Source organism: Vibrio sp. A37 (genome assembly GCF_059777565.1).
Map to the genome: position 1 here is coordinate 1 of NZ_JBLNLI010000006.1, position 230,686 is coordinate 230,686.

At 42.3% G+C, this 230,686-nt stretch carries 193 protein-coding genes, 5 tRNA genes, 1 other RNA gene, 1 pseudogene and 1 other annotated feature (1 of these 201 cut by a window edge); of the genes and pseudogenes, 86 read left to right on the top strand and 114 right to left on the bottom strand.

Features of this window, described 5'->3' with window-relative positions; all coding sequences use genetic code 11:
* Nucleotides 1-237: 237 nt before the first annotated feature.
* Nucleotides 238-948, bottom strand: a complete 711-nt coding sequence (locus ACM2FC_RS11875; RefSeq protein WP_498481129.1) for a GntR family transcriptional regulator — start codon at nt 946-948, stop codon at nt 238-240.
* Between the two features lie 123 nt (nt 949-1,071).
* Between ACM2FC_RS11875 and ACM2FC_RS11880 the strand changes: the two genes are divergently transcribed.
* Nucleotides 1,072-2,409: a family 4 glycosyl hydrolase gene (locus ACM2FC_RS11880; RefSeq protein WP_498481130.1), complete on the top strand. Its 1,338-nt coding sequence runs from the start codon at nt 1,072-1,074 to the stop codon at nt 2,407-2,409.
* A gap of 371 nt (nt 2,410-2,780) precedes the next feature.
* Here the strand turns inward: ACM2FC_RS11880 and ACM2FC_RS11885 are convergent, their stop codons facing one another.
* Nucleotides 2,781-3,845 carry a hypothetical protein gene (locus ACM2FC_RS11885; protein ID WP_498481131.1) on the bottom strand — a complete coding sequence of 355 codons (1,065 nt, stop codon included), beginning with the start codon at nt 3,843-3,845 and terminating at the stop codon, nt 2,781-2,783.
* 299 nt (nt 3,846-4,144) lie between these two features.
* Complete coding sequence (locus ACM2FC_RS11890) at nt 4,145-4,552, bottom strand: VOC family protein (protein ID WP_498481132.1); 408 nt, start codon at nt 4,550-4,552, stop codon at nt 4,145-4,147.
* A 286-nt stretch (nt 4,553-4,838) separates the two neighbouring features.
* Between ACM2FC_RS11890 and ACM2FC_RS11895 the strand changes: the two genes are divergently transcribed.
* Nucleotides 4,839-5,231, top strand: coding sequence for a hypothetical protein (locus ACM2FC_RS11895; protein WP_498481133.1), 393 nt, complete (start codon nt 4,839-4,841; stop codon nt 5,229-5,231).
* Between the two features lie 111 nt (nt 5,232-5,342).
* On the opposite strand, the gene melB is transcribed toward ACM2FC_RS11895, so the two are convergent.
* The gene (gene melB, locus ACM2FC_RS11900) at nt 5,343-6,716 is read right to left on the bottom strand and encodes a melibiose:sodium transporter MelB (protein ID WP_498481134.1); all 1,374 of its coding nucleotides are present in this window, start codon (nt 6,714-6,716) and stop codon (nt 5,343-5,345) included.
* Between the two features lie 306 nt (nt 6,717-7,022).
* Entirely contained in the window at nt 7,023-9,137 is a 2,115-nt protein-coding gene (locus ACM2FC_RS11905) for an alpha-galactosidase (RefSeq protein WP_498481135.1), read from the bottom strand.
* 281 nt (nt 9,138-9,418) lie between these two features.
* Here ACM2FC_RS11905 and ACM2FC_RS11910 point away from each other — a divergent pair, with 281 nt between their 5' ends.
* Nucleotides 9,419-12,511, top strand: a complete 3,093-nt coding sequence (locus tag ACM2FC_RS11910; protein ID WP_498481136.1) for a beta-galactosidase — start codon at nt 9,419-9,421, stop codon at nt 12,509-12,511.
* Nucleotides 12,512-12,619: 108 nt separating this feature from the next.
* On the top strand, nt 12,620-13,633 hold the full coding sequence (locus ACM2FC_RS11915) for a substrate-binding domain-containing protein (RefSeq protein WP_498481137.1): 1,014 nt from the start codon (nt 12,620-12,622) through the stop codon (nt 13,631-13,633).
* 23 nt (nt 13,634-13,656) lie between these two features.
* On the opposite strand, the gene ACM2FC_RS11920 is transcribed toward ACM2FC_RS11915, so the two are convergent.
* Both ACM2FC_RS11920 and ACM2FC_RS11925 read right to left on the bottom strand, forming a co-directional pair.
* Nucleotides 13,657-14,424, bottom strand: a complete 768-nt coding sequence (locus ACM2FC_RS11920) for a thioredoxin domain-containing protein (protein WP_498481138.1) — start codon at nt 14,422-14,424, stop codon at nt 13,657-13,659.
* Nucleotides 14,425-14,980: 556 nt separating this feature from the next.
* Nucleotides 14,981-16,249, bottom strand: a complete 1,269-nt coding sequence (locus ACM2FC_RS11925) for an MFS transporter (RefSeq protein WP_498481139.1) — start codon at nt 16,247-16,249, stop codon at nt 14,981-14,983.
* Nucleotides 16,250-16,606: 357 nt separating this feature from the next.
* On the opposite strand from ACM2FC_RS11925, the gene ACM2FC_RS11930 reads away from it, so the two are divergent.
* The 3 genes from ACM2FC_RS11930 to ACM2FC_RS11940 all read left to right on the top strand — a co-directional run bounded on the left by ACM2FC_RS11930 (nt 16,607) and on the right by ACM2FC_RS11940 (nt 20,290).
* Nucleotides 16,607-17,227: an NAD(P)H-dependent oxidoreductase gene (locus ACM2FC_RS11930; RefSeq protein ID WP_498481140.1), complete on the top strand. Its 621-nt coding sequence runs from the start codon at nt 16,607-16,609 to the stop codon at nt 17,225-17,227.
* Nucleotides 17,224-19,140, top strand: a complete 1,917-nt coding sequence (locus tag ACM2FC_RS11935) for a monovalent cation:proton antiporter-2 (CPA2) family protein (protein ID WP_498481141.1) — start codon at nt 17,224-17,226, stop codon at nt 19,138-19,140. Before ACM2FC_RS11930 ends, ACM2FC_RS11935 begins: the two co-directional genes overlap by 4 nt.
* 124 nt (nt 19,141-19,264) lie before the next feature.
* The gene (locus ACM2FC_RS11940; RefSeq protein ID WP_498481142.1) at nt 19,265-20,290 is read left to right on the top strand and encodes an asparaginase; all 1,026 of its coding nucleotides are present in this window, start codon (nt 19,265-19,267) and stop codon (nt 20,288-20,290) included.
* Between the two features lie 58 nt (nt 20,291-20,348).
* Here ACM2FC_RS11940 and vexH read toward each other — a convergent pair whose 3' ends face one another.
* Both vexH and ACM2FC_RS11950 read right to left on the bottom strand, forming a co-directional pair.
* A complete protein-coding gene (gene vexH / locus ACM2FC_RS11945) occupies nt 20,349-23,459 on the bottom strand; it encodes a vibriobactin export RND transporter permease subunit VexH (RefSeq protein WP_498481143.1) in 3,111 nt (1,036 codons plus the stop codon).
* Between the two features lie 2 nt (nt 23,460-23,461).
* Nucleotides 23,462-24,514, bottom strand: coding sequence for an efflux RND transporter periplasmic adaptor subunit (locus ACM2FC_RS11950; RefSeq protein ID WP_498481145.1), 1,053 nt, complete (start codon nt 24,512-24,514; stop codon nt 23,462-23,464).
* Nucleotides 24,515-24,840: 326 nt separating this feature from the next.
* On the opposite strand from ACM2FC_RS11950, the gene ACM2FC_RS11955 reads away from it, so the two are divergent.
* The 3 genes from ACM2FC_RS11955 to ACM2FC_RS11965 all read left to right on the top strand — a co-directional run bounded on the left by ACM2FC_RS11955 (nt 24,841) and on the right by ACM2FC_RS11965 (nt 25,279).
* A tRNA-Tyr gene (locus ACM2FC_RS11955) sits at nt 24,841-24,925 on the top strand.
* Between the two features lie 92 nt (nt 24,926-25,017).
* A tRNA-Tyr gene (locus ACM2FC_RS11960) sits at nt 25,018-25,102 on the top strand.
* Nucleotides 25,103-25,194: 92 nt separating this feature from the next.
* Nucleotides 25,195-25,279, top strand: a tRNA-Tyr gene (locus ACM2FC_RS11965).
* A gap of 56 nt (nt 25,280-25,335) precedes the next feature.
* Here the strand turns inward: ACM2FC_RS11965 and treC are convergent.
* The 4 genes from treC to gmhB form a co-directional block, all read right to left on the bottom strand.
* A complete protein-coding gene (treC, locus tag ACM2FC_RS11970; protein WP_498481146.1) occupies nt 25,336-27,021 on the bottom strand; it encodes an alpha,alpha-phosphotrehalase in 1,686 nt (561 codons plus the stop codon).
* Between the two features lie 58 nt (nt 27,022-27,079).
* A complete protein-coding gene (gene treB / locus ACM2FC_RS11975) occupies nt 27,080-28,504 on the bottom strand; it encodes a PTS trehalose transporter subunit IIBC (RefSeq protein WP_498481147.1) in 1,425 nt (474 codons plus the stop codon).
* 210 nt (nt 28,505-28,714) lie between these two features.
* Nucleotides 28,715-29,671: a trehalose operon repressor TreR gene (gene treR, locus ACM2FC_RS11980; protein ID WP_498481148.1), complete on the bottom strand. Its 957-nt coding sequence runs from the start codon at nt 29,669-29,671 to the stop codon at nt 28,715-28,717.
* 345 nt (nt 29,672-30,016) lie between these two features.
* Nucleotides 30,017-30,571, bottom strand: coding sequence for a D-glycero-beta-D-manno-heptose 1,7-bisphosphate 7-phosphatase (gmhB, locus tag ACM2FC_RS11985; protein ID WP_498481149.1), 555 nt, complete (start codon nt 30,569-30,571; stop codon nt 30,017-30,019).
* Between the two features lie 235 nt (nt 30,572-30,806).
* Between gmhB and metN the strand changes: the two genes are divergently transcribed.
* From metN to metQ, 3 genes are read left to right on the top strand one after another with little or no spacing between them, the layout of a single operon-like run.
* On the top strand, nt 30,807-31,841 hold the full coding sequence (gene metN, locus ACM2FC_RS11990) for a methionine ABC transporter ATP-binding protein MetN (RefSeq protein WP_498481150.1): 1,035 nt from the start codon (nt 30,807-30,809) through the stop codon (nt 31,839-31,841).
* Nucleotides 31,831-32,508 carry a methionine ABC transporter permease gene (locus ACM2FC_RS11995; RefSeq protein ID WP_498481151.1) on the top strand — a complete coding sequence of 226 codons (678 nt, stop codon included), beginning with the start codon at nt 31,831-31,833 and terminating at the stop codon, nt 32,506-32,508. Before metN ends, ACM2FC_RS11995 begins: the two co-directional genes overlap by 11 nt.
* 53 nt (nt 32,509-32,561) lie before the next feature.
* The gene (metQ, locus tag ACM2FC_RS12000; RefSeq protein ID WP_498481152.1) at nt 32,562-33,368 is read left to right on the top strand and encodes a methionine ABC transporter substrate-binding lipoprotein MetQ; all 807 of its coding nucleotides are present in this window, start codon (nt 32,562-32,564) and stop codon (nt 33,366-33,368) included.
* Between the two features lie 100 nt (nt 33,369-33,468).
* Here the strand turns inward: metQ and ACM2FC_RS12005 are convergent, their stop codons facing one another.
* On the bottom strand, nt 33,469-34,245 hold the full coding sequence (locus ACM2FC_RS12005) for a Zn-ribbon-containing protein (protein ID WP_498481153.1): 777 nt from the start codon (nt 34,243-34,245) through the stop codon (nt 33,469-33,471).
* Between the two features lie 3 nt (nt 34,246-34,248).
* Entirely contained in the window at nt 34,249-34,794 is a 546-nt protein-coding gene (syd, locus tag ACM2FC_RS12010; protein ID WP_498481154.1) for a SecY-interacting protein, read from the bottom strand.
* Between the two features lie 289 nt (nt 34,795-35,083).
* Between syd and ACM2FC_RS12015 the strand changes: the two genes are divergently transcribed.
* The 4 genes from ACM2FC_RS12015 to xni all read left to right on the top strand — a co-directional run bounded on the left by ACM2FC_RS12015 (nt 35,084) and on the right by xni (nt 41,253).
* A complete protein-coding gene (locus ACM2FC_RS12015; protein WP_498481155.1) occupies nt 35,084-37,363 on the top strand; it encodes a tetratricopeptide repeat protein in 2,280 nt (759 codons plus the stop codon).
* A gap of 219 nt (nt 37,364-37,582) precedes the next feature.
* Nucleotides 37,583-38,863, top strand: a complete 1,281-nt coding sequence (locus ACM2FC_RS12020; protein ID WP_498481156.1) for a diguanylate cyclase domain-containing protein — start codon at nt 37,583-37,585, stop codon at nt 38,861-38,863.
* Between the two features lie 151 nt (nt 38,864-39,014).
* Nucleotides 39,015-40,391: a nucleotide 5'-monophosphate nucleosidase PpnN gene (gene ppnN, locus ACM2FC_RS12025; protein WP_498481157.1), complete on the top strand. Its 1,377-nt coding sequence runs from the start codon at nt 39,015-39,017 to the stop codon at nt 40,389-40,391.
* Between the two features lie 88 nt (nt 40,392-40,479).
* A complete protein-coding gene (xni, locus tag ACM2FC_RS12030; RefSeq protein ID WP_498481158.1) occupies nt 40,480-41,253 on the top strand; it encodes a flap endonuclease Xni in 774 nt (257 codons plus the stop codon).
* A 63-nt stretch (nt 41,254-41,316) separates the two neighbouring features.
* Here xni and rlmM read toward each other — a convergent pair whose 3' ends face one another.
* The 7 genes from rlmM to pomA form a co-directional block, all read right to left on the bottom strand.
* Entirely contained in the window at nt 41,317-42,408 is a 1,092-nt protein-coding gene (rlmM, locus tag ACM2FC_RS12035) for a 23S rRNA (cytidine(2498)-2'-O)-methyltransferase RlmM (protein ID WP_498481159.1), read from the bottom strand.
* Nucleotides 42,405-42,803 (bottom strand): DUF423 domain-containing protein, encoded by a 399-nt coding sequence (locus ACM2FC_RS12040; RefSeq protein WP_498481160.1) that lies wholly within the window; start codon nt 42,801-42,803, stop codon nt 42,405-42,407. Before ACM2FC_RS12040 ends, rlmM begins: the two co-directional genes overlap by 4 nt.
* Nucleotides 42,793-43,416 (bottom strand): alpha/beta family hydrolase, encoded by a 624-nt coding sequence (locus tag ACM2FC_RS12045; protein ID WP_498481161.1) that lies wholly within the window; start codon nt 43,414-43,416, stop codon nt 42,793-42,795. Before ACM2FC_RS12045 ends, ACM2FC_RS12040 begins: the two co-directional genes overlap by 11 nt.
* Entirely contained in the window at nt 43,409-44,317 is a 909-nt protein-coding gene (locus tag ACM2FC_RS12050; protein ID WP_498481162.1) for a transcriptional regulator GcvA, read from the bottom strand. The genes ACM2FC_RS12045 and ACM2FC_RS12050 overlap by 8 nt, the downstream gene beginning before the upstream one ends.
* A gap of 378 nt (nt 44,318-44,695) precedes the next feature.
* Nucleotides 44,696-46,144, bottom strand: a complete 1,449-nt coding sequence (gene thiI / locus ACM2FC_RS12055) for a tRNA uracil 4-sulfurtransferase ThiI (protein ID WP_498481163.1) — start codon at nt 46,142-46,144, stop codon at nt 44,696-44,698.
* Nucleotides 46,145-46,305: 161 nt separating this feature from the next.
* Nucleotides 46,306-47,265 (bottom strand): flagellar motor protein MotB, encoded by a 960-nt coding sequence (locus tag ACM2FC_RS12060; RefSeq protein ID WP_498481164.1) that lies wholly within the window; start codon nt 47,263-47,265, stop codon nt 46,306-46,308.
* Nucleotides 47,266-47,273: 8 nt separating this feature from the next.
* Nucleotides 47,274-48,038 (bottom strand): flagellar motor protein PomA, encoded by a 765-nt coding sequence (gene pomA, locus ACM2FC_RS12065; protein WP_498481165.1) that lies wholly within the window; start codon nt 48,036-48,038, stop codon nt 47,274-47,276.
* A gap of 349 nt (nt 48,039-48,387) precedes the next feature.
* On the opposite strand from pomA, the gene xseB reads away from it, so the two are divergent.
* Genes xseB through dxs form a run of 3 tightly spaced genes read left to right on the top strand, consistent with a single transcriptional unit; the run spans nt 48,388 to nt 51,436 of the window.
* Nucleotides 48,388-48,630 carry an exodeoxyribonuclease VII small subunit gene (gene xseB / locus ACM2FC_RS12070; RefSeq protein WP_498481166.1) on the top strand — a complete coding sequence of 81 codons (243 nt, stop codon included), beginning with the start codon at nt 48,388-48,390 and terminating at the stop codon, nt 48,628-48,630.
* 18 nt (nt 48,631-48,648) lie between these two features.
* On the top strand, nt 48,649-49,533 hold the full coding sequence (ispA, locus tag ACM2FC_RS12075) for a (2E,6E)-farnesyl diphosphate synthase (protein ID WP_498481167.1): 885 nt from the start codon (nt 48,649-48,651) through the stop codon (nt 49,531-49,533).
* 22 nt (nt 49,534-49,555) lie between these two features.
* The gene (dxs, locus tag ACM2FC_RS12080; protein WP_498481413.1) at nt 49,556-51,436 is read left to right on the top strand and encodes a 1-deoxy-D-xylulose-5-phosphate synthase; all 1,881 of its coding nucleotides are present in this window, start codon (nt 49,556-49,558) and stop codon (nt 51,434-51,436) included.
* A 176-nt stretch (nt 51,437-51,612) separates the two neighbouring features.
* Here dxs and ACM2FC_RS12085 read toward each other — a convergent pair whose 3' ends face one another.
* The 3 genes from ACM2FC_RS12085 to ACM2FC_RS12095 form a co-directional block, all read right to left on the bottom strand.
* Nucleotides 51,613-52,224, bottom strand: coding sequence for a hypothetical protein (locus ACM2FC_RS12085; RefSeq protein ID WP_498481168.1), 612 nt, complete (start codon nt 52,222-52,224; stop codon nt 51,613-51,615).
* Between the two features lie 196 nt (nt 52,225-52,420).
* Nucleotides 52,421-53,161: a tRNA pseudouridine(65) synthase TruC gene (gene truC, locus ACM2FC_RS12090; protein WP_498481169.1), complete on the bottom strand. Its 741-nt coding sequence runs from the start codon at nt 53,159-53,161 to the stop codon at nt 52,421-52,423.
* A complete protein-coding gene (locus tag ACM2FC_RS12095) occupies nt 53,155-53,475 on the bottom strand; it encodes a YqcC family protein (RefSeq protein ID WP_498481170.1) in 321 nt (106 codons plus the stop codon). Before ACM2FC_RS12095 ends, truC begins: the two co-directional genes overlap by 7 nt.
* A gap of 76 nt (nt 53,476-53,551) precedes the next feature.
* Here ACM2FC_RS12095 and ACM2FC_RS12100 point away from each other — a divergent pair, with 76 nt between their 5' ends.
* Nucleotides 53,552-54,592, top strand: coding sequence for a DUF3549 family protein (locus ACM2FC_RS12100; RefSeq protein WP_498481171.1), 1,041 nt, complete (start codon nt 53,552-53,554; stop codon nt 54,590-54,592).
* A 1-nt stretch (nt 54,593) separates the two neighbouring features.
* On the top strand, nt 54,594-54,893 hold the full coding sequence (locus ACM2FC_RS12105; protein ID WP_498481172.1) for a DUF3301 domain-containing protein: 300 nt from the start codon (nt 54,594-54,596) through the stop codon (nt 54,891-54,893).
* On the opposite strand, the gene ACM2FC_RS12110 is transcribed toward ACM2FC_RS12105, so the two are convergent.
* On the bottom strand, nt 54,853-55,359 hold the full coding sequence (locus ACM2FC_RS12110) for a GNAT family N-acetyltransferase (protein ID WP_498481173.1): 507 nt from the start codon (nt 55,357-55,359) through the stop codon (nt 54,853-54,855). The genes ACM2FC_RS12105 and ACM2FC_RS12110 overlap by 41 nt on opposite strands.
* Nucleotides 55,360-56,017: 658 nt before the next feature.
* Between ACM2FC_RS12110 and ACM2FC_RS12115 the strand changes: the two genes are divergently transcribed.
* From ACM2FC_RS12115 to ACM2FC_RS12170, 12 genes are all read left to right on the top strand, one after another.
* Complete coding sequence (locus tag ACM2FC_RS12115) at nt 56,018-56,317, top strand: hypothetical protein (protein ID WP_498481174.1); 300 nt, start codon at nt 56,018-56,020, stop codon at nt 56,315-56,317.
* 4 nt (nt 56,318-56,321) lie between these two features.
* Entirely contained in the window at nt 56,322-56,765 is a 444-nt protein-coding gene (locus tag ACM2FC_RS12120) for a YaiI/YqxD family protein (protein ID WP_498481414.1), read from the top strand.
* Between the two features lie 272 nt (nt 56,766-57,037).
* A complete protein-coding gene (locus ACM2FC_RS12125; protein WP_498481175.1) occupies nt 57,038-58,312 on the top strand; it encodes an NRAMP family divalent metal transporter in 1,275 nt (424 codons plus the stop codon).
* 97 nt (nt 58,313-58,409) lie between these two features.
* Complete coding sequence (gene tsaA / locus ACM2FC_RS12130) at nt 58,410-59,105, top strand: tRNA (N6-threonylcarbamoyladenosine(37)-N6)-methyltransferase TrmO (protein WP_498481176.1); 696 nt, start codon at nt 58,410-58,412, stop codon at nt 59,103-59,105.
* Nucleotides 59,106-59,193: 88 nt separating this feature from the next.
* The gene (locus tag ACM2FC_RS12135; RefSeq protein WP_498481177.1) at nt 59,194-60,915 is read left to right on the top strand and encodes a proline--tRNA ligase; all 1,722 of its coding nucleotides are present in this window, start codon (nt 59,194-59,196) and stop codon (nt 60,913-60,915) included.
* Between the two features lie 187 nt (nt 60,916-61,102).
* Entirely contained in the window at nt 61,103-62,662 is a 1,560-nt protein-coding gene (locus tag ACM2FC_RS12140) for a PAS domain-containing protein (RefSeq protein WP_498481178.1), read from the top strand.
* A gap of 16 nt (nt 62,663-62,678) precedes the next feature.
* Nucleotides 62,679-63,059 carry an STAS domain-containing protein gene (locus tag ACM2FC_RS12145; protein WP_498481179.1) on the top strand — a complete coding sequence of 127 codons (381 nt, stop codon included), beginning with the start codon at nt 62,679-62,681 and terminating at the stop codon, nt 63,057-63,059.
* 40 nt (nt 63,060-63,099) lie between these two features.
* Nucleotides 63,100-63,519 carry an anti-sigma regulatory factor gene (locus tag ACM2FC_RS12150; RefSeq protein ID WP_498481180.1) on the top strand — a complete coding sequence of 140 codons (420 nt, stop codon included), beginning with the start codon at nt 63,100-63,102 and terminating at the stop codon, nt 63,517-63,519.
* Nucleotides 63,516-64,097 (top strand): SpoIIE family protein phosphatase, encoded by a 582-nt coding sequence (locus ACM2FC_RS12155; RefSeq protein WP_498481181.1) that lies wholly within the window; start codon nt 63,516-63,518, stop codon nt 64,095-64,097. The genes ACM2FC_RS12150 and ACM2FC_RS12155 overlap by 4 nt, the downstream gene beginning before the upstream one ends.
* 18 nt (nt 64,098-64,115) lie before the next feature.
* Nucleotides 64,116-66,842 (top strand): response regulator, encoded by a 2,727-nt coding sequence (locus ACM2FC_RS12160; RefSeq protein ID WP_498481182.1) that lies wholly within the window; start codon nt 64,116-64,118, stop codon nt 66,840-66,842.
* A gap of 14 nt (nt 66,843-66,856) precedes the next feature.
* On the top strand, nt 66,857-67,849 hold the full coding sequence (locus tag ACM2FC_RS12165; RefSeq protein ID WP_498481183.1) for an HD domain-containing phosphohydrolase: 993 nt from the start codon (nt 66,857-66,859) through the stop codon (nt 67,847-67,849).
* A gap of 103 nt (nt 67,850-67,952) precedes the next feature.
* Nucleotides 67,953-68,636, top strand: coding sequence for a tellurite resistance TerB family protein (locus tag ACM2FC_RS12170; RefSeq protein WP_498481184.1), 684 nt, complete (start codon nt 67,953-67,955; stop codon nt 68,634-68,636).
* A gap of 38 nt (nt 68,637-68,674) precedes the next feature.
* Here ACM2FC_RS12170 and ACM2FC_RS12175 read toward each other — a convergent pair whose 3' ends face one another.
* Nucleotides 68,675-68,875 (bottom strand): DUF1127 domain-containing protein, encoded by a 201-nt coding sequence (locus ACM2FC_RS12175; RefSeq protein ID WP_498481185.1) that lies wholly within the window; start codon nt 68,873-68,875, stop codon nt 68,675-68,677.
* Nucleotides 68,876-69,033: 158 nt separating this feature from the next.
* Complete coding sequence (locus ACM2FC_RS12180) at nt 69,034-69,618, bottom strand: TetR/AcrR family transcriptional regulator (protein WP_498481186.1); 585 nt, start codon at nt 69,616-69,618, stop codon at nt 69,034-69,036.
* A 102-nt stretch (nt 69,619-69,720) separates the two neighbouring features.
* On the opposite strand from ACM2FC_RS12180, the gene ACM2FC_RS12185 reads away from it, so the two are divergent.
* The 4 genes from ACM2FC_RS12185 (at nt 69,721) to ACM2FC_RS12200 (ending at nt 70,857) form a co-directional block, all read left to right on the top strand.
* Nucleotides 69,721-70,008, top strand: coding sequence for a glutathione S-transferase N-terminal domain-containing protein (locus ACM2FC_RS12185; RefSeq protein ID WP_498481187.1), 288 nt, complete (start codon nt 69,721-69,723; stop codon nt 70,006-70,008).
* A gap of 60 nt (nt 70,009-70,068) precedes the next feature.
* The gene (locus ACM2FC_RS12190) at nt 70,069-70,389 is read left to right on the top strand and encodes a glutathione S-transferase family protein (protein ID WP_498481188.1); all 321 of its coding nucleotides are present in this window, start codon (nt 70,069-70,071) and stop codon (nt 70,387-70,389) included.
* 70 nt (nt 70,390-70,459) lie between these two features.
* Nucleotides 70,460-70,666 (top strand): YaeP family protein, encoded by a 207-nt coding sequence (locus tag ACM2FC_RS12195; protein ID WP_498481189.1) that lies wholly within the window; start codon nt 70,460-70,462, stop codon nt 70,664-70,666.
* The gene (locus ACM2FC_RS12200; RefSeq protein WP_498481190.1) at nt 70,666-70,857 is read left to right on the top strand and encodes a DUF4250 domain-containing protein; all 192 of its coding nucleotides are present in this window, start codon (nt 70,666-70,668) and stop codon (nt 70,855-70,857) included. Before ACM2FC_RS12195 ends, ACM2FC_RS12200 begins: the two co-directional genes overlap by 1 nt.
* A gap of 79 nt (nt 70,858-70,936) precedes the next feature.
* Here the strand turns inward: ACM2FC_RS12200 and purL are convergent, their stop codons facing one another.
* Nucleotides 70,937-74,830, bottom strand: coding sequence for a phosphoribosylformylglycinamidine synthase (gene purL / locus ACM2FC_RS12205; RefSeq protein WP_498481191.1), 3,894 nt, complete (start codon nt 74,828-74,830; stop codon nt 70,937-70,939).
* Between the two features lie 332 nt (nt 74,831-75,162).
* On the opposite strand from purL, the gene mltF reads away from it, so the two are divergent.
* Nucleotides 75,163-76,710 carry a membrane-bound lytic murein transglycosylase MltF gene (gene mltF, locus ACM2FC_RS12210; RefSeq protein ID WP_498481193.1) on the top strand — a complete coding sequence of 516 codons (1,548 nt, stop codon included), beginning with the start codon at nt 75,163-75,165 and terminating at the stop codon, nt 76,708-76,710.
* On the opposite strand, the gene ACM2FC_RS12215 is transcribed toward mltF, so the two are convergent.
* Nucleotides 76,702-76,854: a hypothetical protein gene (locus ACM2FC_RS12215; RefSeq protein WP_498481194.1), complete on the bottom strand. Its 153-nt coding sequence runs from the start codon at nt 76,852-76,854 to the stop codon at nt 76,702-76,704. The genes mltF and ACM2FC_RS12215 overlap by 9 nt on opposite strands.
* 96 nt (nt 76,855-76,950) lie before the next feature.
* Here ACM2FC_RS12215 and ACM2FC_RS12220 point away from each other — a divergent pair, with 96 nt between their 5' ends.
* Nucleotides 76,951-77,082: a hypothetical protein gene (locus tag ACM2FC_RS12220; protein ID WP_498481195.1), complete on the top strand. Its 132-nt coding sequence runs from the start codon at nt 76,951-76,953 to the stop codon at nt 77,080-77,082.
* A gap of 54 nt (nt 77,083-77,136) precedes the next feature.
* On the opposite strand, the gene tadA is transcribed toward ACM2FC_RS12220, so the two are convergent.
* The 5 genes from tadA to ACM2FC_RS12245 form a co-directional block, all read right to left on the bottom strand.
* Complete coding sequence (gene tadA, locus ACM2FC_RS12225; protein WP_498481197.1) at nt 77,137-77,634, bottom strand: tRNA adenosine(34) deaminase TadA; 498 nt, start codon at nt 77,632-77,634, stop codon at nt 77,137-77,139.
* Between the two features lie 63 nt (nt 77,635-77,697).
* Nucleotides 77,698-78,111, bottom strand: coding sequence for a type IV pilus modification PilV family protein (locus tag ACM2FC_RS12230; RefSeq protein WP_498481198.1), 414 nt, complete (start codon nt 78,109-78,111; stop codon nt 77,698-77,700).
* A 15-nt stretch (nt 78,112-78,126) separates the two neighbouring features.
* The gene (locus tag ACM2FC_RS12235) at nt 78,127-78,543 is read right to left on the bottom strand and encodes a hypothetical protein (protein WP_498481199.1); all 417 of its coding nucleotides are present in this window, start codon (nt 78,541-78,543) and stop codon (nt 78,127-78,129) included.
* Between the two features lies 1 nt (nt 78,544).
* Entirely contained in the window at nt 78,545-79,168 is a 624-nt protein-coding gene (locus ACM2FC_RS12240; protein WP_498481200.1) for a PilW family protein, read from the bottom strand.
* Nucleotides 79,149-79,652: a prepilin-type N-terminal cleavage/methylation domain-containing protein gene (locus ACM2FC_RS12245; protein WP_498481201.1), complete on the bottom strand. Its 504-nt coding sequence runs from the start codon at nt 79,650-79,652 to the stop codon at nt 79,149-79,151. The genes ACM2FC_RS12240 and ACM2FC_RS12245 overlap by 20 nt, the downstream gene beginning before the upstream one ends.
* Before the next feature lie 109 nt (nt 79,653-79,761).
* On the opposite strand from ACM2FC_RS12245, the gene ACM2FC_RS12250 reads away from it, so the two are divergent.
* The gene (locus tag ACM2FC_RS12250) at nt 79,762-80,187 is read left to right on the top strand and encodes a type IV pilin protein (protein ID WP_498481202.1); all 426 of its coding nucleotides are present in this window, start codon (nt 79,762-79,764) and stop codon (nt 80,185-80,187) included.
* A 54-nt stretch (nt 80,188-80,241) separates the two neighbouring features.
* Here the strand turns inward: ACM2FC_RS12250 and dnaJ are convergent, their stop codons facing one another.
* The 4 genes from dnaJ to grpE all read right to left on the bottom strand — a co-directional run bounded on the left by dnaJ (nt 80,242) and on the right by grpE (nt 86,026).
* On the bottom strand, nt 80,242-81,387 hold the full coding sequence (gene dnaJ / locus ACM2FC_RS12255) for a molecular chaperone DnaJ (protein WP_498481203.1): 1,146 nt from the start codon (nt 81,385-81,387) through the stop codon (nt 80,242-80,244).
* Between the two features lie 222 nt (nt 81,388-81,609).
* Nucleotides 81,610-83,538, bottom strand: coding sequence for a molecular chaperone DnaK (dnaK, locus tag ACM2FC_RS12260; RefSeq protein WP_498481205.1), 1,929 nt, complete (start codon nt 83,536-83,538; stop codon nt 81,610-81,612).
* Between the two features lie 247 nt (nt 83,539-83,785).
* Nucleotides 83,786-85,060 carry a dicarboxylate/amino acid:cation symporter gene (locus ACM2FC_RS12265; protein WP_498481206.1) on the bottom strand — a complete coding sequence of 425 codons (1,275 nt, stop codon included), beginning with the start codon at nt 85,058-85,060 and terminating at the stop codon, nt 83,786-83,788.
* A gap of 348 nt (nt 85,061-85,408) precedes the next feature.
* Nucleotides 85,409-86,026: a nucleotide exchange factor GrpE gene (grpE, locus tag ACM2FC_RS12270; protein ID WP_498481207.1), complete on the bottom strand. Its 618-nt coding sequence runs from the start codon at nt 86,024-86,026 to the stop codon at nt 85,409-85,411.
* 150 nt (nt 86,027-86,176) lie between these two features.
* Between grpE and nadK the strand changes: the two genes are divergently transcribed.
* The 3 genes from nadK to bamE all read left to right on the top strand — a co-directional run bounded on the left by nadK (nt 86,177) and on the right by bamE (nt 89,355).
* Nucleotides 86,177-87,061, top strand: coding sequence for an NAD(+) kinase (gene nadK / locus ACM2FC_RS12275; protein ID WP_498481208.1), 885 nt, complete (start codon nt 86,177-86,179; stop codon nt 87,059-87,061).
* Nucleotides 87,062-87,257: 196 nt separating this feature from the next.
* Entirely contained in the window at nt 87,258-88,922 is a 1,665-nt protein-coding gene (recN, locus tag ACM2FC_RS12280) for a DNA repair protein RecN (protein ID WP_498481209.1), read from the top strand.
* A gap of 67 nt (nt 88,923-88,989) precedes the next feature.
* Nucleotides 88,990-89,355: an outer membrane protein assembly factor BamE gene (gene bamE, locus ACM2FC_RS12285; RefSeq protein WP_498481211.1), complete on the top strand. Its 366-nt coding sequence runs from the start codon at nt 88,990-88,992 to the stop codon at nt 89,353-89,355.
* A 68-nt stretch (nt 89,356-89,423) separates the two neighbouring features.
* Here the strand turns inward: bamE and ACM2FC_RS12290 are convergent, their stop codons facing one another.
* Entirely contained in the window at nt 89,424-89,780 is a 357-nt protein-coding gene (locus ACM2FC_RS12290; RefSeq protein ID WP_498481212.1) for an RnfH family protein, read from the bottom strand.
* On the bottom strand, nt 89,780-90,211 hold the full coding sequence (locus tag ACM2FC_RS12295; RefSeq protein WP_498481213.1) for an SRPBCC family protein: 432 nt from the start codon (nt 90,209-90,211) through the stop codon (nt 89,780-89,782). Before ACM2FC_RS12295 ends, ACM2FC_RS12290 begins: the two co-directional genes overlap by 1 nt.
* A 168-nt stretch (nt 90,212-90,379) precedes the next feature.
* Here ACM2FC_RS12295 and ACM2FC_RS12300 point away from each other — a divergent pair.
* The 6 genes and pseudogenes from ACM2FC_RS12300 to ACM2FC_RS12325 form a co-directional block, all read left to right on the top strand.
* A pseudogene (locus ACM2FC_RS12300) lies at nt 90,380-91,618 on the top strand (sulfatase-like hydrolase/transferase); the annotation flags it as partial.
* A gap of 10 nt (nt 91,619-91,628) precedes the next feature.
* Entirely contained in the window at nt 91,629-91,973 is a 345-nt protein-coding gene (locus ACM2FC_RS12305; RefSeq protein WP_498481214.1) for a YidH family protein, read from the top strand.
* A gap of 21 nt (nt 91,974-91,994) precedes the next feature.
* On the top strand, nt 91,995-92,351 hold the full coding sequence (locus ACM2FC_RS12310; RefSeq protein WP_498481215.1) for a DUF202 domain-containing protein: 357 nt from the start codon (nt 91,995-91,997) through the stop codon (nt 92,349-92,351).
* Nucleotides 92,352-92,455: 104 nt separating this feature from the next.
* On the top strand, nt 92,456-92,941 hold the full coding sequence (smpB, locus tag ACM2FC_RS12315; protein ID WP_498481216.1) for an SsrA-binding protein SmpB: 486 nt from the start codon (nt 92,456-92,458) through the stop codon (nt 92,939-92,941).
* Between the two features lie 77 nt (nt 92,942-93,018).
* Nucleotides 93,019-93,386, top strand: a transfer-messenger RNA (tmRNA) gene (gene ssrA / locus ACM2FC_RS12320).
* 601 nt (nt 93,387-93,987) lie between these two features.
* Nucleotides 93,988-95,172, top strand: coding sequence for a hypothetical protein (locus ACM2FC_RS12325; RefSeq protein ID WP_498481217.1), 1,185 nt, complete (start codon nt 93,988-93,990; stop codon nt 95,170-95,172).
* Between the two features lie 649 nt (nt 95,173-95,821).
* Here ACM2FC_RS12325 and ACM2FC_RS12330 read toward each other — a convergent pair.
* The 6 genes from ACM2FC_RS12330 to cfa all read right to left on the bottom strand — a co-directional run bounded on the left by ACM2FC_RS12330 (nt 95,822) and on the right by cfa (nt 105,950).
* On the bottom strand, nt 95,822-98,728 hold the full coding sequence (locus ACM2FC_RS12330; protein WP_498481219.1) for a hypothetical protein: 2,907 nt from the start codon (nt 98,726-98,728) through the stop codon (nt 95,822-95,824).
* Nucleotides 98,729-99,671: 943 nt separating this feature from the next.
* Entirely contained in the window at nt 99,672-101,912 is a 2,241-nt protein-coding gene (locus ACM2FC_RS12335; RefSeq protein WP_498481220.1) for a hypothetical protein, read from the bottom strand.
* A 144-nt stretch (nt 101,913-102,056) separates the two neighbouring features.
* Nucleotides 102,057-102,551 (bottom strand): hypothetical protein, encoded by a 495-nt coding sequence (locus ACM2FC_RS12340; RefSeq protein WP_498481221.1) that lies wholly within the window; start codon nt 102,549-102,551, stop codon nt 102,057-102,059.
* A gap of 701 nt (nt 102,552-103,252) precedes the next feature.
* Nucleotides 103,253-103,429 carry a hypothetical protein gene (locus ACM2FC_RS12345; protein WP_498481222.1) on the bottom strand — a complete coding sequence of 59 codons (177 nt, stop codon included), beginning with the start codon at nt 103,427-103,429 and terminating at the stop codon, nt 103,253-103,255.
* A 465-nt stretch (nt 103,430-103,894) separates the two neighbouring features.
* Nucleotides 103,895-104,740, bottom strand: a complete 846-nt coding sequence (locus ACM2FC_RS12350) for a DMT family transporter (protein ID WP_498481223.1) — start codon at nt 104,738-104,740, stop codon at nt 103,895-103,897.
* 67 nt (nt 104,741-104,807) lie between these two features.
* Entirely contained in the window at nt 104,808-105,950 is a 1,143-nt protein-coding gene (cfa, locus tag ACM2FC_RS12355) for a cyclopropane fatty acyl phospholipid synthase (protein ID WP_498481224.1), read from the bottom strand.
* A 283-nt stretch (nt 105,951-106,233) separates the two neighbouring features.
* Here cfa and ACM2FC_RS12360 point away from each other — a divergent pair, with 283 nt between their 5' ends.
* The 5 genes from ACM2FC_RS12360 (at nt 106,234) to ACM2FC_RS12380 (ending at nt 113,049) form a co-directional block, all read left to right on the top strand.
* On the top strand, nt 106,234-106,770 hold the full coding sequence (locus ACM2FC_RS12360; protein ID WP_498481225.1) for a cytochrome b: 537 nt from the start codon (nt 106,234-106,236) through the stop codon (nt 106,768-106,770).
* Between the two features lie 93 nt (nt 106,771-106,863).
* On the top strand, nt 106,864-109,062 hold the full coding sequence (locus tag ACM2FC_RS12365) for a sensor histidine kinase (protein ID WP_498481226.1): 2,199 nt from the start codon (nt 106,864-106,866) through the stop codon (nt 109,060-109,062).
* A gap of 156 nt (nt 109,063-109,218) precedes the next feature.
* Entirely contained in the window at nt 109,219-110,565 is a 1,347-nt protein-coding gene (gene citS, locus ACM2FC_RS12370) for a citrate/sodium symporter CitS (protein ID WP_498481415.1), read from the top strand.
* Between the two features lie 170 nt (nt 110,566-110,735).
* A complete protein-coding gene (locus ACM2FC_RS12375) occupies nt 110,736-112,403 on the top strand; it encodes an ATP-binding protein (protein ID WP_498481227.1) in 1,668 nt (555 codons plus the stop codon).
* The gene (locus tag ACM2FC_RS12380) at nt 112,366-113,049 is read left to right on the top strand and encodes a response regulator (RefSeq protein WP_498481416.1); all 684 of its coding nucleotides are present in this window, start codon (nt 112,366-112,368) and stop codon (nt 113,047-113,049) included. The genes ACM2FC_RS12375 and ACM2FC_RS12380 overlap by 38 nt, the downstream gene beginning before the upstream one ends.
* 265 nt (nt 113,050-113,314) lie before the next feature.
* Here the strand turns inward: ACM2FC_RS12380 and ACM2FC_RS12385 are convergent, their stop codons facing one another.
* The 3 genes from ACM2FC_RS12385 to ACM2FC_RS12395 are packed head-to-tail and all read right to left on the bottom strand — an operon-like array spanning nt 113,315 to nt 116,406.
* Complete coding sequence (locus tag ACM2FC_RS12385) at nt 113,315-114,799, bottom strand: sodium:solute symporter family protein (RefSeq protein WP_498481228.1); 1,485 nt, start codon at nt 114,797-114,799, stop codon at nt 113,315-113,317.
* A 24-nt stretch (nt 114,800-114,823) separates the two neighbouring features.
* Nucleotides 114,824-115,711, bottom strand: a complete 888-nt coding sequence (locus ACM2FC_RS12390; RefSeq protein ID WP_498481229.1) for an N-acetylmannosamine kinase — start codon at nt 115,709-115,711, stop codon at nt 114,824-114,826.
* A complete protein-coding gene (locus ACM2FC_RS12395) occupies nt 115,696-116,406 on the bottom strand; it encodes an N-acetylmannosamine-6-phosphate 2-epimerase (protein ID WP_498481230.1) in 711 nt (236 codons plus the stop codon). The genes ACM2FC_RS12390 and ACM2FC_RS12395 overlap by 16 nt, the downstream gene beginning before the upstream one ends.
* 199 nt (nt 116,407-116,605) lie before the next feature.
* Between ACM2FC_RS12395 and ACM2FC_RS12400 the strand changes: the two genes are divergently transcribed.
* Together ACM2FC_RS12400 and ACM2FC_RS12405 are read left to right on the top strand one after the other, a co-directional pair.
* On the top strand, nt 116,606-116,878 hold the full coding sequence (locus ACM2FC_RS12400) for a hypothetical protein (protein ID WP_498481231.1): 273 nt from the start codon (nt 116,606-116,608) through the stop codon (nt 116,876-116,878).
* 139 nt (nt 116,879-117,017) lie between these two features.
* Nucleotides 117,018-117,782 carry a hypothetical protein gene (locus ACM2FC_RS12405; RefSeq protein WP_498481232.1) on the top strand — a complete coding sequence of 255 codons (765 nt, stop codon included), beginning with the start codon at nt 117,018-117,020 and terminating at the stop codon, nt 117,780-117,782.
* A gap of 155 nt (nt 117,783-117,937) precedes the next feature.
* Here the strand turns inward: ACM2FC_RS12405 and ACM2FC_RS12410 are convergent, their stop codons facing one another.
* Both ACM2FC_RS12410 and ACM2FC_RS12415 read right to left on the bottom strand, forming a co-directional pair.
* Nucleotides 117,938-118,762, bottom strand: coding sequence for a DUF535 family protein (locus ACM2FC_RS12410; RefSeq protein WP_498481233.1), 825 nt, complete (start codon nt 118,760-118,762; stop codon nt 117,938-117,940).
* Between the two features lie 375 nt (nt 118,763-119,137).
* The gene (locus ACM2FC_RS12415) at nt 119,138-120,004 is read right to left on the bottom strand and encodes a MurR/RpiR family transcriptional regulator (protein ID WP_498481234.1); all 867 of its coding nucleotides are present in this window, start codon (nt 120,002-120,004) and stop codon (nt 119,138-119,140) included.
* Nucleotides 120,005-120,298: 294 nt separating this feature from the next.
* Between ACM2FC_RS12415 and ACM2FC_RS12420 the strand changes: the two genes are divergently transcribed.
* A complete protein-coding gene (locus ACM2FC_RS12420; protein ID WP_498481235.1) occupies nt 120,299-121,189 on the top strand; it encodes a dihydrodipicolinate synthase family protein in 891 nt (296 codons plus the stop codon).
* Nucleotide 121,190: 1 nt separating this feature from the next.
* On the opposite strand, the gene ACM2FC_RS12425 is transcribed toward ACM2FC_RS12420, so the two are convergent.
* The 5 genes from ACM2FC_RS12425 to ACM2FC_RS12445 all read right to left on the bottom strand — a co-directional run bounded on the left by ACM2FC_RS12425 (nt 121,191) and on the right by ACM2FC_RS12445 (nt 126,680).
* Nucleotides 121,191-121,889, bottom strand: a complete 699-nt coding sequence (locus ACM2FC_RS12425; RefSeq protein WP_498481236.1) for a pirin family protein — start codon at nt 121,887-121,889, stop codon at nt 121,191-121,193.
* 161 nt (nt 121,890-122,050) lie between these two features.
* Nucleotides 122,051-122,467, bottom strand: coding sequence for a type 2 periplasmic-binding domain-containing protein (locus ACM2FC_RS12430; protein WP_498481237.1), 417 nt, complete (start codon nt 122,465-122,467; stop codon nt 122,051-122,053).
* A gap of 7 nt (nt 122,468-122,474) precedes the next feature.
* Nucleotides 122,475-123,695 (bottom strand): hypothetical protein, encoded by a 1,221-nt coding sequence (locus tag ACM2FC_RS12435; RefSeq protein WP_498481238.1) that lies wholly within the window; start codon nt 123,693-123,695, stop codon nt 122,475-122,477.
* A 22-nt stretch (nt 123,696-123,717) separates the two neighbouring features.
* Nucleotides 123,718-125,319 (bottom strand): methyl-accepting chemotaxis protein, encoded by a 1,602-nt coding sequence (locus tag ACM2FC_RS12440; RefSeq protein WP_498481239.1) that lies wholly within the window; start codon nt 125,317-125,319, stop codon nt 123,718-123,720.
* Nucleotides 125,320-125,702: 383 nt separating this feature from the next.
* Entirely contained in the window at nt 125,703-126,680 is a 978-nt protein-coding gene (locus tag ACM2FC_RS12445; protein ID WP_498481241.1) for an ion channel, read from the bottom strand.
* Nucleotides 126,681-127,172: 492 nt separating this feature from the next.
* Here ACM2FC_RS12445 and ACM2FC_RS12450 point away from each other — a divergent pair, with 492 nt between their 5' ends.
* On the top strand, nt 127,173-128,723 hold the full coding sequence (locus ACM2FC_RS12450) for an alanine/glycine:cation symporter family protein (RefSeq protein WP_498481242.1): 1,551 nt from the start codon (nt 127,173-127,175) through the stop codon (nt 128,721-128,723).
* A 73-nt stretch (nt 128,724-128,796) separates the two neighbouring features.
* On the opposite strand, the gene ACM2FC_RS12455 is transcribed toward ACM2FC_RS12450, so the two are convergent.
* From ACM2FC_RS12455 to guaB, 3 genes are all read right to left on the bottom strand, one after another.
* Nucleotides 128,797-129,381, bottom strand: coding sequence for an acetate uptake transporter (locus ACM2FC_RS12455; RefSeq protein ID WP_498481243.1), 585 nt, complete (start codon nt 129,379-129,381; stop codon nt 128,797-128,799).
* Between the two features lie 200 nt (nt 129,382-129,581).
* A complete protein-coding gene (gene guaA / locus ACM2FC_RS12460; protein ID WP_498481244.1) occupies nt 129,582-131,135 on the bottom strand; it encodes a glutamine-hydrolyzing GMP synthase in 1,554 nt (517 codons plus the stop codon).
* Nucleotides 131,136-131,202: 67 nt separating this feature from the next.
* A complete protein-coding gene (guaB, locus tag ACM2FC_RS12465; protein WP_498481245.1) occupies nt 131,203-132,669 on the bottom strand; it encodes an IMP dehydrogenase in 1,467 nt (488 codons plus the stop codon).
* A 209-nt stretch (nt 132,670-132,878) separates the two neighbouring features.
* Between guaB and xseA the strand changes: the two genes are divergently transcribed.
* Entirely contained in the window at nt 132,879-134,225 is a 1,347-nt protein-coding gene (xseA, locus tag ACM2FC_RS12470; RefSeq protein WP_498481246.1) for an exodeoxyribonuclease VII large subunit, read from the top strand.
* A gap of 116 nt (nt 134,226-134,341) precedes the next feature.
* On the opposite strand, the gene ACM2FC_RS12475 is transcribed toward xseA, so the two are convergent.
* From ACM2FC_RS12475 to trmJ, 21 genes are all read right to left on the bottom strand, one after another.
* On the bottom strand, nt 134,342-137,425 hold the full coding sequence (locus ACM2FC_RS12475) for a hypothetical protein (RefSeq protein WP_498481247.1): 3,084 nt from the start codon (nt 137,423-137,425) through the stop codon (nt 134,342-134,344).
* Nucleotides 137,426-137,864: 439 nt separating this feature from the next.
* Complete coding sequence (locus ACM2FC_RS12480; protein ID WP_498481248.1) at nt 137,865-138,086, bottom strand: zinc ribbon domain-containing protein; 222 nt, start codon at nt 138,084-138,086, stop codon at nt 137,865-137,867.
* 221 nt (nt 138,087-138,307) lie between these two features.
* On the bottom strand, nt 138,308-139,192 hold the full coding sequence (locus ACM2FC_RS12485; protein ID WP_498481249.1) for an alanyl-tRNA editing protein: 885 nt from the start codon (nt 139,190-139,192) through the stop codon (nt 138,308-138,310).
* A gap of 47 nt (nt 139,193-139,239) precedes the next feature.
* On the bottom strand, nt 139,240-140,727 hold the full coding sequence (der, locus tag ACM2FC_RS12490) for a ribosome biogenesis GTPase Der (protein WP_498481250.1): 1,488 nt from the start codon (nt 140,725-140,727) through the stop codon (nt 139,240-139,242).
* Between the two features lie 201 nt (nt 140,728-140,928).
* On the bottom strand, nt 140,929-142,086 hold the full coding sequence (bamB, locus tag ACM2FC_RS12495; protein WP_498481251.1) for an outer membrane protein assembly factor BamB: 1,158 nt from the start codon (nt 142,084-142,086) through the stop codon (nt 140,929-140,931).
* A 3-nt stretch (nt 142,087-142,089) separates the two neighbouring features.
* Entirely contained in the window at nt 142,090-142,713 is a 624-nt protein-coding gene (locus ACM2FC_RS12500) for a YfgM family protein (RefSeq protein ID WP_498481252.1), read from the bottom strand.
* 55 nt (nt 142,714-142,768) lie between these two features.
* Nucleotides 142,769-144,043, bottom strand: coding sequence for a histidine--tRNA ligase (gene hisS / locus ACM2FC_RS12505; RefSeq protein WP_498481253.1), 1,275 nt, complete (start codon nt 144,041-144,043; stop codon nt 142,769-142,771).
* Between the two features lie 19 nt (nt 144,044-144,062).
* Nucleotides 144,063-145,208, bottom strand: a complete 1,146-nt coding sequence (ispG, locus tag ACM2FC_RS12510; RefSeq protein ID WP_498481255.1) for a flavodoxin-dependent (E)-4-hydroxy-3-methylbut-2-enyl-diphosphate synthase — start codon at nt 145,206-145,208, stop codon at nt 144,063-144,065.
* 8 nt (nt 145,209-145,216) lie between these two features.
* Nucleotides 145,217-146,227: a cytoskeleton protein RodZ gene (gene rodZ, locus ACM2FC_RS12515; protein ID WP_498481256.1), complete on the bottom strand. Its 1,011-nt coding sequence runs from the start codon at nt 146,225-146,227 to the stop codon at nt 145,217-145,219.
* 350 nt (nt 146,228-146,577) lie between these two features.
* Nucleotides 146,578-147,702 (bottom strand): dual-specificity RNA methyltransferase RlmN, encoded by a 1,125-nt coding sequence (rlmN, locus tag ACM2FC_RS12520; RefSeq protein ID WP_498481257.1) that lies wholly within the window; start codon nt 147,700-147,702, stop codon nt 146,578-146,580.
* A 227-nt stretch (nt 147,703-147,929) separates the two neighbouring features.
* The gene (gene ndk / locus ACM2FC_RS12525) at nt 147,930-148,355 is read right to left on the bottom strand and encodes a nucleoside-diphosphate kinase (protein ID WP_498481258.1); all 426 of its coding nucleotides are present in this window, start codon (nt 148,353-148,355) and stop codon (nt 147,930-147,932) included.
* Between the two features lie 31 nt (nt 148,356-148,386).
* Nucleotides 148,387-149,682, bottom strand: a complete 1,296-nt coding sequence (gene pepB / locus ACM2FC_RS12530; RefSeq protein ID WP_498481259.1) for an aminopeptidase PepB — start codon at nt 149,680-149,682, stop codon at nt 148,387-148,389.
* 206 nt (nt 149,683-149,888) lie between these two features.
* Nucleotides 149,889-150,083 carry a Fe-S cluster assembly protein IscX gene (gene iscX / locus ACM2FC_RS12535; RefSeq protein ID WP_498481260.1) on the bottom strand — a complete coding sequence of 65 codons (195 nt, stop codon included), beginning with the start codon at nt 150,081-150,083 and terminating at the stop codon, nt 149,889-149,891.
* Between the two features lie 33 nt (nt 150,084-150,116).
* Nucleotides 150,117-150,455: an ISC system 2Fe-2S type ferredoxin gene (gene fdx, locus ACM2FC_RS12540; protein ID WP_498481261.1), complete on the bottom strand. Its 339-nt coding sequence runs from the start codon at nt 150,453-150,455 to the stop codon at nt 150,117-150,119.
* 19 nt (nt 150,456-150,474) lie between these two features.
* On the bottom strand, nt 150,475-152,331 hold the full coding sequence (gene hscA, locus ACM2FC_RS12545) for a Fe-S protein assembly chaperone HscA (protein ID WP_498481262.1): 1,857 nt from the start codon (nt 152,329-152,331) through the stop codon (nt 150,475-150,477).
* A 25-nt stretch (nt 152,332-152,356) separates the two neighbouring features.
* Nucleotides 152,357-152,872, bottom strand: a complete 516-nt coding sequence (gene hscB, locus ACM2FC_RS12550; protein ID WP_498481263.1) for a co-chaperone HscB — start codon at nt 152,870-152,872, stop codon at nt 152,357-152,359.
* A 53-nt stretch (nt 152,873-152,925) separates the two neighbouring features.
* On the bottom strand, nt 152,926-153,249 hold the full coding sequence (gene iscA, locus ACM2FC_RS12555; protein WP_498481264.1) for an iron-sulfur cluster assembly protein IscA: 324 nt from the start codon (nt 153,247-153,249) through the stop codon (nt 152,926-152,928).
* Between the two features lie 65 nt (nt 153,250-153,314).
* Nucleotides 153,315-153,698 (bottom strand): Fe-S cluster assembly scaffold IscU, encoded by a 384-nt coding sequence (iscU, locus tag ACM2FC_RS12560; protein ID WP_498481265.1) that lies wholly within the window; start codon nt 153,696-153,698, stop codon nt 153,315-153,317.
* 42 nt (nt 153,699-153,740) lie between these two features.
* The gene (locus ACM2FC_RS12565; RefSeq protein ID WP_498481266.1) at nt 153,741-154,955 is read right to left on the bottom strand and encodes an IscS subfamily cysteine desulfurase; all 1,215 of its coding nucleotides are present in this window, start codon (nt 154,953-154,955) and stop codon (nt 153,741-153,743) included.
* A 27-nt stretch (nt 154,956-154,982) separates the two neighbouring features.
* Nucleotides 154,983-155,507 (bottom strand): Fe-S cluster assembly transcriptional regulator IscR, encoded by a 525-nt coding sequence (gene iscR, locus ACM2FC_RS12570; protein ID WP_498481267.1) that lies wholly within the window; start codon nt 155,505-155,507, stop codon nt 154,983-154,985.
* A gap of 114 nt (nt 155,508-155,621) precedes the next feature.
* The gene (gene trmJ, locus ACM2FC_RS12575) at nt 155,622-156,353 is read right to left on the bottom strand and encodes a tRNA (cytosine(32)/uridine(32)-2'-O)-methyltransferase TrmJ (RefSeq protein WP_498481268.1); all 732 of its coding nucleotides are present in this window, start codon (nt 156,351-156,353) and stop codon (nt 155,622-155,624) included.
* A gap of 170 nt (nt 156,354-156,523) precedes the next feature.
* Here trmJ and suhB point away from each other — a divergent pair, with 170 nt between their 5' ends.
* On the top strand, nt 156,524-157,327 hold the full coding sequence (suhB, locus tag ACM2FC_RS12580) for an inositol-1-monophosphatase (RefSeq protein WP_498481269.1): 804 nt from the start codon (nt 156,524-156,526) through the stop codon (nt 157,325-157,327).
* Between the two features lie 85 nt (nt 157,328-157,412).
* Here the strand turns inward: suhB and brnQ are convergent, their stop codons facing one another.
* The gene (brnQ, locus tag ACM2FC_RS12585) at nt 157,413-158,726 is read right to left on the bottom strand and encodes a branched-chain amino acid transport system II carrier protein (protein ID WP_498481270.1); all 1,314 of its coding nucleotides are present in this window, start codon (nt 158,724-158,726) and stop codon (nt 157,413-157,415) included.
* 374 nt (nt 158,727-159,100) lie between these two features.
* On the opposite strand from brnQ, the gene ACM2FC_RS12590 reads away from it, so the two are divergent.
* The 3 genes from ACM2FC_RS12590 (at nt 159,101) to ACM2FC_RS12600 (ending at nt 161,444) form a co-directional block, all read left to right on the top strand.
* Nucleotides 159,101-159,829 carry a tRNA1(Val) (adenine(37)-N6)-methyltransferase gene (locus ACM2FC_RS12590; RefSeq protein ID WP_498481271.1) on the top strand — a complete coding sequence of 243 codons (729 nt, stop codon included), beginning with the start codon at nt 159,101-159,103 and terminating at the stop codon, nt 159,827-159,829.
* 83 nt (nt 159,830-159,912) lie between these two features.
* Nucleotides 159,913-161,139: an ATP-dependent RNA helicase SrmB gene (gene srmB / locus ACM2FC_RS12595; protein WP_498481273.1), complete on the top strand. Its 1,227-nt coding sequence runs from the start codon at nt 159,913-159,915 to the stop codon at nt 161,137-161,139.
* A 20-nt stretch (nt 161,140-161,159) separates the two neighbouring features.
* Entirely contained in the window at nt 161,160-161,444 is a 285-nt protein-coding gene (locus tag ACM2FC_RS12600) for a putative quinol monooxygenase (protein WP_498481274.1), read from the top strand.
* Nucleotides 161,445-161,506: 62 nt separating this feature from the next.
* Here the strand turns inward: ACM2FC_RS12600 and prfC are convergent, their stop codons facing one another.
* Nucleotides 161,507-163,096 (bottom strand): peptide chain release factor 3, encoded by a 1,590-nt coding sequence (gene prfC / locus ACM2FC_RS12605; RefSeq protein WP_498481275.1) that lies wholly within the window; start codon nt 163,094-163,096, stop codon nt 161,507-161,509.
* A 312-nt stretch (nt 163,097-163,408) separates the two neighbouring features.
* On the opposite strand from prfC, the gene ACM2FC_RS12610 reads away from it, so the two are divergent.
* Complete coding sequence (locus ACM2FC_RS12610) at nt 163,409-165,478, top strand: putative bifunctional diguanylate cyclase/phosphodiesterase (protein ID WP_498481277.1); 2,070 nt, start codon at nt 163,409-163,411, stop codon at nt 165,476-165,478.
* A gap of 17 nt (nt 165,479-165,495) precedes the next feature.
* On the opposite strand, the gene rimI is transcribed toward ACM2FC_RS12610, so the two are convergent.
* From rimI to ubiT, 4 genes are all read right to left on the bottom strand, one after another.
* Nucleotides 165,496-165,948: a ribosomal protein S18-alanine N-acetyltransferase gene (gene rimI / locus ACM2FC_RS12615; protein ID WP_498481278.1), complete on the bottom strand. Its 453-nt coding sequence runs from the start codon at nt 165,946-165,948 to the stop codon at nt 165,496-165,498.
* Complete coding sequence (locus tag ACM2FC_RS12620) at nt 165,938-166,354, bottom strand: DNA polymerase III subunit psi (RefSeq protein ID WP_498481279.1); 417 nt, start codon at nt 166,352-166,354, stop codon at nt 165,938-165,940. Before ACM2FC_RS12620 ends, rimI begins: the two co-directional genes overlap by 11 nt.
* A 29-nt stretch (nt 166,355-166,383) precedes the next feature.
* Nucleotides 166,384-166,887, bottom strand: coding sequence for a GNAT family N-acetyltransferase (locus tag ACM2FC_RS12625; protein ID WP_498481280.1), 504 nt, complete (start codon nt 166,885-166,887; stop codon nt 166,384-166,386).
* A 63-nt stretch (nt 166,888-166,950) separates the two neighbouring features.
* Entirely contained in the window at nt 166,951-167,499 is a 549-nt protein-coding gene (ubiT, locus tag ACM2FC_RS12630; protein ID WP_498481281.1) for a ubiquinone anaerobic biosynthesis accessory factor UbiT, read from the bottom strand.
* A gap of 164 nt (nt 167,500-167,663) precedes the next feature.
* Between ubiT and ACM2FC_RS12635 the strand changes: the two genes are divergently transcribed.
* From ACM2FC_RS12635 to ACM2FC_RS12645, 3 genes are all read left to right on the top strand, one after another.
* Complete coding sequence (locus ACM2FC_RS12635) at nt 167,664-169,709, top strand: sensor domain-containing protein (protein ID WP_498481282.1); 2,046 nt, start codon at nt 167,664-167,666, stop codon at nt 169,707-169,709.
* 117 nt (nt 169,710-169,826) lie between these two features.
* Nucleotides 169,827-170,840, top strand: coding sequence for a ubiquinone anaerobic biosynthesis protein UbiU (gene ubiU / locus ACM2FC_RS12640; RefSeq protein ID WP_498481283.1), 1,014 nt, complete (start codon nt 169,827-169,829; stop codon nt 170,838-170,840).
* Nucleotides 170,841-170,854: 14 nt separating this feature from the next.
* Nucleotides 170,855-171,733, top strand: a complete 879-nt coding sequence (locus ACM2FC_RS12645; RefSeq protein WP_498481284.1) for a U32 family peptidase — start codon at nt 170,855-170,857, stop codon at nt 171,731-171,733.
* A 62-nt stretch (nt 171,734-171,795) separates the two neighbouring features.
* Here the strand turns inward: ACM2FC_RS12645 and nlpI are convergent, their stop codons facing one another.
* From nlpI to ACM2FC_RS12665, 4 genes are all read right to left on the bottom strand, one after another.
* On the bottom strand, nt 171,796-172,695 hold the full coding sequence (gene nlpI, locus ACM2FC_RS12650) for a lipoprotein NlpI (protein WP_498481285.1): 900 nt from the start codon (nt 172,693-172,695) through the stop codon (nt 171,796-171,798).
* A gap of 146 nt (nt 172,696-172,841) precedes the next feature.
* Entirely contained in the window at nt 172,842-174,980 is a 2,139-nt protein-coding gene (pnp, locus tag ACM2FC_RS12655) for a polyribonucleotide nucleotidyltransferase (protein WP_498481286.1), read from the bottom strand.
* Nucleotides 174,981-175,333: 353 nt separating this feature from the next.
* Entirely contained in the window at nt 175,334-175,603 is a 270-nt protein-coding gene (rpsO, locus tag ACM2FC_RS12660; RefSeq protein WP_498481287.1) for a 30S ribosomal protein S15, read from the bottom strand.
* A gap of 111 nt (nt 175,604-175,714) precedes the next feature.
* Nucleotides 175,715-176,896: an MFS transporter gene (locus ACM2FC_RS12665; protein WP_498481288.1), complete on the bottom strand. Its 1,182-nt coding sequence runs from the start codon at nt 176,894-176,896 to the stop codon at nt 175,715-175,717.
* Between the two features lie 217 nt (nt 176,897-177,113).
* Between ACM2FC_RS12665 and mtnN the strand changes: the two genes are divergently transcribed.
* From mtnN to ACM2FC_RS12685, 4 genes are all read left to right on the top strand, one after another.
* Nucleotides 177,114-177,812 (top strand): 5'-methylthioadenosine/S-adenosylhomocysteine nucleosidase, encoded by a 699-nt coding sequence (gene mtnN, locus ACM2FC_RS12670; protein ID WP_498481289.1) that lies wholly within the window; start codon nt 177,114-177,116, stop codon nt 177,810-177,812.
* 668 nt (nt 177,813-178,480) lie between these two features.
* Nucleotides 178,481-179,434 carry a cobalamin biosynthesis family protein gene (locus tag ACM2FC_RS12675; protein WP_498481290.1) on the top strand — a complete coding sequence of 318 codons (954 nt, stop codon included), beginning with the start codon at nt 178,481-178,483 and terminating at the stop codon, nt 179,432-179,434.
* Entirely contained in the window at nt 179,435-180,259 is an 825-nt protein-coding gene (gene btuF / locus ACM2FC_RS12680; protein ID WP_498481291.1) for a vitamin B12 ABC transporter substrate-binding protein BtuF, read from the top strand.
* Nucleotides 180,260-180,336: 77 nt separating this feature from the next.
* The gene (locus tag ACM2FC_RS12685; protein ID WP_498481292.1) at nt 180,337-180,957 is read left to right on the top strand and encodes a TRIC cation channel family protein; all 621 of its coding nucleotides are present in this window, start codon (nt 180,337-180,339) and stop codon (nt 180,955-180,957) included.
* A 48-nt stretch (nt 180,958-181,005) separates the two neighbouring features.
* Here ACM2FC_RS12685 and thrC read toward each other — a convergent pair whose 3' ends face one another.
* From thrC to thrA, 3 genes are read right to left on the bottom strand one after another with little or no spacing between them, the layout of a single operon-like run.
* Entirely contained in the window at nt 181,006-182,292 is a 1,287-nt protein-coding gene (gene thrC / locus ACM2FC_RS12690) for a threonine synthase (RefSeq protein ID WP_498481294.1), read from the bottom strand.
* Entirely contained in the window at nt 182,289-183,293 is a 1,005-nt protein-coding gene (thrB, locus tag ACM2FC_RS12695) for a homoserine kinase (RefSeq protein ID WP_498481295.1), read from the bottom strand. Before thrB ends, thrC begins: the two co-directional genes overlap by 4 nt.
* A 2-nt stretch (nt 183,294-183,295) precedes the next feature.
* A complete protein-coding gene (thrA, locus tag ACM2FC_RS12700) occupies nt 183,296-185,755 on the bottom strand; it encodes a bifunctional aspartate kinase/homoserine dehydrogenase I (protein ID WP_498481296.1) in 2,460 nt (819 codons plus the stop codon).
* Between the two features lie 28 nt (nt 185,756-185,783).
* Nucleotides 185,784-185,905, bottom strand: a sequence feature (Thr leader region).
* Nucleotides 185,906-186,265: 360 nt separating this feature from the next.
* Here thrA and ACM2FC_RS12705 point away from each other — a divergent pair.
* A complete protein-coding gene (locus tag ACM2FC_RS12705) occupies nt 186,266-186,736 on the top strand; it encodes a hypothetical protein (RefSeq protein ID WP_498481297.1) in 471 nt (156 codons plus the stop codon).
* Between the two features lie 55 nt (nt 186,737-186,791).
* Here ACM2FC_RS12705 and ACM2FC_RS12710 read toward each other — a convergent pair whose 3' ends face one another.
* The gene (locus tag ACM2FC_RS12710; RefSeq protein ID WP_498481298.1) at nt 186,792-187,277 is read right to left on the bottom strand and encodes a putative 4-hydroxy-4-methyl-2-oxoglutarate aldolase; all 486 of its coding nucleotides are present in this window, start codon (nt 187,275-187,277) and stop codon (nt 186,792-186,794) included.
* A gap of 796 nt (nt 187,278-188,073) precedes the next feature.
* On the opposite strand from ACM2FC_RS12710, the gene arcA reads away from it, so the two are divergent.
* Nucleotides 188,074-188,790 (top strand): two-component system response regulator ArcA, encoded by a 717-nt coding sequence (gene arcA / locus ACM2FC_RS12715; protein ID WP_498481299.1) that lies wholly within the window; start codon nt 188,074-188,076, stop codon nt 188,788-188,790.
* 111 nt (nt 188,791-188,901) lie between these two features.
* Here the strand turns inward: arcA and ACM2FC_RS12720 are convergent, their stop codons facing one another.
* From ACM2FC_RS12720 to mnmL, 3 genes are all read right to left on the bottom strand, one after another.
* Nucleotides 188,902-189,354, bottom strand: coding sequence for a hypothetical protein (locus tag ACM2FC_RS12720; RefSeq protein ID WP_498481300.1), 453 nt, complete (start codon nt 189,352-189,354; stop codon nt 188,902-188,904).
* A 4-nt stretch (nt 189,355-189,358) separates the two neighbouring features.
* On the bottom strand, nt 189,359-191,710 hold the full coding sequence (arcB, locus tag ACM2FC_RS12725; protein ID WP_498481301.1) for an aerobic respiration two-component sensor histidine kinase ArcB: 2,352 nt from the start codon (nt 191,708-191,710) through the stop codon (nt 189,359-189,361).
* A 91-nt stretch (nt 191,711-191,801) separates the two neighbouring features.
* Entirely contained in the window at nt 191,802-192,725 is a 924-nt protein-coding gene (gene mnmL, locus ACM2FC_RS12730) for a tRNA modification radical SAM protein MnmL/YtqA (protein ID WP_498481302.1), read from the bottom strand.
* 464 nt (nt 192,726-193,189) lie between these two features.
* Between mnmL and gltB (ACM2FC_RS12735) the strand changes: the two genes are divergently transcribed.
* The 7 genes from gltB (ACM2FC_RS12735) (at nt 193,190) to ACM2FC_RS12765 (ending at nt 210,732) form a co-directional block, all read left to right on the top strand.
* Nucleotides 193,190-197,725 carry a glutamate synthase large subunit gene (gene gltB, locus ACM2FC_RS12735; protein WP_498481303.1) on the top strand — a complete coding sequence of 1,512 codons (4,536 nt, stop codon included), beginning with the start codon at nt 193,190-193,192 and terminating at the stop codon, nt 197,723-197,725.
* Nucleotides 197,725-199,197, top strand: a complete 1,473-nt coding sequence (locus ACM2FC_RS12740; protein ID WP_498481304.1) for a glutamate synthase subunit beta — start codon at nt 197,725-197,727, stop codon at nt 199,195-199,197. The genes gltB (ACM2FC_RS12735) and ACM2FC_RS12740 overlap by 1 nt, the downstream gene beginning before the upstream one ends.
* A 371-nt stretch (nt 199,198-199,568) precedes the next feature.
* Nucleotides 199,569-204,029, top strand: a complete 4,461-nt coding sequence (gltB, locus tag ACM2FC_RS12745; RefSeq protein ID WP_498481305.1) for a glutamate synthase large subunit — start codon at nt 199,569-199,571, stop codon at nt 204,027-204,029.
* A 23-nt stretch (nt 204,030-204,052) separates the two neighbouring features.
* A complete protein-coding gene (locus ACM2FC_RS12750; RefSeq protein WP_498481306.1) occupies nt 204,053-205,465 on the top strand; it encodes an FAD-dependent oxidoreductase in 1,413 nt (470 codons plus the stop codon).
* Nucleotides 205,466-205,677: 212 nt separating this feature from the next.
* On the top strand, nt 205,678-209,235 hold the full coding sequence (locus tag ACM2FC_RS12755) for a T6SS effector BTH_I2691 family protein (protein WP_498481307.1): 3,558 nt from the start codon (nt 205,678-205,680) through the stop codon (nt 209,233-209,235).
* A gap of 2 nt (nt 209,236-209,237) precedes the next feature.
* Nucleotides 209,238-210,170: an immunity protein TsiV2 protein gene (locus ACM2FC_RS12760; RefSeq protein WP_498481308.1), complete on the top strand. Its 933-nt coding sequence runs from the start codon at nt 209,238-209,240 to the stop codon at nt 210,168-210,170.
* Between the two features lie 97 nt (nt 210,171-210,267).
* Complete coding sequence (locus ACM2FC_RS12765) at nt 210,268-210,732, top strand: DUF1499 domain-containing protein (RefSeq protein WP_498481309.1); 465 nt, start codon at nt 210,268-210,270, stop codon at nt 210,730-210,732.
* A gap of 63 nt (nt 210,733-210,795) precedes the next feature.
* On the opposite strand, the gene truB is transcribed toward ACM2FC_RS12765, so the two are convergent.
* From truB to rlmE, 12 genes are all read right to left on the bottom strand, one after another.
* A complete protein-coding gene (gene truB / locus ACM2FC_RS12770; protein ID WP_498481310.1) occupies nt 210,796-211,731 on the bottom strand; it encodes a tRNA pseudouridine(55) synthase TruB in 936 nt (311 codons plus the stop codon).
* The gene (rbfA, locus tag ACM2FC_RS12775; RefSeq protein WP_498481311.1) at nt 211,731-212,153 is read right to left on the bottom strand and encodes a 30S ribosome-binding factor RbfA; all 423 of its coding nucleotides are present in this window, start codon (nt 212,151-212,153) and stop codon (nt 211,731-211,733) included. Before rbfA ends, truB begins: the two co-directional genes overlap by 1 nt.
* A gap of 88 nt (nt 212,154-212,241) precedes the next feature.
* Complete coding sequence (gene infB / locus ACM2FC_RS12780; protein WP_498481312.1) at nt 212,242-214,953, bottom strand: translation initiation factor IF-2; 2,712 nt, start codon at nt 214,951-214,953, stop codon at nt 212,242-212,244.
* Between the two features lie 21 nt (nt 214,954-214,974).
* Nucleotides 214,975-216,462 (bottom strand): transcription termination factor NusA, encoded by a 1,488-nt coding sequence (gene nusA / locus ACM2FC_RS12785; protein ID WP_498481313.1) that lies wholly within the window; start codon nt 216,460-216,462, stop codon nt 214,975-214,977.
* A 36-nt stretch (nt 216,463-216,498) separates the two neighbouring features.
* Nucleotides 216,499-216,954, bottom strand: a complete 456-nt coding sequence (rimP, locus tag ACM2FC_RS12790) for a ribosome maturation factor RimP (protein ID WP_498481314.1) — start codon at nt 216,952-216,954, stop codon at nt 216,499-216,501.
* 258 nt (nt 216,955-217,212) lie between these two features.
* Nucleotides 217,213-217,289, bottom strand: a tRNA-Met gene (locus ACM2FC_RS12795).
* Between the two features lie 55 nt (nt 217,290-217,344).
* A tRNA-Leu gene (locus ACM2FC_RS12800) sits at nt 217,345-217,428 on the bottom strand.
* 15 nt (nt 217,429-217,443) lie between these two features.
* Nucleotides 217,444-217,812: a preprotein translocase subunit SecG gene (gene secG / locus ACM2FC_RS12805; RefSeq protein ID WP_498481316.1), complete on the bottom strand. Its 369-nt coding sequence runs from the start codon at nt 217,810-217,812 to the stop codon at nt 217,444-217,446.
* 245 nt (nt 217,813-218,057) lie between these two features.
* Nucleotides 218,058-219,398 carry a phosphoglucosamine mutase gene (gene glmM, locus ACM2FC_RS12810; protein ID WP_498481317.1) on the bottom strand — a complete coding sequence of 447 codons (1,341 nt, stop codon included), beginning with the start codon at nt 219,396-219,398 and terminating at the stop codon, nt 218,058-218,060.
* 71 nt (nt 219,399-219,469) lie between these two features.
* A complete protein-coding gene (folP, locus tag ACM2FC_RS12815) occupies nt 219,470-220,300 on the bottom strand; it encodes a dihydropteroate synthase (RefSeq protein WP_498481318.1) in 831 nt (276 codons plus the stop codon).
* Nucleotides 220,301-220,408: 108 nt separating this feature from the next.
* Nucleotides 220,409-222,376 carry an ATP-dependent zinc metalloprotease FtsH gene (ftsH, locus tag ACM2FC_RS12820; protein WP_498481319.1) on the bottom strand — a complete coding sequence of 656 codons (1,968 nt, stop codon included), beginning with the start codon at nt 222,374-222,376 and terminating at the stop codon, nt 220,409-220,411.
* A 108-nt stretch (nt 222,377-222,484) separates the two neighbouring features.
* A complete protein-coding gene (rlmE, locus tag ACM2FC_RS12825; RefSeq protein WP_498481320.1) occupies nt 222,485-223,114 on the bottom strand; it encodes a 23S rRNA (uridine(2552)-2'-O)-methyltransferase RlmE in 630 nt (209 codons plus the stop codon).
* A gap of 103 nt (nt 223,115-223,217) precedes the next feature.
* Between rlmE and yhbY the strand changes: the two genes are divergently transcribed.
* Nucleotides 223,218-223,514 carry a ribosome assembly RNA-binding protein YhbY gene (gene yhbY / locus ACM2FC_RS12830; protein WP_498481321.1) on the top strand — a complete coding sequence of 99 codons (297 nt, stop codon included), beginning with the start codon at nt 223,218-223,220 and terminating at the stop codon, nt 223,512-223,514.
* 87 nt (nt 223,515-223,601) lie between these two features.
* On the opposite strand, the gene greA is transcribed toward yhbY, so the two are convergent.
* Nucleotides 223,602-224,075, bottom strand: coding sequence for a transcription elongation factor GreA (gene greA / locus ACM2FC_RS12835; protein WP_498481323.1), 474 nt, complete (start codon nt 224,073-224,075; stop codon nt 223,602-223,604).
* Between the two features lie 688 nt (nt 224,076-224,763).
* On the opposite strand from greA, the gene ACM2FC_RS12840 reads away from it, so the two are divergent.
* Nucleotides 224,764-225,882, top strand: a complete 1,119-nt coding sequence (locus ACM2FC_RS12840) for a porin (RefSeq protein ID WP_498481324.1) — start codon at nt 224,764-224,766, stop codon at nt 225,880-225,882.
* A gap of 129 nt (nt 225,883-226,011) precedes the next feature.
* The gene (gene dacB, locus ACM2FC_RS12845) at nt 226,012-227,469 is read left to right on the top strand and encodes a serine-type D-Ala-D-Ala carboxypeptidase (RefSeq protein WP_498481325.1); all 1,458 of its coding nucleotides are present in this window, start codon (nt 226,012-226,014) and stop codon (nt 227,467-227,469) included.
* A 42-nt stretch (nt 227,470-227,511) separates the two neighbouring features.
* Here the strand turns inward: dacB and ACM2FC_RS12850 are convergent, their stop codons facing one another.
* Together ACM2FC_RS12850 and ACM2FC_RS12855 are read right to left on the bottom strand one after the other, a co-directional pair.
* Nucleotides 227,512-227,868 (bottom strand): hypothetical protein, encoded by a 357-nt coding sequence (locus ACM2FC_RS12850; RefSeq protein ID WP_498481326.1) that lies wholly within the window; start codon nt 227,866-227,868, stop codon nt 227,512-227,514.
* Between the two features lie 227 nt (nt 227,869-228,095).
* Nucleotides 228,096-228,278 (bottom strand): hypothetical protein, encoded by a 183-nt coding sequence (locus tag ACM2FC_RS12855; RefSeq protein ID WP_498481327.1) that lies wholly within the window; start codon nt 228,276-228,278, stop codon nt 228,096-228,098.
* 26 nt (nt 228,279-228,304) lie between these two features.
* Here ACM2FC_RS12855 and ACM2FC_RS12860 point away from each other — a divergent pair, with 26 nt between their 5' ends.
* Nucleotides 228,305-228,769, top strand: coding sequence for a YbaN family protein (locus ACM2FC_RS12860; RefSeq protein ID WP_498481328.1), 465 nt, complete (start codon nt 228,305-228,307; stop codon nt 228,767-228,769).
* A gap of 27 nt (nt 228,770-228,796) precedes the next feature.
* Here ACM2FC_RS12860 and tyrS read toward each other — a convergent pair whose 3' ends face one another.
* Entirely contained in the window at nt 228,797-229,984 is a 1,188-nt protein-coding gene (tyrS, locus tag ACM2FC_RS12865; RefSeq protein ID WP_498481329.1) for a tyrosine--tRNA ligase, read from the bottom strand.
* Nucleotides 229,985-230,113: 129 nt separating this feature from the next.
* On the opposite strand from tyrS, the gene shyC reads away from it, so the two are divergent.
* On the top strand, nt 230,114-230,686 hold the beginning of the coding sequence (gene shyC / locus ACM2FC_RS12870; protein ID WP_498481330.1) for a peptidoglycan DD-endopeptidase ShyC. It continues 720 nt past the right edge of the window; 573 of the gene's 1,293 nt are visible here — the first part of the coding sequence; its start codon is at nt 230,114-230,116; its stop codon lies off the right edge, out of view.

The following is a 230,686-nucleotide window of genomic DNA, read 5'->3' on the forward strand; positions in this document are numbered from 1 at the left end:
TCCGACACTCATTGCTGCGGCAGCATCTTTGTGTTTGTAACCGTGAATAATGACTCGCTCTGCACATTCACGTTTAAATTCTGCGGTTAATATTTTCTTTGGTATCTTTTGACCTTGTGAGTTCGTCTAATTTTATCCCCCTATCAAAATTTCCATTTAAATCATATATTTATACCACGCTTGATAATGGCTCGTTGCACAGAGAACTAGTTAGTAAACCAATTCCTATCGTTAAGGTTAATTTGGACGCTTAGCGATGAATTCGAAACTGTATTGATTGAGCTTGAAGTAGTTAACGCTATACTCGAAAACCTTTCCATCATCAAACTCACCCACAGAGATCACTTTCAATAGCGGGGAATCGTCTTTCACTCCTAGCAGCTTGTTTACTTTTTTATCTGCAACTTCAGGCACTACTGTTTGTTTGCTTTGCGCAATTTTCATACCTTTGGCTTCAATGTATTGATACTTTGAGCCTCGCATGGCATCTACAGTTAAGTCAGAAAACAACGATAAAGGTAGATATGTTCGCTCTAGCATCTCAGGTTCACCATCAATCAATCTTAATCGTTCAATATGGAAAACCTTATCATGTTCATCAATCTCTAAATTTGATGCAACCAAAGCATCTGGCTCCAACACCTCAAAAGTAATAACTTCTGTTGTTGGCTCTTTGCCCTGAGCTTTCACTTCTGTATAAAAGCCGTTGAGGTAAAAGGCATCATGAACTGTGGATTTGTGTTTTTTAACGAAAGTTCCGCGACCTTTTACTCGATAAAGTAAATCTTGCTCAACTAATAACGTCAGTGCTTTTCTCACTGTCATGCGACTAACGCCGTACGTTTCAAGCAACGATTTTTCAGGCGGTAGCATGTCACCTTCTTGATAAGTTCCTGTTTTAATTTTATTTACTAGGTCATCAACAATTTTTAAATATACTGGTTTCATGGTATTTCAAGATTAGTACGTATACACGAAGTATACATTAGTTACCTTTTTTTGTTGATGTATACAATTTGTATAGTTATACTGTGTACATATAGTATACATTCAAACAAGAAAGGTTCCAAAATGAAACGACTAAACCTAACCATTATCGGCGGTGGCTCTACTTACACATTAGGTATGATGATGAGCTTGATTGCAGAAAAAGAGAATCTACCGCTTAAAACCGTCCGCTTTTACGACATTGATGGCGAGCGCCAAAAGCTCAATGCAGAAGCAACGAAGATCCTATTTAAAGAAAAATACCCCGAAGTTGAAGAATTTGTATACACCACTAACCGAGAAGAAGCCTTTAAAGATACAGACGTCTTTTTCATCCAAATTCGTACTGGTGGCCTTGCAATGCGTGAACGTGATGAGCAAATCTCCTTATCTCATGGCTGTGTAGGTCAGGAAACTTGTGGCGCTGGAGGGATGGCCTATGGCCTTCGTTCTATTGGCGATATGATTGACTTGATCAAAGATATTCGTAAGCTCAGCCCTGAAGCTTGGGTACTTAACTATACAAACCCAGCCGCCATCGTTGCAGAGGCACTAAACCGCGTTTACCCAGATGACAAAAAGATTCTCAACATCTGTGATATGCCATGTGTGATAATGGAAAGTTACGCAAAAATGCTGGGATGTGAGCTTTGGGACTTAGTGCCAGAGTACTACGGCCTGAATCATTACGGTTGGTTTACCAAAGTTCGTAACCGTCAAGGTGAAGATCTTACCCAAAAGATCAAAGACATTATCTTAGAGAAAGGGCTTGAAGCAAGCGCGGTTGATATCGCTCATGACCAATCTTGGCAAGCAACATTCAATAATATGAAGATGATGCTATCTGATAATCCGGAGTACCTACCAAGCACTTACCTACAGTACTACCTATATCCTGAAAAGATGGTAGAGAAAGAAGACATTAACAATACCCGCGCTCGTCAAGTCATTAACGGCCGAGAAAAAAATGTTTTTGCAATGTGCCATCGCATCATCAAAAGCAACACTACCGAGCATGAAAACATGCATGCAGATGTTCATGGTATTTATATGGTTCGTGTGGCAGCATCAGTGCTATTTAATAAAGGTGAGAAATACCTTGTTATTGTTCCTAACAAGGGCATTATCAGCAATATGCAAGACGATGCTATGGTTGAAGTCCCAGCAGCATTACTGAATCATGGAGTAGAACCGCACTCCATTGGTGCAATCCCGACTTTCCAGAAAGCAATGATTGAAACTCAACTCGGCTTTGAAAAGCTAGTGGTTGATGCGTGGTTTACTGGTTCTAGACAGAAGCTTATCAATGCTCTTACACTTAACCGTACAGTTATAAATCTCCCAACGGCTAAGAAACTCGTTGATGATATCTTGGCTGAAAACAAAACCTACCTTCCTCAATTTTTTAAACAAGTAGCTTAACCAAGCATCTAATGACAAAGTCCCTCTTTAGGGGCTTTGTCAAGGTTCATTTTATTCGCACATGCTTTTATCAAAAGCTAGCTTGAAATAGCTCTAAATTTAAAACCATTAAGCCTTGCGCAATACGGGCGATTCTCAGTCTCAAAAATGTAATCCATCTTCAGGTTACCTCCGGTATAGATAATTGACATTAGCTACTTGCCAACTAGCTTTTGCACTAACTCACTACGGGGCACAACCAATTTAGCCCCTTAATTAAAATCTCATCTCATTCCAACCTTGAACATAAGCGCGTTGCTCCTATACGCAGTGAAACGGCTCAACTTTTGCCAGCCGAGCCGTTTCTATAGTTAAAGGTGCATCAATGGAAACTAATTAGATTCCGACTGAGAAATAAAAGATAACCCTGTTGCGTACTTGTCCATGTCATCTGTTGGAAGCTTTTGCAGTTTGGCCATTGATGATGAATAAAGTAGGCTAGTAGGCTCTAAGCAGTGAGTTTTATAGTCTGGGTTAATAATGTCTTGAGCATTAAGAGCCCAGTCTGTAAAGCCATATTTTTGGCTGTCGATTTCACCAACTTTGTAGTAGCACAACCATAGAATTTGAGAAGTGGCCCAATAGTTAGGATCTCGTCCACATCCTCTGTCATACTTGTCTTGGTTGAGGCGGTACTCTTCACCATTTTGTATTGGCCAATAATTTATCAGAGTTTGCTTTAAACTATGAACTGAGTCTGCATTAATGATTTTATATGCTGTCGATAACATACCTGTCCTATCGCACCCTGATTGGCAATGAATATAGAAAACGTATGGAATATTATGGGACTTAGCTAACATCGTATGTAAAAGTTTCGCTCGAGTGTCCAGTACGTCATAGCTAAATGTGCTACTGAATTTACCTTGAGCAAACCAAGGAGTATTTTCGATATTTATCGTTTTAGTTATATTTTTGTATATCTTATCTCCATTCGGTTTTGTGCCGATTGGAATACGAATACTACCTGTAACAGACAATGGTGGCACATAAGACCCGAGGATTGGCCAAGATATAAATTGCCCTTGCTGAGGGTTGTTGACCAAGTACTGAACCTCGGCCATATTTTTTGCGGCATCGCTAGGGTTTAAGGCAGGATCAAGTAAACTAATATCAACTAGATAATAATACTTAGGTAGAGCTGGAGTGCCATGAGGCAGCTTTGCATTTGCTAGTGTAGACTTGAGGATTGCCATATCAAAAGTATAAGTATATGTCTTTTCACCTGAATTCTTCTGTTCTGAGTTTTTGTAGTCGGGTAAATTGCCTCTAAAGATATAGTTTCCTGAACTGCTGGAGTAATCTAAGAATTGAACACTGCCAAGAGACGCATGGTCGTCAGCAAGTGAAGCGCTACTCCAAAGTAGAGCTACAAATATAAAAAGTAATTTGCGCATATTTTTGAGCCTTGGATTATGAAAATACGGCCTAACTATATGAACATTTAAGGAATAAAATACAGTAAAAACACATAAATTCGTTGCTTTTTTGCTCAATATTAAATTATTGATTTAATTTAAATATTCACCAAATAAATAACCTAGCCTTTCTACAACATTCAGTTAATAAGCCTTTGATGGCAACCAACGCTCAAATTAACCAACTTTCATCTTTTTACACATGTCAATGTAACAGTAGGAAACGCTTGTTCGAGGATCATCGGTGTAAAAGCTCTATATCTTCTTCAAATATGAAGTCATGGGTTGCTCTTTTGCAGTAAGTCCCATTTGTTACCGTATAGATCTTCGAACACAACCACAGTGCCGTACTCTTCTACTCGAGGCTCTTCATTGAATACCACGCCATTGGCTTTCATCAACTCGTAGTCTCGCCAGAAATCATTAGTTTGTAGAAATAAGAACACTCGACCACCGGACTGATTTCCCACCACTTGGGCTTCCTCTTCAGTGCTCGCTTGAGCTAAAAGAAGGTTGGTGCCATTAGAATTTGGCGGCGCTATTTGCACCCACCGCTTGCCTTCACCTAGTTCTGCATCTTCTACCAATTTAAATTGAAGCTTTTGAGTATAGAACTCAATGGCATCATCGTAATTTTCAACAACGAGCGCGATATTTCCAATTTGTTGTTGTACAAGGTTAGACATAATAATTTCCATCAGTTAAAAAGGTTGATTCTACGTTAATTCAGATAACTCGTAATATCTTCAGTTTATTTTTAAGCCTTTAAAGCGCCTGCCCTTATATCCGTCTTACACCAGATTACACTTTAGATTCACGACCAATCGTTAAATTCTAAATTATGACAAAGCTAAATTGGGAGAATTGTTGCAAAAATGCGCCGCTAATTCTCATTGAAGCTTTATATGCGTCATATACTAACTAGAGAAGTAGGGTTTATTGCATATTTTAATGATTACACTAGGGAAAAAGATGAGAACTCTTTTGCTAATAGCAACACTTATTCTAGCGGGCTGCTCCACAATGTTTAACAGTGGCAGCCAAACGATACTTGCAAAAGCGTCAAATGGAGAAAATCCGAAAGTTGATATAACAACTCCAAGTGGTACGTATCAAGCAAATTTACCTGCGACGATAGTTGCAGTACCTTCAACGAATCAAAATGTATCAATCACGGTCGTTGATCCTTGCTATGATAAAGCGACCGTAGTGGTGAGCAAATCAGTTACACCCTCATATTGGGCCAACATATTCAATGGATGGGGTTTTCTTATCGATATTGCGACAGGAGATATGTGGAAATATGATCATAACGTCATGGTTCCACTAAAGAAAAGTGATGAAACGACAAAGGCTTGTAGCTGAAGTAACTGCTCATAAAAGGACAGGTTTCGATTCCCTGTCCATTGAGCACTAGTTTACCGGTATTCGTTTTACAGCCATCTTCATTTCTTATGTAATAAAGACAAACTTGTGCTAAGAACAAGCTACTTTTTCTGTTACTTCTACAGTGCTTTCCTGCTTCGGCTGCTTGAAACCTTCATGAAGGCGATAAAAACGCTTATATATAAAACCACTGACTAGCATTAGAATGGCAGGTAACCCAATCATCATAAACTCGATCCCAGTAATCGTGTGCGCGGATTGTTCTACATTTGGTACATAGCCAACAACAGAAAGCCCGATACCCACAATAAAACCTCCCATTGCCCCGGCAAATTTCACCAGCATGGTTTGCACAGAGAAAATGACACTCTCGCTACGACGGCCTGTTTTGTATTCTCCATAATCGACAACGTCGGCTAGCATTACGGTTTGCAATGCATTGGTAATTCCCACGCCAAACTTAATGAGTGCACCAGCTAACCCAATGAGAATGGTATTTCCGGGTAGAGCAACACCCATAACCAGTAGTACAGCGCAAGAAACGATTGGAAATGCACACGCAATCAACCACAAATTTTTACGTGGTAACAGGTTAGCAATTTTAGGAAAGGTAAATACACCCAAAACCTCAGCGGCACCAGCAACCATCATGTAAACAGGGAAAAGTTCAGGATTGCCCAACGCGTATGAGAAGTAATAAATCGCAAAACCGCCGACCAACATATTGGCCACTTGGAACGACAATACTGTCCCGATCAAAGCTTTAAGTTGGTCATTTTTTCCAATAATGGCTAGCACATCTTTGAAATTAAATTTTTCAGTCGATATACCTGTTGCAGCCACAGTTGTTTCTTTAACATTTCTTGCGATGAGAAGCGCACTTAGACAAAATATAACCGCAATGATCAGTGCGACATCAAAGAAACCGTCCCCTTGATTGCCACCACCAAGCACACCAACAATATGTAAGCCATAAGTGCCCGTGATAAACCAAGCTAAGCTGGCAAATAACCTCGGCCAAACGACCAACTTTTCTCTTTCTCGGCGAGAGCGTGAAAGAGCAGGAATCATCGACCAGTAAGGGATATCCATAATGGTATAAGTGAGTCCCCATAGAATATACACGGCCGCTGCATACACATATAACATTGTGCCTTCAAACATATGAGTACTAAAAAGGGCAATAAGAACCAGAGCATTTAGAAATGTGCCAATAACTATCCAAGGGCGAAATTTGCCAAACCGTGAGCGAGTGTTATCAACGATCACTCCCATCATTGGATCGGTCACAGCATCAATGATTCGTGCGGCAAGAAATATGGTTCCGACATAGGCGGCAGAGATCCCCGCCACATCTGTAAAATAGAACATTAGGAATATATAAATAGGCGCGCAGGCGAAGTCTTTTCCTAAAGCGCCTACTCCATAAGATGCTTTCGTCCTTAACGTTATGGTGTCAGACATAGTTATTATCCTTTAAGTTTCACGGTTATTTTATCGCCAAGTGCTAGAAGCTGTTTATCTTTCTCGGCTTATTTTTATGCTTGTCACTATCGGCGTGAAAGTATGCTAACTAGACGGCAATTTTCATTCTGTGATCATCTGCAATTATGTGGAAACGTTTTCACATTTAGATAGAAAATGAGACTTTGGTAAACAATTTGTAATATATGAACCAGCTGAGCGTAGGCTCAATCTGCATTAATTAAAATATAAATCGCCAGTAATCAATGAATTACTGGCTGGTTTGACATCAAAATGTGTGGAATATTAAACAATAGAGAGCTTTAGAAGAAGTGCTGATTCGGGGTCTAAAATAGGCATAGATAAGCCGATATGCTTGAGCCATTCGCCTGAGCATACGACTTCAGAATTAACCCACTCTGGCTGAACATTCACGATCTCATTGATATTGATTGGTTTATCTAGAACTTCAACTCGATACTTTCTATCTGCTTGCACACAAGGTAAGCGTAGGTAGCCACTTAAAGCATAGGTAGGCATTTGTGTTTGGCTAATCAATACAAGCATTACCGATAAATCAGAAGATACAACCGCTTGTAATGCATGCGCAACGTCATCTGTTGGCAAGCGATAATACTGACCGGAATGGAAGATTTGCCGATATTGTTTATGCAGATCAATGTATTTTTTGTAGTGCTGCTTTTCAGCGCCATCGCTTGTAAGCGGATCTAATTCAACCCCCATATGACCAAAAAGAGCCGTCAAGCCTCTGAATTCGATACTATGCCGTCGCCTTGTCGTGTGGCAGTGTTTAGCGCCGATATGACAGCCGACGAGCTCAGGTGGGAAAAAATAACTCATTCCGGTTTGAATAGACTGCCTTTCAAGCGCATCGCAGTTATCCGACACCCAGAATCGGTGAGTACGTTTAAGAATTTCGTAATCGATCCGGCCTCCTCCGGCTGCACAAGATTCAATTTCAACGCTCGGATGACACTCTCGTATCCTATCTATGAGCTGATAATACTTTTCGACCTGCTTATATCCCGATGCCCGGCCTTCATGGGCTGGCTGAACAATTTCTCTGTTCATGTCCCACTTAATGTAAGCGATATTATAACGGGTTAAAAAATCATTCAGTCGTTCAAACAGGTATTCGAAAGCCTGTTCATTTTGTAAATTGAGTACATGCTGATTTCGGCCAGTTGGCGGCGAGTACCCTTCTAGCTCTATCAACCAATCTGGATGATGATCATAGAGCTCCGATAGCTTACTAATCATCTCTGGCTCAAACCAAAGTCCAAATTCCATCCCTAGGTTATTCACATGGCGAATTAAAGGCTCTAAGCCTTCTGGGTATTTATCCTCATCAACAAACCAATCTCCCAGCGCTGTTTTGTCATCTAACCGGCCTTTAAACCAGCCGTCATCAACGATGAATCGCTCCACTCCCATCTTTGCCGCTTCACTTGCCATTTGCATGATGTAGCTAGGTTCATGGTCAAAATAAATCCCTTCCCAAGTATTTAGGTGAACAGGTCGTGGCTTGTTGGTAAAACTGTCGGGTAATATTTGTTCACGTACATGCGAATAAAACTGCTGGCTCATTTGATTTAAGCCGTTGTCACTGTAGGTTGCATAAAGCCAAGGAGTCGTTATTGATTCCCCTTTATCAAGAGAAATTTCACCTGGAAAATACAATACTTCCGATTGCAAATATCGACGTCCATCAGCCTTCACATCAACACGCATTCGATGATTGCCGCTCCAAGCAAAATGGAATCCCCACACTTCCCCTAAACTCTCACCAAAGTTTTTTGTGCCCGCAACTAAAGCTGGGTAATGCTCATGAGAGGTTCTTCCTCTCCGGTTTTCCTGTTGGTACCCACCATGGGTTAAGCCTACTCTTGATGTTTGAAACTCCTTAACCCAGCGACCATGAAAAGCCATCAACTCATTGACCCTCTGAGGAAGAGGTAGTGTGAGGGCTAAACGGTTGAGCTGATAAGGTTCATGTGAAAGGTTGGTTAAACTATGACGCACTTTTAATACGTCAGAAGAGTCTAAGGATATGTCTATTGTTAGTTGCAAAGCCGACTTTTCATCAACACTGCAAATTTCAAGGCCATCACTTTTTCTACTTATGGAGATCACTTCCATCACAGGCGACCAATCTAAACCGCTACGGTGGCCTTCGATTGTCGGGCTACTGAATACCCCTCTTCCCAACTCTGGCGCTAATGTTAATGGCACATCTACATCTAGTCGACCATAGGGTACTGGCCGCCGACAAGCTTTCATCGCTTCTAAGTTTGGCTCATTAACCTCTCTTCCCCAATGAACCACTTCGACACCGTTGGTAACATTGAAAACGAGTTGTGTTTTATTGCCTTTAATGTCAATGAGTTGGGAGCTTTCCATATTTCGATCCTTGATATCGTATTTCGCTAGAATGTTAAATGATTCTTAGCAAGGAAAACCGTGATCAGAGCCTAGATAAGATAACGTTTCCATAAAATAATGTTTTACTAAAGATAAAGGAGAGAAGATACGTGTCAAAGATCACAATTATGCTTCATTAAGCATTTATTATCGCAAAAACAAATAGCAGAACACAGAAAACGTTTCCATAGATTAATACTCTGTCGATATTCAGGCATATCACCTAAACGTATTCTTCATTAGTAACGGATTTTCAGTTTATGACCTCATTAAGAGACATTATTCAAAGGCGCGATTGGGAAAACCCTCAAGCGGTCAATATCAACACGTTAAAAGCACACAGCCCACTTTTTAGCTTTGTAAATGAACAAGCAGCTTTGGAAAAAGTGGTGACACAACGCCAGCTACTGAATGGACAGTGGCAGTTCAAGCTGTTAAACGCCCCAGAAGAGATGCAGGAACAATATTTTGCTCCCGACTATGACGACTCAAACTGGGGCTCAATCACTGTTCCTTCAAATTGGCAACTCCAAGGATATGACAACCCTATTTACACCAACGTCAAATATCCGTTTGATGTCAATCCTCCTTACGTACCAAGGGATAACCCAACCGGAGTGTATAGAACTTCGTTCCAAATGACTGACGAGCAGCAGCTACAAACTCAGCGCATTATTTTCGACGGAGTCAATTCTGCTTTTCACCTATGGTGTAACGGGAATTGGGTTGGATATAGCCAAGATAGTCGCTTGCCAGCAGAATTCGATCTGTCTGAGTTTTTAATTTCTGGCGAGAATACTATTGCCGTTATGGTGATGCGTTGGAGTGACGGCAGCTACTTAGAAGACCAAGATATGTGGTGGCTAAGTGGTATCTTCCGAGATGTCACACTGCTGTCTAAACCCAAATATTGTATTGAAGATGTGCATATCACTCCCGATCTCGATGCCATTTATCGTGATGGTACTTTAAGCATCCGCACTCAAATATCCGCACCTAAAGGCTATCAGGTAAAGGTACAACTTTTCGATGCACTCACCCCAATCACCAATGCGAAAATCGATGCCGCTAACAACCGTATCATTGACGAGCGCGGAAGCTATGATGATGCGGTTTATCAGACGTTACATGTCGATAATCCGAACAAGTGGAGCGCAGAGCAACCTAACCTGTATCGACTTCTTGTTTCACTCATTGATGAGCAAGGCCAACATATTGACTCCGAAGCCTACCAAGTTGGCTTTCGTAAAATCGAATTTTTACACGATCGACTTTGCCTTAATGGACAGCCGTTACTCATTCGAGGCGTCAACCGACATGAGCATCACCCTGAACTCGGCCATGTGATGACCGAAGAAGACATGATTCGTGATATCTGTTTGATGAAGCAAAATAATTTCAATGCAGTTAGAACCGCTCACTACCCAAACCATCCTCGTTGGTACGAGCTCTGTGACGAGTATGGGTTGTACGTATGTAATGAGGCCAATATTGAGACCCATGGCATGGTTCCAATGAACCGCCTTACTAACGATCCTATCTGGTCTCATGCCTTGCTTAGCCGCTATACACAAATGGTACTGCGAGACAAGAATCATCCTTCAATTATCCTTTGGTCACTTGGTAACGAGTCTGGTCATGGCAGCACACATGACGCCATGTATGCTTGGTCTAAAGACTTCGACCCATCACGACCGGTACAATATGAAGGCGGTGGCGCAGATACCAAAGCGACAGATATTATCTGTCCTATGTACGCACGAGTAGATGAATCAAAAACAGAAGAAGCCGATCCTAAATGGGCGCTAAAAGAGTGGATCTCATTTGCTAACGAACGCCGTCCGCTGATTCTCTGTGAGTACTCACATGCAATGGGCAATAGCTTGGGCAGCTTTGATAAATACTGGCAAGCCTTTCGCGACTTTCCTCGCTTGCAGGGCGGCTTTATTTGGGATTGGGTTGATCAAGGGCTAAGTAAACATGATAGTAAAGGCCAGCATTATTGGGCTTATGGCGGTGACTTTGGTGATACGATTAACGATAGGCAGTTCTGCATCAACGGACTAATGTTTCCTGACAGGACACCGCATCCAGCTCTTGAAGAAGCGAAACATTGTCAGCGTTTTTATACTACTTCAATAGCGCGAATTGATGAGCAAAATGTCAGACTAAACATTCAAAGTGAGCATCTGTTTGCCCATAGTGACAATGAAAAACTAACTTGGCGTTTGCTTGAAGACGGCTTGCCAATTTTATCGGGCGAGTGCGAGCTAAGTATTGCTCCTCAATCAGAACAAATCATAGAAATTCATTTAGACTATCAACCTAAAACTGGCGCTCGGTACCACTTAAATACCGACGTCGAACTGATAGATAGTGTTACGTGGGCAGCAGCAGGTCATGTTATTGCATCCGAACAATTTGAAATCTCCAACCCAAACGGCCTATCAAAACCCGAAACTCACTCTGCTCATTCTCTTGAACTAGAGATCAACAAAGAGTCATTAACGATAACAAGTGAGAAAAGCGCTTTTCAGTTGCAGTGGTGCAAACATACCGGAGTGCTATCGAATTGGTTCGTTAACGGTAAAGAGCAGATACTTGAAGGACCAAAAGATAATTTCTATCGAGCCCCGCTAGACAATGATATTGGTATCAGCCAAGTAGATTGTATCGATCCAAATGCTTGGGCATGTCGATGGGAATTAGCAGGGTTAAATCAGTGGGAAAAAGAGTGCGTAAGTTGCACAGGAATGCTCGTCGAAAATGAAGTACGTATTGTTTCCCAGTTTGCCTACCACTACCAAGGTAAAATCCAAGCAACGACGGAGTGGACATACTTAGTCGATGGCGAAGGAAAAATTCGAACCGATATTGCGGTAACGCTGGCTGAACACCTTCCTCCATTACCTAGAGTCGGTATCGAATTGCTGCTTCCTCTGCACAATGAAAACACCCACATAGAGTGGCTAGGTTTAGGGCCATTTGAAAATTACCCAGATCGCTTGTCCGCTGCACGCTTTGGCCGCTATGAAAAGCCATTATTAGAAATGACAACACCCTATATTTTCCCAACGGATAGCGGGTTAAGATGCAATACTCGGGAAGTGTTTATCAATAACATTCAAGTCGTTGGTGATTTTCAATTTGCTGTCAGTCCATTTAGCCAAGTAGAGGTTGCACAGGCCAAACACACCCATGACCTCAACTCACAAGGTAAAGTCCATCTATATATCGATCATAAACATATGGGCGTTGGTGGTGATGACTCTTGGAGCCCTAGCGCACACAAAGAATTCTTGTTGACTCAGAAACAATACCGCTACCAGCTTAAATTTGCAGCGGTTAACTAACTAGATCATGCCCCAAAGCGCGGTTTTGGGGCCTATTTATATACAAACAGCTAGGAATCTAATTTAATCCTTTGTTACATTACTAGAGCATTCTCACAAGGGATTTTTATGGCAACCATCAAAGATGTGGCGAAAGAAGCAGGTGTTTCTGTCGCAACGACCTCTCGCGTAATTAACAAAACGTCTTATGCCAGTGAATCTGCCACAAAAGCCGTCGAGCACGCGATGAAGAAGTTAGGTTATCGACCAAATGCCAATGCAAGAGCCCTTGTGAGCAAATCATCCAATGCGATTGGAGTCATTGTTGGTGACGTGTCTGCACCATTTTTTGGTTCAATGGTGAAAGCGATAGACTCCATTGCTAGCCAAAAAGAGCAGCAACTACTCATCGGCAGCGGTTATCACGACGCAAAAAAAGAGCGCAACGCTATCAACCTCCTCATAAATAGCCGGTGCGAATCCTTAGTTGTTCATAGTAAAGGGATGAGCGATGCTGAACTGACAGCCCTTGCCGACGAAGTACCAGGAATGGTCATTATCAATAGAACGGTTCCTCAGATAGCCAATCGCTGCGTCGCCTTAGATAACTATAAAGGCTCGTTCATCGCCACTGAGCACTTGATTCAAAATGGTCACAAACATATTGGCTATATCTGCTCGAATCATGGGATTGAAGATGCCGAAGATAGAAAACAAGGCTATCTCGACGCATTAAAACACTACGGAATCGAGCCTCAAGAAGAATATATTGAGTTTGGTGAGCCAAATGAGTCCGGCGGAGAGCTGGCGACAGTTAACTTGCTCGCCAAAAATATACCTATCACAGCAATCGCCACTTACAACGACGATATGGCTGCAGGCTGTTTAGCCTTGCTACAAGAGAACGGTATTAAAATCCCACAAGATATGTCTGTGATTGGTTATGACGATGGCCACATCGCTCGTTTCATCTACCCCAGATTAACAACGATCCGCTACCCCATCCAAGTCATGGCTAATGCCGCCGTAAAGCTGTCTCTTGAACTGGCTAAAAAAACTGCCCAACATCCACCAGAAGACCAAAAGCTATTTATGCCGATCCTAGTTCGCCGAGCCTCTGTAGGTATTGCGCCAACTAGCTAACCACTACTGGCTAGATCAACTCTTTATCCTTTATAAAAATCGATTAACTGCTGTGTAGTCCAGCTACCTTCTAAGCGGCGATTTGATCGTATTTGCAGCAAGGTTGGAGAGTGGGTAACTTTAAGTTTAGTACCCAGCTTGTAAGTTTTGTCTACCTGATGTGATGCTCTATCGAAATAAGGTTCAATATCAGCCTTCACGACACCTATACTATTCAAGACAGAATCCACATAGTTACGGGTTGGCAAGTCTTCAGATAACAAAGCCGTGAGATAGAAGTTATACAATTCAGGCTTGAAATAGAATAGTGCTGAACCAACAACTGATGCGTAAGTAGAGTCAGATGAGCTTTCAATGATTGGGTATTCTTTGATAATAATTTTTGCCTCTGGGTACTCTAGCAAAAATGCCTCTAAGCTATTTGCTACCTCTCTACTTCCTCTGTAAGAAAAATCCATAAATAACACCAGTGAATGCTCTCCGTCTGGATTCCCAATAATTGGATCGCCTGAATCATAATACAATTTGTAGGATAATATTTGTTCTAATTTGTGCAGTTCTTCACTTGTTTCACTATCTTGATATATACCAAACTTCCTCAGTAGATCTCCTTTATGTAAAATAAAAAACTTATCTACATCTTGAGTGTACTTAACTGACTCTTGTATTTTATTTATACTCTCGTCTAGAGTAGTTAACTTATTCAATACAATAGAGCCTAATGTAACAGACCCAAAGAACATTAGCGTAAAAAGCAAAACAAACAATGATTTAAAAACAAAACCACTCATTCAACCTCCACATAAACAGTTAAGAAGAAAAGAGTATTAAGTCTTATTTTACTCTTATTATTAAACATTCAGGACAATAAAAGAAAATCACCAATAATAACTTTGTATTATTTTAAGCCAAAATCAAGCGAATAACCACGCTATTTTAAGAGTTATTTTTCTAGTAATTACTCTATAATTATAAAATAGAGTAATAGCTAGTAAACATAGATAAAGTTTAATTAGAATTACTCTAAAGACGTTTAATATTGTAAGCTCATATTATTTATCCCATAAAGTGTAGTGTGCACTTCCCCTATCGGTTCCCAACTATTTCCTAGGAAAAAGTAGCTATTAACCAAGACAAACGCTCACACTTAAAGCAAACAGAATCAATAACCTAAAAGTTGTGTTCAATGCTGTAGTAAAACAGTCAACAAATCATGATAATAACTGGTCCAGCAGCACCAGAGGAGCCAAAATTATTTATACACACCTTATACGATATGCGTGTGTAGGTATCTCCTTTATGCGCTAAAATAATAAAGAAATCGGAAATTAATTATATTACGCTTAATCATATTGACGTGGCTTCATTGTTCAATGGCTCATACTTAATAAAAGACAAAGCAAAAAAGCTTACTATACCTAATACAATTAAGTAATATGCTGGACCAATATTTGAGCCTGAGATTTTAATAGTAGCAAAACCAATCAAAGGGGCTAATCCACCAAATATAGACTGACCAATATTGTATGAAATAGCGATACCACTGAATCTAATGTGGGTATGAAAAGACTGTGTTAATAGATTTGGAATTACTCCCCAAGACAACCCACTTAAAATAGCACTCATGAACAATGCTAAGATATAGTAATTATGATAGTGGGAGTAAATCAAAAATATAAAAAATGGAAATATTACACTTAGGGAAGACAGCATGAGAAGCATAGACTTAACTGAAAACTTATCCGATAAGTATCCAAATAGAATGCAGCCAAAGCCAGAGAGCGTCAATCCAGCCGTTTTATACCAAATAAAATTCTTTGGATGAACATGTAACACTTGAGTTAGCATAGAAGGAGCGAATATCCAAAGTAAGTAGAAATTAGAAGCACCTAGTGCAACGATACATACTGTTGCAGCTATCGTCATTGGTGATTTTAATAGTGCCGCAATACCAGGGTATTTATTTGGGTTATTCTTCTCCATAGAAAAACAGGGTGATTCAATCAGTTTTTTTCTTCTATAAAATACATGTAAACCAAACAACCCACCGATCATAAATGGAACTCTCCACCCCCAAGTCATCATATCTAAGTGAGGAATAACCTCCATTAATATTGCTTGAAGAAGCGCGGCTATTACACCTCCAATAGCTAAAGCTCCATATACGATACCGCAGGCGAGTCCCGGCTTTTTAGAAAGATGCTCACTTACATAGGTAATAGCGCCTGGTACCTCGCCCCCTAAAGAACAACCTTGTAAGATCCGAGCCACGATTAGCAAGAATGTTGACCAAGCACCAATAGACGCATAGTTTGGTATCAGTCCTATCCCAAAGGTTGCTACTGCCATAATAAATGTAGAGGCAACAAATGGTTTTTTTCGGCCATATAGATCACCATAATGGCCTAATATAAAGCCAGATAAAGGTCGAATTAAATACCCTATTGCAAAAACAATATATGTACCTATTAAAGCAAAGAGTTGACTTGAGTCGGGGAAGAAGTTTTTTGAAATATAATGAGACATGAATGCATAAATAACAAAATCATAAAATTCTAATATTCCACCAATACTAGAAACATATAGTATTTCTCTTTGACTTTTTCCTTGATTCATATTTATTCTCTATAGTTATTATATTTAATGTAATTGCTTAAATAATTAAGGATAAAGAATAATTTCATTTAATAAAGTACGCTTCATTACCCATAAATTTAACTTAATCGCTGCAACCTATAGAGTGCTAAAATTGCACATTTGAAGTTTCACCCTACCTTCTAGTTAATCAAATATTCTATAACGATAAATCTAAGCAATGTGAAGTTCACAGCAAACAGAGTCACTTATTTTTGAATCATCAAATATATAATGTATTCCAATAGACTATTGTTATACCCATATGTGAACATTTATAACAACATCAATGAATGATCAGCACATTGCCTATGAGATGTAATTGAGGTAACAGAAATTATGAATAAAAAGAAAGTTCTCGTTCTTTATGCGCATCCTTCCCAGCGCCGTAGTGAAGTTAACCAACCAATGTTCGACGCTGCTAAAAACGTGGAGAACGTCACTGGCGTAGATTTATATGCCGAATATCCGACTTACGATATCAACATCGATAAAGAACAACAGCGATTAGTCGAACATGATGTTATCGTATTTCAGTTTCCGCTTTATTGGTACTCCACACCTTCCATCTTAAAAGAGTGGCAAGATCTGGTTCTAGAATATGATTTTGCTTATGGGCACAATGGAACTGCACTGCACGGAAAAACACTCCTCTGCGTCATCTCGGCTGGTGGTAAAGCAGAAGCCTATCAAACCGATGGCTACAACCATTTTACAATTCGAGAGCTTCTTCATCCAATCGAACAAACGGCCAATTTAACGGGAATGAACTACATTGCACCATTCGCCATTTTCGGTTCGAGAACAGCGCTAGAGGAAAACAGAGTTGACACACATATCCAGCGATATCAGCAGTTACTGACTGCTTTGGTCGAAAATAGAGTTGATTTAGACAACGCTAGCAAAGTCGAAAAACTTAATCATCACTTGCAAGAGCTAGTTGAAGGAGGCATAAAATGACCGCCTATTTTCTACAAGCGTTTATATATTTAGTCGCCGCTGTCATTGCCGTTCCTATTGCGAAAAGGTTGGGTCTGGGCTCCGTTTTAGGCTACCTCATTGCAGGTGTCATTATTGGACCTATCCTAGGATTAGTTGGTAAAGAAACAACTACCATTCAGCATTTTGCCGAGTTCGGTGTTGTCATGATGCTGTTCTTAGTTGGGCTTGAATTGGAACCAAAATCTCTTTGGAGTATGCGCAATCGCTTACTGGGACTGGGGGGACTTCAAGTTGGTTTGACGACCGCACTAATCATGGTTCTTGCTCTATCAGTTGGTCAAATTTGGTCTATCTCACTCGCTATAGGTCTGATTTTCGCATTGTCTTCTACGGCTATCGTACTGCAAACATTCAACGAAAAAGGGCTGAGTAAAACAGAAGGAGGGCAAAATGCCTTCTCAGTATTACTGTTTCAAGATATCGCTGTTATCCCCATGCTCGCGTTTATTCCATTGCTAGCACTACCAGAATTGATTCAACAAGCGCAACAAGCATTAGGCGCAGCTGCAGAACATCATGAACAGTTAAGCTTGGTCGCTGGACTACCTAGCTGGGCTTATGGCCTAGTGATCATAATCTCGATCGCAGTGGTAGTGGTAGGTGGTCATTACCTCAGCCGCCCACTATTTCGCTTTGTCGCCACTTCTGGGCTAAGGGAAATTTTTACCGCGACGGCATTAATGCTCGTCGTAGGCATCGCCGCGTTAATGAGCCTTGTTGGCTTATCGCCTGCACTGGGAACATTCCTCGCTGGAGTGGTACTAGCAAACAGCGAATTTCGTCATGAGTTGGAGTCCAATATTGACCCTTTTAAAGGGTTGTTACTCGGCCTATTTTTTATCACTGTTGGCGCGGGGATAAACTTCTCGGTGCTGTTTGATAACTTTGCTCTAATCATCGGTATCACCGTCGGAGTAATGTTATTGAAAGCAGCGGTACTTTATATATTGGCGTTCATATTTAGAATTAAAAACAGCAACCGATGGCTATTTACTCTTAGCTTAGCTCAAGCTGGTGAATTCGGTTTTGTGCTACTCAGCTTTACGGTACAAAACCACGTCATTCCTGAAAGTATCGCTGAAACTTTATCGCTCGTTGTTGCCCTATCAATGTTCCTCACTCCAGGGTTATTTATTCTTTTTGACAAAGTCATTTTGCCGCGTTTTGAGCATCAATCTAACGACCGAGAAGCAGACACTATTGAAGAGAGAGGCAGCGTGATTATCGCGGGCATTGGACGATTCGGACAAATCGTTAATCGCCTTCTGGTTGCGAACGATATAAAGACGGTTGTTCTCGATCATCAAGCCGCGCAAGTGGATACGCTTAGAAAGATTAATACCAAAGCCTATTTTGGAGACGCAACTAAGCCAGATCTATTGCACACAGCAGGTATCGAAGAAGCATCAATGCTTGTCGTTGCTATTGATAATGAAGATAACAGTGTTGAATTGGTCAAATACGCTAAACACACCTACCCACACCTCAAGGTGTTAGCAAGAGCATTTGACCGTGGCCACGGCTATCGCCTACGCCAAGCTGGTGCAGATATTATAGAGTCAGAAACTTATCACTCTGCACTAGAAATTGCTTCAGCTTCAATGCGCGAACTTGGGTTGCACCCATTCTTTGTCGAACAACAGAAAAATAAATACAAGAAAACTGAAGCCACTCTATCGGATTCTTTGTACGAGGCGTGGGAAGATGACTCCGAAGGCGAACGTTATGACAACAACTTTCGTAAGCTATTCATGGAACTTGAAGCACAGCTAAAGCAAGGTATGGAGTCCGATCGCTCTGATAAGCACTCTAGAGTAGAGCGTGAATGGACACCACCTCCTAAGGGGTACGCAGATGAATTTCGCGATTAGGTAGCAGTGGTAAGCTCTACTTGGTTCTGTTAGTCAGCCTTACAAATACTCAAAATTATATAATTGATCTAGGATAGCCGATTGATATAACCTGAGCCTTGGACTTACTCTCGGAGAACTCTGAATGATGAGCAGCGACGATAAATCCTCAGGCTTTTCGGCGAAGCAATGTAATAACAGCTTACCTAATATTAAAGTGCTTGGGACTGGCGGAACTATTTCTGCTAGTTCACATGATGTGACGGATGTAACCAACTACCAATCTGGCGAGTTAACAATCCAATCAATTTTAGAAACAGTGCCTGACATAGATAAAGTTGCCAGTATATCCGCTGCACAAATTACGAATACATCTAGCACGGACATAAATTCAGCGATCTTATTAAAAATAAGCAAGCAAGTGAACGAGCTGTTGCAAGGTAATACGTCGGGGGTTGTCATAACGCATGGGACAAATACGTTAGAAGAAACAGCCTTTTTTCTTGAGCTAACAGCACAAACAACCAAGCCCATAGTACTCGTTGGTGCCATGAGACCCGCGACGGCAATCAGCTCTGATGGCCCTATGAACCTATTGAATGCAATCAAGCTAGCCGCAAGCTCTGAAGCAATTAACCGAGGTGTCTTGATTACACTTAACGACTACATTGGTTCTGCTTACTATACTACCAAAACCCATTCCACCTCGTTAGACACTTTTAAGGCTGCAGATCAAGGCTATTTAGGGCAATTTGTCGGTGGCGAACCTAAATTCTACTACCAACCAACGAGACCGGTTCATCTCGCGAACTTCAACGTTTCCGATACCCACAGCCTACCTGAAGTGAATATCCTTTATGGTTATCAAGATATGTCAGTCAATCACCTTATGGCGCTCATAAATGCAGGTTCAGATGGACTCGTGATCGCTTCAATGGGTAACGGTTCTATTCCACAAAGTGTCAAAACTAAGCTAGCTGAACTGAAAAGTAATGGCTACCCGGTTGTTTTAGCAACGCGAAGTGGAAGTGGGTACGTCACGCATAAAGACTTTGCCATTGCTTCTGGTTTCCTCAACCCGCAAAAGGCTCGCATACTGCTCATGCTAGCATTAACAAGAACGACTTCAATCGATGAGATTGAAAAAATATTTGCAACCGACGAAGTGTAGGTTCCCCGCAAAATCTCTGCGTAGAAACCTATGCTATCACTATTTTTATCCAGCTTGGTCAATGAGTTGAACGTGATTTCACATCATGGCTAAGCTCTCTGTTGAGCTCTTCCTCCACATGTCCCGGTGCTCTTGTCGATTTCGAGATCAACCGATACATTGCAGGAATAACAAATAACGTAACTAAAGTGGCAAAAGCCATACCGAAAAAGATAACTGTACCGACAGCCACGCGACTTTCATAACCTGCACCAGTAGAGAGGATCAAAGGAATCGAGCCAGCCAAGGTCGTAAATGCCGTCATAAGAATAGGCCTTAAACGGCGAGCAGACGCATCAACAATCGCTTTGTTAAACTCTATGCCTCGGTCTCTCAGCTGGTTGGCAAATTCAACAATTAGAATGCCGTTTTTCGTCACCATACCAATCAACATCACCATACCGATTTGGCTGTAGATGTTCATTCCTTGTTGCATAATGACTAAGCCTAAAAAGCCACCAAACACCCCCATTGGAACCGTGAACATAACGACTAGCGGATTAATAAAGCTTTCAAACTGAGCACACAAAACTAGGTAAGCCACTAATAATGCCAAGCCAAAAACGACCAGCACACTGGATTGATTTTCTTTGAAGTCTTTCGATTCACCTGAATAACTGACTGAAACATCACTAGGCAATATCTCTATCGCTTTCTCGTCAAGGTAGTCCAGTGCTTGACCCAAAGTGTATCCATTGGAAAGATTGGCCGAAACGGTGACTGACTTTTGTTTATTGTAGTGAGACAGCTTAATTGAAGATGCTACCTCTTCGATTTTGGCCAATGAGTCCAAAGTCACCAGCTGACCTGATGCTGTTCTCATGTATATCTGGCTCAAATCAGCTGAGTTGTTAAAGCTGTTTTCGTCTCCTCGCAAATAGACATCATACTCTTCACCTCTATCGACATACGTAGTCTCACTTTTACCGCCAAGCATTATCTCTAAAGTATCTGAAATATCAGCCGCACTGATCCCCAGCTCAGCCGCGCGCTGCTTATCAATGGCAACCACTAGCTCTGGCGTTTTTTCTGAATAGTTAATTTCAGCCCCTTCCATCAAAGGTGAGTTTTCCGCTTCAATTTTCAGCTTCTCTGCCCACTGCTTTAACTCTTCGTAATCAGGGCCTCCTAAAACAAATTGAACTGGCTCACTGGAACCACCTCTGAATCCAGGCATAAACGGAAACACCCGAACATCAGGGATACCTGCTAACGCCTTACGAACCTCACCTAACGCTTTTTGCGCAGTAATATCTCTATCATTCCAATCCTCTAATATCATGATGACAAAACCAGTTTGATCACCAGCGTTACCACCAAAAGCAGGAGATTGAATACTAAACGACTTAAGGAATCCTTTACCGAGCAGCGGCATCAACCGCTCCTCAACCAAGTCCATATTTGCCGCCATACGGTTATAACTTGTCGCGTCAGCGCCTCGTACGAATGCAAAAATGACCCCTCTGTCTTCTGATGGTGTAAGTTGAGAAGGCACTTGTTTGAGCAGCAAATAGCTTCCACCAATACAGAGCAAAATGATAAACGGCGCAAACCAACTCCATTGAATGGCTCTTTTGAGCGCTCGGCGATATATACCTTCTAATTTGGAAAATGAAGAGTCGACAAAACGGTTGAAACGATTTGGTTTCACGTTCAACTTTAGTAGCTTACTCGCGAGCACCGGCGTCAGCGTTAATGCAATAAGTGAAGAAAAGATCACCGACATTGCAAGCAGCACCGAAAACTCAGTGAATAACAAGCCAACCATGCCATCCATAAATGAGATAGGAAGGAAAACCATCACTAAAACAAGTGTTGTGGCCACGACAGCAAAACCCACTTCTCTAGTGCCTTTAAAAGCCGCGAGTAACGGCTTCTCACCTCTTTCAATATGATGGAAAATGTTTTCTACCACCACGATGGCATCATCCACGACCAAACCAATGGATAGAATGAGCGCCATTAAAGTAATCAGATTGATTGAGAAACCAAAATAATACGCCGCAATAAATGAAGAGATCAGCGAAACTGGAACGGTAACGGCTGGTATTAATGTCGCTCTTACTTGACCGATAAAAATATACAACACCAATATCACTAAGCCGCCAGTGATAAATAACGTGTTGTAGACCTCAGAAATGGAGCGATCAATAAATACCGTCGAGTCATAATCAATCGCTAAGCGAGTTCCATCCGGCAAAAACTGCTGAATACTGTCAACTTGTTTGTGGACTGCATCAGCAACTTGCAAAGGGTTCGCATCCGATTGAGGGACAATTCCCATACTCACATTCACCACACCATCACTTTTGAAGGTGGAGCTTTCATTCTGAGCGCCAACAAAGACGTCAGCCACATCCTTTAAGTAAATTGGCGTGTTATCACTGGCGCGCTTAACCACTAAGTAGTCGAAATCTTCTGGAGTTAAATAAGCGCGAGCAGTGCGCACCGACATAACAATAGAATCGTTGCGAATTTGACCGCCCGGGCGCTCGATGTTTTCATCGCTGAGCGCATCGGTGATATCCTTTGTAGTAACGCCGCGCCCGGCCATTTGATCTGGCTTGAGCTTAACGTACATCACCTTATTCAGCCCACCGGTTACATTGATTGAACTCACACCGGGAATTAGACTAAATCGGTCTAAAAGCACCCTATTGACGTAGTCTGTTAACTGAGTGCGGTCCATAGTCGACGAACTTAAGTTCACATAAAGAGACGCCTCACCTGAGCCATTATTTTTGTATACTATCGGTTCAGATGCTTCATCAGGTAAAGAATTTAATGCCCTTGAAACTGCGTCTCTGACATCACTCACTCCGGTTGTTAAGTCGTAACCCAATTCAAAGGTAATGGTAATTCGAGACATGCTGTTTCGAGTTGTAGAGGATATTTCATCTATCCCACTGATACCTGAAAGTTGATCTTCCAATACAGAGGTGATTTGGTTTTCTATGATCGTCGCTGAAGCGCCTTCATATCGTGTCGAAATAGACACAACTGGGCTTTCGATATCCGGCATCTCACGCACTGCTAACTTGGAAAAAGAGACTAAACCAAATACACAAAGTAGCAAACTGAAAACGACAGCTGCGACAGGTCGCTTAACCGATACATCTGACAACCACATGATTAAGCTTCCTTCTTAACTGGCTTTCCGTTTTTATCCACTTCAGTCACTGTGACGCCATCGCGCATATTAACAATGCCTTGAACAACGATTTTTTGCCCAATATCCAAGCCTTTGTTAATCACAACTTGATTATCAATTCTCGCTCCCAGCCAAACTTCCGTTCGAGTTGCTTTGTTGTCTTGACCAATCACGTAGACATATCGCTTAGTTCCAGAATATTGCAGAGCTTGAACTGGGATGATTGGTGCAGTTACAGCAGGAAGTTGAATGCCTACAGATAACAACATGCCAGGCTTGAGCTGTTTGGAATGATTCTCAAACTGAATACGTACTTTCATATTCAACGTCTCGGGGTTGATTCGGGTATCAATCGCGCTAATCTTGCCTTCAAACTCATCATCTCCCCAAGCGCTTGTTGTACCTGTAACTTTCATCCCAGTGTTTAATTTGGATAAGTATCGCTCAGGTACAGACAGATCGAGGCGCATCGTAGATAGGTCATCTAATGTCATCAACTCAGTCCCTGAACTGACGTACTGCCCGCGACTGAAGCTAATAAATCCAACGGTGCCACTAAAAGGAGCGCGAATATACATATCACTCAAATTCGCCTCAGCAGCATCTAATCGTGCTTTGGCAATTTCTACGCTGGCTTTTTGCGCATCAATTTCGGTCAGGGTAATAGCATTACGCTTGGATAGTCTTTCAAACTCGTTGAGTTTTCTTTGTTCATCTTTTAGGTAGGCTTTTGCTTCGGCTACTTCGGCAAGCGCTTTATTGTCTTCTAACAAGACAAGGAGCTGACCTTGTTTGACTTGTTGGTTGGCTTTGGTGGCAATCTTTTCAACTTTGCCCGCGACTTCAGAAGAAATATTGACTGATTGCTCCGCTTCTAGTTTACCGACTAAAGTAAGGCTTTGAGAGACTTGATGAGTCGCAACCTGTTCTGTGACCACAGATACGGCTTGCGTTCTTGCTGGCCCTTGTGCCTGAGCCCCAAAAGAGTGGAAAAACAAAGCAGCTACAATTGATACAATTGCTAATCTTTTCATTATTATACTATCCCTGTAAATCAGCTATTGGCATTCTAACAGCATGGTGAATGTTTTAACGTAAAGCTATGTAAATTAAAATCAGTAAAGCGTAACTATCCATGTAGCATTACTGTATTAGTACTCCAACAATCTTAGTCTTGTTGTTTTAGGCATCGAAAACAATTAATAATCCCCCACTTTGTCCAAAAAGGAAGCATTTAATTCAAAAGTATAAGAAAAGTCTTTACAGAAAAAGCAAGTTTGCTATGATGCGCTCCGCACTTGAGAGATGTGTTGGGAAAACATTTCTTAAGCTTACTTTTTAAAAAGTAAGAAAACACCCTGGAGGGGTTCCCGAGTGGCCAAAGGGAGCAGACTGTAAATCTGCCGGCTCCGCCTTCGATGGTTCGAATCCGTCCCCCTCCACCATATTCTTTCGTATTACGTCAATACGAAAACACTTGAGTAATGTGTTGGGAAAACATTTCTTAAGCTTACTTCTGAAAGTAAGAAAACACCCTGGAGGGGTTCCCGAGTGGCCAAAGGGAGCAGACTGTAAATCTGCCGGCTCCGCCTTCGATGGTTCGAATCCGTCCCCCTCCACCATATTCTTTCGTATTTCGTTAATACGAAAACACTTGAGTAATGTGTTGGGAAAACATTTCTTAAGCTTACTTCTGAAAGTAAGAAAACACCCTGGAGGGGTTCCCGAGTGGCCAAAGGGAGCAGACTGTAAATCTGCCGGCTCCGCCTTCGATGGTTCGAATCCGTCCCCCTCCACCATATTTCAACTGTCTCAGTTGTGAAAAATCCAGCTCAATGAGCTGGATTTTTTGTTTCTACGCTTCGATTAATATAACTCTTGTCTCGTAAGGCCGCAGTTTTAGACAGTTTTCCACTGGGCCGTCACCGATATCCTTATAGTTACCAATTAAGTATCGCGCAGTATTTAAATCACAGCTTTTATCCAACTCAAATGTGGTTTCTTCAGCGTAGAAATTATTTACGCAGATGAGTCTCTGATCGTGATTTTGGCGTTGGTAAACAAATATCGATTGGTCATTTGGCAATAGATCTTGATAATCACCATCGGTAATAACAGGAACGTCCTTGCGCAGCTGGATCAGCTTTTGATAGAAATAAAAAACCGAGTCTACATTATCGATTGCATAATTTGCGTTTATCTCAGGGTAGTTTTCTGCCACCTCCAACCAAGGTGTACCCTTAGTAAACCCACCATGTGCTGAGTTATTCCACTGCATTGGTGTACGAGAGTTATCACGAGATTTTTGCGCCAAAATAGCCATCATATCTCGGTGAGTCACATCCCCTTGTTTAACCATAATGTCGTACATGTTGATACTTTCTACATCTCGATACTGAGTAATATCAGCGTAACCAGGGTTCGTCATACCAATCTCCTCACCCTGATAGATGTAGGGAGTGCCTTGCATCATATGAAGAGCCGCTGCTAACATTTTCGCTGACTCAACTCGATACTCTACATCATTTCCCAACCGGCTCACTATTCGCGGTTGATCGTGGTTACACCAGAACAATGCTCCCCAGCCTTGCCCATTTAAGCCAGTTTGCCATTTATTGAAGATCTTCTTCAGTTCAATAAAATCAAATGGTGCTCGAGTCCATTTTTCACCGTTTGGATAATCTACCTTCAAGTGGTGAAAGTTAAATACCATCGACAACTCTTTACCATCTAGAGACGAATATTGCTGACAATGGTCCAAAGTTGTTGATGACATTTCTCCAACGGTGACGCTACCATACTTTTGAAAAATATCTTCGCTAATCTCTTGTAAATACTCATGAACTTTAGGCCCATCGGTATAATAACAGCGACCATCGCCTTGTAAGTCATTCGGAAAGGCTTGATCTTTAGAGATAAGGTTGATGACGTCTAGTCGAAAGCCATCCACCCCCTTCTCTGCCCAAAAGCTAATCACACTTTTCACATCTTGACGAACATTTGGATTTTCCCAATTTAAATCTGCTTGCTCCTTAGCAAATAAGTGTAGGTAATATTGGTTTGAGTTTTCATCAAGTCCCCACGCACTGCCGCCAAACTTGGATTGCCAGTTGTTTGGAACACCGTCATTAACTGGATCTTTCCAGATATAATAGTCTCTATAGCGACTTCTCGGGTTGGCCAAAGCTTGTTGAAACCATTCATGTTCCGTGGATGTATGGTTTACGACAATATCCATGATGATCTTAATGCCCAACTTATGTGACTTCTCAAGCAACGCATCAAAATCTTGCATAGTGCCAAAATCAGGGTTAATGGCATAATAGTCTGATATATCGTAGCCGTTATCGATCATCGGCGATTGATAGACTGGCGTCAGCCAGATAGCTTCAACACCGAGAAAACTAAGGTATTCAAGCTTGGAAATGATCCCTTGAATATCACCTACGCCTTTATCGCCGCTATCACAAAAACTTTTTGGGTAGATCTGATAAATCGTAGCAGTCTTCCACCAATCGCTTTTACGTTCTAGTTTTTTCATTTATGAATTCCATTACAGTAATCAGGGGCCAAATTCCTTCACTCAGCCCCAAGTGTTTTTAAGCTTCAGCCGCTTCTAACTGACCTTTCATCTCTGCTCTTTTGTAAAAGAACACGGTCAATACGATAGGTGCAACAATGGCAACCAGCATAGCGATGAGATATATGCCCCAAAACTGAGGCTTAATAGACAAGATACCTGGCAATCCGCCGACACCGATCCCATTTGCCATTACGCCAGCGACCCCACAGACCCCTGCAGCCATTGAGCTACCAATCATGGCGCTGAGCATCGGGAATTTATATTTCAGATTGATACCGTACATGGCAGGTTCAGTCACACCGAGATAAGCAGAAATTGCAGCTGGAATGGAAATATCTCTTTCGCCATGTTTTTTACTAATAATAATGATGCCAACTACAGCCGACGCTTGAGCAATGTTGGATAGAGCGATAATTGGCCAAATAGGCGTACCACCTAAGTCATGCATTAACTGAAGATCAACCGCGTTCGTCGTGTGGTGAATACCAGTGATAACTAGCGGTGCATATAAAAAGCCAAAGACCATTGACCCTAGTACCGCAAAGTCCCCCGTCATCGCTGCTTTCGCTACAGCACCAACACCATCACCGATGTCACGACCAATCGGGCCAATGATTGCGTGAGCAAGGACCACTGCAGCCACAAGCGAGACAAATGGTACAACAACTAAATACAAGTAAGCAGGAACAATTTTTTTCAAGTTTGTTTCAATTAGGGCTAATACAACACCCGCTAATACGGCTGGTATAACCTGAGCTTGATAGCCCACTTGCTCAATAGTAAACCAACCAAAATCCCAAACTTGTGGGATCTGTTTGCCAATATCATAGGCGTTCATCAGCTGTGGCGAGACTAGTGTGATACCCAAAGTGATACCGAGTATTGGCGTGCCGCCAAGCTTTTTCACGGTTGACCAACAAACACCGACAGGAAGGAAAAAGAAGATAGCCTCTCCTATCAGCCACAAAAAGGAATAAACTGTCGCCCAAAATTGGCTGATTTCAGTTAGTGATTGACCCTCAAACATTTTGATATCGCCAATCAAGTTTCTAAAACCTAAAATCAAACCACCTGTAATAATCGCAGGTAGCAATGGAACAAATATTTCCGCTAAATGAGAAATCCCGCGCTCTAGAATATTCATATTTTTTCTAGCCGCTTGTTTTGAGTCATCTTTGGATGCTTCTGTTTTGCCAGATAACTTCAGAAGTACCGCATATACCTGATCTACTTCAGTTCCTACAACAACTTGAAATTGACCTGCGTTCGTAAAGCACCCTTTTACAAAATTGATAGATTCAAGTTGGTCTTTCTGAGCTTTATCAGTGTTGTTCAGCACGAACCTCAGTCTGGTTAAACAATGACTTACGCTCGCAATATTTTCACTACCTCCGACAAACTCAATTAGACTCTCTACGTCCTTATTCGAAATCTTACCCATGTTTATGTCCACCGAAACTTATTTTCGTCCAACAGGCTATTCGTCATTAACATCTCTTCTATCAACCAGACAAATTAGCCAAACCTATTTACAACCACAGTGGGAATGTTCCCATTTGCGAGCAATATTGTCATAAATTAGCCAGAATGAAAATACGATATAGCAGGATTAGTTGAATACGATCACAGTATAAATCTGAATCAGTATCGACTACTTAAGAGCATCCAGTAATGGGGATTGAGTAATATGAACAGGGTCAGACTTAGATTTTAAGTTAGCAATCAAAACCTTAACGGCTTTTTCTCCAGCCTCTGCGTACCCTGGGTCAATACTGTATGTATTCGGAAACATAAATGACAGAAGCTCATTGCCACCAACACCCGTTACGACAATATCTTCTCTACCCAGCTCTTTGAGCCTTTTGATCACACCTATTGCTAATGAGTCACTTGCGCAAACAATGGCTTCTGTGTCTTCAGTAAGTACAGCATCAACCTGTTGATAAGCACTTTCATAGCTCAGTTCACCGGTTTGATATGAAGGAGAAAAACCTTGTATTTCACACCAAGATAAATAAGCATTTAAACGCATTTCACCCGTCGTCTTGTCACTAGGGTCAACGCCAACATAAGAGATGTTTTTCAAACCTTGATCAGTTAGGTGCTTGAGAGTACCTAGAATGACGCCTTGATTGTCATAGTTAATGGAAGAGATTAGATCAGTATGCATTGCAATGACTATTGCTCTTTCTTGCCACTGAGCAAGCGACTCAATATCAATATCAGTGAAACCAAACACAATAACGCCGTCAACATTACGCTTTTTAAGTACATCTAAATGCTCATTGGTTTTTGCCGTGTCGAAGCGACTTTCCATAATCACAGCGTCATAACCAAGTGCATACAGCTCGCTTAGTATTCTACTGACGACTTTGTTTTCTGAGGCTGAATCTAACCTTGAAATAATGACGCCAATCACTTTCTGGCTGCCACCCCGCATTGACTGGGCAGATTTAGAAGGCACATAACCATGCTTTGCTATGATTCGCTCTACTCTTGCGCGAGTTTCCACCCTCACTTTAGGATCGTTGGTCAATACTCTAGATACCGTGGATTTACCGACTCCAGAAAGTTTTGCTATATCTACAATGGTGAGTTTTTTATTCATAAATGTATTAAGACTAGATTCAGCAGACTTAGAATTATACCCAAGTGACTTCAAGATGCATTATTCAGAGTGAATTCAGTGTCTTCAATTTGAAGAAAACAGCCGCAGGGATGGTCCCTTTCAAGGAGGCTTGACGTAGAAGTGGAGACACTGAATCACTCCCAAAGGGCGAGCATCTTGAGGTTACTTGGGTATACACCGTTTAACAAGAGTTTAGTGGTGACAAAAATTTATCATAGCGATAATTTGTAATATCTTTATACAATACAATGCTTATGTGGAACATTTATACTAACTTAAGAAGCATAAGCAAATAAAGTACTTATGCTCCAAGGCCAACACACTTTAAGCATTTCGAATATAGTTAGGCACGTCTTTAATGCTATCTAGAACAATGTCCGCTATCGATTGGCCTTTTTCTGTGACAGGCTTGCCAGTACGAACCAAAACTTTTGTACCAACACCAGCAGCTTTAGCGGCCATAAGATCTTCCGCTTTATCGCCAACCATCACCGAATTTTCCATATCGATATCTAAGTAATCTTTTGCTGACAAAAACATTCCGGGTTTTGGCTTCCTGCAATCACATTCCTGCTTATATTTGCCCTGACCATGTTCAGCATGATGTGGGCAATAGTAGAAGCCATCAAACTCCACACCATTGTCAATGAAGTTCCAGTCCATCCATTGGGTAAGAGAAAGAAAACGATCTTCAGTAAAATAGCCTCGTGCAATACCAGCTTGGTTGGTCACTAGCACCAACAAATACCCCATTTCCTGAAACTGCTTCGTCGCTTCAAATACCCCGTCAATGAAGTCAAATTCATGCTCATCATGGACATATCCATGGTCAACATTAATCACACCGTCACGATCTAAAAACACTGCTGGTTTTGGCAAAATTTCGTACTCTTGTTATGGGCTGCTGTTGGCAATGATTATCGCACGCTTTATATCTATGACTCAAACAACCAATCATTCACTACCTATTCACCAAATGACAACTAACTCAACAAAGATAATTTTAGACGTCTAGACGTAAAAATATCTATTGACTTATATCGGTGAAACTCATAGCATCCGTCCCTACTCATAAGAGATAAGTTAAAATCTGGGAAGCTGTACAGGCGACAAGATGATCGAGATAAATCAAGTCAACAAAATCTTCTATCAAGGCAGTAAAGAAATTCCTGCTTTGAAAGACATTAACCTCAACATTGCTCAAGGGACCATCTTCGGTGTTATTGGGTCATCTGGTGCAGGTAAAAGCACATTAATTCGCTGCGTAAACATGCTAGAAGCGCCTACTTCTGGCTCAGTTGTCGTTGATGGCGTCGATCTCACTACATTAAGTCAATCTCAACTTGGCAAAGCTCGTCGTAACATCGGCATGATCTTCCAGCATTTTAACCTATTGTCTTCCAGAACAGTTTTTGGCAACGTTGCACTTCCTCTTGAGCTAGCCAAAATAGACAAAGCTTCTATAGAAAAAAAGGTTGTCGAGCTTCTTGAACTAGTTGGTTTAGCAGACAAAAGAGAAACTTACCCTGCAAATCTGAGTGGTGGTCAAAAGCAGCGTGTTGCGATAGCAAGAGCCTTGGCATCGGATCCAAAAGTTCTGCTATGTGATGAAGCGACCAGTGCTTTGGATCCCGCAACAACTCAATCCATTTTAGAGCTGCTTAAAGAGATAAATCGCAAATTAAACCTGACTGTCTTGCTTATTACTCACGAGATGGATGTAGTAAAAAGTATCTGCCATGAAGTTGCTATTATCGGTGATGGCCGTTTAGTTGAAAAAGGAACCGTCGGTGAGATCTTTGCCCACCCTAAAACTGACCTCGCTCATAAGTTTATTCGCTCGACATTGGACCTGACCATACCTGAAGATTTCGAAAAAAGGCTCAGTGAAACACGTGTAGAAGGTAGCCATCCGTTACTGAGACTAGAGTTCACTGGAGCGACAGTAAAGGCACCACTAATGTCACAGATTTCGCGCAAGTTTAATATTGATATCAGCATCTTAAGCTCAGACATCGACTACGCTGGCGGTGTTAAATTCGGCATGATGTTAGCTGAAATGTTCGGTAGTGAGAAAGATGATAATGCTGCCATCGAGTTTCTTCGCGATCACCATGTAAAAGTAGAGGTACTAGGTTATGTTGTTTGATTCAATGATAGACTGGCTGAACCAAAATGGTGGCCTTATCGGTAACGCCACCCTACAAACCTTATACATGGTGGGTGTTGCTGGCATTGTGGGTTTCATTGTTGGTACTCCTCTTGGTGTGATTTTACATATCACCAAAAAAGGCGGGCTCATCGAAAATACCGCGCTCAATAAAACGCTAGGTGCCATTGTCAACATTGGCCGCTCTGTGCCATTTATTGTGTTGATGGTTGCCATCATCCCAGTCACAAAATTATTAGTCGGAACCTTTATAGGAACCTCTGCTGCCATTGTTCCGCTGACTATTGGTGCTATTCCGTTTATCGCACGATTAATTGAAGGTGCTCTGATTGAAGTGCCAACTGGACTAGTTGAAGCCGCTCAGTCTATGGGGGCTACGCCGATACAAATCATTACTAAAGTACTTCTACCGGAAGCACTACCAACGATAATCAACTCAATCACAATCACACTTGTGACCCTAGTGAGTTACTCTGCTATGGCAGGTACTGTCGGGGGTGGCGGTTTGGGTGATGTTGCGATTCGATACGGTTTCTATCGATATGATATCGCCGTCATGGCCGCTACTATCGTATTGCTCATTGTGATCGTACAAATTGTCCAATCTGTTGGCGACGCTATAGTGCGCCGAGTAGATCATAAATAATTCATGCTATGGGGGCTCCCCCTGAGAGCAAAAGGTTAATCAAGGAGACAGGAATGAAACTTAGCCTTAAACGTTTACTTGCCGTTGCAACGGTAGCCTCAGCACTTATATTGACAGGCTGTGGTGATAAAAAAGACAACAATGAACTAAAAGTTGGTGTGATGGCAGGAGCGGAAGCTCAAGTTGCAGAAGTTGCGGCTAAAGTTGCCAAAGAGAAGTACGGACTGGATGTAAAACTGGTTACCTTTACAGATTATGTCACTCCGAATGCAGCGCTTGCTGATGGCTCAATCGATGCAAATGCTTTCCAGCACAAGCCATATCTGGACCAGCAAATGCAAACTCGCGGCTACAAGTTAGCCGTCGCAGGTAAAACATTCGTTTACCCTATCGCGGGTTACTCGAAGAAAATTAAGTCGCTTGATCAACTGAAAGATGGCGATCAAATTGCAATTCCTAACGACCCAACCAACCTAGGTCGCTCTCTGTTGCTTCTTCAGCAACAAGGCTTAATCAAACTAAGTACTGGTAACGGTCTGAACGCAACAACTCAAGATATCATTAGTAATCCTAAGCACTTAAAAATCATTGAGCTAGATGCTGCCCAGCTTCCAAGAGCTCTTGATGATGTGACGATTGCGGTTATCAACACTACTTTTGCTAGCTCAATCAACTTAACGCCACAAAAAGACGGTATCTTTGTAGAGAACAAAGAGTCTCCTTACGTGAATCTAATTGTGGCTCGTCAGGACAATGTTGACTCGAAGAAAGTGAAAGAGTTCGTTCAAGCTTACCAAACCGATACGGTTTATAATGCTGCAATGAAAATCTTCCACGGTGGCGTTGTAAAAGGCTGGTAATCGCTAAATCAATGCTAAAAGAGCCAGTAGGGAAACCTTGCTGGCTCTTTTTTATTTAATCTTCTTTGGGTATTTTCGTCGAGCAAGACTAGGAGAATAATTAACTAATATGATCCCATGACATGTTGGAAACAATTCTGCATTTATCACACTTAAAGTGGAAAATATCCAAAATAGGAGATTCTTGTAACCACTCCCCCCCACAACTAGGGCATCGGCGTGATTGCTCATCCGCAAAACTGGTTCCACCCACTCGGTATTGATAGTAGTAAGTAGGGATATCAGTGATATACTCGATTCGTCCTCTCAACCCCATTCCACGCTTAAAAAGCACACTGTCAATATCGCAAATCTCATGCAATGCCGCATGCTCCGCTTGGCAGCCTCCGGCCATTTGAATTTCATCACACGCTTGCCACTCTGTTTGCCATTTAATCAAAGCCTTATGGTCGCCATTCAATGTCGCTGGGTTTCTATATAAAGGAATTGGCAACAACGTATCCCCACTTCTTAGCGGTGAGCAGGTGTGAACATAAGTGGTATAGAGGAGCTGCCAACTCGGCGGTTGTTCATCTGCAGCTTGCTCTGAATTTAGATCTCGCCCAAGCAAGCGCACTTTTGGGGCTAGCAAACAGGCAATAGATAAATTTTGGATGCATTTTTTAACAAAATCAGAATAGTAACTGGGGTGGAGGCTATCCTCTTCCGGGCAAACCACGCGAACAACAAATATCCCATCTCCCATTATGATTGGAAACTCACGCCCCAATATTTGACCGTTGTAACGCAATGCATCCATTAGCGAGTTAATCGCGTTATCAACCGCACTTACGGTTGTATTATCAAAGCAATCGAATTGAATCTCGGCAACATACATATTTTAAACTTCAGGCTCCAAGTCATTTAAAAAGGTTGCCAGATCTTGGGCTAACACTTGCCTCTTCTTGGTTCCTAGTGTTTCCCAAAGTACATTCCCAGTTAGATTACAAATAGAAATAACTTCCATATCTTTACTGGTGGTTGCGATAAAAACGGTTGGCTTGAGCTTCAGGCGTCGCTGGGTGACAAGGTGTCCTAAAATGTTTTCTTGCAAACGAACAAAATCATCCTCATTCCATACTTGCAGCAAGGTTATCGACCCCCCTCGCCATACAGCGGGTATATCTGCGCTAAACTGACAGCCATAGAAGGCTTTTATATCATCGTGAATGTCCAGTTCAATACCTTGCTCGACGTTGTCAAAGCTAGCTGGTAATACCTTTTGTACAGGGCTCCAAAACACTTCTGTTTCCGTCTTGCCTTGAATACACTCAGATTCCATGTCCAGCAATTCTTCATTAACGGGTAATGAGTCGTGTATAGTCTTATACTTGTCAACATAGCGATGCGCTATGTCGAAAAGGGCTTGAGTGGCACTATTGGCCATATTCTTCTCCAAAATTGGTGCTAAGCCCCAAGGGCTCGTAAACCCTAATGACAGATAGGGCAGGATTTCGTAATATTTGCCATATTCTAAAACAAATCTATCGGGCTGTTGACCCCATAGCAAGAATGAGCCGATACTCCTACAGGATCAGCTAACCTTACCTTGGAAGCTCATAAGTGTAGAGATATGGATCTCGTGACATGCAGTAAACCGTCGAAAAATGCTGTATATGCTCGCTATACTTCTTCTCAGAGCAAACGTATAGTGCGCTAATAGGAATAGGAAACACATGTATAAATTTCGCTGGATAACTTTGTTCTGCTTTTTGGCTTTTTCATTACCCAGAGTATCTTTAGCTGCGACAACTTCCGCATCTCCTATGTTAGAAGAAGCGTACAGATTACTGGACTTTTTACCAAAGCAATCCAAAAAATTAGCTAGCAATTATATCTCCCAACGAACTTTAGCCAACATTTCCAATCGTACTTTCTCTCCTATTTCTCACAACAAATCAGATACAAGTGTTAGAACGCCTAGCGGCACCATCGACGCGTTGCAAATCCTCGCTCAAGCTGAGTTCAACATGCATCACTATAATGTTGCCTTTCAGCAATTGGTAAAAGCAGAGAGCTTGGCCAAGCAATACGACCTGCCATACTCACGGCTCCTAGTACAAATTCAAGATACACGCTTATATTGGTTAAGAAATCACAATTCAAAGTTAGCGCAAGAGAAAATACAAAGTATTCAAAAAATCTACAAAGCACTAAACAAAAAAGACCCATTGGCAGATCGTATACATTATCAATTACTTAAGCTTGCTGCTGAAGTGGCCTCTTATGACAATAACATCGAGCAAGCAAAGCTGCTGTATAGCCAGTTGAAACTCGCTGCAGAGAAGGTTTCGTCTGAGCAATCCTTGATTGATTACCATATTGCAGCTGGTCAATTTCTTTTATCTCATAGCTTTTATAACAGTGCTCTTTCAGATCTACTCACAGGCTATTGGCTAGCGATAGAGAATAATTCAAGTGTACAACTTGCCGTTATCAACCAATTACTCGGTCAGCTATTTTATCAAAGAGGGGTTTTGGATAAAGCTGTGGACCATTTATCTCAAGCCGCAGACTTTTACGACAACTACGAAGATACGCCACTGTTGCCTTCAATACTAAAACAGTTAGGTGATATCTATTTTGCAGAAGGTAAATACAACTTAGCACTCGTTCACTACTTCAACGTCATCGATCACGAAAATATGCAAGACAGCGTAGAACAAATCACTGACGTACGTCTGTCTCTAGCTGCCACATATCTCAAATTAAAAGACGTCTCATTGGCTAAAAGATACTTAGCACACGCTGAAAGTCTCATTAAATACTCTAACTACCCTTACTTAAATGCAAGAGCTGCCCTTCTAAAAGCCGAACTCGCATACAACGACAAAGACTCAAAACTTGTCGTCAAAGAAGCGCAGCAAGCCTTGAGCAATGCCAATTTCATGGCCAAAGGGAAAAGCACAGCAATCCTACAAGAGGCTTACGACATGCTCTACCTTGGCTATGAACAAGGGAAGCAATATGAAAAAGCACTAGATAATTTGAAGCAATACGATCACATCAAAAATCAACAGCAGCAAAAACTGAATCTCATCAGTGAAGATGATTTTAGGCAACAAAAGCAATTCATCGAGCAAACTTTACACTTAGTCAGTCAAAAGAAAACGCTTGAAATTACTTATGATGAATACCAAAAATTCAAGCAGATAGCCGTCTCTCTAGCTATCGTCGTTGTTTCACTATCCGTTCTGATTCTTTGGCGAGGAAATATCGTCAGCAAACAACAAGTCAAAATCAAACAACTCAAAGAAGACTTGTTTTCTCACTCCAGATCCGGACTAAAAAACCTGCGTCTACTGAACACAAAACTATCAGAATCGATGCAGAAGAGTAGCTCCAATTTTGAAAAGTGGCATATCGGAGAGCTGATCCATGAACCCTTAAGTGACAGGCTGAGGTTTGTGATGATAGATATCCCTTTCCTCAGAACTATGTATCTACAACATGGCTACATAGAAGGGTTAAAGCTAGAAAATAAATTTGGTGCGTACTTGCAAGAAAAAGTGAAGTCACCTGCGCGTATTTATCATTTTTCCGATGCTAACTTACTTTATATTGAAACCAACAATGAACAACCTACAACACCAGAAGACATTTTCAACAAAGTGCAAGATTGGATAAATGACTTTGAACCTGAGTTAAGAATTAACAGAACCGTTCGAGTTGGTATGGCCGACTACCCTTTCCTTCCAAGAGCTTACACCGCTATCAATGATAAAGAACTTCTTGATATCTTACTGATGTCCACTAGCGCAGCAAGAACATTAAGTATGAAAGAGCATACCAGCCAATGGATATACCTCAAAGCCATAGAAAACGCACCTGCTGCGAGCTTGGCTACCGGTGATATTCGCAAAGCATGCAAGCATTCTATAGGCCAAGGTTTGATAAAAGTTCATTCTTCTTACGAGAATGAGGAAAGTATCAAAAAACTGCTCAAAGACAGTTAAGAATATGACCTAATACTCGCTATATACATGAAATGTCGGTCGATTTTTTGTTAAATTTAGCCTATTGTTTTTGTCTAGTCTATTGAAATTCAATATGTTAGAGAAACTCTTTCAAAGTTATGTTGAATGACGATCAGCTATACTTAGAACTACGTCAGCTATTAAACGGTTATCAAACGTGTCGTAAACCGTTTGAACAGGAAGTATTAAAGGCTATAAATGGATATTAAACCAACGCTTCTCGATGAGAAAATAACGCAGTGTGGTGAAACATTATTACGACTGACCACTCTTCCCCCGAAGGTTAAGAGAGATCTTCAACATTTACTCAATGACTCTCCTGCTCACATACCTCGCAAATTAGAGCAATCAGTCAATCTAGTATCACTATACGACAAAGCAGTTAAAATCCTAACCTCAAACCCTAGCACACCACCTAGCACGGAATTAGCAGTAGATAATAAACAACAACTTAAGCAGCTATCTCAAGAACTACAACAACTGATTGAAAAGCTAGATTTTAGCGGCGATGTTGGCGATCAGCTATCAGATATCAGCAACAAACTAACGCTAGACAATGAAGCGCAAAATGTACTCGATCACACACTAGACACGTTGCAGCTCGTGCTCAGTGGCACCATAGCAGAAAGAAAAACATCGTTTCAATTCTTGGAACAAGTCAACACTTCTCTAACCAATGCTCTAACCAATTACCAACAGACTTCAGGCCAAACCGAAGATGAGCTCGAACAACGGAAAGGCATCAATAAAGAACTCGGCGGTTTAGTGACTTCAACGCAATCTGAAATATCAAAGGCCAAAAGCTTAGCCCAGCTCCAAAAAAGCGTCTCACCTCTACTGGAGCAAATTGCCGATCTGTCAAAGAAGTTGGAACAAGCATCAGAGCGTGAAACGGCTATGTTAGAGCAGATGAAACTCAACAATAGCCAAGTAACAACACTACTTGATTCGGCTCAGGATTATCGTAAAAGGTATGAAAGTCAGCAACATAAAGCACTGTTAGACCCATTAACTCAGATTTATAACCGCAATGCATTTACAGACAAGTTAGAAGCGGCATTTGGCCGCTGGATAAAAATCCAAGACACACTTCGCGTTGCTCTACTTGATCCTGATAACTTTGGAGTCATCAATGAGAAGTTTGGCAATTCTGCTGGCGATAAAGCTCTGAAAATCATCGCAAGAACCATTGCTAAAGAGGTTGAGCCCCATGGCACACTAGCGAGGTTTTCCGGCGATAAATTTATCTTGATGTTTTTAAACCAAGATAGCGATCACAACAAAAAACTTGCTAGTAGACTGCAAAAGAAAGTGAGCTCTTTACCATTTAGATTCCGCGACCAAAGTATAAAAGTGACTCTTTCTGTTCTTAGCGATAGCTTTAAGGATTCCGATACACCTGATGACGTACTTGGCCGCTTAGAGCTAGGCATTAAACAACTCAAAGTGGGTAGTTCAAATCAACTAATCTGGTTATAAATCATTCAATCGGTACATACAGGCTTCGAAAATATAAACGTTATCGACACCGGAAAGTGAAGAGTTTGCTAAGCTAACTGATGCATCTTGTAAAAATTAGCGCTCGTTAATTTTTACAAGACATTCAGTATTCTAATAAAAGGAGGCGTATATGATCACTCATATTAGCCCGGCTGGCAGCATGGATCTGCTTTCTCAACTTGAAGTTGAGCGTCTTAAAAAAACCGCATCTAGTGACCTTTACCAACTCTATCGAAACTGCACACTTGCTGTACTTAACTCTGGAAGTCATACAGATAACTCTAAAGAGCTGCTCGACAAATATCGTTCATTTGATGTGAATGTAGTTCGTCGCGAACGAGGCATTAAATTAGAGCTTAGTAACCCACCTGAACATGCCTTTGTTGATGGCAATATCATCAAAGGTATACAAGAACATTTATTCTCAGTGCTAAGAGACATCGTTTATGTCAACATGCACTTAGCAGATAACCAAAAACTTAACTTAACCAATGCCACTCATATTACCAATTTAGTATTTGGTATATTGCGCAATGCTGGTGCTCTAATTCCAGGTATGGAGCCAAACCTTGTTGTGTGCTGGGGCGGACACTCAATCAATAATATTGAATATCAATATACGCGAGAAGTTGGCCACCAGCTTGGGTTGCGCGAGTTAAACATTTGTACAGGTTGTGGGCCCGGAGCAATGGAAGGGCCGATGAAAGGTGCAGCTATCGGTCATGCTCAGCAGCGCTATAGTGAACAGCGCTATTTTGGCTTAACTGAGCCCTCAATTATCGCCGCAGAGCCACCAAACCCGATTGTAAACGAACTGGTTATCATGCCAGATATTGAGAAGCGCTTGGAAGCCTTTGTTCGCATGGCTCACGGCATCATTATTTTCCCCGGCGGAGCTGGCACCGCAGAGGAGCTTCTGTATATCTTGGGCATTATGATGCACCCAGAAAACAAAGGCGTACCGTTACCTATTGTATTAACAGGCCCGAAAGAGAGTGAAGACTACTTTAGGTCTATCGATAGGTTTATTGGCGACACGCTGGGAGAAGAAGCACAGAAGCACTATCAAATTGTCATTGATGATCCCGCAAAAGCTGCCCAGATTATGAAGGAAGCGATGCCTGATGTTCGACAATACAGGAAAGAAATCGGAGATGCATACAGTTTCAATTGGACCTTAAAAATCGCTCCTGAATTCCAGCTTCCATTTGAGCCAACACACGAAAGTATGGCGAGCTTAGACCTTCACTTAAACCAGAGAGCAGAAAATTTAGCGGCAAAACTACGCCAAGCATTTTCTGGTATTGTCGCTGGAAATGTCAAAGCGGAAGGCATCCAAGAAATTGAACGCTATGGACCCTTTATCATTCACGGAGATCCTGTGTTAATGAAAAAAATGGACAGGCTACTTAACGACTTCGTGGTTCAAGATCGCATGAAACTCCCTGGAGGTAGCGCTTATGTGCCTTGCTACAAAGTCGCCACCGAGGAAGCGGTCAGTAAGTAACTTCTTGGGGTTAAAGGTATAATCTATTACACTATGGGCTGCTTGCAGCCCTTTTCTATTTAGTCATTAACTTAAACTCCGGATCACTATGTCCATTCATCTCGTTATTATCGATGCGCTAAACTTGATTCGCCGTGTACATTCAGCCCAACCAGACCCTTCTGATATCACGAGAACTGCCGAAACAACAACTCGGACTCTGAACAAAATCATTAAAGAATCAACCCCCTCACATATCATCGCGGTATTCGACCATCAAAACAGAGAACGCGGATGGAGAGCAGAGGTATTTCCAGATTACAAACTAAACCGTAAGCCGATGCCAGACGAGCTAGCGAACGGATTAGATGATATCCAGCAAGCATGGTGGGATATTGGGATAGACTCACTGCTATCTGAAGGTGATGAAGCGGACGACTTGGTCGCAACTCTTGCTGTAAAAGTTGCTAGCCACAACGAAAAGGTCACCATCATTTCCACAGATAAAGGGTACTGTCAGCTCCTTTCTCCCACTCTGCAGATAAGGGATTACTTCCAACACCGTTGGTTAGACGAACCTTTTATCCAAAAAGAATTTGGTGTCAAGCCAAACCAGCTTTCCGATTTTTGGGGACTTGCAGGAATCAGCTCCAGTCAAGTACCGGGAGTCCCTGGCATCGGCCCTAAATCAGCAAAAGAAATCCTAAATCAATTTGGCTCGTTAGACGCCGCTTATGAATCATCGGAACTGATCAGTAAATATAGAAAAAAACTGGATGAACACATTGAATTAGCCAGAAAATGTAAGCAGATTTCTATGCTCAAGACCGATATTGAGCTTGGCTTTAACTTGCAAGATTTAAGGTTTAGCGGCTCTAAATAACTTCAGCGTTAGATAAGCGTAGGCAATCCCTAACCTAGCAGCAGGTTAGGGATTGCGAAAAATTTATCTCGGTGAAATATTCGATAAGCATTGAATGTGTACCGTGATTTCTTCACGGTCGTGATAGAGGTGTTTGGCTTGCAGTTTAAACTTCACTCCATTTTCAATCAGAAAATAACGTAAGTTTTCGATGTCTTCTAACACTTCATCATAGCGTCCTTTCATTGGCAGCTTAAGGTTAAACAACGCTTCTTTTGCCCAACCTTTAATTAACCACTCTCCCATCAGCTGCGCAACTCGAGAAGGCTTTTCTACCATATCACAAATCAACCAAGTGACATTTTTCTTGGCTGGTTCAAATTTGAATCCGTCTTCTTGGTGGTGTTTCACTTGCCCCGTATCCATCAGGCTGTCAGCCATCATGCCATTGTCAACCGCGTGAACAAACATAGAGCGTTTTACTAATTGATACGTCCAACCACCAGGACAAGCACCGAGATCAACCCCCCACATACCTGCGGCAAGCCTTTCATCCCATTCCCCTCTAGGAATAAACACATGAAATGCTTCTTCTAGTTTGAGAGTCGAACGACTCGGAGCATCTGCAGGGAATTTTAACCTAGGGATCCCCATAAAGAATGGAGAATTGTTTTTGCTGTAAGAGTAACCGACATAGCAATGACCCGGTGCAATAAAGCAGATATGTAACACTGGCTTTTTCGGATTATCGTTTTTAAACAATAAGCCTTTACCTTTCAACGCTTGACGCATTGGAACGGTAAACTTACGACAAAACTTCAATAGCTCTTTGGCTTCATTGGTATCAGGAGTTTCAACCCGTAAATCACCACAACATGGGAAGCCGTCGAGATCGGCAAGCTCTGACAAAATTGGTGTAATTCTATCTTCTGTAGGCAGCTCACTGAACTCTTGAGCAACAGCAAACATTTGACGAGCAAAGATAAGAGATTGAAAGTCTAACTTACTGACTAACTTTTCAGCATCGCCCTCTTGATAGCACTCAAACAAGACATAACCTGTATTATTTTTCGCTCTTGGAAAGCCATAAACTTCAAGGTTATTGGCCTTGTCTTGTATCTCTCCTGCGCATTCCTTTTCAAATCCGGAACGACAATAAAGCATAACGTGTTTCAAGATTCACCCTCTTTCATTTTCAATGCTGCCAGAATTAACATCAGCCAACCAATCATAAATAGCACTCCACCAATTGGCGTGATTGGGCCAAACCAGTGGATTCCTGTTAGAGCAAGTGCATACAAGCTACCGCTAAAACAAAGGACGCCGATAATAAAACAAATGGCCGCATTAAAAAAATATTTTTGTGCTTTAGCAGGTAAGTTTAGCTGCAATAAAACCCCGCAGGCTAAAATAGCTAATGCATGAATAAACTGGTAGAGGACGCCTGTCTTAAATACCTCTAGCAATAAAGGAGTTAGTTGACTTTTCAAACCATGGGCCGCAAAGGCACCCAGTGCCACACCTAAAAAACCATAAACTCCTGAAATCACAACAACCCACTTAGCTCGCACTCGATACCTCCAAAATAAATTGGCTTAGCTTTTCAATCGCAAGCTGAAGATTTTGCTCTTCAGTATGCCCCGAAGACTTTCTTGGTTTAAAGCTATGATCACCATCAGGTAAAAAGCTCACTGATATCATCTTCGATAAAGCGAATTCATCAAATTCCTCTTTCTTGCCAAAGGTATCTCTTTCACCTTGTAATATAAGGCAAGATTTAGGGAAATCAGCGAGATGCTCGCCTTTATACTTTTCTGGTTTTCCCGGAGGGTGGAAAGGAAACCCTAAGCATGCCACTCCAGAGACAAAAGAGTGCTCTGCCAAAAGACTTGCCATTCGACCTCCCATTGATTTACCCCCAATCACAACCGGAGAAGATGTGTGTTGCTCAATAACAGATTGAAAATGCTCTAACAACTTAGGAGCTCTATCTGGCGGACGTTTTTTGCCATCCAAACGACGCTTTTGCATATATGGAAATTCAAATCGAAGAACTTGAATACCTTTACTTACTAACCCTTCCGCCATCAATTCCATAAACGGATGTTCCATTCCAGCGCCAGCACCGTGAGCAAAAATAAATAGTGGCGATGACTTGTCACCGTTGATCAACACATCACTCATCTAGCAATTCCTCTTGTTCACTTTGCGCTTTCGCCAACATCCAATCCCTAAAAGTAGCAATACGACCGGTATCAGCTTGCTTCTCATGGCATACAACGTAAAACGCATTCTTGCTGACTAACATTTCATCAAATGGAGCAATTAATCGGCCCGCATCCAACTCTGGCTGAGCGAGCACATTGTTGCCCAGCGCTACACCTTGTCCATGGGCAGCGGCCTGTAAAACCATGGTTGAGTGACTAAAGATAGGCCCGTGATTCACATTCACACCCGTCAAATCATTTTGTTTCGCGAACTGCTTCCACTCTTTTCGTGAAGTATCATGTAGCAACGTATGATGTTTTAAATCACCTAGAGTTTCTAATGGTTTTTTACCTAGTAATAATGAGGGAGCACACAGAGGAATCAGGTATTCTTGATACAACTTATCTTCTCTTAGGCCGGGCCAGTTTCCTCGCCCATAATAGATGGCAACATCCACATCTTCTGTCAGTGAGCTGTCATCCATATCCACCGCTTTTATTCGTACATCGATTTCCGGCTCTTGGGCATTGAAATCGGCTAGCCTTGGAACTAACCACTGGATAGCAAAACTCGGTGGCAAAGCAATAGTCAATGCTCCTTTCTCGCTTCTTTCGAGAACTTTATCGGTCGCTTCAGCTATCATCGTAAAAATATCTTTTATATCTAAAAAATAACTTTGCCCTTCTTCAGTTAACAGTAAAGCCCGATTTCGCCGACGAAAAAGCTTCAAACCAAGAAACTCTTCTAAGGCTTTTATTTGATGACTAACAGCGGCTTGGGTGACATACAATTCGTCTGCAGCTCGGGTAAAACTGAGGTGTCGCGCCGCTGCCTCAAAGGCTTTTAGGGAATTTAACGGAGGTAATCTTCTCGACATTTGAACACTCTATTGATGCATTAGTTTTTTTTATCTGAAACATTATAAAATGTCCATTGCCTAGCGGCCAGAGAAATTCTATATTTCACCCCGCAGCGCTAGCTAGAACGGCCTGATTCTTTCGAGATTCAGTTAGCTGGTGGTTGCGATGTTGTGTTTGCAACTCGATTTTCGAGTTAGGTAGATTTCTACCACCCGTTTTATGTCTGTCATCCTCAGAGATAAAACACATACTTCCTGTATTTATTTTTGACCAGTCTGTCAAATTTTTGTGCACCGCCTTTTAGGCGGTGTTTTTTTATCTGAAATTTACAAAAAACAAAAAAGCGAAGCTAATTCGCTTCGCGTTTCATTCTACTTCGAATCACACTAACAAGGTTACGGTCGATAAACCTTCACGTTTTTAAACCCTTGCTCTTGCAAATACAAAGCCTGCAAACGGCTCATCACACCACGATCGCAATACAATAAGTAGCTTTTTGATTGGTCTAAATCACCAAATTTAGTCGCGAGTTTGTAGAAAGGAATATGCTTTACTTCCACACCATCAATCTCTACTGGATTTTCGTCTTCTTCATCGGGACTACGAATATCAAGAACAATAGCGTGCTCTTCAACAGCTTCAACAAGCTCAACCTCTGGCGCAGCTTGCTGACTTTCCTTCTCAATATCACGAATGTCCATTTTACGAGCATCGTAAACGACTTTTTCTAATATCGAGAAATCAAATTTCGCTTCTTCAGCTTCAAGCTTTTCTTTGACTGCTTTTACTGTTGGGCTTTTTGAGATCACACCACAGTATTCAGGCATCGTCTTAGCGAAATCTTCAGTACCGATGTCACGAGCCAAATCGATAATGTCTTCTTTATCCCAGTTAATTAAAGGACGAAGGATTAACGTATCTGTGACATTATCAATATGGCGTAAGTTGGTCAGTGTTTGGCTTGATACCTGACCTAACGCTTCGCCAGTAACTAACGCTTGAATTCCGTGTTTCTCGGCAATCATTCCTGCTGCACGCATAAACATACGTTTTAAGATAACACCCATTTGGCCGTCATCGACTTTCTCAAGGATCTCGGCGACAACCGGTTCAAAGTCGACAGAAATAAATTTAACTTTCGCTGAAGAGCCGTATTTGTTCCACAAATAATGAGCAACTTGCTTTACGCCGATCTCGTGAGCAGGGCCGCCCAAGTTAAAGAAACAATAGTGTACTTTAGAACCACGCTTAATATGCAGATAGCTAGAAACACCTGAGTCGAAACCACCAGAAATCAAACTTAGTACATCCTCTTGAGTTCCCAATGGGAAACCACCAAGACCTTTATGTCTTGCGATGATCTGATTAAGTTTATCGCTCGCAATTTCAATATTGACCGTCACATCTGGGTTTTGCAGTTTAACTTTCGCGCTGTCTACCGCTTGGTTTAAACCACCGCCAACATATCTTTCTAACTCGATAGAAGTAAAGTCATGTTTGCCACGACGTTTTGCACGTACAACAAAGGTTTTCCCTTCGATTTTGCTACGATTTAACTCGAGGACTTGCTCATATATGTCGTGCATATCTTCAAAATCAGACTGCTGAACTTCTAACGAGTGATGAATACCAGGAGTTTGCGTCAGTACTCGCAGCACTTCGTTGTAGTATTGGTCGCTTTGGGCCGTAACTTCAATGTGATCACGACGGTTAAACACCGCTACAGATTCTGTTCGCTGCTGGATAACATTACGAATATTACATTCCAAAATTCTTGTGAAGCGTTTACGTACCGATTCACTTTTAACAAAAATCTCTGGGTGGGGTTTTACAATAAATTTCATAGTTCTATTCGCAAGTTGTTTAGCTAGAAAGCCACATCAAAGTACACTTAAGGCGCGAAATTATACACAAGTCAGAGGTTATACCCAAGTATAAGCGGTAACCCAAAAAGCGAGCTACATAGCTCGCTTCTATCAGGGAACACTCAGAGCTTTTAAAGCGTCTAGTTAGACTGAGGTAATGAAGGTACCTCATTACTGTAAGTAGGTTTACCTTGCATGATATTAATTTCAACTCGGCGATTTCGTGCTCGCTCGGCGTCGGTATCATTCGGCCCAAGTGGTTTGGTATCAGCTAAACCAATCACTTCCATTCTTTGGTGAGGGAAGCCTCGGACTTTTTCCATTTCCTGTGCAACCGATACTGCTCGCTGAGAGGACAGATCCCAATTCGAACGATACAACTCAGAATCCACAGTGATGTTATCGGTATGCCCAGAGATACTGATGACACCCGGAATGTTTTTCACCAACTCTGCGATTTGCCGCACTAGTGGTCTAAACTTGGGCTGTAAGAATGCCGACCCTTCAGGGAATGCCCCTTTCTCTCGGATACGAATTACCAATTGCTGACCAAGATGTTCTACCTCAATCGCACCTTGTTCAATCTCTTTGGCAAGGGCTTTTTTGATGTTTTCCATTAGGGTTTCTTGTTCTTGCGCTATGGCTTCTGCTTGTTGTTGCTGCTGTATTGATTCGTTGTTTTTGTTATTGCTGGTCGACGTTTCTGCGGATTTACCACCAGCCTGCGTTCCCTTATCCCGCTGAGCACCGCCAGATCGGTCTGACTCTCCTTCGTGAAATTCTAAGGTTTGCTGGGTGATATCAATCGTTTGCTGCATAATCACATCGATTGGTGTAGGTTCTGGGCGGCCCGGTCGAAATTCTTGCGCGATGATACTGGTACCTTTAGGGATATCCTTTACTTCAAGTCGGTTTTGTACACCGAAGGCGAACTTCATCGAGCCTGCAATCTGTTTAAACTTTAAAACGTCCATTTCAGAAAACGAAAGCAGCAGTACGAAAAAGCACATCAAAAGTGCCATGAGATCGGCAAAGGTACCCATCCATGCAGGAAGGCCGGGAGGTGGGCATTTACAGGGCTTGTCTTCTTCTGCTGCCATGATTCGACCTACTCGTTATCCACATCAATACCACGCTTACCTTCATTGAGGTAATTCTTCAGATAACTATCTATCACTCTAGGGTTTTGCCCATCTTGGATAGCTAACACACCATCCATAATAAGGCGGCGGTTCAATGTTTCTTGCTCTCGACGCAGCGACAATTTATCTGCTATTGGGAAAAAGATCATATTGGAAAGAATAGCACCATATAACGTGGTAAGAAGGGCAACCGCCATAGCAGGGCCTATCGATTTGGGATCATCCATGTTGGAAAGCATCGCGACTAATCCAACCAAGGTACCAATCATACCCATTGCGGGCGCAACATCTCCGAACGCTCTAAACACGGCGCTGCCATGCTCGTGCCGTTCATCGGTTAATGCTATGTCTTTTTGCAGGGCTGCTCTTACGACATCTGCATCGTGACCATCTACAAGCAAATCGATACCTTTTTGCATGAAGCTGTTAGTAATTTCCATCTCTTCTAGAGCAAGAAACCCACCTTTACGCGCAGCATCAGCCATTTCAACCACTTTGGCAATTAAATCTTCTGGCTCGTCCGCTTTAAACATGAACGCTTTGCCTGCAATTTTGAATGCTGCGAAAAACTGCCCCATGGTGAATTTCATCAACACCACAAAAGTAGTACCACCCACAACGATAAGAATGGAGGTGACATCGACGAACATCATGATGCTACCACCAAGGACCATCGCCATAACGACGAAAGCAAGCCCCCCAATCAATCCTAATAGCGTAGCTAAATCCACAAAGCACTCCTATTGCTATGGCTTATACAATCCCTGTTCTCACAATAAAAACTCACCTACTAACCAGATCGAGACGCGAACAGGTCTGCCAGAGATAGTTTAATTATCGGCAAGATAATAAGATCTTTAACTATTTTATTTGATACTCCCTTCACACTATTGTGGCTAGTGTCTCGATAAAATGCCGATTTTGTCTCTATAAGCCTAACTATGCACTGCTAAACTACTGTGACTAGACTGGGTGTAATTCCTAACAAGCGCTATTTTCGATAGAAATTCTCTTGTTAAGTTTGACCATCTTAACCTGCTAAGGTAACTTTCCCCCATTCTTCAGCAACCAGAAAATATTATGGCAAGTAAGAAACCTGAAAATATGTCGTTCGAAGAGGCTATTGGTGAACTAGATGCTCTGGTCAACCAGCTGGAAGGTGGCGATATCGGCTTAGACGAAGCTTTGAAGAAGTTCGAACGAGGAATTGCTCTTGCTCGCGCTAGCCAAAAAAAACTTACCGAAGCTGAACAGCGTGTAAGTATTTTGCTTGAAAATGATGACAACGCTCCTTTGAGTGAATTCACCCCAGAGTCCAATTAAAAATTAAGACGCATTACTATGTTTGAGGCTTTAACCTCCTTTCAAAAAAGAAATAATTCTCAGCTTAATCTTTGGCTCAACCAGCTACCATTTCAAGAGCAGAGTTTAATAGAAGCCATGCGCTATGGGTTGCTGCTTGGTGGAAAAAGGGTTCGCCCTTTTTTAGTTTATGCGACAGGCCAAATTTTTGATGCAAAATTAGAAGACCTCGATACACCGGCAGCGGCAATAGAATGTATCCACGCGTATTCACTGATTCACGATGATCTGCCAGCTATGGACGATGATGATTTACGCCGAGGTCATCCAACCTGCCATAAACAATTTAACGAAGCCACTGCAATTTTAACTGGTGATGCTCTACAAACTCTTGCTTTTACTATCCTTTCTGAAGGAGCACTAGCCAGCAATGCAGAAGCTTTGCGAATCAAAATGATCCAAAGTCTTTCTCGAGCTTCAGGTGCTCAAGGGATGTGCATTGGCCAAGCACTAGACTTAGCTTTCGAGAATAAAGAAGTCACTTTGCAAGAGTTAGAGAACATACACCGAAACAAAACTGGCGCGTTGATAAAATGTGCGGTTCAGTTAGGTGCGTATGCTGCTGGTCAGAAAGGAGCAGAGGTATTGCCTCAGCTTGAAAAATACGCGGAAGCCGTTGGGCTAGCGTTTCAAGTACAAGATGATATTCTTGATATAATTAGCGATACCGAAACGTTAGGAAAGCCTCAAGGGTCGGATGAAGAATTGTGCAAAAGCACTTATCCAGCACTATTGGGACTTGACGGCGCTATTGAGAAGGCCCAGTCTTTACTTGCTGAGGCTCTTAAAGCATTAGAAGCAATCCCTTATAACACTGAATTGCTGGAACAGTTTGCCCGATATGTCATCGAGCGCAAGCATTAACACTATAAACGCGCAACAGAATATGACTCTCGATATTTCAAAGTATCCTACACTTGCTCTTGCAAACATACCTGAGGAACTACGTAGCCTGCCAAAGGAGACGCTACCAAAGTTATGTGAAGAATTGCGGACATATTTATTAAACTCTGTAAGCCAATCAAGTGGGCATCTCGCTTCAGGGTTAGGCACAGTAGAGCTAACCGTGGCTCTGCACTACATCTACAATACACCATTTGATCAATTGATCTGGGATGTTGGTCATCAGGCTTACCCACACAAAATTTTAACCGGCAGGCGTGATCAAATGCCGACCATCCGTAAAAAGGATGGCTTGCACCCTTTCCCTTGGCGCGAAGAAAGCGACTACGACACTTTATCTGTTGGTCACTCTTCAACATCAATAAGTGCTGCACTTGGCATGGCAATCAGCGCTCTTCAAGAAGGTAAGGATCGAAAGGTCGTCAGCGTTATCGGTGACGGTGCAATTACAGCGGGCATGGCATTCGAAGCAATGAACCATGCAGGTGACGTCCACCCAGATATGCTCGTCATTCTCAATGATAATGAAATGTCCATTTCTGAAAACGTAGGCGCGCTTAACAATCATTTGGCTCAAGCCCTGTCTGGTACTTTTTACACCTCAATTCGTGAAGGTGGTAAGAAAGTACTCTCAAACATGCCTTCTGTAAAAGAGCTGGTACGACGCACAGAAGAGCACTTAAAAGGCATGGTGGTACCGGGCACTTTATTTGAAGAACTTGGTTTTAACTATATTGGTCCAATTGACGGTCACGACGTTATAGAACTGACGAAAACCTTAAAGAATATGCGAGAGCTAAAAGGCCCTCAGTTTTTGCATATTATGACCAAAAAAGGTAAAGGCCATGCGCCTGCTGAGAAAGATCCTATTGGCTATCATGCTGTACCTAAATTCGATCCGAATCATTCAAAGCTGCCAAAGAGTAAACCTGCTAGCCCAACATTCTCTAATGTGTTTGGTGATTTCCTATGCGATATGGCCGCGAAAGATCCCAAATTGATGGCGATTACACCTGCTATGCGTGAAGGTTCAGGCATGGTTCGTTTTTCAAAAGAGTTCCCCAAGCAGTATTTTGATGTCGCTATTGCAGAGCAGCATGCCGTTACTCTAGCAACAGGAATGGCTATCGCTGGCAATAAACCGATTGTGGCGATTTACTCGACCTTTTTACAACGTGGATACGATCAGTTAATCCATGATGTTGCCATCATGAATTTACCTGTGCTATTTGCTATCGACCGAGCGGGCCTTGTCGGCGCGGATGGCCAAACTCACCAAGGTGCGTTTGATCTTAGCTATATGCGCTGTATTCCGAACATGGTCATCATGGCACCAAGTGATGAAAATGAATGTAGGCAAATGCTCTACACTGGTCATCAACACGAAGGGCCATGTGCAGTTCGCTATCCTCGTGGAAGTGGCATTGGGGCTGAAATCAAAAAAGACTTTTCTGCTCTAGAGATTGGTAAAGGCCGAGTCGTAAGACAAAGCACAATAAAAGAAGGTAAAAAAGTAGCTATTTTGAACTTTGGCACCTTCTTGTCCAATGCCCTTGAAGCCGCAGAAGCCATTGATGCAACTGTTGCAGATATGCGCTTTGTTAAACCTCTTGATGAGGAGCTGATCAAAGAACTGGCCAAGTCTCATGATGCACTTGTCACCATTGAAGAAAATGCAATTGCAGGTGGTGCGGGAGCAGGAGTACTTGAGTTCATGATGAGTGAAAAGCTACTCAAACCAGTTCTAAACCTCGGTCTCCCGGACAAGTTTATTCATCAAGGCACTCAGCAAGAACTTCATGAAGAGCTTGGGCTAGATGCGAAAGGAATTGAGCGAGCGATAAACGAGTATGTTAAGAAATAACCCTCTAGGTTAATTCAGCTTATCCGCTCAACTAAAATGAAGCGCTCCTATTGAATAAGCTCTAGCTACAAAGCTAAAAACTCCTAGGCACTCCGGCTTAGGAGTTTTTCTTTTAAATTCGTATCAAAATCTAAACCACAGAAATAATACTTCAGTATGGTTACAAATGGTGATGACTAGAGAATTTTTATCTTATTATTGTCAACTACCGCTTGCCCTGAAACAACTCTGGTGTTGACTTGATCAAGTTTAGAAGTGGAAATCTCACTGACAAGTTTGCTTTGTTTCGCTATCGCATTATTTTTAACGGTTTCAAGGTTTGTTTCAGCAAGCCTCAAGTTCGTCGTTGCGGTCTCCATGTTGTCGATGTAGCTTCTGAAATCACTGAAGTTTAGAACATTTCCTGCTGCCTGAAAGTCCGACTCAGCCGTATCAAACCTTTGCTGAGCAAGAGTCACATCATTTTGGGCCACCTTGAGCCTACGTAGATAATATTGATCTTTCACTGCAGTAATAACTTTGCTACTACACTGAACTTTTTCCGCCCAGTAAATAAGATCCACCTTAATACCCGGATAGTATTGGACGTACTCTCCACCATAGACTTTATTCGTAAACGGACCAGCAGTACTAAGGTAGTTGCCAACAACAAAGCTCGTTTTATTTCCAGTAATAAGCTCAACAGATGAGCTGGCAGAGTAACTAATTTCATTTGCCGTGGTTAGTTCTATCCCCTTCCAGTCACCTGAACCAATCTTCCCTGATTGGCCAGCAATATCACCACTCATTATTTTTCCCCATCAATATATAAACCCAAAGTTATCTAGTCTTTGAAAACAACCAGTTAATGTTCGGTATCGTACTTAATAAACATGAACCATTTATTACTTTTTGATGGATGAGAAAAATGAAAGGAATTAATCGCTAGAAAATACAAAGCGTTAGCTTGTCAGTGTACAAAGCCCGTTTCCCTTTAGAAAAGTATTATTTGCAAGCCGCTTTTTCTGAATTTAAACCCCAATCAAATTCATCTAGCAAACCTTGCCACGTGTCATCAAAGCTAGCTTTCAGCAATAGCTTCTCATCGGTAATTGGGTGAGTAAATTCCAATTGAGATGCATGTAACATTAGGCGGTTCGCATTGAATTTATCTCTAAATAAACGATTATGCTTACCATCTCCGTGCGTTGTATCGCCAATGATAGGATGACTAAGGTGGTGCATATGGCGGCGCAATTGATGTTTTCGGCCAGTCTTCGGCTTCAACTCCATCAAACAGTAGCGACTCGTTGGGAATTTACCTGTCGAGAATGGAAGTTCAACTTTGGCTAAAGGTTTATAGGCCGTAATCGCTTGTTGGGGTTCTTTATCCTCTTTAGTGAATTTATCCGCTACCTTGTCCAATTCAACCTTGAGGGCATAATCCAGCACATCTTCTTGCTCTATCCAACCTCGAACAATTGCATGATAGGTTTTCTCCATATCGTGCTCGGCAAACATCGGCATGACTTGCGAGGCCACTTCAGAGGAAAGGGCAAAAATCAAAACACCGGACGTAGGCCTATCCAATCTATGCAGAGGAAATACATGCTGACCAATCTGATCACGCAGAGTCTGCATTACAAAGACAGTTTCATGCTTGTCCAACCAACTTCTGTGCACCAACATTCCTGCTGGCTTATTGACAGCAACTAGGTATTCATCTTGGTATATAATCTCTAGCATGGTTGATTTGCCTCATCTATCTCAAGCAGCAAATTGATTAATGACTGAGTATGTGGCACCTCAGCCCATACTTGCTCAAAGTAAGGTGAAATCAAGTACCCACTTGGCAGCTGTTGTTTAGCTTCAGCTAGGACACGGATTTTAGGAATAAAGATCCATTGCAGCCACTCATGGGGCTCTAATGTATCAACAGCAAAAGGTTGTTCACTTGATAGTTTACGTTCATCAGGCTTCGTAACTTGCCATAGCTCAAGTAATTTAAGCTCAACCTCAAGGCTTTCTAATAGCTGAAGAATTGTGTCTGTATGTGTCATGCAAATAATTTATTTCCTACTCGTAGAGGCAGATGATACCATCTAAGACCCAAAGAATCTTAAGCTACATTTCCTGATGAACAACATTCACACTCTCAGCGATCTTCTAAAAAATAGCGGGTGTCAGTATCTAATCCATGATCTGGGACGTCGTATTCAACCTATCGACAATGCTACTTTTCATCATATCGAGCTAGGTCAGCAAGCTTACCCTTACCCTGTACAACGTAAAGCGCACCTTGCCATTGCATACTGGAACGAAACACGTCAACCTTGGATATGGTTTTTAAAGTTCGAATTGGATGAAAGAGGGCTACTGAAGCAAGCGGATATTGGCAACTTTATCAAGTATGTCGTTGAAGCGATGGGCACTCACTTAAATCAGGAAATGTCTGAAGAGCAACAAGAAAAGCTTTCCAACAATCCGTATACCTTTAAACCATCGGAAGACAAAATGGCTGTTTTTCATAGTAAAATCAGAGCTAACTTAGATCTTTCTACAAGCCAATATTATCAGCACGCACAAGATTATTTTTCAGGCAGTCTAGGTTGGGATAAATGGCAAACCGTTGGCTTGCAGGGTATAACCGATATTTGTGCGAGATTCAATCAGCAGCAAAACTGTGTCAACCTAATCAAAGCTCTCAAACACCTCCCGCAAGAACCAGTGTATGCATTACTAGGAACACTAGAGCACTATGAGCTGCCAGACAGGCTCGCAGAGCCTCTTTCCGATATGGCACTTAGTCAGGTTAAATCACCTGAGCCAGACTTGTTCTTGCTCTCAGCATTAACAAGAGCTCTAGCGGGAGCAGAAGGAAAATTCTCTCGGCCTGCAATAGAAGCGATTCTTGAAAGTCCTTTACTAAGCCATCAAGAAGTACTAATTGGCATTGCAGGACGCTGTTGGCATCTACTTGCTGATGCAAAATTGGCAGGGCTGTTTCTTATCCGATTAGCGGAAACGAACAACCAAGCCTTATTCAATCAATTGTTTGCTGACTTAGTCATGCTGCCTGAGCTACGAGTTATTTTGCTCCCACTGCTACACTCTTCTCCAACCCCTGAATTGGCAAGAGCTTTAGAGCAACTACAACAAGCGACTAGAAAGCACTAGAATGCTCAGCAATCTAATAAGCATCTTCGCATTATTCCTGTTGTGTTTTTTGTTTTGGCAGCAACGTCGACAAGCCGAAACTGCCAAAGTGGTAATTGCGAACAAATGTAAACAGCTGGAATTACAGTTGGTCAGTGTCGCTCTTGGGCGACACAGGTTAAAGGATGAAAGTGGTCGTTGGGGCTGGAATACTAGTTATCAATTTGAATTTTCTTCCTTAGGGGACGATTGCTACCAAGGCACCTTGATCATGAAAGGTTTCACGCCAGTGAAGTTTCACTTACCACCACATCGCGTGTAAAAGAAAACTCATAATATGGACCATGTTTATCATATTTTTTTTCAGTTTGTTGAAAGCCCAATTTACTTAAAATCGCGATAGAGGCGTGATGATCAATATTGGCCGTCGCAGTTACATGAGATAGCTTCCTTTCTTCGCAAAAACGAGGAAAAAATGCTTTCAGCGATTCGGTAGCGATACCTTTTCCCCAAAAAGCACTATCAAATATAAATGCAAGCTCCGGATTGGAATTTAAGTTGCTTACACATATATGCCCCATATATTCACGAGTACGGTTATCAAGAACTGCCATACAATGCAGATCACGATTATTTAGAACATCCGTAAATAATGCTTTTGCCGATTTAAGTGTATGAGGACCATTCATTTCAGCCCTGTTGACTGAACAACAATTAAGAAGCAAAAATTCTGATTGAAAAGATTCGCTGTAAGGTACTATTAACGTCCTGTTTGTCACTATAGCCATATTGTCTCCCTCAATATGTACTTAGGTTCGACATTTTATTCCATAGAAAAGTTCAATACGTTTCAATAAGTAAAAGTGATATTACTTAAAAATTTACTGAAATTTCACTTAATAGTGGATATCGAGCCATGAACTATTCATTCACAACTCTTAGTAGATTGCGTAAAACGACGTTAATTAGCGGAAAAACGTGAAATACAGATAATAAGATGCCCCGGCTTTCGACGGGGCATTCATGAGCAGCTTGGCCAAAGTAGCCTCCATTAGCTTAACTCCTCACCGTCCTAGCGGTGTCCTTGAATTCCTTACAGCCAGTATCCGAACTGACCTATCATCACCAATCCTTAGCGGTGTCCTCGCGATATCCCTCGGCTGCTGCCTGTTCCTTCTATTCTATGTCTCTAATCCTTTTGATGGTTTTAATGTACCGATTTTTCTCAGCCAAACAATCTGAGACGGTCACACTTTTTCCCTTTAGATAAAACTTAATACCATTTACCATCATAAAATCAGCTAGTTATTTATAGGTTCTGCTAATAAATGTAATCTCAGACTATATAATTCCTACACACAGTGTCAGTTATCTCTTACAATCCAAACAATAAATGAGTGGTGTATAAGACACGCCGATACCACTTCAATTCGTAAGGAAAGCATCATGTTAACAAAAGATGTCTCAGATGAACTTCAATCAGTCATTGAATCACTTGTGACCCAAGGCAAAAAGCCAACCGTCGCTTTAGTTAAAGCTCGCCTTAAAACAGCCGTTCCAATGCCTGCTATAATAGCCACGCTCAAGTCATGGCAAAGCAGCAATAGAGTTCCAAAAGTCGAAGTGGCTACTTCTGAAAACCCTCAGGACAAAATTTCCAACCTTGAGAAAGAGGTCGCCTCGCTCAACAAACGAGTCAATGAACTAGAAACGAAATTGGCACAACTACTAAACAACGAGAAATAATATGATGAAACTATGGGTGGATGCCGATGCATGTCCAAAGGTCATTCGCGAAACTATCGTAAGGGCAGCTGAACGCACAGGAGTAGAGTGTACCTTTGTGGCAAACCACAATGTACCAGTCCCGAAACGCGCTAATATTCACTCAATTCAAGTTCCTAGTGGATTTGATATTGCTGACAATGAAATTGTAAAGCGAACTGAAGCAGGCGATCTCATTATTACCTCTGATATCCCTTTGGCCGACGAAGTTATCACCAAAGGTGCCTTAGCCTTAAGCCCTCGCGGAGAGCTGTACACGAAAGAAACCATAAAAGCTCGCTTAAATATCCGCGATTTTATGGATACAATGCGATCCAGTGGGATCCAGACTGGCGGCCCCAATGCACTCTCCCAAACTGAACGTCGTGAGTTTGCCAATCATTTAGATAGAATTTTGGCTAAACGATAAGAAAAAATTGCCTTCATACTCTCTCACAACGCCCAGACTTTAAAGCTAACTCAAAGTACTGAATAACTGCAGTGTACCTTGAAATTGTTGACTCTTTCCTAACGGTAAGCTTTAAGCTGCAAAGTGGCTTATAGCTTTCCGAATCTCGATTTAGAAATCTTAGCTTTCACATTAAACAACTGACTTCTCGCCATTCTTACCCTTATTATTAAATGATAATAATTATCATAATCATTTATTTTATTAAGTTCAGTTTATAAGGTAAACACTATATGAGTACATTAGTACAACAAACCCCAAAGCATTCGCTACGCTCAAGAAAGAGACCCAATTGTCTACTTTGGCTGTCCATTATTGGCCCCGGCCTAGTCGTTATGCTGGCTGATACCGACGCTGGCAGTATTATTACTGCTGCTCAAAGTGGCGCCGTTTGGGGATACAAACTGCTGCTGGCACAGTTTATTCTCATTCCTATACTCTATTTCGCACAAGAGTTGACCGTACGACTTGGCCTTACAACAGGCAAAGGTCACGGTGAACTTATTAAGTCCCAATTTGGTAAAATGTGGGCATGGGTATCAGTATCAACGATGGTTATCACCTGTATTGGCGCAATACTAAGTGAGTTCAGCGGCTTGGTTGGGGTAGGACTCATATACGGCATACCAAAATGGGAGACACTAACGTTCAGTGTCCTTTTTTTAACCGCTATTGCATTTACAGGTACCTATCGCAGAGTGGAAAGAATTGCGATATTGATTGGACTCTTCGAATTAGTATTCTTCTACGTCGCCTACAAATCCAACCCTTCTACATCACAAATGCTGCACGGGCTCGGACAAATGCCACTTACCAATGGCAGTTATTTATACTTAATGGCCGCGAACATTGGTGCTGTAATCATGCCTTGGATGGTCTTCTATCAACAGTCAGCCATTGTAGATAAGGGGCTAAATACCAAACACTTAAAAGCATCCCGCTGGGATACAGGTATTGGAGCGATCGTTACCCAATTCATCATGGCTGCAGTGCTTATCGCTACAGCCGCAACCTTGTATTACGGAAATCATAATGCGTCACTCAGCAGCGTCAGCGATATCACTAAAGCAATCACCCCATACATTGGCAAGTTCTCAGGTACCTTGTTATTTTCCATTGGTATGGTGGGTGCGTCACTGATTGCCGCTATTGTCGTTTCATTAACCGCAGCTTGGGGGCTTGGTGAAGTCACGGGATATAAACATTCACTTGAATTAGGCTTCAATGAAGCGCCTTGGTTTTATAGCGCCTATGTGGCGGTTCTTATTCTTGGGGCTCTCCTCATTGGCTCTGGAGTCAACTTGATAGCGCTAAACATAGGAGTAGAAGTGCTCAATGCTTTGTGCTTACCGATCGTTCTCGGTTTCCTCTACGCATTGTCTGTCAGCAAAGCCATTCCAGAAAAGTATCGTTTAAAAGGTACCTACGCTTGGGTTGTTGGTATTGTTCTGGGAATTTCCGCGGTCTTTGGCTTTGCTTCAGGAATCGCAGGCATTTGGATCAGTTAGTTTCCAACCCGCCCCTATTCATTTGCAGGGAAGCAAATGACTTCAACACCGTCGAATATGCTATTCTCTACTGCATCTATCACTCTTCTAACGCAGCATGTATTCCGTCGATCCTATTGGCATCATTGAAAGCCCTTATAAAGAAAAATTCTCCGTCCCTAGACAGCCAAGGTTAGTCACTAGCGCGACATCCAGAGTCAAATTAACTGGTGAGGCCAATTGCGCTGAGTCCGTTCGTGGATTGGAACAATTTAGTCATCTATGGTTGTTATTTTTATTCGACAAAAACCTTGATGTCGGATGGAAACCAACCGTTCGACCACCTAGGCTTGGCGGTAATGAACGTATCGGTGTGTTCGCCTCTCGCTCGACATTCCGCCCCAATGGTATCGGCATGTCTGCTGTTGAGTTTAAAGGCATCAGTCAATCAAATGGTGATGTATATATTGAGTTAGGCAGTGTCGACTTGGTTGATGGGACACCTATCGTCGATATAAAACCGTATATCCCCTACTCTGACTCAGTTGTGGAAGCCAGTGGCGGATACGCCCAAGAGAAGCCAATAGAACTCGCGGTACGGTTTTCTGGACAAGCCATTGCTTTTCTTAAAGCTAACTCGAACGGAATGCATAAAAAACAAGTTATCGAGCAAGTATTGGCGCAAGATCCTCGCCCTGCCTATAAAAAAGGTAAGCTCGACACGAAAGAATATGCTGTATATTTGTTCAATTTTAATGTGAGGTTTACTGTTGGCGATAATTTCATTACCGTTAACACAATTGAACCCTTTTGACGAAGCCGAATGGCTGATATCATTAGCGGCTAACTCAATTCCCACGATGGGAATTTTCTTTAACTCCTAAAATGAACGGATACCCTAAATGCGTACCAGTAAATATCTTCTTTCTACTTTGAAGGAGACACCAAACGACGCCGTAGTTGTTAGCCATCAACTCATGCTACGTGCAGGTATGATCCGTAAGCTGGCTTCAGGTCTATACACCTGGCTACCTACTGGTCTACGTGTACTACGTAAAGTCGAAAACATCGTTCGTCAAGAAATCGATAATGCAGGTGCAGTTGAAACCTTGATGCCCGTTGTTCAACCGTTTGACCTTTGGGAAGAGACAGGCCGCTCTGAAAAGATGGGCGCTGAGCTACTTCGCTTTACTGATCGCCACACCAATCCGTTCGTTTTAAGCCCGACAGCTGAAGAAGTGATTACTAGCCTTGTTCGTAACGAGGTGAATTCATACAAACAGCTCCCTCTGAACTTATATCAGATCCAAACCAAGTTCCGTGATGAAGTGCGTCCTCGATTCGGTGTTATGCGCTCACGTGAGTTTAGCATGATGGATGCTTATAGCTTTGATATCGATAAAGCGGGTCTAGAGAAGTCGTTTGAAGATATGCATGAAGCATATTGTAAAGCGTTTGATCGTATGGGCCTTGATTATCGTCCGGTTCTCGCTGATTCTGGTGCAATTGGTGGCAGTGGCTCTAAAGAGTTCCACGTACTGGCTGAAAGCGGTGAAGACCTGATTGCTTTCTCTACTGAATCAGACTATGCAGCGAACATCGAAAAAGCAGAAGCACTAACGCCAACGACAGAACTAGCAGCCCCAACGCAAGAAATGACTTTGGTTGATACACCAAACGCTAAAACCATTGCCGAGCTGGTTGAACAATTCGATTTGCCAATCGAAAAAACAGTGAAAACACTGTTTGTGAAAGCTTCTGAAGAAGTCGACGCACCTCTTATCGCATTAATCCTTCGCGGCGATCATGAGCTTAACGAAGTAAAAGCAGAGAACTTAAAAGAAGTTGCTGCTCCGCTTGAGATGGCGACAGAAGAAGAAATTCGCGCTCTAATTGGAGCGGGCCCTGGCTCACTTGGCCCTGTCGGATTAGAACTACCAATTATTGTTGATCGTACTGTAGCAGTGATGAACGACTTTGGCGCAGGTGCAAATGTTGATGACAAGCACTACTTTGGCATCAACTGGGGTCGAGACGTTGAACTTGGTCAAGTAGAAGACTTGAGAAACGTGGTGGAAGGCGATCCTAGCCCATGTGGACAAGGTACTATCCTACTAAAACGTGGTATCGAAGTCGGCCATATCTTCCAACTTGGAAAAACTTACTCTGAGAAAATGGGCTGCGGTGTTCTAGGTCCTGATGGTAAGAACGTGATTTTAGAAATGGGTTGCTATGGCATCGGCATCACTCGTGTTGTCGCAGCTGCAATTGAGCAAAACCACGACAAATACGGCATCATTTGGCCTGACGCAATCGCACCATTCCAAGTAGCAATTGTTCCAATGAACATGCACAAGTCGGAAGAAGTCAAAGAAGCAGCGGAAAAGCTATACCAAGAGCTATCTAACCTTGGTATAGAAGTGCTGTTTGATGATCGTAAAGAGCGCCCTGGAGTAATGTTCTCAGACATGGAACTGATCGGCGTTCCACACACTGTAGTGATTGGCGATCGCAGTATGAAAGACGGTAACTTTGAATATAAAAACCGCCGCTCAGGTGAAAAAACAGCTATTGCTATGACTGACATTGTCGAGCATGTAAAGGCTCAGCTGAAATTAGCCTAAGTTAGCTTTATTTAATTGAAAAGCTGCTCCGTTGTGAGCAGCTTTTTTTATGCTCCATATTTATTTACCCTCCTTCCATTTACACTATACTCATTAAGTTGAGTACAAATACCAATATTCCTACCGTAATACATGGAAAGTATTGCTAGTTTATAACTAAAGCCATCAGCATATGGACAGGTGGATAATGAAAAAGACAGGGAAAGATAAAGCCTTCGATGACGAAGCAGGACTGAATAAAGCCATTTTCTCCGCCATCAATAAATCTCAAGGTATCGTTGAATTTGAGATGGACGGCACTATTTGCAACGCCAACGAAAATTTTCTAGATCTAATGGGTTATACGCTTGATGAGATTAAAGGCAAGCACCACAAAATATTCTGCGACCCAGATTACGTAACAAGCTCGGAATATAAAGAGTTTTGGCGCAAGCTTGGTGATGGTCAATTTGATGTAGGTGAGTACAAGCGTATCAACAAAAGTGGCCAAGAAGTGTATATCCAAGCCACCTACAACCCGGTACTAGATGAAAATGGTAAGCCTACACGTGTCATTAAAATAGCCAGCGATGTAACGAGTATCAAGCTCAAAAGCGTTGAGTCTGAGAACAAAATAACGGCTATCAATAAATCCTTAGGAACCGTTGAGTTTAGCTTAGATGGCACAGTACTCAACGCCAATCAAAATTTCCTAGATTTGATGAAGTATTCGCTCGACGAAGTAAAAGGAAAACACCATCGTATTTTTTGCGATGAAGAATTCACACGCAGCAAAGAATACTCCGAATTTTGGAAAAAGCTCGGTAATGGAGAGTTTGACTCAGGGGAGTATGTCCGAAAAAGCAAAGATGGCCACGATATATTTATCCAAGCTACCTATAATCCAATTTTTGATGCCGATGGCAAACCTTACAAAGTATTCAAAATCGCCTCCGATATCAGTGACTATAAAAAGGCCAGCAATGAAGCACAAAGTAAAGCTTCAGCAATTGATAAATCATTAGGCACTATTGAATTTAATCTAGACGGGACTATCGTTACGGCCAACCAGAACTTTCTCGATCTTATGGGCTACTCTTTACAAGAAATTCAGGGTAAGCATCATCGAATTTTTTGTGAACCTTCCTATAGTGACAGTCAGCAATACAAAGACTTTTGGAAAAAGCTGGGCAGTGGAGAGTTTGACGCAGGTGAGTATAAAAGACTCGCCAAAAACGGCCGAGAAGTTCATATCCAGGCAACTTACAACCCTGTGCTAGACCTCAAAGGTAAGCCTTATAAAGTCTTAAAAATTGCCTCTGACATCACCGAGAAAAAGAAACTGGCTGCCGAACGAGCAAAACAAGCTGCCATGATCATGGAAATGTCCACTCCAGTAATGCAACTTTGGGAAAAGATCCTGTTGTTACCCATTATAGGTCTCATCGACTCCAAACGAGTTCAATTGATTATGGAAGCCGTATTGCAAAAAGTCATTGATTATGAAGCCAAAGTAATAGTGATCGATATTCAAGGCGTGCCAACGGTTGACAGTGCTATTGCTAATCACTTACTCAAAGTGACCAAAGCAACGAGGCTAATGGGCTGTACTTGTATTGTCACTGGTATTTCACCGGTTGTGTCTCAAGCGATGGTTAATTTAGGTATAGAGCTAAACGATATTGTTACCCAGTCAACACTCAAGGAAGGCGTAAATAACTCCTTCAAGATTGCTGGCTTTTACTTAAAGCAAAGCGATGAACATTAGTTATCTAGAGTAGGCTATGAGTACAAGAAATAAAGCATCCATCAATGTTGTCACTCATGAGGTGAATGGGTGCTTAGTCGTGCCAATCCAAGAAGAGCTTTCATTAGAAGATGCTAACAAGGTACAAGAAGTAGTCTTGGATCGGTTACACAAGCAGTTATCGCGCGGTGTGATTATCGATTTTTCAGGTGTCGATATTATCGATAGCGCATTATGGGATATTTTTGTCAAAGCAGTCCATATGATTAGTGTAATGGGGTCAAAAGCAGCAATCACAGGCTTAAGTCCAGGGATTGTTGCGTCAATCATAGACTTAGATTTAGATATTGATGATCTGAACACAAGAAGAAGCGTAGAAGATGCAATGGACTTCCTTCTTAGAGGACCTCAGTTATAAAACGTAACGGAATGCTTAGACATAATAGTCAGAGAGAAATATGGATTCAATGCTGGTTTATGTGCAAACGTTAAAAGTCACTATATCGCTAGATTCTGACGTCGGCTATGCCAGCCTGGATGCTAAAGTTTTTGCTGAAAAGTTAGGGTTTTCTACCGTCGATCAATACATGATATCGATTGCAGTAAGTGAGCTGAGCCGAAATATAGTCAATCATGCAGGTCAAGGAATCATTTATTTAAAAGAGATAGAAGAGCAGCAAAATTCAGGCATTGAAATCGTCGCCAAAGATTGGGGGGCGGGTATCCGAGACTTAGATATGGCGCTCAGTGATAACTACAGTACACAAGGCACGATGGGAGTTGGTTTGCCAGGAACAAAAAGGCTCATGGACTACTTTGAAATTGATACTGAATTAGGTGAAGGCACTGAGATTACCGTGAGGAAATGGCTCAGATGATGTGCGAAAGAATCGAAATTGGCATTAGTGAAAAGCCGATAGAAGAAGTAAATGGCGATGACGCTTTTTACCTTAAAGAAGGATGTGATTATTTCATTTCCCTATTTGATGGCGCTGGTCACGGTAATAGCGCACATCAAATTGCTACCAAGTCGAGAGATATCTTAACAGGCATTCAGCAAGAAGAGCTACCACAAGCAATGCAATCTTTACACGAGAGTCTGCGCGGCACAAATGGAGGTGTAGCAATAATAGGGAAACTGAACATACACTCTCTACTGTTCCGGTATGTCGGCATCGGGAATATTTTTATGTGTAAAGCTGGCAAATCTCTCGAGCGGTTCATGTTACAGCAAGGGATTATTGGTTACCAAATACGTACGCCAGTTGAAAGCTCAATCCAACTTGTTCCAGGCGATATCTTGATCCTCTATTCCGACGGTATAAAAAGCAACTTTGATCTCGATGAATATTCAAACTTCTATAAGGATAATGCACAAACCATTGCACAAAATATTACCCAGCGATTCGCAAAACCCTCCGATGACGCGACGTGTTTGGTCATTCGTGTAAGGTAACGATTTGGATTCCCTGTTATGAACCTTGAAGCTATCATAAAAAAAATGGAACAAGATTCTGATGAGCAGAATATCAAACTGTCCGAGTACTACGTTACAGATGGAAAGTCGATTGTTGACCTGAGAAACAAAGTTAACAAACTTGCCTTAGATTGCCACTACAGCAAGGTCAACGCCACCCGCATAGCCACTGCCGTGTCTGAAATATGTCAGACGTTGCTCCCCTTATGCCGTCAATTTGCCTGTAGTATCTATTTTACTATTTATGAAGAACGGTGGGGAATTAAAACTGAGTTTCAAGGCTGCGCTCCTGCTATCAAACCAATGAATTTTGACTATATATTCGACCACTTTGAAATTCTGGCAGATTGCACTAACCAACACACCATTACCGCATTCAAAGCGATTCCCTCCGTGCACTTTTCCGCTCAACATGAAACTGAAGTTCAGCGCCAGAAACTCAATCAGCTTTCCCAAGAAGAATTGATGCGTGAGCTGCAAGTTTCGCTAGAAAAAACCAAAGAAGCCGATTTAGCAAAAGGGGATTTTCTGGCAAACATGAGCCATGAAATCCGTACACCGATGAACGCCATCATTGGTCTTAGTGAATTAGTAATGAAAACTCAGCTTACCTCTAAACAGCAAGACTATATAAGTAAGATCAATTCAGCAGGAAGAGCATTACTTGGCATCATTAACGATGTACTGGATATTTCAAAAATTGAAGCGGGTAAAATGGACATCGAGGCAATCCCCTTCCAACTTGATAAAGTATTAGACGACCTTTGCACTATTATCACCCTAAGAGCACAGGAAAAAGGGATTGAAGTCATATTCTCTATTCCTCCAGAAGTTCCGAACTCCCTAGTGGGCGATCCCCTAAGGTTAGGACAAATACTGACTAACCTTTGTAACAACGCGATCAAATTTACCGAGTCTGGTGAAATCATCGTAAAAATAAGTGCCGAAGCTCAAGAATCAGAAAGTATTAAGCTCCGATTTGAAGTAAAAGATACAGGCATTGGACTAAAGCCAACGCAAATTCAAAAGCTATTTACGTCATTTAGTCAGGCAGATACTTCCACTACTCGAGAGTATGGAGGAACAGGCCTAGGATTATGCATCTGTAAAAACCTTGTTCAAATGATGCAAGGAGATATTTGGGTTGAAAGCGAATATGGAGAAGGCAGTGACTTTATCTTCACCGCTCAATTTGGCGTTCTAGAACAAGAGCTTCAGGCTCAAAAAGAAGTTATCTATACTTGGAAAAAAGTCCAAGGCATGAAAGTACTTATTGTCGATGATAACGAAACCGCTCGAAACATGAATGAAGACTTAATGCGCTCTTATTCTCTGAATGTCACCACTGCAGTCAATGGGATGGAAGCAATAGAGTTCGTTAAATCTGCAGCCGCTGAAGATACACCCTATGAGCTCATACTAATGGACTGGCAAATGCCAGAAATGAATGGCATTAAAGCCTCTGAAATTATTAAAAAATCAAACCTGGCAGCTCCCCCTAAGATTATATTGATGACAGCGTATGGTCGAGAAGAAGTTATTTTAAAAGCCGAGGATGCGCAAATTGACGGTTTTTTGGTTAAGCCTGTCAACCCTTCTACACTTCTGCACACAATCATGGAAGTCATGGGACAAGCCGTGATTTTAGATGATTTAAGCCAAAAAAATGATGATATTGAGTTGTACGACAGCTTCGAAGACGTCCGTGGAGCCAAAGTGTTGTTGGTTGAGGACAATGAAGTCAACCAAATAATCGCCGTTGAGTTGCTAGAAACAGTTGGTCTATGCGTAGAGATCGCTAATAATGGTCAGGAAGGTGTAGAAAAGGCGCTAGACTATAGTTATGCCTGTATTCTCATGGACTTGCAGATGCCAATTATGGATGGTTTAGAAGCATCAAGGCGACTGCGACAAAGCCCTTATCATAAAGATGTCCCTATCATCGCCATGACCGCCAACGCCATGCAACAAGACCGAGATCAATGCGCAGCTGCAGGCATGAACGATCATATTGCCAAACCTATTGATACCAATGAACTCTACAGCAAGTTGTTAAAGTGGATAGATCCATCATTTAAAGACGAATCATTTCAATATACACCACAAGACCAAAACAGTGATGACAATACTCTAGCAATTCCCGAACTGCCTGGAATCAATACCGAAGAAGGTTTACGCCGAGTCAATGGCGATAATGACCTTTACCTTAAATTGCTAAAAAGCTTTGCCAAGCAGAATCAAGACACCCTCTACCAGCTAAAATCTTTTATTCAAAAGAAAGACTGTGCTCAAGGAGAAATCTTAGCCCATACCCTAAAAGGCACTTCTGCCTCGTTGGGCGCTCATCGCTTATCACATGCCGCATCCGCGCTAGAAAAAACGTTTAAACAAGGTAGTCATGAGATCCATGATGATACGTGGCAAGACCTTTCCTCAGCATTAGATCAAGCCTTCACCTCCATTTCTCACCTGCAAGCAGAAGGTAACTCAATAGTATCAACATCGCAGGAGTACGGCTCCGATGAGCTATTGCAGATGAGTGAAGAAATCGAACAACAGCTCAAGCGTGGAGAGTTTGCAGAGCAGCTGGTTAGTCAATTTGTCGTTGCACTTAAAGAGCGGTCTCCAGCAGAAGACCTAGAGGGATTGGCAGAAGCCATTGAAGGGTTCGACAGTGATGAAGCGCTTGAGTATCTCAAAAAAATAATACCGACCATCGTATAAAGGAGGGTCACAACATGAATAAAACCTTACTAATTGTTGATGATGTTCCCGATAATATACGCATTCTAAAAAGTGTACTCGAGAAGGGAAACTACTTAATACGGGCTGCGACAAATGGTGAAAAAGCCTTGAAGCTTGCTAGCACCCGCCCTCTTCCAAACTTGATATTGCTCGACATAATGATGCCGGGTATCGATGGTATAGAGGTTTGCAGAAGACTCAAGCGAAACCCAGAAACAGCCAATATTCCGGTCATTTTTATATCCGCAAAAGATGATGTAGAAGATCAATCCATCGGCTTTGACGTCGGAGCCGTTGATTACATCACTAAACCTTTTTCTCCTCCTATCGTTTTACGTCGCGTCGCTACTCATTTATCGTTGACAAAAATGGAAGAGCTCGACTCGCTAGCCCGTTCTGCCATAAAGATGCTCGGAATTGCCGGACATTATAATGATACTGACACAGGGAATCATATTTGGCGCATGGCTGAGTATTGTAAAGTGCTCGCGAAAGCGGCTGGTTGGGAGTATGAAGACTACACTCGTATCGAGCTGGCTGCCTCCATGCACGACACTGGGAAAATAGGTATCCCAGATTCCATTCTCAAAGCACCACGTAAATTGGATGCGCAAGAATGGGATATCATGAAACGGCATTCGGAAATGGGTCACGAAATATTATCTATGTCAACAAACCCTGTGTTTCAGATGGCCGCTGAAATAGCAGCGACACACCATGAAAAATGGGATGGTAGCGGTTATCCCAAGGGCTTAAAAGGTGTCCAGATCCCTGAAAGTGGCAGAATCGTTGCTGTTTGTGATGTCTTTGACGCACTAACTATGGAGCGACCTTATAAAAGCGCGTGGTCTTCAGAAGACGCCATGGAACAAATTAAAAAAAGCTCGGGCACTCACTTAGATCCAAACTTGGTCGAAATATTTATATCGATTGAGGATGAAACCCAAAAGGTAAAAACTAGATGGAACAACCAAGAGTCCGAGTAAACAACCTTTTAAACTCAGCCTCACCATTCGGTTTGTGAATGGCGTTAATTCTATGTTCATTTACCATTTGCTAGACTGTTTTTAAATTGTCAGGAGGTGGTATATGGATCTAAAAAGTCTTCTCAATCAGGCTCTGAACTCAGATATTGTTCGCCAAGGAACAGAGCAAGTTAAAACTCAATCAACGAATCTAAAAAACAATCCAGACACACTAAAAACGCTAGGAGCCGGTGCATTAGGTGGCGGAGTCATTGGCATGTTGATGGGCTCGAAGAAAACCAAGAAAATGGGTAAAACGGCGCTGAAAGTCGGCGGAGCTGCTGCTCTTGGAGCATTGGCATACAAAGTTTACAACGACTACCAAAACAAACAATCGGGTGATAGTTCCAACCACTCATCAACTTCGCAAATCTCTGCACCAGAGAAGTTCGATGCAAACGACCATATGCATAGCGTATTAATCATCAAAGCAATGATTGCCGCAGCCAAAGCAGATGGACACGTTGATGAGCAGGAAATGGCGCGAATTGAAGAAACACTGCAAGGTATAGGTGCAGATGATAGCGTTAGAACATTGGTGCAAAGCGAGCTCAATAAGCCTCTCGATCCTGCAGAAATAGCCGGGCTTGCTGGTTCTCCAGAACAAGCTTCGGAAATTTATCTCGCTTCGTTGATCGTGTCTGATGAACAAAACTTTATGGAAAAAGCGTATCTACAAGAGCTTGCAAAGCAGCTTCAGTTAGCCCCTGAAGTGACACAACAATTAGAGTTACAACTTCAAAGCTAAACCAGTAACCAAGCAACAGCTTTTAAATAGGTTGTTGCTTATTGCCAAAAACTCTTTTCACACTCTTTTCTAGCCTGAGAAGCAGAAATTCCAACATCTTCTAACATATGATCTGGTAATTTTCGCAACTGCCTGCGAGTACGATAATTTCTTATCCATCGAGAAATTAAATGCTGCACTTTTTTTACAAACGCTTTTACGTCTACAAAATGTGGTCGATGAAGTATAATTTCACTCATATATGCTAGCCCTACAAGAAATTGGTATCTAATTGTATGACACATACATAGAGTAGAATTTTATACTTTAGTATAGCTATATAGAATATTTTAACTTAAATCCAAAAATAACTAAGAAAAATGCAAACATTTGTAATGAGAGTTAAATACCTCTAATTTTACACACCAACTTTAGCTCGGCCTTCAACTGCGTTAATACATACCTCCAACAACTCTTCTGCCAAAATGCTTTCATTTATAGCTCGGGATATCGCAAGCCCACCGATCATCATTACGGATTGTTGAATAGCAGTTTCACGGCTTATGTTTCTGTCGCTTAAACTCCCAATTTTTTCAACAAACTGGCTAAATATTTGTGTATAAGTTGTTCGAACTTCTTCATTTTGATGAGCGATATCAGTAGCTAGAAATGCAAGAGGGCAATGTGCTCTTTCACCTTCCCGGTGCTCCATACTCAGATAGCATTTAATCTGTTGGATGAAACTATCACCCGAAGAAGCTATCTCTTGCATTTGCTTTGAACTGAATTTCGCCGCATGTAGAATAGATTCAGAATACAACTCTGACTTACTGGTGAAGTAACGATAAAACACTCCGCGCGTCACCCCCGCATCTTTCGCAATGTCATTTATGCCAACCTGATCGTAACCTTTATTGGCAAATAGCCGCGCTGCACTTGCCAGCATTTTATCTCTTGTTTCCTGTTTATGTTTTGGGTTCCAAGGCACTGTAAATCTCCACATTTCTAGCATCCAACCTATTGTACTGCATGTGAATATATGTTCTTGAACATATTTTGCTTCTACCTAGGATGGTTCTACAAACAAACTGCTTAAGGAAAATATATGTCATCCGAGATTTACATTTTTGGGCCACAATACAGCCCATTTGTTCGTGCAGTCGCTTTGTGTTGTGAGGAAAAAAGCATTACATATACCATTGGTTTTGAACCATTTGGAAGTGTGGTTGAAGTAGGTAGCGTTCAACACCTTTCTATGCACCCTTTTGGAAAAGGTCCTGTACTTATAACCCGAGATCTTCGATTATTTGAAACCGCAGCCATATGTCGTTATTTAGACAGAGAATATCCTGAGAAGCCTCTCCAACCCTGCACGACTTATGACTGCGCGTGAGTCGATCAATGGTGCTCAGCTATCTCCACTTACATTTACGAGACACTAATAAAAAAGTACTTGCTAGAGTTTAGTTTTCCCAAAGGAGAAAACGGACAAATTCGTTGGCAAAAAGTTGAAGAAATAATCCCCGAAGTAGAAAAAATATTTCGTATTATTAGTCAGCAGATAGGAGAGCAGTACTTCTTGTGCTCAGAGCAATATACGATTGCAGATTCGCTTATTACTCCCATGCTTGATTACTTAGAAAAATTGCCGCATTCAAAACACTTTTTCAAACTCTACCCAAACCTAAGTAGATACACCGTTAGAATGCGACAACGAAAAAGCGCAAATAATGTCCTGATAGAAGTTAACCTACCTGTACAGAAGAACACATAGTGCGCTAGCTTTATTCCCCACCATATCCCGTGTATATTTGGCTGCAGATAAATCTAGATAGGAAATGAAAATGCAAGTATATGGTTGCTGTGATTTAGTTCGCGAAATTTATGCCCAAATTGGCAGTGGTGATCAGGGGTATATACCGAAAGCAATCACTTGCGCAGTAAAGTCACTGAATGACATTGCTGCCGATGAATCCCTACCAAAAGAAACTCGTGAGAAAGCAGCATTTGCTGCAGCAAATCTATTGATTTCAGATTTTGAGGATAAGTAATGAACCTAACTAACTTCGAAACAATGGATCCGGTTATGTTGATGAGCATTGTCAACATGAAACTGCGAGATGACTTCGATGGAGATTTGGATAAGCTAGCTACTTTCTTTGATATCAGCAAACCTGCATTAGAAAAGAAATTGGCAGAAGCTGGGTTTGAATTCTTGCCTGATGCGGGGCAATTTCGATAAATTTTGCGAGAAGTTGTGAAAAACTAAAAAGCCGCAGTTTTTACGCTGCGGCTTGTTTATTTCAGGCTATTTAATCTAATCAACCAATATTCTTACGTGCGTTTTGGAACATTCTCATCCATGCGCCGTTTTCGCCCCAACCTTCTGGTGTCCATGAGTTCGCTACTGTGCGGAATACACGCTCTGGGTGTGGCATCATGATAGTGACACGGCCATCAGTGGTGGTTAAACCAGTGATCGCATTTGGCGAACCGTTCGGGTTGTTTGGATATTGCTGAGTCGCATTCCCGTTGTTATCAACATAGCGCAGCGCAACTGTACCAGAGTTTTCAATTGCAGCTAGGTGTTCGCCATCGCGAACTTCTACACGACCTTCACCGTGTGATACTGCGATTGGCATGCGCGAGTTAGCCATACCATTGAAGAAAATAGAATCAGACTGTTGAACTTCCACTAGGCTGAAACGCGCTTCAAAACGCTCAGATTCGTTGCGTACGAAACGTGGCCATAAATCAGCGCCAGGGATTAGCTCTTTCAGGTTCGATAGCATTTGGCAACCGTTACATACACCTAGAGAGAAGGTGTCTTCACGCTTAAAGAAGCCTTCAAACTGTTCGCGAGCCTGCGCGTTGAACAGAACAGATTTCGCCCAACCTTCACCAGCGCCTAGTACGTCACCGTATGAGAATCCACCACAAGCAACTAAGCCTTTGTACTCATCAAGTACAGCTTGACCAGTAAGGATATCGCTCATGTGAATATCAACAGATTCAAACCCAGCTCGGTCAAACGCGGCAGCCATTTCTACGTGAGAGTTCACACCCTGCTCACGCAAAATTGCCATTTTCGGCTTCGCGCCTTTCAAAATGTATGGCGCAGCAATGTCTTCGTTGACATCGTAGCTTAGTGATACGTTCAAACCTGGATCTGAGTTATCTTTCTTCGCTTCAAACTCTTGGTCAGCACACGCTGGATTATCACGCAGAGCCTGCATCTTATGGGTTGTTTCCGCCCAAATAGTACGTAACTCAGTACGCGAGCGGTTTAAGATTTCTGTATTACCTGCCGCGATAACAAATTCATCAGAATCTTCAACTTGACCGATAACATGTGAGCAATTTTCTAGGCCTTGCTCTTTAAGTATTGCCATTACCGAATCTAGCTGTTCGTTTTGAACTTGAACAACCGCGCCTAGCTCTTCGTTAAATAGTGCAGCTAGCGTATCTTCGCCCAATGCTTCGATGTTTGCTTTCACACCACAGTGACCTGCAAACGCCATCTCAGCAAGAGTCACGAATAGGCCGCCATCACCTTTATCGTGATAAGCCACTAGCTTGTCATCACGAACCAATGTTTGCATCGCGTTGAAGAAGCCTTTTAGCTGCTCAGCATTGTCGACGTCAGCAGGCTTATCACCAAGTTGCTTGTAAACTTGCGCTAATGCTGTCGCGCCTAGGCGGTTTTTACCATTCCCTAGGTCGATAAGAACAAGGCTTGTTTCACCTTTGTCTGTGCGTAACTGAGGCGTCACTGTCTTACGTACGTCTTCAACACGACCGAAAGCTGTAATAACAAGAGAAAGTGGTGAAGTCACTTCTTTACTTTCACCGTTATCTTCCCACTTGGTCTTCATCGACATTGAGTCTTTACCAACTGGAATCGTCAGGCCAAGTGCAGGGCATAACTCTTCACCCACGGCTTTAACCGCTTCGTAAAGGCCAGCATCTTCGCCCGGGTGACCAGCTGGAGACATCCAGTTTGCTGACAGTTTGATGTGTTTAATATCACCAATATCAGTTGCCGCAATGTTGGTCAGTGATTCACCAACAGCTAAACGAGCAGAAGCACCAAAGTCTAGTAGAGCAACTGGGGTGCGCTCACCCATAGACATCGCTTCACCGTGATACGTATCGTAACTTGCTGCTGTCACTGCACAGTTTGCTACTGGCACCTGCCAAGGGCCAACCATTTGGTCACGAGCAACCAAACCGGTTACTGAACGGTCACCAATCGTGATTAGGAATGTTTTTTCTGCGACGGTTGGCAGGCGAAGAACGCGATCAGCCGCTTCATTGATTTCAATGCCAGAACGTTCAATCTCTGGGCTTTCTACTTTCAATGTTTCCGCTTCGCGGCTCATCTTAGGTGGCTTGCCAAGCAAGATATCCATTGGCATATCGATTGGCGTGTTGTCGAAGTGCGAATCTTCTAGAGTCAAGTGACGCTCTTCAGTCGCTTCACCAACTACCGCATATGGCGCACGTTCACGCTTACAAATCGCATCGAATTGTTCCATGTTTTCTGGAGCAACCGCCATTACATAACGTTCTTGAGATTCGTTACACCAGATTTCTAGTGGGCTCATGCCCGGCTCATCGTTTGGCACGTCACGTAGCTGGAATTTACCGCCACGCTCGCCATCATCGACTAGCTCAGGCAGCGCGTTAGAGATACCACCAGCGCCCACATCGTGGATAAATGCGATTGGGTTGTCGTCACCTAATTGCCAACAACGGTCGATCACTTCCTGACAACGACGTTCCATCTCTGGGTTCTCACGCTGTACAGAAGCAAAGTCTAAATCTTCAGCTGATTGGCCCGATGCCATAGAAGAAGCAGCACCACCACCAAGACCGATGTTCATTGCAGGACCGCCAAGCACGATTAGCTTAGCGCCTACTGGGATCTCTTTCTTCTGAACGTGCTCGTCACGGATGTTACCCATACCGCCAGCAATCATGATTGGTTTGTGATAACCACGTACCTCTTCACCTGCATGAGAGGTGACTTTTTCTTCGTAGGTACGGAAATAACCTAAAAGGTTTGGACGACCAAACTCGTTGTTAAATGCCGCGCCACCTAGAGGGCCTTCAAGCATGATATCCAATGCATTTACAATACGACCTGGCTTACCAAAATCGGTTTCCCATGGTTGCACGTAGTTTGGAATGCGAAGGTTTGATGTGGTGAAACCAACAAGGCCTGCTTTTGGCTTGCCACCAATACCTGTTGCGCCTTCGTCACGGATTTCACCACCAGAACCTGTTGAAGCGCCCGGCCAAGGAGAAATTGCGGTTGGGTGGTTGTGCGTTTCAACCTTCATCAAGATGTGCGCATCTTCTTGGTGGTAGTTATATTGACGCGATTCTGGGTCTGGGAAGAAACGACCTACGTTAGAACCCGTCATTACCGCTGCGTTATCTTTATAAGCAGAAAGTACATGATCAGGCGTTGTCTCGTAAGTGTTCTTTATCATCTTGAACAGAGACTTGTCTTGCTTAACGCCGTCGATTGTCCAATCCGCATTGAAGATTTTGTGGCGACAGTGCTCTGAGTTCGCTTGAGCAAACATCATTAGCTCGATGTCGTTCGGGTTACGACCAAGCTTAGTGAAGTTTTCTACTAAATAATCAATTTCATCTTCTGCTAACGCTAAGCCTAGGGAAACGTTCGCTTCTTCAAGTGCGCTGCGGCCACCAGCAAGAATGTCTACATCAGCAACAGGAGCAGGCTCTGCAACTGTGAATAAAGCTTGCGCTGATTCAAAATCGTTAACAATTGACTCCATCATGCGATCATGGATCAGAGATTTAACTGCAGTTACTTGCTCTTCTGATAATTCAGTTGAAGACTCTATGTAATAAGCAGTACCGCGCTCTAGTCGTTTAACTTTAGTTAAGCCACAATTGTGAGCAATGTCTGTGGACTTAGAAGACCAAGGAGAAATTGTGCCAGGACGAGGAGTAACAAGAAGCAAAAGGCCTTCTGGTTTGTGCTCTTCAATCGTTGGGCCATACGTTAACAGCTTTTCTAATCTTTCGATCTCTGTGTTGTCGAGGTCTGCATTTAGATCAGCAAAGTGCATAAACTCTGCGTATATACCAGTGACTGGCAGTTGTTGTTCACGACAAAGTTCTAGTAGTTTGTTAACACGAAACTCTGAAAGAGCTGGGGAGCCACGCAAAATTCTCATGTGCTTAGGTCTCTTATGCAGTTGATTAAGGAGATATTGGTATAAATTCAATGAGTTAAAGTTGTCGTCATTAAACCTATGCCAATACAGCCTATGGATTTCGAGCGCATTATAAAGGATTTAGTTTAGTGATGTAACACTTAAAGCAACCGTTTGCGTCATTTTTTTCGTCACAGTTTAACGGCTGTTTATAGATAACAGGCATAGAAAAATATAAATTTAGCCAAGGAATAAACTTTGCCATTACCTATCACTTTGATATAAAGCTAATTAAGTGAAGGTTTGGCAGAGGTTACTTAGATCCAAGCAAGGAAGTATGAGAAATTTTTTTAATGTATAAGTTTTGTTTTCACCACGTGAGAAACGCACTCACCATCGCTGTCATTTCATTCCTTTTAACAGGATGCCAAATTGAGTCTAAGCCTAAAAGCGAACTCGACCAAATTCGAGAGCGTGGAGTATTACGTGTCGGCACACTGAATAACCAGATCTCATACTATATTGGTCCCGATGGTCCGGCAGGGGTAGATTACGACCTAGCACGCAAGTTTGCCGACGAGCTCGGTGTTAAATTGGAAATGAAACCCGCCTATCGAGTTTCGACACTCTACCCTGCCCTAAAGCACGGCGACATCGATATTATTGCTGCTGGTATCAGTCCATCTGAGGAGCGGCTGCAACAGTTTCGAGCCGGCCCTGCGTATTATTATGTCAGCCAGCAGCTTGTCTATAAGACCGGAAGTTGGAAACCAAGAAACCTCAAAGACCTTATCTCTAAGCAAGCTGATTTAATAAAGAAAAATGATGGTAAGCCAGTCTTTGAAGTCGTGGGAGATTCTCACTTCAATAGCACACTCACTGATCTGCAAAAAGACAATCCGAAACTGCAATTTAAAGCAGAAAAACAAGCCGATGTGAACGAGCTACTTAAACAAGTCTCGGAAGGAAAAATTGATTTCACTGTCGCAGATTCTGTTGAGCTTTCGATGTCACAACGAGTTTATCCTAACCTAGCTTCCGCATTTGAGCTAACCGAAGACCAACCTATCTCTTGGTATTTAGGGCGCTCAGATGATGAAAGCCTTTATGGGTTAATGATTGAGTTTTTTGGCAACCTTAAGCAGTCAGGCGAGCTTGCAACGTTAGAAGAAAAGTACATTGGTCATATCAACACGTTTGATTATGTAGATACTCGTGCTTTTATCCGCGCCCTTGACGGAAAGTTGCCCAAGTGGGAACCAACCTTCAAAGAATTCGCAGGTAACTTTGACTGGAGACTCATTGCAGCAATTGCGTACCAAGAGTCTCATTGGAACCCGAGAGCAGTTTCTCCTACTGGTGTCCGTGGCATGATGATGCTCACTTTGCCCACTGCAAAAAGTGTTGGTGTGGAAAATCGTCTCAATCCAGAGGAGTCTGTCCGAGGCGGTGTCGAATACCTACGCCGAATGGTACAGCGAGTGCCAGATAGCATTAATGACCATGAAAAAATATGGTTTGCCCTTGCCTCATACAATATGGGCTTTGGTCATATGATGGATGCGCGCCGATTGACTAAGCAGCAAGGCGGTAATCCTGACGCTTGGGGCGATGTCAAAGATCGCCTTCCATTGCTCAAACAAAAAAAGTATTACAGCAAAACACGATATGGCTATGCTCGTGGGGATGAGGCTAGAGATTATGTAGAGAATATTCGCCGTTACTATCAAAGCATCATAGGCCACGTCGATCAAAGCTATACAACCGCTTCACCGTCTGACGCCAATGTTGATGATTTGGAAGTGATTAAAGTACCAGGAGCTACTGTCTCTCAAGCACAAGATATCGCAACACCAGAAAGCCAGTATCCAAACAAGCTAAAAGAGCAAAATTCAGAGTGAAGAGAATAGAAGCAATACCATAGCAATACCATAAGGACGAATATTTCGAAGTAACTTGTCCATACAAATAAATAGCTTCACTTCACACATAAAACTGGTTAAAATTACCGCAACATCACGTTTAAGCGGAATCTCCTTCTGCATGTCATACGTTGGTAACATTCAATAGATATACAGTCATTGTATTTTCATCGTCGCTCTAGATGAAAATACATTTGTTGTGTAATTCGAGGTAGTATTATGAAACGTAAACTGCGCTCGAAACGCCTCAGCCAAACTGCCGCAGCCAATCGGCGCAAACGCATGTTAGCGAATAACAAGAAAAAAGTTATTTGGCGAAATCGAGCATACAAACAATTTGTCGCTGCATAGGCGATGTCAAAAAGAATGCAAGCATCTGTTTAACAGATGTTTGCCTAACTACCTTCAAGTCCTTGTTTTTTTCTTCTCTTTGATCTCTTTGCGACGGCGTTTGAAAAAGGTTTGCAGCATTTCCCGGCACTCTTGCTCCATCAGCCCGCCTTCAACTTCTGCATAGTGGTAAGCCGCTTGGCTTTCAAATAGATCCAATACACTCCCCGCTGCGCCAGCTTTAAGATCATACGCCCCAAAAACGATTCTCTTTACGCGACTATGTAGTAGTGCACCAGCACACATCGGGCAAGGCTCCAAAGTCACATACAATGTGGTATCCATAAGGCGGTAATTAGACAGAACTTCTCCCGCTTTGCGCAGCGTTTGTATCTCTGCATGGGCTGTCGCGTCATGACAAGTAATAGAACGATTCCAGCCTTCGGAGATAATCTCTCCATCTTTTACTAACACGGCACCGACTGGTACTTCCCCTTCGACTTCAGCACTTTTAGCCAATTCAAGTGCTCGCTGCATAAACTGTTTGTCTAGTTCAGAAAAAGAATGCTGCAAACTAACCCTCTCATTTTGGTAATGTTGTGCCTACAAATTGAATGGCCTATCCTAACATACCGATCAATCAAACTCGCTGAATTCTGATATGAGTGTCTGTAAAGTGACTCGCTGCTGCTGACCAAACCTATCAACCCACACCACTTCTACGATAACGCTTTTTAATGTGCCAGATAAACCTATGTCTTTGATAACCCAACTCCGAAAAAACTTGTCATCCACTTGCTCTGCACCAGAAACGATATCTTGACTAAAACTGGCAACTGTTATCAACGAATGCTGTTGAGAAGCTCCCCGAGTTCTAAACCATTCTAGTTTAGTTTCTACTAGTTGCAGCGCCGCAATACTGTCACTGGCAAACTCAGCACTTTTCTCCACATAAACCTGTAGTTTAGTGAGAGATAACGTCGCAAAGCTTACGACCAAAAGTGCGATCAAGACCTCAAGAAAAGAGAACCCTTTGTGCTTTTGGTTCATCCACTGCCCTTAACGTCAGTGTTCATACCAAGACCCTTGCTGCCATTTGACTTGAAAGTCGTTTGTAGAGTCGCTGTCCTCACCTTCTGGTTCAGCAATAGAAATAATGACATTACGTGTTAGCAAAACATATTCATTACCTGATTCTAGTCTGTAAAGGTTCTCACTTAATTCTACGACTTGGATTGATCTTCCAAGCTGGTTGCAAAAGGTTACTGCTTCAAATGTACTCTCATGTTGATGAATATAAGCAAATATACATTCGAGGCCACCTTCTGAGAGCCAGTAGCTTTTGCGGTAACTGATTTCATTTTGGATCTGCTTAATGTTGAAGAAAGCGCTTTTATATACTCCAAGAACAACAATAAGCATTGCTGACAAGAGTAGTGAAGTGATCAACAAAGTTGAAAAACCTTTATTCCTCAAACGCACTTTAATTTCTCTGCAGTAAAGAGATGGAGTTTGAAACAATAATATCTGGTCGCCCAAGCAATGATGCCTGCAAAGTTATACTGTGATATTGGCTAGTAAACAGCACACTTTCAACAGCATCACTTGAAAACTCAAACATATCGACGCTGATGAAATTTGAATCGAAAACTGAAAAACAAAACCCACCCACTCCAGAGGTTGTCGCTTGCTCGAAAGTTAGCGGGGCTGCTGACGTTTTTTCGCAATATTTTAAGGAGGGAGAAGAGTCAGAATCGACATCATAGTAATAAGCGATATTTTGAAATGCTTCATCGCCTTCGCTACTCAGTCGATAAGCGTAAGCAAAGGCTTCAGAGGTAGTGCTTACAGGTAGCGTCCCATCGAGCAAAACTGTTCTTACGTTACCCGTCCCATCGTAGCCTGCTCTTTGAATATCTTGTTTAATTTGCATAAGAAGTGAATTTACTTTTTGCTGAAGTGTCAGTTGGTGAAGACGATATGACGCCATGCTCTGACTGGTAAAAAACAAATTCGAGATCATAAGCAAAATAATCACACCGATGACTGATGAAACTAGTAGTTCAATAGTGCTAAAGCCTCGATTTTCAACAATCGGTGTAGCCATAAGCGTTTCCCTCAACCGAACACAATCGGATTCGTCCTGCCCCATAAGACGTAATCAGTTTGAGCTTTTTGGCCGGTTGTAGAGAGGAGTAAAACGTAATATTCCCACTGGTGACTTTACCTCTCCTCGGGTAAAACTTAATCAGATTATCATGGTATGTGTTCTCAATGATTACGGTTCTATATGCCTCACCGGACAGAGTCGAAATCACTTTAGAGCCATACTCATCCTGTTTATCTCTTATAGTAAACTGCCAATCTTCACTTCCTGTTTGTTCTGGCAACTGTAACCACAGGTGTTGATTACGATACGTTGCTCCAGATTTCGCTAAATAAGCCATCCCTTTAAGTTCGCTAGCAAAACGCTTCACCTTACGGCTATCAAGTAATGTATGAAAATCAGGTATCGCAAAAGCTAGCAAACTGGTTAATAACGCTAGTGAAATCAAACACTCTAGTAAGGTAAACCCCAAACCTAGTCGCAAAACTTATGTTCTCTACTCAATCAACACAAAATCAGTCTAGGTCAACGCTAACACGCGAGACAAAATATCAGTAAGACACAGAAATAGTTCATGGAAGGTATTCAAGTAAATGTATGAAAAGAATAAAAAACGCTTCGTAAATGGTATGACATTACTCGAATTATTAATTGTAGTTGCCATTGTTAGCATATTAGCAAGTATAGCTTACCCATCTTACAGTCAGCACATGAGAAAAGCTTATCGGCAACAAGCAATAGCAGATATGAGCCGTTTGCAACTCTATTTACAATCTAATTACCAAGATAGCTACGATGTTGAATCAGTGCTAAACAATGGTGTATGCCAAGATTTCTGCACAACCGATCAATCTCGCTACCAAATAACCGTAACGTCTTCAACGTCAAGCTACATCATTACAGCGACACCAGTTGAAACTTCAGGGCAAGATAAAGATAGATGTGCTGGAGAGGATTATTCAGCTTTGAGTTTAAATCACTTAGGAGAAACCATACCGGCTAAGTGTTGGCAGCAATAATAAAAAGAAAGCCTGCTTAAAAGCAGGCTCGAAATCATTTATTTGTACAAGTAATTAGCTTGTTAGGTCATCAAAGAATTTCTTCACACCGTTGAAGAAACCTTCTGACTTTGGCTTATGACGGTTTGCAGCATCACCACCACAAGACTCTTCAAATTCACGCAGTAGTTCTTTTTGACGTGAGCTCAGTTTCACTGGCGTTTCGATAATGAGCTTAACGATAAGATCGCCAACACCGCCACCGCGAACACCTTTAACACCTTTACCACGCATGCGGAACATACGACCAGTTTGGGTTTCTTCTGGGATCTTCAGGCTAACGCGGCCATCAAGAGTCGGTACTTCAACTTCACCACCAAGTGCAGCCATCGCAAAGCTTACTGGCACTTCACAGTAGAGGTTGTTACCGTCACGCTCGAAAATATGGTGCTCTTTCACGTGAACTTGAACATACAAGTCACCTGCAGGTGCGCCCATTTCTCCCGCTTCACCTTCGCCAGATAAACGAATGCGATCGCCCGTATCCACACCAGCTGGGATCTTAACGTTAAGAGTCTTAGTTTTCTGTTTACGACCTTTACCATGACACACGTTACAAGGATCTTTAATGACCTTACCGCTGCCATGACAAGTTGGACAGGTTTGTTGAACTGCGAAGAAACCTTGGCGCATTTGAACTTGACCATGGCCATGACAAGTTCCACATGTTTCTGGTGAAGAGCCTTTTTTCGCACCGCTGCCATTACAGCTATCACAGTGAACTAAAGTCGGAACTTCGATTTCTTTGGAAATGCCACGAACAGCGTCTTCTAGGCTCAGTTCCATGTTGTATCTTAAGTCGGAACCACGTTGTGCACGGCTTTGACCGCCGCCACCACGGCGACCACCACCAAAGATATCACCAAACACATCACCGAAAATATCACCGAAATCTGCACCAGCGCCACCAAAGCCGCCACCGCCCATGCCGCCTTGTTCAAAGGCTGCGTGACCATACTGGTCGTAAGCTGCTTTCTTCTGTGGATCAAGCAGAACTTCGTATGCTTCTTTTACTTCTTTAAATTTTTCTGCTGCTTGCTCATCACCCTGATTGCGATCTGGGTGGTATTTCATTGCTAGTCGCTTGTACGCTTTCTTAACATCGCGCTCAGATGCATCACGACTTACGCCTAAGATTTCGTAAAAATCACGTTTTGACATGTTATTCGTTACCAGTTTCTTACTTCAAGCGACTCAATATCGCGTAGTGATTATATCGTTCTAACTAAGAGCGCCAAATTCTTACTCTTTAATCCTTATATGATTAAGGACACGCTTAGTTAGACTGACATCCAATTACAAACATACGGGCGTAAGAGTTACCTCGAACGCCCGCATAAAATCGATTAGAAAGCCAAAAATTGGCTTTCTAACTGAACGAGATTACTTCTTCTCGTCATTAACTTCTTCGAACTCTGCATCAACAACGTCGTCTTCTTTCGCTTGTTGTTGACCAGCGTCAGCACCAGCACTTGCGCCTTCAGCTTGCTGAGCTTGAGCTTTCTGTTGAGCGATTTCCATTAGCTTTTTAGAAGCTTCCATAAGCGCTTGAACTTTAGCATCGATAGCTTCTTTGTCATCGCCTTTCTTCACTTCTTCTAGCTCTTTGATTGCTGCTTCAATCTTCTCTTTCTCGTCAGCTGGAAGTGCATCACCTGCTTCTTCGATTTGCTTTTGAGTACCGTGAATCATTTGGTCAGCTTGGTTGCGAGCAGAAGCTAGTTCTTCGAACTTCTTGTCAGCTTCTTTATTCGCTTCCGCTTCTTGAACCATTTTCTCGATTTCATCATCGCTTAGGCCGCCAGAAGCTTGGATAGTGATTTTTTGCTCTTTACCAGTCGATTTGTCTTTCGCAGATACATGTAGGATACCGTCTGCATCTAGGTCGAAAGTTACTTCGATTTGAGGCATACCACGTGGTGCAGGCTGAATACCTTCTAGGTTGAATTGGCCTAGAGACTTGTTGTACATAGCTTGCTTACGCTCACCTTGTAGAACATGTATAGTTACTGCATTTTGGTTGTCTTCTGCTGTAGAGAAAACTTGGTTCGCTTTTGTTGGGATAGTCGTGTTCTTCTCAACAAGCTTAGTCATTACACCGCCCATTGTCTCGATGCCTAGAGACAGAGGAGTAACGTCTAGTAGAAGTACGTCTTTTACATCACCAGCAAGTACGCCACCTTGAACTGCAGCACCCATTGCTACTGCTTCATCTGGGTTCACGTCGCGGCGAGCTTCTTTACCGAAGAACTCAGCAACTTTAGCTTGAACCATAGGCATACGAGTCTGACCACCAACTAGGATAACGTCAGTAACATCGCTAACCGATAGGTCTGAATCTGCAAGAGCAACTTTCATTGGCTCTAGAGAGCGTTGTACTAGGTCTTCAACTAGAGATTCTAGTTTCGCACGAGTCACTTTCACGTTCATGTGCTTAGGACCAGTCGCGTCAGCCGTTACATAAGGTAGGTTTACGTCAGTTTGCTGTGTAGAAGAAAGCTCGATTTTCGCTTTTTCAGCCGCTTCTTTAACACGCTGCATTGCAAGTGGATCGTTCTTAAGGTCGATGCCTTGCTCAGACTTGAACTCGTCTACTAAGTAGTTGATTAGACGGTTATCGAAGTCTTCACCACCAAGATGAGTGTCACCGTTAGTTGCTAGTACTTCAAACGTTTTCTCGCCTTCAACTTCATCAATTTCGATGATTGAGATATCGAAAGTACCACCACCAAGGTCGTATACAGCGATAGTGCGATCACCGCCTGACTTGTCTAAGCCGTAAGCTAGAGCTGCAGCTGTTGGTTCGTTGATGATACGTTTAACTTCAAGACCTGCAATGCGGCCAGCATCTTTAGTCGCTTGACGCTGTGCATCGTTGAAGTATGCAGGAACTGTGATTACTGCACCGCTGACTTCTTCACCTAGGAAGTCTTCAGCAGTTTTTTTCATTTTCTTAAGTACTTCAGCAGAAACCTGAGGAGCCGCCATTTGTTGGCCTTGAGCTTCAACCCAAGCATCACCGTTGTCAGCCTTAACAATTTTGTATGGCATGATTTCGATGTCACGTTGTACTTCTTCGTCTTCAAAACGACGACCGATAAGACGCTTAATTGCAAATAGCGTGTTAGTTGGGTTAGTTACTGCTTGACGTTTTGCAGGCTGACCAACAAGTGTCTCACCATCTGTATATGCGATAATTGACGACGTTGTACGCTCACCTTCTGCATTTTCAATTACGCGTGGTTGATCACCATCTAGAACGGCAACACAAGAGTTAGTTGTACCTAAGTCAATACCAATGATTTTACCCATCAGGCTATCTCCGAATAAATTCTGTATTTCATTTTGCTATATCCCTTATATTGGGATGGAGAATGGTCTTTCAACCCTTCCGAACAAACAAAATGATTTGTTTGTTTTTTGTCATGCCCCTTAGATAAGGGCGGCAAAATACTTTTCAAGGGCAAAATAAAAAAACTTCAATTTTTTTCGTTACTCAGGAAAAGAAAAACGGAGACTCAAGGCCTCCGATACGTACGAGTAAAGTGTAGATGTGCGATTAAGAATTAGTCAAAACAATTTTTTCAGGCTCTTTCGCTACAGGCTCAATTTCACCTTCACTCTTCGCTACGATAGTATTCACGGCTGTATCACCGACGACATTTGAAGAAGTACAAAACATATCACAAATACGGTCTACTGCAGCAATAATTGCAAGCCCTTCTGGTGGCAATCCTAGTTGATGAAGCAATACGCCGATCATCACAACACCGCCACCTGGAACACCACCAGCCCCTACAGAAAGAAGCAAAATCGTTAAGCCCAAGGTAAAGATATCAGCAGCGTTGATCGGCTGGCCAAATGCGTTAGCGACAAAGATAGTTGCAATTGTGATGTAGATAGACACACCAGACATATTCATTGTCGCGCCTAATGGCACCCCAAAACCTGCAACAGATTTAGACACGTTAAGCTTTTCTGTTAACGTTCTTAGCGTTACCGGAATTGTCGCATTTGAGCTCGAAGTAGAAAGCGAGAACATTACTTGCTCACGTGTCGCACGAGAAAACTGACGCGGGGAAATTTTTGTCATTAGACCAACCGCCGTTGGGTAAAACACAAAAATCCAGAATACCAATACCGCCAGAACCAAAGCGACATAACCAGCAACAGAAAGCAGAGTATGTGAATCTAGGGTTGCGCCAAGCTGAACCATCAACGCAAATACACCGTATGGTGCCAAGCTCATTACTAAGCCAACTAGCTTCATCATGATTTCGTTAGCCATTTTAAACGTATTGACTGCTGGGCCACCGCGCTTATCTAGCGCTTGGATTGCCAAACCAGTCAAAATTGCCATGAAGATGATCTGTAGCATGTCACCATTCGCAAACGCCTGAATAGGGTTACTTGGCACTATGTTCACGACCAAAGAAAAGATATCTGGTGTTTCTGTCGTTGCGATATCAACTGGATGTGCAACTGTACCTGCTAAATTCGCGCCAGCACCCGGTTGGAAAATCAAACCAATTGTTAATGCGGCACTGATCGCAATGATGGTGTTTACAATATATAAGGTGAACGTTTTCCCGCCTAAACGGCCAAACGCTGTAATGTCTTTAAGTTCAACAATCCCGCATACAATTGATACGTAAACAAGAGGGATAACGAGAAGTTTGATCAGCGATACAAACATTCCCCCTGCCCCTTCGGCAGCCCCAAGCACATAAGTATCAAAAAAACTAATACCTTCAAACAAGTATTGAATAGTAGTCCCGAGAAGTAACCCAGCAAACAAGCCGATAAAAATCTTACTTGAGAGCGACTTATCCATAATTCGTCTCCTGAATATTTGTCGTTTTTTATAATGTTTCAAACACAAATCGTGATTTGACTCGAGAGATATTACACACAACCAGCATAATTCAAACCGTGTATTTACATCTTCGTTACACTCGTCAAATTCGAACAACAAATAACCAAAATGGCTTCGAGGCTAAGGCCCACCTTGCGTAAAGCCTTACATTCACCAAGAGTATTAGACTGAATGGATTTTATACTCGCTAAATTAATCGCATTATAATTGAGTATTTAATAGATTGAATTAACTAGCATTTAACATTAGAGCAAATAAAAAAAGAGAGGCTGCAGCCTCTCTTTTTTCGTAAACAATTTGAAACAATTATTTCGCAACCATGACCATTGCTGGACGAATAACACGACCATTTAGCTCATAACCTTTTTGCATTACAAACATAACGGTATTTGGCTCGTGATCTTCACTTTCTTGAATTGACATTGCTTGATGAAGCTCAGGGTTAAACACTTCTCCTTCTGGGTTGATCTCTTTTAGACCAAATTTGCTAACAACATCAATAAATGTTTTATGCGTTAGCTCCACACCTTCAAGAATTGGCTTCACCACTTCGTTGTCTGCATCAGCAGCTTGAATCGCTCGCTCTAGGTTATCGATAACTGGAAGTAGCTCTTCAGAAAATTTGTTCAATGCGTACTTACGTGCCTTGTCGATCTCTTGTTCAGTGCGACGACGCATATTCTCCACTTCTGCCTTAGCACGCAGTACAGAGTCCTTTTGCTCTTGTACTTTCGCTTCACTTGATAGCAGTGCGGCTTCTAATTGCGCAATCTTTGCTTCTTGCTCATCGACTGGTGTTTCCTCGTTCCATTCGATATCAGATTCAGAGCCAACTACGTCAACGTCTTGATCAACTTCTTGATTCAGTTGCTCTTCTTGTGGCTTCAGCTCTTCCTCTTTCACTTTATTTTCTTCGTTGCTCATGATAATGATCTTTCCTGAGTTTAACTTAAGTGGTATCTCGCCTCTCACAAAAGCAAATTGCTAGATACCAATAATTCAATTATTGGGTTAACTTGCCATTATTATGGGGATGAAGATTCCTGAATCAAGCCTATTTCGATTGGAAAAAATATGAGTAAACCATTTGAAGTCATCGCTATCATTGGAAAACCGCGAGATCAACAAGCTATTCAGACTCACAAGGAGCTGTTTTTATGGTTATCTTCGGAAGGTTATGATGTTCTCATTGATGAGCGTTTAGCCGATGTGCTCACCGATATCCCACAACAAAATTTCGCCAGCCTTCTGGAAATTGGCAAAAAAGCGAACCTAGCAGTCGTCGTTGGCGGAGATGGTAATATGCTCGGCGCTGCTCGTGTCCTTTCTCGCTTCGACATTTCTGTCATCGGTGTAAACAAGGGTAGCCTTGGCTTTCTAACCGACCTGAATCCAGAAGACTTTCAGCAGTCACTCAAAGAAGTATTAAAAGGGAAATTCATAGAAGAACAAAGGTTTCTACTTGAGGCAGAAATTCACCGTCACGGGCAAGTAAAAAGCCACAATGCAGCCCTCAATGAAGCCGTCCTGCACCCAGGACAAGTCGCTCACATGATTGAGTTTGAAGTTTACATTGACGATACTTTTGCTTTTTCACAACGCTCTGATGGGCTCATTGTTTCAACACCAACAGGCTCTACGGCTTATTCCCTATCAGGTGGCGGGCCGATTCTTTCACCAAACCTGAATGCTATTTCGCTGGTCCCTATGTTTCCGCACACGTTATCCAGCAGACCATTAGTTGTCGACGCGAAAAATAGAATCAAACTGATTGTCTCGCCAAATAATCGTGGTACTCAAGAAATTAGCTGCGATGGACAAATTTCCCTACCTGTATCGCCCGGTGATGAAGTGGTTATCTACCAAAGCCCCAATAAGTTGAGACTGATTCACCCAGAAGATTACCGATACTATCACGTGCTTCGAAATAAACTGGGCTGGTCGAGCAAGCTATTCTAGTCCATGAAAATTAGAAAATATTATTAAAGAGCGCCCGTATGGCGCTCTTTTTACTTACTTTTGTGCTTGATGACGCCCGTACTGACAACATCCATTGAGATGATCTCAACAATTTTTCACCCATACCTTTACTGTATATGAAAACAGTATATACTGCATTAATATACAGTATTGTTTATTTACACAGGTATGTAGCATGTTGGTTCATTTAAACGTTAATAATTTTGCTATCGTAAAATCTTTACAACTTGAACTATTCAAAGGAATGACAACAATCACCGGCGAGACTGGTGCCGGAAAATCTATTGCGATTGATGCACTTAGCTTATGCTTAGGCGGACGCAGCGAAGCCAGCATGGTTCGGCAAGGAGAAGAGAAAACCGAAGTCAGTGCTACTTTTTTGATCGACAGTAACACTCACGCGAAAAATTGGTTAGAAGAGCACGAGCTGCTTGATGGTAACGAGTGTTTACTAAGACGAACCATTACTAAAGAAGGCCGCTCTCGCGCTTTTGTAAACGGCAGTCCAGTACCACTTTCTCAGCTTAAATCTCTTGGGCAATTGCTGATTAACATTCACGGTCAACACGCACATCACCAACTGCTCAAGCCTGAGCATCAACTGTCAATGCTTGATCAATATGCAGGTCACACAGAGCTGCTGAGTGATACTCGTCAAGCTTACCTTACATGGAGAAGAGCCGAAAATAACCTCAAGCAGCTCACTGAAAATAGCCAACAAAACTTGGCTCAGAAGCAGTTACTTGAATATCAAATTAAAGAATTAAATGAGCTTGCAGTTGGCGAAGTTGAGTTTGCTGAACTCGAAGCCGAGCACAAACGTCTTGCTAACAGCGGCGAATTAGCAAGTCATTGCCAGCAAGCGATTGATCTAATTTACGAAGGTGAGAATGTGAATGCGTTGGGAGTTTTGCAATCTGCTAGCCAATATCTCACTCAGCTTGCCGAACTCGACGAAAAACTTGTGGAACTGCCAAACATGCTTGCCGAGGCAATGATCCACATAGAAGAAACTAATACTGAGCTCAGAAGCTATTTAGACAATATCGAAATTAATCCAGAGAGAATGGCTCACGTTGAAGAGCGCTTCTCAAAAATTATGTCCATGGCTCGAAAACATCACGTAGCACCAGAAGAGCTATATCAACATCATCAAGATTTACACTCCCAAATCGAAGCACTAGATTGCTCAGATGAGAAGCTAGAACAACTTGCTGAAGATGTTGAACAAAAGCATATCGCCTTCTTAGATATCTCTGCAAAACTACATAAATCACGGCAAAAGTATGCTAAAGAGCTCAACAAGCTTATTAGCCAAAGTATGCATGAGCTCAGCATGGAAAAAGCCAAGTTCTGTATTGACGTAACAGAGCAACCCGCTACCCCAAGTGCTTTGGGCATTGATGACGTTGAGTTTTTAGTATGTACTAACCCAGGTCAACCCATGCAGGCAATTGCTAAGGTCGCCTCTGGGGGTGAGCTGTCGCGTATATCGCTAGCCATTCAAGTGATTACTGCACAAAAAGTCGATACTCCAAGCTTAATTTTCGATGAAGTCGATGTCGGGATCAGCGGGCCAACCGCTGCAGTAGTTGGGAAAATGCTGAGAACTTTAGGCAAATCTACTCAAGTTCTATGCGTAACACACCTTCCTCAAGTTGCCGGTTGCGGCCACCAGCAATTGTTTGTGGCTAAACAAACTAAAAATGGTATGACTGAAACTCAAATGCGTTTATTGGATGATAAGCAGCGTATCACTGAGCTTGCAAGGTTACTTGGTGGTAGCCAGATTACTGAATCGACTCTAGCGAATGCAAAAGAGCTGGTTGTCGCTGCTTAAAGTTTTTTACTTTATCTGCTAGCTTGTTTATTATCCGAACCCTAGGACTTTTAGAAAGAATTCAAGTATGCAATTAAAGAAGTGGCTTATTGCTATTCCACTATCAGTAACTCTACTATCTCTATCAGGATGCTCGGTATTAGAGAGATTTGTCTACCGTATTGACATCAACCAAGGTAATTACGTAGAGCAAAAAGAAGTCAATAAACTACGAATTGGAATGACAAAAGATCAAGTTCGTTTTGTTATGGGCTCACCCATGCTGGTTGAAAATGGTTACCCAGATATTTGGTATTACATTTACCGTCATACTGCGGGCCATGCAGCACCAGTACAAAAAGACTTGGTTGTGTACTTTGACAAGCAAGGTAAGTTGACCAAGATTTCTGGTGACTACCCACCATCTAAAGATTTTGACGACACAGCAAGCTAATATGAAAAAGCTCGTAGAAATACGAGCTTTTTTGATTCTGTATCTCGAACGTTAACGCCTTAACAAATTTAAGCTTCGACCTTTCTTAATGCGCTAGGCTTTCCACCTGTAACTGGATCAGCTTTACCTGCGGCTTTCGCTTGCTCTGCACGTTTACGGCGGATCTCTTTCGGATCGGCTAACAATGGGCGATAAATTTCAATACGATCTTTGTCGTTTACGGTTACATCTAAAGAAACATTGCGGCTAAAAACGCCTACCTTATTCTTCGACAGGTCGATTTCTGGGTACTGAGTCAATACACCAGATTGCTCAATTATCTCTCTAACGGTCATCTCACTGCTTACAGCAAGCGTTAACACGCGTTGTTCGTGAGGTAGTGCGTATACAACCTCGACATGAATCATCTTCGCTCCATCACTCATTAGGCATATACCTGTTTCGCGCGAGTCGTGAACGCATTGACCATATTGCTAGTCAACTCATTAAATACTTTACCGAAGGCCACTTCCACGAGCTTGCTAGAAAACTCAAACTCCAGCTTCAACTCAACTTTGCAAGCCATGTCATCTAAAGGAGTAAAATGCCAACCACCTTTTAAAACCTTAAACGGACCATCAACCAGATTCATCAACACCGACGCACCTGGAATCAAATGATTAGACGTAGTAAACGTTTTACTGATGCCTGCTTTAGATACGTCCACCGCAGCAACCATTTTATCTTCGCCATTTTCGATGATACGAGAGCCAGAACACCCTGGTAAAAACTCCGGATACTTTTCGACATCGTTCACCAAATTGTACATCTGCTCAGCACTAAATGAGACCAATGCTGAACGGGTGACTTGCTTCATATTTGTAACCTATTCGTGACTTAGTCTGGCAATTGTACGTTTATACTGCCCTCCTCTCAAGGTTAGCAGCTAAACGACGATAAAAACCAAAGCCTCTAAGTTAAGAATAGTCCACCTTATTCAGCCACTAAAGAAGATGGCGGAACACCAAACGGTCGCTATTTCAAAGATGCTAGCTATGACACCTGCTATATCGGTAAATGGCATCTCGATGGACACGACTATTTTGGCACTGGGGTCTGCCCTCCAGAATGGGATTCTGAGTATTGGTTTGATGGTGCAAACTATTTGTCAGAGCTAACAGATGAACAAATTGCTCTTTGGCGAAATGGCCTCAATACTGCCGAAGATTTAGAAAAGCATAATATCGATGAAACCTTTACCTGGGCTCACGGCATTAGCCAACGAGGCATGCGATATTTAGAATCTCGCGCAGAAAATAGTCCGTTTTTGATGGTATTGTCCTACGACGAACCGCACCACCCTTTCACTTGCCCTAAAGAATACGTCGAGAAATACCAAGATTTCTATTACGACTTGGGCGCAAAGGGCTCAGATCCTTTAACCAACAAACCAGAACATCATCGACTATGGGCTGAAGCGATGCCAAGCCCGGTGAGTGAGGACAACCTCTATCATCACCCACTATATTTCGCGTGCAACGATTTTGTTGACGACCAGATTGGAAAAGTCATCAACAAGCTCGACGAACTAGAACTGGAGAACACGTGGGTTGTTTACACCTCGGATCATGGTGAAATGATGGGTGCCCATAAGCTGATAAGTAAAGGGGCTGCGATGTATGACGACATCACCAATATTCCACTTATTATTCGACCGCCCAAAAGCCTGCAGCAACCCCGTATTGAATCTGCCCCTGTCAGTCATATAGACATACTACCAACGCTAATGCATTTAGCGGACATCCCTGTTCCGGAAGCAATCGTTGGCCGCAACCTTTGTTTACTCGAAGAACAGCAAAGCCAAAAAGGTGTCATGGTTGAATTTAACCGCTATGAAATCGAACACGACAGCTTCGGTGGGTTTATCCCGGTACGATGCTGGATAACAGATGAATACAAATTGGTTATCAATTTACTGGGCACCGATGAGCTGTACGATCGTAAAAAAGACTTGAATGAGCTGGACAATCTCATTAATAGCAAGCAGCATATGCATATTAGAAATGAACTGCACGATCAACTTCTTAGCTATATGGAAAGCATTCGCGATCCATTTCGCAGCTACCAATGGAAAGCTCGACCTTGGCGCACTGATGCAAGCAAAGAATGGATGGGTGCATTTCGGCCGAAGCCCAAAGATGGCTATTCTCCCATAGTGCGAGACTATGATACCGGAATGCCTACGCAGGGAACGAAAATAGAGACCAAAACGCAAAAATTTTAAAGGGACGATTATGGACAACTGGCGTACCAAAGGAAGCAGCCCCGACTACCGATTTTCTCTAGCAAACGAAAGAACCTTTTTAGCATGGGTGAGAACAACATTAGCACTCATCGCTGGAGCCATTGCTGTCGATCAATTTGCCACCGAGCTTGCAGATCCTATGATACGTTCATTTATTGCAGCGGCACTTAGCTTGAGTGCCGCTTTTATCGCTTTCTATTCATATCGAAGATGGCGTCGCATCGAGCATGCGATGAGACAACAACAAACCTTACCCTATGGCTCTTCACTTAAATTCCTTAGCGCACTGTTATTCGTGTTGGCCCTGCTATTTTGCTTGCTGATTTTGTTTTAAACCATGACGAATGAAACGCAAGTGAACGACACTACACATACGCTGGTTTCGAAGCGAGATAGCGATCCAGGCCTTCAACCTGAGAGAACTAGCCTTTCATGGTCTCGTACTGCTTTTTGTATGCTCGCTCTTTCTGGCCTCATGGTAAAAACTGGCGATATGACTACTCACTTCTTATGGTTTCTACTGAGTGGTTTGATGTTGCTCGCTAGCTTTTTCATCTACCTATATTCGATATATCGCAGCAATAGATTCAATGCGACTCAGTTAGTGACGCGTTATTCAATCTTGGTCAAGAGTGCTTTATCTCTTTTTCTCACTTTCACAGCCCTAGCGCTAGCCGTTCACTTCTTCCTCATTATCATCAAGATGCTATAACGCAAATATATTTAACCTAAAACACTCACAATACACATTTAATTTCGCTTTCTAGGAATAAAAGCTTTTCCTCAAGTAAAGGCTAGCCGTATAATGCAGGGATTATGGCAAAGAAAAAATCGAAATCAAAAGCGGGTAGCAATACTATCGCGCTGAATAAGAAAGCTCGCCACGAATATTTTATCGACGATGAAATTGAAGCTGGCTTGGAGCTACAAGGCTGGGAAGTCAAATCACTTCGCCAAGGCAAAGCCAACATCGCAGAGAGTTACGTATTTATGCGTAACGGTGAAGCTTTTGTGAGTGGTATGACTATTACTCCATTAAACCAAGCATCGACTCATGTGGTTGCAAATCCTACTCGTGTTCGCAAGTTACTACTCTCACGTCGTGAACTCGATAATTTGTTCGGTCGCATTAATCGTGAAGGCATGACACTAGCTGCACTATCACTATATTGGTCTCGCTCTTGGGTGAAGATGAAAATTGGTGTTGCTAAAGGTAAAAAGCTGCATGATAAACGTGATGATGCAAAAGATAGAGATTGGCAAAGACAGAAAGCTCGCGTTATGAAGAGCGCATTGCGTTAATCTTGACCACTTAAACATATAGATACCGCATAGTTATAGACAGAATACGCAATTCTGGTACTATGCTCTTTCTACCTGGGGCTGATTTAGGATTCGACGGGAATTTTGCAGTCTGAGGTGCATGCCGAGGTGCGGTAGGCCTCGTTAACAAACCGCAAAAAAATAGTCGCAAACGACGAAAACTACGCACTAGCAGCTTAATAACCTGCTCAGAGCTCTCTCGCCCTAGCTTCCGCTTGTAAGACGGGGAATCACGAGAGATCAAACCAAATCAAGCTGGCGTGGATTCTCCCACCTGAGAGATGAAGCGTGAGATTTAATTCAGGTTAGCCATTCGGTCGCGTGTCGGTTCGCAGTTGGGTGGTGAAATTAAAGATCGACTAAGCATGTAGTACCAAAGATGAATGATTTTCGGACGCGGGTTCAACTCCCGCCAGCTCCACCAATCATAAGTTTAAAGACGCTCTAGGGCGTCTTTTTTCTTTTACACCTCAACTAAAAATCAAATAGTTACTGACTCATAAGGCTTTTTAGTGAATCAATCATAGCGTCTTTGACATTTGTTCAGTAAAAACCATTGTTTTTGAACCATGCCTAAAGCCAAGCCCGCCTAAGATGTCAAAAGACAGAATGGGTTGAGTACTGCAACAAACCATCCTGATTTAGGGAAAAATCAAGCATCTTCAACGATCACAGATATAACACCTTTTAAACAAGAATAGAGCGTTAAGTACTTTAATAACAACAAGTGCCTATATTCTTGATATTACTGATCTTGAACAATACTAATTTCACCGATTTAATCCCTCTAATATTTAATTACTATACAATGAGTTAACGAATTAAAATAAATAATTATTTATTTTCAGTTCGTTACATTTTTCGCCTGTCCTATGACTATAAATAATTAAATCACTGACACCATAAACTACGAAAATTAAAAACTTAACTTTTAATTTTAATATTATCAGTATCTTACTTATACAACTATTATTAATCATACGGTTAAATTTTAATCAAGGAACGATAAGTGAGAGGATTTAAATATGATCGAACTATCAACAGTGTCAGGGTACATACAATGGTTAATGTCATTCCTACCAGGGTATGAAAACTCTAGCGTACCAGCCCCAAACATGATTTCCGAAGAGCAGGTTCGGAAAAATAAAAGTAAAGTTCTAGCCAAGATAAACCAACAAAAAAGTATGTCCCAAGGGTTTAGGCTTGTTAATAATGTGCAATATAAAGCTAAGCTCGATGAATTACGTTGTAAAGTTGAACACTATAAATATGAGAATGAATCCAATAAAGCACAAGATAAAATTATATTGGATATAATGACCAATAAAGATAAATTAAACAATTATTTAGAGTCAAAGGTAAGCAATCAACTATCATCAGGAAAAGCTGACTTTCACGCCAAGAATCAACTTGCTAATGCACAATTAAAGAAAAAACAACTGTTTCTAATGTTTATGGAAATAACCGAGGCTCAAGCTGAATTGGTTGAATACGCTAGAAAAATAAAAGAAGTAACGGGAGGAGTATTAAAGCAGCCACCCGGTGCGTATTTTGGTGTAAAAGACTTTCACGGTTCATTAGACAAAATCACTAATAGGAAGCGTCACTATGATATTGGCGATCTTAAAGATGCTGCACGAATGACAATCATATTTAAAACCTTAGATGATATGGTAGCGGCAAAGTCACTAATACGTCTATCAAATGAGTTTAAGCAGCTTCAGCACTTTCAATCTGCAATGAAAGATAGATACAAAACCAGTAAGGGTGCTGATGCCAGATTCAATTGTGACGCTACTGACGCGGGTTATAAAGACATTAAGTTCTTTTTGAAAATGAGTAATGGCCACATTGGAGAATTGCAGCTTAACACTGAGAATATGATTGTCGCGAAGAAAAATGGACATGTGATTTACGATATTCTTCGCGACGGTGGGGCGTTAGACAAACCGTTTACGATTACCAATCATGAAGTACTGGCTAAGGTACAAAGGAATATGAGTGAGAAATGGTTTAACTTTATTCGCCAAAGAGTGCCAAAAGCGAAACCAGATTTAGGCATTCTTATTAGCTTGGTTGACAGAATTAAATCAAACGTCGCAAGAGGTAATAATTCTGTTGTGGTTTCTTTAGCTGAAATTGAAGCCCTATCTAGAGTTAGCCTATGCATTTACGAACAAGGCGATAACGGTAGAGCGCTGCTCGATTAAATTCACACTTAGCTCCATAAAGGATAGACGGATCTATCCCCCTAGCTATCTTATTCACAAATGGGCATGGTCCAAAAACAGCGGTTTTTATTGAACAGTAGACATGCCGAACTCTACCCAATTAAAGCGTATTGATTGCTGTCTTTTTGAACTGAATTAGTCAGCCAGATCGAGGCGTGTTAAGCGCTTAAATCCGAGCACCTACAACCAGTATCGATGGGGTTGATCTTTCAGAACGTCGGCTGGAAATTTGCCTTGAAGATAACAAAGTGATTCGCGAGCGGCTGAAGCTGAAGACAATAAATCATCACCTAAAGCCGAGAGAACTCATTGACGTTGAGCACCGGCGGTGTTTCAGCTGACTCGGTGTACTGTTCTAGGGAGAGGTACTTCGGTAGAGATGGACTCTGGATGGCTGGTAAAACTCGAACTCTTATCTGAGCACCATGATTTTAATCACTTTGGCTTATGCGTGCCTCATTCAAAGTCTAGATCACACCCAAAACTGTTCAGTTCATTTGAGCCATACCCAATATCTTATAAAACAAAAGCCAAGGGCTAGAGGCCACTTGGCTTTTACACGTCGAACCTAATAAACTTAAATAATTAAAGTAATATCAATTCCGTCTACATTCAGATTGAACGTTCATCATAAAAGGCTCATTGTGGTGATGCCGGAAGTCAGTTTAAACGTGCCTGATGCTCCAGAAGATTCTTGATACGATTCACTTTTTGCGCCAGCTAAACACGTAAACATTGTTGGGTTTGATGACGTAGTTTCCGGTTGGTTTGCCCACAAGAACGTACCTCCGATGACAGGTTTGGCTAATTGGTGATCATAAGAGTTTTTATCTACAACATCTTGTACGTCCATTACCACTTTACCGTTAGTATTGACTCCTTTGAACTCTCCATTTACGTATAGTGTGATGGATTTATTTGCTCCTGGGTTATGCTCATATAATGTTGTGTTACTAACATATCTGCCATCTTCAAAATATAAATATCCTTCAGGGCTATAACAAATTTCTTCATGACCAGTTTCGTCAAGTGATGCATATAGTTGATGACCGTTTGCGCCTACTGTATCTGTTACAAAGTAACCATCTACATTATGGGGCTCTTGACTTTTGTTGCCCACAAAGACTGCTTTTACAGTGCCCGTATTGATGACAAGAGGGTTACTTTCTACATTTACACATTCACTATATTTACCATTACCTAATGGCAGCTTGCCAGGTAGTATTACTCTGTTCGGAGCTGCAGTTATAGCAGCTTGACACCCAATCCAAGCGTTAGTGTTAACATTAGGAGTGGTACTTTCTAGGGTTTGCGGGGTGTAATCAGGCTGTTTGGTCTCTGTGAAAGTTTTTTGATTTGACTTGGTGTTCACCTTAACCGTCATACCATCAATATCAGGGTCAATGCTTAACACATACTGGGTCGTTTTCACGGGTTTGTAATAGCTTCCTCCTGTATTGTACGCATTGTAGTAGTTCGCGACTGGAACTTCGTCATTATTATTCACCAATCCAGCATGATCGGAGATTACCCCTGTTTTTGCGGCCGCATCAAAGTTGCCTGTTTTATCACTAACTGGCAGGTTCGAGAATTGGAAGCCAAGAGACTGAATGGATTTATCGCTGGGCCCCCCCGATGGAGCTTCAGAAATTCTAATGCCTGTGGAAAGAGGGATTTGGCCGGCTTGTACTGACACTAACTCTGGGTTAATTAAATCCCTTAACGAACTGGTTGATACAGCAGTTTGCAAGTGCATCGCTCCGGTATTGGTCGTTGGGTCGAATAACACATCGCGAAGTTGCTCAGCGGTTTTTCCAGCTAGCGCTAGGCTGTCTTTAACGCCTGAGTAATCTGGGTTGAGGCGAACAGCAAAGGCATAGCCTTTATAGAGCGGGGCTCCACTTAAATGACTGATTCTCATGCCGATATTCCAGCCCCCTAAGTCCGTCGATGGATAGGAATCAACAATGCTGTAGTTATTCGTTGTCGTATCAGTCGTTGATGCAGAGCCTCCGCCATTGACGACCACCCAATCTTGAGGGACATCCACGTTGAAATTGTACACGCTTCCGATGGTGCTATCTTTACTGCCATCTGCCTCGTATTTGTATACTGCCCATTCTAAACCTCCGCCATTGGGGCCACCACCACCTTGGAAAACACGGTAGGAATAGGTTAAATCATCGGTATTGATAGGTTCAGCTGCCAAATCATTGGCAACAGAGCTTACTGCATCCTGACATTGTCCACTTTGTGTCCAGCAGTCATTGGGGTACACAGCTTTCAGGTTGTTGAGATTATCTTGAGCGGCGGTGAGTACCTTATTTACGCGAGTGCGCTGGGCGGAATAGACGCTCGGATCGCTGAGGATGGCGTTCGCACGTTCTATTTCATTTTCATAAGTATTGTAAGAGTCCACAACTTGTTGTCTCTCTTGCAAGGTATCAGAGGACACTTCACCTTTTTGAGTTAACTGAGCGGAATTCATGTTTTCCCCGCTTTGCCCTGAAGCATTGAACCCTTGAACAGTGCCATAATCAGCGTATGAGTCTGATAAGGTGGCCCAATTACCGGCTTTTAACTGGTCTTGAAAAGAGTTTGCTTCGTATGACTGGATGTCAGTAAGTAAAGCGGAGCAAGCTTGCAATTGAGCTTGACCAGTTTCAGTTTCGCATGATTTTAGGTCGTTGTCCTTGTTTACTGCACTTGCTAAGTCTTCAGGGATCCCACCTCGCTGCATCGCATGTACAGAGATAGTCATACCAGTAGTATGATGTGCGATAGCATAACTTAAGGCCGCGTTAGCCGAAAAGGAACCATATTTCGCGGAGACTTCAGATTTAAAGTGAGTCGCTTGGTCTTTAGATCCAAATTGTATTTTTAATACCGTATATAAGTCTGCTCCTTTGTCTTGAGAAGTAACATAGCTGTCCCCGCACATATCATAGAAATTATCTAAGTTGGGCTTGGTAGCAGTGCCAAATGTCGTCTGAGCGCCCGAAGTCAGTGTCGGGATTGCCGAGAAGACTTGTTTGCCGGCGACAATTTGATAGGAGTTGATGAGTGACATCGTGGTACTTGAATTGATTGCATCTTCTGCAAACTGGGCGGAACCCGATACACTGGTAATTAGATTGTTGTAATGTACTCCCAGACTAAAGCCTAAATCTTCAGTCAACTGTGAGCTAGAAATCGAGGTTTTTGTATCAAGTTGAGCAGAGCCATCTGGATTGAACTGAGTTAAGTCAATCTTGTTACCATTATCGTCTGTCGTTTGAGTTAAAACACATGCGTCTGATGTAGATTGAGAATAGTTCATCAAATGACTGTAACCCATCGATGAAAGGAGATTGTCGTCACTCAACGAGTGACTTTGTTGTTTATTTTGATTCGGTTTGACCTTAATACCAACAATGACCGTTCGGTTACCTAGATATTGGATAAAGTTTGGCTTGTTTATGGAAGTCGATGCAAAGGCAAAGCTCGGAAGCAAAGTGCTTATAGCCAGTGCAATACAAGATTGACGAAATTTCATTAGCAGTCCTATTTAAACTGTATATTTGTCAATGTTGTTGTTTTTTTGTAATTTAATTCATTTTAAAAATATAACAAATCTAAATTTAAAATAAAAAACAACAACTTAAGTCGAGTTTTGATTTTATTGTAAGTAAGTGTGACAAAAAAACAATAAAAACAACATTTGTTTTTTTGCTAATGAAAAAGCAAGAATACTAGTATTAAGAAAGTAATGGATTTCAGTATTTATTAAAAATTAATTAATCTTGTTTACAAAATAAAATAACTTTATTTATTAACTTAAATATTATTTGTAATAAAAAATACATAATACAATGTGTGTAAATTAGTAGTGAGTACTATTTTAAATTATTAAAATTTCAGTTTGTTTGGAATTAGGCATGTGAAAGATTTATGAGTATAACTAAGCTTCTTATTCGCTATAGCGACTCTTCGATAACCATGAATTCCCTTGGTTGCTCGCATTTATGTCGACCAACTGTGTTATGTCGCTTCCCATACTGGAACAGGGCGAAAAACTAATTATTGTTCCCTTTAGAATGCTCAATATTCTTGGATTTTAAACATTCTTTTTTTATACGGGATATGGTTTGTTTCGTGTTTTCGTGACTTGGCTTTGTGCTGAGCTCATCGAATACTTTGGACAACTTTCCTCAAAATATGAAAAGGTGAGAGCAATCTCCATTTAGGCACTCACAGGTGGTCCTAGGAAGAAATTCGAGAAAATTTTAAGATGCTATCAAAAAAGGTAAGGCTTATTTACTAAGGCTAAGTAATTAACAGCTGATATTCTTGGAACACTAGTACTTATAGTATGGTCCGCATTGCATGTATAAAGTACAACCAAACAAAAGCCAAGCGCTGGAGTGCACTTGGCTTTTTATACATCTAAAATTAATTAACGCTATATTAATTCCGTCTACGTTCAGACTGAACGTTCATCATAAAAGGCTCATTGTGGTGATGCCAGATGTCAGTTTAAATGTGTCTGATGCCCCAGAAGATTCTTGATACGATTCACTTTTTGCGCCAGCTAAACACGTAAACATTGTTGGGTTTGATGACGTGGTTTCTGGTTGGTTTGCCCACAAGAACGTACCTCCGATGACTGGCTCGGCCAATTCATGGTCATAAGAATTAGCATCGATACCGTGTTTAGTGTGCAGTACTGTCGTACCATTGGTGCTTTTTCCGATGACATCCCCATTCACATAGACTGTGATGCCGGCAGTTGCTCCTGGTTTAATGGTATACAGTGTTTTATTTCCGAGACTTCCCCCATCTTTATAATATAGATACCCATCAGGACTGAAACAGATCGAATCATGTTTTTGAGCTGATTTTGATTGATATTTCCGACCTCCACCAATAGGATACATACCCCACCATCCACTGCTACCTCCATGAAATCCTATTACTGAAGTACCAGTATCTAAAGTCCAAAAGGTGTTACTTTCTACACTGACACACTCTTGGTATACACCATTTCTACCATTATCTATTGGCATTTTACCTGGCATCATAGTTCTATTTGGGCTGGCTGTAATGGCTGACTGACAGCCAATCCAAGCGTTGGTGTTAACGTTCGGAGTGGTACTTTCTAGGGTTTGCGGGGTGTAATCAGGCTGTTTGGTCTCTGTGAAAGTTTTCTGATTTGACTTGGTGTTTACCTTAACCGTCATACCATCAATATCAGGGTCAATGCTTAACACATACTGGGTCGTTTTCACGGGTTTGTAATAGCTTCCTCCTGTATTGTACGCATTGTAGTAGTTCGCGACTGGAACTTCGTCGTTATTATTCACCAATCCAGCATGATCGGAGATTACCCCTGTCAGTGCGGCCGCATCAAAGTTGCCTGTTTTATCACTGACTGGCAGGTTCGAGAATTGGAAGCCAAGAGACTGAATGGATTTATCGCTGGGCCCCCCCGATGGAGCTTCAGAAATTCTAATGCCTGTGGAAAGAGGGATTTGGCCGGCTTGTACTGACACTAACTCTGGGTTAATTAAATCCCTTAACGAACTGGTTGATACAGCAGTTTGCAAGTGCATCGCTCCGGTATTGGTCGTTGGGTCGAATAACACATCGCGAAGTTGCTCAGCGGTTTTTCCAGCTAGCGCTAGGCTGTCTTTAACGCCTGAGTAATCTGGGTTGAGGCGAACAGCAAAGGCATAGCCTTTATAGAGCGGGGCTCCACTTAAATGGCTGATTCTCATGCCGATATTCCAGCCCCCTAAGTCCGTCGATGGATAGGAATCAACAATGCTGTAGTTATTCGTTGTCGTATCAGTCGTTGATGCAGAGCCTCCACCATTGACGACCACCCAATCTTGAGGGACATCCACGTTGAAATTGTACACGCTTCCGATGGTGCTATCTTTACTGCCATCTGCCTCGTATTTGTATACTGCCCATTCTAAACCTCCACCATTGGGGCCACCACCGCCTTGGAAAACACGGTAGGAATAGGTTAAATCATCGGTATTGACCGGATTAGCAGCCAGCTCAGCGGCAACAGAACTCACGGCATCTTGACACTGTCCAGTTTGTGTCCAGCAATCATTGGAGTATATAGAATTGATGTTTTTGAGGTTTTCCGATGCGGCAGTGAGTACATTATTTACTCGAGTGCGCTGTAGGGAATAGACATTTGGATCACTAAGGATGGCATTTGCACGTTGTATTTCATTTTGATACGTGTTGTAAGAGTCCACAACTTGTTGTCTCTCTTGCAAGGTATCAGCAGACACTTCACCCAGTTGAGTCAACTGAGCAGAATTTGAGTTTGCCACGGTTTGCCCGTCAGCATTGAAACCCAAAACTTTGCCGTAATCAGCGTACGAATCAGAAAGGGTTGCCCAATAATTATTAGACTTTAAGTCTTCTTGGAATTGACCTGATTCATATCCTTTGACGTCACTAAGTAATTTTGTACAGGCTGTCACTTGATCTGGTCCCGTATCCTGTTCACATGAGTTTAGATCTGCCCCTACCGCATTTGATAAATCTTCAGGGATTCCACCACGTTGCATAATCTGCATTGAAATGGTGGCTCCACTAGTGCTATGAGTACTTGCGTATTCTAAAGCGGTGTGAGCGGAAACAGAGCCATATTTTGCTGAGACATTGGATTTAAAACTGGTGGCCTGATCCTTGGAGCCAAATTTTATCGTTAACACTGTGTATAAATCGGCTCCTTTGTCTTGCGAAATAACAAAGCTGTCTCCACACATATCATAGAAATTATTTAGGTTGGGGTTGTCAGCAGTGCCGAATGTAGTTTGAGCACCGTTAGATAACTTAGGTATTGAACTAAACAGCTGTTACCCGTAGACCATTTTATAAGAGTTGATAAGTGATATTGTGGTGCTTGAATTGACAGCGTCATCAGCAAATTGGGCAGCTCCCGACACACTAGTAATTAAGTTGTTGTAATGTACGCCCACACTAAAACCTAATTCCTGCGTGAGCTTTGAGCTAGAAATAGATGTTTCGTTATCCCATGTACCTGAGCCATCTGGAACTAACTTAGTCAACTCAACCTGCTTGTTATCCTCTGTTGTTTCTGTTGCAACACAAGCGACGGGTGCATCTTGTGTATAATTCATCAAATGGCTATAACCCATCGATGGCATAATGCTGGAATCACCCAACGGCTTGTTTTGTTTTTGATTTGGGTTGACCTTAATACCAAGAATGACCGTCCGGTTACCTAGATATTGGATAAAGTTTGGCTTGTTTATGGAAGTCGATGCAAAGGCAAAGCTCGGAAGCAAAGAGCTTATAGCCAGTGCAATACAAGATTGACGAAATTTCATTAGCAGTCCTATTTAAACTGTATATTTTTCAATGTTGTTGTTTTTTGTAATTTAATTCATTTTAAAAATATAATTAATTTCAATTTAACAATAAAAAACAACAACTTAAGTTGAGTTTTGATTTTATTGTAAGTAAGTGTGACAAAAAAATAATAAAAACAATATTTGTTTTTTTGCTAATGAAAAAGAAAGAATACTAGTATTAGAAAGTAATGGCTTTCAGTATTTATTAAAAATTAATTAGTCTTGTTTACAAAATAAAATAACTTTATTTATTAACTTAAATATTATTTGTAATAAAAAATACATAATACCATGTGTATAAATTGGTAGTGAGTACTGTTTTCATTTAATGAAAATATCAGACTCCTTTTCAAAGTCTTTCTGACAGAGTTTTATTACTTAGGAATTTGAGACAAAAAAGACCACTTTCACGGTCTAATTTGACTGTATGTAGAAAAATACGGGTTACGTGGAAGCCTTATCTAAGTCTCTAATATTGAAGAAACTTGCATTTCAAAAAGTTTAATTTTTGAACAATACAACCTTTTGGAATGATTGAGTTTTAACCAGTTCTCAAAACAAAACGCTTTGCTGTTGAATATGGACTGGTGTTTGGTAATGTTAACAGAGAAGGTCGTATTAGTATCCTTAATAGCATTGGTTTACTGACAAATAACCACTCCACAGTGTTAAACTGTTTAAGTAGAAATCTCACTATTCGGGTTTCTACTTTTTTTACTCTTTGTTTTTTCATAGGTAAACGTTTGAATAATGACACCTAACCCTTGCGCTACTACTTGGCCTAAAAGTGCTTTATTCTCACTATAAGCTTTACCTAACTGCAGAAACTTCTCTTCAGAAATACTTTTATCCAACTAAAAGCCCATACAGCGCTCGGTTCATCTCAAACCGACTTTATATAACTAGCTCAAATGGTGCTTTTTGTCTCCTTATCAAAGCAATTAATTGTCGCTGCTGCCTGCTATTAAGTATTGACAAAGTATGTTGAGCCACTCGACTATGAGACAAGCTATGACCGCTTGCAACACGTAAACCAACAAAACCAAAGTAGGTTGTGATAAAGTGAAAGAAAGAGATTTGATTAAGCATAAGTAAAGTTAACACTATAAAAAATGGCGAGGTTGAATAAGATTACTCAATACAACTCAAGCACAGCGCATAATGGAAATGGAGCGTATGCAGGAGTCTTAACTTAATACTGGCTAAAGTATTGTTGAACGTTTTTGTAGTTGTCAGTTATAGTCAAAGCTAAAAGAATGAAATTTATATTTTCTATCAATGCATTGCGGCAACTCAACTTATAAGTTCAAACAATATCTTCAACTCTTTTTTCGCTTACCCACATATGTGATAGCAATGCCAAACAAAATCAGCCCACTAAGCAACAGCTCGCTAACCGAAATCTTCTCATGTAAAAAGGTGTACCCCATCACAATGGCAAAAACAGGAACAGAGAGTTGAGCAATGGAAGCATGAAGAAGCAACATTTTTGGTAATATTCGATACCATAGAAAATATCCCATCCCAGAAGTAACGCTGCCTGATAATACAGCCAATACAATCCCCTCTTGAGATAAGTTACTAAAAGAAACAAACGGCAAGATAAATACGCTGAATAAGCTTGCAACTACAAACCCTTGTGTCACCGAGATTTGAGGCGAAGTTGATGTTTGTCCTAATCGAGTAAACCAAGCCCAACATACTCCGGAAACAATCATCAACATCGCTGGTAACACATCAGGTTTCTCAGAGGAGGGAAGAACCAGCAGCACAAAGCCCAAAATAGACAAGAGTACTCCAAAACTCTCTAGCTTAGAAAAACGGTAGCCTTGTATGTATGAAAGCCCAATTAAGCTCAGTTGGACCGTGCCAAACAGCAACAATGCACCGGTTCCTGCAGCCAACGAAATATAGGCGAAAGAAAAGAAGAGCGCGTAACCAAAAAGGCTTATTCCTCGGTATAAACTGGCTTTGGTAGCCAACTTATCACCTACGCTAATTTGGCTGGAAGTGTGCATTAAAATCACAAGCGCAATGGCACCAGAAACCAATCGAACAAACGTAAAGCTCCCAGCATCTATAAGGTGATCTGCAAGTGCTGCTCGGCAAAGAAGAGAGTTGGCAGCAAACGCAATCATAACCAGTAAAGTTTGTAGGATAACCAAAAGCAGCCCTAGAGAATAAAATGCTCAGACTTTTATGGTAGCAAAGTGACTAGAGCATGTTGACCTTTTATCTAGGGACTCGAATTCCCCCTTCAACGCCATTCTTACTAAATAGCACTTGCCATAGCTGAATATTGCGAGCTCTAAATGCTCCAGCACAGGCACACAGATAGTAGTAAAACATTCTGTAAAAACGCGAAGAGTAGTTGTGTTGTATCTCAGGCCAGCGTTGTTGAAAGTTTTCTTTCCAAGCCATAAGAGTTTTATCGTAATCCGATCCAAAATTATGCCAATCTTCCATCACTAAGCCTTTTTGGCTGACACGACTAATCTGCTCGATTGAAGGTAATACCCCGTTCGGAAAAATATATTTATTGATCCAAGGATCAACATTAAACTTCGTCTCATTACTACCGATAGAATGCAGCAAAAATAGCCCTTGCGGCTTAAGACAGCGTGACACCACGTCAAAGTAAGTTTGATAGTTTTTAGGGCCAACGTGCTCGAACATACCGACCGAAACAATTTTATCAAAGGTTTCATCCAAGTCTCGGTAATCACATAAACGTAAATCGACAGGTAAACCCTGGCAACGCCTCATTCCGTATGCTTGCTGCTCTTTAGAGATAGTCACTCCAGTCACTTTTACACCGTAATACTTAGCTGCATATTCACTTAATCCTCCCCAACCACAGCCAATATCAAGCAGCGTTTCTCCGGGCTTGAGTTGCAACTTTTCACAAATGAGTTGGAGCTTATTTTCTTGGGCAGACTTTAAGTCTGTCGCCTCTTTCCAATATCCACAAGAATACTGCATATAAGGATCCAGCATACGCTCATACAAATCATTACCACGATCGTAGTGTTCTTCCCCAACAATCCACGCTCTTCGTTTAGATTGCATATTGAATAAGCGTGATTGTAAAACGAATAGAGAATCTTTTAGACTGGCTGGTGTCTTTCCATCGACACGATACTTCATAAGATAATAAAACAACTGATCAAGCTGATCACACTGCCACCAGCCACTCATGTAGCTTTCACCTAATCCAATAGAGCCTTCTTGCAGCACTCGTTTATAAAAGTCTGGATGCAGCACTGTGATATCGTGTTTCTGAACGCCATTAAGCTGGATAGGCGTATCACTTAAAAGATCCAGCAATATGCTTTCCCATTTATTTGTAGGTAGGTCGAGTACTTTAGTAGACATATAAACCTCGAATATCAGATAAAGCTTCTTGTAAGCCGCTAATTTGAATTGAACTTACAATTAAGGAGATTGACTTGGTATTTACTATGCTAAAGATTCATTTTGATAATTAACAATTGCTATTAATGATTAAATTGATAGCGTTTTGTTATCACTAGGCGATGTGTTTTCTCTATTCTCGCTGGGCATGAATTTACCTATCTTTACACGCTCACCTGTCGTTTTTTTGAACTTTTAATTTCATAATAATGACCGAACTAAGCGATACAGGATGATGCTCGTTATGGCGAATATAAACTCACTTTCTAAACCCACTGTTTTACTTCACTGGACGGTCGCACTGGCGTTCATTGCCGCTTTTGCTCTTGGGTTATACATGGTTGATTTACCCCAAAGCCCAGAAAAAGGTGGCTTGATAGCAATACATAAATCCATCGGGTTATTTATTTTGTTCTTTGCAGCAATTCGCCTGCTCTGGAGAATAAAAGAGGGATCAGTCAAACCGATATCGTCCCTGACAAAATGGCAAAAAATAGCCTCACACTCTGTACATGGTTTTTTACTGTTGGCAACATTATTTATGCCTATCTCTGGAATCATGATGAGTTGGGGAGGAGGTCACTCAATTGCCTTTTTCGGCTGGGAAATCTTAGCTGGAGGAGCAAAAATGCCTTGGCTAAGTGACATTGGAACTCCCATCCACCTCATTTCAGTCAACATTATCTTAGTCGTATTTGCTTTGCATATACTGGGAGCACTAAAACATCAGCTAATCGACAAAGATGGCACAATCAGCCGCATGTTAGGTAGAAAGATCTAGCTAGATAAATCCCGATAGTTGGAACTGTGTATATACTCATTAGAGCAAGGATGTTTATCGTTTTATATATTCAGTTCTAAATGGCGAGTATTCATGGACACGGATAAAGTTCAACGAGACCCACTTTCACAGCCTATTAGCAAACAGTCAGCGGCAGCGCTGGCTTCGACGTCATTGATACGCCGATATCATTTTATACTCTATGGTGGGCTTGCTCTCATATTACTGCTCACCTTTGGTAATGCCTTCTATCTTGGACAACAAACAGAAAAGCGGGTCATCAATGAAGAGCGTCATCATGCGCTGCAAACACTGCTCACATTAAACAATGCTCTATCCGTATCTTTAAATCATGCATCCAAAATGAGACAGACTCTAGAGTCTCACCGAAGTTATCCCCAAAAAGCTTACAATTACGCTCTCACTCAATATCTCTTTTTACAATCTCCAAACTCGCCCAAGTTTGCTCCTTGGAGCAATCTTCCAGATCCATTAAAAAAGCAAGTGGGCCAACTCTACGTACATTCAAATTCCGGTGAGATTGGTACTGGTGTATCGATACTGCTTTCTATGATGCCTGAGGTCGCCACAACCCATAGCCTGCACAAAGGCTTTCAATGGAGTTATTACTACGACGCGCAAAAACGTTATTCCCTTCTCTATCCTGGCCTGCCCTATCAAACGCTTTTGGATGCAACAGGCACAAAAGATATGGATTCAGCATTAAATGTTGTCTATGAAGCGGGAGGAACCTTTCCTGTTGAGTTAGTTGCGCCTAAGTCCAACCCCAATAAAACACACCAATGGACTCGCCCCTACTTAGATGCTGGCGGGAAAGGAATGATGGTGTCGCTACTCGAACCGGTCTACCACCAGAATCAGTTCATAGGCGCAGTGGGCGCTGATATCACTTTAAAAGTATTAGATAGCATTCTCGCAAAGCGGGAGCTTGCGATTGGTCACCTCGTTATCGTAGACAAAAACGGCCTAGTCATCGCTGATAGCTTAGGGGCTATAAAGAACGCCAAGAAAACCATTGAACACGAGCAAGTACTCAACCTCTCCACTCGCGGTCAAGCACACCTCGTTAGCACTGACGAGTTACAATCAGCCAAAGGTGGTTATTGGTATGCTTACCCACTTGCCGGAACCCCTTGGAGCTTAGTTCTAGAAATTTCTCGTGCAGAAATGAACAGCTATATCATTGAAAGTATCTTGCCTTACTTAATTACTGGCTTTGCCTTTGCTGGTATTTTATTTTTTGTCGTTCTGCACCAACACTGGCGATTCAGTCGACCAGCGCTCATGCTTGCACGTTTTGTCGAAGAATTGCCACAACACTCAAATATCGAAATACCGAAAGTACCTCTCAAATGGCGTTATTGGTTTAACTGTGTAGCGAAAACAGAGTTAGAAAGACAAGAGCATTTGAGAACGATTAACCAACACAGTAAAGATCTAGAAAAGCTCGTGCAAAAAAGAACACGAGAGTTAGAAGCAACGCTTACCACCTTACGACAAACCCAAGAAGAACTGATCCACTCTGAAAAGCTAGCAGGTCTTGGTTCACTCGTATCTGGTATTTCCCATGAACTTAATACGCCAGTGGGCAATGCCATTACGGTTTCTAGCTCTATCAAAGATATTGTGTCCGAATATAGGAAAGCAGATGCTGATATCGAACAGCAGCAAATTGAAGAATATTTTGATCAGATCCAACAAGGTGCCGATTTGCTCGATAAGAGTCTGCAAAGAGCAGTCGAGCTCATCAACAACTTTAAACAGATCTCTGTAGAGCAATCCAACTATCACATAGACACGTTCGATCTGCCGAATCAACTCACTGAGTTAGAACTCAATGTCGTTCCTCTTTTGACGGAACACGGTATTGAGCTAACCGAAAACTACCCAGATGAACTGACAATGGAAAGCTATCCAGACGCCATCAAAGATGTGATTGTACGCTTAATCAATAATGCAGTAAGACACGCCTATGAGGAAAGCTCTGAAAAAGCGCTGACAATAAACTGTAACCAACTTGAGCAAGACAAAGTATGCATTGAAGTTATCGACAATGGTAAAGGAATCGCTGCTGAAAAACTGCCTAAAATATTCGACCCATTTTTCACCACACAACTAGGGCAAGGCAGCTCTGGTCTTGGACTTCATATCGTATTTAACTTGGTTACGGAGCTACTCCAAGGGGAGATAACGGTAAGTAGCGAAGAAGGACAAGGCAGTACATTTAAAATTGTATTACCTTTGCATATAGGGAGCTCTACATCTAAGTAAATTACCTCTTTTTCAGAGAAGCGACTGCTGAGGTTAATTAAAACCATAAAATTCATAAGTGCGTTTTAATCCTCGGTGATAGACGATCCCTCTCACTGTGCAGTTTCACACAGTCATCATAATAATTTCACTTTCTAGCAACATGGAATAATCATGATGAATGAGAAAACATTAACGCTGCCTAATAACAAATCAGTCAGCTCTAGCTTTCTATCCCAGTTCCGAGTTTTTGGTCTTCCGCTACCTTTATATCTTGGTTTGTTCGCGGTGATTTTAGTTGCTCACATGACGGATACCCTACCAAACAACATAGTTGGTGGGTTCAGCTTTATGTTTGTTATTGGTGCTTTATTTGGCGAAATTGGTAAGAGACTGCCAATTTTCAATAAGTATATTGGTGGAGCGCCTATCATGATCTTTTTGGTCACAGCGTGGCTGGTACATGTTGGTTGGCTCAGACAAAACGAAATCAACACCGTCACTGAAGTCATGAAAAAAACGGATTTTCTCGATCTATTTATTGCGGTATTGCTTACGGGTTCAATTTTAGCAGTTAACCGAAAGCTGCTAATAAAATCTCTTATTGGCTATATCCCATCTATTCTGGCAGCTGTACTCGGTGCGGCAATCATGGGAATTATCGGTGGGATGCTATTCGGCATTCCAGTTAGCCGCATTTTGATGTTATACGTATTGCCGATCATGGGCGGGGGTAACGGCGCAGGCGCCATTCCGCTTTCAGAAATTTACCACTCGGTCACTGGTGGTTCAAAAGAGCATTATTACTCAGTTGCCATTGCAATATTGACCATAGCTAACGTGGTTGCAATTTTTGCTGCCGCTATTCTCAATGGGATTGGGCAGAAAAGACCTTCACTAACTGGCAATGGTGAACTCATTAGAAATTCGAATTTTGATGCGGACACCCAAGCCGTTGCCCCCATGATTAGCGCACGAGAAATCGCCATTGGTTTAATGTTGGCAGCATGTGTTTATACGCTATCATCAGCCCTCTCTAAACATATTCTTCCTGGTTTCGGCGACGTCAAAATCCACACTTTTGCGTACATGGTTGTCATTGTCGCTATCATCAATGCTTGTGGTTGGTGCTCGGATGAAATTAAAGAAGGCAGCAAACATCTCGCCTCCTTTTTTACTACACATTTGCTATGGGTGCTGATGGTTGGTGTCGGTATTGCTTATACCGATCTAGGTGAGATATTAAATGCACTGACTTTCACTAACCTCATTGTCGCAACACTCATTGTTTTTGGGGCTATCTTTGGCGCCGCTATTGGTGGTTGGCTAATGGGTTTCTATCCAATTGAGTCTGCCATTAGCGCAGGGTTATGCATGGCAAATCGCGGTGGCTCTGGCGATTTAGAAGTCTTATCTGCAGCCAATCGAATGAGCCTGCTTTCCTACGCACAAATCTCATCTCGTTTAGGTGGAGGTATCGTTTTAGTTATTGCCAGCGTCGTATTTGGTATGTTTACTCACTAAACATGCCTAAAGGGTTGGGTTTTCCCCAACCCTTTTACGGCTCAAATCTGTGATCCACAAAACAGCTTTCATTACTGACACGTTTTTATCCCATCTAAGTCTTCAAGCACTCTAGCCTTCCCCTTTCACTATCTGCTAATTTATCGCTCAATTGCAATGACACAAATACCATGGCTTTTTTTTCAAATTCCAAACACAAGCAAAGATTATCCTTCACTCAGCGGGTGCTTTTTCTCCTGCTTGCCGTTGCTGTTTTTCAAGTCGCTATCATCGCAGGTTTCTATCACTTTTATTTCTCTGATGTATTGAAGCAACAGGTAAGTAAACGTGCTCTTGTTCAAGCAAGAGAAATCGCAAGCGATCCTCAATTAATAACCGCAGTAAAAAACGAAGACGTTAATGCGGTACACAATCAAATTGCTCGCTTGCAAGCGCTTACAGACGCTAAATTTATTGTCGTCGGTGATAAACACGGTATTCGATTGGCGCATCCTAACTCACACAAAATAGGCTTGCCTATGCAGGGGGGGGATAACGAGAAAGCGCTTAAGTTTGGCCTTCACTATACGTCCCTGCGCCAAGGTAGTTTGGGCTGGTCTGTTCGGGGGAAATCGCCTATTGAAACCAAGCAAGGAAAGATTGTTGGCGTAGTTTCAGTGGGATACTTACTCAGTGGTGTCAATGCAACTTTATTGCTCTACTCCACACCTTTTTTTGTGGTACTTGGCTTAATACTGCTAAGTTCGATGGCGGCGGCTTGGGTATTTTCCAAACACATTAAAAGACAGATGTATGGTATGGAACCCAAGGAAATAGCCACCACGCTGCAAGTACAAAAATCGGTATTAGAAGCAGTCTACGAAGGAATTATCGCTGTTGATAAAAGTGGAAACATTATCTCTGCAAACCAACAGGCACTTAAAATACTGGGGGTTGCGGCTCAGTCAAAATTGATACAAGGAAAAAACGTAAAGGAAATACTTACCCCGGCCGACTTTTTTATCGGAGAAGACATCAGTTCTACAACAGCTAGCCATCTTCCTCAAATCATCAGTTGCAACGGAGAAACATTAGTCGCGACAAGAGTCCCTCTTAATCAAAATGAACCGAACTCTGGCTGGGTAACCAGCTTTAAAATTCGAGATTCAAAAAGTACTCTGACTTCCCAACTTATGAATGTCCGTCAACAAACCGATGATCTTAGAGTGCTTAGCCACGAATACGCGAATAAACTATCAACGGTGAGTGGCTTAATTCAATTGGGACATCATCAAAAAGCGCTAAATCTAATCCGTAAAGAATCAGAGTCACATCAAGTTTTTATCGACCACATTGTTCGCACCTTCTCCTCAAAGGTTATAGCTGGACTGCTACTTGGGAAGTATGGACGTGCAAAAGAGTTAGGCCTAGCACTAGAGTTCGATCCATATTGTCAATTATCTGAAGTACCAACACAGCTAACGGAAGATGAACTGGCAACGGTGGTTGGCAACCTTTTGGACAACGCATTTGAAGCAACCATCGCTAACGCGAACAGCCACCGCAAAGTTACTTTTCTATTGTCTGACGCCAACGCCTCGGAATTGGTTATTGAAGTCTCAGATAATGGATTAGGTATTGAAGATTCACTAAAAGAATCCCTGTTTGAAAAAGGGATCAGTAGTAAAACACAGCCTGGGCATGGCATTGGTCTTTATTTGATTCATCAGCTAGTAACGAGTTGCGGTGGTTCAATATTGATTGATGACGCTGAGCCACATGGCACTATTTTTTCTATTTTTATTCCTAACGAGAAAGTAAATAATGGAAGTATACGATGTGTTAATCGTGGAGGATGAGAGCAACCTTGCAGACTATCACTCTCACTATTTACAGCAAACCCAACGATTTAGGCCAATTGGCATCGCAAAAAGTATTGCCGAGGCCAAACAGATGCTTCGCATACTCAAGCCAAAGTTGGTTTTGCTAGATAACTACTTAACAGATGGTAAAGGCATTGAACTTCTCAAGGAAATCAATGCAACTCATCCCGCTCCGGACGTGATATTTATAACCGCAGCCAATGACATGGAAACGGTAAGAGATGCTGTCCGCTGCGGCGTGTTTGATTACCTAATAAAGCCGATTTCCTATGATAGACTTTCAGACTCCTTAGAGCGGTATTTAAAGTACACTAACTCTTTAAAAGCCAGCGACAATATCAATCAGCGCCATGTCGATGAACTATTCAACTTCCAATCCAAGTCATCGGCTTTACCAACCCTACCAAAAGGTATTGACGAGCTAACTTTAGAATTGGTCATTAACGCCTTTTCCGACTCAGAAAGCATCTATACCTCAGTCAGCCTTGGCGAAATAACTGGCATTAGTAAAACCACGGCACGACGATATCTCGAATACCTTACAGCCCAAGGCTTTTTAGCCGCTGTCATTCAACATGGCAAAGTCGGCCGACCAGAAAGAGTTTATAAGAAAAACAACTGAAAAAAAGCCCAAATACTTTTCGTATTTGGGCTGGCCATGAAGACCTATGGATTTCAATAACCTGATCTCGGGATAATTTAAGCCTATCAGCACCGCTCTTTTAGTGTCTAACGTCGTTAAAATCAACGCAATAGACTCGCTATTGCTTATGATTCTGCCTAGTTATCCATCTAAAATATCGGCACTGATATCTTTAACGGACTAATCCATTAAGCGCTTGGTTTTTATAGACTTTATTATCCCGAGTTCAGGTTAAATAAGTGACTTATTGGCCTACGGTAAGCTCCACGATATTTTGCCTTTTCGGCTGAGCACTAAATAGAGACATTACGTAACCTACGATGACCACTACAAGCGTTCCAAACACCCCATAGAAGAAGAAATTCAGATCAGTAAATTGACGCAAGCACAGTACAGTGACAACGCTGACCACCACACCAAATAACGCTCCCAACGCATTAGCTCGTTTTATAAATATGCCAAGCATGAATAAGCCAGTCATTGGGCCTCCCATCAAACCTAGTAGGCTATTAAACGCATCCCAAATTTCAGATTCATTTGCATAAATCAAATAGGTAGATGCGCATACACCTAACACACCAGAAATAACGGTAAGCAATCGACCTACTTTCAGTTTACGCTCCGAGCTTGGGTTCTGGCTAAGCTTCTCGTAAATATCAGAGGTAAAACAGGCGGAAATACTGTTCAGACTACTTGATATACTGGATTGTGATGCGGCAAAAACAGCAGCAATAATGATCCCAGCGATACCCGCTGGCATTTGTGAAATAACATAGAACGGTAATATCCCACCAGTATTAAAATCTGCTGGAAGTAATTCAGGATGCTGAGTGTAGTAAACGTACAATGCCGTTCCCACAGCAAAGAAGAATACAGGCACACACGCCACTAGCTTGGCATTGGTAATCAATGCTTTCTTGGTTTCTTCGATATTGTCGGTCACGATGTAGCGCTGAACGACATCTTGGCTAGCAGTGAATTGCTGTAAAGCTGCGAAGAAAAAACCAATACATAACACGGGTACCGTGCTGTCAGTCCAGCTCCAAGCAAATTTATCAGCCGGGAAATATTTGTCTTGCTCTGCGGCATAGCTGAATATCTTGAACATCCCACCATCAACGTTAAAGCAGATCATAACAAAGATTAAAATTGCAGCAGCTGACAGCATCAGCCCCTGAATTACATCAGTCCAAATAACACCTTCAATACCACCAAGAAAGGTATAGATAATGCAAAGTACACCAATTAAAAATACAATGGTTAGTGGGCTGATATCAACGAATGGCATTAACGCTAATGCGGTTAGATAAATAATGATTGAAATGCGACCAACGTGAAAAAGCATAAATGAAATGCTGCCGAATAGGCGCATTTTTACATCAAAACGTCTCTCTAAATATTCGTAAACAGACGTTAAATTCAGCTTACGAAAGAAAGGGATATAGAACCAAAAGACCACTGGAAGCACAGCAACAGCCATATATTGCCCAACGAGAAATGTCCAATCTCCTGTATACGCTTTCGCCGGAATAGACATAAAAGTAATGGAGCTTAACGTCGTAGCAAAAACACTGACCCCTGCCGCCCAACCAGGGATTCGTCCACCAGCTTTGAAGTAATCATCTGAAGATTTTTGCCGTTTAGCGAAATACATTCCCACTGCCATGATTGCTGCCAGATACAATAGCAACGCCACGTAATTGAGTGTGCCAAATGAATGAGCTTCCATAAAATAAGCCTTTTGTTGTAGAGGTTACACGTCTTGTTTTAGCTGTTGATTTGCCCATGACGCGGCTCCAAGTAACCCTGCATCAGCACCGTGCCGTGCATGTTTGAGTTTTACTTGGTAAACGTCAGGCATGTTGGATAAATAATCTCGGACAAGGGGTAAGTAGCCGGGAGCCAATCCAACGCTTCCGCCCAATACAACCACTTGCACGTCAAAGGATATTTTTAGATTGGCAACCGAGTTGGCAATGGCTTGCGCAGAGCAGGATACAATGTCGATAGCACGTGGATCATTTTGTTCAAAATACTCAAATACCGTCTTTCCTGAACAATCGTTGCCAAAATATTCTCGACCTAATGCTGCAATGGCTCTTCCTGATGCAATACTCTCTAAGCAGCCTTTTCGACCACAGCCACATATCGGCCCGTTAGGATCGGCTATGGTATGCCCAATATGACCGGCTATACCGTGATGGCCAATAACCATTTGACCTCCAATAACAAGGCCTCCACCGACTCCGGTTGAGACGGTAAGAAAAGCCATCTCGGATACGCGATCATCTATAGACTGGTATTCTGCCCAAGCCGCTGCTTGAGCATCATTAATCACAACGACTGGTTTCTTGCTCAACTCTTCTATGGTCGCTTTTAAAGGAAACCGATTCAGCCCACCAAGATTATCTGGATTTAATGCGACCAACTCCCCTTCATCGATAATCCCAGTCGAGGCCACTGCAATACAATCTGTGTTATCTATCCATGGAGAAATCAGATGACTAAGAGACTCAATAAGCCGTTGAGGTTGATGAGACGATGGAGTTTCAATTTGTTTTCTCGATTCGATTTGACCATCTCGGACGATAGCTGCAGCGATTTTAGTACCGCCTATATCGAGTGCTAGGCAGGAAGACATTTAGCGACCTCATTTCTTGCTTGTTGAACGGACAATGCAAACCATTCGCATATATGCTCAATACGAGTGATTGCAGAGCCCACTGTAACGCAACTCGCTCCCGCTTTAATTGCCTGAGCAGATAACTCTGGAGAGTTATAACGGCCTTCTGCCATCACAAAGCAGCCGCGCTTAGCTAACGCTCGAACTAAAGCAAAATCAGGCTGATCTGGTGTATTTCCTGATACATATCCAGATAAAGTGCTGCCAATGATCTCTACACCAATAGATTGCGCATAGATCCCCTCTTCAAGATTTGAACAATCCGCCATTGCAATACAACCTAAGTCATGAATTTTCTCAATAAGTAGCTGAATTGAAACTGGTCTAGTCCTATCAGTAGCATCGATAGCAATAATGTCTGCACCTGCCTGTTTTAATGCAATCACATCTTCGATGAAAGGCGTAATACGAACTGGAGAGTCCGCTAAATCTCGCTTAATAATGCCAATGATCGGTACAGTCACATGAGAGCGAACTGCTTTTAGATTGGCGGTGCCTTCAATGCGAAGTGCCACCGCGCCACCCGCTACACTCGCTTGAGCCATGGCTGCTACAATACTTGGATCGTCCATCGGCCCGTTGTCGACTGGTTGACATGAAGACACAAACCCTTGAGTAAGCACCTCTAGACATCGATTCTTAACCTTACTCACAATAGTTTTACTCCATAAATAATAAAAAAAGAGAGTATTACTCCATTTTTATCAATCGGAGCAATACTTCAAGTTTAATTTTCAGAATGGAGATCTAAGTCTCAATGGAAGTATTGAGATGTGATGGGAGTTCAATATGGTGTGGAGAATTTGAGCTCTAATAAAAATTGCGAAATTAGTGCGTATTAGGAGAGATACGATGGCAAAACAACGTGGGCCGATATCTGGGTATGAACTGCATGAGCCGGTAAATGTCGCTTGTGGTTTTGTCTTTTTAGTTACTGCAGCAATTTATTTATTGTCTTTCTTTGGAATTGAATACGAGCCTTTAACTAAGTTCATTGGTTATCTCGCACTTGGCGTTGTTGTTGCCATTATTTCACCTCGACTAAAGATTTGGGTCAAAGTCGAAACGAGCACAAATACCCCTAAAGCGCTCACCAATAAAATGTCTGACAGTCAAGGTAAATAGCTTCTGTTTCAGATATGCTAAGCCACACGGTGCAATCCTATAGCGGTGTGCGTATACCCTTCTTAAAAACATACAATATCAAATAGGAGAAGGTGATAGCATTAGATTAAGACTGGTTTAAGATTCACCTAGGAATTAAATGCTGCTTTTGCTGTTAACTTCAGCCTTGCTACTGATCATCGTAGCGCTTGTGCATACTATGATGAGCATCGTGCTTTCACCCACTATTTGTAGAAATCCTCTAAGTCGAACTATCTACAAACTGACTGCCATTATTGGTACTCCTATTCATGAGTTATCTCATGCAGCTGCCTGTGTTCTATTTCGACATAAGATAACAAATATGAAGCTCGTTGATTTATCGTTTAGTAGCCCTGCTCTGGGATATGTGAATCATAGCTGGAATACTCGCTCTGTCTATCAATCTATTGGATGTTTTTTTATTGCTATCGCACCATTAATAACGGCTAGTATCGTTGTGTACTTTGCCTACGTACACAATCAATGGCCAAGGGTAATGGTTTATTCACACGATACGGATATCCAACAAGCTCTAATGACAACACTTTCCAACGCTGGGGCTTGGGTTATAGATTGGATTTTATCAGCAACAAAAAGCTTAAGCTCATTTGCTAAACTGCTATTGGTCAGCCTTATCTGCTTTCACTGTATTCCAAGTAAAACAGACTTTCACAACGCTGCAAAAGGCAGCGTTATCGTAACTATAATTGTCATTATTTTCGTTGGGCTAAGTCTGATTGCTAAAAGCATGGGAATTCATATTCTCTCAAGCCAGTACTACGCGTTTGCGATGTTCAATTCGTTGACATTAACAGCCAGCGTATTATTGCTGGCTCAGCTGTTTTGGCTAGTACTCTTCTCGATTGCGAAGGTAGGTCGGTAGACTTTAGCTGTGAATATAAGCAACCAAATCTAATTAAAAATGACAAAGAGGGTTTAGATGTTTATAGGAAAGCGTAATGAGATGTGCTGAAATAATGAACGTTCAACAAATCCAAGTCCATACTTCTTACTAAAGAGCATAAATTTTTTGGAGTACTAGACTCTTAAATTGTCCAAAAACTCATATCGTTTCCTATACATTTTTCTTTTCGATCTCGAAAGTAAATCAAGGTTTTTTCGAGTTTGTTCTAATGGTATTTGATAGAATTTAGAACCCAGAATTCTGCCGCCATGTTCCTGCCAATAACTATTAAAATTAAAATGTATATTTTTATACTTTATCGACGCGTATGTATGGTTTTCATTGTTCACACCCAATATATGATGAATGTCTTTACTTTTAAGCCATAATCTCAGAACTTCAAGTATTAGAGATTTAGGGCGTAGGCCAAATAGATTTTTTGTCACTTTTTTTGAAAAACCATTATCATGTTCTGGTCCTTGAACGCCACCAATATACGCCTTGTTTTCATATATTGTAAAAGATAGAACATAATAATCATTAATAGCGTCAGTCAACCTTAACGTTAATTCGCCTTCTTTCCAGTATCTTCGCTCATAAGACAAGATAAAATGATATGACTCTTCGCCAATCATCACACTGCTGATAGGTACTCCTGTTTTATACACATCCATTAAGTCATTGTTTTCTATCCAATTATGATGTTTTACAATCATATCCATCGTGAGTTTTTTCTTTAAACCTATCGCCATATACCGGCGGGTAGATTTATTAAAAAACTTGGGGTGAGCCTCTAAAATCAATTCTAATACTTTTGGACTCATGTGGTTGTATAAATATCTAAGGTAAGGATAGTAAAATATCGCTTTAAATATAAACTCCGTTTGCTTATATTTTCTATTTGGGTAGGACAGTTTAGATATTCTATAAATATTCATAATGTTTAATATTGCATTCATATTCCAGTTTTATTTATATCGTAAACTTCATCTCTTCCCTCAGATAAGAAAAATAGAAGCATGATCCTTTTACAAACCTATGATTATAAACTTTACTTCCCAATATTATGTCAAGAATATTTCAATTTAGATCAAAATAGCCGCCTCTACAAAGCCACATAACCTCAACTCAAGACAAGTTTCTAGGTAGTTTTTTTCCACGACTAGTTAGGGTTAATGCGATTCAAAGCATTGCCCAGAAAACACATGACGACTTCCAGTTTCGACAGCTTAGAGAAATAGAGGAGAACTCGATGATGATTTTTACATTAAACAGTTAGAAGAATTCCATTGGCTTTTTCTGAGACTGAAATCCGTGATTGAACGGAATATTCTCTAATCAGTAATCGCTTCCGTGGTTTTTAATTTCTTCGCCATCGTACCGGACATATCTCTTTGTACTAGTAATGTGTAGAGAAGATCAATTACAAATAGCTGTGAAACTTTGGTGCCAATGGAGTCTCCTTGCAATTGCCCTTGATTGTTACCATTCACGAGTATGCTGTCGGCATATTGCGTCATGGTTGAACGAGGATTATGAGTTAGGGCAATCGTCGTTGCGCCGCTGTCTTTTGCTAGCTGTAATGCTTTCGTTGTTTCCAGTGACTCTCCTGAGTGGCTAATACCGATAGCTACATCACCCGGTTGTAGCAAGGAAGCTTTGATATACATGAAGTGATTATTGGAAAAAGCGTCCACGTTAAGCCCAATTCTCATGTATTTATATTTCGCACTTTCTGCACTAATACCTGATGAACCAACACCAAAAAAGTAAATGGCGTTCGCTTGGCTGATAGACGCTGCCGCCTGCTCTAACTGGCAAAAATCAACTAGTGTGAGTGTTTCCGATAAAACATTATTTATCGCGGATTGCAGCTTCTTACCTAGAATATCAATACTATCATCTGGCGTGATATCAGTATCGAGTATCGAGGAATCAACAGACTCAGAAGTAGACATTTCAACAGCTAACTCAAGCTTAAAGTCTTGATAACCTTTAAAACCCAGTGTGCGGCAAAATCGAATTATCGTAGCGTCACCTGCATTAACCAACTGAGATAATTCGGCAATAGAAAGCTGACTAATCTTCTCCGGTTGGGAGACAACAAAATCAGCAATCCGCTTTGAAGAAGGCGTCAGGCTATTATACAAGCTACCAATTGTATAAATAATATTGCCTGCTTTGGTTTTCTGCTGTGACATACTGGCGCTTCTCTTCTGTTGATAAAACTCATAGGTAAGAGCATTTTAACTTATTATGAGTCAAATTGAAGTATTACTCCACCGCAAACTTGGGACGTCGATAATCGCTATTTCCTCTTAAATAAAACATTTACATATTGACCAAACGACCATCAGCTTCACATAAATGAGTATGTTGCTCAAAAGTGTCTTGAAGTACGGAATATAACTCCATACCATCATAAAACTCCACTTATGTAGTTTGATATGAAGTTTTACTTCCAACTGTTTTATTGATTATTTAGAGAGGAAAACATGAAAAAGCTCACAGGCTTAATTGCAGCTCCGCACACTCCTTTTACCTCAGACAACGAAGTCAATTTGTCTGAAATCGATAAAATAGCGCGCCACCTAATCACTCAAGGAGTCAAAGGAGCTTATATATGTGGGACCACAGGAGAAGGAGTTCATTGTAGTGTGGATGAAAGAAAAGCAATTGCTCAGCAATGGGTTAAGGCTAGTCATGGACAGCTAGATCTCATCATTCACACTGGCGCATTAAGCATCAAAGACACCCTCGAGCTTACCGCTCACGCGGAAACTCTAGATATTTTTGCAACCTCAGTGATTGGACCATGCTTCTTTAAACCCAGTAGTGTAAAAGAATTGGTGAACTACTGTGCCGAAGTTGCCAAAGCTGCACCTTCAAAAAGATTTTATTACTACCACTCAGGAATGTCAGGTGTGAATCTAAATATGGAGCAGTTTCTACTCGAGGCTGATAAGCAGATTCCTAACCTATCAGGTATCAAATTCAACAGTCATGATCTGTATGAATACCAACGCTGTTTGCGTGTTTGTGATGGGAAGTTTGACATACCTTGGGGCGTAGACGAATTTCTCCCTGGAGCCTTAGCGGTAGGGGCTCAAAGTGCTGTAGGAAGTACATATAACTACGCTGCAAAACATTTTCACTCGATCATCGAATCATTTGAATGCGGTGATCACGAAGCTGTGCTCAACAAAATGGATAGCGTTTTGGCATTAATTGATGTCCTAATAGAATTTGGAGGCGTTGCGGCGGGTAAAGCAGCGATGACACTACATGATATTGATGCTGGCAATCCTCGTCTACCACTCAAAAGTCTAACTAGTGAACAAAAAGAGGCCGTTGTCGACCTCATGCGTGATGCTAATTTCTTGTAATTCAAGGTAAATCAAAGACTAATGCGATAACAGGCTCTGAGCTTTTATTGACAAACTCTACTTCACTTGGTGCATCAAGATGGGCTCCATCACCAGCTTCTAGAGCAACATTGTTAATGTGTAGAAGCTCGCCACTGACTTGATGCACATACATATTTCGGCCCAAACTTGCATCAATCGTGGCTGTGCTGTTTGGCTCAAGTACTAATTGATATAAGGTCGCATCTTGCTTAATCCTCAGTGTGCTATCGATGCCATTTGGCGTAGCAATAGTTGTAAAACCTGCCTTACTACCAAAGTCCCGTTGTTGGTATTCAGGAGACTCACCAAAACGATTCGGTTTAATCCAGATTTGCAATAGCCTCAAGGTTTCAGTGTCTGAAGGATTGTACTCACTGTGATATATACCGCTGCCCGCAGACATTAACTGGAACTCGCCAGCAGAAAGAATTCGACGATTTCCTTGGCTATCTTTATGTTCTATTGCACCTTCAATTACATAAGTGAGAATTTCCATATCTCGGTGCCCGTGAGTATCAAACCCTTTTCCCGGCTCTATGATATCGTCATTAATCACACGCAGCACAGATACACCCATGTGCTCGGGGTCATAATAATCTCCAAATGAAAAGCTATGTTTTGTATCCAGCCAACCGAAGTTAGCGTGGCCTCTATCATCGCTATGCCTCACTGTGATCATAATTTCCCCCTATATGGAATTTTTGTTGCACGTATTTAGCGTATGAAATATTGCGCAATTAAAACATCACGAAATTTTGATCGTCTCATTCGATGAATTTGAAGAAGCCAAAAAAAGAGAGCCGAGGCTCTCTTACACTACAGGTGAATACAATCAGCAAATCAGTCGAACTTATACAACACTTTGACCGAATCATTTAAGTTGGCTGCATTAGCATAGCCAATTGTATCCGTGCTTTTTGAAACACTAGCGATCATATCTACACTGTTTGGCACGCTTTCTGGCATTTTTGCTTCGCCAGTAAACATCATTTTAGTCCAATAAGATTTCAATTGATTCTCACGTTTTTTCAATATCTTCTTATTAAACGTTTGACGTGTAGGGTCGCCTTTTGCAAGGTAAAGAACCTGCACATGGTCTACACCTTCGACTTTATTAAGCTTGCCTAAAAATAAACTTTTTACCTGAGATTTAGACAATTCAGGCATGCTTTTACTGCCAATGACTACAATCTCTGCGTTTGCTACGCTTGCAAAACTTAATAGAAAAGCAAACATTAAGAAATACCATTTCATCATTTGCCTCCTAGAACGTTAAATCTAATCTAACAGTATAGATGACTAAACTATCTGTCGTAGATTGACTGGCCAATGCTTTCGCGGCTTTACCCGCTAATGCACCATTGGTATCACCAAAATTGTCCAACAAGGTCACATCACCTTTCAGCGCAATATTTTCGTATAAATCCCAACGCACCCCAATCGAATAGGTGTTGTACATAGTGTCAAAAAATGTCTGCGATAAAGAGTTTGATTCGCGCAAGCTGTCATCCGTAGAGCGAATAAAGCCAGCTGTAACATAAGGCAAGAAATCATCAACATAGTAACCAAAGGTTATGTAGCCCGAGTTCCAGTCTGGATACACACCTGCAGTGTACTGCCTTATCAGTTCAGCAATAACTAACAAGTCACCGTCATCGTAAGAAAAGCCAGAGCCTAAGAAGAACGCGTTTTCATCATTCAACTCACCTAAATTAAGGGAAGTGCTCCCATTAACTAGGAAGCTATTTGGAAATGAAGAGTTGCCGCTATCCAGAGTCACTCCGTTCGCTTTTCCCCCTACAACACGAAACATCATATCATCGTAATCGAGTGTCAGGTTTAAGCCATAGATAACTGGAAAGTTCGTGGTACCAAATGTCGTATCTGGGTTGGTTGAACCATAGAAAGTTTGAACACGCAAACTCGAAGCATCGAGATCGAAGCTATACGTAGCATCCACCCCAGTATAATTGGTGAATGGCATCAGACCGTATACGTTGACTGGTGTCCGAGCCCACGGATAGGCATAACCAACATCAATAAAATCTGAGTATATGTAAAGTGGTACTCCTAAACGCCCAGCTCTCATCGTTAAGCCCGAATCAAAACGATGTTTAAGGTACGCCCAAGTAACGTCTATCGACCAATCATCTGAACCTTTAGCCACACCTTGGATACCAACCGAGGTACTGTTGCTAAAATCATAGTTCATCTGTAGACCAACCAGAGACAGTTGCTCCCAATCAGAGCGCTTGTCTGTCCCCATTCCATCATAACCATAAGGCTGGCTTTCATAACCTGCGCCAACACTTAAGTAGCCACCAAATGTAAAACGTCCATCCTCTTCGGCATCCTGTGCCATTTGGCTTTGATAGCTAGCAACTTGTTGTTCGAGTATCTCAATTCTCTCTTCAACAGTTGCGTCTGCAAAAGCCAACGGAGTGCTAGCCAAAGCTAACAAACCTATTGGTATTCTCCACTGCATGTACTTACTCCTTGTTGATCAATCAGACTTTAAATTGATTTACAACCACTTGTAATTGGTTAGAAACCAGCTTCACCTGATTGGTTATTTGATCCATTTCGTTAGTGTTGTTACGAACTTCAACAGACACTTTCTCTATTTCATCTATGTTGGCTTGAATACGATTAGACGCTTCTGTTTGCTCAGTAGTAGACGTCGCTATCTGGCCATTAATCTCAGATATCTGTTGCGCTTTTTCGGTGATTTCATTTAGGGAGTTATCAGCTTTTTCAGATTGAGTGACACTTTCTTCCGCTTTAGAGGTACCACGCCCAATCGCCTCGACTGCTGAACGAGAGTAAGATTGAAGCTGAGATAACACTTCTTGAATTTCTTGTGTTGAAGATTGAGTACGAGATGCAAGTGTTCGAACCTCGTCCGCCACTACAGCAAAACCTCGACCATGCTCCCCTGCCCTAGCAGCTTCAATTGCAGCATTTAGTGCCAGCAAGTTAGTTTGTTCCGCAATACTTTCAATAGTTTCAAGTATGGTACTCACGCTACTAGAATGGCTATCGAGGCTCTTAATCGTTTCAGATGTATTTTGTACTTCATCGGCCAGTTGTTGGACAACGTCTAGAGTCGATCTGACCATTTGCTTACCTGTAACAGCAGATTCATTGGTTTCGTTAGCAATCGCAGAAGCTTGATCTGCGAATGAAGCTATTTGATGAACACTTTGGCTCATTCCATCAATAGCTTCTGACGAGCTATGGACTGACTTTTCCTGAGTTGATATTGATTGTTGTGTACTTGAACTGGTATTAGTCAAAAACTCTATAATCTCCACCAGCCCAGCAGTACTGTCATGGACTGACTTAATACTCGTCTGAAGCTTATCAATGAAGACATTAAACCAATGAACTAACTCTTCGATTTCTTGGCTTCCCTTGTACTCAATACGCTCTGTCAGATCTCCTTCTCCTTCCGCGATTTCTCTAAGAGACGTACTGACACGAACAATAGATCGAACAGAAGAACGAATGGTGTAAATGCTAACAACTAAAACACTTACAATAATAATAACGCTTATCCATAAACCATAGGTTTTGGCACTTTGAGAAGTTTCCAGTGAATCCTCGATGACCTTGTTGAAAGCAGTATCACTATTATTTTTCAGTTGCTGTAAATCTTGCTCTAGTTTGATTTTCAGGCTATTTAATTTCTCTCCAAGTGGCCTCACTTGGTTCATGTCTATGGTTTCATCGATAATTCCCTGAGCTAGGTTTCTTCCTTGAGTCATATATTGCTCAGCAACACTGGATACTGCGGTAATAGTATTTCTCTGACTCGGTAATATTTTTTCAATTTTTCCAAGCTCTTCCACTAAAACCTTGTAAGACGCTTCTGCAGTTTTAATCGCATCCTCTTCACCCAAAGTTACTGCAGATTCAAAACTTTGCTCTATCTGCTTTATGGTTCCATTTGCAACGGTCGCGGATTCTAAAACTGGGAAATAGATATTTTTGACCTCTTTAACCCTTTCTTCGTTGTGAGAAAGTATTAAATTGATAATTATCATAAAAATTAAAAAACCAAAGACAGCAGTGAGTGTTGGAATCGCTACTTTATGACTGAATTTCATGTGGCCACACCTAATATCTAAACAAAAACGAAATAGAGCAATCTCTCTGTTATTGCTTAAAGGTATAGTATAAAAAGAATGGAATACAAAAGTTTACGTGACATGTATTGAGTAGGCTTATCGCCATAAAACCTTAGTGATTATAGAAGTTAATCTTTACTAATTAATTAGTTAGTTAATACGTTCTCAATATTGAGCCTGATCTTAATTATTTGTAACAACAGCTATATATGCTTAATCAGAATATATAGCTGTTAATAAAGCGATAAGCTTATCAGCTTAGGTTCTGCTAGGTTTTACATTCTATAGCGTTTTGAGAAATAGTTTTTCTTTAATCTATATACATCAAGAAGAATATGTTTAATGGAGTTCCTCATATAGATTCAACGAGTCATTTTTTTAACAAAAACAACCACGAACAGTGCCATTGTGAAGCTACCCAAAAACGCCTCAAATGCTGCTATAAACCTAGCAAATCCAACAGGTGAAATATCACCATATCCAAGAGTAGTGAACGTTACAACACTAAAATAGAGCGCATTCAGGAACTCAAATAAGTAGAAGCTCCAACCTTCAACTCCTTCATATTTAGGATGTGCAGACGTTGTATCTAAGAAAAAATAGGCAACGGCACACGCGAAAATTAAGCAAAGAGAAAATATGACCACACGTATTGGTGATTCCCCATAACCACAAAATGCATCAACAATTTTTGAAACACACCGATTAAAGCTAAACCTAGGCATTTGATATCGCCTAAAACGCATTTCTTTCTTAAAAAAGAACCCTGCGGTTTCAAAAAGACCTTGAATCTCACATTGTTTTCTTACGTTCCGACATACTTCTTCTGCTTCTTGGTATAAAGATATACTTTGCAGCCTATTGCCTTGTTTCAATGATTGTTTTGCGTCTGCTTCTTGTTTGAGTTCGGCTCCCCAATTTATATTTTCCAGTCTAGCTTTGGAAAGATCAGCTCCTAGCAAATTGCATTTATCGAGCTGTGCACAATGCAAATTTGCCCCATACAGCTTCGCTTTCATAAGCGATGTTCCACGTAAATCCAGCCCAAAAAAATGAGCCCCTGTTAGGTCGGCGCGATAAAAATCAGCCCCCCTACACTTAAAGCCTGCCTTGTTACCTCGATTTACAAGGTTTAAATCTGTTAAATCTGTCTTGGCCAACTGAAATCCATCTAAAGGTTTACCCGCTGCGGCCCATTCTTCGACCTTGTGTTTTATATTATCTTTACTTTTATCGATTTCAGGATCGTGCCAATAACACAAACCTGAATCGCCACAAGATTCATCGCAGCACCAGCCATCGGGATTTTGATAGCTGCATTGGCCTTTTTCTGACTTCATATGCGCTGCCCCCAATCAGTATTAAGTGTAGGTGGTGCATATAAAAGTGTCAGCTTAAAACATTTTGCGCTCTACTTTTTTAAACGATTAACCTTATTTATTTATATTATTCATAATATTAAAAGGATAACTTTTTCTAAACCACTCTAAGCAAGAACTAGATTAATTGCTCGCTCTCCAACAGTTAGCCTTTTCATTAATAACAAATATTAATTTTGTTAAAACTAATTTTTATAGCATTTTATTCCACTGTCGTTATTAGCGAATCAAATCGACTATTTTTTATACACCAAGCTCTTGAGACAATATTGATTTGATTACACAGATAAAATAAATATCTTAGATGGTATTAAAAATGTTAATTTTGTGCTTTATCTCGCATTGCTTAGCCAAAACCACCAACAAAATTACACAAACCATTAACAAAAATTTTTAAACCGTATAATGTTTGTTCGCACAAAATGTGATCTTTTATTAATAAGGGAACCTTTTATGCAGTCAGTGGTAGACTTTCTAAATGGAATTATTTGGAGCCCAGTGCTCATTTATCTTTGCCTTGGGGCCGGTCTTTTTTACTCCTTCCGTACTAAATTTGTTCAGATACGTCACTTCTTTGAAATGTGGCGTTTACTGTTATCAGGTAAAAGTTCAACAGAAGGCATTTCATCCTTTCAAGCACTCGCTGTTTCACTTTCTGGGCGTGTAGGAACTGGTAACATAGCTGGCGTCGCTGCTGCAATTGGTTTCGGAGGCCCTGGCGCCGTATTTTGGATGTGGGTGGTGGCATTTTTAGGTGCTGCTACTGCTTATGCAGAATCAACTTTAGGCCAAATATACAAAGAAAAAGACGGAGATGAGTACCGCGGTGGCCCCGCTTACTACATCGAGAAAGCGATGGGGCAAAAGTGGTACGCATGGATTTTCGCGATTGCTACCATTTTCGCAACAGGTATTCTGTTGCCGGGCGTTCAATCAAACAGCATTGGTAATGCCGTTGAAGCAGCATTTGGTTCTGGTCCATTAATTGAAACGACTATTGGTACATTTAGTTTTGCTAAGGTCTTTACTGGCACAGTGATCTCTATACTTCTCGCATTTATTATTTTTGGTGGCGTTAAACGAATAGCAAACTTTACTCAAGTTGTCGTACCATTCATGGCTTTGGCCTACGTGATCACAGCCTTCGTCATTATCTTACTTAACATCAATGCTGTTCCACATATCTTCTCAATGATTATTTCTGATGCTTTCACACCAATGGCTGGAGTCGGAGCTGCGATTGGTTGGGGAGTGAAGCGTGGTGTCTATTCGAATGAAGCAGGACAGGGTACTGGCCCTCACGCAGCCGCAGCAGCGAATGTTGAACACCCAGCACAGCAAGGATTAGTTCAGTCTTTCTCTGTCTATATAGACACTTTGTTAGTTTGCTCTGCAACAGCATTTATGATTCTGATTACCGGCGCATTTAATGTCCATGGGGCAGCTGAGGGTACCTACCTTGTGCAAAATATCGCTTCAAACATTACCGCAAATGGACCGGTGTTTACTCAAATGGCTGTCGATACTGCCATCCCTGGTGTAGGAAAACCATTCATCGCATTCGCTCTGTTCTTCTTTGCTTTCACAACTATTTTAGCTTACTACTACATTGCTGAAACTAACGTCGCATATATCCGTAGAACGTTTAAAGTTAGCGGACTCATGTTTGCACTTAAAGTCGTGCTTATTGCCGCGACCTTCTATGGTACAGTAAAAGCTGCAAATCTCGCATGGGCCTTAGGTGATGTTGGTGTAGGGCTAATGGCTTGGCTAAATATTGTCGGCATTCTAATAATTTGCTTCCTGTCCAAACCCACATTAAAAGCGCTGAAAGACTACGAAGAGCAACAAAAACGTGGTGTTAAGCATTACCCATTTGACCCAGTCACACTTGGTATTAAAGGCGCTGATTACTGGGAAGAAAAATTCAAAAATCAGCAAAAACCAGAAAGCAGCGAGCAACGAGATAGTAAAGCTGATCAAATTCAGCAACCCTCAACATAACTTATATAGAAAAAGGCTTGAGTAGATATCTACTCAAGCCTTTTTAATGTGGGTTTAGCTGACTCTAAAGTGATTAAGCTGCTACCGGTGCAGATACTGCTTTTTTCTCACCGATAGGTAATACTGTACGTCCGAACTCATTGTTTACAACTTGTGCAACTGCAAAGTAGATAGCGCTTAGTCCGCAGAATATGCCTTCATAGCCAGCGAAGGTACCAATCGCAGCATTTCCTGTGAATTCATGAATAGCAAGCAATACAAAAAGAATCGTTAAAGAAGCAAAAACGACTTGCTTCGCTTTTGGGTAGCATAGAGAACCAATAAACATAAATGCAGTGAAGATACCCCAAAATAGCAAGTATGCTCCCATTGCTGCACCTGTTGCCGCAGGAAGTCCCATCTTAGGCATGACGATAATACCTACTAAAGTCAGCCAAAATAGGCCATAAGAAGTGAATGCAGTGGTACCAAATGTGTCACCACGTTTGTAACTGATTAGTCCTGCAATAATTTGAGCAATGCCACCATAAAAAATACCCATCGCTAAAACGACGGAAGTCAGCGGCATTAGTCCAGCATTACAAAGGTTAAGTAAAACCGTAGTCATACCAAAGCCAAGTAGGCCAAGTGGAGCTGGATTGCCCAGTTTTGTTGACATGTCAATTACCTCAAAAATATTTTAAAATTTACGCCGGCATTTTATAATTGACACTAATATAAAATCCACAAAATATTATCAAAACTTAAGATTTCATTAATAGTGCTTTTGATGCAGATAATTAAATATTTAGATAAAGAAAAAGCCAGCTCTAAAGCTGGCTTTTTTAATCAGTTTTATAATCAAAGAAACAGTAGTGATTATTCCCACTCAATGGTCGCTGGCGGTTTACCTGAGATGTCGTAAACCACACGAGAGATACCATCGATTTCATTGATGATGCGGTTAGAAACCTTACCAAGGAAGTCGTATGGTAGATGTGCCCAGTGAGCCGTCATAAAGTCGATAGTTTCTACAGCACGCAGTGATACTACCCAATCGTACTTACGGCCGTCACCCATCACACCAACAGAGCGAACTGGCAAAAACACCGTAAATGCTTGCGACACTTTGTGGTAAAGATCGGCAGCGTGAAGCTCTTCAATGAAGATTGCATCTGCACGGCGCAGTAAGTCGCAGTATTCTTTCTTGATTTCACCCAAAACACGAACACCTAAACCTGGGCCCGGGAATGGGTGGCGGTAAAGCATGTCGTATGGAAGACCAAGCTCTAAACCGATCTTACGTACTTCGTCTTTGAACAGTTCGCGCAATGGTTCAACCAAGCCCATCTCCATATCTTCAGGCAAACCACCTACGTTATGGTGAGATTTGATGACATGCGCTTTGCCCGTCTTAGAAGCCGCAGACTCAATCACATCAGGGTAGATAGTACCTTGAGCAAGCCATTTCGCATTCTGAAGCTTTTTCGACTCTTCATCAAACACATCCACAAATACGTGACCGATAGTCTTGCGCTTGTCTTCAGGATCCGACTTACCTTTTAACGCGTCAAGGAATCTGTCTTCTGCGTCAACTTTGATGATGTTCAAGCCAAATTTGTCGCCAAACATATCCATCACTTGCTGACCTTCGTTTAAACGAAGCAGGCCATTGTCAACAAACACACAAGTTAGCTTATCGCCAATCGCTCGGTGCACAAGCATCGCAACGACTGAAGAATCGACACCACCTGAGAGACCAAGAATCACCTCATCGTCACCCACTTGCTCTTTAATACGAGCAACCGCGTCTTCGATGATAGATTCTGAAGTCCAAAGGCGCTCACAGCCGCAAACACCAAGAACAAAGTTCTCTAGCATTTGTAGGCCATTTTTAGTGTGAGTCACTTCTGGGTGGAACTGTACGCCGTAGTATTTCTTCTCTTCATTCGCCATTGCTGCGTATGGACAAGTTTCTGTCTCGCCTGCTTTGACGAAGTCTGAAGGAATTTCTACCACTTTGTCGCCATGGCTCATCCAAACATCTTGCGTTTCTTCAAGATCTTTAAAGATAGAAGAGGCACCAGAAACTTGAACTTGAGCATAACCAAATTCACGCTCATCAGAACCTGCAACCTTACCACCTAGCTGCTCCGCCATAGTTTGCATGCCGTAACATACACCTAATACAGGAACACCAGAATCAAACACATATTGTGGTGCACGTGGTGAGTTTTGTTCTGTTACGCTTTCTGGACCACCAGAAAGAATAATGCCGTTCGGGTTAAATTCGCGGATATCCGCTTCGTCGACATCCCAGCTCCATAGTTCGCAATAAACACCGATTTCACGAACGCGGCGTGCAACTAGCTGAGTGTATTGAGAACCAAAATCTAGGATCAAAATACGTTGGTCATGAATATTTTTAGTCATTTGGGCAATCTTTTATCAATCTGTTGTAACTTAACTTTTCGTAGCAAAACGGGTTATGCAATTTGCATTATTGCCCTAAACGATAGTTTGGCGCTTCTTTAGTGATCTGCACGTCGTGTACGTGAGACTCTTTCATACCAGCGCCTGAGATGCGAACAAACTCAGCTTTAGTACGTAAGTCTTCTACAGTTGCAGAACCAGTTAAGCCCATGCTTGAACGTAAACCACCCATTTGTTGGTGAACGATCTCTTTTAAGCGGCCTTTGTATGCGATGCGTCCTTCGATACCTTCTGGGACTAGCTTGTCAGCAGCGTTATCTGTTTGGAAATAACGGTCAGAAGAACCTTGTGACATTGCACCCAATGAACCCATGCCACGATAAGCTTTATAAGAACGACCTTGATAAAGAATAACTTCACCCGGAGCTTCTTCAGTACCTGCGAACATTGAACCAACCATCACACATGATGCGCCAGCGACAATCGCTTTACAGATATCACCAGAGAAACGAATACCGCCGTCAGCGATAACTGGAATACCAAACTCTGCTGCAACTGCTGCTGCATCAGAAATCGCAGTAATTTGTGGAACACCTACGCCAGTAACGATACGTGTTGTACAAATAGAGCCAGGGCCAATACCTACTTTCACAGCGCTGACACCAGCTTCAATTAGCGCTTTTGCGCCTGCAGCTGTTGCAACATTGCCGCCGATGATATCGAGATCTGGGTATGCTGCACGTGTCTCGCGGATACGGTTTAGTACACCTTCAGAGTGGCCGTGAGAAGAATCGATAAGTAGAACATCAACACCTGCTTCAACAAGAGCAGCAACACGTTCTTCATTACCTGCGCCAGCACCAACAGCAGCACCTACGCGCAGACGACCTTGGTCATCTTTACAGGCGTTTGGTTTGCGCTCTGCTTTGTGGAAATCTTTCGCAGTAATCATACCGGTTAATTGGAACTCACTGTTCACAACTAGGATTTTCTCTACGCGAGCTTTGTGCATCTCTTCTTGTACTTCTTCAGGAGAGGCGCCTTCTTTTACTGTTGCTAAACGCTCTTTTGGCGTCATGACTGACTCTACTTTTTTCGATAAGTCAGTAACAAAGCGAACATCACGACCAGTGATAATACCCACTAGCTCATTTTCATTAGTAACAACAGGAAAGCCTGCAAAGCCGTGCTTTTCAGTAAGCGCTTGAACGTCAGAGATTGTCGCATCAGGACGAACTGTTACAGGATGCGCAACCACGCCAGCTTCGAAGATCTTAACTTGGCGAACTTGCTCAGCTTGCTGCTTAACAGACATGTTTTTATGGATAAAACCAATCCCGCCTTCTTGCGCAAGAGCGATAGCAAGGCGAGCTTCAGTAACAGTATCCATAGACGCTGATAGCATCGGAATATTCAGAGTGATATTTTTAGTAAGCCGAGTACGTAAATCAGCTGTATTTGGGAGAACGGTGGAGTGTGCTGGCACTAATAATACATCGTCGAATGTCAGCGCTTCTTTGGCAATTCTTAACATTTGCAATATCTCACAATAAGGATAGGTAGAAGATTACCCCAAGCTTTAATAAAGCTATTAATAAAGTCATTGGGATTGGATATTGCGGTGGGATTATACGCCCGACGCAAACGTTTTACCAATCATTTTTTTGATTTTAATTTGCATTTGCCCCCTTGATATGTATTATATTGGCGCTATTCTGCATATCCACGTCTACGTGACTGCCTGTGACGCCGCAATCGAATCAAAATATTTTCACTGTTTCTCGCCTCAATTCTGAAGTTCGTTTACTGCTTGAAAACGAAATGGGTATCGTCTGGCTTGTAGGCGAAATTTCTAACTTCTCTGCCCCTGTTTCTGGCCATTGGTACTTTACTTTAAAAGATACTCGCGCTCAGGTTAAATGCGCGATGTTTCGTGGCAACAATCGTCGAGTGTCATTTAAACCACAAAATGGCAATCAGGTTTTAGTGCGCGCTCGCCTATCGCTTTATGAGCCTAGAGGCGATTATCAGCTTATTATCGAAAGCATGCAGCCAGAAGGCGATGGCCTTTTGCAAAAGCAGTTTGAAGAATTAAAAATGCGCTTGGCTGGCGAAGGGCTATTTGCTCAAGCCAACAAAGTTGAACTGCCTGAACATCCTCGCTGTATTGGAGTGGTGACGTCTAAAACTGGCGCTGCACTTCACGATATTTTGGACGTACTGAAAAGGCGTGATCCGAGCTTACCTGTCATCATCTACCCAACGATGGTTCAAGGAGATGACGCTTCCATTCAAATAGCTCAAGCGATTGGCAGAGCCAATACGAGACAAGAGTGTGATGTGTTGATAGTAGGCCGAGGTGGTGGTTCTCTGGAAGATCTATGGTGTTTTAACAATGAAATTGTCGCCAGAACCATTGCCGCTAGCCAGATCCCGATAGTTAGCGCTGTTGGCCACGAAGTTGATGTCACCATTGCCGATTTTGTAGCAGATGTACGAGCGCCAACACCTTCAGCCGCAGCAGAACTGGTAAGCCAAGATACCAGCTATAAAACGCAAACCGTCAGCGCCAATTTACGTAAACTGCGTGACGCTATGCATCGCAGCATACTGGTCCAAAAGCAAGCTTTCTTGCAGCTGCAACATCGGCTGGATAAGCAACATCCAAACTACAAGTTACAAGTTCAAGCGCAGCAAGTTGACGAGCTGGATTTACGCTTAAGAAATGCCATTCAAAGGCGTTTATCTGATTCCAAAGCCCAGGTAAGAAATTGTAGCTACCAGCTTCGTCTGCACTCACCCGCTACCCAACTGGCTAAGCAAAGAGTAAAGCTAGACAACAATGAACAAAAACTGATTCGCTATGCTGAAAACCTTCTCACCGCTTATCAGCACCGTTTAGCGATGGCAGCAGAAAAGCTCGACACAGTCAGCCCACTGGCAACATTAAAACGCGGTTACTCGATTACTCAGTCCCGTGATGGCAAGGTCATTACTAGCCAACAACAAGTCAATCAAGGTGACAAGATCATTACTCGCCTTGAAGACGGCGAGATTCACTCAACGGTTAACGAAATCAAGCAATCCTGACAAGTATCGTCTGCCAAAGTGAGTATAAAGAGGGCAGATATTCTCTGCCTTCTGTTTTGAATCAATGAAGATTCTTTACTTGCAATTTATTGCCAATAATCAACTTTATACTTCGGTTAGTTCGATAGCACACAGTTTTTAAATTCACTTGCTTTAACATCAACCGAACAAGGCTGGGTTGAACTCAAATCTTTCCACGTCCCTTGGGTTGAGAAAATCACAAATCCTCCATTAGTCAGTGCATATTTACACTCAGCTGCATTGTTTGATTTTTTAAGAATTGGGATTGGTGCACTATTTAGCACGTTGTACTCGTTCTTACTTGCGTCTGGCCATTGAAGGTTAGTTGCCCAATTCTGATCGGGTCTACCTAACGCTGTTTCATACTGCAGCGGCGGTTGTGACGGCGGCAAGGCAGATAAATATGGCAGATCTTTCTGACTCGAAAACGCGATACTACTTGGTGATGGACAATAAAAACTATCAAGTCGACTTTCGCTTTCAGGCACTAAGTCAATCGATACGGTTTTTACGTCGTACTTATATTCGTAAGTGACAGTTAAAACCACATTATTTCCACTCGCTTGAGATGGTAATCCGCTAAGAGAAATATCTAAATTTTTACCGTCTTTATCAATTGCGTCACTCACTTGAATAGCTGAACTAGACTGACCTCTATTGGTCACATCCAAAGTGTATCGACTAAGATCAGTATCAATACCCGTTTTGTTATAGTTCGCGAGGCTGCCTGATAGATTTAGACTATTGCCTGAATAAAAAACTGTACTCATACCAGATAATGTAAAATCGATATAGTGACTATTTTTGTAAGTTATATCGAACGTCGATTGGTTTTGATACGAAGGAGCAATTTTCGTATTGGTCATTTGCACTGCATAACTTTGTCCAAGCATCAAACCTGATAATTTGAGCTCTGCTTTGCTTCCTGCGACTACTAGACTGGATTGAGGCTGCTGCGCATCATTAATCGGATAAACTTTTACAGTATAATCGCTAAGGTTGGTATCCGCTTTACCATTGATTTGTGCCCAATTTCCTTGAATATCAACCGACGAACTTGTAGCAATGTTTTTGCTTGGGTTAAATGCAAAATATTGGCTCGGGTAGATATTAATTGGATTACTTTTAGCAACCATACTTCCATCTTTGTTTTCTATCTTCATCACTAACGGCTGAGTCAATTGAGCTTTACTCGATCCCCATAACGTGACTTGCAAGGTATGATTAATATTATCAATCTTAAAACTTGGTTCCGCTTTAACGCTGCTTGGTGCAACTTCGCCACCTTGGGTAGTATAAAAGTTAACCGAATAATCTGTTTTATCAGTATCCCAAGTCGTTGATGCTCCCTGACCAATATCTTTTGCTAATGTTCCAGTGATCTTCCCTTCAGCATTGCTAACAATATTTATATTCGGTCGGTTAGCTTCTGATACAAATGGAAAGTCCGGCGTACCTACGAAACAAGACACTTTATTTTCTCCTATTTCGCAATTATTTTGAGTTTGGATGGTGTCGCAAAAGTGGCTGTTCAATCCTGTGAATAAACCGAAGTTCTCATTAACATATGAGCACTTTGGCCCATCGGTCGTCACATTCGGATCACTCGTCGCGTCATCAAATGCATCATAAAGTATAAAGTTCTCCGATCCAGATTCTGCCTCGGGATCAGACGACACAGGATTGTTGTATGTGTAGCCTATCGATTGAAAATTGTTAGTACTAGATTGCAACGTGGCCATATTTTTCAGAAATTGTTCAAACGACACGGCACCGGGAAAATTAGAATAAGCGAGGTCGTTACTTTTAGGATAAGTGGGGTAACCTGCTTCACCAATTTGCAAAGACAAATCAGCGAATCCGTCTTTATTTTTCATCGAATTGAATGCAGACAGTGCTGCTGAGTAATTGTGATTGATATCAGTTCTAACAGCCTGATACCAAAAAGGATAAAGATGAGCCGCATATGTTAACCCGTTTGACAGGTTGGACGTTGAAGTGCCTCCCCACTTCAACAGCGAATTAAAGTAAGTTAGCAAACTGGATCTTCCAGTATAGCCACCTGAATTTCCGTTATAGTTCAAAACATTTCGATTAAATTTACTAAACTGCGATTGCTGCCAAGAGCTTGTCCAAACACTATCTTTGATTTGTGTATTGAGATTGATTGACGTGTAAGCAACAGATAGAAATGGAAATTTTGTGTTGAAGTCTGGCGAGCTAGGATCGAAGAAGCGGTAAGTAGGAGTATTCACGTTAGTGGTTTTATCTAAGGTCACAGTGTCTAACATAAGTGGACGATATATCACTGTTTGTGGCTTTACTAATACGTTGTTTTTTGCAGCCTGACGAGTAGGCAACCCTGACGGCTCGTTACTTCCATATGACAACGCCATATCACCTTCAGTAGAGTTGATCGCAAACCTTATCGCCAAATGTTTTTGCGTCGCGACTTTCTCAAACTCCTGTAGAGAATAGCCAAGAGACAATTCATTCTCTACATACTCGGTCAATGACGCATAATTACCATACGTACCATAATTGTTGTCTATGGAGTAAACGATCTTTCCGTTAACTTTCTCAGATTGAATAGGAACAAAGAACTGCTCATTACCTAAAACGACTTCACAGTTTTTCGGCGTTGACTGAGGGTTTTCTTTATTACATATCGTTGTTAAACCATTTTCATTCATCCAATTGGAAATATTATTATCGATAGCACTTTCAGATGCATCAATATTTACACCATTGGCACTTGCTGTCTCCATATCAAAAGGAGAAAATAAAACCCAGCTAATATTATTAATAGTTGATGGCGCATTTATTAAATCTTTTTTAAGTTCTTGTTGTTGAGATATTTTATTTATTCCTCCACTATTTTTTAGGCAAACACCACTTCCTGAGTCAACTTGGTCAAAGTCTCCCATTATTTGTAGTGTTTTAAAATTAGCCCCTTCCATTACACTGAAAGCTTTATCTATTTGACTAATGCTGTAATCGCATTGGGGAGCAAAGTTAACACCAAAACCTTGGTAGCTAACTGGCGCAACTGACTGACTCGGCGCTTGATAGTCACTCAAGTTATCTTGAGCTAATACATTTTGTGCAAGAATAGAAGTTGAACAAGCCAAAACAAAGCAGGAAATAGAAACTTTCCCAAAAGAGATAAAATACCTCATACAGTTCTCCGTATGTTAATAGTCCGATAAAGCCAGATAATTAAGACTCTGGATATAAACCAAAATTAAACACGCGGTGAATATATGATTTAAAGAATGGGAAATGTTCTTATTACGCAAATCCTATGCAAATAGGATTTGTAAATTTACTAACAGGCTAGTAGACGTTATTTTTCTAATATAACCAAAAAGAATATAGGTAGAGCATATTATTTTTCTTGAAAACTTAATTATAAGCTCAAGAAAATATTACCAAAAAAAACAGAACATTGAATTACTATAATCTCTCAATAGCAATTAATAGTTATTTTCAACTAGCCAAAATGAAAGTTTTCTGACGTTCATTGGATACTTTCTACATTTTGACATTAGCTGCTAGTGTAAAGTTTTTGTCCAGCCAAGTATTCGTAGATGTGGAGTCAATACTTGGCTAGAGTGATCAGGCCTGCTGCCAAATAATAGTCACTTTTGACTTGGATTTAAGTTCATTACACGTGTTACAGAAGTAGTTCACTGCTCCACAGGCTTTCAACTTCTCGACTTCTTCATCACATTCGGGGCACAAAACCTTTTTTTTGTAATGTTGCTGGCAAGCTGAACAAAAATATTGGCCATCCCATTGCAATTCCTGACTACACGTAGGACATTGGTTTTGTTGCATAGTTTTTTCCTCTGCATATTTGTACAAAAAAGTAGCGATCTAAGTGGATCTTGCACTTTATACGAGCTGATCAGCGATCTGCCTTAAAAAGAACATTTATATAACCACACACCGAAAGCATAAGTTACATATCCTGTCTTTCGATTTCATACAGTATAAAAATCTAACATCATAATTAAAACCCGCTACTTTTAGATGTTAATAAAAAGATCAATATTACATCAAGCAGCTGCTGAATCAGTGTGCATCTCAATATGTTGTTCATCTAGCTTATTGAATTTGACTGTTATATTGTCGTAATCAGACAAAGATCCTGCGTGCGTGCCACCACACGCGATGACTGCTGTTTCGCCCTCCAACAGGTTGCAATGCCAGTAACGGGAGTCAGTGAGAGCGTCACCATCACAAATCACTTCAATTGCTGCGCCAAGCTGAAGCCACTCATGCAGCAACTGATTAACTTTCTGCTCTATTAAAGGCAAATCAGCCAGCATATCTGCGCTATTCAAACCACGCTTTCTAAGCGTTTTACCAAGTCTGTAAGTATCGACGCATTTATCTTCGCTAACAAAGCTCGATACTTGCGCGTAGCTATTGAAGTCATAATATCCATGAGGGTCACGTCTATCAGCTTCTTTTCTCCAATACCCGTCTGCAAGAACTTTATTCAAGGCGAGGTACGAAAGATGCCCTGCACTGTGTCCGCGCCCTAGTGCTTGTTGGCGCTCTTTATCAACATTCAGTATGACCTTGTCGCCGCTAAGAGGTTCATCTGACAAAGGCTCGACACAATGCACAACAACAAATATCCAGCCATCTTGATCTCTTTTTACGGGAATATTCTTACCAACATACAGAGTTTGCGTTTCGAGCTCGATGGCTCCTACGCGGCAATCCATTACTTCAATAACGGCACCACTTGAAAGTGTGATAGTGCCTTTATCAGCTGGATGATCAGGCCAAATATGGCTAACAGGATGGAATGGTGTTTGATCGGTAACGATATACGTAAAGTCAGTATGCGTTTCAACCAGCTGGACACTGGCTTCAAGTTGCCAAATTTGATGACAAAACTTAGTGATGGTACGAGTGATATTAGAAGTCATAATCGAAGTGTAAAAAAATACCCAAACAAATTGTTTGGGTAATTCTATCACTTCTTACGATTTTTCATCATGCCCATCAGGCGTTTTCGCTTTCTCTCTTGTGAAAGCGTCATCTTGTTGCTCTTACCCTCAAATGGGTTATCGCTGCTTTGGAACTGAATACGAATTGGCGTACCCATAATATCGAGCGACTTACGGTAGTAGTTCATCAGATAACGCTTGTAAGAATCTGGTAGTTCATTGACCAAGTTACCGTGAATTACAACGATTGGTGGGTTATAACCACCAGCGTGCGCATATTTGAGCTTAACACGGCGACCACGAACCAATGGTGGTTGATGATCTTCCGTTGCCATTTTCATGATACGGGTAAGAACCGAAGTTCCAACTCGTGTAGTGGCAGACTTATAAGCTTCTTGAACAGACTCAAACAGGTGGCCGACACCCGTTCCGTGCAATGCAGAGATAAAGTGAATACGGGCAAAATCAACAAACCCTAATCGTCTATCTAGCTCTTTCTTCACGTTCTCTTTGACGCCAGTATCTAAACCATCCCACTTGTTTACTGCGAGCACAATTGAGCGGCCAGCATTAAGTGCAAAACCTAGTAAGCTTAAATCTTGATCAGAGATATTTTCACGAGCATCGATAACCAAAAGTACCACGTTGGCATCTTCAATTGCTTTTAGCGTTTTGACTACTGAGAACTTTTCGACGGTTTCGTTGATGCGTTTGCGACGTCTTACACCTGCAGTATCAATCAATACGTATTCACGCTCATCCCTTTCCATTGGGATGTAAATAGAATCACGAGTTGTGCCTGGCATATCATAAACAACAACGCGTTCTTCACCTAAAATACGGTTCGTCAGCGTTGATTTACCAACGTTAGGTCGGCCAATAATAGCCAACTTGATCGGTTGCTCTTGCAGGCGAGTAAATTCTGCTTCCGCTTCTTCCTCTGTGTAATCGAGCTTCTCTTCTTCGGCATCTTCAAATTCAGTGAGATCTTCTATCTCACCTTTTGCTTGCTCAAGAAGTTCTTCAGCAAAAGGGTTAAGCGCTAAGTCAATCAAAGCACTCACTCCGCGTCCATGAGCAGCGGCGATTTGATACATGTTGTCCATACCAAGTTGCCAAAACTCAGCACTTGCGGCATCAGCGTCAATGCCATCAACTTTGTTAACTACCAGCATCGAGCGTTTTTCAGTTTTACGAAGATGCTGCGCAATGGCTTCGTCTGAAACAGTTAAACCCGCGCGGCCATCGACCATGAACAAGACGACATCTGCTTCCTCAATCGCAGCCAAAGACTGCTCAGCCATCTTGGTTTCAACTCCCTCTTCTGAACCGTCAATACCACCCGTGTCAATGACAATAAATTCATGTTCGCCAAGTTTCGCTTGGCCATATTTACGGTCACGCGTTAAGCCAGGGAAATCTGCCACTAGCGCATCTCGAGTTCGAGTTAAGCGGTTAAATAGCGTCGACTTGCCCACATTTGGGCGTCCCACTAAAGCAACAACAGGTACCATAAAAACCTCAATAGTATGTCTTTTTTACTTATGTAGTTATAGAGAACAAACCGTCTATTACCAAGTCTGTTATCTATAACCGCACTACTTCAAATTACGTAAATATGTAAAAGCGACGCTTTCACAAGTATTAATTTTATAACAATAAAATGGCTCCTGACTGTTACCAGCCAGGAGCCGAAAACGGATTATATCACGATATTATTCTGGAAGCGTCAGTTTCTTAATGTCGCCATTTCGGGTAATCACTACATATCCGTCAGGAAGCTGAACTGGCGGAACAGCAATACCACTACTATTGATTTCTTGCTCGGCGACAAAGTTGCCCGTAGTACGACTTATCCAGTACAAATACCCTTCACCATCGCCAACAACCACATAGTCACCAATCACAACCGGTGCAGTCACCAATCGATGTTGCAGCTGATCATTACTCCAGATCTTAGTACCACTACGCGCATCAACAGCAACAACATGATCTTCATCAGTGACTAAGAATATTCGGCTACCATCGGTTGCCATATTCGTCGCTGAGGAATACTTCCGTTTCCACATTGCTTCTCCCGATTGCAAATCAATCGCAGTTAAGTTGCCATGGATACCAACGATATACAGCGTGTTACCCAAGATAAGCGGAGAAGCATCAACATCAACCAGTCGATCAATTTCAGTGGAACCTTGTGGAATTCCAATTGGGATTTGCCATGCTAACTGGCCTTGAGAGATAATTGCTGCGGCTAATCGACCACTCGATGTGCCCCAAAATACTGCACCACCTTGAGCGACAGGAGTACTATCACCACGCATAGTCAGTGTTGGTACGTCGGTACTTACCGTCCATTTTTCTTTACCAGTAGATTGGTCAAGAGCAATCAACATTCCGCGACTTGTGTGAACAAATACCAAGTTACTGTCCGTTGCAGGAGTAGCTAGCACTTCACCATCTACATCAGCTTTCCACTCGACTTTGCCCGTATCTGCATTTAGTGCAAATACGTAACCATCCTCACTACCAATATAGATTTTGCCGTATGCTGCGGAGATACCACCTGATAAACGAGCTGTCGTTTCCTTCTCAAGGTCGTTTTCCCAAATTGTATCACCAGTTTTCGGATCAAGAGCTTTAACTAATCCCGCACGGCTAGCGACAAATAATTTACCGTAAGCGTAATCAGGCGTCAGTTTTGAATAAAACTGACCAACACCAGAACCGATTGAAGTACTCCAATCCGTCGTTGGTGTGAACTGGCTGTTCACTTTTGGCACTGGTGCCATCACTATAGCATCGTCGCTAGCACAACCAGATAAGGCTGCAATAGCAACGACCAACATTAGGACTTTGTTCAGCCGTTTCATCATCTATTACTGCCCTTGCTTGGCTAAATCATCAAGCTTCATTTTAAGTGCTTGGCTAGTATCACCAGATTGCTGAGCTTCAACATAAGCTTTATATGCTTCATCTGGCTTACCCTGTCTCATAGCAATGTCACCTTTCAGCTCAGATACGCGCCCTGCCCATGCCGAACTTTTAATACTCGCAAGCTCAGTAAGCGCTGACTCGTAATGGCCTTGTTCTTCTTGAATTCTTGCTACTCGATAAGATGCGATTGCCTTCAACGCTTCGTCTTGCGTATCGCCCTTCGCCCACTCTAGCTGAGCTAAAGCTTCGTCTAGATTGCCAGCTTCTGCTTGAACTTTCGCAAGTTGCAATGCTGCAAGTACAGAGTATTCACTAGATTTATTAGCATCAATAAAACTTTGCACAGAAGATTCAGCTTTTACGCCTTGTGATTCCAACGCTTTTATCGCAGTCGTGTAGCCAACAGAAGCGCTCTCTTTAGAAGCATTGTCTGATGACTGATAGAAGTGCCAACCAGTAAGTCCTGCTATCACAATCACAACAAGTATGATCAAAAATTTGCCGTATTTACGAAGCCACTCTTTTATCGCTTCAACTTGTTCTTCTTCACTATTGTAGAGTTCCACTTCCTGTCCTCTTAAATTTGTTCTATAAAACCGTTCTTGCTTGTGGGCCTAAATACTAAACTGAAAGTAAGTCAGATAATTTTGCGATAATGTCATCTTGAGAATGAGTCGTTTGCTCACCACCAACAAGATCTTTAAGTACCACTGTTTTGTCTTGAACTTCGTTTTCGCCCAATACCAATGCTACAACTGCACCCACTTTATCAGCACGCTTAAATTGTTTCTTAAAGTTGCCACCACCTAAGTGGTTCATTACTCGCACGCCCGGCAACTTTTCACGAAGCTGCTCAGATAGCTTCATACCAGCCATTGTGGTACCTTCGCCAGCAGTCACAACATATACATCGACACTGCGACGAACATCATCCAGTTCTAATGTTTCAAGCAGAAGAACCAAGCGCTCGATGCCCAAACCAAAGCCGAAACCTGGAGTAGCCTTACCACCAAGTTGCTCAACCAAACCATCATAGCGACCGCCGGCACAAACCGTACCTTGAGCACCTAAACTTTCAGTGATCCACTCGAATACCGTGCGATTGTAGTAATCTAAGCCACGAACTAATCGCTCATTCTCGGTGTATTCGATACCAGCAGCGTCAAGAAGTTCACAAACTTGAGAAAAATGCTGTTTCGACTCTTCATTTAGATATTCAGATAAGCGAGGCGCATCCGTTAAGATCGCTTGTACTTCTGGGTTTTTACTGTCTAAAACACGTAGAGGGTTAGTGTGCATGCGGCGTTTACAATCTTCATCCAACACGTCCACATGTTGCTCTAAGAAAGCAACCAACGCCGTGCGGTACTCTTGGCGCTCTTCAGATGAACCAATAGAGTTCACTTCTAGGCGAACGTGTTTTGCTACACCAAGATCACGCCAGAATTTCGCGGTCAACATGATAACTTCTGCATCCGCATCTGGCGTTGGGATACCGAACACTTCTACACCAAATTGGTGGAATTGACGGTAGCGTCCTTTCTGAGGTCTTTCATGGCGGAACATTGGTCCGGTATACCACAATCTTTGTTCTTGGTTGTAAAGCAAGCCATTCTCAATTCCTGCGCGCACACAACCTGCCGTGCCTTCAGGTCGAAGAGTTAAACTGTCACCGTTACGATCATCAAAGGTATACATTTCCTTTTCAACCACATCGGTGACTTCGCCAATCGCACGGCTAAATAGATGAGTCATCTCAACGATAGGTGTGCGAATTTCGTTGTAGCCATAAGAAGCGACAACATTTTTCAGACAGTTTTCTACTTTCTGCCAAACAGGAGATTGAGTAGGAAGGCAGTCATTCATGCCTCGGATTGCTTGAATTGTTTTTGCCACAATAATTACCGTAGTGTCGTTAAGATTGTTTTGAGTCGATTGAGTTTGATTCGAGCTGATTCACTTCGATACGATTGTTCGCATCTAATACAGCTGCTTTTGCGCGAATTTTAGCTTCGAGTTGATCAATGATGTTGTCATTGTCAAAGCGCTCTTTTTGACGCTTACCGTCTTCGTAAAACGCGCTCTTTTTATTGCTGCCTGCCAGGCCTAAATGAGAAACTTCCGCTTCTCCTGGTCCATTAACTACGCAACCAATAATAGAAACATCCATTGGAGTGAGAACATCTTCCAACCTTTCCTCTAGTGCGTTAACCGTGCCAATTACGTCGAACTCTTGACGAGAGCATGTCGGACAGGCAATGAAGTTAACACCGCGAGAGCGAATACGCAGTGACTTCAAAATATCAAAGCCAACTTTCACTTCTTCAACAGGGTTTGCTGCCAGAGAAATACGCAAAGTGTCCCCAATGCCTTCAGCGAGTAACATCCCCAAGCCAACAGAGGATTTGACTGCTCCAGCTCTTGCACCACCCGCTTCGGTAATACCAAGGTGAAGAGGCTGATCAATTTTCTTGGCTAAGATTCGATAAGAGTCAACAGCAAGGAAAACATCTGACGCCTTTACACTAACTTTAAACTGATCAAAGTTCAGGCGGTCTAGAATATCGACATGGCGCATTGCAGACTCAACCAGAGCTTCTGGCGTAGGTTCGCCATATTTCATCTGGATATCTTTTTCTAAAGAGCCGCCGTTTACACCAATTCGAATAGGAATATTTTTATCGCGAGCGCAGTCAACCACTGAGCGTATGCGATCTTCTTTACCAATGTTACCCGGGTTGATGCGTAAACAGTCCACACCATACTCGGCCACTTTTAAAGCGATACGATAATCGAAATGGATATCGGCTACGAGTGGAATAGAGACTTGCTGCTTGATTTGCTTGAACGCTTCTGCAGCGTCCATAGTTGGTACAGACACTCGAACGATATCGGCACCCACATTTTCCAACGCTTTAATTTGCGCGACCGTGGCGTCCACATCTGTAGTACGAGTATTGGTCATGGACTGCACAGCAATCGGTGCACCGTCACCGATTGCCACATCGCCCACATAAATACGTGTCGACGGGCGACGTTTAATAGGAGATTCGTGTTGCATAATATTTTCTAAGGTAAGGTAAATCTAGCTACTTTACCCGGAGTATACCTAGAAAGGTCGACAGGTTCACTCGCAAATGTCATTGAAACGTTTTCTGGCGCTCCCAAGATGACATTAAATGGTGCCTCTCCAGAAAGTTTTAAGCTCTGCCCGCCATTTTTAATCCCAGAAACCAACACCTTACCAGTCGCATCTTTTACTTGTAACCAACAACTAGCTTTAAATGACATATCGATAGTTTTATTGGCTACGACTGAACTAGATGAACCAGTGTTGGATTGAGGAATAGCTGGCGAAGCTGGAACCGAAGGTTGTACTTCTGGCTGCGTCGTTTGATTAGAGTTAGATGCAGGTGTTGCGGCCGGTTTCTCTTGCTTGGCCGCAGTCTCAGAGCTTGAGTTCTCCGCTGTGCTCTTATCAGTACTATCGGCAGCTTTACTAGAGCTCAACTGGCCTGACTTTAAAGTGGTGAAATCGTTTTTACTATTGTCTTCAGTTTGAGATGTTGCTGGATTATCAGAACTCGCAGTATTTGAGTCGTTGGTAGTTGCTGGAGTTTGTACACTTGAACTTGGGGATAGTAACGTATCTCTTTGCTGATTTTGCCACCACCAAAGAGAGGAAATACCAACGATAATGGCAAGGATTCCCCACGTGATGATCATAATACGGCTATCGTGCTTTTCACGTTTAGTTTTACGAGAAAAGCTGGTCATATTTTGCGCTTGTGGTTTTGTACCATTTTCGTCCCCTAAAGCCTCTAGAATAGTGGATTCTTCTATCCCCACCGCTTTAGCATATGAACGTAAGTAACCACGAGTGAATGTTGCAACTTGACCTATTTCAAAATTATTATTTTCGATATCTTTGATGATTGATAATTTGAGTCTGAGGCGATCGGCGATCTGCTTTTGGCTTAAGCCTAATTCTTCACGTTTTTGCTTAAGGATCGTCCCTGCTTCTAATTCCACTGATTCTACAACTTCATCTTCGACTAATATGTTCTGTTTTGTACTCATTAGAGGTGTACATCTCTTAATTGGTTCGTGACTTGAGTGCTGCTTGTTATTTTTATTAATCTATCACTCTAAAAGTTAAAGTCAGGAACGGATAAACATTGAGGAAAGTTCTCCTCGCCTAATTTTCTTTATATTTGAGTCATCTTTTGACTCAAATTACATCACAATCTCTATTTAGCAATTCTAATAGATAATAGCCGTTAAACAACATTATGATGAAATAGAAATTACAAGCAGCTCAAGGTTTTTCCTAAAATTTACATTTTAGGATGGCTAGTGTAATCAAATAACTAACCATACCTAACTCGTAAAAAAGACAAAAACAGCCTGAATCCTTCCTTCAAGTAGGGTTAAATGGCTTTTACTGGGATCTGATTTTCGTCCGATTGCAGCTTAGACTTGGTTCGCTTCGTTCTATCGATAACATCACCAACTAGCTGACCACAAGCCGCATCAATATCATCACCTCTAGTCTTACGCACTGTTACTGTGTAATCGTACTGCATCAAGGTCTTCATGAAGCGATCAATACGCGAATTACTTGGCTTTTTGTATGGCGACCCAGGGTATGGGTTGAATGGAATGAGGTTTATTTTACAAGGCGTATCTTTCATTAATGCTGCCAACTCGCGAGCATGATCCATGTCATCATTCACATGATCCAGCAATACGTATTCCACGGTCACTTTGCCACGGTTTGCGTTTGACGATGCGATGTAACGACGGACTGACGCTAAGAAGTCATCGATATCCCAACGATCGTTAATTGGCATAATTTGACTACGCAATTCGTCATTTGGGGCGTGCAGTGAAATGGCTAGTGCAACATCAATGGTTCCTGTCATTTGATCTAAACCAGAAACAACACCAGAAGTAGAAACTGTCACACGACGCTTAGATAAGCCAAAGCCTAAATCGTCTAGCATTAGTCTAAGTGCAGGAAGGAGGTTCTTCATGTTTAGAAGCGGCTCACCCATACCCATCATAACCACATTGGTAATAGGTCGACGACCCGTTTCTTTCTCTAAACCAATTTCACGAGCCGCACGCCAAAGTTGTCCGATAATTTCAGAGACTTTTAAGTTGCGGTTAAAGCCTTGCTGAGCCGTAGAACAAAATTTACATTCCAAAGCACAACCTACCTGAGAAGAAATACACAACGTCGCGCGATCATCTTCTGGGATATATACCGTTTCCACATCTTGGTCACCAACACTCATTGCCCATTTGATGGTACCGTCAGACGAATGCTGAGCTTCAGAAACGACAGGAGCTCGAACTTCGCATTGAGAGATGAGTTTTTCACGCAACTTCTTGTTCAGGTTGGTCATTTTCTCAAAATCGTCGCAACCAAAATGATACATCCACTTCATCACCTGCTCAGCGCGAAATGCCTTCTCCCCAAGTTCTTCAACAAAAAACTTGCGTAAGCCTTCGCGATCAAAATCGAGTAGATTGATTTTTTCAGTGGTCATGTTGCCTCTCAATGACAATATATGGATATAAAAGCGCGAATTGTACAGTGTTTACAGCAGGGCAACAAGAGTAGCAACTTGTTGAGGTTGCTAAGGCACTAATATAGTTTAGGTTATTTTTTGAGCAACCATTGCAACCTTCGAATTGCAGATAAAATCAAGCCCTAACATAAGTCAGGGCTTTCAATGTTGTGCCTTTTTCTAGAGTCGATTGACCCAATCTAATACTATCTGGAGTGAACTTCAGATGGCGGAAAAAAGAACTCAATCTCACGCGCTGCTGATTCTGGACTGTCCGAACCATGTACAGAGTTGTAGCGCATGTTAATGGCATAGTCAGCACGCAATGTGCCGCAAGCGGCTTCTTCTGGGTTTGTTTTACCCATCAACTCGCGATAACGTGAAATAGCGTTCTCACCCTCTAGCACCTGCACCATACAAGGGCCTGAAGTCATAAACTCTTTTAACGAAGGAAAAAACTCTTTACCTTCATGTTCAGCGTAAAAGCCGCTGGCTTGCTCATCGGTTAAATGCACCATTTTAGCTGCGACAATTTGTAAGCCAGCTTGTTCAAAACGGTGGTAAATCTCACCAATTAGGTTTCTTTCTACTGCGTCGGGCTTGATTATAGAAAACGTTCGTTCAAGAGCCATACTCAATCCTTTTTATACTTATATCGTTATTTTACTGCGCGTTATCCAGTAAGACTCGCGCTAGGGTACGTACGCCCATACCTGTTGCACCAGCAGCCCACTTGTCGCTCGCTGATTTACGGTATGTACCGGAACAATCGAAGTGCAACCAACCTTTTTTGTAGTCTTCTACAAAGTAAGATAGAAACGCCGCAGCCGTACTTGCTCCAGGTACGTAGTCTCCACTGCTTATGTTGGATAAATCCGCAAAGTTAGACGGCAGAGCACTACGGTGGAACTCAGCTAAAGGTAGTGGCCATAAACCTTCGCTTTCTTTGTTTGCTGCAGTCAGTGCAGAATGTGTGAGCTCTTCATCGAAGCTCAATAACGCATGGTAATCGTTACCTAACGCGTTTTTCGCTGCTCCTGTTAGCGTCGCACAATCGATGATGAGTTCTGGTTTGTGTTCACTCGCGTAAATCAAGCCATCAGCCAAAACTAAGCGACCTTCAGCATCGGTATTCATGATCTCAACAGTCTTGCCATTCTTGTAGGTAATAATGTCACCCAGCTTAAGAGCTCGACCAGAAACCATGTTCTCAGCGCAGCATAAGATAAGTTTCACGCGTTTGTTCAGCCCACGCATGATGGCTAAGCCAAGTCCGGCCGTAATTGTACCCGAACCACCCATATCGGCTTTCATCGAACTCATAAAGTTAGAAGGCTTCAGGCTATAACCACCGGAATCGAAAGTAATACCTTTACCAACCAAACACGCATAAACAGGTGCATTCTCATCGCCTGTCGGGTTGAAGTCTAATTGCAACATTGCTGAAGTTCGCTCAGAACCCCTTCCTACTGCGAAAATACCTTGCCAACCTTCAGTTAATAGGTCTTTATCTTTAACAATTTTGACTGACACTGTCCCTTCTGGGGCAACAGATTTAATGAACTCACCCGCCATTGTGGCCAGCTGACGCGGAGCGACTTCTTCAGCGCTTTTATTGATGATATCGCGCGCCCAACATGTAGCTTTAATTCGAGCCTCAAGCTCTGTTTGGTCGGCGTCTGCTAGAGCATTCCACTCTAAAGTATTTTTCTTTTTCGCATCACGATAGCTTTGGTGGAATGCCCAAACGTTTTCTATGTTCCACTCTTCACCCTGCAAAAACGCAGAACAAATACCTTGCCCAGCCAATTTGCGTGCCGCTTTCTGAATCGTATTTTGGTGGTTATCTTCACCAATATGAATCGTCGCACCTTGTTCGTTAAAGGATAAAATAGCCTTCTCTCCCCACTGAGGTTGAGCTGGTTCTTGGCTAATAAATACTGACATTTGTTGAGACATTTTCTCTCCTTGCCTTCTTAAATTTTTTCTACCTGCCCAAGTTACTCGTTTTAGCGAGAATGACAAGGTCTAAATATATTGAAAAAGTAATAGTGAATAGTGATCACAACGGCATTGTGAACGCCATACGTGTCAAATAAATAACTAGGTATAAAAAAAGCGAAACTAGAGTTCGCTTTTTAAGATTGTGTATGAATAAACAGCCGTTAGTCGGCTTCATCCATCCAACATAATATCACTGCTTCAAGTATCTTTTCATTACAGTGGTTTGGATCATCATTAAAGTCTTCGATATCGATAATCCATTGACGTAGATCGGTAAAACGCACCGTTTTGGGGTCAGTATCTGGGTGCAAATCGCATAGTTCAATCGCGATTTCTCTAGAATCCGTCCATTTCATCACTCACCTCTTAGATTGGTTTATTTTCTTGTATTAATGATCTTCTGAAGCGTGGTTAATTGTATACTTCGGAATTTCTACTACTAGATCTTCATCGGCCACTTTCGCTTGGCACCCTAACCTAGATTCCGGCTCAAGTCCCCATGCTTTATCAAGCATGTCATCTTCAAGTTCTTCACTTTCTTCTAGTGAATCAAAGCCTTCACGAATGACAACGTGACAAGTGGTACACGCACATGACTTTTCACAAGCATGCTCAATTCCGATACCATTTTTCAAAGCAACATCTAACACTGACTCTCCAGTGTCTGCCTCTAATACTGCCCCTTCAGGGCATAACTCTTCATGAGGTAAAACAATAATCTTTGGCATAATATTTTGATCTCTACTACTAAATATCGTCGACAGACTGTCCAGATAAAGCTTCTCGAATTGACTTGTCCATTCGGCGAGAAGCAAAGGCTGCACTTGCTTTATCCGTCGCTTTGATACCTTGTTCTATGGCATCTGCGTCTTCACCATTTCGAAGCGCAATTAATGCCTCTATCGACTTTAACAATTCTGCGCTCTCTTGCTCTGATAGCAACGCATCACCATCCGCTTGCATGGCAGCGACCAGTCCTTCAATGACTCGATCTGCTTCAACTCGCTGTTCAGCTAGTGCTCTGGCTTGCATATCTTCCTTTGCATGTGACATTGAGTCTTTTAGCATATTTGCCACTTCTTCATCACTCAGACCATAAGACGGTTTAACTTGGATATCGGCTTGTACGCTTGTACTTTTCTCCATGGCAGTCACTGACAGCAATCCATCCGCATCAACCTGATAAGTCACGCGAATGTGAGCGGCTCCTGCAGCCATTGGCGGAATACCTTTCAGAGAAAATTTGGCAAGAGAGCGACAGTCATCGACCATTTCACGCTCACCTTGAACGATATGCACCGACATTGCCGTCTGGCCATCTTTAAACGTGGTAAATTCTTGTGCGCGAGCAACCGGGATCGTGGTATTTCTTGGAATGATTTTTTCAACCAGCCCGCCCATGGTCTCAATACCAAGCGAGAGTGGCGTAACATCCAAAAGCAGCATTTCTGAGTCAGGTTTGTTGCCCGCAAGGATGTCTGCTTGAATTGCAGCGCCAATCGCAACCACTTCATCTGGGTTGATACTCGTTAATGGCTCTTGGTCAAACAACTCACCGACCATTTCGCGCACAAGCAATGTACGAGTCGAGCCACCAACCATGACAACTTCCATAACATCGTCAACATCAAGGCTAGCATCACGCAATGCTCTGCGGCATGACATTAGTGTTTTTTTCACAAGTGGACGAATAAGCGAGTTAAAGTCATCTCGAGATAACAGCCCTTGCCAATCCAGAACAGAAATTTCTGCGCTTTCTACCCGAGACAGCTGCAATTTAGCGTCAATAGCAGCTTCATGTAGTGCTCGCATTTGCTCGGCGCTTAGCTCAGAAGCAGATTTATTCATCTGCTGCAACAAATGCTCAACAACCAAGGTATCGAAATCATCACCGCCAAGGGCCGAATCCCCCCCAGTCGCCAGAACTTCAAACACGCCTTTTGTTAGTCGTAAGATAGATATATCGAAGGTTCCACCACCTAGGTCGTAGACTGCAATTACACCTTCTTGACCAGAATCTAAACCGTACGCAATCGCTGCTGCCGTTGGCTCATTGAGTAAACGTAAGACATGTAAGCCAGCCAATTTAGCCGCGTCTTTAGTACCTGTACGCTGCGCATCGTCGAAATACGCTGGCACCGTGATGACCACGCCAGCCAAATCGCCGGCCAGTGTTTGCTCTGCTCTTGTCTTTAATGACCTTAAGATTTCAGAGGAAACTTGAATTGGATTCTTATTTCCTTGCGGAGTTTGTATTTGTGGAAGTCCGTTATCTGATTCAACTAACTGATACGGCAAGTTTGGATATCGCTGTTGGATGTCCTGATACGAACGGCCGATTAAACGCTTGACTGAAATGATGGTATTTTTCGGATCGACCTGAGCTTGAGAAAGCGCATCATATCCCGTTTGAATATCAGAATCGGTATATTGTACAACTGAAGGTAAGACTGAGCGCCCTTGCTCATCATTTAGTGTATCTGCAGAGCCACTTCTTACCGTAGCAACAAGTGAATTGGTTGTACCTAGGTCAATGCCAACTGCTAACTTATGTTGGTGAGGAACACTGCTTTGACCTGGCTCTGCAATTTGGAGTAACGCCATTAGAGGTTGATCCTTTCTAATTGAACTAGCCTAGCAATCGCTCTTCGGCTTGTTCTATTTCATTCTTTAACTTGTCAATAAACTTAAGCTTTCTAACTGTATCCGCAGCTTCAGACCACTGGCTTTGAGTTAGCTGGTTTTCAACCATCGCTATATGCTGCTTATGCATTTTACTGACTTTTGCTTCAAACTCGAACAGAAGTTCATCCGCGTCATCTTTGGAACAAAGTGTCTCGAGTTCTTCTCTCAACTCCATTTGCTCCATCAGGAACATCGGGTCTTGTAGAGTTTGCTGTTCACTACGCAAGTCTAAACCCTGCTCAGAGAGTAAGTATTCTGCACGGGAAATAGGATTTTTAAGCACTTGGTACGCATCATTAATTTGCGCCGCTTTTTGTACCGCGATAAGCCTGTCACGCTCAGAAGCGCTGGCAAACTTATCTGGGTGAAAGCGTTTTTGTAGTTCTCTAAAGTGAGAAGAAAGAAGGCTACCATCCAGTTGAAACTGACTTGGTAGCCCAAATAATTCAAAGTGGTTCATAGTCAAAACGGTCCCAATCGCACCTCAATAAGATAGGCTAAGCTTCAGCTCAATTACACTGTGAAGCTCTCACCACAACCACATTCATTTTTCGCATTCGGGTTGTTGAATTCAAATCCTTCGTTGAGGCCTTCTTTCACATAATCAAGCTCAGTACCATCTAAATATACGAGGCTTTTCGCATCGATGATAACTTTGATGCCCATGTGCTCGAAGACTTGGTCCTCTTCGTTTAGATCATCTACAAACTCGAGAACATATGCCATTCCTGAACAGCCCGTCGTTTTAACACCTAGTCTTAAGCCAAGGCCTTTACCTCGGTTATCTAAGAATGTTTTAACACGGCTAGCCGCTGCATCTGTCATAGTAATGGCCATACTGCACCTTATTCTTTTATAAATAAAACTCAAAGCAGGGAGTAAACACTCCCTGCAAAATACTACTACTGTTCGTTTTTCTTTTTATAGTCAGCAACTGCTGCTTTAATAGCATCTTCAGCTAGGATTGAACAGTGTATTTTAACTGGTGGAAGCTCTAACTCTTGTGCAATTTCAGCGTTCTTAATTTCAGCTGCTTCTTCAATGCTCTTGCCCTTCACCCACTCAGTAACAAGTGAACTTGAAGCAATTGCACTACCGCATCCGTAAGTTTTGAACTTCGCATCTTCAATAATGCCTTCTGGCGTGACCTTGATTTGCAGTTTCATTACGTCACCACAAGCTGGAGCACCTACCATACCACTGCCAACGTTTGGATCTTCTTTATCGAATGCACCAACGTTGCGTGGGTTTTCATAGTGATCGATTACTTTTTCGCTATAAGCCATGATATTTACCTCGAATCCTCTAAATATGAAACACTGGAATGATTAATGGTGAGCCCACTCAACCGTATTTAAATCAATCCCTTCCTTGTACATATCCCATAGAGGAGACATGTCACGTAGCTTGTTAACCGCTACACGAATTTGTTCAATTGCGTAATCCACTTCTTCTTCAGTAGTAAAACGACCAAATGAGAAACGGATTGAGCTGTGTGCTAATTCGTCATCTAGTCCTAAAGCACGTAAAACATATGAAGGCTCTAGACTTGCCGAAGTACAAGCACTACCTGATGATACCGCTAGGTCCTTCAGAGACATAAGTAGCGATTCACCTTCAACAAAAGCAAAGCTAATGTTTAAGTTATTTGGTAAGCGTTGCTCTAAGTCACCATTGATAGTGACTGCTTCCATATCTTTGATACCAGCTAACAAACGATCACGCAAAGCTGTCGCGTGGTCAAAGTCTTTCTGCATATCTTCTTTAGCAATACGGAACGCTTCCCCCATACCTACAATTTGATGCGTTGGAAGAGTTCCAGAACGGAAGCCCCTTTCGTGACCACCACCGTGCATTTGAGTTTCTAAGCGAATACGTGGTTTACGGCGAACATAAAGTGCACCAATACCTTTCGGACCATAAATTTTATGAGATGTTAAAGAGATCAAATCAACTTTCATTTCTTGAACATCAATAGGCAACTTACCTGCTGATTGAGCCGCATCGACATGGAAAATAATTTTCTTCGAACGACACAGTTCACCAATAGAAGAGATATCTTGAATAACGCCAATCTCGTTATTAACGTGCATGATAGAGACAAGTATCGTGTCTTCACGCATCGCAGCTTCAAGTTTCTTCAAATCAATAATGCCATTCGACTCTGGCTCTAGATAAGTCACTTCAAAACCTTCGCGCTCAAGTTGACGACAAGGGTCAAGAACCGCTTTGTGCTCAGTTTTGCATGTGATTATATGCTTACCTTTTTTACCGTAAAAGTGCGCAGCACCTTTAATAGCAAGGTTATCAGATTCTGTTGCGCCAGATGTAAATACAATCTCACGCGGATCCGCATTTAATAGATCTGCAATTTGCTCACGAGCAGTATCTACCGCTTCTTCTGCCTGCCAGCCATAACGGTGAGAACGTGACGCGGGGTTACCAAAAGTACCATCCATAGTCATGTACTGAACCATTTTTTCAGCAACACGCGGATCAACTGGACACGTTGCTGAATAATCAAGATAAATCGGCAGTTTCATTTTTCACTCCAATGTAAAGCTTCGCTACTATGAACGAACATTAGCACCAATAGGAACCAGGTTAGCATTATTTTTGCTGTGTACTTGGTTTTTACTGACTCCTTGGCTGACCGCTAGAGTAATATCTTGGCGATCGGACGTTTCAAGAATTTCATTGTCTTGCATTAGCTCACCAAGAGTAATGCCATCTAAAAAGTCACTAATTCGTGAACTCAAATCACGCCACAGCGTGTGTGTTAGGCAGCGACTGCCACCTTGGCAATCTGCTTTACCGTGACACCGAGTAGCGTCAACAGACTCGTCAACAGCAGCAATGACTGTACCCACCGCAATACTGTATGGTTCTTCACCTAAGCGGTAGCCACCACCAGGTCCACGAACGCTAGCGACCAAGCCAGCCTTACGCAGTTTTGAAAATAGTTGCTCTAAATAAGAGAGCGAAATCCCTTGACGCTCAGAAATGTCCGCCAAAGGAACTGGATTTTGTTGCGAGTGCAATGCGACATCCAACATCGCTGTTACTGCATATCTTCCTTTCGAAGTAAGCCTCATATCACACCATCTCCACCTTCTTTATATACAAGAAGTTTTCCATACCTGACTAAATTGGTCAAGTATTTATTTGACTAATTTACTCAAGTATTCTGCAAGCATTTTTTATGATGATTAGGCTTTCGGCGAATGGTGCTTCTCTACAGCAGTTAACACACCGCGTAAGATGTTGAGTTCTTGCGATTCAGGTCGAGCACGACTAAACAGCCTACGCAATTTATTTAATACCTGCCCTGGCTGATCTTTAGAAATGAATTGGGTTTCTATCATTACTTTTTCAAGGTGCTGGTAAAATAACTCCAGCTCTTTGTGACGCGGATATTCCACTTCAGCATCACTACTATATTTCTGCTTTTCTTTTTCTAAGTGCGCAACGCGCACTTCATAGCTAATAGTCTGAACAGCCATCGCCAAATTTAATGAGCTGTATTCTGGATTAGCAGGAATACATACATGATAATGGCATTTTTGCAGCTCTTCATTTGTCAGGCCAGTTCTTTCTCGGCCAAACATCAAAGCAACTTGAGATTGAGTACTCTCTACTGCTACTTTTTCTCCACATTCTCGTGGCTCAAGCATCGGCCACTCCAACGTTCGAGAACGTGCACTTGAGCCAACCACTAACGTACAGTCGCGTATTGCTTCTTCTAAGGTTTCTACAATAACAGCATTCTCAATAATATCACCGGCCCCAGAAGCCAAAGCAAATGCCTGTTCATCAAGTTCACATTGTGGTTCTACCAATACTAATTGACTTAATCCCATCACTTTCATTGCTCGAGCTGCCGAGCCAATATTTCCCGAATGGGAAGTGCCAACTAGTACTATTTTTACGTTGTCCAACATGACCTAAAAAACCAAAGCTATAAAATGCGGCCGAATGATACCACAGTTTGATGAAAAATGGTCAGACCCTTTCACAGCGAAAGTGCAAAAAATAACCACTTTATTTTTATTGACTGTCTGGTATACTCTCGCCCGCTTTTTCGTTCTTTAACATCCGTTGGGAAAAACCTATGCATCCAATGCTTAATATTGCTATTCGCGCTGCGCGAAAGGCAGGCAATCATATTGCTAACTCACTAGAAAACGCCGATAAAATCGAATCGACGCAAAAAGGCATGCACGACTTTGTCACTAATGTAGACAAAGAAGCTGAAGCTATCATTATCGAAACAATCAAAGGCTCTTACCCTGACCACTCTATCATTGGTGAGGAAAGTGGCTTTGTTGAAGGTAAAGACAGCGACGTACAATGGATCATAGACCCACTGGATGGCACGACTAACTTCATGAAAGGTTTTCCTCACTTTTCAGTTTCTATCGCTGTTCGCATCAAAGGCAAAACTGAAGTTGCCTGTGTTTACGACCCAATGCTAAACGAACTGTTTACCGCTCAACGAGGCTCTGGTGCACAGCTAAACAACGCTCGTATTCGTATCAAGCCAATGAAAGACATCCAAGGCGCTGTATTAGCAACTGGCTTCCCTTTCAAGCAGAAACAACACTCTGAATCTTTCATGAAGATCTTGTCTTCTCTATTTGTCGAATGTGCTGATTTCCGACGCACTGGCTCAGCAGCGCTAGACTTATGCTATCTAGCTAGCGGGCGTGTTGATGGTTACTTTGAGCTTGGCCTTCAACCTTGGGACATGGCGGCAGGCGAGCTAATTGCACGCGAAGCTGGTGCAATTCTTACAGATTTCTCTGGCGGTACTGAATACTTGAAGTCAGGTAACATCGTTGGTGCAAGTGCAAAGGCTGTAAAAAGCATACTTAAGCACATTCGTGAAAACGGCAATGATGCAATTCTTAAGTAAAGTAACTTGATACTTCAATAAAAAAACCGAGCTAATTTGCTCGGTTTTTTTATATCTGTTAAGTAACCTATTTTACCGCTTCAAACTATAAAGCCTTTGCTTCTTGCACTGGTTGCTTTGAGCCTCCAACGAAAAACATAACTACGATTGCTATTACGGAAGGCAATACCCAACCCATGCCGATATTAAATAACGGAATGAATTTAAACGCCGATACATCAACACCTGCCGCCTTAACTGCATCAAGGATTGAAAAGATAAATGAAACCGACAGAGCCACGCGATACGCCGCTTGTGGGTTTGGCAATTTACTGCGTAAGAAAGTAAGTAAAACTAGAACAATAGCTACTGGGTACAATGCATAAAGCACAGGAACTGATAAAGCAATTAGCTGAGCAAGCCCGACATTTGCGACTACCGCACACACTACACCAACAATGACAACCCAAGCTTTATAAGGTATCGGAGTTAGTGTACTAAAATAATCTGAACAAGAAGAGATCAATCCAATAGAAGTGGTTAAGCAAGCCAGCAATACAATCAATGATAATGCTACTTGACCATACGGGCCGAACAAAGATTGTACGTACAAGCTTAATACCGTTCCACCGTTGTCTGCACCAGCTGCGACAGAAGAGCTAGTTGCACCTAAGTAGAACAAAGAAACATAAACAAACGCCAAGCCGCCCGCAGCGATAAGCGCCGCTTTGATTAGATACTTTGTTGTTGCTTTAGGTTCAGTGATACCACGACAACGCAATGTATCGACCATCAACATACCAAACATTAACGCACCAAGAGTATCCATGGTGTTGTAACCTTCGAGGAAACCTTTAGTTAGCGGCTCAGCCAGATACTGAGCGTGAGCTGCCAAAATCTCACCTTGAGGGTCAATAAATACTGCAAAGCCTAACGTTAATAAACCAAGCACTAACACTGGAGTTAGGAACTTGCCTATTGCATCAATTAATTTACCTTGAGACCAAGATAAAAACATCGCTACTGCGAAGAAAATAATTGAGAATACGGTTAGATAAAGCTGAGTAGGATGAGTAAAGAAAGGCTTAACTGCCATTTCATACGCGACTAAACCCGTTCTTGGTGCAGCAAAAGCAGGACCAATAATGACAAAAATAAGAACAGCCATAACAACAGAGATACGCTTAGGTAAATCTCTCGTTAAATGCTCCCAGGATCCACCTGAAACAGCGATTGCAATAATCGTCATCAGCGGTAATCCCACCGCAGTTAGCAAAAAGCCAAACATAGCGGGCAATAAATGCTCACCTGCTAGCTGTCCTGCTAATGGTGGAAAAATGATGTTCCCTGCACCTAAAAAGAACGCGAAAAGCGTAAAGCCAACCGCGATGATATCCGTAAATTTTAACGTCTGATTCACTGTGAAACCTTGTACTATTGTTCTTAAGCCTTTAGAAATCTATTACTGACAATAACTAAAGTGATCGAAAAGACTGCACGCATATTACGTGGTCGTAAAAGTGTGGTTCTGAAATGACACACCATTAGAATTTTTAAGCTGCGAATAATGACGAATCAATGCTCAAATATCAAGCATAAAGAAAAAAACGCCATAATCAATTACGCATTAAGCAAAAAACCAGTAAATAACACTAGATAACAAGAAAAAGACAGCACTAAGAACCATCAAAAATATAAATAAGAGGTTACCCAACCAGCGCAAGGCTCCGTAAACTTACAGATGTATAGTGATTTAACCTACAGAAAAACATTTTCACAACATAGTCATAAAGTATGAGAATAAGAAACAAGCAAAAAAATTTTAAAAATAGCTTTCGATTTAAGCTGTTTAATGTTGAGTCTGACAACATCGGAATGCCCGTAAGCACCGATGGAGTTTTACTAGGTGCATGGGTAAATTTATCAAGAAAGAGCACACTGATTGACATTGGTACTGGGACAGGACTTTTATCTCTTATGTGTGCTCAAAGACAAAAAGACTTACTCGTTACCGCACTAGATATTGAGCCGACTGCTATTCTATCGGCTACCAATAACGTAGATAACTCGCCGTGGAAAGATCGTATCCAAGTCTATCACTGCGATATTCTGCAATTCACACCAGACAATAAATTCGACATCGTTGTTTGCAATCCACCCTACTTCAATGACGGCGAATCCTCCAAAGTAGCAAATCGAGCGATCGCTAGACACACAGTTACCCTTGATCACCTAGCACTAATACGCCACTGCAAAAAAATAGTCTCAAACCATGGTAAAGCAAGTTTTATACTACCTACTGATGAAGGGAACAGATTTATGCAGCTAGCAAAACGAGAAAAATGGTTTTTAAGTCGTCTGTGCGAGGTAAAGCCCACAAAGTCTAAGCCTGTCCATAGGTTATTGATTGAATTAAGCTTACATCAGGTTGAGTGTGAAAAAAGCCAACTTACCATTAGAGATGGACAGACATATAGCCAAGAATTTATCGAATTAACGAAAGAGTTTTACCTTAAAATGTAAAAATTCCTGTGACCATTAAGGCAAAGACATTATAATGTGCGGCTTTAAAATTTCTGTTATTACCAGCTTTGTGGAGACATCTTGTGACAACTACTTTTGCAGATTTGGAGCTTGATCCTATTCTTCTTAGTGCCATCGAAGAAATGGATTATCAGCGACCAACTCAAATTCAAGCCCAAGCCATCCCACAAGCACTTGATGGGAGAGACGTACTTGCAGCGGCTCCAACAGGAACAGGTAAAACAGCAGCATTTGCATTACCTGCTCTGCAGTATTTATTAGATTTTCCACGTAAAAAGGCAGGCCCAGCAAGAATTCTTATTCTAACTCCAACTCGTGAACTCGCAATGCAAGTCGCAGAGCAAGCAAAACAGCTCGCAAAGCATACTCGCTTGAATGTTTTCACTATTACTGGCGGCGTTCAATATCAAGAACACGCGGATATCCTTGGCACGACTCAAGATATTGTTGTTGCGACACCAGGGCGCTTGCTGGAATATATCGAAGCAGAGCGCTTTGATTGCAGAGCTATTGAATGGCTGATCCTGGACGAAGCTGACCGCATGCTAGATATGGGCTTTGGTCCTGTTGTCGACCGTTTATCTGCAGAGTGCCGCTGGCGCAAACAAACTCTACTTTTCTCCGCAACTTTGGAAGGCAAAGGTGTGGAGGGCTTTACAGCCGATTTACTGAAAGATCCTGCAGACATTGATGTTGAGCCACCTAGACGTGAACGCAAAAAAATCACTCAGTGGTACCATCGAGCTGATTCGATGGAGCACAAACTCGACTTGCTTAAGCACATTCTCACAGAGCAAGCTCAGCGCAGTATCGTATTTCTCAAGACCAGAGAACGCTTAGCAGAACTTCGTGGTGAGTTAGAGAAAGCTCAGATTCCATGTTCATGGATTCAAGGTGAGATGCCACAAGATAGACGCAACAACGCCATCTCTCGCTTTCGTGATGGCACGGTTAATGTCCTGCTTGCTACCGATGTTGCGGCGCGCGGTATCGATCTGCCTGATATCAGCCATGTGATTAACTTCGATATGCCAAGAAGCGCCGATGTCTACTTGCATCGCATTGGCCGCACTGCAAGAGCGGGCAAAAAAGGCAACGCAATTTCGATTGTGGAAGCTCATGATCAACCAATGTTAGATAGAGTATCTCGGTACGTGAAAGAAGATATCAAAGAGCGTTTTGTCAAAGAGCTTCGCCCTAAACACAAAAAGCCAGTGTTTAAAAAGAAGAAAAAGAAAACCGCAGATAAAAAAGTGAAGAAGAAAACGACTACGAAGAAAAAGAAATAACCATCGTACATGGAAGACATATGGCTAAAGTCATACTAAAGGGATTTATTATTGTATCGGATAAAGATTTAGATGTTGTTGAACACGCACTACAAGCTCATATAGCACTAACTCTTGAAGAAAAAGGCTGCCTCTGTTTTCAGGTAATCAAAAGCCCCAGCAACGCGAATCGATACGATGTTTACGAAGAGTTTGTAAATATGGAAGCCTTCAACGCACATCAAGAACGCGTGAAGAGCTCGCATTGGGGTGCTGTCACGAGAAAAGTAAAAAGACACTACACAATTAGTCAGTCCGAGTCATAGCTTGAGAGAATAAAAAAACAGCCAAATCGGCTGTTTTTTTTATTGCTGATGATACCAATCTATTAGTGCTCACGAGTGGCTCTAAATTGAATCTCTGGGAACCTTTCCTGAGCAAGGTTCAAGTTAACCATAGTTGGCGCGACATACGATAAATTGTCACCGCCATCCAACGCTAAATTGGTTTGGTTCTTGCGCTTGAACTCTTCTAACTTCTTCTCGTCTTCGCACTCAACCCAACGAGCTGTTGCGACGTTAACGCTTTCATAAATCGCTTCAACGTTGTATTCAGATTTCAAACGAGCCACAACCACATCAAACTGAAGCACACCGACAGCGCCAACAATGAGATCGTTATTCTGGAGCGGTCTAAATACCTGTACCGCACCTTCTTCCGAAAGCTGCACCAAGCCTTTTAGCAACTGCTTTTGTTTTAGAGGATCACGTAAGCGAATCCGTCTGAATAACTCAGGTGCAAAGTTAGGGATACCAGAAAACTTCAGCGACTCACCCTGAGTAAACGTATCACCAATCTGAATCGTGCCGTGGTTGTGTAAGCCGATAATATCACCAGCGTAAGCATTTTCAGCGCGAGAGCGATCACCCGCCATGAAAGTCACTGCATCAGAGATATTAATCTGTTTACCTAAGCGAACATGATTCATCTTCATGCCTTGCTTATACGTCCCAGAAACAATGCGCATAAATGCAATACGGTCACGATGTTTAGGGTCCATATTCGCTTGGATTTTAAATACAAAGCCAGAGAACTTTTCTTCAGAGGCTTCGACTACACGCTCATTGGCTTGACGAGTTTGAGGCGCAGGAGCCCATTCCGTCAAACCATCTAGCATGTGGTCAACACCAAAGTTACCTAATGCGGTACCAAAAAAAACAGGGGTTAACTCGCCCTTAAGGAACATCTCTTGGTCAAACTCGTGAGAAGCGCCAATCACTAACTCTAGTTCTTCTCTAAGCTGCTCTGCCAGATCTTCTCCAACTTCAGCGTCTAGCTCTTTGTTGTCTAAACCTTTAATGATTTTTTCTTCTTGGATAGTGTGACCTTGGCCCGTTGTATAAAGAATCGTTTCATCACGGTGAATATGGTAAACACCTTTGAACTCTTTACCACAGCCAATTGGCCAAGAAACTGGAGCACAAGCGATATTTAGCTCGCTTTCCACTTCATCAAGCAACTCCATTGGATCGCGAATATCACGGTCAAGTTTGTTCATAAATGTAACGATAGGAGTATCACGAAGGCGTGTCACTTCCATCAGCTTACGAGTACGATCTTCGACACCTTTTGCGGCATCAATCACCATTAAGCAAGAATCTACTGCAGTCAATGTACGATAGGTATCTTCCGAGAAATCTTCGTGCCCGGGAGTATCAAGAAGGTTCACTAAGCAAGAGTTATACGGAAACTGCATGACAGATGTGGTTACCGAGATACCACGCTCTTTCTCCATCTCCATCCAGTCAGATTTTGCATGTTGACTAGAGCCACGGCCTTTTACAGTACCAGCAGATTGAATTGCGCGTCCGAATAAAAGTACTTTTTCGGTAATGGTAGTTTTACCCGCATCTGGGTGAGAAATGATAGCAAAAGTCCTTCGTTTACTGACTTCGCCTAGAAAGTTCTGATCGGCCATTTATAGATTCTTTTCAATATTCGTGGAGCTAGCTTATCAAAGGCCAATAGGCCTAATCGCTTGCTAAATCCAGCAATTAATCACAATTGGCGGCCATTTTCACCGATCTGATGTTTATACACAAGTAAAGCGGGTTCGTTTAGTTACTATAACAACTAAAAAAGATGAAGATACTGTGCCCGTTTTACTAGAAAAACCATCCCAAAAAACAGGATAGCAAAAGCGAAAAAGACTACGAATTTTCAAGCATTTTTTAATAATGCAACGAATTTGGACTATAAATTAAAGGAGTCGTAAGTTACAACATAAACTATGTCGAAAATAAATCGAGCCAATTCTTTAGCCTTCAAGCAAGCTAAAACTGTCTTTCTAGTATCAGTGATACTGGGATTGTGTTTTAGTTTTTATCATATTTTGGTCGATTTACATCAAGAACAACAAAGGGTAGCAGAAGAGTATCGCTTTAAACTGCTACAAAACTACTCAAATGCCAGTCAAGCGGCCTATCACCTCAATCACCTGCTTGCTGAGCAAGTCGCTACAAGCTTGATGACTGACCCTGCGATTTACCAAGTCAAAATCGCGGATGATTTTGGAGATGTATTGAGTGACAAAACAAGAGACCTTTCTCAACATAATAAGTTTATTCAGGCTCTATCTAGATTTTTAACGCCTACTACACCCATTTATAGTACAGACTTACATCAACCTAATTCTAATATTGTGGTGGGAAAACTCACCTTTGCTGTTGATGGCTCAAACATAGCGAAGGACTTCATTGCCAAGACAAGCCAAATTATCTTATTCGACCTACTACGAAATATTATTCTGACCTCCATTCTGTTGGCTTTTTTCTATTTCAAACTTTCAAAACCTCTAGTGACTGTCATTAATTGGGTTCGCTCATTAGAAAACAAAAAAAACATTCCTCCTCCTCCAACTCAGGATCTACACAACGAACTTGGCCAATTAGCTGAAATATTTTACAGCTTATGGAAATCTCGAGAGTCGGCAGAAGCAAAACTAAACCAGTTGGCCTACTACGATTCACTAACTGGGCTAGCTAATCGCAGTCTACTGCTGCAAACTCTTGGTCAAACCATTGAAAATTCAAATAAAACAAGAGCTACTGGCGCGCTGTTTTATTTAGACCTCGATCGATTTAAAACGATCAATGACTCTTTAGGCCATGATATTGGTGACAACCTCATTAAAGCCATTTCGATGCGTATGAAAGCATGGAAAAAAAGTGACTATATTATTGCGCGAATTGGTGGGGATGAGTTTGCAATACTGATCCCCTACCTACCTCTAAATAAAGCAGACGACGTAGCCAAACAATTGTTGGCTTTGATTTCCAACCCTTACTCGATTGATGACCACCAGCTTTATTGCACAGTCAGTATTGGCATTTCCGTGTTTCCTTCTGTCGGAGGAACGAATATCGATGTCCTGCGCCAAGCCGACACCGCTCTATATAGAGCAAAAGTGGCGGGAAGGAATAATTACATGTTTTACGAGCCTGAGATGCAAGCTCAGGTTGAATCCTTTCTCGATATAGAAAAAGGGCTACATGAAGCAATAAGCCACGAGCAGCTTGAATTATACTATCAACCACAGGTAAACACAGACCAACAGATAGTGGGTGTAGAAGCGCTGATTCGTTGGAATCATCCTGAAAAGGGTGTCCTCCCCCCCGGGGTATTTATGCCAATTGCCGAAGAAACTGGGCAAATCCTACAAATTGGTAATTGGATAATTGAGAAAGCTTGTTACCAGTATGCACAATGGAAAAAAGATGACGTTCTACCCGATTCATTTGAGCGTTTAGCCATTAATATTAGTCCTCTACAATTTTCCCAAGAGTCTTTCGTAGAACATATCACCCATACGCTGGCCCAATCAGGCATAACCGGCGAATGTATCGAGCTTGAGATCACTGAAAGCTTACTATTGGAAAATGTAGAAAGTGCGGTGCAAAAAATGGCTCAGCTTAAAGAACATCACTTAAAAATTTCTATCGATGACTTTGGGACTGGCTACTCTTCTCTTCGCTATTTAAAACACCTCTCCGTTGATGTCCTAAAAATCGATCGCTCTTTTGTTACCCAACTGCACCTTGACGAAAGTGATCAAGCGATTGTGGACACAATTATCATGACTGCTCGAAGACTCAACCTAGAAGTGATTGCTGAAGGTGTAGAGGATGCTTACGAACTTTACGCTTTGCTAGAGCTGGGGTGCAGTCAGTTCCAAGGTTACCTATTTGATAAACCACTAGAAGTGAATGAACTTATAAAAAGTTTTGTCAAAAATCAATATGGAATCAAACCTGAAAAATACGATGCTTCGAAAGTAAGCCACATCCGCAGCCAGTTCTAGCCGTCTTCCTTGCACTGTTAAAATATTATATAGCTCATGATGATAGCGTCTTCTTTACCATTTTCGCTCGGATAATAATCGACTCGTCTATCAACTTCATTAAATCCAGCTGAGCTATATAATTCTATCGCTCGATGATTACTCTGACGCACTTCCAACCAAATACTTTCTGCTCCGTTCACCGAGCAAAGGTCGATAAAATCATCGAGTAGGCACCGACCATAACCATTCCCCTGCTCTTTCGGATCAATGGCTATATTTAGCAAGGTGACTTCTCCGACTATATTCTGCGCATAGAAATAACCAAGAACTCTACTACCAGACAGCATTACATGATGAAAAGCACCTCTAGAGTGAATATCGGAAATCAAAGATACTGACCAAGGGTGGGAGTGGGCTTGCTTTTCAATATGATTGACTTGATCAAGATGGGTTTTAGCAAGCGGGGCTAGCTGAGTGTTACTCTTCATAGGAACAAATTTGTTGCCATAGTAGGCGTTTATGCTGGGTATCGCCCTCTACCTCACTCGGCAAAGGGGTGTTTAAGACGCGAGCTGACACTTCTTCGGCGACGTCACAACCAGCGAACCATATCCATTCAACCTCTTCAAGCTGAAACATATCAAGCTGAAAAGGCAAGATATGGCGAGACTGGCCTAGTTCCAAGTTCATACTTTTAAGCACTTTTTCAAACATCACAGCAATGTCACCGATAGGCAACTCTGGAGAAACTAACAGCAACTTACAACCCTTGGGCAAGGTATGTTTCTCCAAATTGACACCATTCAATAACTGAGGCTCAGAGAGTTGCCACTCAGAAATTCCCATTTCCTTGAGGTATTGACCGTATCTTAGGTTGACGAGGTTTTCATTCATGAGCATAACTTGAACAATCGCTTACCGTTTTAAAGCTGCTCAAATTCAGAGCAGTATGTGATAAGGCCATTGTGTTCCTTGCTTGCATTCTCAATAACATCAGCAATCTGAAAAACGCCTTCAGGTAGCTCCCATTGGCAATGAAAGCCATGCTTTTGAGCGGATTCAAAACCGAAGCGAGAATAATAGCGAGGATCACCAACCACAACGCAAACTGGGTAACCAAACTCTTTCAAAGATGAAAAGCCTTCTTGAATTAACTTGGCGCCGATTCCTTGATTACGATAATCTTCACGCACTGCAACCGGCGCTAAGCCTTGCCAACCATAATCTTCGTTCTCGACCAATACAGGGCTAAACATTGCGTGACCGATTACTTCACCGTCATCAGTACTCGCGACCAGAGATAACGTTAAGTTGCCATTTTCTCTTAATCTCATCACCAAATCCGCTTCCGCCTCGGTTTCAAAGGTGGATTTTAATAATCTATCAACCGCCAGAATATCACCTAGCGACTCTGCTCGAATCAGCATTACTTACCTCATGTTGTCTATTCGACAATTGTATACCCAATTAGCCTCAAGATGCGAGCTTCATTACAACGAGGCAGATTGGCTTAATTTTCCAAACGCATCAGAACTGTGAGTCTTAGCGGCGTTTGGTGATAACCCTTTTTTCACAAACTCAGCAAGCTCGTTGATTAAAAATTGTAGCGAGTTGGGCATCCTTTCAAACTCAATACTGTCCATTAAGTTTTTCACTTCAAGGCCTAACTCAGTATCGCCTTCGATTTGCAAACGACGCTGAAAAAATAAAGTGTCCGGATCTTCTTTCCTTCCAGAAATCAGCACTAGCTCATTTAAGTTTCCACTAAAAGACACATCATGTTCAACATCCTTATCAGCTACAATGAGTTTGTCAGAGGCATAGCTAATGCACCAGCTTAAACCGAGATCTTTGACTTCAATTTTAAGCCATTTTCCAGTCAAAAACTCAAACTCACCGTCTTCCAATGAATCATGAAACACGTGATTTAGCCCCTCTAATAATAGCTTTCTGTGAACAAAGGAAGGCATACACTTCGAGGGAATCCGGAGAATAGATGCTGCGTTTTGCACCAACTGATTATGTAATTTACTAAACACGAGAGCTCCTATCTGAGTAGTCAAGTCGTCCTACCTTAAACGAACTCATATTGAGAGATTCTGTCATGTATCAAAAATCGTTATGAAAGATCACCCGCACTCACTTTTGAAATGACAATCTGTAGGTTATAGTTAGAAATATAAAAGGGAATTTAAACACTTAAATGCTACCGCAAGATCTGCAACGTTGGTTTCAAACACTCACCCAAAATAGCCCTTTCTTCTTCGCTATTTTGGATGATCAATTCCGATATGCCGCCGTCAACAAACGGTATCAAGACATATCTGGAGTTAGTGCTGAACAGTTCATAGGAAAGCGTGACGATCAAGTATTCGATGACGCTATTTTTCAGTCGCTACAACCTTTATATCAGCAAGCTTTAAAGGGTGAAATGCTTGAAACTGAAATCTCTCTCCAACTAAAGAACCAATCAATCACCCTACACGTTTTCGTCCAATCAGTATCCACGGCTAAAGACAGTAAGCAGATTGCATTTCAAGCAATAGATATTAGTGATAAATACCTATTGATTGAAAATATGAGAGAAGCAGAAAGCAAATTTTCATCTTTAACAACACTTATCCCTTTTGGAATCATGCTGGTGGATGAAAATTCTATTATCTCCGCCAATGAAGCTTGCGCGCAACTACTTGGATTTGGCACTGCACACCATTTATTAGGCGAAACACTTGAACACCTTTTCATCGATGGAGACACAAAAGAAGCTTTTCACCAACCTCTGATTTACCAGCTCAAGTCAAAATCACTAATCTGTCATACTAGCGAAGCCTGCGGTTTTGAACGATATGTGAAATTGGAGGCTGGTAATACTCCTCTCTACGGTAGTTCATTTCAAATTATTCTTGTACAAGATTCATCACCTGCTGTCGGTTTTAGCCAAAAAACAAACAAGGATATCTACAAAGATTCTGTAACCGGCTTATACAACCGAATCGGCTTTACCCTGTGTACCGAGCAATTAGTCCAAAATGACTCTTCTTTTATAATGTTATACTTGGATATCGACAATTTTAAAAACATTAACGACTCTCTGGGTCACCAAATAGGAGATATGGTTCTTAAGGAAGTGGCAACTAGGCTGAAAAAACTGTGCCCAACTTCAGCATTGATCGGTAGATTAGGAGGAGATGAGTTCGGCATCATATTCAACGAGCCCTATAATGCACAAACAATTCAAAATTATGCGAATTCAATTAAGTCTGAAATTTATCAACCTTTCAACCTTCGCTATTTCAACAAACGTTTGACGTGTTCTATCGGAAGTATTGCTTACCCAAAAGACGCTCAAAATGCCACACTATTACTGCAATACGCTGACTCAACCATGTACCAAGCGAAATATGCAGGGCGCAATCGACTGATTCAATTTGATGAAAAAATCACTAAAGAAGCCCGCAAGCGTCTGTGGATTGAAATTGAGCTGCAAAAAGCCTTGCAGCAAAATGGACTGGAAGTCTGGTATCAACCTAAAGTCAGCTGCGAGAACTTGTTAATTACTGGAGCAGAGGCACTGATTCGCTGGAAACACCCAGTCGAAGGTTATATAAGTCCGAGTGAATTTATTCCAGTCGCAGAAAGTGCAGGATTAATTGAGAATATTGGTCGGGTCGTCATGCGTGAAGTGTTTACTTGCGTTAAGAATTGGCATCAGCAAAATATACTGCCCGGAAAAATTGCAATTAACTTATCGCCTGAACAGTTTTGTAACCCTCAGTTGGTCGGCTATATGGAAAAACTACTGAGAAGCTCAAAACTCGATCCTAGCTATATTTTGTTCGAACTGACCGAAAGCAGCATAATGCAAGATAGTCTACACACTATCCAAATGCTAAACGCTATTAAAAACTTAGGCTTTGCTTTGTCTATCGATGACTTTGGCACCGGATATTCCTCGCTCTCTTACCTTGCTCGATTCCCAGTCGATGAGGTGAAAATTGACCGAGCATTTATTACCGACCTAGACTCTCTACCAAGGCAGAAAACCGTGGTTGAAAGCATTGTACATTTAGCCAAGTCCTTGGATCTTAATGTGGTGGCTGAAGGGATTGAAACTGATCATCAGGCTCAACTTTTGATAAATATGCAGTGTGATACATTACAAGGCTTTTACTTTCATACCCCACAACCAAAGCACGAGATAGAAAAACTGTTTATCCAAGATATACAGAAAAGAAATCAAAGTGAGTAGCGACTATTTTCTAATATTCCTCTAAATATAAAATTTGCCCAAACCTGCCTTAAATCAAGTTACTAAAACGACGACAAGTCTAAAATTTCATCATGGCCAATTTACGTCAATTCAACAATGGAACTTTTGTGCCCAGCAGGAAACTTACCTGCTCTTAAAACTGCTATCGACTGTGGTGCTGATGCGGTTTATATCGGATTTAAAGACGATACTAATGCTCGTCACTTTGCTGGTTTAAACTTTACTGGTAAAAAGCTAGACAACGCGGTCAAGTACGTCCATGACCATAATAAAAAAATTCATATCGCTCTCAATACCTTTGCTCATCCGAATAACTTTCAGAGATGGACTAACGCTGTGGACAACGCTGCGGATCTAGGTGTCGATGCGCTGATAATCGCAGATATTGCAGTACTAGAATATGCAGCCAATAAATACCCTCACTTGGAACTGCATCTATCGGTACAAGCTTCCGCAACCAATGTATCTGCTATCGAGTTCTATAAACAAAATTTCAACATTAAACGTGTTGTTCTGCCTCGTGTTCTTTCCATTCATCAAGTGAAACAACTCTCACGAAATATATGTGATGACGTAGAGCTTGAGGTCTTTGCTTTCGGCAGTTTATGTATCATGTCCGAAGGGCGTTGCTATCTTTCATCTTATTTCACAGGTGAATCGCCAAATACGGTCGGCGCATGCTCACCAGCCAAATTTGTCCGCTGGCAAGAAACCGAGCAAGGCCTAGAATCAAGACTCAACGATATTCTCATCGACAGATATGGCAAGAACGAAAATGCTGGTTATCCAACGCTTTGTAAAGGTCGATTCCATTCCGAAATAAGCACAAATAATCAGCGCTATCACGCGCTTGAAGAACCCACTAGCCTTAACACGCTTGCTTTGATTCCAGAGCTGTTTGCAGCCAATGTGGCGTCTGTAAAAATTGAAGGCCGCCAGAGAAGCCCTGCTTATGTTGAACAAGTGACGCGCACTTGGCGCGCGGCAATCGATGCTTACCAACGCTCACCTGATACTTATCAAGTAGAGCAGGCTTGGAATCAAGCTTTGGAAAATGTATCTGAGGGCAGTCAAACCACTCTCGGTGCCTACCATCGTAACTGGCAATAAGGAAAATCACTCATATGAAATATTCTCTAGGGCCAGTGTTATATTTTTGGTCAAAATCGACGGTAGAAGAGTTCTATTTACGAGCTGCTCAAAGTTCGGCAGACATTGTTTATCTCGGTGAAACCGTCTGCTCAAAAAGGCGTGAATTAAAACCCGCTCACTGGTTTGACTTGGCTAAAGAGTTAGCTTCATCTGGTAAGCAAGTTGTATTGTCTACGATGGCTCTTCTGGAAGCGCCCAGCGAAGTCAACGTAATGAAAAAATACGTAGACAATGGCGATTTTATTATTGAAGCCAACGACGTTTCCGCGATTCAACTCGCATCTGAAAACTGTGTACCTTTTACTGTTGGTCCGGCAGTAAACGCCTACAACGCTTGCACTCTAAACCTTTTCCTCAAGCAAGGTATGACTCGTTGGTGTATGCCGGTTGAGTTATCGAAAGAGTGGCTGAAAAACACCTTAGATCAATGTGAAACATTAGGTATTCGTGGCCAGTTTGAAACAGAAGTATTTGGTTATGGTTACTTGCCACTTGCCTATTCTGCACGCTGCTTTACCGCGCGCGCCGAAAATAAAAGCAAAGATGATTGCGAGACTTGCTGTATCAAATATCCTACTGGGGTCAAAATCTCCAGCCAAGAAGATCAGCAAGTGTTCAATCTCAATGGTATTCAAACTCAATCTGGCTACTGCTATAACCTGATTAACGATGTTAAAGAAATGAAGTCACTGGTTGATGTCGTTCGCCTTAGCCCATTAGGACTCGACACTTTAGCTGAGATTGACAGGTTCAGAGCAGCAGAAAACCACTCTGAAACAACTAAACTTGAAGTCAAACAATGCAATGGCTACTGGCATCGTTTAGCTGGATTAGATACTAGCGACCAATAAATGTTAAAGCCTAAGCAATAACTGCTTAGGCTTAACGTGATTACCTTTATGACAGGCTAAAATCAATCTACCTTCTCTACTGAGGCTGATTGCTGCTGAAGCTGTGTCGCCTCTTTCTTAATCCTGTCTAATTCAATATAAGCGTATTTATGTTCGATATAGTCGTATACATTTGACGACAACACGATTTTATAAAGAGTATACGCGCTCTTCAGATCATCTTTAAGCTGGTAGCGCTTTGCGATATAAAAATAAGTTTCTGTTAGGCGCTCTGCTAATACAACATTATCGGCAGAAGTTGTCACTATCGCCTTCAATGCTTCCTCATTAGAAACTTTATCGAGCATCAGCCCCACCAAGAACCATCCCCACCCTGGTTTTCTTGCTTGGTAATTTTCGGTTAGCTGTTTCTTAGCCTGAACCGGGTCGATTTCGTATTCAATAATGTAGCGCCACAAACTAAGGAAAGGATCCACTTCACCATCTTTTGTTAGTGTTTGCAGATCTTCTAACGCTAGCTCGTACCTACCACCGTAGTAGAGTGCAATAGCGCGGTTTCTGATAGCAAATAAGTTTTTGGGGTTCAGCTCTATAGCAGAATCAAACGCTTCATACGCATCATCAAACTGCTGTTCTTCGGTAAAGTTAACCCCAAGTAGGTTATACACATCCGACTGAGCAGGGTCTAAAGCAAGTGACTGATCAAAGTCTAAACGGGCTAGCAAACGCAAACCAACGCTATCGTAAAAACTGCCGCGTTCGTAAAGCATCTTAGCTCTAACTTTGTCATCTAGGTTTTTACGTTGTATCAACTGGGTAAGCTGAGCGATTTGTACTTCTTTTTTTGCGCTTACCTGTAAAGGGATCGCCATTGGTGGATAAAGCCACTGGCTTTGCGATGCACAACCATTGATGACCAGCAACAAAAACACACTTAATACTGCGGTTCGAATCCTTCTCACAAATAATACTCCTTTATACTGGCTTAAGGGCTAGCCTAACCAGTGATCCGCATTAAAAAAGGGAGCGACAATGCTCCCTTTTTTATAACACGCTTTTTACATAGCAGGGAAAACCCAGCTAAGGCGTGTGATGTGACTACAGATAATTACTCTGCTTCACCTTCAGTATTACCATCAGCTTGCGCTTCTGGTTCAACCTTTTCAACCGCTTCTTTCATGCTTAAACGAATACGGTTTTGACGGTCAATTTCAAGTACTTTAACTTGAACTTCTTGGCCTTCTTTCAAGTAATCTGATACTTTCTCGATACGCTTGTCAGCGATTTGAGAAATATGTACCAAACCTTCTTTGCCACCAAGAACAGCAACGAATGCACCGAAATCAACAATACGGGTAACTTTACCAGTATAGATGGTTCCAACTTCAACTTCTGCTGTGATTTCTTCAATACGCTTGATTGCTGCTTTCGCCGCAGTACCTTCAGTCGCCGCGATCTTAATTGTACCGTCTTCTTCGATTTCGATCGTAGTACCTGTTTCTTCGGTAAGTGCACGGATTACCGCACCACCTTTACCAATCACGTCTTTGATCTTATCGGTGCTGATCTTCATTGTGTGGATGCGAGGAGCGAACTCAGAGATATCTTCACGAGCACCAGAGATAGCTTGATCCATAACAGATAAGATGTGCTTACGTGCACCTTGTGCTTGGTTCAATGCAATTTGCATGATCTCTTTTGTGATGCCTTCAATTTTGATATCCATTTGCAGGGCTGTGATACCAGTTTGAGTACCCGCCACTTTAAAGTCCATATCACCTAGGTGGTCTTCGTCACCCAAGATGTCAGAAAGAACAACAAAGTCGTCGCCTTCTTTCACTAGACCCATTGCGATACCCGCAACAGAAGATTTAATTGGCACACCCGCATCCATAAGAGCAAGAGAAGTACCACATACAGAAGCCATTGAAGAAGAACCGTTAGATTCCGTGATTTCTGATACTACACGCACTGTATATGGGAACTCTTCCACAGATGGCATTACTGCAGCAATACCACGCTTAGCAAGCTTACCGTGACCAATTTCACGACGCTTAGGAGAACCAACAAAACCAGTCTCACCCACACAGTATGGAGGGAAGTTGTAGTGTAGCAGGAAGTGATCTTTACGCTCACCAGTTAGCTCATCGATGATTTGCGCATCACGCTGAGTACCTAGAGTCGCAGTCACAAGAGCCTGTGTCTCACCACGAGTAAATAGAGACGAACCGTGAGTACGAGGAAGAACGCCAGTGCGTACATCTAGCGCGCGAACCATGTCTTTTTCACGGCCATCAATACGTGGGTTGCCAGCGATAATGCTGCGACGTACAACTGTCTTCTCTAGATCGTGGAAGATAGTATGGATTTCTTTAGTGTTCGCTTCTGGATCTTCAGCAAGAAGTGCTTCGTTTACTTCATCAGCAATCTCATGGATGCGGTCGTAACGAGCCATCTTCTCAGTAATTTTGTATGCTTCGACAAGCTTCGCTTCTGCTAGCTCAGCAATCTTAGCGTTAAGCGCTGTGTTCTCTTCAGGAGCAGTCCAATCCCACGCAGGAGTTGCAACTTCTGCTGCGAATTCATTAATCGCTTTGATAGCAGCTTGCTGTTGGTCGTGACCAAATACGACTGCAGATAACATTTCTTCTTCAGTCAAGTTGTCTGCTTCTGATTCAACCATCAATACCGCTGACTCAGTACCAGCAACCACGAGATCTAGGCGAGATGCTTCTAGCTCAGTTTGGCTTGGGTTAAGTACCAATTGACCATCGATGTGACCTACACGAGCAGCACCAATAGGACCGTTAAATGGAATGCCTGAGATAGCAAGAGCGGCAGAAGTACCAATCATAGTTGGGATATCTGGCTGAACATCTGGGTTCACAGATACAACGGTCGCGATAACTTGTACTTCATTTTTAAACGCGTCCGGGAAAAGTGGACGAATTGGACGGTCAATAAGACGTGCAATTAGAGTTTCGCCTTCAGAAGGACGACCTTCACGCTTAAAGAATCCACCTGGAATTTTACCCGCTGCGTAAGTACGCTCTTGGTAGTTAACTGTTAGTGGGAAGAAATCTTGACCTTCTACCGCTTCTTTTTTACCAACAACAGAAACGAATACGGCTGTGTCGTCCATTGTCACCATCACTGCTGATGTCGCTTGACGCGCGATAACGCCAGTTTCTAAGGTAACTGTGTGGTTACCATACTGGAATGTTTTAACTACTGGTTTTTCAAACATTATTTTTCCTTGCTCTAAGCATCGCTTAGAATAAATGACTTACCACTCAGAGCATTACAAATCGCGACTAGTAAAAGCATACTTTATACCAATTCCATCAATTATTTAATCATTCTTGCTGGCTAAAATATGATCACATAATTAATGGCATTGGTATTACCTAAATACCACTTTTAATAGCCGCGACCTTCCGGTCGACTTCGGTGACTGCAATACCATGAGTATTTTTTATAGCGATTCCCTCTTACTGAAGAGGATGTTCGCCGGACGTATTATAAACTAGATACCTTTTGATTGGTAAACTCTAGATAACAAAAAAGGGGCATAATGCCCCTTTTCTGAACAAACTGTTCTTAGCGACGTAGGCCTAGACGTTTGATTAGATCTTGGTAACGAGAAAGGTTTTTGCCTTTCAAGTAATCAAGAAGCTTACGACGGCGAGAAACCATACGTAGCAAACCACGACGGCTGTGGTGATCGCCTTTGTGCTCTTTGAAGTGACCTTGAAGGTGGTTGATAGAAGCTGTAAGTAGTGCAACTTGAACTTCTGGTGAACCAGTGTCGCCTTCAGTTTGAGCGTATTCAGCTACGATAGCCGCTTTAGTTTCTGCATTCAGAGACATCATTCTCTCCTAATAAGAGTAAAGTAAAATATGTAGCAGCCAATCTCTGATTCAGCCGCTACGCGAAGCGCGGATTATAAAAAAACCACACTGTATAATCAACTGCTAATTTTACTGCTTAGCTGGTATTTTGACGACATCTTTTAAGGCCCAAAAAGAAATCAAAGCGGAAACTAAAATAAACACCCCTTCCCAATAAAAATTATTCAAGTTGATATACACAGTAATCAACATGCCGATACCGCCGGAAACATAGGTCGCGACACCAATAAGCCCCGATGCACTGCTTTTTCCTTCTTCAATCGTATTAAAAGTATGGAAGAGCAATATCGGAATTAGTCCAACTGAATACAAACTGGCTAGAAAACCTGGAATTAGCCAAAACCAACTAATCGTATTATGGAAAAAACTCAAAGCAAATGCGCTAAAAGCAGCAAGCAGGAAGCAAACTTTCACTGAACGCAATATAAAACGCTCACCCAGTTTTTTAATCATGTAGTTAGAGAAAGGTGGGTAGATAATTCCAGGCAACAAAGTAGGCAGTAGGTAATAGGCAACTTCATTGGGGTGAATATGATAAACCGGCGTCAACCAGAATGGCACAGCAATATAATAGCTTTGAATAATAGCCGCCATACACATGACAACAATTAGCGCTTTGCGAAACACTCTATTTTTAAAATGAGCTCCCATCTGCTTTAAAGATTTCTTAAAAGTCAAATTAGCCGAAGACTGAGGCTGACTTGGTAACTGACGAACTAAAAAGAACATCGCAACCAGCCATATAGGGATAATCACAAACACGGCACGCCAACCAAGCCAAGTACTTACCCAACCGGACAATAAAGGGGTAAGAAAAGCCGCGGAATAGCCACCAAAAGAAGTGAGTGATAATGCGTGCTTAACCTGCTCTGGATCTTTCATATAAGTAACAGGAAAAGCTCGACTGCACACAGAAAGCCCGCTGACAAAAGCGCTGGCTAATACGAATAAAACTCCGAAGAAGACAATATTGCTCGCAAAAGATGCCAAAACCAACGTAACAATGCCAACCACACAGACCAACTCGATAAATCGCTTCATCTGCATTCTATCTATCAGCGGCCCCCAAATAAGTGGGGAAAGCCCACCAAAGATAAAGGACAGAGATATAATTAACCTCACCGTATCTTCAGATGTATTTAACAAACTAGGCATGGTTGGAAATATCGGCAAACCGACCTTCATCAACCCCCAAAATGTCGCCATAAACAACATAGGGAAATAAACCATAAAGCGAGTGTTCAAACTCATATCGCCTCCGCTGTAACTTTACAAACGGCACACAAGAACCGGATCTCACCACTCAATATATTGCAAACACACACAAACCGGTGAGATAAGCTACCAGCTGTCACTTTGATAATTTGGTTATGCATAAAAACGTTATTGAAATAAACAACAGTCCCTTAGAATAAGGGAACGTGGTACACTTTCACTACATTCATTTGAAATAATATAGAGAGCAATTATGAAAATCGGCATCATTGGTGCGATGGAACAAGAAGTGGCCATTCTCAAACAAAAGATCAGTGATTGTAAAGAACAAAATAAAGCTGGCTGCACATTTTATTCTGGAACTCTCAATGGCCTTGATGTGGTTTTGCTCCAATCAGGTATTGGTAAAGTTGCCGCGGCAATTGGTACCACTATCCTTATCGACGAACATCAACCAGATTGCATCATCAATACTGGCTCAGCTGGCGGGTTCGATTCAACCTTGAACTTAGGCGATGTCGTCATTTCTACCGAAGTTCGTCACCACGATGCAGATGTGACCGCATTTGGTTATGAAGTTGGCCAAATGGCAGGCCAACCTGCTGCTTTCTCTGCAGATAAAAAGCTGATGGATATTGCCGAACAAGCTTTAACTATGATGGAAGATAAACATGCAGTTCGCGGCTTAATTTGCACTGGTGATACGTTTGTTTGCTCAGCTGAACGACAACAGCAAATACGTACTAACTTCCCATCAGTCATCGCTGTAGAAATGGAAGCCTCTGCGATTGCTCAAACATGCCATCAGTTCAAAGTCCCATTCGTTGTAGTAAGAGCCATCTCTGACGTTGCAGACAAAGAGTCACCAATGAGCTTTGAAGAATTCTTGCCATTGGCTGCTGAAAGCTCTTCAGAAATGGTATTGAAGATGATTGAACTGCTAAAAAGCTAGACTAGCTTTTATTTACTATAAAGCAAAACCTACTAGTAAATAATTCGACTAATACCAGTTTCATTTAATAGAGAGATGCTGCTGGTATTATTCATACACTCCAAATAAAAATGCAAGCCAGTCATTTGAGCATTTACAACCCATCTCGACGACCTTAAAAGGGTTGTCTTAGGCACTATAAAACAAACAACCCATCAATATGAAATATAAGGATAAATAATAAGACTAATGCAAGAGAGTAGATCGATGCACTCTTGATTTTTTTCATATATTTTTTACAACATGCAAAGTCCAGTTTTGACCAGATATAATTAAGCATTATAAATATCACCTTACAGTTTTAATAAAAAATACATTTCTTAGCTTTCATATAGAAATAATTCGTAGCTATCTATTGCCTATGAAAGTAAGCTAATAGTGTTTACAAAATATGAACTCTTACTTACTTTACTATTAATAATACAAAACATATTACCCCAAATGGTTGCGATTGATTAATTTACCTTGATAATGGGATGTCAATACCCGTTTTCAACAATAGTTATTAACGACTGAAAAATTTGGTATATATTTGTGGTTCATACGGTGTAACATTCACCAAAACAACGGCTAATATACCTATATTTTTCATGCAATTACAAAGGGGAATTAGTAACGAGCCAAAGGTCATGGAAGATTTTTTCAAGCATATCTATTCAAATGGGACCCTCCTTGTGATGTGGGGAGCAATCCTATTTAATTTTATTTTGCCAATCCCACGTGCAGCGCATCCGATGACACTTTGGCACAAGTTTGCTGAATTACTCGCAGATAAGGTGAACCGCAATTCGAACCACTCACAAAGCTTAATATCCGGCACACTAGCTTGGGCATTAATGTGCTTACCCGCGATAGCCGTCCTGATCGCTTTAAAACCACTGGTTTGGCAATCACATATGTTTGAATTAGCTCTGCTAATTCTTGCATTGGACTGGCGCAACAATGAAAAGCTCGCCAGCCACTTGATTACTGCTCTATCAAAAGATGACAAACAGCACGCTAAAGCCATCTTACAACCTTTCGTCAACCGAGAAACGGCTACCTTATCGCAACTTGGCTTAGGTAAAGCAAGTGCAGAAACCATCATTATGGGTTATGGCCGCAATGTGGTTTGCGTGTTATTTTGGTACGCACTACTTGGTGGTGTTGGTGCTTTTCTGTATCGACTTATCTCTGAGCTTGCTAGAGCTTGGTCTCCATCTAGGCCTCAATATTCTCCATTTGGTGTCCCCTCAGTAAAGATTTTAGCGGCACTGGACTTTATCCCCATGAGAACCTTTGCTGCTTTGATTTCAATTGGCCACCGCTGCATAAAGACGTTGCAACTTATTCGTATGCAATCTTCATCTTGGCCGCTGCCCGGGCCTTCTTGGTTGCTCATCGCTGTTGGAGGAAAACTTGAGCTTTCATTGGGGGGACCTGCGATATACAACAAACGTAAAAGTGTACGAGCAAAACTCGGTGGCAGAATTGCTCCTTCAGCCATTCATTTGGCTCAAGTACAAAAATTACTGGCGTGGAAGTCACTAGCTTGGATAATATTGCAAAGCATTATATTAGGCTTTATTTATCAAGGCATTTAAATGGTTCGGGCTTTACCTTTTCTGTTCGCTTTCTTCATTTTTAGTAGCTACGCTCATGTCAAAGCTGAACGAGTAATAACTTTATCTCCACACGCCACAGAGCTGGCGTTCTCGGCAGGTTTAGGGAATAAGATTGTTGGGGTTAGTGACTACAGTGACTATCCACCACAAGCAAATAACATTGAGCGAGTAGCCAATTACCAAAGCCTTAACTTAGAGAAAATCGTCGCCCTAAAACCAGACCTAGTCATCGCTTGGCCATCTGGTAACCCAAGTAAACAGCTGAATAGATTAAAACAACTTGGTATTCCTATTGTTAACGTCAAAATTCGCACTCTGGATGACATTGCCAAAACCATTGACCAGCTTAGTCAATACAGCCTTAACCCCAAGATCGGCGAACAAGCAGCCCAGCACTTCAGACAACAACTAAGAGAACTGGCAAGCCAATATCACAACAAAGCAGCTGTACCGTACTTTTACCAATTGGCAAGCAAGCCACTTATTTCTATAGCCCAAGACAGTTGGCCAAGCCAAGTGTTTGCATTTTGTGGTGGGAAAAACGTATTTGAGAATAGCGCAGCCCCCTACCCTCAAGTCAGTTTAGAACAAGTTTTGTTGGCAAAACCGCAGGTGATATTCACAACACAAGAGCCCTCGTTAACCAAGCAAATGTGGGAGCAGTGGCAAAACTTACTCCCTGCTGTAAGAAAAGACCGTGTCTGGAAAATAAACCCTGACTGGTTAAACCGACCTACAATGAGAACGTTGAAAGCAGTTAAAGAAGTTTGCCAAGATTTAAATCTGGCCCGAGAAAAACAATAGCTATAGCGTTAGCGATGACTAATTGCGTACAATTATACTTCTTTAATTACGAACTAAAACTAGCGAGCTAACTCACTGTGGAAGCACCACTACTTTATACTGTCGATTTATTTGGTACTGCAATATTTGCCGTCTCTGGTGTATTACTCGCTGGTCGCTTAAAAATGGATCCTTTTGGGGTAATTGTTTTAGCTAGCGTTACAGCCATCGGAGGAGGCACAATTCGTGATCTCTCCCTTGGATCAACCCCAGTATTTTGGATCAAGGATACAACCTATATTTGGGTAATTTTGTTCACCTGCCTATTGACCATGCTTTTAGTCAGACGCCCTAAACGCATTGCTTGGTGGGTATTGCCCGTTTGCGATGCTATTGGTCTCGCAGCTTTTGTCGGTATTGGTGTTGAAAAGTCTATGCTCTATCAAAGCTCAAGTTTAATTGCGATTATTATGGGCGTCATTACCGGCTGTGGCGGAGGTATTATTCGCGATGTTTTAGCAAGAGAAGTACCGATGGTGCTGCGTAGTGAAGTATACGCAACAGCTTGTATCGTCGGAGGCGCATTTCAAACAGGAGCACTCGCTCTCGGGTTTAGCTCATCAACCGCTTTTTTGTCTTGCGTAATTTCAGTGCTTGTTATTCGCTTAGCAGCAATCCGATGGCACCTTTCATTGCCTACGTTTGCTATACACAAATAACAGAAAGGGAGCAATTATAGCTCCCTTTCGATTTCACAAGTGTAACCTTTACTTACTGGCAACTTCTCGAAGCAGAAATTTCAACGCAGAAAAGTCGTCATTCATTTCAGAAGACAACAACGCCATTTGAGCATGCTTCGCTAATGGTGCTGGCAATTCAATATCTTCATTCAAAATGTCGTCAACGACTTCTTTAAACTTAGCTGGATGAGCAGTACATAAGAACAGACCGGTTTCGCCCTCTTGCAGTTGATCAGACAAGACTCGATAAGCGATCGACCCATGAGGCTCACATAGATAACCTAGCGCATTTAGCTCTTTAACCGTTTCTGCACTTTGCTCATCCGTTACTGCGCCTTTTGCAAGCATATCTAACGACCAGCCTTTTGTTTTGCATAGCTCTTCAATACGTGGCCAGTTGTTTGGTTGGCTGACATCCATTGCATTTGAAGTAGTCGCAACTGTTGGCTTAGGCTGCCAATTCCCGCTCTCTAAATAGCGTGGCACCGTATCATTGACGTTCGTTGCAGCAATAAAGCGTTTTACTGGCAGCCCCATTGCTTTGGCTAGCAATCCTGCAGTTAGATTACCAAAATTACCGCTTGGCACTGAAACGACTAGATTCTCTCTTTCTTCTTTAGACAGTTGAGAAACCGCTTCAAAGTAGTAACAAATCTGAGCCATTAAGCGGCTAATGTTAATTGAGTTGGCCGAATTAAGACCAATTTCTTTGCGTAATGCTTCGTCATCAAAAGCCTGTTTGACCAACGCTTGGCACGCATCGAAATCACCATTAATTGCAACGGTATGAATGTTCTTACCTAAAGTACAAAATAGCTTTTCTTGCAATGGACTGATTTTGCCTTTCGGGTACAAGATTACAACATCGATATTGTCCATTCCGTAGAAAGCGTGTGCAACAGCTGCACCAGTATCACCAGATGTAGCCGTTAGAATCGTAATCTTTCCACCATCAGAAACAGCAGCCAGAGACTGAGCCATAAAGCGACCACCGAAGTCCTTAAAGGCTAAGGTCGGGCCGTGGAACAACTCCAGTGCATAAACACCGTTTTTGACTTGCTTGATTGGTGCTGGAAATTGAAATGCTGCGTCAACCATAGAGTTCACTTGCTCTGCAGGCAACTCATCTCCAATAAGCTCAGAAAGAATCCGTGTGCTACGAGTAACAAAATCTTCGGAAAGCAGCTGTTCGACATCTTCGAATACGGGCAATGTATCTGGGAAAAATAGCCCTTGATTGCGTCCTAACCCTTGGCGCACAGCTTGCGCAAAAGAGACTTGTTGGTCGTTTTCTTTGATATTGTAAAGCTTCATAGCTGGTTTCCTGTAATTTTTGAACCTTGCTTGTCTAAGCGACAAACATGAACAAATCCATCTTTATTCTGTACGTAATTCTGTTCCAGCCAGCTAGCGACTCGCTGGGCAACATCTTGATGCTGACAAATACTAAATAGTGTCGGTCCACTTCCTGAAATGCCGGTAGCCAATGCTCCAGCAGAAGCGGCATAAGACCTAGCGTCAGCAAAACCCGGTAACAGTCTTTCCCGGTATGGTTCAGCTATCACATCTTTGATCATTTTAGCGGCGAGCTCTGGCTGCTTGCTATGACATGCGTGAATAAATCCGGCTAAATGACGTCCATGAGCGATAATGTCTTGGCGGCGATATTGGCAAGGTAGAATTTCGCGAGCTTCTGCTGTTGATACCGTAATACCTGGATAAGCCATTACCCAAAACCAATCATCAAAGCTCGGCACTTCTTGGCTAATAATATCCAGCTCTTGCACCATAAGCTGAACACCACCTAAATAGCATGGCGCGACATTATCATAGTGAACACTACCGGAAATTTTGCCTTCCATTTCGCCCATTAACTCAAGTAGCTCATCTTGACTCAACGCTTGGTCATGAAATTGATTGAGTGCATCTAATGCTGCGACGATCGAGCAAGCACTTGAACCAAGCCCAGAACCAATCGGCATATTTTTCTCTAGCGTCATGTGCACTGGTTTAACAGCCAAACCTTTTTTTTCCAGCTCTCGAGAGAATACTTGCCAACAATTAAACACGATATTATCTTTGGCATCTTTTGGTAGCTTATCGACAAACGAACCAGTGGTATCCAGAGAAAATGGCTCTTTCCCTTGTTTAACAGATACTCTATCGCCTAACAACGTACCATCAATCGGTGATACCGCCGCGCCAAGAACATCAAACCCGACACTAACGTTACCAATTGAAGCGGGAGCATATACGACAACCTCGTTGTTGCTTTGTTCTTGGTTACTAACGTGCACTTGGTTACTACCCTGCATAGCTATACTCCTAGTTTCCATCCAAGTGTGCGCATTACATCAGCAAAAACACCAGCAGCGGTGACTTCTGTACCCGCCCCATAGCCACGGAGAACAAGAGGAATTGGCTGATAATAGCGGCTATAAAATGCCAAAGCGTTTTCACCATCTTTTATCTTAAACATTGGATCATCTTCGTCTACTGCGCTCAAGCTTACTTTACACTTGCCATCAAGGATTTCCCCGACATAACGCAGAACTTTGCCTTCTTTAGCTGCTTTTTTAGAAAGCTGGGTAAAATATTCATCAGCCTGCGGCAAACGCTGCATAAACTCTTCAATGCTGCCACTTGCATCAAAGCCTGGTGGCAGCGCTGGCTCCACTTCCACTTGATCAAGTTCAATCGATAAACCTGTTTCCCTAGCCAAAATAAGCAGCTTTCTCGCAACATCCATTCCTGATAGATCGTCTCTTGGGTCTGGCTCTGTAAAGCCGTTGTCTTTCGCAATATTGGTTGCTTGGCTCAGGGTCATCCCTTCATCCAGCTTGCCAAAGATATATGAGAGTGAACCTGATAAGATGCCGTTGAATTTCTCTAGCTCGTCACCCGCCGAAATAAGATTTTGCAAGTTCTCGATAACAGGCAGACCCGCGCCAACTGTTGTTTCGTATAAGAATTTGCGTCGAGACAATGCCGCTGAATTACGTAGCTGATGATAGTAAGCCATACTCGCCGTATTGGCCTTTTTATTTGGTGTGACTACGTGGAATCCCGCTGATAAAAATTCGGCATATTGGTTAGCGATTGATTCACTTGAGGTGCAATCCACTAGCACTGGGTTAATGATGTGGTTACGTTGAACCAATGAAATTAAACGCGCTAAGCTAAAACCTTCTGTCGCGCCATTCATTCGATCACGCCAATGCTCTAACGGCAAGCCGTTTCCATCAAGCAATAAACCTTTAGAATTGGCAAGACCGCAAACTCGAATCACAATGCCTTTTTCCGCTAGTTTCGCTTGCTGGCGCTGAATTTGATCAACCAACTCACCGCCAACACCACCGATACCAACCACAAAAATATCGAGGTGATGTTTCGAATTAAATAGGTTTTCATGACACGCTTTGATTGCTTCAGAAATTTTATCTTCTGGTACAACAGCAGAAATGGCTCTCTCTGATGATCCTTGAGCTATCGCAACGATATTCACGTTCACTTCAGCAAGAGAAGAGAAGAACCTTGAAGCAACTCCTTTTGAAGTTCGCATACCATCACCAACCAAGGTAATGATTGAAAGGTTTTCGATAAACTCTACAGGCTCTAGGAGTGAATTCTTCATTTCAAGATCAAACGCTTCCGCGAGTACTTGCTCAGCTCTGAGTTTATCTGCTGATTCGATACAAAAGCTGATGCTGTACTCAGACGAAGACTGAGTGATCAATACAATAGAAATTCCCGCTGAAGACATAGCACCGAATACACGGCTCGCCATACCAACCATGCCTTTCATTCCAGGGCCAGAAACACTCACCATAACCAAATTATTTAGCGTTGTGATTCCCTTGATTGGCAGCTTATCTTCTCCAGTATCTAGGCCAATAAGCGTCCCTTCTCCTTGAGGATTGAAGCTATTTTTTATTAGACAAGGAATGTGGAATTGAGCAATCGGAGCAATAGTTTTCGGATGAAGAACAGAAGCACCAAAATAAGAAAGCTCCATCGCCTCTTGGTAGCTAAGAGATTTTAGCAGTCTAGCATCTTCAACTAAGCGAGGGTCACAGTTGTAAACGCCATCTACATCTGTCCAAATCTCACAGCATTCCGCTCGAAGGCAAGAAGCTAAAACAGCTGCTGAGTAATCTGAGCCATTGCGACCTAACGTCACCAACTCACCTTTTTTACTGCCAGCTGTGAAGCCAGGCATAATGTGTACATAGCCTTCTGCTAAAGGGTTCTTTTTGAAGTTTTCCGTTGAAACTTCAACATCCACCATCGCTTCTAGTGGTTCACCCTCTGCAAACAAATACTTAACTGGGTCAATCAAGCTCGCTTGCTGTCCCTTTGCCTCAAGCACCGCTTTCATCAATTGAATGGAAACTCTTTCGCCTTTACTAATAATGCGGGCATTAACATTGTCTGGGCACATTCCGAGTAAGTTGATGCCATGGACAAACTGGCGAAGCTGAGACAGTGAGGTTTTTACCTGATTGAAATAGCCGCTTCCATCTACATTAGCTAGCTGGAGCTTTATGTCATTAAACAATGACTGGAATGAAGACTCTAGCTCAGCAATTTGCAGCTCCGCTTCGCCATTACGAAGCGCTCCATCAATAACCGATACGAGTTTATTCGTCGTTTTCCCAGGCGCTGAAAGCACTACGGCTACTTCCCCTTGCTGGGCATTATTCACAATAATATCTGCAGCTCTTAAAAATCTATCGGCATCAGCCAACGATGAGCCACCAAACTTCAATACTCGCATCTCATCCTCCACAAGTAATAAATTGGTATAAAAAAAGGCCTGTATCTGGTGGGATACAGGCCTTTTTTTGAATTTCTTTCGCTTAGCAGCCTGCCCCAACGTTGGTAATGTCGGTAATAATAATGGTTGTGGTCATTACTAATTGGTTAGCAGATTGCATGTATGTTGTGCTTACTATGTTTGTTGTTCGTCTACTCATTACGTTTACCTTACTTTTCACTATGCAGTCAATGAAAAATTCAATTAATTTGCGATTTAATCATTTCTAAGGACACATATATGATGTTTTTATAGTGGAAATTTGGTCGTAGCGACCTAACTATTTGACATCTCTAGCCTCAAAGATTTTCATATGCAACTAGTTAAAACCATCAGCAAATACTAATAACCAAAAACTATATAAAAGCCGCCACACATGGTCAAAAAATGTGCTTTACTTATATCCAGTGACTCGAAAAACAAGTGTCACATTCAGGATAATAACTATTAAAAATAACTAAGGAGCGGTGGATGAAAACAGTCATGTATTGGTTGCCGCTTGCTATCTGTTTTCCCTTACAAGCAGAGGACTTACCAAGCTTTCCTTCCGAAAAAAAAACATCACCTCACAAGCTATTTGTCGCTAGCGAAAACAATACTCAAAACGATGAGTCTTTTAAGATAGACAGTGGATACTCCTATAACGTTTTCAATAAAATAGATCTTTATATTGGTGCTCGCATCGACAACTCAGGATATGATGGCGAGACGAAAATGATAGACGGTTTACTAAGTGGCTTGAGCTATCAAGTTACCGAAAACATTACGGTAAAAAGCACATTACGTTCTTATACCGAGACCGTATATCAAGATAATGTCACGTCGATGGCTGCAGAAGTCTCGAGCCGAATGAAATTAACAGAAAACCTAGATGTACATGCCACATTGGATTATCAAGAGTGGCGTCAAGGAATCGAAGTTGGAATTGGTTTTCGATTTTAAAGTTAGGATCGCAAGATCCTAACTTCACGTCTTAGTATACAGACCTAATTATCAGCTACTTTAAAGTTAGCTTTTCTTGAGCCATTACAATCCCATTCCAGTCAGCATAGATATAGTCTCCAGGCTGAATCATCTGGTTATTAATGGTGAGGGACACGTTGATTTCACCAACGTCTTTTTTCTCGGTTTTAAATGGACAAGTCCCCAGAGCTTTTACACCAAGATCCATCTCAGCAATTGTAGCCGCATCACGGATGGCACCATTTACTATCACACCTTGCCAATTGTTTTTGATTGCCAACTCAGCGAGGTTGTCACCTAATAGAGCTTTCTGGCAGGAACCATTACCATCAACAAATAGCACTTTGCCTTCTCCATTTTCTTTTAACATCTCACGAACTTTTGAGTTATCGTGGTAACAACGAACAGTGACTATTTCTCCACAAAATGCACTTTTTTTTCCAAAGTTAGATAATTGAAGCTCTAGCAATGTCACTTTATCTTCATATTGGTCACAAATATCTGGCGTTAAATCTTTCATTTTTCCTCCGAGAAAATACCAAAATTCCTTGTTTATGCCTCGTTAGCTTACTTAATCATAGTCGGCCATTGATAGCATACTGTAGATTCTTTCTAACGGACTAAACATGAAAACTACCCTACACAATCTAAAGTTGCGATAAAATGGCACAAGAGATGCGACACTGGATTAAAGCTAACAACTTATTGATATTGGTAGCACCCAAAATAATAATTATTACAAATCAATTGCTTAATGATAATTGATTTGCATGTCATGTTCTCAAACTAGCATACTTAGCTCACACCATCTTGATTCCAAACAGTAAACTTAATTTTCAAGTCAATTGCCCATAAGTCTACTCACAGCGGTTTTCCTGAAATCAAATTCATCACATAAAGCTTGGATAAGCAATTGGTCACATAACATGCGCAGCGAAAACTGATTTGCATGACACTACCCAAATAAGATCTATTTACAACGAGTACTTACATTTAAAATTTAATGGCGGGAGCAACATCTTGTAGAGAGGTTACGTCTATTGATATAAATCAACAAAATGTTGAGAACTAACATTATAACGTTGTTAGCATGCTGTTAAGAATATAAAATTCGACCTATCAACTAACAGTTTCAGTGGATGGATTTTGGGGATTTACCCACCAAATTAATATAAAACCAAGGAGGGCGGGCATCCAAAGTTAGTGTTTTTTTTCAAACTTTGGTTTATTATCAACATCAATTTACTCGTATGTTATCTTTTTTGCCTAATATTTATTCTGTTAGCACAATTTTTTCACAAGTTTAGGTACCGCCAATGCAAAGCCCGCAGATCCTCATCGTTGAAGATGAGCAAGTAACTCGTAACACTCTTAAGAGTATTTTTGAAGCAGAGGGATATGCTGTTTTTGAGGCCAGTGACGGTGAAGAGATGCACCACGTGCTATCTAACAATCAGGTCAATCTGGTTATCATGGATATCAATTTACCAGGTAAAAACGGTCTACTATTAGCACGCGAACTTCGCGAGCAAGCGAATGTTGCACTTATGTTCCTAACAGGTCGCGACAATGAAGTAGATAAAATTTTGGGTCTGGAAATTGGTGCCGATGATTACATCACTAAACCATTCAACCCTCGTGAGCTAACTATTCGTGCTAGAAACTTACTTAGCCGCTCAATGAATGCTAGTGCTACTCAAGAAGAAAAGCGTAGTGTAGACAAGTATGAGTTCAACGGATGGATACTTGATATAAACAGCCGCTCTTTGGTTAGCCCAAGTGGTGATGGTTACAAGCTTCCTCGCTCTGAATTCCGCGCTTTATTGCACTTCTGCGAAAATCCAGGAAAAATCCAAACTCGTGCAGATCTATTGAAAAAAATGACTGGACGTGAACTGAAGCCACATGATCGCACAGTAGATGTCACAATTCGTCGCATCCGTAAGCACTTTGAATCAGTGTCAGGTACACCAGAAATCATCGCGACTATTCACGGTGAAGGCTATCGTTTCTGCGGTGACTTAGAAGAATAGTATCTCTTCTAACTTAAGGCTGCATATCCTTAAAATAGAAAAGGTCGAGATTTTTATCTCGACCTTTTTCTTATTTTGTCCTGAATGAAATAGGTTAATGGTTGACTAAGGCTACTCTACCGAGTTGACTTGAACATCTTGCTCTACGAGCCATTGAGACCTTTTACCATTTTTCACTTGAAGCGCGACATCGACAGGCTTCGCTAAATTCACTGGCACTTTTTGCCACTCAAATGCAACCTGCCACTGATTTTCATAGTTGGTCTGAACTTCAAGTTCATCTCCATTGAACACCCAAGTATTGTTACCCTGCTTCACTGAAACCTCAACAACGCCTAAATTAGGTGGTAGAGGGTTGTGCGACTCTAGGTACAGGGTACCGTGTAGTGTTTGATCTTGCCCTTCAACTTTGGCTGGAACGTTTGTGATCCATAAATTACTCTTCATAACAATCTTATCACCCGACACTTGAGCTTGATTGTCTTGACACCAAATTCCTTGCGGTGCGCTAGTACACCCAGCCAATAGCACTAACACTAATGAAACAAAAAGAAACTTTTTCATATTATTACCTGTGTGATAACCACTCTTTTAGTACTTGAACATCATGGCGATATTCGTTTTTAATTTCTTCAACCCAATCCACAATATTTTCTGACCACGCAGGTGTATCTGGAGTTTGTGCTTTCTGGGCAATTTGCTGAATATGCTTTAAACCCACTGAGCCAGCTGCTCCTTTAATTTTATGCGCCTCAGATACAATACCTTTTTGATCTTTGGCAGTGAGGTTCGATGTTAGCACTTCTACATACCCCGGCATCAGCTCTTCAAACATCTTTAAGCTCTCGTGCATTGGCTCTGTACCTACAATGTCGATATATGATTCAAGCATATCTAAATCGAGCAAGTGCACATAAATATCTTTACGGTCTGCCGAAGGGGTAGATTCATTATTGGACGTATCTTTCATAACCACCTCACTTTCCATCTCATTATCAAATTTAAGGATTACTTCTTGAACAGCTTCCACTGAAAGTGGTTTACTTATTGCACCATCCATACCACGCTCAAGATAGTCCTTTATATTAGTTATTGCATTCGCAGTAAGAGCAACTAGAGGAGGCAAATTCGCATAGTTCTCTCGATAGTAATTTGCTACTTCAAACCCTGTCATGTCAGGTAGCTGAATATCAAGAAATACCATATCAAACTGTTCAGGCTTAAACATTTCCTGCGCTTCTTTTCCTGTCATAGCAACAGTCACCTTATGCCCGAGGCTTTCAAGCAAAGCACACGCAACAGTTACGTTAAGCTCAATATCTTCTACCATAAAAATATTTAGGCTTCGTGTCGCTATAACCGGCTTCGGCAACAAAGTCTGCTCATCAGCTAATGGAGCCTGAATCGTTACTGTAAAGGTGCTTCCAAATCCTTCTTCACTCGTAACTTCAATTTCACCACCCATCATTTTAACCAGCTGCGCAGACACCGCTAGACCAATTCCAGTACCTACAGCATGCAAGTTGTCCTTGTCGGATTTTACTTGATAGTACATTGCAAAAATTTTATCCAGCTCTGACTTCGGTATACCAATACCGCTATCTTCTATTTGAAATACAATATTCGCAGTTTGGTTTTCAATGGTAGAACTGACCGAAACGATTACACCACCTTCTTTGGTGAACTTCATTGCATTACTGATAAGATTCCAAAGTACCTGCCGTAGTCTAGTCGCGTCTACTTCAATACCAAACGGTAATTCACTCAAGCGTTCTAAGCTAAACCTTAACTTTTTTTGTTGAGCCATCAATGCAGAAATACTTTCCATCTCATTGACGAAGTCATCAAACAAAATCGGAGCGGGAAAAAGCTCTAGTTTTCGCCTATCGAACTTATCCATATCGATAATATCATTGAATATGTTGCCAAGTGTAATAGCGCTGACATTTATTGTTTGCATATGCCGTCGCTGCTCTTCTGATAAAGGAGAGTCCAGTAACATGCGACTTAGACCGACAATACCATTTAAAGGTGTGCGTAGTTCATGACTGATAGTGGAAATAAAGGTGGTTTTTTCTCGACTCGCTCTTTCAAGAGATTCTTCATGTCGCTTACGCTCAGTAATGTCACGACCAAAACCAACCAACCCTAAATGGTGTCCATCTTTGCTATAAAATGGCACTTTGCGCATTTCAAAAAAGTGTTTACGGCCATCTGGGTATTCTAGCCATTGCTCATAAGTTAACGATTGGTTGCTTGAAAAGACTTCTTGGTCGGTAGCCACAACCTGCTGCGCGACTTCTTTGCTATAGACATCCCATGGAGTTAAGCCCACTAATTGCCTCTCGGACTTGCCCGTCAGCTCTTCCATTGCTTTATTGCAGCCTGAAAATACACCGTTCGCTTTACGGTAATAAATAAGATCAGGTGACGCATCGATAAATGAACGTAAAAGAACGGTTCTTTCTGCCAATTCCACTTGAGTGCGCTCGCGCTCAAACACTTCATTTTCTAAGTCTCGAATCGCAACCTTACGTGCTTCTTCTGCCTTGATTCTTTCCTGAATCTCTTGGTTTAGTCTTTCAATATTATCTTGCAGCTCGTGATTTAGATCTTGATCGCGAGCCCTCATATCCTTGAGCTTTGAGACCAATTTTGACAATCGCTGCCGAGACTCTTCTAACTGATCGACGACCACGGACAGAAAGTATACTGCCCAAGGAGTGATTAAAATACCGAAGAATACAGAACGGACAATATCAATATTATCAACGTGGCCAGTTAGAGCCATTGTGATACCGACTTGCACCACTACAGCAAGCGCCACCAATGCGAGAGCCAAAAGAATTGAAAAACGTAAAATGCCCAGCTTTACCAACAAGTCCACATAGTACTGAGCAAGATTTTTTATCAGTTTCATTTAGCGCCTCACCTTCCTTCGTTAGCGCTAGTGTACATGGTTTGCCTATTGGGTGTAACAAGTACCGATTCAAGTTTGGTACTTACTCATTTTACTGTGATGTGAACGCATCGCCGATCAGCGACCCTTGGCAACCAGATTTATCCAAATACTTGCCAATTTCTGTCATTGGTAGCCAACGATTTTCACACCATAATGGAGCAAGTAAAGTAGGCCGACGAGCTGAAGAGCTGACCCTGTGATAAACAATATTTGATGGCGTTTTTTGAATCATTTCGCTAGCAATAGATACATACTCTTCTAATGACAAAAGCTCCACTCTTCCAACTTTCCAAGCTCGAGCCAGAGTACTGCCTTCGACGATATGCAGCCCGTGTAACTTAATACCATCAGTGCCTACATTTAACACTGCATCTAAAGTGGCTAAGTTGTCATCTCGCTCTTCTTTCGGTAAGCCAAGGATTAAGTGAGTACAAACTTTGATTCCTAGACTACGAGCCTTTTCTGCAATGCTCGCATATTCCTCGAACCCATGACCGCGATTGATTCTTTTTAAGGTGGCGTTATTCGCTGACTGCAAGCCGAGTTCTAACCATACTTCATAGCCTTGCTTTACGTATCCAGATAGAAGAGAAAAAACATCGTCAGAGACACAATCAGGCCGGGTTCCAACACATAGCCCTACAATATCAGCGCCAGATAGAGCTTGCTCATACATATTTTTAAGCAACTGAACTTCTGCATATGTACTGGTGTAAGCTTGAAAATATGCAAGGTACTTATTCGCTCGCTTTATTTCCTTAGCCCTGTCTTGTAATTGTTCCTGAATGGATTGCACTTGGACGCTTTCATCTGTGAATGAAGAAACATTGCAAAATGTGCAACCACCTCGACCAATAGTCCCATCTCTATTTGGGCAACTAAAACCACCATGTAAGGTAAGCTTATGCACTCTCTCTCCGTAACGACGACGAAGATCTTGGCCAAACGTATTCACTAGTTCATGTAACTGCATATAAGAATTTGAGAATTTAGCTATGTAAGTTAATTACATTAATGTAATTAAGAGATAACGCTCAGAATACAGAAGAAAGTAGCTAGATAGCCTGTACAAAATCAAACAAGTCGCTATCTAGCACGAAAAATAGGTTAATAAGTCGAAAAGCACAATCTTAATTTGCCTAAAAAACACACATACACAGCAACAAGCCATATGATTTTGGTTGCATTTTTGAATCAGTAAAATGTAGGATAGTTACAAAACCCACTGTTATTATGAGAATTTATTACAATCACAACAGCCAATAATAGGGGAATAGCATGCTCTTTTAAGAGCATAGCGCTAGAAAATTATCAAACACAACGAAAAACAACCAAAAGCTATTTTTCTCACAACATTTTTCGTGAGATAGCAATTAACAGACATCCGCGAAGCAGTTCGTTGCGATGTTTCTGTATTTAACTGGAAGGATGTACTAAATGGTAGACAAAGAGCAGAGCCTCCGAGGTCTTTACACGCCTGAGCTAGAGCATGATGCCTGTGGCATCGGCTTCATCGCTCATTTAAAAAATCGCAAATCACATGAAGTTGTCACTCAAGCTCTAGATATGCTTGCTCGTATGGAGCACCGCGGTGGTCAAGGCTGCGATCCATGCAGTGGTGATGGCGCTGGCATCTTGCTGCAAAAGCCACATGAGTTTCTTCTAGAAGAAACCGTCAAGCTAGGTATCAAACTGCCCTCTTTTGAAAAGTATGGCATCGGTGTCATCTTATTTCCAAAAGATGAATACAAACGCGCCCAGTGTCGGGACATTCTAGAACGCAATGCAAAGCGCCTTGAGTTAGATATATTAGGTTATCGCGTGTTGCCAACCGACAATTCAATGATTGGTGAAGATCCACTTAGCACTGAACCTCAATTTGAGCATGTCTATGTCTCTGGCGGCCCAAGTACGACGCCAGAAGAGCTAGAGCGTAAGCTATATGTATTACGTAACTACACTGTTCGCGTCTGCCTTGAAAGTGTATCTAACATTGGTGACGACTTTTACATCAACTCAATGTCATACAAAACATTGGTGTATAAAGGCCAGCTAACCACTGAGCAAGTGCCACAGTATTTCTTGGACTTACGCAGCCCAACCATGGTGACGGCACTGGCACTGGTTCACTCACGTTTTTCTACTAACACCTTCCCGAAATGGCGCCTTGCTCAGCCTTTCCGTTATATCGCTCATAACGGCGAAATCAACACTGTGCGCGGCAACCTGAACTGGATGAAAGCACGTGAAGCAATTCTAGAGTCTAAGTTATTTACGCAAACTGAAATCGACATGCTGCTACCCATTTGCCAAGAAAGCAGCTCAGATTCCTCTAACTTTGATATGGCGTTAGAACTGCTGGTTCTTGCTGGTCGCAGCTTACCACACGCACTGATGATGTTGATTCCTGAAGCGTGGCAAGAAAACAAAAACATGGACGCAGCTCGCCGAGCATTTTATCAGTATCACGCTAACATTATGGAACCTTGGGATGGGCCGGCTTCAGTCTGCTTTACCGATGGTGTACAGGTTGGCGCAACCTTAGACCGGAACGGCTTACGCCCTTCTCGCTATACCGTCACCAAAGACAATTTCCTAGTAATGGCGTCAGAATCTGGCGTGGTAGATATCCAACCGGAAAATGTTGAATATCGTGGACGCTTGCAACCGGGGCGTATTTTCGTCGCTGACCTAGAACAAGGTCGCATCATCTCAGATGAAGAGGTGAAAGACACCATTGCCAATGCACAGCCATACCAGCAGTGGGTTGACGATAACCTTCTCAGCCTTAATGAACTGCCAGATTCCGGCAACGTGCACCACCAGCCAACACCAGAACGTCTGCTGCATAAACAACAAGCTTTTGGTATTAGCTCTGAAGAAGTCAATGAAATCATTCTTCCGCTATCTAAAACAGGCTATGAGCCCCTAGGCTCAATGGGAGCAGACTGGCCGCTAGCCGTTTTATCACATCAATCTCAGCACCTTTCTAACTACTTTAAACAGCTTTTTGCTCAGGTGACCAATCCGCCAATCGATCCAATTCGTGAACGCATGGTGATGTCACTGAAAACATACTTAGGTAAAGATCAAAACCTGCTTACCGAAACACCGGAACACTGCCAGAAAGTTGAACTCGATTCTCCAGTGTTATCTAACACTGAACTAGAAAAACTGCGTGCGATCGATAACGAGCACTTGCAGGCGAAAACGCTAGACATCGTGTTCCGAGCAAGCGAAGAATCTGGAAAATTAGAGCGAGCTCTAAAGCGCATCTGCCAATACGCGGAAGATGCGGTTATCGACGGCTATTCAATCATTCTGTTGACTGATCGCGCAATTAACTCTAACCATGCGGCTATTCCAGCTATGCTAGCGGTGGGCGCGGTGCACCATCACTTGATCCGTAAAGGATTAAGAGCAAAATGTGACATCGTAATCGAAACCGGTGACGCACGTGAAACACACCACTTTGCTACTCTAGTTGGTTATGGTGCCAACGCGATTAACCCATACTTGGTAACTGAAACGATCATTGAACTCCAGCGCACCAACAAACTTGATCCTGAAGCGTCAGTTGACGTGTTATTCGACAACTATCGTAAAGGTGTGAGCGGTGGCTTGCTGAAGATATTCTCTAAGATGGGCATCTCGACTCTTCAGTCTTATCACGGCGCGCAAATTTTTGAAGCACTTGGTATCAGCAAATCAGTCGTTGATAAATACTTTACGGGCACGATTTCTCGTATCGAAGGGTTAACTATCGATAACATAGCCAAAGAAGTGTTGGTTCGCCATCGAATCGGCTATCCAACTCGAGAAATCCCTATTCAAACTCTCGATGTAGGTGGTGTTTATCAGTGGAAGCAGCGTGGAGAAAAGCACCTGTTCAACCCTGAAACCATCTCCCTGCTGCAACAATCAACGCGCAATAAAAATTTTGCTCAGTTTAAGAAGTACGCAAGTACCGTCGATGAACAAAGCCAATATGCAGCGACACTAAGAAGCCAATTGGAGTTTGTGAAAAATCCGGCAGGCTCTATCTCCATTGATGAAGTTGAACCAGCAAGCAACATTCTTAAACGCTTTGCTACTGGTGCAATGTCGTTCGGATCCATTTCTTACGAAGCTCACTCAACCCTTGCCGTTGCGATGAACCGCATTGGCGCAAAATCCAACTCTGGTGAAGGCGGTGAAGATCCGATTCGCTTTGAACCGAAAGAGAACGGCGATTGGGAACGCTCTGCAATCAAGCAGGTTGCATCTGGTCGATTTGGTGTCACTTCTTACTATCTAACCAATGCCGACGAGCTACAAATCAAGATGGCGCAAGGCGCTAAGCCGGGTGAAGGTGGTCAGCTGCCGGGGGACAAAGTCGATGACTGGATTGGTGCAACTCGTCACTCCACTCCGGGGGTTGGATTAATCTCTCCACCACCACACCACGATATCTACTCAATCGAAGACTTAGCTCAGCTGATCTACGATTTGAAAAACGCCAACAGAAAGAGCCGCGTTAACGTGAAGCTGGTATCTGAAGCAGGTGTCGGCACCATCGCTTCAGGTGTAGCAAAAGCCAAAGCCGATGTGGTACTTATTGCCGGCTTTGATGGCGGAACAGGCGCATCACCAATCTCTTCGATTCGCCACACTGGATTGCCTTGGGAACTTGGGCTGGCAGAAACGCACCAGACGCTACTGAAAAATGGTCTGCGTAACCGAATCGTCGTTCAATCTGATGGACAAATGAAAACGCCACGCGATCTGGCTGTTGCCACCTTGCTTGGCGCAGAAGAATGGGGCGTCGCAACTGCAGCTCTTGTGGTTGAAGGCTGTATCATGATGCGTAAGTGTCACAAAAACACTTGCCCTGTTGGTATCGCAACACAAAACAAAACCCTACGTGAACGCTTTAATGGCCGCGTAGAAGATGTGGTGACGTTCTTTGAGTACATGGCTGAAGGTCTGCGCGAAATCATGGCAGAGCTAGGCTTCAAAACCATTGATGAAATGGTCGGTCAATCAACTAAGCTGCGCGTGAAGAAAGATTCTGGTCACTGGAAATACAACAACCTAGATCTATCCCCAGTATTGTTTAACGAGCCCGCTCGTGAGCAAGATGGCGTGTATCAACAAATACGACAAAACCACCAGCTCGATAGCGTATTGGATAGAGAGTTGATTCAGAAAGCTGCACCAGCCCTCGAACGTGGTGAAACAGTGAACTTGTCACTGCCCATCGTTAACACTGACCGCAGCGTGGGTACCATGTTCTCCAACGAGGTATCGAAAGTATATAAAGACCAAGGTTTACCTAAACCTGTATCCGTTAAGTTCACCGGATCTGCTGGTCAGTCATTCGGTGCATTCCTCGCCAAAGGCACCACCTTTGAAGTGGAGGGTGACGCAAACGACTACTGGGGTAAAGGGCTTTCTGGCGGCACGTTAGTGCTCTACCCAGACACAAATTCCTCCATTGTTGCAGAAGACAATATCGTCGTCGGTAACGTCTGTTTCTATGGCGCAACCTCAGGTGAATCCTATATTCGCGGTCTAGCGGGTGAGCGTTTCTGCGTTCGCAACTCTGGCGCCAAGGTCGTGGTTGAAGGTGTCGGCGATCATGGCTGCGAATACATGACTGGTGGTATTGCTGTGATTCTAGGCTCAACGGGCCGTAACTTCGCTGCGGGCATGAGCGGCGGTATCGCTTACGTTTGGGACAAGTCTGGTGACTTCGAATCCAAACTTAACGCGGAACTTGTCGACCTTGATCCAATTGAAGAGCAAGACGAAGCCCTAGTCAAAGAAATGCTAACCAAGCACGTTCAATATACAGGCAGTGAAGTTGCGCAATCTTTCCTTGATAACTTCGCCGCGAGCATCGGTTCACTGGTTAAAGTGATGCCTCGCGACTACAAAGCGGTGCTACAAAAACGCGCACAAGAGAAGCAAAATGAAATGGAGGCTGTGTAATGGGTAAAGCAACTGGATTTCTAGAACATGGCCGCGAGCTGCCGGAGAAACTCGAACCAGCAGAACGCCTCAAGGACAACAAAGAGTTTGTGTTAAACCAAGAGTTTGGCGACAAAATCAATACACAAGCTTCTCGTTGTATGGATTGCGGCGTACCGTTTTGTCACAACGGTTGTCCAATTGGCAACATCATCCCTGAGTTTAACGATGCAGTTTATCGTGATAGCTGGGAAGAAGCGTGGAACATTCTTAGCTCCACCAATAACTTCCCAGAATTTACTGGCCGCGTCTGCCCTGCTCCGTGTGAAAGTGCCTGTGTGCTCGGTATCAACCAAGATCCAATTACGATCTGTAATATTGAAAAAACCATCGTCGAAACAGCGTACAAAAATGGCTATGCCAAGCCTAAAACACCTCGCTCTCGCACGGGTAAAAGGGTCGCCGTTATCGGCTCTGGCCCTGCAGGGCTTTCCGCAGCGGAGCAGCTAAACAGTGCTGGCCATACGGTTACCGTGTTTGAACGAGATGAAAAGGTCGGCGGATTGCTGCGCTTTGGCATTCCTGACTTCAAGCTCGGTATGGATATTATCGACCGTAAAATCGATTTGATGGAAGAAGCTGGTGTTGAGTTTAAAGTCAATCAACATGTTGGTGTCACCGTCAATGCTCAGCAGCTTAAACAAGAGTATGATGCGATCTTGCTAACTGGCGGCTCTACTGTACCACGCGACTTACCAATTGAAGGTCGTGATCTAAAAGGCGTTTACTTTGCGATGCAGTTCCTCTCTCAAAACAATCGTCGTGCGAATAACATGGACCTTAAGGCAGAAGAGATCCATGCTGCGGGTAAACATGTGGTTGTTATTGGCGGCGGTGATACTGGCTCAGACTGTGTTGGTACTTCCAACCGTCATGGTGCAGCGAGTGTCACGCAAGTTGAGATCATGCCAATGCCGCCAGAAGCGCGCCCAGCAAATATGCCTTGGCCACAATATCCAATGATTTTACGCACCTCAACCTCACATGAAGAAGGTTGCCAACGTCATTGGAATATTCTAACCAAAGAATTTGTTGGTAATGAGCAAGGTGAACTCACAGGTATTCGCGTTGCAGACATTGCTTGGCAAGAAGCAAAAGCGGATGAGCGCCCAACCTTTGAAAAAGTATCAGGTAGCGAGCGAATCATCCCATGTGATATGGCTTTCCTCGCAATGGGCTTCTTGCATCCAGAACCACAAGGCGTACTGGCTCAACTCGATATCGAACTTGATGAAAGAGGCAATGTTGCCACCAACGGCTTTGCTACCAATCAAACTGGTGTCTTTGCTGCTGGAGATATGCGAACTGGGCAATCACTGGTTGTTCGCTGCATCAATGAAGGCAGAGAATGCGCCATTGAAATCGATGCGTATTTAATGGGTAACTCTAACTTAGAAGCGAAAGCAGATTCTCTGATGATGTCAGCTTCGTAACTCGGCCCATCCTATTTAACAAATTATTCACTAAAAATTAAACTACCAGTTCCTTCTTAACAGTTTTGGCCAGCATGAAAGCTGGCCCTTTTTTTATCTTACCTACAACAAATTCGGCCCTATCAATATTGCAACTCACTGTTATTTAATACATTCACAGCCATAACATGATAAGTTTCTCAATTCAGCCATTTTATCTCTATAACTTGACCTTTTTCACAATAACCTTTAGCTTGTAATTTCGGCTTAAAAATGACCTTGCGAATTACGCACCATTTTAGTCAAAAATAATGAATATTTAGTCAATAAACACAATTATTATAATTATCCATTTACTGTCTGGTAGACAGAAAATTACAGGGAGAATTGCAATGGCGCTTTACGATCCTCAACTTGAGAAAGACAATTGTGGATTCGGTTTGATTGCCCATATGGAAGGTGAACCAAGCCACAAACTCGTTCGTACAGCAATTTCAGCACTTGATCGCATGACCCACCGAGGTGGTATAGCCGCAGATGGGAAAACCGGAGACGGTTGTGGTCTATTGCTTCAAAAGCCAGATTCTTACATGCGATTGGTTGCGGAAAATGAAGGTTTTAACCTAAGTAAACAATACGCAGTCGGAATGATTTTTTTGAGCCAAGACAGTGTCAAAGCTCAAAACGCACAACAAATAATCAATACTGAGCTAGGTAAAGAGACTCTTAATGTCGCGGGATGGAGAACCGTTCCAACTAATCCAGACGTATTAGGGCCTATAGCAAAAGACTCACTACCGAATATCCAACAAGTGTTTGTCTCAGCGCCAGCGGGTTGGCTGGAAAGAGATATCGAAAGGCGCTTGTATATTGCTAGACGCCGAATCGAAAAACAGATCCAAGATGATGATTTCTATATTTGTAGTTTATCAACTCAAGTCATCATCTATAAAGGCCTGTGCATGCCGGCGGATCTACCCCGCTTTTATCTTGATCTGGCTGATTTGAGAATGGAGTCTTCCATTTGCTTGTTCCACCAGCGCTTCTCTACTAACACACAACCTCGCTGGCCACTTGCTCAACCATTTAGATACCTAGCCCACAACGGTGAAATTAACACCATCGAAGGTAATAGACAGTGGGCCAGAGCAAGAGCATATAAGTTTTCTTCCCCGCTTCTACCAGATTTACAAACCGCTGCACCATTTGTAAACGAGACAGGTTCAGACTCTTCGAGTCTAGATAATATGCTTGATCTGTTCTTAGCTGGTGGTATGGATATTTTCCGTGCGATGCGAATGCTTGTGCCACCAGCATGGCAAAACCACCCAGATATGGATCCTGAGTTGCGAGCATTCTATGACTTTAACTCGAAACATATGGAACCTTGGGATGGCCCCGCAGGTATCGTACTGTCCGACGGACGCTATGCGGCTTGTAACCTAGACCGTAATGGTCTTCGCCCTGCTCGTTATGTGGTCACCAAAGACAAGCTGATCACTCTCGCTTCTGAAGTTGGCATTTGGGATTACGCACCTGATGAAGTCGCTGAAAAAGGCCGCGTTGGCCCCGGCGAACTATTGGTTATCGATACCCAAGAAGGTAAGCTGTGGCAATCGAGCGAAATTGACAACGATCTAAAAGAACGTCATCCATATAAAACTTGGATGGAAAACAACGTTCACAAATTAACACCATTTTCTGAACTTGCTGAAGAACTTGTTGGAGAGCGTAACTTTGATGAAGACTTGCTTAAGACCTATCAAAAGCAATTCGCAATGTCGAATGAGGAAGTCGATCAAGTCCTACGCATTCTAGGTGATATGGGCCAAGAAGCGACTGGCTCAATGGGTGACGACACGCCAATGGCTGTGCTGTCATCGAAAGAGCGTTTAGTGAGCGATTATTTCCGTCAAAAGTTTGCCCAAGTAACCAACCCACCAATCGATCCTCTGCGTGAAAAACACGTCATGTCATTAGCCACAAGTGTTGGTCAAGAGATGAACGTGTTCTGCGAGACAGATGGGCACGCCAATCGTGTGACGTTTGACTCTCCGGTGCTACTTTACTCAGACATGCAACAGTTGCTCGAACTGAGTGACGAGCATTATCGCAATACGATCATAAACATTAGCTACGATCCAAAAACAACAACATTAAAGCAAGCGATTGAAGATCTTAGCAGTGAAGCTGAGCAAGTGGTGAAAGAAGGCACTGTTTTAGTGGTTCTTTCAGATAGAGCGCTTTGCAAAGGCAAATTACCGATTCCTGCAGCCATGGCGGTTGGTGCTGTACAAACTCGCTTAATTGACGCTAACCTTCGCTGCGATGCCAACATCATTGTCGAAACAGCAACAGCTCGCGATCCTCACCAATTTGCTGTTTTGTTAGGCTTTGGCGCTACTGCAGTATACCCGTACCTCGCTTACGAAACATTGGGTAAACTGGTTGATGATGGCGCTATTGAAAAGAGCTACCGCGACGTGATGCAAAACTATCAGTACGGCATTAATAAAGGCCTGTACAAAATCATGTCTAAGATGGGTATTTCAACTATTGCTTCTTACCGCTGCTCGCAGCTATTTGAAGCCGTTGGCTTGCATCAAGATGTGGTGGATTTGTGCTTTAAAGGCGTCGCGACGAGAATTCAAGGCGCAAACTTTGACGATTTCCAGCAAGACCTGTTTAACCTGTCAAGAAAAGCGTGGGCTAAACGTAAGCCAATCGAGCATGGTGGTTTGCTGAAATACGTTCACGATGGCGAATACCACGCATATAACCCAAATGTCGTCAGTAGTCTGCAAAAAGCAGTGAAATCTGGTGAAGAGCAAGATTACACAAGCTTTGCTGAACAAGTAAACTCAAGACCAGCAGCCACATTGCGTGATTTAATGGCACTGAAGAAGTCATCGACTCCAACTCAGTTAGAAAAAATTGAACCAAGCTCTGAGCTGTTTAAACGCTTTGATACTGCAGCAATGTCTATTGGCGCCTTGAGCCCAGAAGCGCACGAAGCGCTGGCCATCGCGATGAATAAGCTTGGCGGCTATTCAAACTCAGGAGAAGGTGGCGAAGACAAACGCCGTTTTGGCACCAACCGTAATTCTCGAATCAAGCAGATCGCTTCCGGCCGCTTTGGCGTCACTCCACATTACCTCACCAATGCTGATGTTCTGCAAATTAAGGTCGCGCAAGGCGCGAAACCCGGTGAAGGTGGTCAGTTGCCCGGACATAAGGTCACAGCAGAAATTGCTAAACTTCGTTACTCGGTACAAGGCGTAACACTAATATCACCGCCACCGCATCACGATATCTACTCTATCGAAGATTTAGCCCAGCTAATTTTCGACCTTAAGCAAGTTAACCCTAACGCGTTGGTTTCGGTGAAATTGGTTTCTGAGCCCGGTGTCGGCACCATCGCTACTGGCGTAGCAAAAGCTTATGCTGATTTAATCACTATCTCTGGTTACGACGGCGGTACTGCCGCTAGCCCGCTCACGTCAGTAAAATATGCTGGCAGCCCTTGGGAGTTAGGCTTAGCCGAAACGCAGCAAGCCTTAGTTGCTAACGGTCTGCGTCATAAGATTCGCTTGCAAGTTGACGGTGGCTTGAAGACTGGGTTAGATGTGGTGAAAGCTGCTATTTTAGGTGCAGAAAGCTTTGGTTTCGGCACGGCTCCTATGGTCGCTCTTGGCTGTAAATTCTTGCGTATTTGTCACTTAAACAATTGTGCGACAGGTGTTGCAACTCAAGACGAGAAACTTCGCAAAGAGTACTTCAAAGGCTTGCCAGAAATGGTCGTTAACTATTTCACAGGCCTTGCTGAGGAAGTGCGCCAATATCTATCGGAGTTAGGTGTTGAAAAGCTGACTGATTTGATTGGCCGAACCGACCTACTTGATATCGTAGAAGGCAAAACGGCGAAACAAAGCAAGCTCGACCTGTCGCATATTTTGGAAAAACCTGTTTCTGCGGAAAACCATCCAATGTACTGGACGCAGCCAAACACACCATTTGATAAAGCGGAACTAAATCAGAAGATCGTCGATGCAGCGAAAGACGCGATTGAGAATAAAGAGTCAATCACTCTTTTCTACGATGTGCTCAACACAGACCGCTCTATCGGTGCTCGTTTATCAGGTGAAATCGCCAAGCGTTACGGTAACCAAGGTATGGCAGCATCGCCAATTAAATTGCAACTGCAAGGCACGGCTGGTCAATCCTTTGGCGTTTGGAACGCAGGTGGCGTTGAGCTTTATCTGACAGGTGACGCCAACGACTATGTCGGCAAAGGTATGGCAGGCGGTAAGATTGTTATCAAGCCTCACTTGGGTACCGCGTTTAACTGTAACGAAGCCACCATTATTGGTAACACCTGTTTGTATGGCGCAACTGGCGGTAAGCTATTTGCTTCAGGTACAGCTGGCGAACGATTCGGTGTGCGTAACTCAGGCTGTATTGCTGTTGTGGAAGGCGCAGGTGACAACGCTTGTGAATACATGACTGGCGGCATAGTCGCGATTCTTGGCGCAACCGGCGTTAACTTTGGCGCAGGCATGACGGGCGGATTTGCCTATGTACTTGATGCCAACGACGACTTCCAAGGCCGCGTGAATAATGAGTCAGTGGAAGCTCTATCGCTATCTTCACTCAATATTCATCAAGAGCACTTACGCGGACTGATTGCCGAGCATCTAGAGCTTACAGGCTCTGTCCATGCTGAAAATATTCTGGCTAACTTTGATGAGTGGATCCCTAAATTCTTCCTTGTTAAACCAAAAGCCGCTGACCTCAACACTTTGTTAGGTCACCAAAGTCGTAGCGCTGCTGAACTGCGCGTTCAAGCACAGTAAGAATTGGAAGGAGCCAGAATTAAATGAGCCAGAATGTTTACCAGTTTATCGATGTGAACCGCGTAGACCCAGCGAAGAAGCCTCTGAAAAAGAGAAAAATCGAATTCGTTGAAATCTATGAACCATTCACAAAACAACAAGCCACCGCGCAAGCCGATCGCTGCCTAGATTGTGGTAACCCATACTGTGAGTGGAAATGCCCAGTTCACAACTATATTCCTCAATGGTTAAAGCTTGCCAATGAAGGTCGTATTATCGAAGCGGCAGAGCTATCGCATCAAACCAATAGCCTGCCAGAAGTTTGCGGCCGCGTTTGCCCACAAGATCGCTTGTGCGAAGGTTCCTGTACGTTAAATGACGATTTTGGCGCTGTCACTATCGGTAATATCGAAAAATACATTACCGATGAAGCGTTCAAAATGGGCTGGAAACCTGACATGTCTAATGTCGAGTGGACAGACAAAAAAGTCGCGATCGTTGGCGCAGGCCCAGCCGGCCTTGCTGCCGCCGATATCTTAGTTCGCAATGGCGTAAAGCCAGTTGTCTTTGACCGCTACCCAGAGATTGGCGGCCTACTCACTTTCGGTATCCCCTCATTCAAGCTTGAAAAAGAGGTGATGGAAAATAGACGTAAGATCTTCACTGAAATGGGTGTGGAATTTAAGCTCAGTGTTGAAGTTGGCAAAGACATCTCTTTTACTGAACTCGTTGACGACTATGATGCGGTATTCCTTGGTGTGGGCACATATAAAAATATGCGTGCTGGCCTAGAGAACGAGGATGCACAAGGCGTTTATGACGCACTACCATTTTTGATTTCTAACACCTACAAAGTGATGAACTTTGAAAGTGATCAACCGTTCATTGATATGGCAGGTAAAAAGGTCGTCGTTCTCGGTGGTGGTGATACCGCGATGGACTGTGTGCGCACTTCTGTTCGACAAGGTGCGAGCAATGTGATTTGCGCTTACCGCAGAGATGAAAGCAACATGCCGGGCTCTCGCCGAGAAGTGAAAAACGCTAAAGAAGAAGGCGTGAACTTTATGTTTAACTTGCAACCTCTTGGTATCGAAGTCGACGGTTCAGGCAAGGTTACAGGTGTTAAAGTCGTGAAAACTGCTTTAGGTGAACCTGATGAAGCGGGTCGTCGCAGACCGGAGCCTGTTGAAGGAAGTGAGCATGTATTGGCTGCTGATACCGTAATCATGGCATTTGGTTTCCAACCTCACCGCATGGACTGGCTAGAACCGTTCGACGTCGAGCTCGATCAATGGGGCCGAATCAAAGCGCCAAACGATCAAGAGTTTATGTATCAAACCAGCAACAAGAAGATCTTTGCTGGCGGGGATGCGGTTCGTGGCTCAGATTTAGTGGTGACTGCGATTGACGAAGGCCGCAAAGCAGCCGAAGGTATTCTTGATTACCTAGAAGTGTAAAATTGCCAATAATAAAGCATTTCAAGGGCCTGATTTCAGGCCCTTTTTATTTCTCAATAACTTAAAAGAATTTCCAAGAAATTAGAACTCTTACCAAGCTTTCAATTTTCCAACAAAGTTAGCAGCGCAACCCATTGATAAACAAAGGCATATCATTGGCATTGCACTTGCTAAATATCATTTCATTGAAATAATTGATTTGGTTAAGATTTGTGAGCAAAAGCTACCCTTTTCCACCCCAAACATCTATGTTTTGGCAGCACAGCGACTATTCCTACCAAGAAGCAGAAAAAGCGTTTGATAAAGATGGTACGTTGCAGCAATTTGTTAAGCTCAGACAAAGCCCTTCTGACGATATAAATGGCCTGCCACCAAAACACAGTATGTATTGGCAGGGGAAAACAGAGAAAATATCACAGGAACCAGAACCTGCTCAGCCAGAGACCTTAGACCTAACGCCAAAGAAAGAACCAGAAGAAGCTAACACTCATTTTATTCCAGTTCGCTATGCCATTGACCAAATGGACGAGCCAGACAGCACACCAGTGCAAAAGCCATTTGGGTTACCAGACGATTGGCAAGGACAAGGCCCGTTGGGTCAGCATTTGAAAACCTCGAGCTACACATTGCGTCAACTTCGAGATGGCTGGCTGTATATCTATGATAAAGCCAACCAAACCCTCGACGAATATCTGGTTCAAGGAAACAACTTTACTTTCTACAAGCCTTTGCCAAATGAAAATCCTGATACAGAAACTCGCGGTGAAACGCAGCAGAGCAAAACCTATCTTAGCTACCCAAAAGATAGCGTGCTATCTCTAATGTATTCCACACATCGATGGACGTGGATCAAATACTTATACGTTTTAAACAATATTGGCGCTCATACCCAACACATGCAAACCATTATCTTAACCGATGAGCATCCCACCAACCACGTTGGCCCAATCAGCCTACTTGGACAAGTCGCTGATATCGAAATATCCCCTGTAGAAGATGGCAGATTTTCTTTAAGTGGAGTGATGACCCAATCCAGTGATGATCAACAAGATGATACTAGCCAGATAGAAATCAAACCCATTGCTAGCCTAAGCAACCTAGTTGAGGGTTTACCAACAGCAGAGCCTGCTTTCGTTGTCGCTATCAATGATCTCATAGCCGATGGTCAAGATATCTCTGCAAGACATGCCTACTATGCATCGACCTATAAACACGTTGAAGAGCAAACCGCGAACCAATGGGCTCTAATGCAAGCCGTCATGACGTTAACCATGTTTGGTGCCAGCGATGAAACTCGCTTTCCATACAACGTTAGAAAGGAGAATAAAGAGATAGAATTTTATGCCGACATGGCGGAATACTATCAAAATAAACAAGAGCTCAAAGATGCCATCAAGCACAGTCAAAATCGCTCGTCGAATTCCATCTATGCCTATCAACAAGCTGCCCACGCGGCAAGTGAGCCGAAAATAGCGCAGTCCGCTCAATCGATCAGAGACAAATACAATCTTAGCCCTGACAGTTTTAATCGCTTCGGCGATTGGATGGCAACTGACCGCTATCGCAAACAAATAGATTGGAAAAAGCTGCTCGAAGAAATGCAAACCATTGTTTGCCAGCGAGACCAATATCTACCTGAAATTCAAGCCAGTAAACAAGACTTACAACGCTATAACGATTATCTCAACGGTTTTCGCTGTGAAGCTTTGTTTGATTTGTATGGTGTTGGTACTCAATGTGCCTTGCAAACTTTGCACATTCAGTTAGCCGAAACCTTCACACTGCTTTTGAGTGAAGAGGACCAAAGCTGGTTGGCGGAAAAACTGGATGCTCAGAATTCCTATATAGCGCTCTATACCACTGGCTTTAGTCACTCTCTATATCAAGCGCTGCAGGAAAATCACTTTTATCCCAACACGCAGGCAATACTCAATACCGAAGAAAACGATGAAAACGCATGGAAAAACTTGGTCGACCTTTCTTCAAATTGGACACTGGGAACCAGCGTATACACATCGATGAGCAATTTTATTCAAGCTCCAGATATTCAAGAGACAAAAATACTCGGTGATGTAGCGAAAGGCTTTAAAAGCCTAGATAAGATAATACTCGCATTTGGCGACGCTTTACTCAAAGGAACGAAAGATATCGGCGTAAGTGCTATCGCTCATTCATCATCGCTACTTCTCTCAGCCATACCCAAAACGTTCAGTTCCCAGCAAGTAATGTGGATGATCGTTGCAGCGGAAAAAATGGCGCAAGGCACTCACTTTGCCATTTACAAAGATTTTAAAGACCAAACTCTAGAATGGCGAAATAGCGTCATCCAGCTTGAAAATAAAATAAGTCAAACCAAAGGCATCATCGAAAGATACAATCTAAATCGTTCAAAAGGCACAGTTTCACGCCAAAGATACAACAAAGCGACCAAGGAGCTTCTAAGCCTTCAACATAAGTTTGCCGTAACCGTGAATAGCCCTCCAGTCATGGTAGCCGAGACTCAAGCAATCACTAAAACAATCAGACAAAGCTTAAATGAACTTATTGAAGGTAAAGCGGATAGCTTTAAACAAAGGCTTTCAAAGGTTGGCGGTTTAGGGTTTATCGCATTGATATTAAACTCTATCGTTCTAGCCGATACTTTAATCACCCTTGATAAAACAGGGTTAGCGACAAAAGATGAATGGCAAAATATTGGGCAAATGACATTTTACACCGCGGCAGCTTGGTCGGGGATACGAGCCTCAAACGCTTGGGCTCCGATTAAAGGAAATCAGATTTTAAGAAATAGCTCTCTTCGCTCTTTGCAAACCTTAATAATGAGGGAGAAACTCCAAGGTGCGAGTGCACTTGATTTATCAAATGCGAAATATTTTACTAAATGGTTAACTACTACAGCTTCTCTGGGACTTATTGCAACTAGCATTGAAGGCTATAGAGCTTGGAGTAATATCGATAAAACTAAGGGACTTGAAAAGTGGCTAAATAGAGCTAAGTTTGGTGCTTTAATACTAAATGTAGCAGCACTTGGAATACAAGTTATAGGCGGTACATTTGGAGTCTTTACTATTTCATTTATGATGGGCCCAATCATTATGGGTGCCTTTTTCTTAGCCTCTTTGGCACTACTCTTTACTGATTTCGCTCTGCAATCAATTAAAAGAGACGAATATCAAAAATGGCTTTTTTACTCACCTTGGAGCTACAGCGAAAAACGACTTCAATGGAAAAATAATCATTTAAATCAAAAAATTGCAAAGAAAGAATCACAAAGACTAGAAAAGATAATTTTTCAGCCAAGCATCATTCAAAAGCCTATTGAACTTATAGAACCATACTATCATTACACCCGAAAAGAGCTTGTCGGTGTAGAAGTAAGCATCCATATTCCGAAAAAATATGCACTACAAGGAGTTCTGATTACCACCAATTCAAGTAGTTATGAAAGAGCAATAGAACAGGGAAAATGGTTAGTAGATGATCTGAATACAAAAAGCAAAAACATTAGCTCAAACCTAAATGAAGTTCTTGTCTATCATATGACCTTGCCTATTGGCAACGAGCAAAGTTTTTTATCAATAAAACTGGACTATTTGTCTGCTATCGATCCAAGTAATGATTCTCAAAGTGACAATATACAGTTCAGCTACTTTTTACAGCATGTCATTTTTAAACAATCAGAATACACTGCTCTCACTGACCCAGAAAAAATAGAAAAATGTCAGGCGAATATCCAAGGCGAGCCCGTCATCATATGTGCAAGGAGTTAAGCTTGGCCTATTTACCTTTTTATATCACCCCTGAGCAGTTTCAGGAATACCAACAACAACGCTCTGAAGATATTGCAAGTGAACCGGATGTCACGCACTGGATGTGCAAAAATGTCGAACATAACTTTCGTCATCTTCGTGCCATTATCTGGGTTGTACCAATACTAATGACTGCTCTAGTTTTTGGTGGAGTAATGACATTTTCAAGTGATCGACCAGTTTGGCTTATATCTAATCCAGATATTTATTTACTTATCATTCCTTTGATTATTGCTGGGTGGGCTGGCTACCTCAGCTATGGTATAGACGACCGATATGACTATACCCTTTCCTCTGCTGGCCTACTTTACCAAAAACGCTTAGATGAGCCTTTATGGGGGCCAAGGTTTGTACAGATAATGGCTTATATAGGCTGCGGTGCTTGTATTCTCGCCGTCGCAATAATGGGGCCAATGGCTCTAGCTGGATCTGGAGGCTTTCTTCTGCTTGCCTTTATGAGCACTAAAAAAAGAGAGATTCGCATCGATGAATACATTATCCCTTCAGAGCAGTTTCTGTTTGTTCGTCACCATAAAAAGAGGAGGGTATTTTGCCTCTACTCGAAATATGATGTTTGCGAAGATTCTTTAGAGCAACCTGAATCTGTATTTCGTGTTCATACCAAAGAAGACAGCTGTCTTTTTTATAAAAATGACCAGCAACTTTCAGCTATTAAACAAATACTTTTGGGCTTAAATGTCCCCTATGAAGAAGTAGATGATGTAGAGTTAATTTTCGACTTTCACAAATCACCGAAGTGCTTTTACGAACTTACAATGGCTAAGCAAGTATTCCACCGAAAAGAAGCCTTAACTCGATTCAACAATCCACCACCAACAGGAAAGTCTCAGGAGCAAGTAAACAAAGAAACAGAAGAGCTGTTTAGTAATATTTAGATTTAGATTTCACCAAACACATTTGATGCCCTTCACTTTATATACCAGATTCGAATGCTATGGTTAAAACAACACTTAAGTAATTGATTACATATCGATGCTAAAAACAAACTATCTGGTACTAACTTTAGCTGCTGCTTCCCTTGCTGGATGTAGCCAAGGAGTTTCAAATATGAAAAGCCGCGTAGAGCTGCCTTGTGGGGATAAGCCAAATTGTGTTTCTACGCAGGATCTGCGTAAAGAGTATCGGCTCGATCCTTATGTGCTCAGAAAAGGCGTAACCATTGATCAAATTGAAGCCGCCGCATTAACTCTGCCCCGATCTAAAGTTACCAGCAAAACTGGTGACTATCTGCATATCACTTGTACCACTAGAATTATGCGATTTGTCGATGATCTTGAGCTTGAAATAAAAGGCGAGAAACTGCTGGTTCGATCTGAATCTCGAGTTGGTTATTCAGATTTTGGTGTCAATCGCGAGCGAGCCGATGAGCTACGCAAAATCTTACTTGAGAAAGATCTGATACACCCAGACGATCTGGTTAAGCACTATTCAAAATAAACTTTACGGCATAAAAAAACCAAAGCCTAAGCTTTGGTTTTTCGTCTGCAATATGATGCAAGACTATCTAAACACAACCAATCGTTTTGGTGCGATTCGACCATCATCATCGATTTCTGCCACACCGATAAACTGGCGCTCTTCACCAGAAGTCATGCGTACAAAACCTTCACTTGGTGCACCGAAGACTTGCACAGGCTGACCATGCTGAACCATATCGGTTAACTCTGGAATCAAGTTGACTTCAGCTAGAGACTCAACAGCTGTATCCATTGGCATTAGAATTGGGTCGAGAAGTAAACGCGGCTCAATCTCTTGCTCTCTCGCTTGCTCTAGCAAAGCATTGAGCTGCTCAAGTGTGACCATTTTATCGACTGGGTAGTTAGCAACGCCAGTACGACGTAAATACGTCACATGAGCACCACAACCCAGCATTTCACCAAGATCGTCAGTAATGGTTCGGATATAGGTACCTTTTGAGCAGTGAATTTCCATCTCAACTTCATCGCCTTCAAAGCGCAGCAGTTCGATAGAATAGACGGTGATCTTGCGCGCTTCACGTGGTACTTCAACGCCTTCTCGAGCGTATTCGTACAGCGGGCGACCTTGATGTTTCAATGCAGAAAACATTGAAGGCACTTGGTCAGTTTCACCTTTGAACGTCTCGATGCATTCAAGTAAGCGCTCTTTAGTGACATTTACTTCGCGAGTTTCTACCACTTCACCATCGGAGTCAGAGGTGTTGGTACGCTCACCTAGTTTGGCAATCACAACATAGCGCTTATCTGAATCAAGAAGAAACTGAGAGAACTTGGTTGCTTCACCAAGGCAGATCGGAAGCATGCCAGTTGCTAGTGGGTCAAGCGCACCTGTATGACCTGCTTTTTCAGCAAAGTAGATACGCTTAACTTTTTGCAACGCGTCGTTGGATGAGATCCCAGTCGGTTTATCCAGTAACACTATGCCATTGACTGGACGGCCTTTACGACGTCTTGCCATTACGCCTCTCCTGACTCTTCAGAACCAGGTTGTTCATCTGCACGACCTGATTCTTTTTGCTTACGCTTATCTTCGCTCAGCACTTCGCTTACCAAATTAGACATACGCATACCTTCAACTAGGGTACTGTCATATTGGAAACGAATTTCAGGTGTTAGACGCAGGCGAATACGCTTGCCAAGCATCATACGAATATGACCTTCATGCTCTTTCAAAGCATTCAAACAACTTTCAGGAGTCTGTTCGCCAACACAAAGGAAAGTGACAAATACTTTGGCGTAAGCCAAGTCTCTTGATACTTCAACGTCAGAAATAGTGACCATTCCAATACGTGAATCTCTCACTTCACGTTGAAGGATAACAGCTAGCTCTTTTTGTAGCTGTTGGGATACCCGCTGAGTGCGGCTAAATTCTTTTGACATATCTTTTCTCACAATAGAAAGAATGGGGGGATGGTTCTAACCAGCCCCCCATGGTGTATTTAACAACCAATTAAATGATGTCAGTCAATTAGTCTAAAGTACGTTTAACTTCAACAACTTCGAATACTTCAATTTGGTCACCCACGCGAACGTCATTGTAGTTCTTAACGCCGATACCACATTCGTAGCCGTTTTTCACTTCTTGAACATCGTCTTTAAAGCGACGTAGTGACTCAAGTTCACCTTCGTAGATAACCACGTTATCACGTAGTACGCGGATCGGGTTGTTACGCTTAATGATACCTTCAGTAACCATACAACCTGCAATCGCGCCAAGTTTTGGTGACTTGAACACGTCACGAACTTCTGCAAGACCACTGATTTCTTGTTTGAATTCAGGAGCAAGCATACCGCCCATCGCTTGTTTCACTTCGTCAATCAATTGATAGATGATTGAGTAGTAGCGAAGATCTAAGTTCTCAGACTCAACTGTACGGCGAGCAGTTGCATCAGCACGAACGTTAAAGCCAAGGATGATTGCATTTGAAGCTGCTGCGAGTACTGCATCAGTTTCAGTAATACCACCCACACCAGAACCAACGATGTTCACTTTCACTTCATCAGTTGATAGTTTCAGTAGTGAATCAGCAATCGCTTCTACAGAGCCTTGAACGTCTGCTTTAAGAACAACGTTAAGTTCTGCAACATCACCGGCAGCCATGTTAGAGAACATGTTCTCTAGTTTCGCTTTTTGTTGACGTGCTAGTTTCACGTCGCGGAACTTACCTTGACGGTAGTTCGCAACTTCACGTGCTTTACGCTCATCACGTACAACTGTCGCTTCATCACCAGAAGAAGGTACACCTGAAAGACCTAAGATCTCAACAGGGATAGATGGACCAGCTTCAGTAACTTCGTTACCGACTTCATCACGCATCGCACGTACACGGCCATACTCTTGACCACACAGTACAATGTCGCCTTTACGTAGCGTACCTGATTGAACAAGTACAGTAGCAACTGGACCACGGCCTTTATCAAGGCGAGATTCAACGACAACACCAGAAGCCATACCATCAGCGACTGCTGTTAGTTCAAGAACTTCAGCTTGCAGTAGAATTGCTTCTAGAAGACCTTCGATGTTAGTACCTTGTTTCGCAGAGATGTGAACAAACATGTTCTCACCGCCCCACTCTTCAGGGATTACATCGTACTGTGCTAGTTCGTTCTTAACGTTATCTGGGTTCGCATCTTCTTTATCGATTTTGTTCACAGCAACAATTAGTGGCACTTCTGCCGCTTTTGCGTGCTGGATAGCTTCGATAGTTTGAGGCATCACACCATCGTCAGCCGCAACAACCAAAATTACGATATCTGTCGCTTGAGCACCACGAGCACGCATTGCAGTAAATGCTGCGTGTCCAGGAGTATCAAGGAACGTAATCATGCCGTTGTCAGTTTCAACGTGGTATGCACCAATGTGCTGTGTAATACCGCCCGCTTCGCCAGATGCAACGTGAGCACGACGAATGTAATCAAGCGTCGATGTCTTACCGTGGTCAACGTGACCCATGATAGTTACAACAGGTGCACGGTGAATTGCTTCAGCATCGTGGTCGCGATCAGAAAGTACCGCTTCTTCAAGTTCGTTCTCTTTACGTAGAACAACTTTGTGGCCCATTTCTTCCGCAACTAACTGCGCAGTTTCTTGGTCAATGACTTGGTTGATAGTTGCCATCGCACCCATCTTCATCATCACTTTGATGACTTCAGTACCTTTCACTGACATCTTGTTTGCTAGCTCAGAAACAACAATAGTTTCACCGATAACAACGTCTTGTTTAGCGACGGTCGCCGTTTTGTCGAAGCCGTGTTGCATAGAAGTTGGTTTAGCTAGCTTGCCTTTATTGCGACCTTTACCACGTTGGTTACGGCCACCACGATCGTTGTCTTGATCGTTAGCTGCTGTCTTTTTCTTCTTCTTGCGACGAGTATTCTCTTCACGACGATCTGCTTCATCTTCGGCTTCACGTGCATAACGTGAGGTCGTTACATGGTAATCTGTATCTTCCATATCACCCTTTTTCTTTTCTGCAGCAGACCAACGCTCTTTGTTTTTCTCAGCCATTTCGCGAGCTTCTTCAAGCTTGCGCTGACTTTCCTCTTCAGCTTTACGCCTAGCTTCTTCTTCCTGACGACGTTTAAGTTCGTCGGCCTCTATTTTTGCTGCTTCTTGCTTAGATTTATCTTCAGCATCACGTTCTGCATTTTGCTCTGCCTCACGTTTTGCTTTCTCTTGAGCTTCACGCTTCGCTTTTTCTTCAGCTTCACGTTTTACTTTCTCTTCCGCTTCACGCTTGGCTTTTTCTTCTGCTTCGCGCTTCGCTTTTTCTTCCGCTTCACGCTTAGCTTGCTCTTCAGCTTCACGTTTCGCATTTTCTTCCGCTTCACGTTTAGCTTGCTCTTCAGCTTCACGTTTCGCTTCATCTTCAATTGCACTGCGTTTTACGTAAGTGCGCTTTTTGCGCACTTCAACTTGAACGTTTTTACTCTTGCCGCCGCCAGCATTAACGCTTAGCGTGCTGCGAGTTTTACGCTGCAATGTCAGCCTAGTTGGAGAAGCATCACCTTGAGTATCACCATGCTCTTTCTTTAGGTGAGCAAGAAGCTGCTGCTTCTCGTCCTCAGTTACGTTATCCGCACTAGACTTTTTCATTCCTGCATCAGCAAGTTGTTCTAACAAACGGTCAACTGGCGTACCAATTTCGTCACTCAGTGTTTTAACTGTAAGTTCTGTCATACCGCTACCTCCTTGCTGAAATTATTCTTCGTCGCCAAACCAACAGATATTACGAGCTGCCATGATAAGTTCACCTGCACGCTCTTCTGTTAGTCCTTCGATACCTTCTAGTTCATCAATACCTTGGTCAGCCAAGTCTTCAAGGGTTGCAACCCCTTTAGCTGCCAATTTGAATGCCATTTCGCGCTCTAGGCCTTCAAGTGCTAGCAGATCTTCTGCTGGCTCTAGACCTTCAAACGATTCTTCTTGTGCCAGAGCAAGAGTCGTCAATGCCTCTTTTGCACGGCTACGTAGTTCTTCAACGATTTCTTCGTTTAACCCGTCAACTTCAAGTAGCTCGTTAACTGGTACATAAGCCACTTCTTCAAGAGTAGAGAAGCCTTCTTCTACAAGAAGCTCAGCGAAGTCTTGCTCGATATCAAGATACTTCATAAAGTTCTCGATAGAAGCTAAAGATTCTTCTTGGTGTTTCTTCTGTAGATCTTCAACTGTCATTACATTCAGTTCCCAACCGGTTAGTTGAGAAGCCAAACGTACATTTTGACCGTTACGGCCAATTGCCTGCGCCAAGTTGTCTGCTTCAACAGCGATGTCCATTGAGTGCGCATCTTCATCAACGATGATAGAAGCCACATCCGCTGGCGCCATTGCATTGATAACAAACTGAGCTGGGTTATCGTCCCAAAGCACGATATCGATACGCTCACCGCCAAGCTCGCCAGATACGGCTTGTACACGCGCACCACGCATGCCTACACAAGCACCGACTGGGTCAATACGCTTATCGTTAGTTTTCACAGCAATTTTTGCGCGAGAACCTGGGTCACGAGCTGCGCCACGAAGTTCAATTAGCTCCTCGCCAATTTCTGGAACTTCAACGCGGAAAAGCTCAGCCAACATTTCAGGCTTAGAACGCGTAATAAATAGTTGGAAACCACGCGCTTCTGGCTTAACAGAATAAAGTAGACCACGAACACGGTCACCAGCACGGAAGTTTTCACGTGGTAATTGATCTTCACGCAGAATGACAGCTTCAGCGTTATTACCCAAATCAAGAACGATAGTGTCACGGTTTACTTTCTTGACCACACCCGTTACTAGCTCACCTTCGTTATCGATGAACTGCTCAACTACCTGCGCACGCTCAGCTTCACGTACTTTTTGTACGATAACTTGCTTAGCAGTTTGCGTCGTAATACGGTCAAATGTCACTGACTCGATATCGTCTTCGACAAAGTCGCCTAGCTCGATGGTTTCATCGTCATACTGAGCGGCTTCCAGTGAAATTTGCTTGGTTGGGAACTCAACTTCTTCTACAACTTCCCAACGACGGAATGTATCGAACTCACCACTTCTGCGATCAATTTCAACACGAACATCGATATCCATTTCGTGTTTTTTCTTTGTTGATGTGGCGAGCGCAATCTCTAACGCTTCAAAAATACGCTCACGAGGTACTGCTTTCTCGTTAGAAACTGCCTCTACAACCGCTAAAATTTCTTTACTCATTTTATCTAGCCTCTTAAGCTCTTTTCTCTAGGAGAACTAAAATTTCGGGATCAGGTTAGCTTTCGAAATATTGCTTAGTGCAAATTGTTCTTCTTGTCCTTCAACGGTAATCGAAATGGTTTCGCCATCCACAGAGTGAATGTCACCTTTCCATTTTCTACGATTACCGACAGCCATTTTCAGAACAATGCTCACCTCGTGACCAATGAATTGCTCGTAGTGTGCTGCTTTAAAAAGTGGTCTTTCCAATCCTGGTGAAGAAACTTCAAGGTTATAAGCCACAGAAATTGGATCTTCGACATCCATTACAGCACTTACCTGATGGCTCACTTCCGCACAATCATCAACATTGATCCCATTTTCATGATCGATATAAATTCGCAATGTTGAATGTTCACCTGCGCGGATAAACTCTAATCCAACTAATTCATAGCCAGAAGCTTGTACTGGTGCTTCAAGCATTTCAGTAAGTTGCCTTTCTAAACCAGTCATTTAAACCACTCCAGAAACAAAAAAAGGGCTCAGAGCCCATTATAAATCCCAAGCATTATCTAAAATTCTCTCAGTATCTAGAACTGAAAAACTTTAGATAACAAAAAACCCCGAACGTCGGGGTTTTTTGTTGCTGGACCCTGATAAGTTAAACAATCCAATTTTAGACTAGCTTTTGTTCTTAGCTAGTTAAATTTACTTGCTTAACTGCAGTGACTCTTTCACTGCACAAACTTGTCCACTATCCGATTAGGATTTTGGTTGCGGGGGCCGGATTTGAACCGACGACCTTCGGGTTATGAGCCCGACGAGCTACCAAGCTGCTCCACCCCGCGTCCGACTTGCTGAGCATTATACGCTCTACAAAGTGTTTTACAAGTTTGTAAATCATGGTGCCGAGAGAGGGACTCGAACCCTCACACCTAAGGCACTAGCACCTCATGCTAGCGTGTCTACCAATTTCACCATCTCGGCATCAATAATTTGATTTTATTGAGGAATTTCGCTGTCTTTTTTAGCAGGAACTTCACTCGTTGTTTTCTCAGCGGCTTTCGGAGCCGTTGTGGTTTGCTGTTGCTGCTGTTGAACCACACCTTGTGCTGGGTCAACCCACTTCGAATCTGCTTTATGGGAAGTTGAAAGATTCCCTAAAACCAAGCTAAGAATAAAAAATGCTGTAGCTAGTACGGCAGTTGATCGAGTTAAAAAATTGCCCGAACCACTTGCACCAAATACTGTGTTTGATGCTCCAGAGCCAAACGAGGCTCCCATATCTGCGCCTTTACCTTGTTGAATCAACACTAGGCCAATTACACCGACTGCGACCAACAGGTAAATCACAAGTAGAATCGTAAACATGCTTTCCACCTATGTTCCAAATTGTTGAGCCAGCGAGCCGAAAATCATTATTCACAGGCAAAGCTAGCGACCTCCTTTGTTGAAGGCCGGGCAATACTAGCGAAACGCCGTCACGCTGACAAGTAAAAATTATAAAAAAGTCGTCTCTTGCTGTCCAAGCGACTAAAAAAGGGACAAAAGTATAAATTTTGCTCCCTTTTCAAACAAAATAACATCAACAGACTAAATAAAAATAAACTAATAAATTAGCAACTTGCCTTTACAGCTTCCGCTATTTTTAGAGCCGAAGAGCGAACCAACTGATCGTCTTCACCTTCTACCATCACTCTAAGTAGTGGTTCAGTTCCAGATTTACGAAGTAGCACCCGCCCTTTATCACCAAGTTCTGCTTCAACTTGTTCAACTACTGATTTCACGGCGTCCGCCTCAAGTGGGTTACTGTCACCGCTAAAACGCACATTTTCTAGTACTTGAGGGTATAAGGTCATACCTTGTGACAATTCATTTAGAGATTGCTCACTATCAACTACCGAAGCTAGCACTTGAAGCGCTGCAACAATTGCATCACCTGTGGTCACTTTATCGAGTAAAATAATATGCCCGGAGTTCTCAGCACCAACTTTCCAGCCATTCTCTAATAGCTGTTCCATCACGTAGCGATCACCAACCGCTGCACGGATAAGTGGAATACCAAGCTTCTCTAAGCCTTTTTCCATGCCTAGGTTGGTCATAAGCGTACCTACAACCCCACCTTCTAACTGGCCACGCCTTTGTAGATCGCGAGCGATAATAAATGCTATCTGATCGCCATCAACCTTGTTGCCAAGCTCATCGACCATGATCAAGCGATCACCATCTCCATCAAAGGCTAAACCAAGATCCGCTTTTTCTTCGACAACACGTTGCTGAAGCGCCTTAACATCAGTAGCACCAACTTTATCGTTTATATTAAGGCCATCAGGCTCTACACCCATCGCAATGATGTCTGCACCAAGTTCTCGAAATACATTAGGAGCAATGTGGTAAGTCGCACCATGCGCGCAATCAACGACGATTTTTAGACCAGCTAAGCTCAGCCTGTGTGGGAACGTGCTTTTACAGAACTCGATATAACGACCCGCAGCATCGGTTAAGCGACTTGCTTTACCAAGCTGAGCGGAATCAACACATTCGATATCTTTGTCCAGCTCAGCTTCGATGGCTAACTCAATATCATCTGGCAGCTTTGTGCCTTCCGAGGAAAAAAACTTAATACCGTTGTCATAATAAGGATTATGGGACGCAGAAATCACGATCCCTGCTTCAGCACGAAATGTTTGCGTTAAATAAGCGACCGCAGGTGTTGGCATTGGCCCAGTGAAGGTCGCTTTTAATCCCGCAGCGGCTAGGCCAGCTTCTAAGGCTGATTCAAGCATATAACCCGAGATACGTGTGTCCTTACCAATAATAACTTTCTTGGTACCTTGTTTAGCCAAGACTCGACCAGCGGCCCAACCTAGCTTAAGAACAAAATCGGGGGTAATTGGATATTGGCCTACTTTCCCACGTACACCGTCGGTGCCAAAATAACGTCTTTTATTCGACATATGACATTCCTATCTAAACTTCTAATGTCTATCTTGTTCAAGTCTGTCTTTATTTTACACTCAGACAAACCTTATAAATTCTGATGAGTGATATTAACGATTTTCATCGCATCAATTGTTTCTTGCACGTCATGGACACGAATAATCTGTGCCCCTTTCATTGCCGCTATGGTCGCGCACGCAATACTCGCGCCCAAGATTTCTGATGGTGACTTTTCTAGCAACTTAAAGATCATAGACTTACGCGACATACCCGCCAAGATTGGTAACTCTAAACTGTGCAATTGCTCTAGATGCGCTAATAAGTGGTAATTGTGTGGGATGGTTTTGCCAAACCCAAAACCCGGGTCGAGAATCAACTTATCACGACGAATACCAACTGATTCACAAGCAGCAATACGCTCATCCAAGAATGACTTAATCTCATCAACCACATTTTCATAGGTTGGATTTGCTTGCATAGTTCTTGGTTTGCCCTGCATATGCATTAAACAAATAGGTACATCAGCCTCTGCAGCCACTTGCAAAGCTCCCGGCTCACGCAAGGCACGAACATCGTTAATAAGATCGGCGCCGGCTTCAACCGCTTGCTTCATCACCTCGGCTTTGCTGGTATCAATTGAAATCCATACATCGTACTTTTGTCGTAAAGCTCGGATGATAGGAATAACCCGCTCAAGCTCTTCATCTAGCTCGACATCAGGTGCACCCGGACGAGTGGACTCGCCACCAATATCAATAATACTTGCGCCAGCCTCAATCATTTGCTCAGCTTGCTCAAGTGCTCTATCAATATTGTTAAATAGACCACCGTCAGAAAATGAATCTGGGGTCACATTTAATATTCCCATCACTTGAGGTGTGCTTAAATCCAACTGTTTATTTTTACTTTTGATAATCATAAAAATACTAATTTATCTAAGTTTTAAACAACTTATTCTCATTTAATTTCGAATAACAAAGAACAAAAAGCCCCGAGAAAAACTCGGGGCTTTTATTTAGACTAGAGACTATTCGCCGTCTTTTTTATCCGTTGGCTCGCTTGGCGCTGCCTCAGATGTTTCGACTGGCTTTTCAGAAGACTCAGCGACAGGTTTTTCTTCAGTCACTGGCTTTTTTTCTTCTGGTTTATTGTCGTCTGATTTGTTCGCTTGGTCACCCCAGCCAGCAGGCTCGCGGATGTCATCTTTGCGGTCCATCAAGTCATCAATTTGGCCAGCATCGATAGTTTCATATTTCATCAATGCATCTTTCATTGAGTGCATGATATCCATATTGTCTTCTAGGATTTGCTTAGCGCGGTCGTAGTTGCGATCAATGATAGTGCGAACTTCGTCATCGATAAGCTTCGCCGTATCGTCAGACATGTGTTTAGTTTGCGTTACACTTCGGCCTAAGAAGACTTCACCTTCTTCTTCAGCATAAAGAAGTGGGCCAAGCTTTTCTGAGAAACCCCATTGGGTCACCATCTTACGTGCAATGTCAGTAGCACGTTCGATATCATTCGATGCACCGGTTGATACTTTGTCTTTACCATAAATGATCTCTTCCGCTAAACGGCCGCCATAAAGGCTAGAAATCATCGACTCAAGGTGCTGGCGAGACATACTTACACGGTCTTGCTCTGGTAAGTACATGGTAACTCCCAACGCACGACCACGTGGAATAATCGATACTTTGTACACAGGATCGTGTTCAGGAACCAAACGGCCGACAATTGCGTGTCCTGCTTCATGGTAAGCTGTTGATTCTTTCGTTTCTTCCGACATCACCATTGATCGGCGCTCTGCACCCATCATGATTTTGTCTTTCGCCAGTTCAAATTCAACCATGGATACATTGCGTTTGTTGCCACGAGCTGCAAATAGCGCTGCTTCGTTCACCAAGTTTGCAAGATCTGCACCAGAGAAGCCCGGCGTACCACGTGCGATTAAAGATGGTTCAACATCGCCAGCTAGAGGCACTTTGCGCATGTGCACTTTAAGAATTTGCTCACGGCCACGTACATCTGGTAAACCAACGACTACTTGGCGGTCGAAACGACCAGGACGTAGTAACGCTGGGTCAAGAACATCTGGACGGTTAGTCGCTGCGATAACAATGATACCTTCGTTACCTTCGAAACCATCCATTTCAACCAACATTTGGTTGAGTGTTTGTTCACGTTCATCGTGACCGCCACCAACACCAGCACCACGTTGACGACCGACTGCATCAATTTCATCGATAAAGATGATACAAGGTGCAGCTTTTTTCGCTTGCTCGAACATGTCACGTACACGTGATGCACCGACACCAACGAACATTTCTACGAAGTCAGAACCCGAGATGGTAAAGAACGGTACTTTCGCTTCACCGGCAATCGCTTTAGCTAAAAGCGTCTTACCAGTACCAGGAGGACCAACCATCAACACACCAGTTGGAATTTTACCGCCTAGCTTTTGGAAACGACTTGGGTCACGCAGATAGTCAACCAGCTCTTTCACATCTTCTTTTGCTTCGTCACAACCAGCGACGTCTGCAAAAGTTGTTTTGATTTGCTCTTCACTCATCATGCGAGCTTTACTCTTACCGAAAGACATCGCGCCTTTACCGCCGCCGCCTTGCATTTGGCGCATGAAGAAAATCCACACACCAATCAGTAAAATCATTGGGAACCAAGAAATAAAGATTGTGCTGAGCAAGCTTTGCTCTTCAGGAGGCGTGCCCTTCACTTGCACATTTTGTTTAATCAAATCATCTAAGATTTTGTCGTCATAAACAGGCATATAAGTAGTGTATTTACCACTTACACCATTGCGCGTGAATGAGATCTGCTCACCTTTGAATGTCGCTTCTTGTATCTGGCCTTGGCCAACTTCGTGTACAAACGTGGTGTAGTCAACCGTCTTTCCATCGTTGCTGCCAGGTCCAAAGCTTTGGAACACTGACATCAAAACTACAGCAATAACAAGCCACAGAATTAAATTTTTTGCCATGTCACTCAAGGTGTCAGCCTCTCGATAACTAATTGTAATTAAAGGTAGGGTACTACAGTTTCAAAGCTGTAGCTATACTATAAAATTTAACATTTAGAGGTAAAACAGTTAGCCTTTGTAACCAGTCGCTACAATGTACACTTCTCGGGAGCGAGCCCTTGAAGAATCAGGCTTTCTGATCTTCACCGTTCTAAACATATCGCGCACTTCTTGCACGTATTGGTCGAAGCCTTCTCCTTGGAAAACCTTAACAACAAAACTACCATTAGGAGCGAGAACTTGTCGACACATATCTAATGCTAGCTCAACCAAATACATAGCGCGCGGTTGATCGACGGATAAATTACCAGCCATGTTCGGAGCCATGTCCGACATCACAATATCAACCATATCTGGTTGAATTCTTTCTAATAATGCTTCAAGCACAGAATCTTCGCGGAAGTCACCTTGTAAAAACGCAACCCCAGCGATGGAATCCATTGGTAAAATATCGCAGGCAATCACTTGCCCGTCATTACCAACTATATTGGCCGCATATTGAGACCAACCACCTGGCGCAGCGCCTAAGTCAACGACTGTCATCCCCGGCTTGAGCAACTTGTCTTTATTCTGAATTTCTTCGATTTTAAATATCGCACGAGAACGATAACCTTTCTTTTTCGCCTCATTGACGTATTTATCGTCAAAATGTTCTTTCAGCCAACGGCCTGAACTTGCAGAATGTTTTTGCTTACTCATTCGGTTTTAATGCCTCTGTCCAAATGAAAATATAGTCTTCGTTGATAGATGGCGTTAAAATAGCGCTTTTCAACCCTAATAGTAAAAATTAATTGGCCGCAAAATGAATTTAAGCACCAAACAAAAGCAGCACCTAAAAGGCCTAGCGCACAACTTAAAACCAGTTGTACTGATGGGCGCTAACGGTCTGACAGAAGCGGTACTAGCAGAAATCGAAATCGCGCTTGATCACCACGAACTGATCAAGATAAAAGTTGCCTCAGAAGATCGTGAGACAAAACAGTTGATTATCGACGCTATCGTTCGCGAAACCAACGCTGAAAAAGTACAAACCATCGGTAAAGTGTTGGTGTTGTACCGTCAATCTGAGCAAAAGAAAATTGAGCTACCGCGCAAATAATGCTCAGCTCATGATGAAGAAAAAGGTCGCGAAAGCGACCTTTTTCATTTAGTAACAAAATATGACTACAATAATTTAATCGTACGATTAAACGTACTCAACCTTGTCAATTTCGAAATCTTTATCACCGCCCGGTGTAGAAATCACCACTTCGTCACCTTCCATCTTACCGATCAGGCCACGAGCAATAGGCGAGCTCACCGAAATACGCGATGCTTTGATGTCCGCTTCATCATCACCCACGATTTGATAGGTCTTTTCTTCATCAGTATCCACATCAATGAGGGTAACTGTTGAGCCAAAAATGACTTTACCTGAGTTATCCATTTTGGAAACGTCGATAACTTGTGCAACAGATAGCTTGTATTCGATATCGCGAATTTGCGCTTCGCAGATCCCCTGCTCTTCTCTTGCCGCGTGGTATTCAGCGTTTTCTTTTAAATCGCCTAACTCACGAGCTTCTGCAATTGCAGCGGAAATCAGTGGACGTTGTTTGAGTAATTTATCTAATTCTTCACGCAGTAATTGTTCACCGCGTACTGTCATTGGAACTTTTTCCATTTCATACCTCTACGCCAAAGCGAACTTTGGACAAAAAAAACCTACCCAACCAGCTCGGTTGGGTAGCGTTCAGTTGATCTTATTTTCTTCTAGTGTAAACAAACTTTCATACTAAATCATCTTAAATCCCGACAAATCTCTTATCGCCACGCTATCGGCTGACGTGCGTTATATACGAAGGTGGAATCGTTTGCTTAAATCCCTTTAACAACCTTACTCTAACACGTTGTTTTGTGGTTACGACTTCTTGAAAATTACCCAGCAAACAATCTAAAAAACGCTGTTTTAAATTGTAAAAAATACTGTTCAAAATAAAAAAAACTAAAGAAAAAAAAGTTTAACACTGATCACAAAATGAAAAATAAGATTATTTAAATCAATACTTTGATATTTTTTTACCAGCAAGTAAAATCAGCGCACTTTAGGCATTTATATCATTTTACTAACCAAGTAAGGAACTTTAACGGTAAAACATCCGCAGTCATTGCACGAATTCGCTTTGATGCTGAGTGGGAATTTTCCTGCGATGCTAGCTGATTTGGAGCAATACCAAGAGAACATCGAACTCGATTGGAGCTCCAGTAGAGACTCAATTGAAACTCCAGTTGATATATCAGCTTGAATCGATAGTGCTCATATATAAATAACTAACTATCTATTTATGGACAGTAAATTAGGATTTAATAAGATGAAAAAGACTCTGATTGCTCTTGCGGTATCTGCTGCAACACTAGCATTTGGTGCAAACGCTGCAACTACTGCTAACTACAATGCAGAAGGCAACGACGGTAACGTGACTGGTACTACTCTATACAGCGCTGGTAACAACAAAGTTATCATGAACGGCCGTGTTGAAGCGATTGCTCTTGAGCAAAGCGGTAAAGTACAAGATGCTTCACGTGTACGTATCGGCTTAGGTGGCATCTCTCAAATCAACGATAACCTATACGGTGTTGGCTACTGGCAAGGTCAGTTCACTACTAATGACCAAGGCGTAACAGACAACAGCTCTACGAACTCTTCAATGACGACTCGTTATGCGTATGCTGGACTTGGTGGTACTTTCGGTCAGGTGACTTACGGTAAGCAAGACGGCACGTTAGACAATGTTACCGATATGACTGATATCATGGCATACTTCGGTGACAACGCATCAACTAAACTAAACGTTGGTGACCGCCCAGATAACACTGTTACATACCAAGGTTCTACGGGTAACCTTACAGTTAAAGCTAACTACCGTTTCGCTGATCAAGGCACTGATAATGGTGGCGCTATCACAGGCAACCAAGAAAATGGTTACTCTGGTTCTGCTCTATACGCAATCGGAGATACTGGTGCTAAAGTAGCAGCAGGTTACGCAAACCAAAACAGCTCTAACGAGTGGATGGCAGGTGCTGGTTACACTATTGCAACTCAGGACGACGGTAGCTTCTATTTCGGCGGCCTATACACTCACGGTACGTTCGACTACGATAAAACTGCTGCGTTCACTGGTGCTGTTGGTTCTGATAACAACCCTTACGGCTTCACTGGCGACCAAAAATATAAAGGCTACGAAGCAGCAGCATCTTATACAATAGGTAAGACTGTGTTCACTACTACGTACAACCGTGCGAAGACTGGTAATGACACAACTACTGATCTAGCTGCAGTTGATGCAACTTACTACTTCACTTCAAACTTCCGCTCTTACGTAGGTTACCAATTCAACCTACTAACAGCTGGTGATACTGTTGGAGCAACAACAGTAAGTAAAGCTCAAGCGGGCGACCAAGCTGTCGTAGGTATGCGCTACGACTTCTAATTTGGACTCAATGTCTAAATCGTATACTAACGCCTGCTTTTGCGGGCGTTTTTTTATGGCGAATTTTGACAATCATTAATTAGAATTAAGGTTATACTCAAAGTCTTAGCGCTTGAAATGGACTTTGCTATGGCCTTGAATTTATTACAGCTTCGCTTTTTTTTCTCTACTTCAGTATTGTTTTTTGTTTTGCTTATTAGCACAAATAGCTTTGCTTACTTACCGAGCGAAACCCTTCCTCAAGGCGCACGCAGCACGTTAGTGGTGCAAGATTTAAAAACTGGCAAAGTGCTGATGCAATCGGGTAGCAATGAAGACTTTTTCCCACCCGCTAGCACCTTAAAACTGATCACCGCTTTGGCGGCGAAATTAGAACTTGGCAATAGCTTTCGCTTTCATACCTCGCTAATAAAGTCCGGCAACGATTTGGTGTTTAACTTCTCAGGCGACCCGACCTTAACCACCAACGATCTCAAAGACATGATTAAAAAGGTGGCAGAAGATGGCATTCAAACCATCAAGGGTGATATTTGGCTAAATGGCAGCGCATTTAATGGCTACGAGCGCGCTATTGGCTGGCCTTGGGATATTTTAGGGGTTTGCTATAGCGCGCCACCAGGTGCAATCAACTTGGACGAGAATTGCGTGCAGGCTTCAATTTCCACACCTAACCCATCTCCATATAGCGACAAGACCCATGTTTACGTGCCGGAGCATCTTCCGATTCACGTCGCCAATAAAGTGATTGCCGTGAGCAGAGATGAGCAAGAAGAAACTCACTGCGCGTTGGAGCTTCTTACCTCATCGAACAACCACTACACACTTAAAGGTTGCGTGGTAAAACGTCGAAACCCGATACCACTCAAATTTGCTGTGCAGCAGCCAGAGCTTTACGTTACCCGAATGATTTATACCTTGCTTAAAAAGCAAGGCATTCGCCTTGAAGGGCAAATCAAAGTAGGCAAGCCAGCTATTAAACGCGGTGAACTGATCGCTTCACACCAATCCAAACCGTTGCCTGAGCTACTTGAGACAATGCTAAAAGAGTCCGACAACCTGATTGCCGACACCATCACTAAAGCCATTGGTGCGAAATATTACAAACAACCAGGTAGTTTTAATAACGGCACAGCAGCCATCAAAAAGATTGTTCTCGATAAAACAGGCATTGATTTAGAGCATGACAGAATTGTCGATGGTTCTGGGCTTTCTCGCAACGATAGAATCACCCGCGCCAATATGAGCGCCATTCTCCGTTATATCTGGAAGAACGATAAAGAATTAGGCTTGATTGACATTATGCCGGTGTCTGGCAAGTCGGGCACATTGCAATATCGCCGCAGCATGCGCAAGGCACCGATCAAGGGCAATATTATCGCTAAAAGTGGCAGCGTCTATGGCACCTACAATATGGCGGGCTTTGGGTTAGATAAACAAGGTAAACCCAGTACATTATTCGTTCAATACGTAGCCGATTATTTTGTAAAAAAAGATAAAAAGGCGAAGAAGACCGTTCCACCCATTACCCAATTCGAGAAAGCTTTCTATCAAGAAGTGATAAAACTAAGCCGCTCAGTCCATCCTTAAGCTAGGTTAAGACTGGACTGAGCGGCTATAAAAACCTAAATATCACCAAGCTAAATAAGCTGAGACGCCAGATATCACTCCAACTAAAGCCATGCTGGCTAGACCAATTGGAGTGATAAGCCATTCGAATGAATTACTTTTTTTATGCAAACCAAGTTGATTGATAAAATACCGAGCATGATGTTGATGCCCTTGCTGTTTAAGCTCATCTAACAACGAATTCACGAAACTTATTGGGCTGGTTTGCAAAATTGCAATTGCCTCATCCATCGGCATGACTGTTAATAAGTGCACTTGTTTATCGCGCTCATAGCGAAAAAACGCATTTCGCGCCGCATCAATCTCCGCTTTAGAATAGCGGGACTGCTGTTCATTTAATATATTATTCATTACCGTCATAACAAATCCCCCACAAGGTCTTTTAAAACCCGATTAGGTATGACCACCAATTACAACGCACTTACACGCAAAACAAAGCTTCATGTCCTTAAAGCCTTATCGTGGCAATCGCTGCTTAGCGCGTGTTGACCTTTTGAGTTCAACACGCCCTAGGTACTAGGTAAATAGATGAGAGGTTTGCTCTCTACCGCGAAATGGTAGGAGCTGTAGGCACTTACCGACGCAGATTATTCCTTACCCAATACCGTTTTCACTCCCAAACTGGGAGGATGGTCGGCATTGATCATAAAGTTCTCCATAACTGCTGTCCCCCTGACAGCCAACATACGGTAACAAAAATAGTGACTGAGAACCGTTATCTTACCCTCAGTAACAAGATTTATTTGCTTTTCAACTTTGACCAACGCCATACTTTTAATACAAAAGGAGGTTGGCGATGATTTCTTGCAAGGCTAAATCAAAACAAAAAAAGTTCACTAGAGAGTATATCAAGCGCAAAGGCTATATTTGTGTTGGCTGGACCAGCGTGATCTTAGGAATGATCGGCGTGACTGTGCCGCTGCTTCCTACTGTTCCTTTTATTTTGTTGGCTCTGTACTGCTTTGGTTGTGCTTCTCCTAAATTTCAGCAATGGTTACTGAATCATAAACGTCTTGGCCCACTCGCTCGCCGCTTGCAAAGCAAAAGCGGTCTAACGGTAAAAGAAAAAGTCCAATCGTTGGTCCTTATCTGGATATCGATGGGCGCGGTTTTCTACTTTGTCGCTCTTGGCACTCACTGGCAGTGGGCAATACTAGGCTTAATCGCGCTTGAGACTTGGTTTATTTTACGTTTTAAAACCCATTACCCAGATAAAGAAACATCTGAAATAGAATCGACAGACACGAAAAAAGCGCCATAACGGCGCTTTTTTAATGCAGATCTAGAATTACACTAGCGTCACGCGAGCAAACTTACGCTTACCAACTTGAACCACGTACGTACCGGCTTCAAGTACCGATTTCGCGTCGGTCACTTTTTCGCCTTCCACTTTTGCTGCGCCTTGCTTAACCATACGCATCGCATCAGACGTTGACGAGCAAAGTGACGCCTCTTTAAGCAGGTTGCTGATTGGCATGCCTACTTCAAATTCAAACTCAGGCATCACATCTGGCACCGCGCCTTTTTGGAAGCGGTTGATGAACTCTTGCTCGGCTGCATCGGCATCCGCGTCAGAGTGATAACGAGCAATGATCTCTTTGGCTAGCAAGATCTTTATGTCGCGTGGGTTCTTCCCTTCGGCAACCGCTGCTTTAAATTCTGCAATTTCGCTTAATGGGCGGAATGACAGTAGCTCGTAATAGCTCCACATCAAATCATCAGAGATCGACATGATCTTACCGAACATCTCACCCGGCGCTTCGCTAATACCAATGTAGTTATTTGCCGACTTAGACATTTTCTTCTCACCGTCTAAACCAACCAGAAGTGGCATCATCAACACAACTTGTGGTTTCTGACCGTTCGCTTTTTGCAGCTCACGCCCCATCAGCAGGTTGAATTTTTGGTCCGTACCGCCAAGCTCTACGTCTGTTTCCATTGCCACTGAATCGTAGCCTTGTAGAAGTGGATACATAAATTCGTGAATAGCAATTGGCTGGCCACCCGCATAACGCTTTTTGAAATCATCACGTTCAAGCATGCGAGCAACCGTTTGATTGGCCGCCAGACGAATCATGCCTTCTGCACCAAGCTCAGATAACCACTCAGAGTTAAACTGAATCTTAGTTTTTGCAGGATCTAGAATTTTGAATACTTGCTCTTTATACGTTTCAGCGTTACGTAGAACATCTTCACGTGTCAGCGGAGGACGAGTTGAGTTCTTACCTGTCGGATCGCCAACCATACCGGTGAAGTCACCAATAAGGAAAGTCACATCATGGCCTAGTTCTTGAAATGCACGAAGCTTGTTAAAGATCACCGTATGCCCAAGATGAATGTCTGGCGCAGTTGGATCAGCACCCAACTTAATGCGTAATGGACGCCCTTCTTTTAGCTTCTCAATAAGCTCTTCTTCTGGAATTAGCTCTTCAACGCCGCGCTTTATCTCGGCTAGTGCATGTTCAATGCTCGCCATTCTTGTTCACTCCCACAGATTTGGCAAAATTTTGATGGTGCACATCTTACTTGAATAGCGATGCTTTTTGAAACAAGTTAGACTAAACAATAGGACTTATTTATTTATGATGACCAAAACGAAGACCCGATGTTGTCAATTTTCGCTCGTTTACCATGGATGCACCGAGCACTTATTGCATTCTTTAGCGCTATCATAGTTATCGCGCTGTTTTTCTTTCCCGATACAAAAAAGCTTAAGCAAGAGAACAATCGCTATAAAGTGGGCAAAAATTACCCAATAGATATTGATACCAGCGATCTTGGCTCTAACTTGACCTCCCCATCGCTTAATCTTATTCGCTGGGAGAAATATACCGTTTCTTCTGGCGAAAGTGCCTCACGCCTATTTCAACGAATCGGCTTATCCGCTCGTCTCTTGTACGATCTCACTTCGGCAAGCAAGCACATAAAAAATCAGCTTACAAAGCTAATGCCGGGGGATGTGCTGGAGTTTGGCTTTGATGATAAAAATGAGCTGGTACAACTGAAGCGTGAACTTACCCCGTACGAAACATTCCGAATTTCACGAACGCCAAATGGCTTTGTCTCCGAGCTTGATAAAAAAGAAGTGCACTACCAATATAACTACGCTGAGGCTTCGATTGATTCTAACTTCTGGAATGCTGCTGTCGGAGCGGGGCTAACCCCAAACCAAATCATG

Excerpts from the sequence above, each read along its gene's own strand:
- ACM2FC_RS12325 (WP_498481217.1), top strand. The coding sequence starts at position 93,988 with ATGATCGAACTATCAACAGTGTCAGGGTACATACAATGGTTAATGTCA.
- rimP (WP_498481314.1), bottom strand. The coding sequence starts at position 216,954 with ATGACTGGTTTAGAAAGGCAACTTACTGAAATGCTTGAAGCACCAGTA.
- rpsO (WP_498481287.1), bottom strand. The coding sequence starts at position 175,603 with ATGTCTCTGAATGCAGAAACTAAAGCGGCTATCGTAGCTGAATACGCT.
- ACM2FC_RS12565 (WP_498481266.1), bottom strand. The coding sequence starts at position 154,955 with ATGAAACTGCCGATTTATCTTGATTATTCAGCAACGTGTCCAGTTGAT.
- ACM2FC_RS12175 (WP_498481185.1), bottom strand. The coding sequence starts at position 68,875 with ATGAGTGAAATTATACTTCATCGACCACATTTTGTAGACGTAAAAGCG.
- ACM2FC_RS11880 (WP_498481130.1), top strand. The coding sequence starts at position 1,072 with ATGAAACGACTAAACCTAACCATTATCGGCGGTGGCTCTACTTACACA.
- ACM2FC_RS12050 (WP_498481162.1), bottom strand. The coding sequence starts at position 44,317 with ATGTCGAGAAGATTACCTCCGTTAAATTCCCTAAAAGCCTTTGAGGCA.
- ispG (WP_498481255.1), bottom strand. The coding sequence starts at position 145,208 with ATGCAACACGAATCTCCTATTAAACGTCGCCCGTCGACACGTATTTAT.
- citS (WP_498481415.1), top strand. The coding sequence starts at position 109,219 with ATGAATGAGAAAACATTAACGCTGCCTAATAACAAATCAGTCAGCTCT.
- ACM2FC_RS12850 (WP_498481326.1), bottom strand. The coding sequence starts at position 227,868 with ATGACGGTAATGAATAATATATTAAATGAACAGCAGTCCCGCTATTCT.
- ACM2FC_RS12020 (WP_498481156.1), top strand. The coding sequence starts at position 37,583 with ATGGATATTAAACCAACGCTTCTCGATGAGAAAATAACGCAGTGTGGT.
- guaA (WP_498481244.1), bottom strand. The coding sequence starts at position 131,135 with ATGACTAAAAATATTCATGACCAACGTATTTTGATCCTAGATTTTGGT.
- ACM2FC_RS12600 (WP_498481274.1), top strand. The coding sequence starts at position 161,160 with ATGGCTAAAGTCATACTAAAGGGATTTATTATTGTATCGGATAAAGAT.
- smpB (WP_498481216.1), top strand. The coding sequence starts at position 92,456 with ATGGCAAAGAAAAAATCGAAATCAAAAGCGGGTAGCAATACTATCGCG.
- ACM2FC_RS12140 (WP_498481178.1), top strand. The coding sequence starts at position 61,103 with ATGAAAAAGACAGGGAAAGATAAAGCCTTCGATGACGAAGCAGGACTG.
- hscB (WP_498481263.1), bottom strand. The coding sequence starts at position 152,872 with ATGAACCACTTTGAATTATTTGGGCTACCAAGTCAGTTTCAACTGGAT.
- ACM2FC_RS12455 (WP_498481243.1), bottom strand. The coding sequence starts at position 129,381 with ATGTCAACAAAACTGGGCAATCCAGCTCCACTTGGCCTACTTGGCTTT.
- ACM2FC_RS12250 (WP_498481202.1), top strand. The coding sequence starts at position 79,762 with ATGTATGAAAAGAATAAAAAACGCTTCGTAAATGGTATGACATTACTC.
- ACM2FC_RS12240 (WP_498481200.1), bottom strand. The coding sequence starts at position 79,168 with ATGGCTACACCGATTGTTGAAAATCGAGGCTTTAGCACTATTGAACTA.
- ACM2FC_RS12710 (WP_498481298.1), bottom strand. The coding sequence starts at position 187,277 with ATGAAAGATTTAACGCCAGATATTTGTGACCAATATGAAGATAAAGTG.
- ACM2FC_RS12385 (WP_498481228.1), bottom strand. The coding sequence starts at position 114,799 with ATGGAAGCTCATTCATTTGGCACACTCAATTACGTGGCGTTGCTATTG.
- ACM2FC_RS12165 (WP_498481183.1), top strand. The coding sequence starts at position 66,857 with ATGAATAAAACCTTACTAATTGTTGATGATGTTCCCGATAATATACGC.
- iscX (WP_498481260.1), bottom strand. The coding sequence starts at position 150,083 with ATGAAATGGACGGATTCTAGAGAAATCGCGATTGAACTATGCGATTTG.
- ACM2FC_RS12485 (WP_498481249.1), bottom strand. The coding sequence starts at position 139,192 with ATGACTTCTAATATCACTCGTACCATCACTAAGTTTTGTCATCAAATT.
- ACM2FC_RS12220 (WP_498481195.1), top strand. The coding sequence starts at position 76,951 with ATGAAACGTAAACTGCGCTCGAAACGCCTCAGCCAAACTGCCGCAGCC.
- fdx (WP_498481261.1), bottom strand. The coding sequence starts at position 150,455 with ATGCCAAAGATTATTGTTTTACCTCATGAAGAGTTATGCCCTGAAGGG.
- ACM2FC_RS12445 (WP_498481241.1), bottom strand. The coding sequence starts at position 126,680 with ATGAAGTCAGAAAAAGGCCAATGCAGCTATCAAAATCCCGATGGCTGG.
- ACM2FC_RS12860 (WP_498481328.1), top strand. The coding sequence starts at position 228,305 with ATGATTTCTTGCAAGGCTAAATCAAAACAAAAAAAGTTCACTAGAGAG.
- ACM2FC_RS12290 (WP_498481212.1), bottom strand. The coding sequence starts at position 89,780 with ATGAGTGATGGAGCGAAGATGATTCATGTCGAGGTTGTATACGCACTA.
- ACM2FC_RS11940 (WP_498481142.1), top strand. The coding sequence starts at position 19,265 with ATGATGAGCAGCGACGATAAATCCTCAGGCTTTTCGGCGAAGCAATGT.
- ACM2FC_RS12060 (WP_498481164.1), bottom strand. The coding sequence starts at position 47,265 with ATGGCAGCAGAAGAAGACAAGCCCTGTAAATGCCCACCTCCCGGCCTT.
- ACM2FC_RS12120 (WP_498481414.1), top strand. The coding sequence starts at position 56,322 with ATGAAACTATGGGTGGATGCCGATGCATGTCCAAAGGTCATTCGCGAA.
- ACM2FC_RS12645 (WP_498481284.1), top strand. The coding sequence starts at position 170,855 with ATGAAATATTCTCTAGGGCCAGTGTTATATTTTTGGTCAAAATCGACG.
- ACM2FC_RS11885 (WP_498481131.1), bottom strand. The coding sequence starts at position 3,845 with ATGCGCAAATTACTTTTTATATTTGTAGCTCTACTTTGGAGTAGCGCT.
- ACM2FC_RS12720 (WP_498481300.1), bottom strand. The coding sequence starts at position 189,354 with ATGAAAAAGTTTCTTTTTGTTTCATTAGTGTTAGTGCTATTGGCTGGG.
- ftsH (WP_498481319.1), bottom strand. The coding sequence starts at position 222,376 with ATGGCAAAAAATTTAATTCTGTGGCTTGTTATTGCTGTAGTTTTGATG.
- purL (WP_498481191.1), bottom strand. The coding sequence starts at position 74,830 with ATGAGAATTTTGCGTGGCTCCCCAGCTCTTTCAGAGTTTCGTGTTAAC.
- melB (WP_498481134.1), bottom strand. The coding sequence starts at position 6,716 with ATGTCTGACACCATAACGTTAAGGACGAAAGCATCTTATGGAGTAGGC.
- ACM2FC_RS12665 (WP_498481288.1), bottom strand. The coding sequence starts at position 176,896 with ATGAGTTTGAACACTCGCTTTATGGTTTATTTCCCTATGTTGTTTATG.
- arcA (WP_498481299.1), top strand. The coding sequence starts at position 188,074 with ATGCAAAGCCCGCAGATCCTCATCGTTGAAGATGAGCAAGTAACTCGT.
- metQ (WP_498481152.1), top strand. The coding sequence starts at position 32,562 with ATGAAACTTAGCCTTAAACGTTTACTTGCCGTTGCAACGGTAGCCTCA.
- btuF (WP_498481291.1), top strand. The coding sequence starts at position 179,435 with ATGGTTCGGGCTTTACCTTTTCTGTTCGCTTTCTTCATTTTTAGTAGC.
- treR (WP_498481148.1), bottom strand. The coding sequence starts at position 29,671 with ATGAATAAAAAACTCACCATTGTAGATATAGCAAAACTTTCTGGAGTC.
- mltF (WP_498481193.1), top strand. The coding sequence starts at position 75,163 with ATGTATAAGTTTTGTTTTCACCACGTGAGAAACGCACTCACCATCGCT.
- arcB (WP_498481301.1), bottom strand. The coding sequence starts at position 191,710 with ATGAAACTGATAAAAAATCTTGCTCAGTACTATGTGGACTTGTTGGTA.
- ACM2FC_RS12155 (WP_498481181.1), top strand. The coding sequence starts at position 63,516 with ATGATGTGCGAAAGAATCGAAATTGGCATTAGTGAAAAGCCGATAGAA.
- ACM2FC_RS12425 (WP_498481236.1), bottom strand. The coding sequence starts at position 121,889 with ATGATCACAGTGAGGCATAGCGATGATAGAGGCCACGCTAACTTCGGT.
- ACM2FC_RS12405 (WP_498481232.1), top strand. The coding sequence starts at position 117,018 with ATGCTGCTTTTGCTGTTAACTTCAGCCTTGCTACTGATCATCGTAGCG.
- grpE (WP_498481207.1), bottom strand. The coding sequence starts at position 86,026 with ATGAGCAACGAAGAAAATAAAGTGAAAGAGGAAGAGCTGAAGCCACAA.
- ACM2FC_RS11920 (WP_498481138.1), bottom strand. The coding sequence starts at position 14,424 with ATGAGTGGTTTTGTTTTTAAATCATTGTTTGTTTTGCTTTTTACGCTA.
- ACM2FC_RS12115 (WP_498481174.1), top strand. The coding sequence starts at position 56,018 with ATGTTAACAAAAGATGTCTCAGATGAACTTCAATCAGTCATTGAATCA.
- ACM2FC_RS12610 (WP_498481277.1), top strand. The coding sequence starts at position 163,409 with ATGTCGAAAATAAATCGAGCCAATTCTTTAGCCTTCAAGCAAGCTAAA.
- glmM (WP_498481317.1), bottom strand. The coding sequence starts at position 219,398 with ATGTCGAATAAAAGACGTTATTTTGGCACCGACGGTGTACGTGGGAAA.
- ACM2FC_RS12765 (WP_498481309.1), top strand. The coding sequence starts at position 210,268 with ATGCTAAAAACAAACTATCTGGTACTAACTTTAGCTGCTGCTTCCCTT.
- rlmE (WP_498481320.1), bottom strand. The coding sequence starts at position 223,114 with ATGAGTAAGCAAAAACATTCTGCAAGTTCAGGCCGTTGGCTGAAAGAA.
- ACM2FC_RS12430 (WP_498481237.1), bottom strand. The coding sequence starts at position 122,467 with ATGATGAAATGGTATTTCTTAATGTTTGCTTTTCTATTAAGTTTTGCA.
- ACM2FC_RS12330 (WP_498481219.1), bottom strand. The coding sequence starts at position 98,728 with ATGAAATTTCGTCAATCTTGTATTGCACTGGCTATAAGCACTTTGCTT.
- ACM2FC_RS12635 (WP_498481282.1), top strand. The coding sequence starts at position 167,664 with ATGCTACCGCAAGATCTGCAACGTTGGTTTCAAACACTCACCCAAAAT.
- ACM2FC_RS12100 (WP_498481171.1), top strand. The coding sequence starts at position 53,552 with ATGAACAACATTCACACTCTCAGCGATCTTCTAAAAAATAGCGGGTGT.
- ppnN (WP_498481157.1), top strand. The coding sequence starts at position 39,015 with ATGATCACTCATATTAGCCCGGCTGGCAGCATGGATCTGCTTTCTCAA.
- ACM2FC_RS12340 (WP_498481221.1), bottom strand. The coding sequence starts at position 102,551 with ATGAAATTTCGTCAATCTTGTATTGCACTGGCTATAAGCTCTTTGCTT.
- ACM2FC_RS12855 (WP_498481327.1), bottom strand. The coding sequence starts at position 228,278 with ATGGCGTTGGTCAAAGTTGAAAAGCAAATAAATCTTGTTACTGAGGGT.
- prfC (WP_498481275.1), bottom strand. The coding sequence starts at position 163,096 with ATGGCCGATCAGAACTTTCTAGGCGAAGTCAGTAAACGAAGGACTTTT.
- ACM2FC_RS12625 (WP_498481280.1), bottom strand. The coding sequence starts at position 166,887 with ATGCTGATTCGAGCAGAGTCGCTAGGTGATATTCTGGCGGTTGATAGA.
- ACM2FC_RS11925 (WP_498481139.1), bottom strand. The coding sequence starts at position 16,249 with ATGAATCAAGGAAAAAGTCAAAGAGAAATACTATATGTTTCTAGTATT.
- xseB (WP_498481166.1), top strand. The coding sequence starts at position 48,388 with ATGGCAAGTAAGAAACCTGAAAATATGTCGTTCGAAGAGGCTATTGGT.
- ACM2FC_RS12740 (WP_498481304.1), top strand. The coding sequence starts at position 197,725 with ATGGGTAAAGCAACTGGATTTCTAGAACATGGCCGCGAGCTGCCGGAG.
- ACM2FC_RS12200 (WP_498481190.1), top strand. The coding sequence starts at position 70,666 with ATGAACCTAACTAACTTCGAAACAATGGATCCGGTTATGTTGATGAGC.
- rlmN (WP_498481257.1), bottom strand. The coding sequence starts at position 147,702 with ATGACCACTGAAAAAATCAATCTACTCGATTTTGATCGCGAAGGCTTA.
- hscA (WP_498481262.1), bottom strand. The coding sequence starts at position 152,331 with ATGGCGTTACTCCAAATTGCAGAGCCAGGTCAAAGCAGTGTTCCTCAC.
- ACM2FC_RS11995 (WP_498481151.1), top strand. The coding sequence starts at position 31,831 with ATGTTGTTTGATTCAATGATAGACTGGCTGAACCAAAATGGTGGCCTT.
- ACM2FC_RS12160 (WP_498481182.1), top strand. The coding sequence starts at position 64,116 with ATGAACCTTGAAGCTATCATAAAAAAAATGGAACAAGATTCTGATGAG.
- rimI (WP_498481278.1), bottom strand. The coding sequence starts at position 165,948 with ATGAAGAGTAACACTCAGCTAGCCCCGCTTGCTAAAACCCATCTTGAT.
- xni (WP_498481158.1), top strand. The coding sequence starts at position 40,480 with ATGTCCATTCATCTCGTTATTATCGATGCGCTAAACTTGATTCGCCGT.
- truB (WP_498481310.1), bottom strand. The coding sequence starts at position 211,731 with ATGGCAAGACGTCGTAAAGGCCGTCCAGTCAATGGCATAGTGTTACTG.
- ACM2FC_RS12675 (WP_498481290.1), top strand. The coding sequence starts at position 178,481 with ATGGAAGATTTTTTCAAGCATATCTATTCAAATGGGACCCTCCTTGTG.
- pnp (WP_498481286.1), bottom strand. The coding sequence starts at position 174,980 with ATGTTTGAAAAACCAGTAGTTAAAACATTCCAGTATGGTAACCACACA.
- dnaK (WP_498481205.1), bottom strand. The coding sequence starts at position 83,538 with ATGGGTAAAATCATTGGTATTGACTTAGGTACAACTAACTCTTGTGTT.
- ACM2FC_RS12620 (WP_498481279.1), bottom strand. The coding sequence starts at position 166,354 with ATGAATGAAAACCTCGTCAACCTAAGATACGGTCAATACCTCAAGGAA.
- treB (WP_498481147.1), bottom strand. The coding sequence starts at position 28,504 with ATGGGTAAGATTTCGAATAAGGACGTAGAGAGTCTAATTGAGTTTGTC.
- der (WP_498481250.1), bottom strand. The coding sequence starts at position 140,727 with ATGGTACCTGTTGTTGCTTTAGTGGGACGCCCAAATGTGGGCAAGTCG.
- ACM2FC_RS12295 (WP_498481213.1), bottom strand. The coding sequence starts at position 90,211 with ATGAAGCAAGTCACCCGTTCAGCATTGGTCTCATTTAGTGCTGAGCAG.
- nadK (WP_498481208.1), top strand. The coding sequence starts at position 86,177 with ATGAGTAAACCATTTGAAGTCATCGCTATCATTGGAAAACCGCGAGAT.
- ACM2FC_RS12135 (WP_498481177.1), top strand. The coding sequence starts at position 59,194 with ATGCGTACCAGTAAATATCTTCTTTCTACTTTGAAGGAGACACCAAAC.
- greA (WP_498481323.1), bottom strand. The coding sequence starts at position 224,075 with ATGGAAAAAGTTCCAATGACAGTACGCGGTGAACAATTACTGCGTGAA.
- ACM2FC_RS11890 (WP_498481132.1), bottom strand. The coding sequence starts at position 4,552 with ATGTCTAACCTTGTACAACAACAAATTGGAAATATCGCGCTCGTTGTT.
- cfa (WP_498481224.1), bottom strand. The coding sequence starts at position 105,950 with ATGTCTACTAAAGTACTCGACCTACCTACAAATAAATGGGAAAGCATA.
- ACM2FC_RS12840 (WP_498481324.1), top strand. The coding sequence starts at position 224,764 with ATGAAAAAGACTCTGATTGCTCTTGCGGTATCTGCTGCAACACTAGCA.
- ACM2FC_RS12750 (WP_498481306.1), top strand. The coding sequence starts at position 204,053 with ATGAGCCAGAATGTTTACCAGTTTATCGATGTGAACCGCGTAGACCCA.
- infB (WP_498481312.1), bottom strand. The coding sequence starts at position 214,953 with ATGACAGAACTTACAGTTAAAACACTGAGTGACGAAATTGGTACGCCA.
- secG (WP_498481316.1), bottom strand. The coding sequence starts at position 217,812 with ATGTTTACGATTCTACTTGTGATTTACCTGTTGGTCGCAGTCGGTGTA.
- ACM2FC_RS12085 (WP_498481168.1), bottom strand. The coding sequence starts at position 52,224 with ATGAGTGGTGATATTGCTGGCCAATCAGGGAAGATTGGTTCAGGTGAC.
- ACM2FC_RS12150 (WP_498481180.1), top strand. The coding sequence starts at position 63,100 with ATGGATTCAATGCTGGTTTATGTGCAAACGTTAAAAGTCACTATATCG.
- ACM2FC_RS12410 (WP_498481233.1), bottom strand. The coding sequence starts at position 118,762 with ATGAATGCAATATTAAACATTATGAATATTTATAGAATATCTAAACTG.
- ACM2FC_RS12185 (WP_498481187.1), top strand. The coding sequence starts at position 69,721 with ATGTCATCCGAGATTTACATTTTTGGGCCACAATACAGCCCATTTGTT.
- ACM2FC_RS12415 (WP_498481234.1), bottom strand. The coding sequence starts at position 120,004 with ATGTCACAGCAGAAAACCAAAGCAGGCAATATTATTTATACAATTGGT.
- mtnN (WP_498481289.1), top strand. The coding sequence starts at position 177,114 with ATGAAAATCGGCATCATTGGTGCGATGGAACAAGAAGTGGCCATTCTC.
- ACM2FC_RS11910 (WP_498481136.1), top strand. The coding sequence starts at position 9,419 with ATGACCTCATTAAGAGACATTATTCAAAGGCGCGATTGGGAAAACCCT.
- thrB (WP_498481295.1), bottom strand. The coding sequence starts at position 183,293 with ATGCAGGGTAGTAACCAAGTGCACGTTAGTAACCAAGAACAAAGCAAC.
- ACM2FC_RS11935 (WP_498481141.1), top strand. The coding sequence starts at position 17,224 with ATGACCGCCTATTTTCTACAAGCGTTTATATATTTAGTCGCCGCTGTC.
- ACM2FC_RS11875 (WP_498481129.1), bottom strand. The coding sequence starts at position 948 with ATGAAACCAGTATATTTAAAAATTGTTGATGACCTAGTAAATAAAATT.
- ACM2FC_RS12400 (WP_498481231.1), top strand. The coding sequence starts at position 116,606 with ATGGCAAAACAACGTGGGCCGATATCTGGGTATGAACTGCATGAGCCG.
- ACM2FC_RS12125 (WP_498481175.1), top strand. The coding sequence starts at position 57,038 with ATGAGTACATTAGTACAACAAACCCCAAAGCATTCGCTACGCTCAAGA.
- gltB (WP_498481303.1), top strand. The coding sequence starts at position 193,190 with ATGGTAGACAAAGAGCAGAGCCTCCGAGGTCTTTACACGCCTGAGCTA.
- ACM2FC_RS12105 (WP_498481172.1), top strand. The coding sequence starts at position 54,594 with ATGCTCAGCAATCTAATAAGCATCTTCGCATTATTCCTGTTGTGTTTT.
- iscA (WP_498481264.1), bottom strand. The coding sequence starts at position 153,249 with ATGGCCATTACTATGACAGATGCAGCGGCTAGCCGTGTTAAAACATTC.
- iscR (WP_498481267.1), bottom strand. The coding sequence starts at position 155,507 with ATGAGGCTTACTTCGAAAGGAAGATATGCAGTAACAGCGATGTTGGAT.
- ACM2FC_RS12305 (WP_498481214.1), top strand. The coding sequence starts at position 91,629 with ATGGACAACTGGCGTACCAAAGGAAGCAGCCCCGACTACCGATTTTCT.
- ACM2FC_RS11930 (WP_498481140.1), top strand. The coding sequence starts at position 16,607 with ATGAATAAAAAGAAAGTTCTCGTTCTTTATGCGCATCCTTCCCAGCGC.
- ACM2FC_RS12705 (WP_498481297.1), top strand. The coding sequence starts at position 186,266 with ATGAAAACAGTCATGTATTGGTTGCCGCTTGCTATCTGTTTTCCCTTA.
- bamE (WP_498481211.1), top strand. The coding sequence starts at position 88,990 with ATGCAATTAAAGAAGTGGCTTATTGCTATTCCACTATCAGTAACTCTA.
- ACM2FC_RS12450 (WP_498481242.1), top strand. The coding sequence starts at position 127,173 with ATGCAGTCAGTGGTAGACTTTCTAAATGGAATTATTTGGAGCCCAGTG.
- iscU (WP_498481265.1), bottom strand. The coding sequence starts at position 153,698 with ATGGCTTATAGCGAAAAAGTAATCGATCACTATGAAAACCCACGCAAC.
- ACM2FC_RS12420 (WP_498481235.1), top strand. The coding sequence starts at position 120,299 with ATGAAAAAGCTCACAGGCTTAATTGCAGCTCCGCACACTCCTTTTACC.
- ACM2FC_RS12390 (WP_498481229.1), bottom strand. The coding sequence starts at position 115,711 with ATGTCTTCCTGCCTAGCACTCGATATAGGCGGTACTAAAATCGCTGCA.
- thiI (WP_498481163.1), bottom strand. The coding sequence starts at position 46,144 with ATGAAATTTATTGTAAAACCCCACCCAGAGATTTTTGTTAAAAGTGAA.
- guaB (WP_498481245.1), bottom strand. The coding sequence starts at position 132,669 with ATGTTAAGAATTGCCAAAGAAGCGCTGACATTCGACGATGTATTATTA.
- pepB (WP_498481259.1), bottom strand. The coding sequence starts at position 149,682 with ATGTCTCAACAAATGTCAGTATTTATTAGCCAAGAACCAGCTCAACCT.
- ACM2FC_RS12110 (WP_498481173.1), bottom strand. The coding sequence starts at position 55,359 with ATGGCTATAGTGACAAACAGGACGTTAATAGTACCTTACAGCGAATCT.
- ACM2FC_RS12230 (WP_498481198.1), bottom strand. The coding sequence starts at position 78,111 with ATGAACCAAAAGCACAAAGGGTTCTCTTTTCTTGAGGTCTTGATCGCA.
- ACM2FC_RS12195 (WP_498481189.1), top strand. The coding sequence starts at position 70,460 with ATGCAAGTATATGGTTGCTGTGATTTAGTTCGCGAAATTTATGCCCAA.
- ACM2FC_RS12015 (WP_498481155.1), top strand. The coding sequence starts at position 35,084 with ATGTATAAATTTCGCTGGATAACTTTGTTCTGCTTTTTGGCTTTTTCA.
- ACM2FC_RS12265 (WP_498481206.1), bottom strand. The coding sequence starts at position 85,060 with ATGGATAAGTCGCTCTCAAGTAAGATTTTTATCGGCTTGTTTGCTGGG.
- trmJ (WP_498481268.1), bottom strand. The coding sequence starts at position 156,353 with ATGTTGGACAACGTAAAAATAGTACTAGTTGGCACTTCCCATTCGGGA.
- mnmL (WP_498481302.1), bottom strand. The coding sequence starts at position 192,725 with ATGCAGTTACATGAACTAGTGAATACGTTTGGCCAAGATCTTCGTCGT.
- ACM2FC_RS12440 (WP_498481239.1), bottom strand. The coding sequence starts at position 125,319 with ATGAAATTCAGTCATAAAGTAGCGATTCCAACACTCACTGCTGTCTTT.
- tyrS (WP_498481329.1), bottom strand. The coding sequence starts at position 229,984 with ATGGCGAGCATTGAACATGCACTAGCCGAGATAAAGCGCGGCGTTGAA.
- recN (WP_498481209.1), top strand. The coding sequence starts at position 87,258 with ATGTTGGTTCATTTAAACGTTAATAATTTTGCTATCGTAAAATCTTTA.
- ACM2FC_RS12145 (WP_498481179.1), top strand. The coding sequence starts at position 62,679 with ATGAGTACAAGAAATAAAGCATCCATCAATGTTGTCACTCATGAGGTG.
- ACM2FC_RS11905 (WP_498481135.1), bottom strand. The coding sequence starts at position 9,137 with ATGGAAAGCTCCCAACTCATTGACATTAAAGGCAATAAAACACAACTC.
- vexH (WP_498481143.1), bottom strand. The coding sequence starts at position 23,459 with ATGTGGTTGTCAGATGTATCGGTTAAGCGACCTGTCGCAGCTGTCGTT.
- ACM2FC_RS12005 (WP_498481153.1), bottom strand. The coding sequence starts at position 34,245 with ATGTATGTTGCCGAGATTCAATTCGATTGCTTTGATAATACAACCGTA.
- suhB (WP_498481269.1), top strand. The coding sequence starts at position 156,524 with ATGCATCCAATGCTTAATATTGCTATTCGCGCTGCGCGAAAGGCAGGC.
- metN (WP_498481150.1), top strand. The coding sequence starts at position 30,807 with ATGATCGAGATAAATCAAGTCAACAAAATCTTCTATCAAGGCAGTAAA.
- ACM2FC_RS11950 (WP_498481145.1), bottom strand. The coding sequence starts at position 24,514 with ATGAAAAGATTAGCAATTGTATCAATTGTAGCTGCTTTGTTTTTCCAC.
- ACM2FC_RS12180 (WP_498481186.1), bottom strand. The coding sequence starts at position 69,618 with ATGTGGAGATTTACAGTGCCTTGGAACCCAAAACATAAACAGGAAACA.
- ACM2FC_RS12375 (WP_498481227.1), top strand. The coding sequence starts at position 110,736 with ATGGCTTTTTTTTCAAATTCCAAACACAAGCAAAGATTATCCTTCACT.
- dnaJ (WP_498481203.1), bottom strand. The coding sequence starts at position 81,387 with ATGTCAAAACGTGATTTTTACGAAATCTTAGGCGTAAGTCGTGATGCA.
- rodZ (WP_498481256.1), bottom strand. The coding sequence starts at position 146,227 with ATGAGTACAAAACAGAACATATTAGTCGAAGATGAAGTTGTAGAATCA.
- folP (WP_498481318.1), bottom strand. The coding sequence starts at position 220,300 with ATGATTATCAAAAGTAAAAATAAACAGTTGGATTTAAGCACACCTCAA.
- nusA (WP_498481313.1), bottom strand. The coding sequence starts at position 216,462 with ATGAGTAAAGAAATTTTAGCGGTTGTAGAGGCAGTTTCTAACGAGAAA.
- ACM2FC_RS12365 (WP_498481226.1), top strand. The coding sequence starts at position 106,864 with ATGGACACGGATAAAGTTCAACGAGACCCACTTTCACAGCCTATTAGC.
- yhbY (WP_498481321.1), top strand. The coding sequence starts at position 223,218 with ATGAATTTAAGCACCAAACAAAAGCAGCACCTAAAAGGCCTAGCGCAC.
- ACM2FC_RS12095 (WP_498481170.1), bottom strand. The coding sequence starts at position 53,475 with ATGACACATACAGACACAATTCTTCAGCTATTAGAAAGCCTTGAGGTT.
- ACM2FC_RS12215 (WP_498481194.1), bottom strand. The coding sequence starts at position 76,854 with ATGCAGAAGGAGATTCCGCTTAAACGTGATGTTGCGGTAATTTTAACC.
- ispA (WP_498481167.1), top strand. The coding sequence starts at position 48,649 with ATGTTTGAGGCTTTAACCTCCTTTCAAAAAAGAAATAATTCTCAGCTT.
- truC (WP_498481169.1), bottom strand. The coding sequence starts at position 53,161 with ATGCTAGAGATTATATACCAAGATGAATACCTAGTTGCTGTCAATAAG.
- syd (WP_498481154.1), bottom strand. The coding sequence starts at position 34,794 with ATGGCCAATAGTGCCACTCAAGCCCTTTTCGACATAGCGCATCGCTAT.
- treC (WP_498481146.1), bottom strand. The coding sequence starts at position 27,021 with ATGAAAAAACTAGAACGTAAAAGCGATTGGTGGAAGACTGCTACGATT.
- ndk (WP_498481258.1), bottom strand. The coding sequence starts at position 148,355 with ATGGCTCTTGAACGAACGTTTTCTATAATCAAGCCCGACGCAGTAGAA.
- ACM2FC_RS12045 (WP_498481161.1), bottom strand. The coding sequence starts at position 43,416 with ATGAGTGATGTGTTGATCAACGGTGACAAGTCATCGCCACTATTTATT.
- ACM2FC_RS12360 (WP_498481225.1), top strand. The coding sequence starts at position 106,234 with ATGGCGAATATAAACTCACTTTCTAAACCCACTGTTTTACTTCACTGG.
- thrC (WP_498481294.1), bottom strand. The coding sequence starts at position 182,292 with ATGAAGCTTTACAATATCAAAGAAAACGACCAACAAGTCTCTTTTGCG.
- dxs (WP_498481413.1), top strand. The coding sequence starts at position 49,556 with ATGACTCTCGATATTTCAAAGTATCCTACACTTGCTCTTGCAAACATA.
- thrA (WP_498481296.1), bottom strand. The coding sequence starts at position 185,755 with ATGCGAGTATTGAAGTTTGGTGGCTCATCGTTGGCTGATGCCGATAGA.
- bamB (WP_498481251.1), bottom strand. The coding sequence starts at position 142,086 with ATGATGAAACGGCTGAACAAAGTCCTAATGTTGGTCGTTGCTATTGCA.
- ACM2FC_RS11895 (WP_498481133.1), top strand. The coding sequence starts at position 4,839 with ATGAGAACTCTTTTGCTAATAGCAACACTTATTCTAGCGGGCTGCTCC.
- ACM2FC_RS12435 (WP_498481238.1), bottom strand. The coding sequence starts at position 123,695 with ATGCAGTGGAGAATACCAATAGGTTTGTTAGCTTTGGCTAGCACTCCG.
- rbfA (WP_498481311.1), bottom strand. The coding sequence starts at position 212,153 with ATGTCAAAAGAATTTAGCCGCACTCAGCGGGTATCCCAACAGCTACAA.
- ACM2FC_RS12475 (WP_498481247.1), bottom strand. The coding sequence starts at position 137,425 with ATGAGGTATTTTATCTCTTTTGGGAAAGTTTCTATTTCCTGCTTTGTT.
- ACM2FC_RS12480 (WP_498481248.1), bottom strand. The coding sequence starts at position 138,086 with ATGCAACAAAACCAATGTCCTACGTGTAGTCAGGAATTGCAATGGGAT.
- ubiU (WP_498481283.1), top strand. The coding sequence starts at position 169,827 with ATGGAACTTTTGTGCCCAGCAGGAAACTTACCTGCTCTTAAAACTGCT.
- ACM2FC_RS12590 (WP_498481271.1), top strand. The coding sequence starts at position 159,101 with ATGAGAATAAGAAACAAGCAAAAAAATTTTAAAAATAGCTTTCGATTT.
- ACM2FC_RS11915 (WP_498481137.1), top strand. The coding sequence starts at position 12,620 with ATGGCAACCATCAAAGATGTGGCGAAAGAAGCAGGTGTTTCTGTCGCA.
- gltB (WP_498481305.1), top strand. The coding sequence starts at position 199,569 with ATGGCGCTTTACGATCCTCAACTTGAGAAAGACAATTGTGGATTCGGT.
- ACM2FC_RS12170 (WP_498481184.1), top strand. The coding sequence starts at position 67,953 with ATGGATCTAAAAAGTCTTCTCAATCAGGCTCTGAACTCAGATATTGTT.
- dacB (WP_498481325.1), top strand. The coding sequence starts at position 226,012 with ATGGCCTTGAATTTATTACAGCTTCGCTTTTTTTTCTCTACTTCAGTA.
- tsaA (WP_498481176.1), top strand. The coding sequence starts at position 58,410 with ATGTATTCCGTCGATCCTATTGGCATCATTGAAAGCCCTTATAAAGAA.